199 protein-coding genes, 7 tRNA genes and 8 pseudogenes (2 of these 214 cut by a window edge) are annotated in these 230,686 nt (G+C 70.3%); 110 read left to right on the top strand and 104 right to left on the bottom strand.

Annotated elements, in window-relative coordinates:
- The 6 genes and pseudogenes from OCT49_RS18150 to OCT49_RS18125 all read left to right on the top strand — a co-directional run.
- A protein-coding gene (locus tag OCT49_RS18150) for a PIN domain nuclease (RefSeq protein WP_283852922.1) crosses the window boundary here: on the top strand, positions 1-196 show its end. Its footprint begins 227 nt before the window's first position; the window shows 196 of its 423 coding nt (coding positions 228-423); its start codon lies beyond the left edge, outside the window; it ends in the stop codon at positions 194-196.
- Positions 197-573: 377 nt separating this feature from the next.
- Positions 574-874, top strand: a pseudogene (locus tag OCT49_RS18145) (phosphorothioated DNA-binding restriction endonuclease family protein); the annotation flags it as partial.
- Positions 864-1,081, top strand: a pseudogene (locus OCT49_RS18140) (hypothetical protein); the annotation flags it as partial. The pseudogenes OCT49_RS18145 and OCT49_RS18140, both read left to right, overlap by 11 nt.
- Positions 1,082-1,717: 636 nt before the next feature.
- A complete protein-coding gene (locus OCT49_RS18135) occupies positions 1,718-2,215 on the top strand; it encodes a SigE family RNA polymerase sigma factor (RefSeq protein WP_283852921.1) in 498 nt (165 codons plus the stop codon).
- Positions 2,208-2,648 carry a hypothetical protein gene (locus OCT49_RS18130; protein WP_283852920.1) on the top strand — a complete coding sequence of 147 codons (441 nt, stop codon included), beginning with the start codon at positions 2,208-2,210 and terminating at the stop codon, positions 2,646-2,648. The genes OCT49_RS18135 and OCT49_RS18130 overlap by 8 nt, the downstream gene beginning before the upstream one ends.
- 128 nt (positions 2,649-2,776) lie before the next feature.
- Positions 2,777-3,964, top strand: coding sequence for a mannosyltransferase family protein (locus OCT49_RS18125; RefSeq protein ID WP_502963480.1), 1,188 nt, complete (start codon positions 2,777-2,779; stop codon positions 3,962-3,964).
- Between the two features lie 33 nt (positions 3,965-3,997).
- Here OCT49_RS18125 and OCT49_RS18120 read toward each other — a convergent pair whose 3' ends face one another.
- Complete coding sequence (locus OCT49_RS18120) at positions 3,998-5,752, bottom strand: carboxylesterase/lipase family protein (RefSeq protein WP_283852919.1); 1,755 nt, start codon at positions 5,750-5,752, stop codon at positions 3,998-4,000.
- Between the two features lie 123 nt (positions 5,753-5,875).
- Between OCT49_RS18120 and OCT49_RS18115 the strand changes: the two genes are divergently transcribed.
- The 5 genes from OCT49_RS18115 (at position 5,876) to OCT49_RS18095 (ending at position 11,132) form a co-directional block, all read left to right on the top strand.
- A complete protein-coding gene (locus tag OCT49_RS18115) occupies positions 5,876-6,448 on the top strand; it encodes a TetR/AcrR family transcriptional regulator (RefSeq protein WP_283852918.1) in 573 nt (190 codons plus the stop codon).
- A 135-nt stretch (positions 6,449-6,583) separates the two neighbouring features.
- The gene (locus tag OCT49_RS18110; RefSeq protein ID WP_283852917.1) at positions 6,584-6,880 is read left to right on the top strand and encodes a ferredoxin; all 297 of its coding nucleotides are present in this window, start codon (positions 6,584-6,586) and stop codon (positions 6,878-6,880) included.
- On the top strand, positions 6,870-8,264 hold the full coding sequence (locus OCT49_RS18105) for an NAD(P)/FAD-dependent oxidoreductase (protein ID WP_283852916.1): 1,395 nt from the start codon (positions 6,870-6,872) through the stop codon (positions 8,262-8,264). Before OCT49_RS18110 ends, OCT49_RS18105 begins: the two co-directional genes overlap by 11 nt.
- Before the next feature lie 127 nt (positions 8,265-8,391).
- Positions 8,392-9,627: a cytochrome P450 gene (locus tag OCT49_RS18100; RefSeq protein ID WP_283852915.1), complete on the top strand. Its 1,236-nt coding sequence runs from the start codon at positions 8,392-8,394 to the stop codon at positions 9,625-9,627.
- Positions 9,628-9,788: 161 nt separating this feature from the next.
- On the top strand, positions 9,789-11,132 hold the full coding sequence (locus OCT49_RS18095; RefSeq protein WP_283852914.1) for a type III PLP-dependent enzyme domain-containing protein: 1,344 nt from the start codon (positions 9,789-9,791) through the stop codon (positions 11,130-11,132).
- A 63-nt stretch (positions 11,133-11,195) separates the two neighbouring features.
- Here the strand turns inward: OCT49_RS18095 and OCT49_RS18090 are convergent, their stop codons facing one another.
- The 13 genes from OCT49_RS18090 to OCT49_RS18030 form a co-directional block, all read right to left on the bottom strand.
- Complete coding sequence (locus tag OCT49_RS18090) at positions 11,196-12,011, bottom strand: discoidin domain-containing protein (RefSeq protein WP_283852913.1); 816 nt, start codon at positions 12,009-12,011, stop codon at positions 11,196-11,198.
- 404 nt (positions 12,012-12,415) lie between these two features.
- Positions 12,416-12,949, bottom strand: coding sequence for a phage tail protein (locus tag OCT49_RS18085; RefSeq protein ID WP_283852912.1), 534 nt, complete (start codon positions 12,947-12,949; stop codon positions 12,416-12,418).
- Between the two features lie 5 nt (positions 12,950-12,954).
- On the bottom strand, positions 12,955-14,913 hold the full coding sequence (locus OCT49_RS18080; protein ID WP_283852911.1) for a putative baseplate assembly protein: 1,959 nt from the start codon (positions 14,911-14,913) through the stop codon (positions 12,955-12,957).
- Entirely contained in the window at positions 14,910-15,323 is a 414-nt protein-coding gene (locus OCT49_RS18075; RefSeq protein WP_148841585.1) for a GPW/gp25 family protein, read from the bottom strand. Before OCT49_RS18075 ends, OCT49_RS18080 begins: the two co-directional genes overlap by 4 nt.
- Before the next feature lie 6 nt (positions 15,324-15,329).
- Entirely contained in the window at positions 15,330-15,623 is a 294-nt protein-coding gene (locus tag OCT49_RS18070; RefSeq protein WP_283852910.1) for a PAAR domain-containing protein, read from the bottom strand.
- A gap of 140 nt (positions 15,624-15,763) precedes the next feature.
- Entirely contained in the window at positions 15,764-17,794 is a 2,031-nt protein-coding gene (locus tag OCT49_RS18065) for a VgrG-related protein (RefSeq protein WP_283852909.1), read from the bottom strand.
- Positions 17,794-18,600 (bottom strand): CIS tube protein, encoded by an 807-nt coding sequence (locus tag OCT49_RS18060; protein WP_283852908.1) that lies wholly within the window; start codon positions 18,598-18,600, stop codon positions 17,794-17,796. The genes OCT49_RS18065 and OCT49_RS18060 overlap by 1 nt, the downstream gene beginning before the upstream one ends.
- Positions 18,601-18,605: 5 nt before the next feature.
- Positions 18,606-19,043 carry a phage tail protein gene (locus OCT49_RS18055; RefSeq protein ID WP_148841589.1) on the bottom strand — a complete coding sequence of 146 codons (438 nt, stop codon included), beginning with the start codon at positions 19,041-19,043 and terminating at the stop codon, positions 18,606-18,608.
- Between the two features lie 40 nt (positions 19,044-19,083).
- On the bottom strand, positions 19,084-20,907 hold the full coding sequence (locus tag OCT49_RS18050; protein WP_283852907.1) for a hypothetical protein: 1,824 nt from the start codon (positions 20,905-20,907) through the stop codon (positions 19,084-19,086).
- Between the two features lie 29 nt (positions 20,908-20,936).
- Positions 20,937-21,080, bottom strand: coding sequence for a DUF6760 family protein (locus tag OCT49_RS18045; RefSeq protein ID WP_093896703.1), 144 nt, complete (start codon positions 21,078-21,080; stop codon positions 20,937-20,939).
- Positions 21,077-21,535, bottom strand: coding sequence for a hypothetical protein (locus tag OCT49_RS18040; protein WP_283852906.1), 459 nt, complete (start codon positions 21,533-21,535; stop codon positions 21,077-21,079). The genes OCT49_RS18045 and OCT49_RS18040 overlap by 4 nt, the downstream gene beginning before the upstream one ends.
- A complete protein-coding gene (locus tag OCT49_RS18035; protein WP_148833117.1) occupies positions 21,535-21,978 on the bottom strand; it encodes a phage tail protein in 444 nt (147 codons plus the stop codon). Before OCT49_RS18035 ends, OCT49_RS18040 begins: the two co-directional genes overlap by 1 nt.
- Before the next feature lie 98 nt (positions 21,979-22,076).
- Positions 22,077-23,627 (bottom strand): phage tail sheath family protein, encoded by a 1,551-nt coding sequence (locus tag OCT49_RS18030; RefSeq protein ID WP_283852905.1) that lies wholly within the window; start codon positions 23,625-23,627, stop codon positions 22,077-22,079.
- 118 nt (positions 23,628-23,745) lie between these two features.
- Here OCT49_RS18030 and OCT49_RS18025 point away from each other — a divergent pair, with 118 nt between their 5' ends.
- Positions 23,746-27,693 (top strand): hypothetical protein, encoded by a 3,948-nt coding sequence (locus OCT49_RS18025; protein WP_283852904.1) that lies wholly within the window; start codon positions 23,746-23,748, stop codon positions 27,691-27,693.
- 20 nt (positions 27,694-27,713) lie between these two features.
- Positions 27,714-28,187, top strand: coding sequence for a DUF6301 family protein (locus OCT49_RS18020; protein WP_283852903.1), 474 nt, complete (start codon positions 27,714-27,716; stop codon positions 28,185-28,187).
- A 44-nt stretch (positions 28,188-28,231) separates the two neighbouring features.
- Here the strand turns inward: OCT49_RS18020 and OCT49_RS18015 are convergent, their stop codons facing one another.
- Together OCT49_RS18015 and OCT49_RS18010 are read right to left on the bottom strand one after the other, a co-directional pair.
- Positions 28,232-29,500 carry a cytochrome P450 gene (locus tag OCT49_RS18015; protein WP_283852902.1) on the bottom strand — a complete coding sequence of 423 codons (1,269 nt, stop codon included), beginning with the start codon at positions 29,498-29,500 and terminating at the stop codon, positions 28,232-28,234.
- The gene (locus OCT49_RS18010) at positions 29,497-30,291 is read right to left on the bottom strand and encodes an alpha/beta fold hydrolase (RefSeq protein WP_283852901.1); all 795 of its coding nucleotides are present in this window, start codon (positions 30,289-30,291) and stop codon (positions 29,497-29,499) included. The genes OCT49_RS18015 and OCT49_RS18010 overlap by 4 nt, the downstream gene beginning before the upstream one ends.
- A gap of 287 nt (positions 30,292-30,578) precedes the next feature.
- On the opposite strand from OCT49_RS18010, the gene OCT49_RS18005 reads away from it, so the two are divergent.
- Positions 30,579-30,878, top strand: coding sequence for a type II toxin-antitoxin system RelE/ParE family toxin (locus OCT49_RS18005; protein WP_349632829.1), 300 nt, complete (start codon positions 30,579-30,581; stop codon positions 30,876-30,878).
- Positions 30,875-31,192, top strand: a complete 318-nt coding sequence (locus OCT49_RS18000; protein ID WP_283852899.1) for a helix-turn-helix domain-containing protein — start codon at positions 30,875-30,877, stop codon at positions 31,190-31,192. The genes OCT49_RS18005 and OCT49_RS18000 overlap by 4 nt, the downstream gene beginning before the upstream one ends.
- Positions 31,193-31,265: 73 nt before the next feature.
- Here the strand turns inward: OCT49_RS18000 and OCT49_RS17995 are convergent, their stop codons facing one another.
- From OCT49_RS17995 to OCT49_RS17980, 4 genes are all read right to left on the bottom strand, one after another.
- Positions 31,266-33,323: an ATP-binding protein gene (locus tag OCT49_RS17995; protein ID WP_283852898.1), complete on the bottom strand. Its 2,058-nt coding sequence runs from the start codon at positions 33,321-33,323 to the stop codon at positions 31,266-31,268.
- A complete protein-coding gene (locus OCT49_RS17990; RefSeq protein ID WP_283852897.1) occupies positions 33,320-34,123 on the bottom strand; it encodes a Pvc16 family protein in 804 nt (267 codons plus the stop codon). The genes OCT49_RS17995 and OCT49_RS17990 overlap by 4 nt, the downstream gene beginning before the upstream one ends.
- Positions 34,124-34,199: 76 nt before the next feature.
- Positions 34,200-36,158, bottom strand: coding sequence for a VWA domain-containing protein (locus OCT49_RS17985; protein ID WP_283852896.1), 1,959 nt, complete (start codon positions 36,156-36,158; stop codon positions 34,200-34,202).
- Positions 36,159-36,512: 354 nt separating this feature from the next.
- Positions 36,513-37,139 carry a helix-turn-helix transcriptional regulator gene (locus tag OCT49_RS17980; RefSeq protein WP_148837052.1) on the bottom strand — a complete coding sequence of 209 codons (627 nt, stop codon included), beginning with the start codon at positions 37,137-37,139 and terminating at the stop codon, positions 36,513-36,515.
- A 209-nt stretch (positions 37,140-37,348) separates the two neighbouring features.
- Here OCT49_RS17980 and OCT49_RS17975 point away from each other — a divergent pair, with 209 nt between their 5' ends.
- Positions 37,349-38,671 (top strand): COG1470 family protein, encoded by a 1,323-nt coding sequence (locus tag OCT49_RS17975; protein WP_283852895.1) that lies wholly within the window; start codon positions 37,349-37,351, stop codon positions 38,669-38,671.
- 220 nt (positions 38,672-38,891) lie between these two features.
- On the opposite strand, the gene OCT49_RS17970 is transcribed toward OCT49_RS17975, so the two are convergent.
- Positions 38,892-39,710, bottom strand: a complete 819-nt coding sequence (locus OCT49_RS17970; RefSeq protein ID WP_502963389.1) for an eCIS core domain-containing protein — start codon at positions 39,708-39,710, stop codon at positions 38,892-38,894.
- Positions 39,711-40,118: 408 nt separating this feature from the next.
- On the opposite strand from OCT49_RS17970, the gene OCT49_RS17965 reads away from it, so the two are divergent.
- Complete coding sequence (locus tag OCT49_RS17965) at positions 40,119-40,415, top strand: type II toxin-antitoxin system VapB family antitoxin (protein ID WP_072488263.1); 297 nt, start codon at positions 40,119-40,121, stop codon at positions 40,413-40,415.
- Positions 40,416-40,616: 201 nt separating this feature from the next.
- Entirely contained in the window at positions 40,617-41,210 is a 594-nt protein-coding gene (locus OCT49_RS17960; RefSeq protein WP_283855840.1) for a LytR C-terminal domain-containing protein, read from the top strand.
- 45 nt (positions 41,211-41,255) lie between these two features.
- On the opposite strand, the gene OCT49_RS17955 is transcribed toward OCT49_RS17960, so the two are convergent.
- Positions 41,256-41,450 carry a DUF1272 domain-containing protein gene (locus OCT49_RS17955; RefSeq protein ID WP_283855839.1) on the bottom strand — a complete coding sequence of 65 codons (195 nt, stop codon included), beginning with the start codon at positions 41,448-41,450 and terminating at the stop codon, positions 41,256-41,258.
- Positions 41,451-41,618: 168 nt separating this feature from the next.
- Positions 41,619-42,254: a uracil phosphoribosyltransferase gene (gene upp, locus OCT49_RS17950; RefSeq protein WP_283852893.1), complete on the bottom strand. Its 636-nt coding sequence runs from the start codon at positions 42,252-42,254 to the stop codon at positions 41,619-41,621.
- Positions 42,255-42,415: 161 nt separating this feature from the next.
- Here upp and OCT49_RS17945 point away from each other — a divergent pair, with 161 nt between their 5' ends.
- The 10 genes from OCT49_RS17945 to OCT49_RS17900 all read left to right on the top strand — a co-directional run bounded on the left by OCT49_RS17945 (position 42,416) and on the right by OCT49_RS17900 (position 49,312).
- Positions 42,416-42,631, top strand: a complete 216-nt coding sequence (locus OCT49_RS17945; protein ID WP_283855838.1) for a hypothetical protein — start codon at positions 42,416-42,418, stop codon at positions 42,629-42,631.
- A 205-nt stretch (positions 42,632-42,836) separates the two neighbouring features.
- Positions 42,837-43,418: a tRNA adenosine deaminase-associated protein gene (locus OCT49_RS17940; protein WP_283852892.1), complete on the top strand. Its 582-nt coding sequence runs from the start codon at positions 42,837-42,839 to the stop codon at positions 43,416-43,418.
- Positions 43,419-43,427: 9 nt separating this feature from the next.
- Entirely contained in the window at positions 43,428-43,928 is a 501-nt protein-coding gene (gene tadA / locus OCT49_RS17935; protein WP_283852891.1) for a tRNA adenosine(34) deaminase TadA, read from the top strand.
- 91 nt (positions 43,929-44,019) lie between these two features.
- Positions 44,020-44,104: transfer RNA gene (locus OCT49_RS17930), tRNA-Ser, on the top strand.
- Positions 44,105-44,224: 120 nt separating this feature from the next.
- On the top strand, positions 44,225-45,169 hold the full coding sequence (locus OCT49_RS17925) for an FAD-dependent oxidoreductase (protein WP_283852890.1): 945 nt from the start codon (positions 44,225-44,227) through the stop codon (positions 45,167-45,169).
- Positions 45,170-45,639: 470 nt separating this feature from the next.
- Positions 45,640-45,804 carry a hypothetical protein gene (locus tag OCT49_RS17920; RefSeq protein WP_283852889.1) on the top strand — a complete coding sequence of 55 codons (165 nt, stop codon included), beginning with the start codon at positions 45,640-45,642 and terminating at the stop codon, positions 45,802-45,804.
- 9 nt (positions 45,805-45,813) lie between these two features.
- A complete protein-coding gene (locus tag OCT49_RS17915; protein WP_283852888.1) occupies positions 45,814-46,107 on the top strand; it encodes a Dabb family protein in 294 nt (97 codons plus the stop codon).
- Between the two features lie 327 nt (positions 46,108-46,434).
- Positions 46,435-47,349, top strand: coding sequence for an RNA polymerase sigma factor SigF (locus OCT49_RS17910; RefSeq protein ID WP_283852887.1), 915 nt, complete (start codon positions 46,435-46,437; stop codon positions 47,347-47,349).
- A 235-nt stretch (positions 47,350-47,584) separates the two neighbouring features.
- Complete coding sequence (locus tag OCT49_RS17905) at positions 47,585-48,448, top strand: RNA polymerase sigma factor SigF (RefSeq protein ID WP_148837044.1); 864 nt, start codon at positions 47,585-47,587, stop codon at positions 48,446-48,448.
- A gap of 66 nt (positions 48,449-48,514) precedes the next feature.
- Positions 48,515-49,312: a hypothetical protein gene (locus OCT49_RS17900; RefSeq protein ID WP_283852886.1), complete on the top strand. Its 798-nt coding sequence runs from the start codon at positions 48,515-48,517 to the stop codon at positions 49,310-49,312.
- Between the two features lie 75 nt (positions 49,313-49,387).
- On the opposite strand, the gene OCT49_RS17895 is transcribed toward OCT49_RS17900, so the two are convergent.
- Complete coding sequence (locus OCT49_RS17895) at positions 49,388-49,597, bottom strand: hypothetical protein (RefSeq protein WP_093545629.1); 210 nt, start codon at positions 49,595-49,597, stop codon at positions 49,388-49,390.
- 411 nt (positions 49,598-50,008) lie between these two features.
- On the opposite strand from OCT49_RS17895, the gene OCT49_RS17890 reads away from it, so the two are divergent.
- From OCT49_RS17890 to OCT49_RS17880, 3 genes are all read left to right on the top strand, one after another.
- Complete coding sequence (locus OCT49_RS17890; RefSeq protein ID WP_283852885.1) at positions 50,009-50,539, top strand: MarR family winged helix-turn-helix transcriptional regulator; 531 nt, start codon at positions 50,009-50,011, stop codon at positions 50,537-50,539.
- A gap of 104 nt (positions 50,540-50,643) precedes the next feature.
- A complete protein-coding gene (locus OCT49_RS17885; RefSeq protein WP_502963479.1) occupies positions 50,644-53,130 on the top strand; it encodes an MFS transporter in 2,487 nt (828 codons plus the stop codon).
- Between the two features lie 205 nt (positions 53,131-53,335).
- Positions 53,336-54,151, top strand: coding sequence for a YceI family protein (locus tag OCT49_RS17880; RefSeq protein WP_283852883.1), 816 nt, complete (start codon positions 53,336-53,338; stop codon positions 54,149-54,151).
- 40 nt (positions 54,152-54,191) lie between these two features.
- On the opposite strand, the gene OCT49_RS17875 is transcribed toward OCT49_RS17880, so the two are convergent.
- The 6 genes from OCT49_RS17875 to OCT49_RS17850 all read right to left on the bottom strand — a co-directional run bounded on the left by OCT49_RS17875 (position 54,192) and on the right by OCT49_RS17850 (position 60,735).
- Positions 54,192-54,950, bottom strand: a complete 759-nt coding sequence (locus tag OCT49_RS17875) for a TetR/AcrR family transcriptional regulator (protein WP_283852882.1) — start codon at positions 54,948-54,950, stop codon at positions 54,192-54,194.
- 116 nt (positions 54,951-55,066) lie between these two features.
- Positions 55,067-56,590, bottom strand: coding sequence for an MFS transporter (locus OCT49_RS17870; RefSeq protein WP_283852881.1), 1,524 nt, complete (start codon positions 56,588-56,590; stop codon positions 55,067-55,069).
- Between the two features lie 150 nt (positions 56,591-56,740).
- The gene (locus OCT49_RS17865) at positions 56,741-57,505 is read right to left on the bottom strand and encodes a response regulator transcription factor (RefSeq protein WP_502963478.1); all 765 of its coding nucleotides are present in this window, start codon (positions 57,503-57,505) and stop codon (positions 56,741-56,743) included.
- Between the two features lie 150 nt (positions 57,506-57,655).
- Positions 57,656-58,543 carry an amidohydrolase family protein gene (locus tag OCT49_RS17860; protein WP_283852880.1) on the bottom strand — a complete coding sequence of 296 codons (888 nt, stop codon included), beginning with the start codon at positions 58,541-58,543 and terminating at the stop codon, positions 57,656-57,658.
- Between the two features lie 114 nt (positions 58,544-58,657).
- Positions 58,658-59,539 carry a DUF2797 domain-containing protein gene (locus OCT49_RS17855; RefSeq protein ID WP_283855836.1) on the bottom strand — a complete coding sequence of 294 codons (882 nt, stop codon included), beginning with the start codon at positions 59,537-59,539 and terminating at the stop codon, positions 58,658-58,660.
- A gap of 110 nt (positions 59,540-59,649) precedes the next feature.
- Positions 59,650-60,735, bottom strand: coding sequence for a PLP-dependent cysteine synthase family protein (locus OCT49_RS17850; protein WP_283852879.1), 1,086 nt, complete (start codon positions 60,733-60,735; stop codon positions 59,650-59,652).
- Between the two features lie 35 nt (positions 60,736-60,770).
- Between OCT49_RS17850 and OCT49_RS17845 the strand changes: the two genes are divergently transcribed.
- Entirely contained in the window at positions 60,771-60,986 is a 216-nt protein-coding gene (locus OCT49_RS17845) for a hypothetical protein (RefSeq protein ID WP_283852878.1), read from the top strand.
- On the opposite strand, the gene OCT49_RS17840 is transcribed toward OCT49_RS17845, so the two are convergent.
- The 6 genes from OCT49_RS17840 to OCT49_RS17815 all read right to left on the bottom strand — a co-directional run bounded on the left by OCT49_RS17840 (position 60,947) and on the right by OCT49_RS17815 (position 66,817).
- Positions 60,947-61,342 (bottom strand): DUF6578 domain-containing protein, encoded by a 396-nt coding sequence (locus OCT49_RS17840; protein WP_283852877.1) that lies wholly within the window; start codon positions 61,340-61,342, stop codon positions 60,947-60,949. The genes OCT49_RS17845 and OCT49_RS17840 overlap by 40 nt on opposite strands.
- 320 nt (positions 61,343-61,662) lie before the next feature.
- Positions 61,663-63,147 (bottom strand): hypothetical protein, encoded by a 1,485-nt coding sequence (locus OCT49_RS17835; protein WP_283852876.1) that lies wholly within the window; start codon positions 63,145-63,147, stop codon positions 61,663-61,665.
- Between the two features lie 65 nt (positions 63,148-63,212).
- Complete coding sequence (locus tag OCT49_RS17830; RefSeq protein ID WP_283852875.1) at positions 63,213-63,365, bottom strand: hypothetical protein; 153 nt, start codon at positions 63,363-63,365, stop codon at positions 63,213-63,215.
- Positions 63,366-63,912: 547 nt separating this feature from the next.
- A complete protein-coding gene (locus OCT49_RS17825; RefSeq protein ID WP_283852874.1) occupies positions 63,913-64,653 on the bottom strand; it encodes a class I SAM-dependent methyltransferase in 741 nt (246 codons plus the stop codon).
- Positions 64,650-66,113, bottom strand: coding sequence for an asparagine synthase-related protein (locus OCT49_RS17820; protein ID WP_283852873.1), 1,464 nt, complete (start codon positions 66,111-66,113; stop codon positions 64,650-64,652). The genes OCT49_RS17825 and OCT49_RS17820 overlap by 4 nt, the downstream gene beginning before the upstream one ends.
- 476 nt (positions 66,114-66,589) lie before the next feature.
- Positions 66,590-66,817 carry a hypothetical protein gene (locus tag OCT49_RS17815; protein WP_283852872.1) on the bottom strand — a complete coding sequence of 76 codons (228 nt, stop codon included), beginning with the start codon at positions 66,815-66,817 and terminating at the stop codon, positions 66,590-66,592.
- Between the two features lie 149 nt (positions 66,818-66,966).
- Here OCT49_RS17815 and OCT49_RS17810 point away from each other — a divergent pair, with 149 nt between their 5' ends.
- Entirely contained in the window at positions 66,967-68,307 is a 1,341-nt protein-coding gene (locus OCT49_RS17810; RefSeq protein ID WP_283852871.1) for an NsdA family TPR-like regulatory protein, read from the top strand.
- 312 nt (positions 68,308-68,619) lie between these two features.
- Here the strand turns inward: OCT49_RS17810 and OCT49_RS17805 are convergent, their stop codons facing one another.
- Together OCT49_RS17805 and OCT49_RS17800 are read right to left on the bottom strand one after the other, a co-directional pair.
- Positions 68,620-69,537: an IS3 family transposase gene (locus OCT49_RS17805; protein WP_283852870.1), complete on the bottom strand. Its 918-nt coding sequence runs from the start codon at positions 69,535-69,537 to the stop codon at positions 68,620-68,622.
- Positions 69,534-69,842, bottom strand: coding sequence for a transposase (locus OCT49_RS17800; RefSeq protein WP_283852869.1), 309 nt, complete (start codon positions 69,840-69,842; stop codon positions 69,534-69,536). Before OCT49_RS17800 ends, OCT49_RS17805 begins: the two co-directional genes overlap by 4 nt.
- Before the next feature lie 68 nt (positions 69,843-69,910).
- Here OCT49_RS17800 and OCT49_RS17795 point away from each other — a divergent pair.
- The 3 genes and pseudogenes from OCT49_RS17795 to OCT49_RS17785 form a co-directional block, all read left to right on the top strand.
- Positions 69,911-70,321 (top strand): annotated as a pseudogene (locus OCT49_RS17795) (replication initiator); the annotation flags it as partial.
- Entirely contained in the window at positions 70,318-70,500 is a 183-nt protein-coding gene (locus OCT49_RS17790; protein ID WP_019324615.1) for a helix-turn-helix domain-containing protein, read from the top strand. The pseudogene OCT49_RS17795 and the gene OCT49_RS17790, both read left to right, overlap by 4 nt.
- Positions 70,500-71,741 (top strand): site-specific integrase, encoded by a 1,242-nt coding sequence (locus tag OCT49_RS17785; RefSeq protein ID WP_283852868.1) that lies wholly within the window; start codon positions 70,500-70,502, stop codon positions 71,739-71,741. The genes OCT49_RS17790 and OCT49_RS17785 overlap by 1 nt, the downstream gene beginning before the upstream one ends.
- A 65-nt stretch (positions 71,742-71,806) precedes the next feature.
- Here the strand turns inward: OCT49_RS17785 and OCT49_RS17780 are convergent, their stop codons facing one another.
- The 3 genes from OCT49_RS17780 to OCT49_RS17775 all read right to left on the bottom strand — a co-directional run bounded on the left by OCT49_RS17780 (position 71,807) and on the right by OCT49_RS17775 (position 72,817).
- Positions 71,807-71,983 (bottom strand): hypothetical protein, encoded by a 177-nt coding sequence (locus OCT49_RS17780; protein WP_283852867.1) that lies wholly within the window; start codon positions 71,981-71,983, stop codon positions 71,807-71,809.
- 5 nt (positions 71,984-71,988) lie between these two features.
- The gene (locus OCT49_RS40115; RefSeq protein ID WP_502963388.1) at positions 71,989-72,228 is read right to left on the bottom strand and encodes a DUF2188 domain-containing protein; all 240 of its coding nucleotides are present in this window, start codon (positions 72,226-72,228) and stop codon (positions 71,989-71,991) included.
- A 516-nt stretch (positions 72,229-72,744) separates the two neighbouring features.
- Positions 72,745-72,817, bottom strand: a tRNA-Arg gene (locus OCT49_RS17775).
- A gap of 694 nt (positions 72,818-73,511) precedes the next feature.
- Between OCT49_RS17775 and OCT49_RS17770 the strand changes: the two genes are divergently transcribed.
- Positions 73,512-74,909: a CLIPPER-2 domain-containing protein gene (locus tag OCT49_RS17770; RefSeq protein ID WP_283852866.1), complete on the top strand. Its 1,398-nt coding sequence runs from the start codon at positions 73,512-73,514 to the stop codon at positions 74,907-74,909.
- Positions 74,910-75,085: 176 nt separating this feature from the next.
- On the opposite strand, the gene OCT49_RS17765 is transcribed toward OCT49_RS17770, so the two are convergent.
- Positions 75,086-75,176, bottom strand: a tRNA-Ser gene (locus tag OCT49_RS17765).
- Between the two features lie 290 nt (positions 75,177-75,466).
- Between OCT49_RS17765 and OCT49_RS17760 the strand changes: the two genes are divergently transcribed.
- Both OCT49_RS17760 and OCT49_RS17755 read left to right on the top strand, forming a co-directional pair.
- Positions 75,467-75,931, top strand: coding sequence for an SSI family serine proteinase inhibitor (locus OCT49_RS17760; protein ID WP_283852865.1), 465 nt, complete (start codon positions 75,467-75,469; stop codon positions 75,929-75,931).
- A 377-nt stretch (positions 75,932-76,308) separates the two neighbouring features.
- Positions 76,309-80,540: pseudogene (locus OCT49_RS17755) on the top strand (PAS domain-containing protein).
- A gap of 215 nt (positions 80,541-80,755) precedes the next feature.
- Here OCT49_RS17755 and OCT49_RS17750 read toward each other — a convergent pair.
- From OCT49_RS17750 to OCT49_RS17720, 7 genes are all read right to left on the bottom strand, one after another.
- Positions 80,756-82,405 carry a long-chain fatty acid--CoA ligase gene (locus OCT49_RS17750; RefSeq protein ID WP_283852864.1) on the bottom strand — a complete coding sequence of 550 codons (1,650 nt, stop codon included), beginning with the start codon at positions 82,403-82,405 and terminating at the stop codon, positions 80,756-80,758.
- Between the two features lie 275 nt (positions 82,406-82,680).
- Positions 82,681-83,328, bottom strand: coding sequence for a SigE family RNA polymerase sigma factor (locus OCT49_RS17745; RefSeq protein ID WP_502963477.1), 648 nt, complete (start codon positions 83,326-83,328; stop codon positions 82,681-82,683).
- A gap of 289 nt (positions 83,329-83,617) precedes the next feature.
- Positions 83,618-84,784, bottom strand: a complete 1,167-nt coding sequence (locus OCT49_RS17740) for a lipid-transfer protein (protein WP_283852862.1) — start codon at positions 84,782-84,784, stop codon at positions 83,618-83,620.
- Positions 84,781-85,230, bottom strand: coding sequence for a MaoC family dehydratase (locus tag OCT49_RS17735; protein ID WP_283852861.1), 450 nt, complete (start codon positions 85,228-85,230; stop codon positions 84,781-84,783). The genes OCT49_RS17740 and OCT49_RS17735 overlap by 4 nt, the downstream gene beginning before the upstream one ends.
- A gap of 33 nt (positions 85,231-85,263) precedes the next feature.
- On the bottom strand, positions 85,264-86,295 hold the full coding sequence (locus tag OCT49_RS17730; protein ID WP_283852860.1) for an acyl-CoA dehydrogenase family protein: 1,032 nt from the start codon (positions 86,293-86,295) through the stop codon (positions 85,264-85,266).
- A gap of 1 nt (position 86,296) precedes the next feature.
- Positions 86,297-87,289: a bifunctional MaoC family dehydratase N-terminal/OB-fold nucleic acid binding domain-containing protein gene (locus OCT49_RS17725; protein ID WP_502963387.1), complete on the bottom strand. Its 993-nt coding sequence runs from the start codon at positions 87,287-87,289 to the stop codon at positions 86,297-86,299.
- Entirely contained in the window at positions 87,286-88,569 is a 1,284-nt protein-coding gene (locus OCT49_RS17720) for an acyl-CoA dehydrogenase family protein (protein WP_283852859.1), read from the bottom strand. The genes OCT49_RS17725 and OCT49_RS17720 overlap by 4 nt, the downstream gene beginning before the upstream one ends.
- 218 nt (positions 88,570-88,787) lie before the next feature.
- On the opposite strand from OCT49_RS17720, the gene OCT49_RS17715 reads away from it, so the two are divergent.
- Entirely contained in the window at positions 88,788-89,684 is an 897-nt protein-coding gene (locus OCT49_RS17715) for a bifunctional DNA primase/polymerase (protein WP_283852858.1), read from the top strand.
- A 603-nt stretch (positions 89,685-90,287) separates the two neighbouring features.
- On the opposite strand, the gene OCT49_RS17710 is transcribed toward OCT49_RS17715, so the two are convergent.
- Together OCT49_RS17710 and OCT49_RS17705 are read right to left on the bottom strand one after the other, a co-directional pair.
- Positions 90,288-90,372 (bottom strand) — tRNA-Ser (locus OCT49_RS17710).
- Positions 90,373-90,422: 50 nt separating this feature from the next.
- Positions 90,423-91,925 carry a S1C family serine protease gene (locus OCT49_RS17705; RefSeq protein WP_283852857.1) on the bottom strand — a complete coding sequence of 501 codons (1,503 nt, stop codon included), beginning with the start codon at positions 91,923-91,925 and terminating at the stop codon, positions 90,423-90,425.
- A 280-nt stretch (positions 91,926-92,205) separates the two neighbouring features.
- On the opposite strand from OCT49_RS17705, the gene OCT49_RS17700 reads away from it, so the two are divergent.
- The 3 genes from OCT49_RS17700 (at position 92,206) to OCT49_RS17690 (ending at position 95,121) form a co-directional block, all read left to right on the top strand.
- On the top strand, positions 92,206-93,033 hold the full coding sequence (locus OCT49_RS17700) for a glycerophosphodiester phosphodiesterase (protein ID WP_283852856.1): 828 nt from the start codon (positions 92,206-92,208) through the stop codon (positions 93,031-93,033).
- Between the two features lie 230 nt (positions 93,034-93,263).
- Entirely contained in the window at positions 93,264-93,863 is a 600-nt protein-coding gene (locus OCT49_RS17695; RefSeq protein ID WP_502963476.1) for an ATP-binding protein, read from the top strand.
- 292 nt (positions 93,864-94,155) lie between these two features.
- Positions 94,156-95,121: a DUF5926 family protein gene (locus OCT49_RS17690; protein WP_283852855.1), complete on the top strand. Its 966-nt coding sequence runs from the start codon at positions 94,156-94,158 to the stop codon at positions 95,119-95,121.
- Positions 95,122-96,366: 1,245 nt separating this feature from the next.
- On the opposite strand, the gene OCT49_RS17685 is transcribed toward OCT49_RS17690, so the two are convergent.
- Entirely contained in the window at positions 96,367-97,152 is a 786-nt protein-coding gene (locus OCT49_RS17685) for a bifunctional DNA primase/polymerase (RefSeq protein WP_283852854.1), read from the bottom strand.
- Between the two features lie 645 nt (positions 97,153-97,797).
- Between OCT49_RS17685 and OCT49_RS17680 the strand changes: the two genes are divergently transcribed.
- Together OCT49_RS17680 and OCT49_RS17675 are read left to right on the top strand one after the other, a co-directional pair.
- Complete coding sequence (locus tag OCT49_RS17680) at positions 97,798-99,144, top strand: PP2C family protein-serine/threonine phosphatase (protein WP_349632828.1); 1,347 nt, start codon at positions 97,798-97,800, stop codon at positions 99,142-99,144.
- Between the two features lie 281 nt (positions 99,145-99,425).
- On the top strand, positions 99,426-100,889 hold the full coding sequence (locus OCT49_RS17675; protein ID WP_283852852.1) for an aminopeptidase P family protein: 1,464 nt from the start codon (positions 99,426-99,428) through the stop codon (positions 100,887-100,889).
- 51 nt (positions 100,890-100,940) lie between these two features.
- On the opposite strand, the gene OCT49_RS17670 is transcribed toward OCT49_RS17675, so the two are convergent.
- Positions 100,941-101,567, bottom strand: a complete 627-nt coding sequence (locus OCT49_RS17670) for an ATP-binding protein (protein WP_283852851.1) — start codon at positions 101,565-101,567, stop codon at positions 100,941-100,943.
- A gap of 409 nt (positions 101,568-101,976) precedes the next feature.
- Between OCT49_RS17670 and OCT49_RS17665 the strand changes: the two genes are divergently transcribed.
- The 9 genes from OCT49_RS17665 to OCT49_RS17625 all read left to right on the top strand — a co-directional run bounded on the left by OCT49_RS17665 (position 101,977) and on the right by OCT49_RS17625 (position 112,229).
- A complete protein-coding gene (locus tag OCT49_RS17665; RefSeq protein WP_283852850.1) occupies positions 101,977-102,780 on the top strand; it encodes a hypothetical protein in 804 nt (267 codons plus the stop codon).
- Positions 102,781-102,944: 164 nt separating this feature from the next.
- Positions 102,945-103,679 carry a YcnI family copper-binding membrane protein gene (locus tag OCT49_RS17660; RefSeq protein WP_283852849.1) on the top strand — a complete coding sequence of 245 codons (735 nt, stop codon included), beginning with the start codon at positions 102,945-102,947 and terminating at the stop codon, positions 103,677-103,679.
- Positions 103,680-103,936: 257 nt separating this feature from the next.
- Positions 103,937-104,590: an SCO family protein gene (locus tag OCT49_RS17655; protein WP_283852848.1), complete on the top strand. Its 654-nt coding sequence runs from the start codon at positions 103,937-103,939 to the stop codon at positions 104,588-104,590.
- Complete coding sequence (locus tag OCT49_RS17650) at positions 104,587-105,036, top strand: copper chaperone PCu(A)C (RefSeq protein ID WP_283852847.1); 450 nt, start codon at positions 104,587-104,589, stop codon at positions 105,034-105,036. The genes OCT49_RS17655 and OCT49_RS17650 overlap by 4 nt, the downstream gene beginning before the upstream one ends.
- A 14-nt stretch (positions 105,037-105,050) precedes the next feature.
- Positions 105,051-107,129: a copper resistance CopC/CopD family protein gene (locus OCT49_RS17645; protein WP_283852846.1), complete on the top strand. Its 2,079-nt coding sequence runs from the start codon at positions 105,051-105,053 to the stop codon at positions 107,127-107,129.
- A 225-nt stretch (positions 107,130-107,354) separates the two neighbouring features.
- On the top strand, positions 107,355-108,581 hold the full coding sequence (gene efeB / locus OCT49_RS17640) for an iron uptake transporter deferrochelatase/peroxidase subunit (RefSeq protein ID WP_502963475.1): 1,227 nt from the start codon (positions 107,355-107,357) through the stop codon (positions 108,579-108,581).
- A gap of 26 nt (positions 108,582-108,607) precedes the next feature.
- Positions 108,608-109,543, top strand: coding sequence for a prephenate dehydratase (gene pheA, locus OCT49_RS17635; protein WP_283852844.1), 936 nt, complete (start codon positions 108,608-108,610; stop codon positions 109,541-109,543).
- A 602-nt stretch (positions 109,544-110,145) separates the two neighbouring features.
- Complete coding sequence (gene serS / locus OCT49_RS17630; protein ID WP_283852843.1) at positions 110,146-111,435, top strand: serine--tRNA ligase; 1,290 nt, start codon at positions 110,146-110,148, stop codon at positions 111,433-111,435.
- Positions 111,432-112,229 (top strand): HAD family hydrolase, encoded by a 798-nt coding sequence (locus OCT49_RS17625; RefSeq protein ID WP_283852842.1) that lies wholly within the window; start codon positions 111,432-111,434, stop codon positions 112,227-112,229. The genes serS and OCT49_RS17625 overlap by 4 nt, the downstream gene beginning before the upstream one ends.
- Before the next feature lie 88 nt (positions 112,230-112,317).
- Here OCT49_RS17625 and OCT49_RS17620 read toward each other — a convergent pair.
- From OCT49_RS17620 to OCT49_RS17595, 6 genes are all read right to left on the bottom strand, one after another.
- Positions 112,318-112,404 (bottom strand) — tRNA-Ser (locus OCT49_RS17620).
- A 306-nt stretch (positions 112,405-112,710) separates the two neighbouring features.
- Positions 112,711-113,409: a hypothetical protein gene (locus OCT49_RS17615; RefSeq protein ID WP_283855833.1), complete on the bottom strand. Its 699-nt coding sequence runs from the start codon at positions 113,407-113,409 to the stop codon at positions 112,711-112,713.
- A gap of 423 nt (positions 113,410-113,832) precedes the next feature.
- A complete protein-coding gene (locus tag OCT49_RS17610; RefSeq protein WP_283852841.1) occupies positions 113,833-114,552 on the bottom strand; it encodes an ABC transporter permease in 720 nt (239 codons plus the stop codon).
- Positions 114,553-114,582: 30 nt separating this feature from the next.
- Positions 114,583-115,494, bottom strand: a complete 912-nt coding sequence (locus OCT49_RS17605; RefSeq protein ID WP_283852840.1) for an ABC transporter ATP-binding protein — start codon at positions 115,492-115,494, stop codon at positions 114,583-114,585.
- Positions 115,491-116,399 (bottom strand): ABC transporter permease, encoded by a 909-nt coding sequence (locus OCT49_RS17600; RefSeq protein ID WP_283852839.1) that lies wholly within the window; start codon positions 116,397-116,399, stop codon positions 115,491-115,493. The genes OCT49_RS17605 and OCT49_RS17600 overlap by 4 nt, the downstream gene beginning before the upstream one ends.
- Positions 116,399-117,481 (bottom strand): ABC transporter ATP-binding protein, encoded by a 1,083-nt coding sequence (locus OCT49_RS17595; RefSeq protein ID WP_502963386.1) that lies wholly within the window; start codon positions 117,479-117,481, stop codon positions 116,399-116,401. The genes OCT49_RS17600 and OCT49_RS17595 overlap by 1 nt, the downstream gene beginning before the upstream one ends.
- Before the next feature lie 209 nt (positions 117,482-117,690).
- On the opposite strand from OCT49_RS17595, the gene OCT49_RS17590 reads away from it, so the two are divergent.
- From OCT49_RS17590 to OCT49_RS17575, 4 genes are all read left to right on the top strand, one after another.
- The gene (locus OCT49_RS17590; protein ID WP_283852838.1) at positions 117,691-118,542 is read left to right on the top strand and encodes a M24 family metallopeptidase; all 852 of its coding nucleotides are present in this window, start codon (positions 117,691-117,693) and stop codon (positions 118,540-118,542) included.
- On the top strand, positions 118,539-120,320 hold the full coding sequence (locus OCT49_RS17585) for an SDR family oxidoreductase (RefSeq protein ID WP_283852837.1): 1,782 nt from the start codon (positions 118,539-118,541) through the stop codon (positions 120,318-120,320). The genes OCT49_RS17590 and OCT49_RS17585 overlap by 4 nt, the downstream gene beginning before the upstream one ends.
- Positions 120,317-121,276, top strand: a complete 960-nt coding sequence (locus tag OCT49_RS17580) for a MerR family transcriptional regulator (RefSeq protein ID WP_283852836.1) — start codon at positions 120,317-120,319, stop codon at positions 121,274-121,276. The genes OCT49_RS17585 and OCT49_RS17580 overlap by 4 nt, the downstream gene beginning before the upstream one ends.
- Before the next feature lie 169 nt (positions 121,277-121,445).
- Positions 121,446-121,988 carry an RNA 2'-phosphotransferase gene (locus OCT49_RS17575; RefSeq protein WP_283852835.1) on the top strand — a complete coding sequence of 181 codons (543 nt, stop codon included), beginning with the start codon at positions 121,446-121,448 and terminating at the stop codon, positions 121,986-121,988.
- On the opposite strand, the pseudogene OCT49_RS40110 reads toward OCT49_RS17575, so the two are convergent.
- From OCT49_RS40110 to OCT49_RS17565, 3 genes and pseudogenes are all read right to left on the bottom strand, one after another.
- Positions 121,945-122,247, bottom strand: a pseudogene (locus tag OCT49_RS40110) (hypothetical protein). The gene OCT49_RS17575 and the pseudogene OCT49_RS40110 sit on opposite strands and share 44 nt — an antisense overlap.
- Before the next feature lie 55 nt (positions 122,248-122,302).
- Positions 122,303-123,511 carry a hypothetical protein gene (locus OCT49_RS17570; RefSeq protein WP_283852834.1) on the bottom strand — a complete coding sequence of 403 codons (1,209 nt, stop codon included), beginning with the start codon at positions 123,509-123,511 and terminating at the stop codon, positions 122,303-122,305.
- A gap of 53 nt (positions 123,512-123,564) precedes the next feature.
- Positions 123,565-123,876, bottom strand: coding sequence for a calcium-binding protein (locus OCT49_RS17565; RefSeq protein WP_283852833.1), 312 nt, complete (start codon positions 123,874-123,876; stop codon positions 123,565-123,567).
- Between the two features lie 101 nt (positions 123,877-123,977).
- On the opposite strand from OCT49_RS17565, the gene OCT49_RS17560 reads away from it, so the two are divergent.
- Positions 123,978-124,877 (top strand): LLM class flavin-dependent oxidoreductase, encoded by a 900-nt coding sequence (locus OCT49_RS17560; protein WP_283852832.1) that lies wholly within the window; start codon positions 123,978-123,980, stop codon positions 124,875-124,877.
- A gap of 315 nt (positions 124,878-125,192) precedes the next feature.
- Entirely contained in the window at positions 125,193-126,059 is an 867-nt protein-coding gene (locus tag OCT49_RS17555) for a Cof-type HAD-IIB family hydrolase (RefSeq protein WP_283852831.1), read from the top strand.
- A gap of 167 nt (positions 126,060-126,226) precedes the next feature.
- On the opposite strand, the gene OCT49_RS17550 is transcribed toward OCT49_RS17555, so the two are convergent.
- The 5 genes from OCT49_RS17550 to hisC form a co-directional block, all read right to left on the bottom strand.
- The gene (locus OCT49_RS17550) at positions 126,227-127,933 is read right to left on the bottom strand and encodes a sensor histidine kinase (RefSeq protein ID WP_283852830.1); all 1,707 of its coding nucleotides are present in this window, start codon (positions 127,931-127,933) and stop codon (positions 126,227-126,229) included.
- Positions 127,934-128,066: 133 nt separating this feature from the next.
- A complete protein-coding gene (gene cydD, locus OCT49_RS17545; RefSeq protein WP_283852829.1) occupies positions 128,067-131,657 on the bottom strand; it encodes a thiol reductant ABC exporter subunit CydD in 3,591 nt (1,196 codons plus the stop codon).
- Between the two features lie 121 nt (positions 131,658-131,778).
- Positions 131,779-132,780 carry a cytochrome d ubiquinol oxidase subunit II gene (gene cydB, locus OCT49_RS17540; protein ID WP_283852828.1) on the bottom strand — a complete coding sequence of 334 codons (1,002 nt, stop codon included), beginning with the start codon at positions 132,778-132,780 and terminating at the stop codon, positions 131,779-131,781.
- 18 nt (positions 132,781-132,798) lie between these two features.
- Positions 132,799-134,307, bottom strand: a complete 1,509-nt coding sequence (locus OCT49_RS17535) for a cytochrome ubiquinol oxidase subunit I (RefSeq protein ID WP_283852827.1) — start codon at positions 134,305-134,307, stop codon at positions 132,799-132,801.
- Between the two features lie 339 nt (positions 134,308-134,646).
- Entirely contained in the window at positions 134,647-135,726 is a 1,080-nt protein-coding gene (gene hisC / locus OCT49_RS17530; RefSeq protein ID WP_283852826.1) for a histidinol-phosphate transaminase, read from the bottom strand.
- A gap of 370 nt (positions 135,727-136,096) precedes the next feature.
- Between hisC and OCT49_RS17525 the strand changes: the two genes are divergently transcribed.
- The 3 genes from OCT49_RS17525 to OCT49_RS17515 all read left to right on the top strand — a co-directional run bounded on the left by OCT49_RS17525 (position 136,097) and on the right by OCT49_RS17515 (position 139,453).
- The gene (locus OCT49_RS17525) at positions 136,097-137,212 is read left to right on the top strand and encodes a LacI family DNA-binding transcriptional regulator (RefSeq protein ID WP_283852825.1); all 1,116 of its coding nucleotides are present in this window, start codon (positions 136,097-136,099) and stop codon (positions 137,210-137,212) included.
- A 173-nt stretch (positions 137,213-137,385) separates the two neighbouring features.
- Positions 137,386-138,444 carry a metallophosphoesterase gene (locus OCT49_RS17520; protein ID WP_283852824.1) on the top strand — a complete coding sequence of 353 codons (1,059 nt, stop codon included), beginning with the start codon at positions 137,386-137,388 and terminating at the stop codon, positions 138,442-138,444.
- A 184-nt stretch (positions 138,445-138,628) separates the two neighbouring features.
- The gene (locus OCT49_RS17515; RefSeq protein ID WP_283852823.1) at positions 138,629-139,453 is read left to right on the top strand and encodes a hypothetical protein; all 825 of its coding nucleotides are present in this window, start codon (positions 138,629-138,631) and stop codon (positions 139,451-139,453) included.
- 85 nt (positions 139,454-139,538) lie between these two features.
- Here the strand turns inward: OCT49_RS17515 and OCT49_RS17510 are convergent, their stop codons facing one another.
- Positions 139,539-140,000, bottom strand: coding sequence for a winged helix-turn-helix transcriptional regulator (locus OCT49_RS17510; RefSeq protein ID WP_502963385.1), 462 nt, complete (start codon positions 139,998-140,000; stop codon positions 139,539-139,541).
- On the opposite strand from OCT49_RS17510, the gene OCT49_RS17505 reads away from it, so the two are divergent.
- The gene (locus OCT49_RS17505) at positions 139,992-140,423 is read left to right on the top strand and encodes a YybH family protein (protein ID WP_283852821.1); all 432 of its coding nucleotides are present in this window, start codon (positions 139,992-139,994) and stop codon (positions 140,421-140,423) included. The genes OCT49_RS17510 and OCT49_RS17505 overlap by 9 nt on opposite strands.
- 125 nt (positions 140,424-140,548) lie before the next feature.
- Here the strand turns inward: OCT49_RS17505 and thiC are convergent, their stop codons facing one another.
- The gene (thiC, locus tag OCT49_RS17500; RefSeq protein WP_283852820.1) at positions 140,549-142,324 is read right to left on the bottom strand and encodes a phosphomethylpyrimidine synthase ThiC; all 1,776 of its coding nucleotides are present in this window, start codon (positions 142,322-142,324) and stop codon (positions 140,549-140,551) included.
- 157 nt (positions 142,325-142,481) lie between these two features.
- Here thiC and OCT49_RS17495 point away from each other — a divergent pair, with 157 nt between their 5' ends.
- On the top strand, positions 142,482-143,900 hold the full coding sequence (locus OCT49_RS17495) for a YibE/F family protein (RefSeq protein ID WP_283852819.1): 1,419 nt from the start codon (positions 142,482-142,484) through the stop codon (positions 143,898-143,900).
- Positions 143,901-143,923: 23 nt separating this feature from the next.
- Here OCT49_RS17495 and OCT49_RS17490 read toward each other — a convergent pair whose 3' ends face one another.
- The 4 genes from OCT49_RS17490 to OCT49_RS17475 form a co-directional block, all read right to left on the bottom strand.
- Complete coding sequence (locus OCT49_RS17490) at positions 143,924-144,361, bottom strand: SsgA family sporulation/cell division regulator (protein ID WP_266747352.1); 438 nt, start codon at positions 144,359-144,361, stop codon at positions 143,924-143,926.
- Between the two features lie 101 nt (positions 144,362-144,462).
- Entirely contained in the window at positions 144,463-145,233 is a 771-nt protein-coding gene (locus OCT49_RS17485) for an IclR family transcriptional regulator (RefSeq protein ID WP_283852818.1), read from the bottom strand.
- 242 nt (positions 145,234-145,475) lie between these two features.
- Positions 145,476-145,685 carry a DUF5326 family protein gene (locus tag OCT49_RS17480; RefSeq protein WP_283855831.1) on the bottom strand — a complete coding sequence of 70 codons (210 nt, stop codon included), beginning with the start codon at positions 145,683-145,685 and terminating at the stop codon, positions 145,476-145,478.
- 222 nt (positions 145,686-145,907) lie between these two features.
- The gene (locus OCT49_RS17475; RefSeq protein ID WP_283852817.1) at positions 145,908-146,225 is read right to left on the bottom strand and encodes a cupin domain-containing protein; all 318 of its coding nucleotides are present in this window, start codon (positions 146,223-146,225) and stop codon (positions 145,908-145,910) included.
- A gap of 68 nt (positions 146,226-146,293) precedes the next feature.
- On the opposite strand from OCT49_RS17475, the gene OCT49_RS17470 reads away from it, so the two are divergent.
- From OCT49_RS17470 to OCT49_RS17455, 4 genes are all read left to right on the top strand, one after another.
- Positions 146,294-146,671, top strand: coding sequence for a phage holin family protein (locus tag OCT49_RS17470; RefSeq protein WP_283852816.1), 378 nt, complete (start codon positions 146,294-146,296; stop codon positions 146,669-146,671).
- A gap of 83 nt (positions 146,672-146,754) precedes the next feature.
- Positions 146,755-147,885: a cystathionine gamma-lyase gene (locus OCT49_RS17465; RefSeq protein ID WP_283852815.1), complete on the top strand. Its 1,131-nt coding sequence runs from the start codon at positions 146,755-146,757 to the stop codon at positions 147,883-147,885.
- 191 nt (positions 147,886-148,076) lie between these two features.
- Entirely contained in the window at positions 148,077-148,973 is an 897-nt protein-coding gene (locus tag OCT49_RS17460; protein ID WP_283852814.1) for a LysR family transcriptional regulator, read from the top strand.
- A gap of 63 nt (positions 148,974-149,036) precedes the next feature.
- Positions 149,037-149,516 (top strand): NUDIX domain-containing protein, encoded by a 480-nt coding sequence (locus tag OCT49_RS17455; RefSeq protein WP_283852813.1) that lies wholly within the window; start codon positions 149,037-149,039, stop codon positions 149,514-149,516.
- Between the two features lie 145 nt (positions 149,517-149,661).
- On the opposite strand, the gene OCT49_RS17450 is transcribed toward OCT49_RS17455, so the two are convergent.
- The gene (locus tag OCT49_RS17450) at positions 149,662-150,840 is read right to left on the bottom strand and encodes a globin domain-containing protein (RefSeq protein WP_283852812.1); all 1,179 of its coding nucleotides are present in this window, start codon (positions 150,838-150,840) and stop codon (positions 149,662-149,664) included.
- A 404-nt stretch (positions 150,841-151,244) separates the two neighbouring features.
- On the opposite strand from OCT49_RS17450, the gene OCT49_RS17445 reads away from it, so the two are divergent.
- The 4 genes from OCT49_RS17445 to OCT49_RS17430 all read left to right on the top strand — a co-directional run bounded on the left by OCT49_RS17445 (position 151,245) and on the right by OCT49_RS17430 (position 153,856).
- Positions 151,245-151,793: a DUF2269 domain-containing protein gene (locus tag OCT49_RS17445; protein WP_283852811.1), complete on the top strand. Its 549-nt coding sequence runs from the start codon at positions 151,245-151,247 to the stop codon at positions 151,791-151,793.
- Positions 151,794-151,798: 5 nt separating this feature from the next.
- Positions 151,799-152,668: a GNAT family N-acetyltransferase gene (locus OCT49_RS17440; protein WP_283852810.1), complete on the top strand. Its 870-nt coding sequence runs from the start codon at positions 151,799-151,801 to the stop codon at positions 152,666-152,668.
- 188 nt (positions 152,669-152,856) lie between these two features.
- A complete protein-coding gene (locus tag OCT49_RS17435; RefSeq protein ID WP_283852809.1) occupies positions 152,857-153,324 on the top strand; it encodes a MarR family winged helix-turn-helix transcriptional regulator in 468 nt (155 codons plus the stop codon).
- A gap of 79 nt (positions 153,325-153,403) precedes the next feature.
- On the top strand, positions 153,404-153,856 hold the full coding sequence (locus OCT49_RS17430) for a GNAT family N-acetyltransferase (protein ID WP_283852808.1): 453 nt from the start codon (positions 153,404-153,406) through the stop codon (positions 153,854-153,856).
- Positions 153,857-153,982: 126 nt separating this feature from the next.
- Here the strand turns inward: OCT49_RS17430 and OCT49_RS17425 are convergent, their stop codons facing one another.
- Positions 153,983-155,365: a serine hydrolase domain-containing protein gene (locus tag OCT49_RS17425; protein ID WP_283852807.1), complete on the bottom strand. Its 1,383-nt coding sequence runs from the start codon at positions 155,363-155,365 to the stop codon at positions 153,983-153,985.
- A gap of 225 nt (positions 155,366-155,590) precedes the next feature.
- Positions 155,591-156,622 (bottom strand): hypothetical protein, encoded by a 1,032-nt coding sequence (locus OCT49_RS17420; RefSeq protein ID WP_283852806.1) that lies wholly within the window; start codon positions 156,620-156,622, stop codon positions 155,591-155,593.
- 143 nt (positions 156,623-156,765) lie between these two features.
- Here OCT49_RS17420 and OCT49_RS17415 point away from each other — a divergent pair.
- A pseudogene (locus OCT49_RS17415) lies at positions 156,766-156,909 on the top strand (dienelactone hydrolase family protein); the annotation flags it as partial.
- Between the two features lie 153 nt (positions 156,910-157,062).
- Positions 157,063-157,740: a DUF5701 family protein gene (locus OCT49_RS17410; protein ID WP_283855830.1), complete on the top strand. Its 678-nt coding sequence runs from the start codon at positions 157,063-157,065 to the stop codon at positions 157,738-157,740.
- A 254-nt stretch (positions 157,741-157,994) separates the two neighbouring features.
- Here the strand turns inward: OCT49_RS17410 and OCT49_RS17405 are convergent, their stop codons facing one another.
- The 4 genes and pseudogenes from OCT49_RS17405 to dnaB all read right to left on the bottom strand — a co-directional run bounded on the left by OCT49_RS17405 (position 157,995) and on the right by dnaB (position 163,141).
- On the bottom strand, positions 157,995-159,197 hold the full coding sequence (locus OCT49_RS17405) for an NADAR family protein (RefSeq protein WP_283852805.1): 1,203 nt from the start codon (positions 159,195-159,197) through the stop codon (positions 157,995-157,997).
- A 361-nt stretch (positions 159,198-159,558) separates the two neighbouring features.
- Positions 159,559-159,954 (bottom strand): hypothetical protein, encoded by a 396-nt coding sequence (locus OCT49_RS17400; protein WP_283852804.1) that lies wholly within the window; start codon positions 159,952-159,954, stop codon positions 159,559-159,561.
- Between the two features lie 63 nt (positions 159,955-160,017).
- Positions 160,018-161,271: pseudogene (locus OCT49_RS17395) on the bottom strand (IS3 family transposase).
- A gap of 391 nt (positions 161,272-161,662) precedes the next feature.
- Complete coding sequence (gene dnaB / locus OCT49_RS17390) at positions 161,663-163,141, bottom strand: replicative DNA helicase (RefSeq protein WP_283852803.1); 1,479 nt, start codon at positions 163,139-163,141, stop codon at positions 161,663-161,665.
- A 459-nt stretch (positions 163,142-163,600) separates the two neighbouring features.
- On the opposite strand from dnaB, the gene OCT49_RS17385 reads away from it, so the two are divergent.
- Positions 163,601-164,938 carry an MATE family efflux transporter gene (locus OCT49_RS17385; protein WP_283852802.1) on the top strand — a complete coding sequence of 446 codons (1,338 nt, stop codon included), beginning with the start codon at positions 163,601-163,603 and terminating at the stop codon, positions 164,936-164,938.
- Positions 164,939-165,120: 182 nt separating this feature from the next.
- Here the strand turns inward: OCT49_RS17385 and rplI are convergent, their stop codons facing one another.
- From rplI to rpsF, 4 genes are all read right to left on the bottom strand, one after another.
- Entirely contained in the window at positions 165,121-165,567 is a 447-nt protein-coding gene (gene rplI, locus OCT49_RS17380) for a 50S ribosomal protein L9 (protein ID WP_148836976.1), read from the bottom strand.
- A gap of 18 nt (positions 165,568-165,585) precedes the next feature.
- Positions 165,586-165,822 (bottom strand): 30S ribosomal protein S18, encoded by a 237-nt coding sequence (rpsR, locus tag OCT49_RS17375; protein ID WP_003967857.1) that lies wholly within the window; start codon positions 165,820-165,822, stop codon positions 165,586-165,588.
- A gap of 43 nt (positions 165,823-165,865) precedes the next feature.
- Entirely contained in the window at positions 165,866-166,456 is a 591-nt protein-coding gene (locus OCT49_RS17370) for a single-stranded DNA-binding protein (protein WP_283852801.1), read from the bottom strand.
- Positions 166,457-166,527: 71 nt separating this feature from the next.
- Positions 166,528-166,818, bottom strand: a complete 291-nt coding sequence (gene rpsF / locus OCT49_RS17365) for a 30S ribosomal protein S6 (protein WP_015609864.1) — start codon at positions 166,816-166,818, stop codon at positions 166,528-166,530.
- A 278-nt stretch (positions 166,819-167,096) separates the two neighbouring features.
- Between rpsF and OCT49_RS17360 the strand changes: the two genes are divergently transcribed.
- The 3 genes from OCT49_RS17360 to OCT49_RS17350 all read left to right on the top strand — a co-directional run bounded on the left by OCT49_RS17360 (position 167,097) and on the right by OCT49_RS17350 (position 170,017).
- Positions 167,097-167,411, top strand: coding sequence for a hypothetical protein (locus tag OCT49_RS17360; protein ID WP_283852800.1), 315 nt, complete (start codon positions 167,097-167,099; stop codon positions 167,409-167,411).
- Positions 167,412-167,706: 295 nt separating this feature from the next.
- Positions 167,707-168,825, top strand: a complete 1,119-nt coding sequence (locus OCT49_RS17355) for a lipid II:glycine glycyltransferase FemX (protein WP_148836973.1) — start codon at positions 167,707-167,709, stop codon at positions 168,823-168,825.
- Positions 168,826-168,985: 160 nt separating this feature from the next.
- Positions 168,986-170,017: an alanine racemase gene (locus OCT49_RS17350; RefSeq protein WP_283852799.1), complete on the top strand. Its 1,032-nt coding sequence runs from the start codon at positions 168,986-168,988 to the stop codon at positions 170,015-170,017.
- A 51-nt stretch (positions 170,018-170,068) separates the two neighbouring features.
- Here OCT49_RS17350 and OCT49_RS17345 read toward each other — a convergent pair whose 3' ends face one another.
- Positions 170,069-171,568: a glycosyltransferase family 87 protein gene (locus OCT49_RS17345; RefSeq protein WP_283852798.1), complete on the bottom strand. Its 1,500-nt coding sequence runs from the start codon at positions 171,566-171,568 to the stop codon at positions 170,069-170,071.
- A 102-nt stretch (positions 171,569-171,670) separates the two neighbouring features.
- The gene (locus OCT49_RS17340; protein ID WP_283852797.1) at positions 171,671-174,388 is read right to left on the bottom strand and encodes a transglycosylase domain-containing protein; all 2,718 of its coding nucleotides are present in this window, start codon (positions 174,386-174,388) and stop codon (positions 171,671-171,673) included.
- Between the two features lie 411 nt (positions 174,389-174,799).
- Here OCT49_RS17340 and OCT49_RS17335 point away from each other — a divergent pair, with 411 nt between their 5' ends.
- From OCT49_RS17335 to OCT49_RS17325, 3 genes are all read left to right on the top strand, one after another.
- Complete coding sequence (locus OCT49_RS17335) at positions 174,800-175,507, top strand: PadR family transcriptional regulator (RefSeq protein ID WP_283852796.1); 708 nt, start codon at positions 174,800-174,802, stop codon at positions 175,505-175,507.
- Between the two features lie 61 nt (positions 175,508-175,568).
- Entirely contained in the window at positions 175,569-176,651 is a 1,083-nt protein-coding gene (locus OCT49_RS17330; RefSeq protein ID WP_283852795.1) for an inositol-3-phosphate synthase, read from the top strand.
- A 124-nt stretch (positions 176,652-176,775) separates the two neighbouring features.
- Positions 176,776-178,065 carry an MFS transporter gene (locus OCT49_RS17325; RefSeq protein ID WP_283852794.1) on the top strand — a complete coding sequence of 430 codons (1,290 nt, stop codon included), beginning with the start codon at positions 176,776-176,778 and terminating at the stop codon, positions 178,063-178,065.
- Between the two features lie 204 nt (positions 178,066-178,269).
- Here the strand turns inward: OCT49_RS17325 and OCT49_RS17320 are convergent, their stop codons facing one another.
- Positions 178,270-179,712 carry a CCA tRNA nucleotidyltransferase gene (locus OCT49_RS17320; RefSeq protein WP_283852793.1) on the bottom strand — a complete coding sequence of 481 codons (1,443 nt, stop codon included), beginning with the start codon at positions 179,710-179,712 and terminating at the stop codon, positions 178,270-178,272.
- A gap of 184 nt (positions 179,713-179,896) precedes the next feature.
- Between OCT49_RS17320 and OCT49_RS17315 the strand changes: the two genes are divergently transcribed.
- The 7 genes from OCT49_RS17315 to trxA all read left to right on the top strand — a co-directional run bounded on the left by OCT49_RS17315 (position 179,897) and on the right by trxA (position 189,516).
- Positions 179,897-182,191, top strand: coding sequence for a DUF6049 family protein (locus tag OCT49_RS17315; protein ID WP_283852792.1), 2,295 nt, complete (start codon positions 179,897-179,899; stop codon positions 182,189-182,191).
- Between the two features lie 49 nt (positions 182,192-182,240).
- Positions 182,241-184,400 (top strand): murein biosynthesis integral membrane protein MurJ, encoded by a 2,160-nt coding sequence (gene murJ, locus OCT49_RS17310; protein WP_283852791.1) that lies wholly within the window; start codon positions 182,241-182,243, stop codon positions 184,398-184,400.
- Positions 184,401-184,527: 127 nt separating this feature from the next.
- Positions 184,528-186,240 (top strand): protein kinase family protein, encoded by a 1,713-nt coding sequence (locus OCT49_RS17305; RefSeq protein ID WP_283852790.1) that lies wholly within the window; start codon positions 184,528-184,530, stop codon positions 186,238-186,240.
- 119 nt (positions 186,241-186,359) lie between these two features.
- Positions 186,360-187,091 (top strand): RNA polymerase sigma factor SigM, encoded by a 732-nt coding sequence (sigM, locus tag OCT49_RS17300; protein WP_283852789.1) that lies wholly within the window; start codon positions 186,360-186,362, stop codon positions 187,089-187,091.
- Entirely contained in the window at positions 187,088-188,038 is a 951-nt protein-coding gene (locus OCT49_RS17295; protein WP_283852788.1) for an anti-sigma factor family protein, read from the top strand. The genes sigM and OCT49_RS17295 overlap by 4 nt, the downstream gene beginning before the upstream one ends.
- Before the next feature lie 134 nt (positions 188,039-188,172).
- Complete coding sequence (gene trxB, locus OCT49_RS17290; protein ID WP_283852787.1) at positions 188,173-189,138, top strand: thioredoxin-disulfide reductase; 966 nt, start codon at positions 188,173-188,175, stop codon at positions 189,136-189,138.
- Positions 189,139-189,183: 45 nt separating this feature from the next.
- Positions 189,184-189,516 carry a thioredoxin gene (gene trxA, locus OCT49_RS17285; RefSeq protein WP_283852786.1) on the top strand — a complete coding sequence of 111 codons (333 nt, stop codon included), beginning with the start codon at positions 189,184-189,186 and terminating at the stop codon, positions 189,514-189,516.
- A gap of 97 nt (positions 189,517-189,613) precedes the next feature.
- Here the strand turns inward: trxA and OCT49_RS17280 are convergent, their stop codons facing one another.
- The 9 genes from OCT49_RS17280 to rpmH all read right to left on the bottom strand — a co-directional run bounded on the left by OCT49_RS17280 (position 189,614) and on the right by rpmH (position 196,492).
- Complete coding sequence (locus OCT49_RS17280; protein WP_283852785.1) at positions 189,614-190,231, bottom strand: GNAT family N-acetyltransferase; 618 nt, start codon at positions 190,229-190,231, stop codon at positions 189,614-189,616.
- Positions 190,232-190,530: 299 nt separating this feature from the next.
- Positions 190,531-191,631, bottom strand: a complete 1,101-nt coding sequence (locus OCT49_RS17275; RefSeq protein ID WP_283852784.1) for a ParB/RepB/Spo0J family partition protein — start codon at positions 191,629-191,631, stop codon at positions 190,531-190,533.
- Positions 191,628-192,704 (bottom strand): ParA family protein, encoded by a 1,077-nt coding sequence (locus OCT49_RS17270; RefSeq protein ID WP_283855829.1) that lies wholly within the window; start codon positions 192,702-192,704, stop codon positions 191,628-191,630. Before OCT49_RS17270 ends, OCT49_RS17275 begins: the two co-directional genes overlap by 4 nt.
- Positions 192,705-192,995: 291 nt before the next feature.
- Positions 192,996-193,712, bottom strand: coding sequence for a 16S rRNA (guanine(527)-N(7))-methyltransferase RsmG (gene rsmG, locus OCT49_RS17265; protein ID WP_283852783.1), 717 nt, complete (start codon positions 193,710-193,712; stop codon positions 192,996-192,998).
- Positions 193,713-193,822: 110 nt separating this feature from the next.
- A complete protein-coding gene (locus OCT49_RS17260; protein WP_283852782.1) occupies positions 193,823-194,332 on the bottom strand; it encodes a Jag family protein in 510 nt (169 codons plus the stop codon).
- 14 nt (positions 194,333-194,346) lie between these two features.
- On the bottom strand, positions 194,347-195,603 hold the full coding sequence (gene yidC / locus OCT49_RS17255; protein ID WP_283852781.1) for a membrane protein insertase YidC: 1,257 nt from the start codon (positions 195,601-195,603) through the stop codon (positions 194,347-194,349).
- Positions 195,604-195,606: 3 nt separating this feature from the next.
- Positions 195,607-195,966 carry a membrane protein insertion efficiency factor YidD gene (gene yidD, locus OCT49_RS17250; RefSeq protein WP_283852780.1) on the bottom strand — a complete coding sequence of 120 codons (360 nt, stop codon included), beginning with the start codon at positions 195,964-195,966 and terminating at the stop codon, positions 195,607-195,609.
- Positions 195,963-196,334, bottom strand: coding sequence for a ribonuclease P protein component (gene rnpA, locus OCT49_RS17245; protein ID WP_283852779.1), 372 nt, complete (start codon positions 196,332-196,334; stop codon positions 195,963-195,965). The genes yidD and rnpA overlap by 4 nt, the downstream gene beginning before the upstream one ends.
- Before the next feature lie 20 nt (positions 196,335-196,354).
- Positions 196,355-196,492, bottom strand: coding sequence for a 50S ribosomal protein L34 (gene rpmH, locus OCT49_RS17240; RefSeq protein WP_006348049.1), 138 nt, complete (start codon positions 196,490-196,492; stop codon positions 196,355-196,357).
- Between the two features lie 381 nt (positions 196,493-196,873).
- Here rpmH and dnaA point away from each other — a divergent pair, with 381 nt between their 5' ends.
- The 9 genes from dnaA to OCT49_RS17195 all read left to right on the top strand — a co-directional run bounded on the left by dnaA (position 196,874) and on the right by OCT49_RS17195 (position 209,861).
- Positions 196,874-198,670 (top strand): chromosomal replication initiator protein DnaA, encoded by a 1,797-nt coding sequence (gene dnaA, locus OCT49_RS17235; protein ID WP_283852778.1) that lies wholly within the window; start codon positions 196,874-196,876, stop codon positions 198,668-198,670.
- 1,187 nt (positions 198,671-199,857) lie between these two features.
- A complete protein-coding gene (gene dnaN / locus OCT49_RS17230) occupies positions 199,858-200,988 on the top strand; it encodes a DNA polymerase III subunit beta (protein WP_283855828.1) in 1,131 nt (376 codons plus the stop codon).
- A gap of 166 nt (positions 200,989-201,154) precedes the next feature.
- Positions 201,155-202,033: a phosphogluconate dehydrogenase (NAD(+)-dependent, decarboxylating) gene (gnd, locus tag OCT49_RS17225; protein ID WP_283852777.1), complete on the top strand. Its 879-nt coding sequence runs from the start codon at positions 201,155-201,157 to the stop codon at positions 202,031-202,033.
- Between the two features lie 80 nt (positions 202,034-202,113).
- Positions 202,114-203,244, top strand: coding sequence for a DNA replication/repair protein RecF (recF, locus tag OCT49_RS17220; RefSeq protein ID WP_283852776.1), 1,131 nt, complete (start codon positions 202,114-202,116; stop codon positions 203,242-203,244).
- 14 nt (positions 203,245-203,258) lie between these two features.
- Entirely contained in the window at positions 203,259-203,831 is a 573-nt protein-coding gene (locus OCT49_RS17215) for a DciA family protein (protein ID WP_283855827.1), read from the top strand.
- A gap of 436 nt (positions 203,832-204,267) precedes the next feature.
- Complete coding sequence (gyrB, locus tag OCT49_RS17210; protein WP_283852775.1) at positions 204,268-206,373, top strand: DNA topoisomerase (ATP-hydrolyzing) subunit B; 2,106 nt, start codon at positions 204,268-204,270, stop codon at positions 206,371-206,373.
- A 47-nt stretch (positions 206,374-206,420) separates the two neighbouring features.
- Positions 206,421-209,045: a DNA gyrase subunit A gene (gene gyrA / locus OCT49_RS17205; RefSeq protein ID WP_283852774.1), complete on the top strand. Its 2,625-nt coding sequence runs from the start codon at positions 206,421-206,423 to the stop codon at positions 209,043-209,045.
- Between the two features lie 87 nt (positions 209,046-209,132).
- On the top strand, positions 209,133-209,717 hold the full coding sequence (locus tag OCT49_RS17200; protein ID WP_283852773.1) for a DUF3566 domain-containing protein: 585 nt from the start codon (positions 209,133-209,135) through the stop codon (positions 209,715-209,717).
- Between the two features lie 70 nt (positions 209,718-209,787).
- A tRNA-Ile gene (locus OCT49_RS17195) sits at positions 209,788-209,861 on the top strand.
- A 464-nt stretch (positions 209,862-210,325) separates the two neighbouring features.
- Here the strand turns inward: OCT49_RS17195 and OCT49_RS17190 are convergent.
- Positions 210,326-210,679, bottom strand: a pseudogene (locus tag OCT49_RS17190) (DUF6344 domain-containing protein); the annotation flags it as partial.
- Between the two features lie 337 nt (positions 210,680-211,016).
- Here OCT49_RS17190 and OCT49_RS17185 point away from each other — a divergent pair.
- The 3 genes from OCT49_RS17185 to OCT49_RS17175 all read left to right on the top strand — a co-directional run bounded on the left by OCT49_RS17185 (position 211,017) and on the right by OCT49_RS17175 (position 214,623).
- The gene (locus OCT49_RS17185; RefSeq protein ID WP_003958712.1) at positions 211,017-211,151 is read left to right on the top strand and encodes a DLW-39 family protein; all 135 of its coding nucleotides are present in this window, start codon (positions 211,017-211,019) and stop codon (positions 211,149-211,151) included.
- Between the two features lie 224 nt (positions 211,152-211,375).
- Positions 211,376-213,277 (top strand): vWA domain-containing protein, encoded by a 1,902-nt coding sequence (locus OCT49_RS17180; RefSeq protein WP_283855826.1) that lies wholly within the window; start codon positions 211,376-211,378, stop codon positions 213,275-213,277.
- The gene (locus tag OCT49_RS17175) at positions 213,277-214,623 is read left to right on the top strand and encodes a hypothetical protein (protein WP_283852772.1); all 1,347 of its coding nucleotides are present in this window, start codon (positions 213,277-213,279) and stop codon (positions 214,621-214,623) included. The genes OCT49_RS17180 and OCT49_RS17175 overlap by 1 nt, the downstream gene beginning before the upstream one ends.
- 80 nt (positions 214,624-214,703) lie before the next feature.
- Here OCT49_RS17175 and OCT49_RS17170 read toward each other — a convergent pair whose 3' ends face one another.
- Positions 214,704-216,116 (bottom strand): serine/threonine protein kinase, encoded by a 1,413-nt coding sequence (locus OCT49_RS17170; protein ID WP_283852771.1) that lies wholly within the window; start codon positions 216,114-216,116, stop codon positions 214,704-214,706.
- A gap of 99 nt (positions 216,117-216,215) precedes the next feature.
- Positions 216,216-216,764 (bottom strand): helix-turn-helix domain-containing protein, encoded by a 549-nt coding sequence (locus tag OCT49_RS17165; RefSeq protein WP_283852770.1) that lies wholly within the window; start codon positions 216,762-216,764, stop codon positions 216,216-216,218.
- Between the two features lie 170 nt (positions 216,765-216,934).
- Here OCT49_RS17165 and OCT49_RS17160 point away from each other — a divergent pair.
- Positions 216,935-217,007 (top strand) — tRNA-Ala (locus OCT49_RS17160).
- A gap of 214 nt (positions 217,008-217,221) precedes the next feature.
- On the opposite strand, the gene OCT49_RS17155 is transcribed toward OCT49_RS17160, so the two are convergent.
- The gene (locus OCT49_RS17155; protein WP_283855825.1) at positions 217,222-217,932 is read right to left on the bottom strand and encodes a DUF5324 family protein; all 711 of its coding nucleotides are present in this window, start codon (positions 217,930-217,932) and stop codon (positions 217,222-217,224) included.
- Positions 217,933-218,490: 558 nt separating this feature from the next.
- Between OCT49_RS17155 and OCT49_RS17150 the strand changes: the two genes are divergently transcribed.
- Together OCT49_RS17150 and OCT49_RS17145 are read left to right on the top strand one after the other, a co-directional pair.
- Complete coding sequence (locus tag OCT49_RS17150) at positions 218,491-219,018, top strand: peptidylprolyl isomerase (protein WP_283852769.1); 528 nt, start codon at positions 218,491-218,493, stop codon at positions 219,016-219,018.
- Between the two features lie 168 nt (positions 219,019-219,186).
- Positions 219,187-220,086, top strand: coding sequence for a rhomboid family intramembrane serine protease (locus tag OCT49_RS17145; protein ID WP_283855824.1), 900 nt, complete (start codon positions 219,187-219,189; stop codon positions 220,084-220,086).
- A 420-nt stretch (positions 220,087-220,506) separates the two neighbouring features.
- On the opposite strand, the gene crgA is transcribed toward OCT49_RS17145, so the two are convergent.
- On the bottom strand, positions 220,507-220,761 hold the full coding sequence (gene crgA, locus OCT49_RS17140) for a cell division protein CrgA (RefSeq protein ID WP_283852768.1): 255 nt from the start codon (positions 220,759-220,761) through the stop codon (positions 220,507-220,509).
- 141 nt (positions 220,762-220,902) lie between these two features.
- Between crgA and OCT49_RS17135 the strand changes: the two genes are divergently transcribed.
- Genes OCT49_RS17135 through OCT49_RS17110 form a run of 6 tightly spaced genes read left to right on the top strand, consistent with a single transcriptional unit; the run spans position 220,903 to position 225,585 of the window.
- Complete coding sequence (locus tag OCT49_RS17135) at positions 220,903-221,670, top strand: DUF881 domain-containing protein (protein ID WP_283852767.1); 768 nt, start codon at positions 220,903-220,905, stop codon at positions 221,668-221,670.
- A 44-nt stretch (positions 221,671-221,714) separates the two neighbouring features.
- Positions 221,715-222,401 carry a class E sortase gene (locus OCT49_RS17130; protein WP_283852766.1) on the top strand — a complete coding sequence of 229 codons (687 nt, stop codon included), beginning with the start codon at positions 221,715-221,717 and terminating at the stop codon, positions 222,399-222,401.
- Positions 222,402-222,458: 57 nt separating this feature from the next.
- The gene (locus tag OCT49_RS17125) at positions 222,459-222,641 is read left to right on the top strand and encodes a hypothetical protein (RefSeq protein ID WP_148836937.1); all 183 of its coding nucleotides are present in this window, start codon (positions 222,459-222,461) and stop codon (positions 222,639-222,641) included.
- On the top strand, positions 222,638-223,276 hold the full coding sequence (locus OCT49_RS17120) for an aminodeoxychorismate/anthranilate synthase component II (RefSeq protein WP_283852765.1): 639 nt from the start codon (positions 222,638-222,640) through the stop codon (positions 223,274-223,276). The genes OCT49_RS17125 and OCT49_RS17120 overlap by 4 nt, the downstream gene beginning before the upstream one ends.
- Entirely contained in the window at positions 223,273-224,829 is a 1,557-nt protein-coding gene (locus OCT49_RS17115; RefSeq protein ID WP_283852764.1) for a class E sortase, read from the top strand. The genes OCT49_RS17120 and OCT49_RS17115 overlap by 4 nt, the downstream gene beginning before the upstream one ends.
- Before the next feature lie 27 nt (positions 224,830-224,856).
- A complete protein-coding gene (locus tag OCT49_RS17110) occupies positions 224,857-225,585 on the top strand; it encodes a class E sortase (RefSeq protein WP_283852763.1) in 729 nt (242 codons plus the stop codon).
- Between the two features lie 219 nt (positions 225,586-225,804).
- Here OCT49_RS17110 and pknB read toward each other — a convergent pair whose 3' ends face one another.
- The 3 genes from pknB to OCT49_RS17095 form a co-directional block, all read right to left on the bottom strand.
- Complete coding sequence (gene pknB, locus OCT49_RS17105; RefSeq protein WP_283852762.1) at positions 225,805-227,787, bottom strand: Stk1 family PASTA domain-containing Ser/Thr kinase; 1,983 nt, start codon at positions 227,785-227,787, stop codon at positions 225,805-225,807.
- 167 nt (positions 227,788-227,954) lie between these two features.
- Positions 227,955-229,412, bottom strand: coding sequence for a peptidoglycan D,D-transpeptidase FtsI family protein (locus OCT49_RS17100; protein ID WP_283852761.1), 1,458 nt, complete (start codon positions 229,410-229,412; stop codon positions 227,955-227,957).
- A protein-coding gene (locus OCT49_RS17095; protein ID WP_283852760.1) for an FtsW/RodA/SpoVE family cell cycle protein crosses the window boundary here: on the bottom strand, positions 229,409-230,686 show its 3' portion. Its footprint extends 123 nt past the window's final position; 1,278 of the gene's 1,401 nt are visible here — the last part of the coding sequence; its start codon lies beyond the right edge, outside the window — the gene reads right to left on this strand; the stop codon is at positions 229,409-229,411. The genes OCT49_RS17100 and OCT49_RS17095 overlap by 4 nt, the downstream gene beginning before the upstream one ends.

Genomic DNA, 230,686 nt, shown 5'->3' with positions numbered 1-230,686 from the left:
CGACCGCGCCTGGCAGGTGCAGGAAGCACTCACCAAGCGAGGACAGCACCGCAGTGCCGGAGCCGTGGATCTGGTCGTGGCCGCTACGGCGGAACTGCAAGGGCTGACGCTCCTGCACTGCGACCGCGACTTCGAATGCATCGCGGCGGTCACCGGCCAGGCCCTTCAGTGGTACGGACCGGACACCGGCAAGTAAGGCAGAAAGATGCCGAGCTCCCTCCGTTCGTAGTCTCGCTTCCGGTCTCGTTCACTCGTGTCCGGCCCCGTCCGGACGGGGCCACCCCGAACGCTCCGCCGCAGGTCAGGACGGGTACGACCCCCGCCGGACCCCGTACGAACATGTGGAAAGCGCGTTGGGGGCAACCCCTCACGAGTTCGAATCTCGTATCCTCCGCCGGCCCAGAGGGCAGGACCGCGAAAGCGGTCCGGCCCTCTGGCGTTTCTCCGTCCCGCTTCTGGTCACGGTCGGATGCTCCGTCGCGAGGCCCCGGTCCTCCGGGCGTCGCTACGATCGCCGGCCATGGATTGGGCCGAGCGCACGCGCAGTTGAGGCAGTGAACGTTGAGGCAGTGAACGAGGAATGGGGCATGGGCTCCGCACAAGCCACTGCTCTTCCTGCACGCGCTCGGTCGATTTCAGCAGGATGCCGACAGCGAGCTGCGGTACAGCGCGGCGGAGGAGGATCTGCGGCAGTTGTTCACCGGGTGCGGGCCGGGCCGCCGGATGTCGTCCGGCTGTCGCTTCCCTCGTCTGGTGAGCAACGGGGTGGGGGAGGCACGCACCGGGCGCGGGCCGGGCAGCCCCGGGACCGAGGTCGGGGAGTTGCGGGCGACGGGGTGCCGCCGGGCGGCTGGCGCCGGAGCTGCGTGAGGCCCCGCAGCCGGCTGCGGGGCGGCGTCCACGTCGGAGCGCAGCCGGACACCGAGGCAACGGCACCGCCCGCAACGACACCCACCAGCTGCTGGACTCCCGCCCGGTCAAGGTCGTCCTGATCGCGGCGAGCGAACAGGTGACCCACCTGGCGGCGATCATCTCGCAGCGCGTCCACGAGGACGTCGTGCTCGGCGGGTACACCGGGCTGCTCTCCGGCCGGAAAGACCGGGAACACGCCCTCGCGGCGGCGCTCCAGTCGCTCGCACCGGAGGACCGGGAATTCGTCGGCGCCAAACTTCGCCGGCGCCCACATGGCGCGGGTGCTCAGCGACGTGGGAGTCACGCAGGGCGACGAGGTGCTGCGTCGGATCAACGGCACCGAACCGCCCCGGGCGAAGGGCGCCCGGAGGTGCGTCGGGTCGACAAGAACGCCAGGGGCGCGCGACCAGCGCATTCGTGTGTACACATATGCAGTCCCCAGCAGTCCGTCCCGGTACCAAAACTTTCAACCGTCGCTGAAAGCTCCGGAATCCGGAGGAGCTGCCGGGGGCCTGGCCAGAGCCGACGAGTGGGTCACGCGGATCGACGGACGTCTCCGTCGATGGGGCGGCTCGCTCTGGTTTTCTGGTGTATTGACAGTTTTCCTCCCATTTTCCTACCGGTCAAGAGGCTCATCACTTCTTTTCTGCCAAACGTCCGGATACCGGTGATCAGAGACACCGACGCACCCCAGGGTGCAGGGTCGTGTGATCACCGTCACCCGATTTCTTCGGGTTTCGTGTCGTCCGGATGAGGGGTGCCGGGCGTATTCCGGGTGAGACCGAGGAGAGCCAGGAGTTGTTTGTTGACCGTCGAGGAGTTCGAAGAGTTCTACGCGCAGACGGCGGCCCGGCTGACCGGGCAGCTGTTTGTGATGCTCGGCGACCAGCACGAGGCGCAGGACGTGGTGCAGGAGGCCTTCGTCAAGGGGTGGAGCCGGCGGCGTCAGCTCGATCGTGACGGGCAGCCCGAGGCGTGGATCCGCACGGTCGCGTGGCGGCTGGCGGTGAGCCGGTGGCGGGGGCGGCGGCGGGCCGCGGACGCCTGGCGGCGCAGTGGGGTGCCTCCACATGCGGAGGCACCCGGCACGGAGTCGGTGGCCCTGGTGGAGGCGTTGCGGGAGCTGCCGCCCAAGCAGCGCCGCACGTTGGCCCTGCACTACGGCTGTGATCTGACCGTCGAACAGATCGCCGCCGAGACCGGTCTGTCGGCCAGCACCGTCAAGACGCATCTGGCCCGGGGCCGGGCCACGCTCTCGCACCGTCTGCAGGATCCGCGCACCGAGGAGGGGCCCCGTGCCTGAGTCCCACGACCCGCTGAGTTCCTTGTTCAAGGAGGCCGCGGCCACCGGGCAGGCCCGTGCCCGTTCCGCTCCGCCGTCGTACATCACCGAGCGCGGCGCGCGTGCTCACCGGCGCCGGATGGTCGCGCTGGCCGTCGGGGCCTGTCTGGTCTTCTCCGGTGCGAGTGCGGCCGTGGTCTCGCTGCTGCCCGACAGCCCGGGCACCACCGTGCCGGCCATCACCCCGTCCCCCGCTCCCTCGCCCTCGCCCTCGCTCTCCCCCACGAAGCCCTCGCCCTCGACGTCCTCGCCCGTCTCGCCGCAGACCACCCTTCCGCCGTCGTACACGCCCTCCTCCGGCGGGCACCCGTCGAACGCGCCGGGCGCGCACCCCCTGACTCCGCCGGAAACGCCGGCCTCCCCCACCCTGAGCGCCACCTTGCCGCCGCCCTGATCCCGCGCCCCTGCCGGACGGTCCGCCGGGCCGTCCGGGCTGTTCGGCACTCGTGAGAACAACCCAGGAGATGTGCAGTGAGCCTTCTGACCCCGCAACGGCAGCACGAACGTCCGTCGTCCGTGTCGTTGCCGTCACGGTCGCGAGTGCGGTCACGGTTGTGGTCGCGAGTGCGGTTGCCGGGGTTGCGGATCGGGGCCGCCGATCGGGAGGTGCTGTGGCTGTACCTGCTGACCCGGCTGGGCATCTGGACCCTCGCGTACTGCACCCGGTGGCTGTTCCCCGACGACGGGAAGGCCCGCCACGCCGGTTCGTTCTTCTCCTCGTGGCAGCGGTGGGACTGGTGGCACTACCTGCACATAGCCCAGTCCGGCTACTTCCCGGACGGGACCGGTCCCTGGACGCCGGACTGGGACAACAGGGAGGCGTTCTTCCCCGGCTTCCCGTTCCTGCTGCGGGCGGTCCACACCGTCGTCCCGAGCTGGCCGGCCGCCGGGGCGCTGATCTCGTTCGTCGCCGGGGGCGTCGCCGTACTGGCCCTGGCCCGGATCGCCCGGCTGTACCTGCCGCAGGAGGGGGCGGGGCCGCGAGCGGTGCTGTTCTTCCTGCTGTCCCCGGCCGCGGTCTTCCTCGCCGCCGGTTACACCGAGGCGCTCTTCCTCGCGTTCGCCCTGCCCGCGTGGCTGGCCGCCCAGCGCCTCGACTGGCCGTCGGCGGCCCTCCTCACGGGCCTGGCCACCACGGTCCGGGTCAGCGGGCTCTTCCTCGCCGGGGCCCTGGCGGTCCACTTCCTGGTGACCGCCCGCACCCCCGCCCACTGGCGCCGCCTGCCCTGGCTGGCGCTGCCCGCCCTGCCGCCCCTGCTCCACAGCTGGTACCTCCAGACGCACACCGGTGACTGGATGGCCTGGAAGCACGCCGAGGAACGCGGCTGGTACCGCGACTTCCACGCCCCCTGGGAGGCGTGGAAGAACACCTGGCGCGTCGCCTTCGGCCACTCCCAGAGCACCGGCTACGCCCTGATGTCCCAGGCCGAACTCCTCGCCATGGTCGTCGGCCTGGTGCTGTGCGGGGTGCTGCTGCGGCGGCGGCGCTGGGCGGAGGCGGCGTACATCGCGGTCAGCCTGTGGGCGCTGGGCACGTCCTACTGGTACACCTCCATACCCCGCGCGACCCTGCTGTGGTGGCCCCTGTGGGCCGGGCTCGCCGCCTGGAGCCTGCGCAGCCCGCGCGTCAGGACCGCCTACCTCGCCGTCGTGGCCCCCCTGATGACGGTCTTCGCCGTCACCTTCCTCTCCGGACGATGGGCCGGCTGAGCCGTGCGGCGGGCTCCCCGGGCGGCTCCCCGGTCAGCGGTGCCGCTTCCAGAACCGGTAGTGGTGGTCGCGTACGAAGTCCGCGCGGCCCCAGGTGTCGGAGGACAGCGTCTGCACGTGTCCGTCCGTGCCCCGGAAGGCGGGCCAGTCCGTACGGCCCGAGGCCGCGAACTCCACCCAGGTGCGGACCATCCGGTCGCGGAACCCGGCCTGCTCCGGCTTCACGTCCTGGAACAGGTCCAGGTCGAAGAGGTAGGCCAGTTCGGACATGTGCTGGGCCCGCTGCTCGAAGCTCGGCGCCGGGTAGCCCCTGAACCAGGGGGTGTCGCGTTCGCCGAACTCGTACATCCGGGTCGGGGTCCACCTCGACAGCAGCCGGGCGGTGTCCAGCGTGGGCACCGACCACGACGCGTCGGTCATGGCCGTGGCGAGGGCCTCGCCGGCCGAGGCGAAGCGGGAGAGCGGGTAGCGCCCCAGTACGTCGTCGGCCCGGTCGCCGAACGCCTGCCGGACGGCGGGTTCGTACTCCTCCGGCTCCATGGGCGCGCCCCCCGGTGCCAGTTCCCGGCCGAGCACGCTGCCGCGTTCCTCGTCGTGGTTGACGCCGACGAGCACGGGCACCCGGTTGAACCGGCCGGTGCGCAGCGCCTCCGCGGGGGACAGCGGCATCAGTTCCGTGCCGGCCACCGGACGGGGCTCGTTGAACGGGCCGTACGCCTTCAGCAGATCGGCCGCGGACGCCCGACGCAGGCAGGCTTCCGTTTCCTTGGCTGTGTTCGCGTTCTTGACTGTGCTTGCGGTCTTGGTCGTGTTCGCGGTCTTGGTCGTGGTCGTGTTCTTGGTCGTGCTTCTGCTGTGGGCGTTGTTCTTGTTCTTGTTCTTGTTCTTGTTCTTGCTCTTGTTCTTGCTCTTGCTCTTGCTCTTGTTCTTGCTCTTGCTCTTGTTCTTGCTCTTGTCACAGCCGAGTGCCGTGACGATCCGTCGGGCGTCGGCCTCCGCCTCGGCCCGGGTCCGGGTACCGCCGGTGGCGCACGGTGCGCTCTGTACGACGGCCCGGTCGAAGAGTCCGGCCGAACGGGGCGAGGCGAGGTGGTCGCAGACGCTGTAGCCGCCGCCGGACTCGCCCATGATCGTGACGTTGCGCGCGTCACCGCCGAAGGCGGCGGCGTTGGCACGGACCCAGCGCAGCGCCGCCTGCTGGTCCTCCAGGCCGAGGCCGTCGGCTCCCTCGACGGTGGTGCCGCTCAGGAACCCCATCACCCCCAGCCGGTAGTTCACCGAGACGACGACCGCGCCCTCGGCGGCCAGCCGGTCGGGCCCGTACATGTCCCCGCTGCCGTACATCAGGCTGCCGCCGTGGATCCAGACGATCACCGGCCGCTTGCCGTCGGTGCGGGCGGGCGCGGTGACGTTCAGGTGGAGGCAGTCCTCGTTCTCGCCGGGCGTGCCGATCGGGAGCCCCACCGGTTGGGCGCACGGCGCGCCGGGGGAGGTCGCGTCGCGCACCCCGGTCCAGGGCGCGGCCGGCCGGGGCGGGGCCCAGCGCAGCTCGCCGACCGGCGGGGCCGCGTAGGGGATGCCCCGGAAACCGCGCAGCCGCTCGCTCGCGGTGCCGCGCACCTTGCCCGTCGTCGTGTCGACGACGGTGCCGATGTCCCGCGTCTTCGAGGCGCCCGCCGGGGCCGGCGTCCGGGCCGTCGCGGGTTCGGGTGCGGCCAGGCCCCATGCCAGCCCCCCGAGCGCCAGCGCGGTGACGAACCACTGGGAAACGCTCCTGGTGTGTCTCATGGGGCAGCACGCTAGAGAGATTTGGGCGATCGCGCAATACGTTTGTTTCAGGCGGCTGAGCCAGACGATTGCCTTATGCCATCGCCTGATGCGTTCGTTCCAGGCGGTGGTACTCTGCCGCGCATGGGGAACCGTGAAGCCCTGCTCGTCGGCGCCAAGGAGTGCCTGCGGGGAAAGGGGTACGACCGCACCACCGTCCGCGACATCGCCACCGCGGCGGGCGTGAGCATGGCCGCCATCGGCTACCACTACGGCTCCAGGGAAGTGCTGCTCAACCAGGCCCTGTTCGAGATCCTCGACGAGTGGGGCGACTCCATGGGGCGGGCCCTCGTCCCCGACGCCGACGGGTCCGCGAAGCGGCACTTCGAGCGGATGTGGGAGTCCCTCGTCGCGGACTTCACCGCCCACCCCGATCTGTGGCTGGCCTCGGTGGAGCTGTTCATGCAGGCCCGGCGCCGGCCCGAGCTGCGCGCCCCGCTCGCCGCGGGCATCACGGAGGGCCGCCGGGGCATGGCGGCGATCCTGCGGGGCGTCCCCGAGGACGAGGTGCCGGAGGCCTCCGTGCGCACCCTCGGCAGCGTCCAGCTGGCGCTGATGTCGGGCGTGATGATCCAGTGCCTCGGCGACCCGGAGTCCGCGCCCTCCGCCGCCGAGGTGCTCCAGGGGCTGCGCGACCTGGCCGACCTCGCGCGCTGAGGGGGAGCCTGCGTCCGGCCGCCGTCCGGGCGTGATCGGGTGATGACCCCACTGGTCCGCCCGTGGTCGCGCGTCCAGTACCGCCCTCGCAGCCTGGGCGGGAGCACTACTGGACTGGAAGGGACGGCCCCCTTGATGAGGCTTGTCGTCGATCTCAACCGGTGCCAGGGGTACGCGCAATGCGCCTTCCTGGCCCCCGACGTCTTCGTCATGCACGGCGAGGAGTCGCTGCTGTACAACCCGCACGCCGAGAGGGCGCAGCGGGACCAGGTGATGCGCGCCGTCGCCGCGTGCCCCGTACAGGCGATCCTGGTGGACGACCCGGACGACCCGGACGACCTGGGCGCTCCGGACGCTCCGGACGCTCCGGAGGGGGAGAGCGGGACGGGGTCGGCGGTCCCGGTGGGCGAGGGGTTGTCCGGTGCCCGGTGACGCTGCCCTGGAACGGCTGAGGCGCGAGGGGCGGATCGTGATCGTCGGGGCCTCCCTCGCCGGGCTCCGGGCCGCGGAGACCCTGCGGAAGGAGGGCTTCACCGGTTCGCTCACGCTGATCGGCGACGAGCCCCACGAACCGTACGACCGTCCGCCGCTCTCCAAGCAGGTGCTGCTGGGCCACGCGACCGCCGACCGCACCGCGCTGCCCCGGCGCACGGCGCTCGACGCGCACTGGCGGCTCGGAGTCGCCGCCACCGGGCTGGACATGGCGGCCCGGAAGGTCCGGCTGGCCGACGGCGACGAGGTGGCGTACGACCGGCTGCTGATCGCCACCGGCGTCCACGCCCGGCCGTGGCCGCACGAGGCCGAGGCCGCGCTGGACGGGGTCTTCGTGCTGCGCACGCGGGACGACGCGGCCCGGTTGCAGCGGCGGCTGGCGGCCTCGCCCCGCCGGGTGCTGGTCATCGGCGCGGGTTTCACCGGCTCCGAGATCGCGTCCGCCTGCCGCGAGCGCGGCCTCGCGGTGACCGTCGCCGAACGCGGGGCGGCCCCTCTCGTGGGGGCCCTCGGCGGCGTGGTCGGCCGGGTGGCCGCGGAGCTCCAGCGCGAGCACGGCGTGGACCTGCGCTGCGGAATCACGGTCACCGCGCTGGAGGGCGACCCGGCAGAACGGCTGCGGCGCGCCCATCTGTCGGACGGCACCACCCTCGACGCGGACGTCGCCGTCGTCTCGCTCGGCGCGCAGCGGAACACCGAGTGGCTGGCCGGTTCCGGACTCGGTGCCGGGCCGCGCGGGATCGCCTGCGACGCCGGCTGCCGGGCCTTCGACTTCCGCGGCATCGTGACCGACGACATCTTCGTCGCCGGTGACGTCGCCCGGTCCCCGCACGCGCTCTTCGGGTACCAGTTCCTGTCCCTCGAACACTGGGGCAACGCCGTCGCGCAGGCCGAGACGGCGGCGCACAACATGATCAGCAGCAGTTCGGAGCGCCGCCCGCACCTGTGGGTCCCGGCCTTCTGGTCCGCCCAGTTCGGGGTCAACATCAAGTCGGTCGGCGTCCCGTCCCTGGGCGAGGAACTCGTCGTCGTCCAGGGGTCGCTCGCGGAACGCCGCTTCGTCTGCGCGTACGGGTACCAGGGACGGGTCATCGCCGCCGTCTCCTTCGACGGGACGAAGTGGCTGGAGTTCTACCAGCGGCAGATCGAGTCGGCCGCGGTGTTCCCGCCGGAGCACTCCATGGTGGACAGCCGCCCCGAGGGCCTGCGGCCGGTCCCGGCCGAGTTCCCCGACCCCTCGCTGCCCACGCACGGGCCGACCGTCACCGTCAGCGGCTACTCGCCGACCGAGCAGCGGATCACGTTCACCCCCGCGCGGGCCTGACCCTCCTCCCCGGCCGCGCAGGCCCGACCCTCCGCCCCCGTCCGCGCGGGCCCGATCCTCCTCCCTCTCCCCCGGGCACGGCCGTGCAGCGCGCCTCCCGCCCCGACGCCGGCAAGGACCGACCACCATGACGCAAGACACGCTCCTGCGGCGGATCCTCGACCCCGCCGCCCGCGCCGACCCCTATCCGCTGTACGCCGAACTCCGCAGGACCCCGGTGCTCCGGGACGGCGACGACCTGTTCGTCGTCAGCACGTACTGGGAGATCAAGGGCCTGCTGCACGATCCGCGGATCAGTTCGGACATCCGCAACCTCTCCCCCGGCGCCGCCGGCACCCTGCTCCAGGAGGAGGAGGCATCACCGCTGCCACCCTCCTTCCTGCGGCTGGACCCGCCCGAGCACGACCGGCTGCGCCGCATGGCGATGCGCCCGTTCGGACCGCCGGAAACGCCGCGGCGCGTGCACGACATGCGCGGCGAACTGGCCCGCATCGTCTCCGGCCTCGTCGACGACTTCGGGGACCGGAAGCAGGTGGACCTCGTCGACGACTTCTCGTACCCCTTCCCCGTGACCGTGATCTGCCGGCTGCTGGGGGTTCCGCGCGAGGACGAGGCGCGCTTCCACTCCTGGGCCGACACCATCGCCGCCGGCCTCGACCCGGACCCCGGCCAGGACCCCGGCGAACGCCAACGCGCCACCCGGCAGGCCCGCACCGACCTGGGCCTGTACCTGGCCGAACTCATCGACGCACGCAGCGGGGCGCCCGGCGACGACATGCTCTCCGCCCTGGTCACCCAGCACGGCACCGACGGGCGGATGTCCCGGATGGAGGTGCTCAGCACCGCCGCCCTGCTGCTGATCGCCGGTCACGAGACCACGGTCAACCTCATCACCAACGGGATGCTCACCCTGCTGCGCCACCCCGACGTCCTCGAACAGCTGCGCACCGACCCGGCGTTGGCCGCCCCGCTCGTGGAGGAAATCCTGCGCTTCGAACCGCCCGTGCAGTTGCTCCCGCAGCGCACCACCCTCGCGGACATCGACATCGGCGGCCTCACCATCCCCCGGGGCGCCGCCGTCTGGCTCGTGCTGGCCTCCGGCAACCGGGACCCGAAACGGTTCGCCGATCCCGACCGTTTCGACCCCGACCGCCGGGACAACCAGCACCTCGGCTTCGGCAGCGGCATCCACAACTGCTTCGGCGCGCCCCTCGCCCGGCTGGAGGCGCAGCTCGCCCTGACCGAGCTGGCCCGCAGGCTCGACAACCCCCGCCTGGTGGCGGACCCGCCCCCGTACCGTCGGAACGCCGTACTGCGCGGGCCCCGGCACCTGGAGGTCGCCTTCGACGGCCTCCGCGCCTGAGGGGGGCGGGACGGAGCGGATCGGGACGCTCCGTGGTCGGGGCGAAGGTTTGTGGTCGGGTCGGGCATCTGTTCCGGGCCGGGGCGGGCGGCGATGATGGGCGGACGGCCCGCCCCGTCCGGTGGGCGCGGTGCATCACCGACCTACGGAGTGTGGCTCAGGTGACTTCCGGTTCGGCCCATCGGCGTGGTGAAGCCCGGGACGCGGCGCTGGCACAAGCGGTCCGGGACGGGCTGCTCGGCCCCCGCTCGCCCCTGATCGGTCTCCTCGACGTGGACGGCGTGCTGGACGCGGTGGACGCGCTGAACGAGGCGTTCGCGGGACCGGCCGCCGTGCGGCACACCTTCGCGGCCAAGGCGTGCGGCCTCGTCCCGGTGCTCCGGCTGCTCGCGGACGCCGGGATGGGCTGCGAGGTGGCCTCGCCCGGGGAGCTGGAACAGGCCCTTGCCGCCGGTTTCCCGTACGACCGGATCGTCTTCGACAGCCCGGCGAAGACCGTCGAGGAGCTGGAGTTCGCCCTCGCGCACGGCATCGCGATCAACCTCGACAACTTCCAGGAGCTGGCCCGGGTGGACCGGCTGCTCGCCGGGCGGGAGCCCGCCGGGCCGATCGGGCTGCGGGTCAACCCCCAGGTGGGGGCGGGTGCCATCGGTGCGATGAGCACCGCGACGGCGACCTCCAAGTTCGGCGTCGCGCTGCGCGACCCGGGGGCCGTCGAGGCGGTGACGGAGGCCTTCGCGGCCCGGCCCTGGCTCAACCGGCTGCACGCGCACGTCGGTTCCCAGGGCTGCCCGCTGCCGCTCATCGCCCGGGGCGTCGGCGCCGCCCACGAGCTGGCCGAGCGGATCAACGAACGGCTCGGCCGCGCACAGATCACCGGGCTCGACATCGGCGGCGGTCTGCCCGTCAACTTCGACGACGAGGACGACCGCCCCACGTACGCGGACTACGTCGCCGAACTGCGCGCCACGGCCCCCGGGCTCCTCGACGGCCGCTACACCCTCGTCACCGAGTTCGGGCGCTCGCTGCTCGCCAAGAGCGGAACGGTCGCGACCCTGGTCGAGTACACGAAATCCGCGGGCGGACGGCAGATCGCGGTCACCCACGCGGGGGCCCAGGTCGCCACCCGTACCGTGTTCATGCCCGGCTCCTGGCCGTTGCGCGTCGGGATATTCGACGCCTCGGGCCGCCCCAAGCAGGGCCCGACCCGGGTCGTCGACATCGCCGGCCCCTGCTGCTTCGCCGGCGACCTCACGGCGAGCGGGCGCGAGCTGCCCGTCGTCGAGCCCGGTGACGTGGTGGCGCTGTACGACACCGGCGCGTACTACTTCTCCTCGCACTTCTCGTACAACTCGCTGCCCCGGCCCGCCGTGTACGGCTACCGCGCGGGAGCCGACGGGCAGGTGCGCTTCGCGCCGGTGCGCACGGCGCAGAGCGTGCGCGAGGTGGTCGAGGAGAGCGGGCTCGCGCAGGTGGACGCCCTGGTGGAGCTGCGCGCCGGGTGAAGCCGGAGGGCTTTCCGGCGTACGGCCCGGAAGGCACCGGACCGGGGGCTTCCGGCGTACGGATCAGGGCCTGCGGCCGAAGAACTCGACCTCGGCGAGGGCGAGTCTGCGGTCCCGGCCCGCCCCGTACGCGGCCTCGGTGGTGAGCCGGGCCCGGACGATCTCCGAACCGCGCAGGTCGAAGGTCTGCTGGCCCGGCTGGTCCTTGAGCCTCAGTTTCCGCTCGACCGACGTCCCGTCGGCGGAGGTGAGCCGGACAGTGATCCGCGCCGGGCGGGCCCGGGCGAGGAACTCGTCCTTCCTGGCCGACGCACCCGAGAAGAGGACCACCTTCAGCACCCGTACCGGCTGTTCGAAGTCGCACTCCAGGTACTGGCCCACCCCCGTGTCGGGCCCCGCCTCGGCGGGTGCCCAGTAACGGTTGTTGAAGCCGTCGAACGCCGCGCCCGCCGGATGGCCCGGGGCCGTGCTGGAGGCCCGGAACCGGGTGGGCGTCACCGCCTCCGGCGTCCCGGTCTCGTCCTTGGCGAGGCCGAGCCACCCGGACAGGTGTGGCAGGGCGAACCACACACCGCAGGCCAGCACGAGCAGCACGACCGGCAGCGCCAGACCGGGGCGGCGCCACAGCCGGCGCCGCGGCCGGGTTCCGGCGACGGGTGCCTGCCGCGGTCGCCGCCGGAGGATCCGGCGCCACCAGGGAGGCCGGACGTCGGGCGGCGGCCCCGGGTCCAGGAGCAGGGCGCAGCGCACGCACAGGGTGCGGTCGGGGGCGTTCTCCGTACGGCAGTTGGGGCAGCGGACGGGCGCGGCGGGCGGCGGCGCCGGAGGCGTGTTCGCGGGAGCCGGCGGTACGTCGGGCAGCGCCTCGGGGCCCGGCACCGGCTCGTCCGCCCCGTCCCCGGGCCGACGCGGAGCACCGGTGGGCGCGACCGCGGGGGGACCGGGAACAGCTGATACGGGAGGCGTGGGGGGTGCGGGGGATGGTGGTGGGACAGAGGGGCCAGGTAGGGCAGGGGGGCCAGGTGAGGCTGCTGAGGTTGTCGGAGCTGCTGAGGCTGTCGAAGCTGCTGGGGTTGGCGGGATTGGCGGAGCTGCTGGGGTTGTCGGAGCTGCCGGAACCGCCGGAGTGGGCGGGGCGGCTGGGGCGGATGGGGGCGACGGGCGCGTCGAGGACGCCGGGGGCGTCGTGGTCCCGTCCTGCGGCTCCTCCCACTCCAGGTACGCCTGGCACGACGTGCAGAACTGCGTCCCCGGCGCGTTGTTCTGCCCACACGTCCCGCAGATCACAGGACCTCCAGGTCGAAGCCCACGTGCGCCGGGATCTCCGTACGGATCAGTTCCTCCAGCCGCACCCGGTCGACCTGGTACGGCTGCGCGGCCCGGACCCGGACCGTCACCCACGGCCGCGGGCCGCCCGGGAACCGGGTGTGCGGCGTCGACGACCACGCCGTACCGCCGCTCTCCACGATGTCCGGCTCGATCCCGGTCTCCAGGAACACCGCCTCCGCGAGTCCCCGCCGGGTGCCGCGTCTGCTGTGCCGTTCCACCGCGCCGCGCACCGCGGCCCGCCGCTGCTCGACCGGGTGGTTCGCGCGGGTGTCGACGGCCACCCACTCGGCCAGCCAGGCGAGGAAGTCCTCGGGCGCGCTGCGGGGGTCGAGGTGCGCGGGCAGGTTGTCGATGGAGAGCAGGACCGGGGCGAGCACGTCGTCGAGCGCCGCCAGGAACCGGCGCAGGAAGTCCTGTTCCAGGTAGACCGCCGGGAGTTGCTCGATCAGCGGGTGCGGGGTCGGCAGGCCGGTCACGGAAGTGCGCATGGTGGTCAGGCCCCCCGTACCCGGAGCTGGTGTTCGTAGCTGAAGACCAGCGCGTGCCGGTCCAGCACGATCTTGGTGGTGGGGTCGCCGCGCTGCCCGGTCACGGGGTCGGCGGGGAAGAGCCGCACGTCCTCCACCAGGTCCACCCCCGGCACCTGTTGCAGCACGGCGAACGCCTCGCCCGACTGGATCGGCCGCCCGAACGGCCAGCCGTCCTCGCCGGGGCCGCCGCTCAGCGGGTTGAAGTAGCGGTAGAGGGCCTCCAGCGCCTCCTCGCGCACCCGTTCCGGCGCGGCGCCCCGGCGGGCCTGCACCGACGCGACGACGGTGACCCCCTGGTAGTACGGCGGCTCGACCACCAGCCGGGCGCCGATCGGCCGGCGCTCGTCCAGATGGCCCGCGATCAGGGCCAGGGTGTGCTGCGGCGGGATGAGTTCGTCGAACTGGATGCGGCCCTGCTCGTCGCTGCGCCCGGCCGGTACGACGAGCAGCCGCACCCCGCCCGCCTCGACGTCCGAGTCCCCGCCGGCCGGGATGCACTGCACCCGGGCCGCGTCGGGCGCGACCTCGCGGGCCAGCAGTTCGTAGTCGTGCGGCACCACGGCCCGGTGCAGCGTCCGCAGCGTCATCGGGCCCCGCACCCGGGCGCTCTCCACCGTCTCGCCGTCGACCCCGCCGAGCGCCGGGCGGCGGTTCTCCACCCGGGCCACGTACGGGATGGCGCTGCGCAGCACCCGGAGGGTGGAGCGGGCCACGTTGCCGCGCAGGCCCCCGCCGGTGCGGTACGAGCGCACCCGTACGGTGGCGCCCTTCGGCGGCACCTTCCCGTAGTGGCGGATGGAGCCGTCCCGTTCCCGTACCGCGGGACCGAACTCGACCCGCCCCGAGTTGGGGTCGAGCGTGATGTGCCGGTCCTCGGGTCCGGAGTGCGCGAAGTCGTCGACCCGGGTCCACTCCGTGCCCCGCGGCCCCGCCGACGGGTCGGCGACCTCGACGACGAACTCGCCGGGCACGACAGGCGGCCGGCTCACCGTGAAGGTCTGCCCGGGTACGCCCTCGGCCGGGCCGAGCACCTCGTCGGTCACGGTCTCGGCGTGCACGGCCCCGACGGTCGCGCCGATCGTGAACGCGGTGATCCGGCGCACCACCGGCGGCGCCATGTAGGTGGGCTGGCCGGGTTCGGCCTCCACCAGGCGGCAGCGCAGCCAGCCGCCGGTGCGGCGCACGACGACGGCCGGGGCGTGCCCCGGGGGGAGGTGCAGGATCAGTTCGCCGGACCGGTTGAAGCCGCCGGTGTCGTCCTTCTCGACCTCGCAGGCCGTCCAGGCGCTGCCGTCCCACGCCTCCCAGAGCAGCGGCGGGCGCAGCGGGTCCACGCCGACTCCCTCGACCGCGCAGTCCAGCCGCAGCACGACGACCCCCGCCGGCACGGCGGCGGACAGGCCCACGTAGAGGGCGTCGCCGGGGGCGGGCGTGGTGTCGAAGCAGGGCACGGCCCGGCCGAGCGTCAGCTCCTCGGTGCGGTCGGCGGCGTCGCCGGACGTCGGCCAGGTGGCGAGGTGGGCGAACTCGCAGGGCACGATGGACAGTTCGTCGACCGTGGTGAAGACCACCGCCTCCTCGGTCTCCGTGCGCACGGTCGCGACCTCCGTGCCGGCCCGTACCCGTACCGGTTCGGGCCGGGGCGCGGAGAGCCGGAACGTCACGTCGGTGCGGGCGGCGGTGGGCGGGTGCAGCCGGACCCCGATCAGGTCGAGGAAGGTCAGATAGCTCTTCTCCGGCACCCGGTTCACCCGGTAGACGAGCTGGTCGACCATGGTCGCGAAGGCTTCGATGAGGGTCACGCCCGGGTCCGACACGTTGTGGTCGGTCCACTCGGGGCAGCGCTGCTGGACGAGGCGCTTCGCCTCGTCGACCAGGCCCTGGAAGCGGCGGTCGTCCAGATGCGGGCTGGGCAGCGTCACGCGCCGTCCACCTCCTCGTGCTGCGGGATCACATAGAACGGGAAGACCAGGTTCCGGGGGTCGTTGGCGCCCCGCACGGTGTAGCCGACGTCGATGTACAGGACCCCCTCGTCGGCGTCGTCGAACCGGACGACGACCTCGGTCACCTCGATCCGGGGCTCCCACCGGTCCAGCGCGAGGCGCACCTCGTACGCCAGTTGTCCGGCGGTGCCCGCGTCCGCCGGGGCGAACACGTAGTCGTTGATGCCGCAGCCGAACTCCGGCCGCATGGGGCGTTCGCCCGGGGACGTCGCCAGGATCAGCCGGATCGACTCCTCCAGTTCGTGCTCGCCGCGCACCAGGGCGATGGAACCGGTGGCGTCCGTGCGCGGCGGGAAGGCCCAGCCCGCGCCGATGAACTCCTGTCCCATGGACGTTCAGCCTCCGATCAGCACCGTCGGGCAACCGGACACGACGGGCGAGCCGCAGGCGGCGAGGTCCCCGACGCGGGCGGCGGGCCGGCCGCCGATCAGCACCGTGGCGCTGCCGGGCGGCGCGATCACGGACGGGGCGTGCACCGCGGGCGGCGGCGAGGCGCACAGGTGCGGGGTGCCGACCGTGGCGGCGGGCAGGCCGCCGATCAGCACGGTGGGGACGCCGGGCGGCCCGACCGTGCCGGGGTGTCCGGTGGGGTCACCGACCCGTGCGGCTGCCGCCGCGGCTGCTGACATGGCAGTCCGTTCCTCTCGCTGATGTGCGTCCGGTGCGTCTGCGCTGTTCGGTGTGTTCGGTGTGTTCGGTCCGTCTGCTCGGTTCGTCTGCGCTGTTCGGTCCGTCGGGGGTGTCCGGCGCGTCCGGCTCGTCCGCGCGGTCAGTTGATCTTCACCAGGGGTGCGTTGATGGCCAGGGAGGAGCCGCCCTTGATGTCGGTGCGCTGTGTTCCGTCGATCGCGACCGTGCCGCCCCGTACGTCCACCGTTCCGCCGGTGGAGAGCTTCACCTCGCCGTTGCCGCCGTCGACGCTCACTCCGCTGCGGGAGGTCAGCGTGACGCTGTCGCCGCTCAGTTCGAGCGTTCCCTGCCCGCCGTCCAGCGCGACCCCGCGGGCCGCCTTGATGGAGACCTGCTGCTTGGCCTCGATGTTCACGCTGCCGTCGCTGTTGATCACGATCACGGTGCCCTTGCGGTCGAGGTCGATCTTCAGCTTTCCGTCACCGGTGAGCAGGCGTACGCCCTGCGGGCCGTTGGCGTCGTCCAGGATCTCCAGCTGGTTGCCGCTCTTGGAGGCGACCGAGCGCCGGTTGACGGCCCCGCTCGTCGGGTCCACCAGCGGGGCGGCGGGTGCGGCGGCCTCCGGGGCGGCGGCGCCCGGGGACGCCCCGCTGGTGGACGGCTCGCCGGACACGGCCGCGGCCACCGCACCGGCCACACCGCCGGGACCGCTCGCACCGCCACCGGAACCGCCCGTACCGCCGCCGGAACCGCCGCCCCCGCTTCCCTGGGACGGCCGGTCCTTCCCGTTGTACAGACCGGCGAGGACGTACGGGCGATCCAGGTGGCCGTGCTCGAACCCCACCAGGACCTCGTCCCCGACCTCGGGGATGAACGCCTCGCCACCACTGGTCCCGCCCGACTGCGCGGTGCGCGCCCAGTCGCTCGCGTACTCGTCCGACAGCCAGGGAAACCGCACCTTGACCCGGCCCGAACCGTCCGGGTCGTGGGTGTCCGTGACCGTTCCGCTGACCAGCCCCGCGCACCGCGATCCGCCGCCGGACCCCGTGCCGGAACCACCGGACCCCGGTCCTCCGCCGGTCAGCCCGAACAGCGAGCGCTCCTGCTGCCCCGACACCGTCAGCCAGGTCTCGTACCCGCGCACCGGGTCGAAGACGTGCCGCGACGACGTGACCGTGTACCGCCCCTCGAACGGCGCCCCCACCGCGTTGAGCGCCACCGCGCTGCCGGCCCGCACCTCCGGGTTCCCCCGGATCACCGCCTCCAGTTCCGCGAACGACCCGGCGATCCGCTCGGCCAGGGCCTTCGCCGCCTGGTCCACCTGTTCCTGCGCCCCGTACGCCGCGTCCGTGACCACGAAACGCGCCTCGCCGAACGGGGCGGACACCTCGGCCGCGCTCACCCCCAGCTCCAGCGTCGCCGACTTCCCCGCGGGAGCCCGCCCGACCAGCGGCTGCTTGGCCTGCACGTCCCAGCCGCGCACCTCGACCTCGGAGACCTGTTCGGCGGACGACACCCCGGCCCGGCAGCGCAGCAGGTTGCTGCCCATCTCCAGCACCAGCGGGTCGCGGTCGGCGCGCGCCGAGCCGTCCGGTGCGCCGCTCGCCTCCGCGGGCCGGGTGATGTGCAACTGTCCGTCGAGCACGTACGCCTGGGCGCCCGCCTCCTCGGCCAGGTCGCGGATGAACTCCCAGTCGGTGACGTTGGGCTGGGCGATGTGTTCGAGCACGGGCCCGGCCACGTCGACCGTGCCCGGTTTCAGCCCGGCGCGCTGGGCGACCTGGGCGCAGATGTCGGCGAGCGTCATGTTCTGGTAGCTGGCCACCCGGCGCCCGCGGAACAGCCGGTGCGACTCGTCGAGCCCGCGCACGACGGTGAAGGTGCCGGTCTCGTCGAGCTCCACCTCAAGGGCGGTGACGACCCCCTTCAGCAGCGGTTTCGGCGCGCTGTCGCCACCGGCGCGGGCCAGCAGCCTGGCCTCGCTGCCGATCTTCAGCCCGGTCTGTTCCAGCAGCACCCGGTCCGGGTCGCGGAACCGGAGGAGGAACAGGTCGGGCAGGGTCCGGCTGTCGTCGACGTACCCCTCGACCAGCGTGTTCACGAACTTCGGCGGCAGCGGACCGCCGCCGAACTCCACCACCAACGCCGACGCGACGCCCGGCGGGGCCATCAGGACCGCCCTCCGTCCCGGCCCTCTTCGATCCGGCTCAGCTCGTCGAGCGCGGGCAGCAGCAACTGCCGTCCGGGCGCCAGCCGCAGCGGGTCGTCGATGCCGTTCGCCTCCGCGATCACCCGCCAGGCCGCCGGGTCGCCGTACTCGCGCTGGGCGAGCGACGGCAGCGAGTCCCCGGCGCCCAGCCGGTGCACCCGGCGGGCGGCGAGCGCGCCCGAGGTCGGGTTCTGGCCCGGCGTCTCGCCGCTGATCTCCTCCATCGTCACCTGGCAGACGGCCCGGATCGGCACGCCCGACGTCGTGAACAGGGTGTACTTCGCCTGTACTTGGCTGACGTAGCCGGGGAACCCGGTCAGCCCGCCCCAGTGGAAGACCACCCACGGCGGCGAGGAACGCTGCTGCTGGCGGCTCTCGTTCGTCGGCACGCAGCACGCGAAGAGCTGCTCCACCGAGGTCACCACCCGGGTGTCCTGGGCCTCGCTGGCGTCGAAGAACATCTCCACGGTGAGCTTGCTGGGCTGCGAGCCCTGGTACTCCGGCGGGCCGGAGCTCTTGGCGCCCTTGGCCGGGCTGCGCTTCCAGGAGGCGGCCTTGGTGAGGCTCAGCTCCTTGGGGTTGAACTGGAAGTCGATCCGCCCGCACGGTCCGCCGGGGGTGAGGCCGCCACCGGTCGGCGGGGTCCGCAGTTCCAGGTAGGCGTGCTCCAGCTTGGGCCGGGCCGACCCTCCCCGGCCCGTCCTCGTGGCCGCCGACGCCCCGGACGTACCGGCGGCGCTGAAGGCGATGGGACCCGCACCGCTCACGACGCTCAGCCCTCCATCACGTAGCCGTGATGGGCGATCTCGATCGTCTCCATCGCGACCTTGGGCGATTCGGGAGTGAAGGAGGGGCCGGTCCAGCGGACGGGCACGACCTCCAGCAGCCCCCACTGGGCCACCTTCCGCCCGTCCCCGGTCCGCGCCTCGATGTGCGCCGTCTTGCGGCTGAACCCGGTCGTCATGGTGGCGAACCAGCGGGCCACCTTCTCGGTCTCCTTGGTCAGCGGCCTGGAGAGCTTCACGTTCGAGTACTTCAGCCGGGTCGGCAGCTGCCACAGATGCCCGTTGTTGCCGCCCTCCTCCCGGGTTTCGAGCACCACTTCGCAGCCCAGCCCGTCGCACGTGTTGAACGACCCGAGCTCGATGTCGTCGATCGTGACGACGAAGCAGACACTGACGGCGGGATCGTCGTCCTGGGCGGTGGCCATGGTGCGTACCTCTCAATTCCCTGTGTCGTCAATGCTGTTCTCAGTGCCGGGTGTTGATGAGGAATCCCGCCCGTTCGCGTTCCAGGCGCAGGTCCGCCTTGAAGAGGCGGCTGAGCGGCGGGTACAGGGCCCGCACCAGCTCGTCGGTGACCACTGGCGCGCCGCCCTCCCGGCCGCCCTGGCCGGGTGGTCCGCCGGGGGCCGTGGTCCCGGACGCATCGCGGTCGTCGGCGGCGGGTCCGGGGGCCGGGTCGGGCTCCGGGCCGGGGTCGGGGGCCGGGTGGGGCTCCTGGGGCGGGTCCGGGGGCGGCGGTTCCTCGGTCTCCGTCTCGCGCTGGACGACGGGTGCCGAGTACGCCGGGGGCGGGGCGCCGAAGACGACGCTGCCGTCGGCCGCCCGCTGGGCCACCCCGGCGGCCACGGCGACCGAACCCGCCGAGGTGAAGGCGGGCGCGGCGGAGCCGCCATGTCCGCCGGTCAACGAGCGGGGCACCGGCGGCCCCCCGGCCGCCTGACGTTGCAGGGCGGGAAGCGGCGGGGAGAGGGGTGGCGCGCCCGTCCCCTGCCCCGGAGCGGCGACGGTACGTTGCAGCGCCGCCGGTACGGACGGTGTCACCGCCGCCATCGACGCCGTTCCCTCCCCGCCTGCGGTCCAGCGCACCGGAACGGCATCGGCCGGGGACGCGCTCCCCGGGACGGGGCCCGGCATCGTCCCCGTACCGGCCGGTGGAGGCGGCGCCGCCCCGCCCGCCCCGTGGTCCGTCGCGGAACGCTGTACGGCTGCTCCCCACCCCCCGTTCCGCGCGTTCTGGAGCGGTACGGGCCGGTCGGCGAGCAGCGGCGCGACCGGATCGGTGCTCGGGGGCGGCGCCATGGGGGACGGCGAGGGCACGGCGGGGGTCCGCTGCACCGCAGGAGTGGGGGCCGGCGGTGCGGGGTCCGACGCGGCGGGGAGCAGGGGGGAGTCACCGAGCAACGGCGCGGTGGGCCCGCCGGATTCGGGCTCCGGCCCCGGTTCCGGAACCGCGGGTGTCCGGGCGGCCCCGTCCCCGGCGTCCGCCGCGTCCGCCGCGCTCCGGGCCACCGGAACCGCCCCGGACTCCCTGCCCGGTCCGTCGACGGCGGCCTGCCGCTGCGCCGTCGGCGGCAGCGCGGACATGGGCGCGCCGAGCCCCGGCGCGCGCCGGGGCGAGCCGGGGGCGGGCGGCATCACCGAGCGCTGCACGGGCGGAGCCGCGGACGAAGGCGGCTGCTGAGACGGATTCGGGATCAGGGACGAGGGCGGCGTCGCGGGCCCCGGAGCAGCCGACTCCGCTGCCGTCACAAGGGGCTGCTCCCCCACCAGTTGACGTACCGGCAACTCCGCCACGGCCGACTCCCCGGCCGACGTCATCGCGGACGCGCCCCCCGGAACGACACGCTGCACGGCAACGGACGGAGGCAGGGACCGCGGCGACGGCAGGGGTACGGACCGGGCCCCGCCCGGCAGCCCCTGCGCCCGTTCCGCGGACCGCTGCACCGGCGACGGACGGTCCGCGGCGACCGGGGCCGCCGGAGCCGTGAGCCCGTGCACCAGCCCGGTGGGCGCGTCCGGGCTGACCAGGTGCCCGAGCGGGGTACCGAGGGCGGGGTCCTGCCGGGTGGAGAGCGACCCCTGGAAGCCGGAGGGATCGATCACCAGGTCCTGGGTGCCCAGGGTCCGCTGGATGGGCGGGAGTTCGGCGAGATCGACGCGCTCGCGCGGCACGGCGGGCGAACCGGAATCCTCGCTGCCGCCCCCCGTACCCGCACCTGCACTCGTACCCGTGCTCGTGTCCGTACCCTTGCGTCCGCCGCCGCCGCGCAGCCAGGACATCAGGCCCATGGATTTTCCCGCCCTCCCTGCGCTGTTCGCTACTGCCCGTTGAGGCGAGCGATCTGTGCGACGAACCTCAGTCGTTCCGGGTGCTCCAGGTCCAGCAGCTCATCGAGCGGCCAGTGGAAGTGGTAGGCGAGGTACGCGACCTCCTCGTAGAGCAGGTCGGCCGCGTACGTCACGATTCCCCCAGGCGGCCACCGGCGAGATTCACCGCGAACTCCTCCTGGCAGGACGGGCAGGTGACGGCGGCGCGGGTGTGTCCCTCGGCGTTGATCCGCCGGTAGAAGTCCTGGAGGAAGGCCAGGTCGGAGGCGAACAGGTCCTCGATGACGCCGGGGTGGATGTCGTCGACCGTGCCGATCCGGGTCACGACCCGGGCGATGAGCACGACCGAGAGGTACGCGGAGTTCTCCCGCACCCGGTCGTCCCGCAGCGGCACGAGTTCGTCGCGCGCGGTCGCGAGCCGCATGACGCCCGTACGGTGCACGACGCCCGCGTCGTCCACGTACCCGCGCGGCAGCTCGAAGGGGAACTCGGTGCGCAGCGGCTCCCGTCCGCCGGACCTCGTGCCCCCGCCCGCCGGGAGGTGCGCGTCCGGCCGCTGGGGGGCCTCCGCCGGAGCCGTACGCCGCATCAGTCGAGTTCCATGCTCTCGTAGGTGATGGCGAGCTTCTCCGTCAGGACCGAGGTGTCACCGGCCTTGAGGGTGCCGATCTCCAGGGACTTCGGCCAGGCGTTGATGAGCTTGTAGCGCTTGATGGCGATGCCCTCGTGGTCGTACACGATGACCGCACCGTTGCGGCGGGCCGTGGTCATCCGGCCGAAGCGGGAGTCCTTGATCCACCGCTCGAAGCTGTTGTCCTCGGTCAGGCCCCGGGTCACGGTCACCTCACCGGCCTTGGGCCGGCCGGGGAGCTTCTTGATGGCGTAGCGGCCGTCGGCGGTGTTCTGCTTCAGCTCGATGACGTCCTGCTCCATCTTCAGACCACTGACCTCGGTGATCTGCTTGATGACGACGCTGTCGAATTCGAGGCCGAACGACGCCCCGACGGTGCTGTCGAGATCGGGAAGTGGCACAACAGGCTCCTTTACCGCTTTTACCGCTCTTGCCGCCTACAGGGGTCTCCGGTGGTACGCGCAGTCCGGCCCGGCCCGGCCCACCCGCGCGGAGGGGGTCATTCGTCGACGCCGCCGGTCCCCCCGGTCAGCTGGGAGAGGCGGAAGACGACGAACTCGGCCGGCCTGACCGGTGCCACCCCGATCTCGCAGATGACCTGACCCGCGTCGATGCTCTCCGGCGGGTTGGTCTCGCGGTCGCACTTGACGTAGAACGCCTCTTCCGGAGTGAGCCCGAACAGCGCCCCCTTGCGCCATTCGTTGACCAGGAACGCCGAGACCGTGCGCCGGATGCGCGCCCACAGGGCGTCGTCGTTCGGTTCGAAGACGACCCACTGCGTACCGGCGAGGATCGACTCCTCCAGGTAGTTGAAGAGGCGCCGGACGTTCAGGTAGCGCCAGGCCGGGTCGGAGGCCAGCGTGCGCGCGCCCCAGATCCGGATGCCCCGCCCGGGGAAGGACCGGATGCAGTTCAGCCCGATCGGGTTGAGCATGTCGTGCTCGCCCTTGGTCAGCTGGGTCTGGAGCGCGACCGCCCCGCGCACGACCTCGTTGGCGGGCGCCTTGTGCACGCCGCGCGACTCGTCGTTGCGCGCCCACACCCCGGCCACGTGGCCGCTCGGCGGGACGAGCCTCGCCCGCCCGGACGAGGGGTCCGCGACCCGGATCCAGGGGTAGTAGAGCGTGGCGTACTTGGAGTCGAAGTTGGCGTGGTCGGTGCGCCAGGCCCGGATCTGCTGCGGGCTGAGCCCCGGCGGCGGGTCGAGGATGGCGACCCGGTCGCCCATCAGCTCGCAGTGGCCGATCAGCCCCTGCTGCACGGCGACGACCGACTCCAGGTCCAGCAGCCCGCGTTCGTGCGCGCTCATCAGGTCCGGCACGACGACCGTGGTGATCTCCTCGACCGCTTCGAGTCCGCCGAACCCGGTCCGGCGGTCGGGGTCGCCGACGTACAGCTCGGGGGTCAGCGCCCCGGTGCCGGGTGCCGCCGGGGCGGCGGGGGCCAGGGTCACGCTCTGCGGTTCGGGCCGGGCGGGTGCGGCGCCGCGGGCCGTCTCGCGGATCTCGATCAGCTCCGACCGGGCGTTGACCCGGGTGGCGACGTTCTCCTTGCTGCGCTTGGTCGTGACGCCCGGGTACTCCTCGGCGGCCTGCCCGTCCCGCTTCACGATCAGCCGGAAGACGTCGGACGGCGGGTCGTCCCCCTCCACCTCGGCCACTTCGACGCTGATCTCGCCGGTCACGCCGGGGCGGGGCTTCACCGCGTACGGGCCGAGCTGCGTCTCCGAACCGGCGGGCAGGCTCCCCGCGGCCCGGTCGCCCCCGTCGTCCACCACGTGCTCGGTGCCGTCGTCGATGCGCACCACGTAACAGACACCGCCGCCGTTGGCGAAGAACCCGTACACGGCGGAGGCCAGGTACGTGCCCTCCACGAAGTCGCCGAAGGTGCCGGCGAACTGGCTCCAGTTCGTGATCAGCGTCGGTTCGTCGAACGGGCCCTTCTGCGCGAAGCCGACGAAGGCGGTGACCGAGGTGCCCACCCCTTCGATCGGCCGGGACCCGGACTCGATCTCTTCGACGTAGACGCCCGGGGACAGGTACGACGGCATATGAAGTCTCTCCTTGGCCGGGGAACGCCCGCAATTCTTGCGACAGCGGCGATCACCGGGAACGGACACACGGCCGCCCACCCGTGCACCGGCCACTGCCCGATCAGGCAATGCCGTCGTGCTGTACGTGCCGCCGGGCGCTGCCCCCGACCGCGGTGCTCCTGCCCTGCGTACTGCGCGGGCACTGCGCACACCCTGGGACGGCGACAGGACGCAGAGGGCGCAGGTGGGTGGGCCGGGAGGGTGGATGCGGGCGGTTCCGGAGAAGGACCCCGCCGCCTCCACGCCCGACGGCGGAGGTACCCCCCATCGCGAGAACGTGACACTCAAGCCCGAAGTGTCACGTTCGCAAGCGACCCCACCCCACCGCCCACCGGCCGACCGCCCCGCCCCCGACCCCGACCCCGACCCCCGCAGCATGCAGCGTCTGCAACGCGCGGCGGGCAACCGGGCCGTGTCCCGCCTGGTGGCCCAGCGCTACACCGCCCCGGTCAAGCCGTCCCCCGCCCAGGCACCCGGCTTTCGCAGGGTGAAGGCGGACGTGGCGGCGAAGAAGGTCCGCCTGGCCGCGCACGTCCCCGCCGCCGCCGAGTCCAAGTCCGCCCAGGACGCCGCCGTCGCACCCCCTGACGACAGGGAGGCGCAGGGCAAGGCGGCGAACGCGGAGAAGATGAACGACGCGAAGCCCGGCGAGTTCGACAAGAAGGCGTTCATCGACGCGGTGAACAAGGCGATCGACGCCCAGGCCCCGAAGAACCTCGACCAGGCCGACAAGTTCTCCACGTCCGGCAGGGCCGACCGGATCAAGGACGAGGTCGACGGCAAGGTCAAGGACGGCAAGGACTCCTCCGCCAAGGACATCGACACCGCCACCCAGGCCCCGCCCGACACGGCGGCGGCCAAGGACAAACCCGTCACCCCGATGTCCCCCGACCAGGCCCCCGCCAACCCCGGCGCCCCCTCCGCCACAGACGCCATCCCGGACAAGCAGCCCGCCGCCGTCACGGACTTCTCCGCCGGCCCGGCCGCCAACGACCAGGCCATGGCCGGCGCCGAGGTCACCGAGGACCAGCTCGCCCGGGGCAACGAGCCCGCATTCGACCAGGCCCTGGCCGCGAAGAAGAGCGCCGAGACCGACTCCGCGAAGGCCCCCGCCAGGGGCAGGACGGCCGAGAACCAGCAGCTGAACGCGGCGAAGGCCAACGCCGCCGCCTCCGGCGCCCAGGCCATCAACGCCCTCACCGCGACCCGTGCCACGGCAGGCAAGCAGGTCGACGGCGGCAAGGGCGAAGCCAAGTCCAAGGACGAGAAACGGCGCGCCGAGGTCACCGCGAAGCTGCAGAAGGTCTACGACACCACGAAGAAGGACGTCGAGGCCACCCTGTCCGGCCTGGACACCAAGGTTGACGCGGCGTTCACGCAGGGCGAGAAGGCGGCGCGGGACGCGTTCACCGCCGACCACAAGCGCCGCATGAAGAAGTACAAGGACAAGCGCTACTCGGGCATGTTCGGCGGCGCGAAGTGGGCCAAGGACAAACTCCTCGGCATGCCCAAGGAGGCCAACACCCTCTTCCAGGAGGCCCGCAAGCTCTACGTCGCGCAGATGCAGACCGTCATCTCGTCCGTCGCCGACCTCATCGGCACCGAACTCGGCCACGCGAAGGCCCGCATCGCCAGGGGCCGCACCGAACTGAAGGCCGAGGTCGACAGACTCCCCGCCGACCTCAAGCAGTTCGGGCAGGAGGCGGCGAAGGACTTCGCGGGGAAGTTCGACGACCTGGAAACCACCGTCGACGAGAAGTCCGAACAGCTCGTCCAGGACCTCGCCCAGAAATACACCGCCGCCCTGAACAAGGTCGACGAGGAGATCAAGAAGCTCCAGGAGGCCAACAAGGGGCTGGTCGACAAGGCGAAGGACGCCATCGTCGGCGTCCTCAAGACCATCAATGAGCTCAAGAACCTCCTCCTGGGCATCCTCGCCAAGGCCGCCTCCGCGATCATGAAGATCATCAAGGACCCCATCGGGTTCCTGAGCAACCTGGTCAAGGCGGTCGGCGCCGGACTCAACCTCTTCGTCACCAACATCGCCACCCACCTCAAGACCGGCCTCGTCTCCTGGCTGCTGGGCACCGCCGTCAAGGCCGGACTCGAACTCCCGCAGAAGTTCGACCTGAGGGGCATCATCCAGCTCATCGGCTCACTCCTGGGCCTGACCTGGGACAACATCCGCGCCCGCATCACCCGCAAGGGCGTCCCCGACCAGGCCATGACCGCGGTCGAGTCCTCCGTCCCCGTCGCGAAGAAACTCGCCACCCAGGGCCCCGCGGGCGCCGTCGAGGAGATCCAGGCCGAGGCCGGCGACCTCAAGGCCACCATCCTCGAAAAACTCACCAGCTACCTCATCCCCACCGTCCTCATCGCCGGCATCACCTGGATCCTCTCCCTCCTCAACCCCGCCTCCGCCTTCGTCCGCGCGGTCAAGGGCATCATCGACATCGTCACGTTCATCGTGAACCAGGGCGCCCAGATCGCCGACTTCGTCAACGCCGTCCTCGACGCCGTCATCGCCATCGCCAACGGCGGCCAGGCCGGCGTCCCCAAAATGGTCGAAACCGCCCTCGCCGCCAGCATCCCCCTCCTCATCGGCTTCCTCGCCGCCCTCCTCGGCATCGGCAACCTCGCCCACAAGGTCAAATCCGTCTTCCACGCCGTCGCCAAACCCGTCAACCGCGCCATCGACAAACTCGTCGACCTCATCGCCAGAAAAGGCAAAGCCCTCTGGAACAAACTCAAGGGCAAGGACAAGGACAAGGGCGGCAAGTGGGACAACAAGAAAAATTCTGATCAGACACCTGGAAATGCACAGAACGAGTCTTCTCGAAAGCGCGCCGCAATCGCGGAAGCGGATCGAAAGCTGAACAACAGCAGAACGCAGGAGGATGCAAGGAGTAGCGTTTCCCGCACTTCGAAGCGGCACAATATTCCACTCACGTTGATAGTGGATTCCCGCGAACAGCAGAGCGTCAGCGTTCACGTGCAAGCCATCGACGGGGAGACACACAGGCTGGCTGCACAGAATCCGCAGGATCAGGCTTCGAACACCGGTCGCTACACCTCTGAGCAACTGAAAAAAACAGGAATTATCGCAACAATTTATGGCGTTGAGCTACTCAAATGCCGACTCGGAAAGAATCACTTTGTGGGCGACCGTGTCGGAACATTCAGGAACATCCAAGGGAAGCTCTGCGAGAAAAGGGACGGAAAGACCGTATTCGTATACGACGACAATAAACCGGTAAGCGATGAACTGAAGCACAGGAACACCCTGGACCAGAGCACGGAAAAAACCTACCCCAGCAGCGAGACAGCCCCCGAAGGCTCCGAAATGGCGAAGAAGGTCAAGGAGAGGAACAAAGCGATAAAGGATCGCGACAGGATATGGAAGAAAGAACTCGAACCCATCGCAACTCGCCTTAACATCGAGATCAATCCAAACACTCTCGGCTCCAAGAAACTTGATGCATTCAAGATCGAGGCGATCGATAATCAGGCTTCGGCGCAGGACCTCGAAAAGTTGATGGAAGCAGGAAACTCCTACATCGCGGCACGAACCAAGGTGGCAAAAATCGGAGAACAGATGGGAGGACTGGCTGGCGACTTCGCAGAGAAGAAAGAGTTTGGCACCGCGACGAGACTCACCCTGGACACAGTGGGTGAATCCGGAAGGTTCGACAGGATACTCATCGATGGTTCAACCCTGATCCTGCTGGAGGACAAGGGGCCTCAGGCGGGGACAGGGAAACGTCTCGTGGGCGACCCCAAGGAGTATGCGGAACAAGGGAGCCCCGAGTACGGACGCGAAATGATCGAGATAGATCCGCTACTGGCGAAAGCCATGAGCGACCCCAGCGTGTACAGTCAGGTCGAGAACATATTGAAAAACAATGGAACCGTCCGCTATCGAATGATCAAAGCCAATGCGGACGGCTCCGTCACTGCAATCGACTTCGTCCTTGACAAGGAGAGGTTCAAGCAAAGCAGCATAAAGCTACCCAGTAGTCAATAGTCTAGGAATTAGGAGCTCATGTGACCTGGCATTCCCTCGAAACAGGCACGGTCAGAGAGTTGTTGACCAAAATCCACCTGGAGGACTGGGGGTGGACAAAGGAAGAGGTGCCGAATCTTGCGGAACGTTTCGGATGGACCCCCTGGAGCGATAAATCCGCCAATCAGATCTTCTACAACATCGGGAGCGACTATCGCAGCATCGTGGCAATCTTCTCCTGCGAGAAAAACGACGTCACACACCTATTTCTCACGCTAGGCAGAAATGAAGGGGCGATCACACCGGAGTCCACCAGGTCCAGCGAAATGCTTTTCACTGACACCTATAACATCATTTCAGAAATCCTGGGCGAGCCCTCGAACTGGCCCCCCTCGGAGAACATGGAAGAAGAAGTCGAATGGGTGAGCGGAGTTTCCACCATCACCCTCATGGGCCGTGCGGACATGGTCAGCCTGCGTTGGGAACTGACTGAGCGAATTGAGCCAGCCATATAAACGCTTCAGCGCCTCAGTCTGGATCCAAAGAACACAGTCGGTGATCAGGCGCCGACCGCCCGCACTCGGAGCGACTTCACCCCGTTGATGAAGTTCGACACCAACCGGCCCGGCGGGCCCGCAAGTCGGAGGCGATCCGGTGGCAGGGCCCGGCACGTCTCCTCGTACAGGGCACTCAGCTGCAGCCGCGCGAAATGCGCGCCCAGGCAGACGTGGGGGCCGTCGCCGAAGGAGACGTGGGGGTTGGAGGTGCGGGTGAGGTCGAGGGTGAACGGGTCGGGGAAGACGCGTTCGTCGTGGTTGGCGGAGGCGTGGAAGACGACCACCTTGTCGCCGGTGCGGATACGGGTGCCCGCCAGCTCCGTGTCCTGGACGGCCGTGCGGCGGAAGGTCAGGACCGGGGGATGGCGGCGAAGCAACTCGTCGACGGCGCCCGCGAATCCGACCTCACCCCGACACAATCTGCCGTACTCGTCCGGGTGTTGGGCCAGCAGGCTCAGGCCGCCCGGCGCCGCGCTGCGTACCGTGTCGTTGCCGGCCACCACCAGCAGGAAGAAGAACATCTCCAGTTCGGGGGCGGTGAGTTCGGGGTCCGTGGCCAGGGACGTCAGCACGTCGTCGGCGGGGTGCCGGCGTTTGTGGGCGGCCAGGGCGTGGGCGTAGTCGAACATGTCACGCAGGGCGGACGGGGAGCGGGGGTTGAGCGGTTTGCCGTCCGGGCCGAGGGTCGGCGTTCCGGCCTCGTCGGGGTCCTGGTAGCCGATGACGCGTTGCGTCCAGTGGAGGAGGAGCGCGCGGTCGGTGTCCGGTATGCCCAGCAGGTCCGCGAGGTTGAGCAGGGCGTAGTCGTCGGTGACCCGGGCGACGAGGTCGCAGGTGCCGTCGCCGGCCCGCGCCCCGTCGACCGCGCCGGCGAGCAGGGTGCGGGCGCGTTCCCGGACGACGCCGGCGAAACGGTCGACGCGTCTCGGGGTGAAGGCGCGGCTGACGAGGGTGCGCAGGCGCCGGTGGTGCGGCGGGTCCTGGTTGAGCATCATGCGGCGGATGAACGGCAGGTCGGCCGGGGCCGGGTCGCGGATCTGGGTGGCGCCCAGGTACGAGGAGTACGTCACGGAGTCCTTCAGGACCCGGACCACGTCCGCGTGCCGGGTGACCGCCCAGAAGCCGGGGCCCGCCGGCCAGCCGAGCACCTCCGGCTCCTCCTGCCACGCCACGGGGTGGTGGTCGCGCAGCAGGCGGTAGCGGTCGTGGGGAATGCCCTGCCCGTACAGCCGGGGGTCGAAGACGTCCGGTACGGACCCGGCCCCGGTCACGGCTTCGCCCCGGCGTCCTCCACGTCCGCCCGCAGGAAGTCCTCCACCACCCGGATCAGGTCGAGCGGGGTCTCGTCCATCGCGTAGTGGCCGCACGAGGGCAGCTCCACCAGTTCGGCGTTCGGGAACCAGCGCATCCAGGTGGCTTGCTGCAGTTCGGCGGAGAGCGCCGGGTCCAGGGCGCCCACGACGGCCAGCGCGGGCACGGGTGAGCCCTCGACCCGGTCGTGGAAGTCCTCGCCCGCCCAGGAATCCAGCCAGGCCCGGAACGCCCCGGCGTCACTGCGTTCCACCGAACGGCGCACCATGCGGTCCAGCCAGCCCGCCGGGCGCCGTCCCCCGGTGGTGGTGTCGAGGATGACGCGGCGGTTGTCCGGGGTCCCGGCCGCCCCGGCGAACAGCTCCCACTGCTCGGGCGGGAGCGGCAGCCCGGAGGCCGGGACCGGGGAGACGCCGACGAGCCTGCGCACCCGTTCCGGCGCGGCGGCCAGCACCCGCTGGACGACCGAGCCGCCCATCGAGTGGCCGATCAGCGAGAACTGTTCCCAGCCGAGCCGGTCGGCCAGCGCGAGCACGTCCGCGGCCCCCTCGGCCGTGGTGTACGCGCCGCTCGCGTCCCGGGCCTCGCCGTACCCTCGCAGGTCCACCACCGCGTACTGGAACGAGGCGAGGTCGAGGTCCGGCAGCACGGGGGCGTACGCGGAACGGTCGGCGAGCCAGCCGTGCACCGCGATCACCTTGTGCGGTCCGTCGCCGTGCAGTTCGTGGGGCAGAACGAGCGTTGCGGTCACGCTGACTCCTGTCGCCGTACGGAGAGGAACCGGGCGATCACCGACCGGTCATGACCACGGTGGCGGCAACCTCGATTTCGCGCAAGGTTCCGGCGCGGCTCGGCACGCCACCCGTCTGGGGGAAGACCAGCACATTTCGGCCTCGCCTCGCCTGCAACATGCCAGCGTCCTAGTATGCATACGTACTACATCACGAGGGCATATGTCCTGGAGCCTTGAAATGGTGGGCGAGGTTTCGCGAGTGGCTGCTCGGCCTGCGGAAGTCCGACCGGGACACGGCTCGGCTCGTGGGGCAGGCTCTACAAGCTCTTGTCGAGGAAGGGCCCGGCCTCGGGCGTCCTCTGGTGGACAGGATCAGGGGATCGTCGATGCACAACCTCAAAGAGCTGCGGCCCGGCTCCGGCGGGACGAGCGAGATTCGCATCCTGTTCGTCTTCGACCTCGACCGCAACGCGGTTCTCCTGGTGGCCGGCAACAAGTCGGGAAGGTGGCGTGAGTGGTACAGCCGGTCGATCCCCGTGGCCGAGGGGCGCTACGACGACTGGTTGGCACACTTGGCTCAACGGCAGAAGGGCACGTCGAAGTGACTACTTTCCATTCCTGGGATGAAGTGAAGAACGAGGTCTTCGATGCCGAGGACCTTGAGGAGATCGAGCGCGGAGCCCAACGCATGGTGGCCGAGGCGCGAGCCCATCGACTGGTGGAGATGCGGAAGCAGCTGGGTCTGACCCAGAGCGAGATCGCTGACCGCATGCACGTTCGGCAGGAGCGGGTGTCGGCCATCGAACGCGGGAGGACAACGGCCACGGAGGTCGGAACCATCGCCGCCTACATTGCCGCGCTCGGTGGGCAGTTGGAGATCGTGGCCAACTTCAACGGATCCCGTGTCGTGATCGTCTGACGCCGTGACCGGCCTGCTCGTCCGGGCACAGCGGGCGGGCGGGTCCTCCGGGCGGTCGGCAGGTGTCGGGCGCTCACGTCAGCAGTTCCAGGTACGGGCCGAACTCCGAGGCCAGGGTCAGCCGGCCCAGTTTCTGGTACTCGCGCTGGACCGCATGGATCAGCGTCGGCATCGTCACCGGTCCGTCCGTGTCCGCCGCCAGGTAGGCGGCCGTCACCGCGATCGAGCGGATGTTGCCGCCCGCCAGCTCGAAGTTCTCCGCACAGAAGGCGAGGTCCAGGTCCTTGCCCCGGGGAAGTACCGGACCCAGGCAGCGTTCCCAGAGGACGAGGCGCTGTTCGGGGTCCGGGACCGGGAAGTCGACGACCAGGTCCAGGCGGCGGGTGAAGGCGTCGTCCAGGTTGGCCCGGAGGTTGGTGGCGAGGATGGCCAGGCCGTCGAAGGACTCCATGCGCTGGAGGAGGTACGCGCTCTCGACGTTCGCGTAGCGGTCGTGGGCGTCCTTCACGTCCGAGCGCTTGCCGAAGATCGCGTCCGCCTCGTCGAAGAGGAGGACGCCGTTCACCCCCGCGGCCTCGGAGAAGATCCGTTCCAGGTTCTTCTCCGTCTCGCCCACGTACTTGTCGATCACCGTCGCCAGATCGACCGTGTAGAGGTCCAGGCCCAGGTCCGCGGCCATGACCTCGGCGGACATCGTCTTGCCGGTGCCGGAGTCGCCGGCGAAGAGCGCCGACACGCCCCGGCCCCTGCCGCCTCCGGGGCGCATGCCCCACTCCCCCAGGACCCGGTCGCGGTGGCGGGCACGGGCGGTGAGTTCGCGGAGCTGGGCGTGGGTGTCCGGGGGGAGGACCAGGTCGTCCCAGGTGACGGAGGGCTCGATGCGGCGGGCCAGCCGGTCCAGGCCCGCCGCGTTCTGGGCGCGGGCGCCCTGGCGGACGTGGTCGGCGGTGAGCGTGCCGCCCTCCAGGTGGGTGGTGCGGGCGGCGCCCCGGGCGGCTCGGGTGATCTGCTCCGGGGTGAGGAGGAACGGCGAGAGCAGCCGGTCCACGTCGATGGTGCCGGGGACGGGGGCGGCGTACGCGTCGGTCCAGAGGGCGGCCCTGGTCGCGGGTTCCACCCGGGGCGCGTGCAGCAGGAGGGGCGGGGCGGTGGACCAGGACGCGTCCCAGGGCGCCCGGCCCACCAGGATCGTGGGGACCGGGGTGTCGGTGAGCAGCCGCAGGATTCCCGGGTGCTCGCGGCAGACCGCGTCGAGCGGGGCGCAGACCACCCCGGCACCGGTCAGCCGGGCCTCGCGGACCAGGGAGCGGACCGCCTCGGCAGGTGCCGGGTCCTCGGCCAGCCGCGCCAGGTCCAGGCCCAGGACCCGGCGGCCCGCGAGGGTCAGCGCGGAGGCCGCGAGGGCCGTGCCCGCGCCGCCCTGGTCCTCGCGCAGATAGGCCGGCGAGACCCCGTGGGCGAGGGCCGCCGCCAGCGGGGCCGGATCGCCGACGCCCGGTACGGCGTGCCAGGGGGCGAGGAGACCGGTCAGGCGCGGGTCGGGGGTGTCGTCGCCCAGGAGGTGCGCGGTGACGCGGTCGGGGACGCGGAGCGCACGGCTCAGGAACGGGCGGTCCAGGTCCTCGACCAGGAGGAGGCGGCCCTCGCGGAGGGGTGCGAGGGCCGCCAGCCGGCCGCGTGCCTCCTGGTCGGCGGGGGACAGTCCGCACAGGCCCAGGGCCAGGCCGATGGACGGGCGGCGGCGGGTGACGTCGTCGTTCAGGTAGCCGTAGAACGCCTCGAAACGGTCGTCGAGATCCGGTACGAGCGTGATGAGGAGGATCTCGACGTCGAGGGGTGTGAGGCCGAACTCGTCCGCCAGGGACGTCAGTCTGGACCGCTCCCCCGGCACCTCACCAAAGTCCGGGGCCGGGGCCGAGGACGGCTCCGGCCCCGGGGACGGGTAGGCGCGGGCCTCGTCCGCGTCCAGCAGGCGGACGATGTTCTCGTCCGTGAGGTAGAGGCCGCGGAAGGCGTCGTCCGGGTCCGGGTCGGTGAGCCGACGGGCCTCGACCGCCCGTCGGATGCGCTGTTCCACCACCACCGCGCGGGCGAGGAGGTGGCGCAGGTTCGGGTCGCCCGGGGTGGTCATTCCGCGCTGTCCTCCGTACGAGACGTGCGAGGCGGCCTGGTCGTACGAGGCACACCGGCCGCACCGGCCTTTCGGGTCTCCGTGATGCGGAGGGACAGGCCGCGTCGCCGTTCCGCGTCGCGGGCGCGCGACGCGGGGTCCCCGCCCGGCCGTCCCGGACGCCCCCCGTACACCGGGAGCCCCCCGCGCCCCGGCATCGGTTCCGACACCGGGTCGCCCCTCTCCGGCACGTCCCCGAAGCGGGCCAGCACCCCCTCGTCCCCGACCGGCGGACCGGCCACGTAGCTCGGCGAGGCGGTCACCGGCACACTGACCACCAGGTCCAGCGAGGGTTTCAGCTCGCCGCCCAGCGCGCTCCACACATCGGCGAACGAGCGGTCCTCCGGCGGCGGCAGCGCGATCGACATCGGTACGGGCGCCCCGATCGCGGCCAGGGTGCCCGTCAGCCGTTCCGGCGGCAGCGCCTCGTGACGCAGCAGACAGCCGAGCAACGAGGAGAGCAGCCGGTGCTCGTCCTCCGGGCGCTTGGTCCACGCCGTGATCAGGTACGACAGCTTGAAGAAACGGGGCGGGCGGCGGCGCGCGACGATCACGCCGTGCTCGTCGTAGTCGTTGTGCAGGCCCCGTTCCCGCCTGCGCATGTCCTCGCGGATGTCGTAGAGGTACAGGTTGACCATGGGCGCGTTGACCTTCGCCGCCCACTCCCGGGTCGGGGCGTCGAAGACCACCGCGATCTGGCCGCCTTCGAGCACCTCCGCCCTGATCAGGGCCCGCAGTACGTCGTCGACCTCGTGGATCACCTGATCACTCCCGTAACCGCTCCCGCAATCGCTTCCTCGGTCACTCCCTCGACCGCTCCCGCGCGGTCGTCGGCGCTCATGCGCGGCCCGCGAAGTCCGGTGGCTGCAGATGGCGCTGGACCACCAGGACCGGCTTCTTCAGCCGGGCGATGTCCCGGGTGTCCACGCGGAGTTCGCGCGGGCCGAGCTTGTCCTTGCGCAGCACCGGTATCTGGATCTCGAAGGTGCCGTCGCGGCCCACCGTCGCGCCGGACATCTCCGCGGTGATCCCGATGTTCCACGTGAAACGTACGGTCTGCCCCGGCGGGTAGTCCTTGCCGCGGGCCAGTACCACCTGGCCCGGTTTGGCCACCTGGGGTGTGACGGTCAGCGAGGGTTTCAACACGCGCAGCCGGTCGGTGGCCCGGTTGTCGGCCGGCTGACGGTCCGGCAGCGTGCCGCGCACGGTGGCCCGTACGTCGCCGGTGATCGCCGCCTTGTACGTCGCCGTCTGGGTCACCACGACGCGTCCGCCGGCCGGGATGGTGCACGGGGCGGCGGCCGTGCAGCGGGACAGTGCGGGCAGGCTGCGGTCCTTCGCCCTGGACGGCTTCGGCCAGGTGGCGCCGAGGACCACCCCGGTCGCCGGGTCCGGTCCTGCGTTGGTGACGGTGAAGCGGGCACGGGCCGGGCGGCCGGTGTACGTACGGTCCGGGCTGACGTCCACCCTCACCTCCACGTCCGCCGAGGGCGGCACGGGTGGTTCGAGCACCTCGATCTGCGCCGTGTCCGTGCCCGTGTTGCCCGCCGAGTCGGTCGCCGAGCAGGTCACGGTGGTGCGGCCGACCGGGAAGAGCGAGCCGGAGGCGGGGGCGCAGGTCACCGGGAGCGTGCCGTCGGTGGCGTCCTGGGCGGTGGCCCCGTACGTCACGCGCGCGCCCGCGTCGTCCTCGGCCCGCACGGTCAGATCGTCCACGGTGACGACGGGCGCGTCGATGTCGTTCACGTCGATGTAAATCTGCTGCTGGAAATCGGGGTCGGCCGCGGCGGCCGGTCCGATGGTGTCCGTGCCCGGGGCCCGGGTGCCCATCAGGAACTGGACGGTGCAGCTCAGCCGGGTGCCCTGGGGTGCGTCGGCGGAGACGTCGATGTTCTCCGCGAAGTGCGCCGTTTCCCCGCTGGTGAGTTGCTGGGTGGGTGGTTCGAGGCTGACGGACAGGTGCGGGTCGCAGTTGTCGAGGCGGTAACCGACGTTGGTGGGGAGGTTGCCGAGCCCCTCGATGATGGCTTCCACGACGTCGTTGCCCTCGATGTCGTCGAGCATCCGGCCGTTGGTGGCGGTCGCCAGCCGCAGGGCCTGGTCCTCCGGGTGTTCTTTGTCGTTGGGATACTGAGGTGTGCGGCCGTTGCCGTTGAGGCCGTCCCCCCGGTCGCTGGTCAGGCCGACCGCGATCAGCCGCACCCCCGCGTCCTGAAGGGCGAACTCGGCCTCACTGAACTTCTTGCCGTTGCTGGGCTCATGGCTGGACGCGTCGCCGACCAGCACGATGACGGGGCTGGAGTCGGGGCGGAACACGGTCTTCCCGTCTCCGCCGTTGGCCAGCTTCCACAGGGCGTAGATCCAGTCCTCGGGCGGACCGATGCTGTAGGCACCCATGTCGGTCTTGAGCTGTTTGACGCCCGTCTGCACCTCGTCCAGGTCGTAGGTCAGCCCTTGCAGCACCTTGAAACCGGCGTCGGGGTCCACCTCCTGGTCGCCGAAGGTGGCCACGGCGAAACGCGAGTCCTCCTGCTCGTCGCGGATCGCCTTCGTGATCTCGGGGATCCGCTCCTTCACCCGCTGGATGGGAACGTCCATACTGCCCGTGCCGTCCACCAGCAGGATCACGTCCGGCCTCGGCGGGATCGCCGGGGTACGCACCTGCTTGTCCACGCCCGTGGAGCCGCCCGGGTCGACGGTGTCGGTGAACTCGGCCGGGGTGACCCACGGCTCGGGCACCGCGACCGTCGGCACCCCGGGCTCGACGGCCGAACCGGGAACGACCCCGGTCGCCACGAGAAGCAGCGCGAGGACCGGTACGCGGAACGCGGCGAGAGCACGGCGCGGAGCGGAAGGCCGGATTCGGTGCCGGAGTCGATGTCGGTGCCGGGCCGGCCGACCCGGCCGCGGTACCCGTTGAAGCGGCTGGAACCAGCGCACGGAAGTCCTCCCCCACCCTCGCCGGTCGATCGGCGTACCGGACCTCACGGTCCCGTACGCGCGGCCCGCGCACAGCGGTGCGGGAGTCACACCCCCGGGTAGGCCCCGCTGCACGAAAGGGCAGCAGGGCCTACCGAAGTACCGTGCCCACCCGTCACTGAAGTGCCGTACGCACCCGCCGTGCGCACCCGTGCCGGACGACGGGACGGCTCAGATCAGTCCCTGTCTCATCGCGTACGCCACCGCGTGCGACCGGTTCCGCAGCTGCAACCGGGTCATCACCGAATGCAGCACGTTCTTGATCGTGCGCTCGGAGTAGGCCAGCTTCGTCGCGATGTCGGCGGTGTCGTACCCCTCCGCGACCAGTCTCAGCACATCCACCTCGCGCGCCGCGAGTCCGGTGAAGTGCAGCCCGCGGGGGCCGAGCACCTGGCCCTGGAGGCGTCCCACCTCCTCCAGCAGCCGTCCCAGCAGGTCGGACGGGAGATGGCCCTCGCCCCTCGCCACCGTCCCGATGACCTGCACCAGATGCTCCGGAGTCGCCTCGGAGCGTCTGACCACACCGGCGACCCCGCACTCCGCGGCACTCACCAGCTTCTGCTCGTCGATGTCCGTGGTGACCAGGACGGTTCGCGAGGTGCTGGTGCGCTGGATGTGACGCAGCATCGTCAGCACTTCCTCGTCGACCGCGTCCACGACGACGACAACGATCTGGGGAGAGGCGTCGCCCTCCCCCCATTCCATGACACTGACTTCGGGCCGGGTACGTAACTGACTGGCCACGCCCGCTTGGGATATCGGGTCCTGGGCCCTCAACGCGACAGTTGTTCGCTCCATGGCAATGCTCCCCCTGAGCAACAGCCATGACGTCACAGCGAACACAACCGGCACGGCTGTTTCGTATGCCTCAATCGTCGTGAGGCGGTCAAAAGATGCCCGGGTATCCCTACAGGGAAACAAAAAAGCCGATGCGGGCACGGAATCTGCCCGGAAGTGTTCCTTCCCGGCCGATGGCGGCGTTCCGTGGCGATCCTACGGTGCGCCCTATGAGTCTCACGGCAAGCCTCGACGATTCAACCGTCACCGCCGCACCGGGCGAGGCGACGGCCGTCCCCCTGCGGATCCTCAACTCCGGCAGCACCGTCGAGGAGTACCGCTTCGAGGTGGTCGGTGCGTGCGCCGCCTGGTCGACGGTCGAGCCTGCGACCCTGTCCCTGTATCCGGGCGACTCGCAGACGGTGTCCTTCGTACTGCGTCCGCCCCGTGATTCGACCGTGCCCGCGGGGGACACGGCCTTCGGGATACGGGTGGTGCCCACCAGCGAGCAGGGCGACACGGTGGTGCCCGAGGGCCGGGTGACCGTACTGCCCTTCACCGAGACGACCGCCGAGCTGGTGCCGCGCAGTTCGCACGGCGCCTGGCGGGGCCGGCACCGGATCGCCGTGGACAACCGGGGAAACGCCCCGGTCACGGTACGGCTGGGCTCCCGGTCGGGCACGGAACGGGCCAGGGTCTCGTTCGCCTCCGACGAGCTGCGGATCGAGGCCGGGCGGGCGGAGTTCGGGAAGGTGCACATACGGCCGGCCAAGCGCGTGTGGCGCGGCACGGCGATCACGCATCCCTTCCAGGTGGTCGCGACCCCCGATGTGGCGGAGGACCAGGAACCGGCCGCCGCGGTCATCGTGGACGGCTCCTACCAGCAGGAACCGATCCTGCCGCGCTGGCTGCCCCGGGCCCTGATCACCGCGGCCGTCCTGCTGATCGCGCTGGTCGGGCTCTGGTACGCGCTGTTGCGCCCCACCGTGAAGTCGGCGGCCCGGGAGGCGGTCACGCCGGACGTGGTCCGGTCCGCCGCCGCGGCCGACAAGAGCAAGGCCCCGGAGAAGGGTTCCTCGGCCGGGGCGGGATCGGGCGGCGGCGACTCGTCCGGGGCGAACGGGGGGTCGCCGAAACCCAGCCCCTCGCCGAGTTCCGGCGGCTCGTCGGATGCCTCGGCCACCTCCCCGACCAGTGCGCAGGTGCAGGTGAGGGACTCGGTGGGCGGCGGGTCGAACACCTCGACGGCCCTGCAGGTGCCCGAGGGGAACACCTTCCGGCTGACCGACATCGTGGTCCAGAACCCGCAGGGCGACGCGGGGACGGTCGTGATCTCCACGGGCCGGGGCGCACCGGTGCTCCGGCTGGCCCTGGAGAACTTCCGGGACTCCGACTACCACTTCGTCACGCCGCTCCTGGTCCCGGCGGGCGGCAAGGTCACGATGACCGTCGACTGCCGCAAAGTGGGCAAGCCGGTGAACGCGCCGACGCCTTCACGGTGTGCGGAGTCCCTGCTCCTCGGCGGCACGATGAAGACGGAGACGGCCGACTGACCCGGTGAACCGGCACGGCGGACTCGCCCGGTGGCTGACCCGGCGGACCGGCCTGGCGGAACGCCGCGGCGCGCCGACCCGGAACGATGCGGGTCGACGCGCCGCAGCGCATGTCGTGCAGACCGATGCGGAGAAACCGGTACGACGGACCTGTACGACGGGCCGGCCCCGAACGAGGTCGACCGGGCGAGGTCACTCGATCGACATCACCTGATCCACCTCACTCGGGCGGGGTCTCTTCCTCCTCCTCGGTGCCTTTCTTCTCCCGCTGGACGAACGAACCCTGCACGTCGGCCGGCTGCTCGTCCTCGTCCTCCGTGGCGGACCGCTGCACGGCGGGTGCCGGGGTGGCGGTGGGAGCCGCCGTCGCGGCCGGGGCGGGGGCCGGGTCCGAGAGCACCCGGTCGGCGTTGGCCACGGCCTCCCGCTCGAACCGGTCGGAGGGGTCGCTCACCCGTATGCCGCCCGGCGCCTCCGTGCCCTCCACCGGACCGTTGCGCTGCTGGATGACGTGGGTCAGCTCATGGGCCAGCGTGGTGCGGCCCTGCGACGAGGACGGGTCGTAGGCGTCCCGCTGGAAGACCACGTTGTTGCCGACCGTGTACGCGTGGGCGCCCACGCCCTTCGCCGACTCGTGCGCCGCGGAGTCCGTGTGGACGCGCACGTCGGAGAAGTCCGCGCCCATCCGCTGCTCCATGTCGGCACGGGTGTCGGTGTCCAGGGGCTGCCCGCCGCCGGAGGAGACCACGTCGTGCACGGGGGAGCGCTCCTCCTGCTCCTGCTCCTGCCCCTGCTCCTTGCGCTGGATCACCGCCCCCACGGCGCTGTTGCCGACGGCGCGTTGGAGCACGCTCATGCCGCCCGTCCCGACCACATCGGCCCGCCCGGCGGCAGCGGCACGGTAGAGGTGCGGGGTGTCCGCCGGCTCCCGGCCCCCGGACGCCCTCGACGCGTGCGGCGCCTCGTCGTGGTCGTGATCGTGGCCGTGCCCGTGGTCCCGCTCGTGGTCGTGTTCCCGGTCCCATTCCTGTGCGTGCATCGTCATCTCCCCTGACCGCGCCCCCGGTCGAGGGCACGTCGTGATGGCCTCACCACTCCACCTTCACGACGGGCCGACGCCCCGTCCAGCCCGGACCCCGTCGGCCGGGGGCAGCCGCCGCTGCCCCTTCGGGCACCCGGAGGAACGCCCCGGACGACCGCTCCTCGAACCACGGCCCCTCAAACGAGTGCTTCTCGAACCGCTGCCCTTCGAACCGTTGCCCGGCGTCGTCTCCGCGCCGGAACCGTCACCCTCGCCCGGAAGCTCGCCTTCCTCCGCTTCGGTACCGCCACTCGCCGCGAACCTCATTCCGGAATGGGGGCAATGAGAGCTTTTGCGGGGTTGCCGTCGGCATCGCAGTGCCGCCCGTGGCTGCGCCCGGAGGCTCTTGCCCGGTAGGCTTTCCGTGTGATCTTCAAGCGCATCGGAAATGGGCGGCCTTATCCCGACCACGGCCGGGAAAGCACCCGGCAGTGGGCGGACGTCGCGCCGCGCCCGGTCCGCCTCGATCAGCTGGTTACCACCAAGGGCAACCTGGACCTCGAAACCCTCCTCGCGGAGGACTCGACGTTCTACGGCGACCTGTTCGCGCATGTCGTGAAGTGGCAGGGCGACCTCTACCTGGAGGACGGCCTGCACCGCGCGGTCCGCGCCGCGCTCCAGCAGCGCCAGGTGCTGCACGCCCGCGTACTCGAACTCGGCTGACCGGAGCGGGCCCCGCCCCCGACCCTCCGGGCCCGGACGGCCCGCGAGACGTACGGGCCACGGCGAATGCACGCCCCTCGGACCCCCGGGGTTCGTTCGGGTGCTTTCGCACTCGGACGGGTGCGATCCATTGATCATTTAGTAGGCATCATCCCCGGGTCGCACTACGCTGCGCCCATGAGCATGCTCACTCCCCCCGGCATGGGCGGAAAGTACCGCATCACGGGTGACAAGTACCCTCGGATGCGCCGCCCCCGGCGTCGCGGCAAACTGATCCTCGCTGCCACCGCTTCCGTGGTCGCCCTCGGGCTGGCCGGCTGGGGAACGATGCAGCTCATCGACGTCTTCACCGGCGGCGACCGGAAGGCCAGCGCCGCCGACCACAAGACGGACTGCCCGTCCGCCAAGCCGTCCGCGCCCGCCAAGGTGCTGCCGAAGCCCGCGAAGATCACCGTCAACGTCTACAACGCGACGCCGCGCAGCGGGCTCGCCAAGAAGGCCGCCGACGAGCTGAAGAAGCGCGGTTTCACCATCGGCAAGGTGGGCAACGCCACAGCCGCGTACGACAAGAAGGTCCCCGGTCCCGGGGTGTTGCTGGGCGCCCCGTCGGCGGCGAACGGCTCGTTCCCGGTGCTCGGTACGCAGCTGCAGGGCGCCACCCCGAAGACGGACGCCCGCAAGACGGCGGACGTCGATCTGATCCTCGGTACGAAGTTCAAGGCGTTCAACACGCCGCAGTCGGCCGCCGCGGCCCTCGCCGCCCTGACGAAGCCGGCCCCCGCACCGTCCTGCTGACGGCCCGGCCACCGGGCCCTTCGCCGTCCCGCTCCCGCAGGCTCCCTATGCCGTGGTGGGGGCCGGTGCGCGGCGGGGGCGTGCCACGAGTTCGCCGCCGCAGTTGGGACACGTGTTCCGCATGAGGTCGCTGCAAGGCACGCAGAAGGTGCACTCGTAGGAGCAGATACGGGCAGCCGCGTCCTGCGGCAGCGCCGCGCTCCCGCACCGTTCGCAGCGGTCGCGCATCTCCAGGGCCATGGCTCTCCCCACGGGGCCGGGGCGTCCGGCCCCGATCCTGGTCATCCGGACGGAACGAGCAGTGCCGCCGGGCCTTGCGCCCCGACAGCACTACCGAAAAAGCCTGCTGGTCCTGCTGGTCGACCGCTGATCCCGCTGGTCCTGCGGGCCGGCCGTTCGTCGGTCCTGTCAGCCGACCGTGCCGTACATGCGGTCGCCCGCGTCGCCGAGCCCCGGGACGATGTAGCCGTTCTCGTTGAGCCGCTCGTCGACCGCCGCGGTGACCACGGTCACCGGCGTACCGGCCAGCTCGCGCTCCATCACCTCGACGCCCTCGGGCGCCGCGAGCAGCACGACCGCGGTGACGTCGTCCGCGCCGCGCGCGATCAGTTCCTTGATGGCCGCGACCAGCGTGCCGCCGGTGGCCAGCATCGGGTCCAGGACGTACACCTGGCGGCCCGAGAGGTCCTCCGGCATCCGCGTCGCGTACGTGGACGCCTGGAGCGTCTCCTCGTCGCGGATCATGCCCAGGAAGCCCACCTCGGCGGTCGGCAGCAGCCGCACCATGCCGTCGAGCATGCCGAGCCCGGCCCGCAGGATCGGCACGACCAGCGGGCGCGGGTGCGACAGCTTCACGCCGGTCGTCGGGGTGACCGGGGTCTCGATGTCGACCTGCTCGGTGCGCACGTCCCGGGTGGCCTCGTAGGCGAGCAGGGTGACCAGTTCGTCGGCGAGCCGCCGGAAGGTCGGGGAGTCGGTGCGCTTGTCGCGCAGGGTGGTGAGCTTGTGCGCGACAAGGGGATGGTCGACGACGTGGATCCGCATGGGCTCAACAGTAACCGGGCTCCCCCGTACTCGTGCGCTGGCCTCAACCGCATGTTCGGGGGGAAGGTGGGGGCATAAGGACCCAGCCTTGGGGTGATGAGCCGATGCCCGACGCGGAAAAGTCGAAGCGGAGCCGGCCCGACGCGCCGACTCCGCAGGACATGCAGGTGCCGCAGGACGAACAGGTCCCGCAGGACACGCACGACACTCAGGCCCCGCAGGACGAACAGGAGAACGACGCGGCGCGCCGCAGGAGGCGCGCCCAGTTCCTGCGCGAACTGCACGAGGCGAAGGCGCTCCGCGACCGGGTGCAGCCCCGCCGGGCCAGGGCCGCCCGGATGCGTCAGGCCATGCGCATGCGTACCTTCCGCTGGTGATGCGCACCTTCCGTCGGTGACCCGAGTGCCACAGGTGTCCCCCTGCTGGCGGCGTCCGACAGAACTGATGGCCGACTCAACGGCCGAACTCCTCTCGCGAAGCCCATGTTTCTGCCACGATTCCGATGGGCGGGGCACAGGACAGCCGGGCCACCGGATGCCCTCCCGCCGGACCGACACCCCTATGACAAGTGGGAGAGTCACGGTGTATTTCGCCGCACTGCTCGCGCGCACCGAAGACGGGTGGGAAGCGAGCGACACGGAACTCGACGATGTGGAGACCCTGTCCGACCTGACGGATCTGGCCCGCGACGCCTCGCCCGACGAGGACACGGTGCTCGTCTTCATCGAACAGGAGGACGCCTGGTTCGGCGTCGTCCGGGTGGACGGTGAGGACGACCCCCGTATCTTCGTCTCGGACGCCACCGCCGCCGCCCGCTCCTCCTACGGGGAGATCCTGCTCACCGACGAACTGCTCGGCCGCGAACCCGGGGCCGAGGACACGATCGCCGCCCTCGAGGAGCTCGTCGGCCTCGACGACTCGGAGGACGGCGGCCCGGACACCGCCCCCGACAACACCACCGACACCGACACCGACACCGATACCGACACCGATGACGACGACGGATTCGACGCCGACGTCGTACCGGCGGGGCCGCTCGGCGACACCCGGATCCTGGCCGACCTCGGACTCCCCGAGGCGGAACTTCTGATGCTGCGCACGGACGCGCTGGCGGAGATCGCGGACGCGCTGGGCGCGGCCGAGGTCCTGGAGACCGTCCGTTAGGGTCCGCGGGTGAGCGAAGCACCGCACCCGCAAGGACCGCCGGAACCACACGACCCCGTGAGAGACCCGTGGCGGGCGCACATGCGCCGCGCCCTGGCCGAGGCCGACCTGGCGGCGCGGGCCGGCGATGTGCCGGTCGGCGCCGTCGTGCTCGGTCCGGACGGCGCGCTGCTCGCCACGGGTCACAACGAACGCGAGGCGACCGGCGACCCGACCGCACACGCCGAGGTCCTCGCCGTACGCCGGGCCGCGGCCGCGCTCGGCCGGTGGCGGCTCACCGGCTGCACCCTGGTCGTCACCCTCGAACCCTGCACGATGTGCGCGGGCGCCCTGGTGCAGTCCCGCGTGGACCGGGTGGTCTACGGCGCCCGCGACGAGAAGGCGGGCGCGGCGGGCTCCCTCTGGGACCTCGTGCGCGACCGCCGCCTCAACCACCGCCCGGAGGTCATCCAGGGCGTCCTGGAACCGGAGTGCGCGGCCCTCCTGACCTCCTTCTTCCGCGCCCCCTGAGGCCCTGCTCCCGCACCTCCTGACGTCCTGCTCCCGGAGCCCCCGGGAACCGATTTCTGTCCACGGCCCGTGATGGTCTAAGCTCTCTCTCGGTAGCGTGTCCGAGCGGCCGAAGGAGCTCGCCTCGAAAGCGAGTGTGGGGAAACTCACCGAGGGTTCAAATCCCTCCGCTACCGCTCTTGTGAAGGGCCCGACGCATCGCGTCGGGCCCTTCGAGTTTCTCCCCGTACCTCCGGGAACGGGGTACCTCCGGGAACGGGCCGCCCCACCCAGCACCGAAGTGCTGAAATGACTCCATGTCCACCCCGTCCCACCCCACCGGTCGCACCGACCCCTCCCACACCGACCTCCTCGTCGTCGGCGGAGGCCCGGCCGGCTGCGCGGCGGCCCGTACGGCGGCAAGCGTGGGCATGAGCTCGATCCTGATCGAGCCGGACGTTCTGTGCCGCAACCTGTACCGGATCCCGGCCCTGAACAACGTCCTGGGCGGCCACACCGACGGCACCGCGCTGGCCACCGCCATCACGGCGGAACTGCACGGAACCGAGCTGTGCCGCATCGAACTCGGGCGTCACGTCACCGAGTTGCGCGCCCACGACGACCACGTCACCGCCACCCTCGACACCGGACGCCACCTGTCCGCACCGTACGCGGTCGTCGCCACCGGAGTCGGCCCCCGCCAACCCCACGACACCCCCTGGATCACCGCCCCGCCCGAGCTCACCCTGCCCCCGCTCTGGCGGGCCGGAGCGGAGGACGCGGAGGGGCGCACCCTCCTCGTCCTGGGCGGCGACCGCCCGATCGGCACGTTCCTGCGCGCCCACCCCCGTGTCCGTACCCGCCTGCTGGTGGCGTATCCGGCGGCCGACGACTACAAGACCGAGGAGATCCGCGACGACCCCCGCGTCACCCTGCTCCCCGCCGAACACCTGACCCTGCACCCCTCGGACGCCCCATCGGCAACGGCGGAACTCCTGGACCGGACCGGCACCGGGCACCCCCTGAGCGCCGACGCCGCCTACCTCGCCCTCGGCAGCGCCCCCACGTCCCCACCCGGAGACCTGATCCGCGACCCCGGCGGCTACTGCCCTCCCACCGCCCAGCACCCCCGCCTCATCGTGGCCGGCGACCTCCGCTCACCCCGCTACCAACGCATCCAGACCGCCCTGGGCTCCGGCAGCGAGTCCGCCCTCCGGGCCTACTACACGACGCGGGACCTGCCGACCGGGGGCACGGGGTGAACTTCGCTCGCTTCGCTCGCGGGGATGGTTCCGACATCTGCTTTGTAAGAGCAGCGCTCCACCAGTGAACTCCGCTCGCGGGGGTGGTCCCAAGAGGTCGCAGGCCCCGGTGATGCGGGGAAGGGCGGAGGGAAAGAGGAAAGACGGGGCGGGGGAAGCGGCATCGGGGGGACAAGCCGCTTCCCCCGGGGAACGGGCTCTCGGGGCTCGTCGCGGTCAGGGGGGATCTCGCGGCGGGGTCCCGTGGTGAGGGCCTGTTCCTCGCCCTTCGGATTCCTGCCGGACCCGTCGGGCTCGCTCCCCATCCTGCTGCTTCGGAGGGAGGCGGCGGGCGGACGAAGGGCCCCGATCGGGGGGTCCTTCGTCCTTAAAGGCTGTGTGAGGGGGGCGCAATCCCCACGGGGATGCGGTCGTACGTACGGATAGAATCGCCCGACTGCACAGGGGGATCGAAGGGGAGGCAGGGGCTGATGGCGCAAGCCAAGAAGATAGCTCTCTACGTGATAGTCGTCTTCGTGCTGTACACGATCATCACCTCCCCGGCACGGGCCGCCGACCTGGTCCAGGTAGGGTTCGAGGGCGTTTCGAGTGCCGCACAGGGCGTCGGCGACTTCATGTCCGAGCTCGTGAAGTAGGAGTACCCCATGATCCGCCATCTGGTCCTGTTCAAGCTGAACGACGGCGTCGAGCGGGACGACCCGCGGGTCGTGGCCGGTGCTCAGGCCTTCCGCGACCTGGAGGGGCAGATCCCGGAGCTGGAGTTCTGGGAGTGCGCCTGGAACATCACCGACCGGCCGATCGCCTACGACTTCGCCATCAACTCCGCGGTCGCCGACGAGGACGCCCTGAAGCGGTACATCGAGCACCCCGCCCACCAGGCCGCCGCCGGGCAGTGGCGTGAGTTCGCCACCTGGGTGATCGCCGACTATCCGTTCTGATCAGGACGGATCAAAACCGGGCGGGCGGATGGCCTCACGGGGCCGATGAATCCAGCGGTCCAGCGATCTGGCGGCCCCGTGGGTCCAGTGGACCCGATGAACCAATGAGAATGAGTTCGATGGCCCCACGCCTCTGACGAGGCGCCGTCTTCGTTTGCCTCTCACCATCACGGTGAGGGGTTTTTTTAGTGTTTAAACCAAGTTGAACCAGTTTGACCCCAACACGATGTTATACGGTGCTTGCACACAGTGCACATGTCTTGTGATGCTATGACCGCTTTTAATGGACGAGTTGACCGAAGTTGACCGCAAAGGGGTGGCCTCACCGTGCCGGCCAGTACAGCGCCTCAAGTGCCTCCCCAGTCCGCGCAGACGAGCCAGTCCGGTCACGCCGGACAGGGGGGCCGGGTCGATCAGGGCAGTCAGGACAGCCAGGACAACTGCGTCGAACGGAGTGACGCGGCGGCGCCCGCCAGGAGTCGGGGGGCCGACACCCGGGCTCTCACACAGGTGCTTTTCGGCCAGCTCAAGGACCTGGAGCCGGGCAGCCCCGAGCACGGGCGGGTGCGGGCGGCGCTCATCGAGGCGAACCTGCCCCTCGTCCGGTACGCCGCGGCGCGCTTCCGCAGTCGCAACGAGCCGATGGAGGACGTCGTCCAGGTCGGCACGATCGGGCTGATCAACGCCATCGACCGGTTCGACCCCGAACGCGGCGTCCAGTTCCCGACGTTCGCGATGCCGACCGTCGTCGGCGAGATCAAACGGTACTTCCGCGACAACGTGCGGACCGTCCACGTCCCCCGCCGGCTGCACGAGCTCTGGGTGCAGGTCACCGGGGCCACCGAGGATCTGACGACCGCCCACGGCCGCTCCCCCACCACCGCCGAGATCGCCGAGCGGCTGAAGATCTCCGAGGACGAGGTGCTCGCCTGCATCGAGGCGGGGCGCTCGTACCACGCGACCTCGCTGGAGGCCGCCCAGGAGGGCGACGGGCTGCCCGGGCTGCTGGACCGGCTCGGCTACGAGGACCCGGCCCTCGCCGGGGTCGAGCACCGCGACCTCGTCAGGCACCTGCTCGTACAGCTCCCCGAGCGCGAGCAGCGCATCCTCCTGCTGCGCTACTACAGCAACCTGACGCAGTCGCAGATCAGCGCCGAGCTGGGCGTCTCCCAAATGCACGTGTCAAGACTGTTGGCCAGAAGCTTCGCCCGGCTCCGATCCGCAAACAGGATCGAGGCCTAACCGGATCGGGTAGAGAACCTCAAGTCCGTTTCTCACGACCCCGGTCTGCCGCACCCCCTGTTAACTGCGCAGACGTCAGAAAGACTTGTCGACTTGTCACTACAGCGTGTTGCCGACATGTGACATTCTGCGGGAACCGCGTTTGCCGTGGCCTCGCCTCCGGTATTCAGGTGGAGGCTGCGTTCCTCCGATGGTCGCGGCTCGACGCGACCGTCCGCGACCTCAAGGGGGTGGCATGTCCGAAGAACAGGGCAGCTCGAAGGTGCTCACGCTCACCAAGAACGAACCCGCACCCGCAGCGCTCACCAGCTCGCCGGAAGCCATCGACACGCGCACTCTGTCCCGCTCCCTGTTCCTGCGGCTCGCCGCGCTGGGCCCCGCCGACCCCGACGGAACGGACAGCCCGGAGCGTGCCTACGTACGGGACACACTCATCGAGCTCAACCTCCCGCTGGTGCGGTACGCCGCGGCGCGCTTCCGCAGCCGCAACGAACCGATGGAGGACATCGTCCAGGTCGGCACGATCGGCCTGATCAAGGCGATCGACCGGTTCGACTGCGAACGGGGCGTGGAGTTCCCGACCTTCGCGATGCCGACCGTCGTCGGGGAGATCAAGCGGTTCTTCCGCGACACCTCGTGGTCGGTGCGCGTCCCGCGCCGGCTCCAGGAGCTGCGGCTCGCGCTGACGAAGACCAGCGACGAGCTCGCCCAGAAGCTCGACCGGTCGCCGACCGTGCCCGAGCTGGCCAAGGCGCTCGGGGTCTCCGAGGAGGACGTGGTCGACGGGCTGGCCGTCGGCAACGCGTACACCGCCTCCTCGCTGGACTCGCCCTCCCCCGAGGACGACGGCGGCGAGGGCTCCCTCGCGGACCGGCTCGGCTACGAGGACTCGGCACTGGAAGGCGTCGAGTACCGCGAATCGCTGAAGCCGCTGCTGGCCAAGCTGCCGCCGCGCGAGCGCCAGATCATCATGCTGCGGTTCTTCGCCAACATGACCCAGTCGCAGATCGGCGAGGAGGTCGGCATCTCGCAGATGCACGTCTCGCGCCTGCTGACCCGTACGCTCGCCCAGCTCAGGGAAGGACTCATCGCCGACTGATCGCCGTGGACTCCCGCACGGAGCACGAGGGTTCAGATTTGACGGTCCGTCAGCCACACTGGCGCGATGCGACGTCAGATGCTCGATTCGAACGGCCGCCGAGGCACCATGAAAGCCGCCTCGGCGGCCGTGCTGTGTCTGGGGCTGGGTGGCGTGCTGGCCGGCTGCGGCGGCGCGACGGGCGACGGCTACACGGCGGTCGGCGCGGCGGGGGCGGGCTCCGGTCGCGGTCCGGCCGGGGCGGTGGCGCCGTCGGGGAAGGTGACGCTGGTCCCGCTGGACCGGGACGGCCGCGACGGAGGCGGCGGGAATGGGGGCGGGGGCGGGGAGAGCCGCGAGCGGAAGGGCGAGGGGCGCTCCGGGAGCCCCGGGCCCACACCGGGACCGTCGGCGCCGGGCGACGGGCCGGGGAACGGTACGGAAAGCGGTACGGGGAACGGTACGGGCGCCGCGAACGGCGGGCCCTCCCGGCCGCCCGGCACCCCCGGTACGCCGGGGTCCGGGGGCGGGTCCGCGTCCCCCTCGCGCCCCGGCCCAGGCACCACCACCCCGGCGGGGCCCGCCGTGCTCACGGTGGGCGCCCCCGTGCGGGCGGCGGCGGACGAGCGCTGGTGCGAGAAGGTGACCGTGGAGTTCCGGAACACCGGAGGTTCTCCGGCGCGCTCGGGGACGGTCACCTTCGCCACGCACATCATCGGCGGACTGGGAGTCGACTGGGGGACCGTCGAGTCGACCGGGCCGCTGCCCGCGCCGATCGACGCGGGAGCGGCGCGGACGAGGACGTACACCGTCTGCGTGGACGCCTGGCGGGTGCCCCTGGGGATGCATGTCGAGACCAGGGAGGTCACCGCCGTATCGGAGTGACGGTCGGAGTGACGGCTGGGGACGGGGGTGGGCAGTGGCCGCGCGGCGGCGGCCGGTGGGACGGTCCGGCTCCGGTCAGCCGAGCGCGAGCCAGGCGACCGCGCCGAGGACGACGACCACCGCGACGACGGCGGCGATCACCCCGGCCTTCGGTCCGGACGACGCGGCCGGCTGCTGCCGGCGCTGCGGCTCGCCCTCGTCGACGAAGGCGCGGAACATCTGGGTGCTGCCGGCCGGGTCGTGGTTGCCCTCGGGGCCCTGCGGGGCGTGGGGGTTGTGTGCCATGGGCCAGGACCCTAGCGAACTCGGCACAACCCGCCCAACCCCGGGTCGGCGAAGGGCCGTAGCCGGGCCCGGCGGCCGGAGCGGAACCCCCGGAAACCGGTACGGAAGCCTCCACGGCCCGCCCTCCGCCGCTCGCTCCCCGAGACCGCCCCGCGCCCCATCTGCGGCACGAGACACACCCACCCCCGGTCCCGCCTGCAGCACGAGACATACCCGCCCCGGGTCCCATCTGTGGCGCGAGACACACCCGCCCCGGTGCACCTTCCACACGCTGCGCCTTTGACTCGTGCCCTACGGAGCCTTGGGCGTTCCTTTACTTCTGCAAGCCCCCTTTCGTTTGCCTGTAGCAACCAACGGCTTATATGGTTGCCCTAAGCAACAACATGAACTGATGAGATGTCTGGGGGTCCCGTGGCCGCACGGAGTCAGTACGAAGAACTGGCCCGGCAGCTCAGTGCCATCGGGGCCGTCAAGCGGGGCCTCGCCCGCAGCCTGCCCGCCGACTGCCCGTCCGGTTCCGCCGTCGTGCTGTCCCTTCTCCGGAAGCACGGCGAGATGCGGATCAGCCGACTGGCCGAGCTGTTGGACGTCGACATGTCGGTGACCAGCCGCCATGTCGCCCATGTGGCCGAGCGTGGCTGGATCGAGCGGTCCCCCGACCCGGCGGACAAGCGGTCCCGCATCCTGCGGCTGACCCCCGACGGGCTCGATCTCCTCGGCGAACTGACCCGGCGGACCACCGAGATGTTCGCCCACAGCCTCTCCGACTGGTCCGACGACGAGGTCGGACAGCTCAACACGCTGTTGACCCGGTTGCGCGACAGCTTCGCCTGCCGCGGCCCCGGCGGGTGCGGCCCCGGAAAGGCCGGGAAGCACGGCGACGACTGCCGTTCCCGGCCGGCCGACAGCGACAACGACCTGCACACCCGTACACCCGTGTAACAGAAGCAAAGACAAGGAACTCAATGGCTACGACCACACCCACCGGTGTGCGGGGCGGCCACGCCAAGCACGGGGGGTCACCCGACCCCTCGTCCGGCGCGCCGATGTCACACCGGCAGATCATGGAGGCCCTGGCCGGGCTGATGCTCGGCATGTTCGTCGCGATCCTGTCGTCGACGGTCGTCTCCAACGCCCTTCCGGAGATCATCTCCGACCTCGGTGGCGGCCAGAGCGCCTACACCTGGGTCGTCACGGCCTCACTGCTGGCGATGACCGCCACCACCCCCCTGTGGGGCAAGCTCGCCGACCTGTTCAGCAAGAAGCTGCTGGTCCAGATATCCCTCGTCATCTACGTCGCGGGCTCGGTCGTGGCCGGTCTGTCGACCAGCAGCGGCATGCTGATCGCCTGCCGCGTGATCCAGGGCATCGGCGTCGGCGGTCTCTCCGCCCTGGCACAGATCGTGATGGCGGCGATGATCGCCCCGCGCGAGCGCGGTCGCTACAGCGGTTACATCGGTGCGGTGTTCGCCGTCGCCACCGTCGGTGGCCCGCTGCTCGGCGGGGTCATCACCGACACCAGCTGGATGGGCTGGCGCTGGTGCTTCTACGTCGGCGTGCCGTTCGCCGTCATCGCGCTGATCGTGCTCCAGAAGACGTTGAAGCTCCCGGTCGTGAAGCGTGAGGTCAAGGTCGACTGGTGGGGCGCGTTCTTCATCAGCGCCGCCGTGTCGCTGCTGCTCGTCTGGGTGACCTTCGCGGGTGACAAGTACGACTGGCTGTCCTGGCAGACCGCCGTGATGGTCCTCGGTTCCGTCCTCCTCGGCGCGGTCTTCGTCGCCGTCGAGACCCGGGCCAGCGAGCCGATCATCCCGCTGCGCCTCTTCCGCAACCGCACCATCACGCTGGCCTCGCTGGCCTCGCTGTTCGTCGGCATCGCGATGTTCGCCGGCACCGTCTTCTTCAGCCAGTACTTCCAGCTGGCACGCGGCGAGTCGCCGACGATGTCCGGCGTCCTGACGATCCCGATGATCGCGGGCCTGTTCATCTCCTCGACCGTCTCGGGCCAGATCATCACCAAGACCGGCCGCTGGAAGGCCTGGCTGGTCAGCGGCGGCTTCCTGGTCACCGCCGGGCTCGGGCTGCTGGGCACGATCCGGTACGACACGGAGTACTGGCACATCGCGGTCTACATGGCCGTGATGGGGCTCGGCATCGGCATGATGATGCAGAACCTGGTGCTCGCCACGCAGAACCAGGTCGACCCGTCCGACCTCGGGGCCGCCAGCTCCGTCGTCACCTTCTTCCGTTCCCTCGGCGGTGCGATCGGGGTCTCGGCGCTGGGCGCCGTCATGGCCAACCGCGTCACCCACTACGTCAAGGACGGCCTGGCGGAGCTCGGTCCCCAGGGCGCGGGCATGGGCCACGGCGGTACCGGCGGCGGGGGCATCCCCGACCTGGACAAGCTGCCCGAGCCGTTCCGCACGGTCGTGGAGAGCGCCTACGGGCACGGGGTCGCCGACGTCTTCCTGTACGCCGCTCCGGCCGCGCTGGTGGCCTTCCTGATCACGATCTTCATCAAGGAGGTCGCGCTGAAGTCGAGCACGGTGAGCGAAACCCCCGCCGCGTCCGGCGAGGCCACCGCCGTCGAGGCCGCCGTCACGGACACGGTCCCCGTCGCCGTCGCGGCCCCGGCCGCCGCCGGGGAGACCCGGACCGCCACCGCCGTCGCACCGGCAGCCGTCGCCGCCGAATCAACAGCCCTCGCCGTCGAATCGGCCGGGAACGCCCCGGTCGACACCCTGGAGGCCCCGGTCGACACCCTGCACGGCACGGCCGTGCGCGGTGTGGTCCGCGGCTCCGAGGGCGCGCCCCTGGCAGGCGCCGCCGTCACGCTGATCTCGCTGGCCGGCCGGCAGCTGGGACGCTCCGTCGCCCGGTCCGACGGCGGTTACGAGCTGGACGCGCCGGGCTCCGGCAGCTTCGTCCTGATCGCGTCCGCCGACGGCTTCCAGCCGCAGGCGTCCACCGTGGTCGTCGGCGACGAGCCGGTCGCGTTCGACATCCTGCTCTCCGGCACGAGCGGGCTGACCGGGACCGTGCGGACCGCGGAGACCGCCGAGCCGGTCCGGGGCGCCATGGTCGTCGTGACCGATGTGCGCGGCGACGTCCTGGCCACCGGCGCGTCCGGCGAGACGGGCGAGTTCGTCTTCGGGGAGCTGGTGCCCGGTCCGGTGACCGTCGCGGTGAACGCCGCCGGGTTCCGTCCGCTGGCCCTGCCGGTGGAGATCGGCGGCCAGGGCGTCACCCGGATCGAGGCCGCGCTGCAGGCCGGTGCCCTGGTGCGGGGCGTCGTGCGGGCCGGTTCCGCCCGGCGACCGCTGGCGGACGCACGGGTGACATTGGTGGACGCGGCAGGCAATGTGGTCGCCACCGCGACGACCGGGGAGGACGGGGCGTACGCCTTCGCCGACCTGGACGCGGGCGAGTACTCGGTCATCGCGACCGGCTACCCGCCGGTGGCCGGCGCGCTGACCGTGGCCGGTCGCGGGGTCGACGGCCACGACATCGAACTCGCCCACCCCGGCGAGTAACGGACCTCCCGCGGGTCGGCGCTTCGAGCGGAGGCGCCGCACCCGCGGGTGGAAAAGGGCCCCGGTGGCGGGGACGGCAGGCAGGGGACGGCCTGTCGCCGTCGCCCCGGGGCCCGACGCATGGGGCCACCGAGCAGGACGAGCAGAACCGGCAGAACGAGCAGGACCGGCAGCAAGGCGAGCAGGAAGAGCAGGGAGAGAACGGATGGGACTTCGCGCACAGGTACGGACGCGGGACGGCTGGGCGATCCAGCACGCGATCGTGACGGTCACCGACATGACCGGCGCGCAGGTGCTGCGGGCCGCGGCCGACGAGGACGGGGCGGTACGGACCGACACCCCCTTCCAGGCCGGTGCGTACACGGTGATCGTCACGGCGATCGGGTACGCCCCCGCCGCCTCCACCGCCCTCGTCACGGCGAGCGGCCGGGTCGAGGCCGGCACGGTGGTGCTGGCCCGCCAGGGCGGCGTGGAGCTGCCGCCGCCGGGCACCTGGTCGCTGGACCCGGCGCACTCCTCGGTGGGCGCGTCGGCGCAGCACCTGGGGATCTCCAGCGTGCGCGGCCGGTTCACGGAGTTCAGCGGCCGGATCGAGATCTCGAAGGACGTCGAGCAGTCCCGGGTGGAGGCCGTGATCGGGGCGGCCAGCATCGACACCGGCAACGGCATGCGGGACAAGCACCTGCGCTCGCCGGACTTCCTGGACGTGGAGCAGTTCCCGGAGATCACGTACCGCTCGAACGGGCTGTCCCCGGTCGGTCCCGACCGCTGGCTGGTCCACGGCGAACTGTCGCTGCACGGCGTGGTGCGCCCGGTGGACCTGCACCTGAGCTACCTGGGCACCGGCCCGGACCCGTGGGGCGGGGTGCGCGCGGCCTTCAACGCCACGGCGGAGCTGCACCGCGAGGACTTCGCGATGAACTACAACCAGGTGGTGCGGGCGGGCATCTCGGCGATCGGCACGACGCTGCGGGTGGACCTCGACATCCAGGCGGTGCAGGGCGACTCCCTGCCGTCGTGATCCGGGTGCGGGCCGGAGGGGGCCCTGCACCCGGCCCCCGCTACCGGTCCCGCAGCGCCTCGATGCCCGCGATGAGCAGGTCCAGGGCGACGGCGAAGTCGCGGTCGCGTATCTCCTCGACCGTGTTGCCGCCCCCCGCCTCCATCAGCTCCTGTGCGGACTCCATGATCTGGCTCACCCGGGGCTGGTCCCGGACGGTCCCCAGCGCGTACCGGTAGTACTCCTCCTGGGTCATGCCCGCGGCCGCGCTGCGCTGGGCGAAGTGGCCCTCGATGGTGCCGAATCCGTACACGAACTGGAAGACCGCGGCGAGCGCGCCGGGGCGGCGTTCCGGCGGCAGGCCCGTCGCCCGGATCACGTCCTGGACGGAGTGCGACATCAGCAGCGCCTGCGGGCCGATGTTGAGGTAGTGCCCGGCGAGCGTGGACACCCAGACGTGCCGGACCAGCAGGTTGCGGTACTCGGTCGCCAGTGCGCGCAGCCGCTCCTGCCAGGGCGCGTCCTCGGGCGGGGGCGGCAGTTCGCCGAAGGCCGCGTCGAGGGCCAGTTCCAGCAGGTCGTCCTTGTTGTCCACGTACCAGTAGAGGGACATCGCCGTGACGTTCAGCTCGGCGGCGAGCCGGCGCATGGAGAACTTGGCGAGGCCCTCGGCGTCCAGCAGCCGGACCGAGGCCGCGGTGATCCTGTCCCGGTCGAGGCCGGGCTGCTGAGCCGCCTTGCGGGTGCGTGACGGCGTCGACCGGTCCAGCCACACACTGGGCCTGGCAGGGTTCTTCACACGATCGGTCGCGGACGCCATGACGTACTCTCCATTGTCTTGCCCGGGGGACGGAACCCTTCCTCCGGAACGGTTCCGCCGCGGGCGCGGACGCACGCGGCGGATCTGCGGCAGGACCCGCCCGCCCCGGCACGATGCTATGCCGCAGCCCCGGCCGGGGCGTCCCGAGCGGCTTCCGCCCGCTCCGCACGGCGCAGGAGCAGCGCGGCGAGCAGGCCGCCGGTCAGCACCGCGGCCGCCCCGACGAGCTGGCTGGTCTCCAGCCCCGAGGCGAAGGCGTCCGTGATCCGCGCCCGTTCGGCGTCGTCGTCGGCCGAGGCGAGCGCGGCGGGCAGCGAAGCGGCCCCGACGGCGGCCGGGACGAGGGCCCCGAACCGGGAGTTGAGGACCGCGCCGAGCACGGCCACGCCCAGGCCGTTGCCGAATTCGGCGAGCGTGCCGTTGACCCCGGCGCCCACGCCCGCCTTCTCCGGCGGAATGGCGCTCATGATCGCGTTGGCCATGGCGGGCCCGGCGAGCGCGATGCCCGCCCCCATCACGACCAGGCCGAGCAGCATGCCGCTGTAGCCGTTGCCGCCGAGCAGCGCGACGGCGGCCAGGCCCGCGGCCAGCAGGCTCATCCCGGCCGCGATCGTGGCCGGCGTGCCCAGCCTGGGCACCACCCGGGCGCCCAGGCCGGTGAGGTTGAGGGCGATGACGCTCAGCGCCATCGGGGCGGTGCGCAGACCGGCCTCCAGCGGCCCGTGGCCGAGGACGAACTGGAGCTGCTGGGTGAGCAGGAAGAGCGAGCCGCCCATCCCGAAGGCGACGAGGATCGTGCCCGCGACCGCCCCGACGAACTTCTCGTTGCGGAAGAAGTGCATGTCCAGCATCGGGTACGGGATGTGCAGCTCCCACAGCACGAAGGCGGCGACGAAGACCAGGCCGACGGCGGCGGTCAGCAGCACCCGGCCCGACGCCCAGCCGTGCTCCGGGCCGGAGATGATCGCGTACACGGTGGCCGCCATGCCGATGGTGGAGAGCAGCGCGCCGAGCAGGTCGGGCCGCTCGCCGCCGAGGTTCCTGGTCTCCGGGACCAGCCGCGCGACGGCGACCAGGGCGAGGACCACGACCGGAAGGTTGATCAGGAAGATCGCGCCCCACCAGAAGTGGTCGAGCATCACCCCGCCGACCAGCGGCCCGACGGCGAAGCCGAGCGAGCTGACGGTCGACCAGATGCCGATCGCCTTGACCCGCTCGCTGTCGTCGAAGATCTGGACGACGACGGCCAGGGTGGTGGTCATCAGCAGCGCGCCGCCCACGCCCATGCCGGCGCGGGCCGCGATCAGCTGCCCGGACGACTGGGAGAACCCGGCCGCCAGTGAACCGATGCCGAACAGGACGAGCCCCGTGAGGAGCATCTTCTTGCGGCCGTAGCGGTCGGCGGAGCTGCCGGCCGTGAGCAGCAGGCCCGACTGGACGAGCGAGTAGGCGTTGATCATCCACTGCACATCGGCGGTGGACGCGTTCAGCTCCCGGGTGAGGGAGGGGATCGCGACGTTGAGAACGGTGTTGTCCAGCAGCACGGTGAGCTGGGCGAGACAGATGACGCCGAGGATCAGCCAGCGTTGTGGATGTCGCGGCGGTGCAGGAGGGCTCTGCTCTGCGGTGGTCGCCGTCATGCGTTCCTACTTTCCCGTACGGCGTACAAGAGGTGATGTCATACACCGTACAAGAGTTCTTGTACGGTGTATGACACAGGAGCTCGCGGCACCGCGCTCATCCCGCACACCCCGTACGCCCCGCAGCCGACGCCCCGTCACTCACCGGGTTCACTCACCGGGCTTGATGAGGTACCCCGCCCCCCGCCGGGTGTGGATCATCGGCGACCGCCCGGCGTGGATCTTCTTGCGCAGGTACGAGATGTACAGCTCGACGACGTTCGCCTGGCCGCCGAAGTCGTAGTTCCACACCCGGTCGAGGATCTGCGCCTTGCTCAGCACCCGCTTCGGGTTGCGCATCAGGAAGCGCAGCAGCTCGAACTCGGTGGCGGTGAGGTGGATGGAAGTGCCGCCCCGGCTCACCTCGTGGCTGTCCTCGTCGAGCACCAGGTCGCCGACGGTGAGGGTCGAACCGCTGCGCGCGGTCGCCGTGCCGGAGCGCCGGATCAGCCCGCGCAGCCGCGCCACGACCTCCTCCAGGCCGAACGGCTTGGTGACGTAGTCGTCGCCGCCCGCCGTGAGACCGGCGATCCGGTCCTCCACCGCGTCGCGCGCGGTCAGGAACAGCACCGGTACCTCGGCGAGTTCCCGGCGCAGCCCGCCGAGCACGGCGAACCCGTCCGTGTCGGGCAGCATCACGCCGAGGACCACCACGTCCGGCCGGAAGTCGCGCGCCATCCGGACGGCCCCGGCACCGTCCCCGGCGCTGCGCACCTCCCAGCCCTCGTAGCGCAGGGCCATGGACAGCAGCTCGGCGAGCGGTGCCTCGTCGTCCACCACCAGTACGCGGACGGGGCCGTGATCCGTCCTCAGCGGTTCGGTACGCCCTTGGGGCGAGGTCGTCGTGGTCCGAGGCGAGGTCATCGTCGTCGTCATCCGAGGCGAGGTCTTCGTGGTCCGGGGCGAAGGCGTGGTCCGGGGCGAGGTCGTCGTCATGCCCCAACCCTGTGAGGCTCCTCTGAGAGGGGTCTTTCCCGTTTCTGTGAATTACCTGAGAAAACCCGAGAGATGGGCCGCCCCGGCACCTCAGTCCACGGCGAACAGCGCGCTCGCGTTGCCGTGGCAGACCGCCCGCAGCCAGTCGTCCCCCAGCCCCAGCCGTTCCAGGGCGTGCAGCTGATGCGCGTACGGGTACGGGATGTTCGGGAAGTCCGTGCCCAGCAGGATCCGGTCGCCGAGCGCCGCGAGCCGCCCCCGCTCGGCCACCGGGAACGGGGTGAGGCCCTCCGTGAAGTCCGTGAACGCCATCGTCGTGTCGAGCCGCACTCGCGGATACCGCTCCGCGAGGTCCAGGAAGTCCGGGTACTCCGGCATGCCCATGTGGGCCACGATCAGCGGCAGCCGCGGATGCCGGGCGAGCAGCCGGCCGACCGGTTCGGGGCCCGTGTGCTTTCCGGGCGCCGGGCCCGAGCCGCAGTGCATGACCACCGGTACGCCGGCCTCCGCGAGCAGCCCCCAGACCGGTTCCAGCAGCGGGTCGTTGGCGTCGTACGCGCCGACCTGGACGTGTGACTTGAAGACCCGCGCCCCCGCCTCCACGGCCTCGCGCACGTACCGCTCCACGCCCTCCTCCGGGAAGAAGGTCGCGGTGTGCAGGCAGTCCGGCACCCGGCGCGCGAAGTCGGCCGCCCAGCCGTTCAGCCAGGCCGCCATGCCGGCCTTGTGCGGGTACAGCATGGAGGTGAACCGGCGGACGCCGAACGAGCGCAGCAGCGCGAGCCGTTCGTCCTCGTCGTGCCGGTAGGCGATCGGCCACTCCATCCCGGTCAGCGGCCCCGCCGAGTCGAAGTACGCCCAGACCTTGCGGAGCACCCGCTCGGGCATGAAGTGCGTGTGGACGTCGATGAGTCCGGGCAGCCCGAGCCGCTCCCGGAACCGCACGACGTCCTCGACGTCACCACTCGTACCGCTCATCCCGTACCCCTCTCCCGCCTCGCCGTCGGACGGACCACCGTCCTCCGGACCGACGATCCCAGAGCCCCCGCTCACCGCCCCACCACCCCCGCCCGCCCCGTCCGCCCCTCCTGCTCAGAACAGCCCGCCCTGCACCCCGCCGCCCCCGATGTCGGTCAACGGAACCCGCACCCCGCTCCCCGCCCCGGCGGCCCCCAGCTCCCACCCCGTCATCAACCGGGTGTCCAGCACCACGGCCCCGTCCCTCGCCGTCTCCAGATGCAGATCGGGCCCGGCCGCCGCCACCAGCCGCCCCGCGACCTCGCCGCCGTCCACCAACTCGGAGACCGCCCACGCCACCTCCACCCCGTCGTCGAGCCCGAACAGTCCGGCGTGGTCGACCGCCTCGAACGGCAACCGCTCCAGCGACTCCGGCCACCCCGCCCCCTCCAGCGCCACGGCCCGCCCGTACAGCCCGGCGACCTCCGCACCGCGCTCCGCCGCCCCCGGCAGAACCCCCCGCACCGCCCTCTTCCTCGCGTACGGAATCCGGTCCGGCACCCCGAGGGCCGCCCGCAGCACCTCCTCCGTACGGCGGCACGCCATCAACGGCCCGCGTCCCAGCCAGCTGAACACCACGGCCCCCTGCTCCCGCAGCCGGGCCGCTCCCCTCGCCTCGGCCGTGATCCCGACCTTCACCATGCCGGGCCCGAACCAGGCCAGATACACCCGGTACGTCCTCGGGTCGTCGGCGATCGTGTCGGCGGCCACCGAGTGCGCCCGGTCCAGCCGCGCACACTCCGGGCACCGCGCCCCCGTGCTCCGCCCCGACACCACGGCCCCCACCGGGCACACGTTCCCGCGCGCCCCGACGCAGTGCCGCTCGCCCCCGGCCCGGAACCCCAGCTCCGTCCCGTACGCCAACGCACTCGTCCGCACCACCCCGCCCCGCCGCCACTCCAGCACGGGCACCCCCTGCGGCTCGGGCCACCGCATCCCGGTGCACTGCCACCCCATGTACGAACCCCCGCGCAGGACCGCTGAAAAGAACCCCAAGGTTCCCAGAAGAACCCCACCGGATGGAGGACCACGCCTCCCGGCCCGGACCGCTCGCCCGGCCGGCGACCTCACACCCCCGGCCACCGCCCGGTGCGGGCGAACTCCTGGAGACCGGCCTCGTGGGGCGCGCAGTCGAGCCCCTGCGCCTGCGCCCAGTCCGGGTCGAGACACGTCTCCCGGTACGGCTCGGCGGTGTCCCCGATGACGGTGACCAGACTGCCCCGCACCCCCTCCTCCCGCATACGGGCCGTCAGATGGCAGATCCCCCAGAGGCTGGTGCCGGTGGCGGGCCCCGCCTCGATCCCGGTGACGGCGCGGAGCCACCGGGTGGCGGCGATGGATGCCGCGTCCGGTACCGGGATGACCAGGTCCATCACCGTCGGCAGGAAACCGGGCTCGGTCCGCGGGCGGCCGATGCCCGGTATGCGCGAGGGCATCCCCGTGGCGTAGTCCCCGCACCCGCTCGCCCACGCCGGGAAGTAGGCCGAGTTCTCCGGGTCCACCACCGCGAGCCGTGACCCGTGTCCGTGCCGCCGCAGATGGCGTCCGATCGTCGCCGACGTCGTCCCCGTCCCGGCACCGACGACGACCCACGCGGGAACGGGGTGCGGTTCGCCCCCCATCTGCTCGAAGATCTCGTCGGCGACCGTCGGCTCACCCGATCCGGCCGTCGCCGGCTCCGCGTCGGTGAAGTGGTCCAGGAACCAGCCGCCGCACCGCCCGGCCAACGCGCGCGCCTCCTCCTGCACCGCGGCCGGAGGCAGTTCGCCCGCCCGCCACCGCCCGCCCTCCCGTTCGATCCCGGCGAGGGCCCGCGCGGGGGTCCGCCCGGGCACGACCGTCGTGAACTCCAGCCCCAGGAGCCTCGCGAAACGGGCTCCGGCGACAGCGACCGCCCCGCTCGTCGCGGCGATCACGGGCGTGTCCGCCGTGAGGGTTCCGCTCGCGATCGCCTGGCAGAACATGGCCCGCACCAACCGGTACTTCATGCTGCCGGTGGGATGCGCCGACTCGTCCTTGGCGTAGACCTCGACGTCCTGGAAGGCAGGACCCGGCAGTCGAAGCCGACGCAGCGGCGTCGGTGCCGGAGGACCGTCGCCCCGTACCCGCCGGATCGCCTCGACCGCCCACCCGTGCGGATGCTCCACGCCCATGACCGCCCTCCCCCAATACCATCGGTACCGTCGACGTGCCCATCACCGTACGGCCGACGCGGGAGGCCCGGGAGGGCGACGAGGCCGACGAGGCCGACGAAGCCGACGAAGCCGACGAAGCCGACGAAGCCGACGAAGCCGAGGAAACCCGGAAGGCCCGTCCCGCCGCCACCCCTCCATCGGCCGCGAGCACCGCAGCCGCAGCCGCGCCCTACGCCACGTCCGGGGCACGCCGGGCGGTCACCAGGTAACCCTCGAAGCGGAGCTTCGGCCTGGCCTTCGCCCGTCCGTCCGCCTCTTCGACCGGAACCAGCACGGTCGTGCCCGGAACGGGATAGTTCACCCGGTCCGTGGCACCCGGGGGCACCCCGTAACGGCAGTGCACCTCGTCGATCGACACCACCTCCACCGAGGTGGGCGCGGTCTCCTCCCCCTGGCCGTGGTGCTCCTCGCGGAAGTCGATCCCGGCCGCACGCTCGCTGCCGACGACATCGGCGTACTCCTCCGGATCGACTTCCAGCAGCGTCCACGAGACGACGTCCCCCGGCGCGAAGCGCTCGCCGCAGCACTGGATCTGCCAGTCATCGACCCAAATCGTCAACGTCATGCGGCCATTGTCCGTTGATCGCCCTGCGCCCGCGCTGTAATTTCGCCGCAGTGGGCCCAGATACCCGGACAACGCAAGAGGCCCCGGATTTCTCCGGGGCCTCTGGCCTGCTGTGCACTCGGCAGGATTCGAACCTGCAACCTTCTGATCCGTAGGATCGGGCAGTGTGCTGCACGGGGACTCAGCACCGCTTCGAAGTGATCGCTGACGATGGCAACACTCCGTCTCCGTGTGCCGTCGTTGCCGTCAAGGTTGCCGTCAGTCCGGCGGCAGTGTGGTGCGATGAGGCCATGGGCAAAGCCCTCAGATGCGACCTGCACCTACTCGGTAGGGCTCTCCACTGCATGAACGAATGGTTCAGGCTGCGGCACGGGAAGCAGGACATCTGGCGTACCGTCAGCACTGTTGCCAACGACCCGGCCCGTGTCTTGCAGGTGAAAGATCGCTTCGTCGATGTGGTCTCTCGCCGACTCGTCCCGGTTAGCAAGTAGGGCACCGGCCAGATGGTCAATATCTTCAGGCGTCACGTCTTGGAAATGCTCCACGATCTCCATGATGATCTCCGCATCCAACCGCACAGATAGGGCCTGCGGAAGTTCACGCAGAACTGGGGCTCGCCTCGCCTCCCAGACAGAAGTGGTGGCTGCAAGTGGCGTGCCGTCGGGTCCGAGAGCCAACCCCCCTCTGACCATGATCCGGATAGCGAACTTCTCGAGCCCTCGCCAGTCGTATTTCTCTTTGGCCAGTCCGGCTTCCTTGCGAGGTCGAGGGAATTCGGGAGGCGCCTCCTCGCGAGTTGCCGTAACAGCCATACGCGCCAGATCCCGGATGCTAGACACCTCCTGCTCACTCTCCAAGACACGAGCGATCTCTGAATACAGCAGGTGCCGCACTTCCGGGTACGGTCCAAGTTCCTTGGACCTCAGCATGTCCACGAAACTGTAGGACCGGCTCACCGGTTCACCGCTGCCGATCGCCGAATGCTCGGAAGGTGTGACCTGAGACGAAATAGGGGCGATGCTCTGCCTACCGTAGACCTGGGATGGTGACGGAGTTGCTGGTAGCACCCCGTCGGCCAACACGGGGCGTGAGGAGACTGATTCCGGAGCGACTTGACCAATCGCCACCGCACCCGAGGGTGCGGAAGGGCTGGCCGACAGGAACACCCTTACTTCGGGTTCCATCCCGTACTGGCGGACCATCCCACGATTCCGGGCCTCACGGAGAAGAATGGAAACGAGCCGCGGGGTCCGAGCGAGATAGTTAGCGTCCTTATCAAAACGCTCATCTACCCTCACAAGACGGGAGCGAATTTCGGTCTTCGGGAGCGACCGTTCCGGCCCAGTCGCCCCGGCTTTACGTAGAGCCTCCTGCAGCGCCGCAAGAGCCGAATCCAGAGGCATCAACTGCTCAGGCCAGCCGCTTTCGTGCACAATCTCCCTATCGGGAAGATAATCTCGCAACGGCCGCGTATTAAATAGGTGCGAGATTCGACCCAGAGTTCCAGACTTCACCAGCACGGCACGGTGAAACGAAAGAATAGTGGGTAGAGTCCCATCCGCGCCTTCCGCCACGGTCGCGACATTCTCAGAAATTGTATCTACTACTTGAACATCGGAAGGGTAGCCGGGCAGGAAGATCGTCCGAGCGGCAGAGAAATTATCCGCCAAGGAATCGCGCTGGTCTTCCCTCCCGATAATCAGGAGTTGGACCTTCTCGGCGTCATGTCTCCTCGCCACCTCAGCAACGATCCCCACCTCGCTCCCTTGATAGGCGCGAGTGATGTCAACGATGTAGCCCGACAATTCAAACCCCCGGAGATCGACGAGAGTAGGGGTCCATCGGAATACCGCGGACCCCTACTCTAGGCTCAATGCTCGCTGTCCTCCTTGGAGCGCGCAATCTCCTTGCACGCCTCCAGGACCAGAGCACCGACATAACCGATTCCCGCCTCAATCGAGTAAGAGAAGGCGAAAACCCCCATAGACACTGCCAGAACGACAGCAATCGTCTGCTTGAGCACTTTTGACTCACTCTCTTTTTGAAACCTGTTGGGAGTGAGATGCGGAGATGAGCAAGACGCATGACGCTGGAGGCTCGATGTCGGATTATCGATGACTCGACGTGAGAATAACGATGACGAGATGTGTAGCTGGCGAGATGGCGAATGCGAGTCGAAAAATGCAGGACGACTGATGACAGAACGACAGATACAGGATGCGGGCGGATCAAGTCCGCCAAGTCATGAGTGTACGGTCGAGACCACTGCGTCATCAACAGATTCGCCAATCACTTCAAGCCGAACCCATGCCGCCGCCAGCGAAGTTACCCGTCCTCGATGCGAGCGATGGCGCGTCAGCCCGAGCGTCGAAGACGTGCCCGATATTGAGTCGCTGCGCGGCCAGCCCCGGGACACCCCGTGCGGATCCCGTTCCATGGTGACGTGCCCTTGCAGCGCTGGTCCTGACGAAGGCCGGACACTCGCCCCAAGCGCCCTGACGGAGGTGGCAGGTTGAGGTCTGCCGCGCTTGTTGCGGCTGGAGCCCGCTTCTCGCCGCCTGTTGATCAAGTCAGGTGTACCTGGCCACCGTGTACGCGGTCGGCCCCGTGAGCCTGCCTCCGGAACCGTCGATCATGTCCAGGATTTCGAAGCCGACGCGTCCCGCGTACTGTTCGAGCTCGCGCGGGAAGAGGACACGTCTGCGGATCTCGTCCTGGGCCTCGTCCCCTGAGGGGAGTACCCAGTGCCGGTGCATGGTGTTGATCTGCGTCCTCAGGTCCCATTCGTGGCGGATCGTGACAGTCGCCGGGCCGCTCGGGGTGTCGACCGTGGCGGTCATGGGGTCGGTCCCCGTGATGGGAGCGACGGGAGAGCACAGGATGAGCAGGCTGCCCCTCTGGGCGTGGGCCGCGAACGTGGCGAAGACCTGGGTGATTTCGTTGTTGTCGTGGACGTAGGCGAGGCTGTTGCCCATGCAGGTCACCGCGTCCATGCACCGCCGGAGTCGCGCGGTGCGCATGTCTCCGATGCGGATGTCCAGCTCCGGGCGGGCCTGGCGGGCGTAGTCGACCATGCCGGGCTGGAGGTCGAGGCCGATGCACTCGAAGCGCTTGGCCAGGATCTCCAGGTCCCTGCCCGTGCCACAACCGAAGTCGACCAGCGTCCGGGCGTCCGGCCGGTGCGTCTCGATCAGGGTCTGACACATCCCGGCGCCGGTGCTGTCGGACTGGATCACGTCGTACAGGGCCGGGTCCCGGTAGAGGAGGTTCGTCGCTTCCACTGGTTCCGCTTCCGTGTCGTGGCTGGTCACATGAGGCTCCGCAGTCCGACCTCAAGGGCGAGGACATCGCACAGCAGATCGGGGACGGTCGGGGCGGCGTCGGCGTCCTTGCTGGCCTGAGCGAGTGCCTTGCCGTCAACGTAGCCGAGATCGACCAGGACGGACTCCTTCAGCATGTCGTCCAGCACTGGCAAGCCGTAGGAGCGCAGCCCCTTCTCCAGGACGGCCAGGAAGTTCTCCGGTTCGGCCGGCGCCGCCACCGACTCCGGCAGTCCCGCCCGCCTGATCCGCGCACGGAACAGCGCCTTGCCTCGCTTGTACTCGTGCGGTAGCTGCTCCATGAACCGGACGATCCGCGGGTGTACGAGCGGGCTCATCGGCCAGACGCCGGCCCGCAGAAAGCCGGGGTTGTGCATCCCGAACGCCATCAGGGTCGGCACCGGCAGGACGGAGATGGGCGCCAGGTGCTGGTTCACCTCGGCCAGTGCCCGGACCGCCTTCGGCCCGAGCCACGGAACGGTTTCCGGGGGCGGTAGTTCCGCATCCGTCCTGGAGTGGTGGGCGTTCACCTCGTCCCCTCCACTGCCGGTGAACATGACGTCGCACCGTCGGGCGGCTGCCTGCTCGCGTACGATGTCGAAGGCTTCCTGGTAGAATGCCCCCGCCGGATCATGCGGTCGGCGCACAGCGCGCACGCCACCGGGGCAGAACGGCGGGTGCCGCACGGCGGGAATGGCCACGTCTCGGAAGCCGCAGTGATCCGCGTACGCCTGGCGGCGCTCGCGCTGCTGCCTGCCGGTGCTTCCCCCGACCAGTAAGCCGAAGCTGTGCACCTGCGCAAAGCGCGCTGCCTTCACGGCCAGGGCGACGTTCCCGGAGTCCGCGCCGCCCGACAGCTCGACGCCCACACACCCCGTAGCGCTCGGCACTTCGCGGATCACGTCGGTCAGCAACTCGTCGAACATGGCGAGTGGATCGACACCGGGCCGCAGCGTGCGCGGCTCCAGGACGTGTTCGGCGGGCTCCGGGTAGTGGATGCCGAGTCCGGCAGCGGTGAACGTGGCCGACGCCCGTTCAGTGAGACGGTAGACACCCTTGAACAACGTCTCGGACGTGTAGCGATGCTGCCTGGTCAGCGTCCGCGCCACGACACGCGGCACCAGGCGGTCAGTCGACAGATGCGGCGCCAGTGCTGCCACGTCCCATGACGCGTGCAACTCGCCGGCCTTCTCCAGCAGGTACAGCGGGGCCGTGCCGAAAACACCCGCCGTGAGGCGGGCTTCCCCGGCCGTCATGACGACCTCGACGAAGTCAGCGTCGCCCCGCTTGCACTCCTTCACCCTCATCCGCACACATGGCGCCTGATCGTCGCGCACCTCCATGACCAGCGTGGACACGTTCGCGGGCTCGATCCAGCTTTCTCCGTTGACCCAGCGACCTCCTTCCGGCCTCCATCGGGGCTCATGGAGATCGACCAGGCGCAGACGCATCGACAGCATGTCGTCCCTTTCCGAAGTCATGCGGCGGGGCGGGGCCGCGAACGACCCCGCCCCGCCTGGTGTCAGCCCTGGATCACTTGGAGCAGTGGTCGCCGTTGTTGTCGCCACCGCCGGGCATCTTGTCAAGCAGCGTGGCCTCGACGGCCGGGACGCCGGTGATCAGGTCGCCGGTGAACAGCTCGTCCACGTTCATCGCGTTCTCCTCTTACGGTTGAAACGGACTCCGCGGCTGATGCTGCGGAGTTGAGCCCGTCCGGCTGCCGGCCCATACGAAGAAGGCGGCCGGACGGGTACCCACCACTTCCGGCGGTGGGCCCTCCCTCGCCACACGTGGGGTTGGATGTGGAGAGGGAGAAGTCAGGTGGGGGTGGAGGCGGCGGCCACGCCCAGGGCGAAGCCGCTCGATGCAGAGATGGTGATGATCAGCAGCACTCCGGCGTAGCGGCCGACGACTGCGGCTAACCGCCTCACAGCCGCTCGCCGCGACTGCGCTCGTTCGCCCTGCGCACGGCGGCGCTCATCTCGGCCGCGGCGTCCTGAGGCTCGGGACGGCTGTGCTGCGTGCACTCACACGGCGAGAACAGGTTCGAGCCCGGCGGCGGGTCCGCGCCCTCGTAGGTGTCGATCCTCAGCACCCCGTCCACGCCCCGCTCTTCGGTCAACTGGGCCAGTCGGGCCCGTGCTTCGCTTCTCATCCCTCAGTCCCTCAGACGATGGCTGCGGCGAGGTCTCGCCGTTCCCTGCTGCCTCTACGCAACCGCGTGGCCACGCACAGCGGTACCGTTGCAGCAGCGCCGGGACTTGAAAGCCTTGAAAGTTCGCAAGGGCACGGGGAGTTGAGGGCATGGCCACGCGTGAACCGAACGGGGCGCTCGGGCGCCTGCTCGCCGAGAGCCGCTGGACTTATCGCCAGTTCGCGCGGGCGGTGAACCGCGTGGGCACCGAGATGGGCACGCCCCTGCGATACGACGAGTCGGCGGTGAGCCATTGGCTGGGCGGCACCGTGCCCCGCGGGGCCGTGCGGGTGTGCGTCCTGGAAGCCCTCTCTCGGCGTCTGGGGCGGCCCGTAACGCACGCTGAGGCCGGTCTGCCGGTTCCCCGCGATCACTCCTCCTCGACAGCCGCGGATACCGTGGAGGGGCTGATCGACCTCGGGAGGCAGGACATGGACCCATCGCGCCGCAGTGTCCTGGGGGCCGGCCTGTTCTCCGTCGCCCTCACGATTCCCGGGTGGCCGGATGTCATCGGCCGTGCCGAAGCGGTCCAGTCCGGCCGCGCCCGCCGGATCGGCATGAACGAAGTGGACATGGTCGTCGCCATGACCGAGCGCGTCTCGGAACTGGACGACCAATTCGGCGGTCGCCACGCACGCCCCATGGCGGCCTCGTTCATGGTGAACACCGTGTCGTCCTACCTGCGCGCCGACGCCCCCGACGACGTGCGGAAAGCGATGTTGTCCGCAGCCTCGGACCTGCTGTACCTGACCGGCTACATGGCCGTCGACGAGGGCCTACATGGCCTCGCGCAGCGGTACTACGTCAAGGCGCTGGAACTGGCGGGCGCCGCCGAGGACCATCTGACCTACTGCACGACTCTGCGCGGCATGAGCGTCCAAGCGATCGACCTTCGCCACGGGGGCAAGGCCATGGAGCTAGCCGACGCAGCAGCCGCCTCCCCGAAGGCCGTGCCCCGCATGCTGGCCTTCCTCGCCGGCCAGCAAGCACACGCCGCCGCGCAGACCGGCGACCGGACGCAGGCACTGCGGTACATCCGGGAGGCCGAGACCGCCATGGACCGTGCCGAGTCGCGCGGCAAGGCGTTTGGCTCGTACGACCCCGCGTCGCTCAACTATCACATCAGTCAGGTTCGTTACGAACTCGGCGACGTCTCCGGCGCCATCGCGGCCATGCAGCAGTCCGACAAGGTGCGCTACAGCGTCTACCGCCGCGCACGCGTCCGACACCGCGCCATGCTGGCTGAACGACAACTGGAAATCGGCCACCTGGAAGCGGCCTGCGACACCTGGCACCAGGCGCTCGACGACTACCCCATGGTCCAGTCCGGCCGAGCCGACGACCGGGTCAGAACCATGTTCGGCCTCCTCCGGCCGCACCTGAAAAACGCCACTGCGCTGGACCTCTACGATCGCGCACGAACGGTCGCCCCGCCTTCTCTGGTCAGCTGACTCGGGCCGTTGGCGACCTCAGCCACAGAAAGTCAGCCACGACGGCGGGTGCGCCGAACGAGCACCCGCCACGTGTGCCTCCAGCCACCACCCACCGGCCCCAGCCACGCTTCCCCAATCCGTCACGGACTCGACCCCGACCCGGCCTGAGCGTTGCCGTACGCGTTGCCTGACGGATGGGCAGGGGCCGGCTGCCAGGCTCGCGGCTGGTTGAACGGCAATCCGCGGTGACCGGTGCGGACTTGGCATGCGCTCCGCTCCTGCTGGCCGTGCTCGCCGTGTGAGGTTCCCCCGCTGCGCGAGAGGTGCTGATCAGCTGGTCAGAGAGGGGTGACGGGTGTTCAGGTTCGTCGGTTCGGCCGTCGCCTGTTTGGTGTAGTGCTTCTCCTCGAACTCGATCGGGCTGAGCCAGTCGAGCCGTTCCTGGATGCGCCGGGGGTTGTAGAAGCCGTCGATGTACTCGAAGAGCGCGAGGTTCGCCTCGGCACGTGTGGCGAAGACCCGACCGCGCACGCACTCCGTCTTGATCAGCATCCACAGGTTTTCCGCGAGCGCGTTGTCGAACGAGTCCCCGACCGACCCCATGGACACCTGAACTCCCGCTCGCACCAGGCGAGTTGTGAGCTTGAGAGACGTATACTGACAGCCGTGGTCGGCGTGATGGATGAGCTTGCCGGGCTCGATCTCGCGGGACGCGAGCGCGTACTCCAGCGTGGTCAGGACGAGGTCGGCGTCCGCGCGGGCCGAGGTCTCCCAGGCCACCACCCGGCGGGAGAACGCGTCCCGGATCGCCGAGAGCCACAACGGGCCCTCGCCGGTGGAGATCATGGTGAGGTCGGTGACCCACAGACGGTTCGGCGCGGGTGCGGTGAAGTGCCGCTCGACCAGGTCCGGGGCGAGCGTGGCCTTGGGGTCGCGGCGCGTGAAGCCCTTGCGCCGCGGGCTGATGCCCGCGATGTCGGCCTCGCGCATCAGACGTTCGACCCGTTTGCGGCCGACGTGGACACCCTCGCGTCTGAGGGCGGCGTGCACGCGCGGGGAGCCGTAGACGCCACCGGATTCCGCGTGGATCTCCTTGATCTGCTCGGTCAGCTCGACGTCGCGGCGCTGCCGTTCGCACGGCTCGCGCTCGGCCCGGCGCCAGCGATAGTAGGTGGAGGAGGGAATGTGCAGTTCCCGGAGTACGCACTCGACTCCCAGGCGGGGATGCTCGTCGACGAGCGCCGTCACCTGGGCCGGGTCGGGTCGAGTTGCGCCGCGAAAAACGCCGAGGCCGTCCGCAGGACATCGTTGGCCCGCTTGAGCTGGGCGTTCTCCTTGCGCAGGGCCACGAGCTCCGCGCGTTCGTCGGTGGTGAGCCGGTCGCCGCGCTCGCCGGCGTCCGCCTCGGCCTGGCGGATCCAGCCGCGCAGAGCCTCGGGGTGCACGCCGAGGTCGACGGCCAGCTTCTTGATCTGCGGCCTCGGCTCGGTGGTCCGGTACATCCGCACCGCACGCTCACGCAACTCAAGCGAGTACTTTCTGGGTGCAGCCATGGTCAATGCTCCTCTCATGAGAATCATCTGACCATCTGTCACCACCTTCCGCATCCCGGGGGAACCTCACCCGACAGGCCGAACCCCTCCGGGACCTGCCCGTGCACCGGCACGTCCGGCAGATGATCCGCACCGCCTGGGACCTGGGCGGCCTGCCCGAATTCGCGGACCTCAAGCTCTGCAAGTGGGCCCACATGCTCGGCTTCCGCGGCCACTTCTCCACCAAGTCCCGCGCCTACTCCACCACCCTCGGCGCCCTGCGCGACGTCCGCCGCGCCTGGCGGCTCGCCCAGGCCGACGCCGCCCGCGTCCGCGCCGGCCGCCCCGTACCCGCCCCGGACACCGTGCTCGTCACCGAGTCCTCCTGGACCTACCTCACCTCCGGCTACCGCCCCGGCGAAGAACTCCTCGCGAACCAGACCCGCCACGACATCGCCCACACCGCACGCCTCAAGCGCGAAGGGCTGATGCCTGCATGACGACCGCCGTGCTCACCGTGGACCAGGTCGCCGAGCGTCTCGGCATCAGCCGCTGGAAGGTCCACGACCTGATCCGCTCCCGCGAACTCGCCTCTTTCAAGATCGGCCGCTGTCGCCGCATCAGCGAAGCCGCGCTGGACGCCTACGTATCCCTCCGCACCGAACAGGAAGCCGCCTGATGGCCAAGCCGAAGAAGAACGCCAACAACGAGGGCACCATCTACCAGCGCAAGGACGGTCGTTGGGAGGGCAGCGCATACGTCCTGACGACGGACGGCACGTACAAGCGGCGCAGCGTCTACGGCAAGACCTGGGACGAGGCACACGAGAAGCTGACCAAGCTCAAGGCTGACTCACTCAGCGGCCTTCCGGTGGCCACCAACAAGATGACGATCGCCGAGTACCTGGCGTACTGGCTGGCGAGCGTCGCCAAGACCAAGGTCCGCCCGACGACCTACGTCAACTACGAATCCCTCGTCCGGAACTACGTCACCCCGGAGTTCGGGAAGAAGAAGCTGGTCCGGCTCACCGCCCGCGACATCCGCGCCTTCCTCATGAAGACGGCGGCGACCTGCCAGTGCTGCGCGCAGGGAAAGGACAAGAAGCGGCCGGAGCACAAGCGGCGCTGCTGCGCCCTCGGCAAGTGCTGCAAGAAGCTCCCCTCGGACCGGACCGTGCGCTTCCTGCTGGTGATCCTGCGCGCCGCTCTCCAGCACGCCGTACGGGAGGACGAGCTGCCCCGCAACGTGGCCCGGAACGTGGAGCTGAGCATGGGCACCAAGCGCGAGATTGAACCCCTCACCGCTGCGGAAGGGCGTCGGCTCCTGACGGCTGCCCGGGACAACCGGCTCTGGGCCGCGTACGAGCTGGCAGTCCGCATCGGGCTCCGGCGGGGTGAGCTGCTGGGGCTGCGCTGGTCGGACGTGGATCTCCTCGACGGGGTTCTGACCGTCCGGCAGGCTCTTCAGCGTGTCGGCGGCGAGCTGCTGATCGTCGCGCCGAAGACGCAGCGCTCGGCCCGGCGCGTGGCACTGCCGGCCGAATGCGTGACCGCGCTCCGTGCTCAGCGCATCCACCAGATCGCCGACCAGAAGGCCGCAGGCCACAACTGGAAGGGGACGGGGAAGGGGCTCGTCTTCACGACGAAGAACGGGACCCCCATCGAGCCGCGCAACCTGAACCGGTCCTTCAAGGCCCTGTCCGCCCGCGCCGGCGTCCGCAAGGTCCGCTTCCACGACCTGCGTCACACGTGCGCGTCCCTGCTCCACGAACAGGGCGCCGACGCCCGCATGATCATGGAGGTCCTGGGCCACAGCTCGATCCGCGTGACCATGGACATCTACACCTTCGTGCGGCTGGACTCCCAGCGCTCCGCCTTCGACCGCGTCGGGGACGCGCTGAGGAGTGACGACGGCCAATAGCCTCCAGCAACAAGAGCGGGCCCCACCGTCTCGGTGAGGGCCCGCTCTGTTGCCGTAGCAGTGAATCAGCTGGCGAGGCGCTCGACTGTCTCCACTCTCGCGGCCCGAATCCGAAGGGTCACGATCTTGTCGCCCCGGTCGTCGACCCCGTAGAAGTCGATGTAGTCCCCGACAGTGGCGAACCCGGTCGCTTCGACCTCACGCTGGTTGCCGAAGTCCTTATTGATCACGTACTTGTGCATCGAGATCATCCCTTCGACCGCCTCGGGTCGTGCCCGGGGGCGACTGTGTTCTGCTCTCGCACCTGACCGTTCTTGCCGCGGACGCGAAGCTCTCCGCCACCGTCGTTGGCCAAGATCTCCTTGGCGCGAGCGACTGCCGCCGCCTGAGTGGGCAGAACTGCACTGGCTCTCTCCGCACCCGGCTTCGTCACTGCCCAGCCATCTTCGCGCTTGGACACATCCCGGGTGTTGGGCCGGTCTGCCATGGCACATCCGTTTCCGAAGTCGGACGCGCGGGGCCGCCCACTCTTGGAAGAACCAAGAGCGGGCGATAAGGTCCCAAGGCGCGACCAACGCATCAGGCCCCATTGCCGTGCGCCCAACCTCAAGTTGGGCCCCGGCTGGGGCCTGTTTTGGTTGGCGGATCAAGTGAAGCACCCCGGATGACCCGTCAGCAAGCAAGGCACCCCAACATGCACTACGGGACGCGTCGACACACCACAACATCTTGGGTTCATGGCAGAGCTCAACACCAGGGTACCGACGCCCACCGACAACCCGGATGGCTCACAGAGGTCGAACCGGACTCGTGGCGTCCAAGGTCTCGCCGATCAAGGTCGCCGTGCACAGGGGGAGGCGAGCCTCGCCAGGCGCCGGCGGAGCGGATCACTGTTCACCGCCGCAAGGGGAGCCACGCGATCGGAGCGGTTGCCGTCAATCACTGCCGTCACGACATACGACAGAGGCCCTCAGGATCTCTCCTGGGGGCCTCTGGCCTGCTGTGCACTCGGCAGGATTCGAACCTGCAACCTTCTGATCCGTAGTCAGATGCTCTATCCGTTAAGCTACGAGTGCTTGGCATTCCGGGCTTTTTTCTTCCCGGTCGGCGTTGCGAGAACAACATTACATGACCTGCGCCGTAGCGCGAAATCCATTAACCAAACCCGCCCCTACCTGCAGAAACGTCTCGATTCGCGGCTGCGCGGGGCGACCGGTGGGCGACTCGGGCAGGTCTCTCCCGCCGCCCTTCGCGCGACAGCGCCCCGCGCGGGGTCCGGGGCGCGGCGCGAAGCCGGCGCAGGATCCGGAACGCCGAAGTCCGCGGGGCCCGCGATCGTGAGGCCGTTTCCGTACGGGTGCCCTCGCGATGCCGTCGCCGTCGCGGCGTCGGCGTGGCGCCGCCGGTGTGGCGCCGTCGCAGCGCCCCGGAAGCGTCAACTCCGTTGGTGACGGTTTCACCCTGCGCAAGGGTGGGCGCCGGAGGGACGGCGGAGGTTTCCGGCCATGACGGGGTGGGCGGGAAGGGACGCAGGGGTACCTGCGCGAGGGGTGCGGCGCGAGGGGGCTGGCCGGGTGGCGGGGTGGGCGGGTGAGGGAGGGGAGCGGGGGCGCAAACCCGGCGTGCGGAATTGACCGAACCCCTCCGGTCGTCACTTTACGTAGCGACCGGGATGTATTGCGCTACCGGGTGTGTCGGCTCCGCCTCGGCGCACGTACGTGCGGTCGGACAGCGGTGCATTCCAGCAGCGTCGACTTGAGGGGAAGAACCATGTCCACACCTCCCGCTCCGCTCCGGGTCAACCTGGCCAACGGCAGCTTCGAACAGCCCGCCGTCGCCAGCATGGAATTCCTGCCGGACGCCTCGCAGCCGCAGGCGCCCAAGGGCGTTCCGGGCTGGCGCACCACGGCCTCCGACCACCTGATCGAGCTGTGGCACTCGGGCTTCAACGGGGTCCCGGCGGCCGACGGCGCGCAGTTCGCCGAACTCAACGCCAATCAGGTCTCCACGCTCTACCAGGACCTGCCCACCACCCCCGGGACGAGGCTGTACTGGCGGCTGTACCACCGCGGCCGCCAGGGGGAGGACACCATGGCGCTGGACATCGGCGCGCCGGGTGCCACGGTGCAGCAGCGGCGCTTCACCGACGGCAACACCGCCTGGGGCCACTACACCGGCACCTACACCGTCCCGGCCGGTCAGACGCTGACGCGCTTCGCCTTCCGCTCCGTCTCCGCCGCCGGCGGCAACCAGAGCATCGGCAACTTCCTGGACGGGATCTTCTTCGGCACCGCTCCCCACGTGGCGCTCACCAAGACCGCCGCGCCCACGGGGCCGCTGGAGGTGGGCGATGTCATCACCTACCGCGTCAACGCCAGGAACGAGGGCGGCGGCGCGGCCGAGAACCTCGTCCTGACCGACGCCATCCCGCCGGGCACGACGTATCTGCCCGGTTCCCTGCGCATCGTCGACGGCCCGAACGCCGGGGTGAAAACCGACGCGCGGGACGGCGACCAGGCGTACTACGACGCCTCGGCCGACAGGGTCGTCTTCGGCCTCGGCGACACCGCCACCGCCGGGGAGGGCGGCAGACTGCTCAACACCGAGGCCCTGCCCGGGGGAACCACGGCCGAGTACCGGGTCACCATCGACCGCGCCTCCGGCGGCAAGCAGATCAGGAACACCGCCACCGCCACCTACGAGAACCGGCTCGGCGACACCCCGGAGCCCCTGACGGCCACCTCCGACGAACAGGTCACGCAGGTCAATCCGGCCGCGGACCTGGCCGTGGTCAAGGCTGCCGACGCGACCACCGTCACCGTCGGCCAGACGGTGACCTACCGCATCACCGTGCGCAACACCGGACCGAACCGGGCCACCGGGGTCACCGTCACCGACCGGCTCCCGGACGGCCTCGTCCTCCTGTCCGCCGACGGGCCCGGAAGCCACGACCCGGCCACCGGCCGGTGGGCCGTGGGCACCCTGGACGTCGGCGCCGGGGCCACCCTCGTACTGCGCGCCAAGGCCACCGAGCCCGGCCCGGTCGGCAACTCCGCCACCGTCACCGCCAACGAGAAGGACCCCGACCCCGGCGACAACACCGACACCGTCGTCATCTGCGTGGAGCCGGCCCCCTCCTGCTGCGACCCCTGCGCCGACCGGAAGTAGTCGCCGGTCGGGCCCGGCACGGAGTCGGCGCGGCGCCGACGGGACGACGCCATGGCACGGCTCCGCGAGCGACTCCGGAAAAAGTCCCGGGAAAGCCCCGGAAAAAAGCTTCGGGAAAGCTTCGGAAACGACTCGGGGAGTCCGGCCGAAGTGGGCCGAACTCCCCGAGCAGAGAGCGGAGGCGGAGGGATTTGAACCCTCGATGGGCTTTAAGACCCAAACCGCATTAGCAGTGCGGCGCCATAGACCGGACTAGGCGACGCCTCCAGACACTTCCCGCGCAAGCGCGAGCGGTGTGTGCAGATGATGACACAGCTGAGCGCCGTGTCACCAATCGCCGCCTACGGTACTAGGCATCCGGGCACGAGGGCAAAGTGCCCGCGGTTGCGCAACGCCGTGGCGTGCGGAGCGTTAGTGAGAGCGGAGGCGTCGTCCTCCGGTCGTCCGCCTCGTTCACGTCGTCCACCTCGTTCACGTCGTTCACGTCGTTCCACCGGTACTCCCTTCGAACCCGGCACTCCCTTCGGATTTCGAAGGGCACGAGCACAGGAGCCCGCATGCTGCGTCGTCTCGCCCTCACCGCCGTCGTGTCCCTCGCCGTGCTGTCCGCGGCGGCACCGGCCGCGACCGCGGTCAGCCGTCCGCTCCCGCTGCCGATCCCGCTGCCCCTGCCCGGGCCGGAGGGGGAGGACGGCCCCACCCGGTTGACGATCACGGTCTCGGACTCGGGGGACCCCGCGGCCGAGGGCACCTTCGAGCTGCGGTGCGCCCCGGCGGGCGGGACCCACCCGGCGGCGGGGCGGGCCTGCGAGCGGCTGGAGGAGCTGGCGGACGAGGGGGAGGACCCGTTCGCCCCGGTGCCCCCGGACGCGCTGTGCACCCTGCAGCACGGGGGACCCGCCACCGCCCGCATCACCGGCACCTGGAACGGGCGGAGTATCGACGCGGTCTTCGACCGGACCAACGGTTGCGAGATCTCCCGCTGGAACGATCTGCGCCCGGTCCTCCCCAACGTCCGATGAGGAACACCCGGGGAGGCGGCCTTCGACTCCGTTCGGCGAAACGGTCCGATGAGTCCGGTGGATTCGGTGGATCCGGAAGATCGGCGGCGCGGGCGAGTGGACGGGGCCGCTCCGGGTACGGGTCGGGAGACGGCCCCGGTGACCAGGGGTTCGTCGCCCCGGACGGGCACGGCGTGCGCCGTGCCGGGGCCATCGGACAGCACATGACGAGCAGGAGTCGTACACCACATGCACAGATCCTTGGTGAGAGCTCCCCCTGATCCGCCGTCCCTCGGCCCCCGGCTGCCTTTAGACTCGTCCAGTGACAGCCTGCGGCCCGAGGGGCAAGATGGGGCCCGCTGTCGGCAAGGTGCGGTAATCAGGGAGGAAGCGTCGTCGTGAGCAGCAGGCCGTCCCGAGGCACTGCTCGCCTCGCAGCCATACTCGATGCCCTTCCCGACGGGCTGCTGCTCGTCAACTGCAACGGCACGGTCGTCAACGCCAACACCATCGCGCTCGAAATGTTCGAGACGCCGGGCACCGCGCTCGTCGGGCGTGGGCTCCTCGACCTGCTGCCGGAGTTCGACTCCAAGCTGATCCCGGGTTCGATGCGCAGGCCCGATGCGGCCGACGCACGCGGCCGTACGAAGCCGACCCGGATGACCGCGCGCCGGACCGACGGGACCGAGTACCCCGTCGAGGTCACCAGCGCCGGTCTGGAGGACGGGCAGGCCGCGTACAACGACTTCCAGAACGGGTACGGCGGCGGCTACTCGGGCGACGAGCTGCTGATGCTCGTCGTGCGGGACCTGTCGGGCACCGTCGACACCGAGGCGGAACTGGCCCGTTCGCAGCGGCAGACCGAGATGATCCTGCGCGCCGCGGCCGAGGGCGTCGTCGGCACGGACACGGACGGCCGGGTCGTCCTGGTCAACCCCGCCGCCGCGCAGATACTCGGTTACCGCGCCAGCGACCTGGGCGGCCAGGAGCTGCACCCGCTGATCCTGCACTCGCGGGCGGAGGGCGAGCCGTTCCCGTACGAGGAGTCGCCGCTGGCCGACACCCTCAGGTCCGGGCGCAAGCACCGGGTGCGCGGGCAGGTCCTGTGGTCCAAGAGCGGGGCCCGGGTGCCGGTCGACCTGACCACCGCGCCGGTCCGCGACGGGGACCAGCTGGTCGGCGCCGTCATGACGTTCACCGACCGCAGGCCCTACGAGGAGCTCATCGAGCAGCATCGGGCCGAAGTCGCCGAGCTGACCGGGAAGCACGCCGCCGAGGTCACCGCGCTCGACGAACGGCACAGCACGGAACTGGCCGACCGCTCCGAGCGGTACGCGGCCGAGCTGGAGGCCCGGACCGAGCAGTTGGAGGCGCTGACCGCCCGGCACACCCAGCTCACCGCCGTGCTCGGCGAGTCGCTGCGCGGCCCGCTGGAGGAGTTGCGCGGCGAACTCGCCACGCTCGCCGCCGACCCGGCCGGCCAGCTGTGGCCCGAGGCCAACCAGATCCTGCACCACCTGGCGGCGGGCTACGCCCGGATGACCACGCTCGTCGACAACGTGCTCGGCTACCAGCGCCTGGACGCCGGTGCCGAGAAGCTGGTCAAGTCGAACGTGCTGCTCGACTCGGTCGTGACGGCCGGCATCGACGCGTCCGTCGAGCTGATCGGCCCCGGGCGCGCCCAGTTCGCGGTGCACGCGCCGCCGATCGAGGCCGAGGTGGACGCGGCCCGGCTGGTGACCGCGCTCGCCCATCTGGTCGCGGACGTCGCCGGGGTCGACTCGACCGGCAAGGCCCGGGTGATGCCGGGCGGCGGCTACGTCGACTCGACGGTCGTCGTGGCGGCGGCGCAGCGCGGCGAGGTCGTACGGATCGAGGTGCGCGGCCCGTTCGCCGGGGGAGACCCGGTGCACGAGCCGATCGTGCGCGGGATCGTGCGGGCGCACGGCGGCGTGCTCCAGACCCACGAGGTCCCGGGGACCAGCGGCAGCGCGTACGTGCTGGAGGTGCCGTTGGGCGCGGGTTCGGGCACGGTGGTGCCGCCCGCGTCCGGGCCGGAGGCGGAAGCCGGGCCGCAGGCCGGTGCGCCGTCCGGCGACGGGAGCCCGGAGAGCACGGGACAGCAGCAGGCCGCGGGGCAGCAGACCGGCGGTGGACGGCGGCGGGCGCGCCGGGCGTCCACGGACGCGTTCCTGGAGAGCTCGGTGGGCGGTCCCGGTCCGGACGGTGACCCGGCCGCGGCCGAGCCGACCGGGCGGCGCCGGGCCCGTCGCGGGCCCGGGGCGGACGAGTCGCAGGGCGGCAACGCCTACGACCCGCAGGAGCTTGCCGGGGCCCAGCAGACCCAGGGGTCGGGGCGCAGGCGGGGACGGCCCAGCCCGGCCGAGAGCGGTGCCCGGATCCCTCTTCCCGCCCAGTTGCTCCAGTCGCCCGAGCAGGGACAGGAGCCCGGTGCCGCCGGGCAGTCCGGCGGCCGGCAGGCCCCGGGCCAGGCGTTGGCGCTGCCCGCGGCCCCGGCCACGGCGGACGCCGACGCGCGGGACGGCGACCGTCCGCAGCTCGGCCGGACCGTGCCGCCGCAGGGTGTTCCGGTCGGGGAACAGGTGCCGGAGCAGGCTCCGGTGCCGGTGCCGACGGGCAGTCACCGGGCGCGGCACGGCGCGGGGAACCAGCCGGCCCTGTCGGCCGCCGCCCCCGTCCCGGCGCAGGCCCCGGGTACGGACACGGCTCCGGCCCCGGCCTCGGCCCCGGTCTCCCCGGACGCCGCTTCCCCGGTCCCCGCTCCGGTGCCGGATTCCACTCCCGTCCCGGCGCAGGCGCCCCAGCAGCCGACCGGGCGCAGGGCCAGGCGGGCGCTGGCCGCCGCCCAGGAGCGGTCCGCCCAGGACAGGCCCGCGGAGGCCCGTACGGCGTTCGCGCTCCCGCCCGCGGAGGCCGACCGGTCCCCGTCCGAGGCGGCCGATCCGGACGCCTCGCTGCCCGGACGCCATGACGCCGTGGTCCTCGCACCGGGCGAGGGGCACACCCCGCCCCACCCGCACCCCATGCCGACCGGTCGGCGCCGGGCCCGCCGGCCCGAAGCCCCCCAGCAGCCGGGACAGGCCGCCACCCAGAGCGGACAGGGCGGGCCGGGCGTGGGGCCGCAGCCCGCGCCGCAGCACACCCAGCCGCCTCACCTGTCGCAGGAACCCCAGGGCCCCGGTGGCTGGGGTGAGGACGGCTCCTCGGGCCAGGGCCCGGCCGTGCCGGTCGCGCCCGGCGAGCGCTCCGAGGTCCCCGGTGGCTCCGCCGAGGACGCCGCGGCCGGGGCCGAGGCCCCCGGGCACACCACGCACACCACCGGCACCACGGCCGTTCCCGCTCCCGCGGGCGGTGCGGAGGGCCCCGCGCGGGGTGCGACGCCCGTGCAGGACGCACGCAGGCAGCCGCTGCCCGCGGAGGCCCCGATGCCCGGTGATTCGTCCGACTCGACGCAGGGGCGCGCGTTCAGCGTGCGGACGCTCGGGCAGGGCGTGCCGTTCGCCCAGCACATCGCGCACCAGCAGAACCAGGCGCCCGGCGGTGCCGGGCGGCGCCGCAAGCTCGCCGCCCCGCCGGAGGACGAGCACGCCCCGCAGGCCGCGCCCCGGCGCAGGGCGCCCCGTCCCCGCCCCTGTCGGCCCGGCCCCAGGCGGCCCAGCCGTCCCCGGCCGTGCCGTCGCCGTCCGCCGGGGCGCCGGACGGTCCGGCCGGGGCAGCGCACGGCCAGGTGCCGGGGCAGCGGCTCCCCGCGCCGGAGGCCGAAGGGCGCTCGTTCGCCATAGGCGCGCCCGACGAGGGCGCCGAGGGGCCGGAGCCGCTGGACGGTCCGGGCGGTGCGGTCGAGGTGGCCAACCGGCCGTCCCCGCAGCCGGTCGACGACGAGCTGCCCCCGGAGCCGCTGGACAACCCGCGCCGGCTGCTCGTGTGGCCCGCGCCCGACGTCTCCACCCAGCAGGCGCTGAGCGACCGCGGTTACCGGCCGGTGATCGTGCACTCCCGCGAGGAGGTCGACGCCCAGATCGCGGCGTTCCCCGCCGCGCTCTTCGTCGACCCGCTCACCGGTCCCATCACCCGCAAGGCCCTCCAGTCGCTGCGCCAGGCGGCGGTGGCGGCCGAGGTCCCGGTGCTGGTGACGGCCGGTCTGGGGCAGGCGTCGCGGGAGGCGGCGTACGGTGCCGACCCCGCCGTGCTCCTCAAGGCGCTCGCCCCGCGCGACAGCGAGCAGCACCCGCCGCGGGTGCTGCTGATCGAGGAGCACGAGGAGATCGCGGAGGCGCTGACGGAGGCGCTGGAGCGGCGCGGCATGCAGGTGGCCCGGGCCGCCACCGACAGCGAGGCGGCATCGCTCGCCGGCCGGATGCGGCCCAACCTGGTGGTGATGGACCTGATGCAGGTGCGCCGCCGCCGGGCCGGCATCATCGACTGGCTGCGCGCCAACGGCCAGTTGAACCGGACCCCGCTGGTCGTCTACACCTCCGCCGACATGTCCGGGGCGGAGCTGGCGAACCTCGGCTCGGGCGAGAGCGTCCTCTTCCTGGCCGAGCGCTCCACGAGCGAAGAGGTCCAGTCGCGCATCGTCGACCTGCTCGCGAAGATCGGCACGAACTGATCCGACGGAACGCGGCGAGGGCGGTACGGGAGAGCCCGTACCGCCCTCGTTGTGTTCCGCCAGGCGCGGGCCGATCAGACCCGGTCAGATCCGGATGCGAGACCGGTCGGACCCGGTCGGGCCCGCGTCCGGCCCGGTCCGGTCGGGTCCGACCAGGCCCGGCCGTCGGCCGGCCGGACCCGGGTGACGGCCGGTCAGATCAGGGTGACGTCCGGTCAGAGCTGTGTGACGTCCAGCTCGCCCTCCGCGTACTGCTTGCGGATCACCTTCTTGTCGAACTTGCCGACGCTGGTCTTCGGCACCGCCGCGATGACCGTCCAGCGCTCCGGCAGCTGCCACTTGGCGATGCCGGACTCGGCGAGGAAGTCCCTCAGCGCCTCGTAGTCGGCCCCGGCCCCCTCCTTGAGGACCACGGTCGCGAGCGGGCGCTCGCCCCACTTCTCGTCCGGGACGGCGACGACCGCGGCCTCGGCCACCTCCGGGTGGGCCATCAGGGCGTTCTCCAGCGCGACGCTCGAAATCCACTCGCCGCCGGACTTGATGACGTCCTTGGCCCGGTCGGTGAGGGTGAGGAAGCCGTCCTCGCTGATCACCCCGACGTCACCGGTCTTCAGCCAGCCGTCCTCGCTGAACTTGTCCGCGGGCCGCAGGTCCTCGCCGTCCGCGCCCCCGTAGTAGGCGCCGGCGATCCACGGACCGCGCACCTCCAGCTCACCGGCCGACTCGTTGTCCCACGGCAGGTGTTCGCCGCCGGGGCCGACCAGCCGCGCCTCGACCCCGGCCGGGAAACGGCCCTGGGTGACGCGGTAGGGCCACTCCTGCTCCTCGGTCAGACCGGCGGGCGGGTGGGCCATGGTGCCGAGCGGCGAGGTCTCCGTCATGCCCCAGGCGTGGCAGAGCCGGACGCCGAGCCTGTCGTACGCCTCCATGAGGGAGGGCGGGCACGCGGCGCCGCCGATGGTGACGCGGGCCATGGAGGACAGGTCGCGCGGGTTGGCCGTGACCTCGGCGAGCAGGCCCTGCCAGATGGTGGGCACCGCGGCGGCGTGGGTCGGCCGTTCGCGCTCGATCATCTCGGCGAGCGGGGCGGGCTGCAGGAACCGGTCCGGCATGAGCATGTTGACGCCGGACATGAACGTGGCGTGCGGCAGGCCCCAGGCGTTCACATGGAACTGGGGGACGACCACCAGCGTGGTGTCCTGGTCCGTCAGCCCCATCGACTCGGCCATGTTGACCTGCATGGAGTGCAGGTAGATGGAGCGGTGGGAGTAGACGACGCCCTTGGGGTCGCCGGTGGTGCCGGAGGTGTAGCACATGGCGGCGGCACGGCGTTCGTCCAGCTCGGGCCAGTCGTAGGTGGTCGGGCGGCCGGCGATCAGTTCCTCGTAGTCGTGCACCCGGGGCGCCGCGCCGTCCAGGAGGGAACGGTCGCCGGGCCCCGCCACGACCACGTGCTCGAGCGACTTCAGGTGGGGGAGCACCGGTGCGAGCAGCGGCAGCAGGGAGCCGTTGACGATGACGACCTTGTCGTCGGCATGGTTGACGACCCAGATCAGCTGCTCGGCGGGGAGCCTGAGGTTGAGGGTGTGGAGCACCGCGCCCATCGAGGGGATCGCGAGGTACGCCTCGACGTGTTCCGCGTTGTTCCACATGAGGGTGGCGACCCGCTGGTCGTCCCGGATCCCGAGCTCGTCGCGCAGCGCGTTCGCGAGCCGGGTGGCGCGCCGGCCGAGCTCGGCGAAGCTGCGCCGCTGCGGCTCGGGTTCGCCGGTCCAGGTCGTCACCTGCGACTTCCCGTGGATGGTCATCCCGTGGGTGAGGATGCGGGTGACAGTCAGCGGTACGTCCTGCATGGTGCTCAGCACGGCGTCCTCCCGTTGGGCGCTACGCGGCAGTAGGGTTTCGCTGATTCTGCGCGCATACCGCTCGGTATGTCACTAGTCCGGGGAGCACGAATCGGTGTCGTTCGGCAAAAGCGGCCCGCTCAAGCGCCTCGACGTCGCCCCTGGTCACCGGAGCGCAGCCCGGCGTGACCGATGTGACCGGTGTGGCCGGATCCGGGCCAGTGCGACCGGATCCGGGCCGGTGACCTGACCGAGGCCGACCATCTGACCGAGGCCGGGCACCTGACCAGGGCCGGTCATCTGACCGGGGCCAGCTCCGGGTCCTGCCGGAGTTTGCCGAGCGCCCGCGAGACGGCGCTCTTCACGGTGCCGACGGACACCCCGAGCACCTCGGCGGTCTGGGCCTCGCTCAGGTCCTCGTAGTAGCGCAGGACGACCATCGCCCGCTGCCGGTCCGGGAGCTTCAGCACGGCCCGCCACATCGCGTCGTGCAGCGTCTGCTGCTCGGCCGGGTCGGGGGCCGGGACGGCCTCCTGCTCGGGCAGCTCGTCGCAGACGAACTCGTCGACCTTGCGCTTGCGCCACTGCGAGGTCCGGGTGTTCAGCAGCGCCCGGCGCACGTAGCCGTCGAGCGCCCGGTGGTCCTCGATCCGCTCCCAGGCGATGTACGTCTTGGCCAGCGCGGTCTGCAACAGGTCCTCGGCGTCGCTCGGATTGGCGGTGAGCGAACGCGCGGTGCGCAGCAGTACGGGCCCTCTGGCCCGTACGTAGGAGGAGAACGACGGGTACGGGACGTACTGGGGCCGCGACGCGTACGGGGAGCACGCGCCGTGCGAGGCGTGTGCGCTGTTCTGCGAGGCGTGTGCTCCGCCCTGCGACGCGTGTGGACCGTGGGAGCCCGGCTGACTGTACGAGCCGTGCCCCGTGCTGGGCGGCGTGTGCACCGGGTACGACGTGTGCGGCACACGACCGGTGGCGGCGGCTCCCCCGGAGCCGCCCGTGCAGACTGGCGTGGTCATGGCTCCACGCTAGGAGCGGGCGCCGCCGGGGGGATCGGCCCCAGGTCCCGAAACCGCGTCCCCCTCAGGGTGTAGGGGTGGTGCGGGCCCCACCTCCTGAAGGTGGACCCGCCGCCGTAGGGGGCTCAGGGGCGTCCCCGAGACCCGTGCCCGCGCCGGACGGGCCCCGCGGGGCGCTCCTCACGGGTACGGGACGGGGCCGGGCCGTGTGCGGTCAGTCGTCCGTGCCGAGGATCAGCCCCGAGGTGGGCACGCCGGTACCGGCCGTGACCAGGGTCCGGGCCGCCCCGGCCACCTGGTTCACCGACGAGCCCCGGATCTGCCGGACCGCCTCCGCGATGCCGTTCATCCCGTGCAGGTACGCCTCCCCCAGCTGCCCCCCATGGGTGTTCAGGGGCAGCGCGTCCGCCGCGACGAAGTCCGCGGCCTCGCCCGGCGCGCAGAAGCCGAACTCCTCCAGCTGCATCAGGACGAACGGCGTGAAGTGGTCGTAGAGGATGCCCACGTCGATGTCCGAGGGGGAGAGTCCCGAGGCGCGCCACAGCTGCCGGGCCACCACTCCCGTCTCCGGCAGGCCGGTCAGGTCGTCGCGGTGGAAGCTGGTCATCTGTTCCTGCATCCGGCCGGCCCCCTGGGCGGCGGCGACGATCACGGCGGGCGGGCGGCGCAGGTCCCGGGCCCGTTCGGTGCTCGTGACGACGATCGCCTGGCCGCCGTCGGTCTCCTGGCAGCAGTCGAGCAGCCGCAGCGGTTCGACGATCCACCGCGACGCCGCGTGATCGGCCAGGGTGATCGGCTTCCCGTGGAAGTACGCGGCCGGGTTGCGGGCCGCGTGGCGCCGGTCGGTGACCGCGACGTGGCCGAAGGCCTCCGGCGTCAGCCCGTACGCGTGCAGATAGCGTGCGGCGGCCATGGCGACCCAGGAGGCGGGCGTGAGCAGCCCGAAGGGGAGGTTCCAGCCGAGCGCCGTGCCCTCCGCGGTGGGCTCCCGCCGCTGCACCCCGGAGCCGAACCTGCGGCCGGAGCGCTCGTTGAACGCGCGGTAGCAGACCACGACGTCGGCCACCCCGCACGCCACGGCCATCGCCGCCTGCTGCACGGTGGCGCAGGCCGCCCCGCCCCCGTAGTGGACGCGGGAGAAGAACGACAGCTCGCCGATCCCGGCCGCCTGGGCGACGGTGATCTCGGGGCTGGTGTCCATGGTGAAGGTGACCAGGCCGTCCACGTCGGCCGGGGTCAGCCCGGCGTCGTCCAGGGCTGCCCGCACCGCCTCGACGGCCAGCTTGAGTTCGCTGCGGCCGGAGTTCTTGGAGAACTCGGTCGCGCCGATGCCCGCGACCGCCGCCCTGCCGCCGAGCGAGTCGGCCCCGCGGATGCTCATGCCTCCCCCTCCCGCTCGTTCCGCTCATCCGGAGCTGCCGGAGCTGCCGGAGCTGCCGGAGCTGCCGGGAGGCCGACGGTCACGGTGCCGGTGACGTGCCGTCCGAGTCCGTTCGTGCCGACGACCGCCACCTCGGCCGTCCCGTCCTCCCCCACGGCGGTGACCCGGCCGCTCAGGACCATGGTGTCGCCGGGGTAATTGGGCGCGCCCAGCCTGATGACGACCTTGCGGAGCACGGTCGCGGGGCCGAGGCGGTCGGTGACGTACCGGCCCACCAGGCCGTTGGTCGTCAGGATGTTCATGAAGATGTCCGGGGACCCCTTCCGCCGGGCGGTCTCCGCGTCGTGGTGGACGTCCTGGTAGTCGCGGGAGGCGAGGGCGCCCGCCACGATCAGGGTGCGGGTCACCTCGATCTCCAGTGGCGCCAGCTCCTCACCGGCCCTCATCGCACGTCCTCCTTGCGGCCTTGCCGGCCCTCATCACGCGTCCTCCTCCGCCAGCGACTCGCCGAGCTCCTGGAGCACCTCGCTGCCGCAGCCCAGGTGGGCGTCGAGCTGCCGGCCCCAGAGGAAGTGGCGGTGCACCGGGTGGTCGAGGTCCGCGCCGGTGCCGCCGTGCAGATGCTGCCCGGCGTGCACCACCCGCTTGCCCGCCTCCGAGGCCCACCAGGCGGCGGTCAGCGCCTGGTGCCGGTAGGGCAAGCCCGCGTCGTGGCGCCAGGCCGCCTCGTACGCGGTGACCCGTATCGCCTCGGTGTCCATGTGGGCGTCGGCGGCGCGCAGCAGGACCCCCTGCTTGGTGGAGAGCGGGCGCCCGAACTGCACCCGGGTGTTCGCGTGGGTGACGGCGCGGGCCAGCGAGCCGGCGCACACCCCCGCCTGGAGCCCGGCGAATGCCGTCCGGCCCGCGGCCAGCACCTCCCCGTACGCCCCGTCCCCGCCGATCCGCTCCCCGGGCGCCCCCTCCAGCACGAGCCGGGCCGCCGACCACGGCGCCGTGGTCTCCACCGGCTCCGTCGTCACCCAGGGATCCCCGGCCCGTACGATCCACAGCCGCCGCTCCGTGTCGGGGACGAGCACGAGACCGGCGTCCCGCAGCCACGGCACGTACGGCACCACACCGCTCAGCCGGCCCTCGGCGTCCGCCCGCACCCCGCCCCGTTCCGGGAACGCCCCGGTGGCGACCGTGCCGCCGTCCCGGAGCATGGGCAGCAGCCGTTCCCGCTGCTCGTCGGTGCCGTGCCGGGCGACGGCGAGCACCCCGTACACACAGCTCGCCGCGAACGGCACCTGCGCCGTCGTCCGGCCCTGTTCCTCCAACAGGAGCACCAGGCCGAGCAGGCCGATCTCCTCGACGGCCGCGACCAGTCCGGCCGCGCAGAGGCTCTTCCACAGCTCGGCGTCCGTACCCGTGCCGGCCCCGGCCAGGCGCTCGGGCGTCGACAGGTCCGTGAAGATCCGCGCCGCCAGTCCCTGGGCGGCGGCCTGTTCGTCGGTGGGTGCGAAATCCATCTCAGCCCTCGTCTCCCCGGAAGACCGGAATCTCCAAGTCCGGGTCCGTGCGCAGGAATTCCAGCCGGACCGGCATGCCCGTGCGCACCTTGTCGTACGGCACGCCGACGACGTTGCTGACCATCCGCACCCCCTCGGCCAGTTCGATCAGCGCCACCGCGTACGGTCCGCCGCCCTCCTCGGCCGCGAAGGCGGGGAACCTCGGGTGGTGCATCACGACGTGGCTGAAGACGGTGCCCTCGCCGCTCGCCTCGACCGTGTCCCACTCCTGGCCGCCGCACGCGTTGCAGCCGGGCAGCCAGGGGAAGCGCAGGGTGCGGCAGGACCCACAGCGCTGGATCAGCAGCCGGTGCTCGGCGACGCCCTGCCAGAAGCCGGCGTTGTCGCGGTTGACCACCGGCCGCGGGCGCAGGTGTTTCTCCTGCGGCGGTTCTTCTCGTCCCGGTCGAGGCTTCGCCGCAGGTGCGTACTTGAGGATGCGGAAGCGGTGCCTCCCGGCGGGTTCGCCGTCCGCCCGGACGTCCATGCGCGTCGTGATGAAGTACCCCGTCCCCAGCCTGGTCGTCTTCCGCGGCGAGACCGACTCGATCACCGCGTCGAAGGTGATCCGGTCGCCGGGCCGCAGCGGGCGCAGGTACTCCTGCTCGCAGTCGGTCGCGACGACCGAGGTGTACCCGGCGCCGTCGAGCAGCCCGAACAGCTCCTCGTACGCCGCCGAGCGGTCGGTGTGGCCCGACAGCCCGCCCATCGTCCACGCCTGGAGCATCGTCGGCGGGGCGATCGCGTCCGGCCCCGTGTACGCCGGGTTGTCGTCGCCCATCGCCTCGCACCAGTGCCTGATCATCGGCTCGTTGACCGGGTCCTTGCCGACCCCGGCGGTCGCGGCCGGCCGGCCCTCGAACTCCTTGAGCCGCCCGTACAGCCCGTCGTGCTCCCGGTCCCCCTCCGGGGGCCGCCCCCGGGACGCCCGGTCCTCCCCCCGCGGGCCCGTCACCGCACGCCCCTCTTCATGCCGAGCCGCATCGTCGCGACGATCTCCCGCTGCACCTCGCTCACCCCGCCCCCGAAGGTGTTGATCTGCGCGGCCCGGTTCATCCGCTCCAGTTCCCCGTCGCCGAAGCAGCCGGGCGAACCGGCCCGCAGCACACCCGCCTCTCCCGTGATCTCCTGGCACATCCGGTACACCTCGACGGCGCTCTCGGTCCCCGCGAACTTCACGCCGCTCGCCTCGCCGGGCGCCGGTGAACCCGCCCCGACCTCGCCCACCAGGCGCCAGTTGAGCAGGCGGGTCGCCGCCAGCCGGGCGTACGCCTCCGCCAGCCGGGCGCGCACCCACGGCTCGTCGGCCGGCCGCCGGCCCGTGACCGGGTCGGGGGTGCGGGCGAAGGCGAGCGCCGCCGCGCAGGAATCCTCGGCCTGCATCCCGATCGCGGCGAGCGCCACCCGTTCGTGGTTCAGCTGGTTGGTGATCAGCCCCCAGCCGCCGTTCTCCGCGCCGACCAGATGGGTGACGGGCACCCGCACCCCGTCGTAGTACGTGGCCGTCGTGGTCAGCCCGCCCACGGTCTCGATCGGCGTCCAGGAGAACCCCGGCGCGTCGGTCGGGACGAGAACGATCGAGATGCCCCGGTGCTTGGGCGCGTCGGGGTCGGTGCGGCAGGCGAGCCAGATCCAGTCCGCGTTCTGGGCGTTGCTGGTGAAGATCTTCTGCCCGTCGATCACCCAGTGCTCACCGCTGCCACTGCCGCCACCGCTGTCACCGCCGTCGCTACCATCGCCGCTTCCGCTCCCGCTCCCGTTCCCGCCGGGGCCCGGCGGGGGCGCCTGGGCCGACGGGGATGCTTCCCGTACCGCCCTGGTGCGCAACGCGGCAAGATCCGTACCGGCCTCGGGCTCGCTGTAGCCGATGGCGAAGACGAGGTCGCCGCTCAGGATCCGGGGCAGGAAGTACGCCTTCTGCTCCTCGGTCCCGTATGCCATCAGCGTCGGGCCCACCGTGTTCAGAGTGACCATCGAGACGGGTGCGCCCGCCCGGTACGCCTCGTCGAAGAAGATGAACTGCTCGTCGGCGCCGCGCCCCTGGCCGCCGTACTCGACGGGCCAGCCGAGTCCGAGCATTCCGTCGGCACCGATCCTGCGCAGCAGCCGCCGCTGCTCGGCGGGGTCCTCGGCGCCCGGGGCCGCCCTGGCGTCCCGGTGGGGCATCACCTCGCGGAAGTACGCGCGGAGTTCGGCGCGCAGCTGACGCTGGCGTTCCGTCTGGACGAGATGCACGGCGGCCGCCTTCCGGACACGGACGTACGGATCAGGGCTTCTCCCGACTGATTTCTGACTGTCCGTCAGATACGGGGTGACTGTCAAGGTCGCCGACGCCCCGAACCCACCCCGTCGGCAGCGCGACGCACGGCGCACCCAGAACCGCCCCGGAGCCGCTCCGCCGCCACGGGCCCCGCCCCCTTCCCTTCATCGAACATTCGTACGAAAATAGAGTCATGGCCATCACTGCCCGGCAGACCGCCGCCCTGGCCCTCGCCCACGCGCTCTCCGCCGCCGAGCGCGGGCTCCCCGTCTTCCCGCTGACCGCCCGCAAACTCCCCGCGCTCCCCTCCCCGCACCGGAACGACGGCCGCCGTTCCGTCTGCCGGGGCGCGTGCGGCCGCCCCGGCCACGGCGTCCACGACGCCACCACGGACCCCGCCGCCGTACGCGCCCTCTTCGCGGCCGCCCCCTGGGCCACCGGCTACGGCATCGCCTGCGGCCGGGCACCGCACCACCTCATCGGCATCGACCTGGACGTCGACACCCCCGGCGGCGACTCGGCCGCATCGCTCCGACGACTGGCCCTGCACCACCTGTTCACGATCCCGCCGACCATCACGGTGCTCACCCCCAGCGGCGGGCGGCACATCTGGCTGACCGGCCCGCCGGACGTTCCGGTGCCGAACTCAGCGAGCCGGCTCGCCCCCGGCATCGACATCCGCGGCGCCGGCGGCTACCTGGTGGGCCCCGGCTCGGTCACCGCCCACGGCGGCTACCGCCTCGCCCCAGGCACCGCTGACCTCCCACCGGCCCCCTGCCCCCGCGCACTCCTGCGCCTGCTCACACCACCCGCACGCCCCCACCGCCCGCCGCCTGCCCGGCCCGACCGGGGCCGGGGACTGGTCCGCTTCGTCCTCGCGGCCCACGAGGGCCAGCGCAACACCCGGCTCTTCTGGGCCGCCTGCCGCGCCTACGAACACGGCTTCGGCGACGCCCTGGCCGACGCCCTCGTCCGGGCCGCCGTCCACACCGGCCTCCCCGAACACGAGGCCCGTGCCACCGTCGAATCCGCGGCCCGCCTCACCACGGGCAGCACCGAACGGCCCGGGCACGACGAAGGCCCCCGGTGACATGAAACGGCCCCCGGCCGGTGGTGCCGGCCGGGGGCTGAATCCGCTGCGGTGGGTGTGGGATTCGAACCCACGGTCTGCTACATGCCCACCTCTCTCGCCACGGCGTGCTCAGCGGTACTCACCTGCGCCCTGCATCCCCGAACCCCCCGCAGACCACAGCGGACGGCCTCATGAGCAGCTCGTCAACGTTTGCTCCGCCGGCCAGTGCGCCACCTGATCGTTCAGGAGGACAGGGAGCCCACGAGTATCGCGCCGTAGTGCACGCATTGGTGCCATCGCTTGCAGTAGCGCTTCGCCCGCCACAGCGAACGCCGCGTGAATTGCTTCTCGCACCAAACGCACTTGCGAGTCTTCCCATCCCCCATGGCCACGACCCTATCGGCCAACGTCAATGCCCCGAACAGGAACCAGCCGACCGTGTTCCCGGGCGTCGAGTGACAGGGGCAATCGCACACCTCGTGGACCACCCGGACGTCGGCCGGCACCGAGGGCGGGAAACCCCGGGGGACACGGGGGAGCACGGGGACACGGGGGCCGACGGGCAGCGGACAGCACAACAACCCCCGACCTTCTTGCCTGGTCAGGGGCCGTTCAGCTGTGCGGTGGGTGTGGGATTTGAACCCACGGTGACTCGCGCCACGACGGTTTTCAAGACCGTTCCCTTAGGCCGCTCGGGCAACCCACCCCGCGTTACCCGGTCGTGGACCGGGATTGACGCGAGGACAGCCTAGCCGGTCAGCTGTCGCCCTTGCGCTCGCCCAGGACAACTTCGGCCGTCGACGACTTGCCGTCGCGCGTGTAGGTCAGGGTCACCCGGTCGCCCGGCTGATGGGTCCAGATCTCGCCGATCAGGGTCGGGCCGCTGTCGATCACCGTGTCGTTGAACTTCGTGATGACGTCGCCGGCCCGGAGCCCCGCCCGGTCCGCGGGGCCGCCCTTCGAGACGGCTTCCGTACCGCCCGCGCCCCGGTCGGAGATGACCGCGCCGCCCGTCTTCTCGCTCATGGTGACCGTGGCGCCGATCACCGGGTAGACCGGCTGACCGGCCTTGATCAGCTGCTGGGCGACGTTCGTGGCCTGGTTGATCGGGATCGCGAAGCCGAGGCCGATGGAGCCCGACTGGGCCTGGCCGATGCTGCTGCCGGTCGACTGGATGGCCGAGTTGATGCCGATCACCGCGCCGCGCGCGTCGAGCAGCGGGCCACCGGAGTTGCCCGGGTTGATCGAGGCGTCGGTCTGCAGGGCGCTCATGTACGAGTTGCTGCCGCCGGAACCGTCGCCGGAGGCGACCGGGCGGTTCTTCGCGCTGATGATGCCGGTGGTGACCGTGTTGGACAGGCCGAACGGCGCGCCGATCGCGATCGTGGAATCGCCGACCGCGACCTGGTCCGAGTTGCCGAGCGACAGCGGGGCGAGGCCCGCGGGCGGGTTCTTCAGCTTCAGGACGGCGACGTCGTAGCCCTGGGCCCGGCCGACCACTTCCGCGTCGTACTTCTTGCCGTTGGAGAAGGTCACCGTGAGCTGGCCGCTGTCCGCCGCGGAGGCCACCACGTGGTTGTTCGTGAGGATGTGGCCTTCCTTGTCGTACACGAAGCCGGTGCCCGTGCCGCCCTCGCCGTCACCGCTCTGCGCGTCGATGGTGACCACACTGGGCAGCGCCTTGGCCGCCACGCCCGCGACCGTACCGGGGTCGCGCTTGAGGTCCTGCGGGTTGGCCGACGCGGAGATCGTGGTCGAGCCCGAGGAACCGTTGCGGTCGGCCGCCCAGAAGCCGAGGGCGCCGCCGAGGCCGCCCGCGACCAGTGCCGCGACCGCCACCGCCGCGACCAGGCCGCCCGCGCCGCGCCTGCGCGGCTGCTCGGGGGAGGGGTGCGGGGGCGGGGTGCCCCAGACCGGACCGCCCCCGCCGACGCCGTGCTGTGCGTACGCGGGGACGGCGGGCGGCGGCCAGTTCGCCTCGGCCGCCGACTGGGGGGCGGGAGGGACGTGGGGCGCGTGCGGAGGAGGTGTCGCCGGGACGGGGGCCATGGGGGTGGTGGCGGTCGCCCCTTCCACCGGGGCGGGCGACTGCGCCTCCTGGGGCTGCGGGTACGCCGGGGCTGCTCCCGTCGGGGCGGACGCGGGCGCGCTCCCGGGCGTCTCCCGAGGGGCGTCGGCCGGCACGGGAGGTGCGGACGGAACGGACGGCTGGACGGCCCCGGCCGCGGTGCCCTCGTTGTCCTCGTTCTCTGTGCTCACAGCTCTTTACTCCTCGGTTCCACATCATGTTCGGCAAGGGATCCGCTGCGTACGTGTCCTGAGTCAGCTTTTCCCAAGGCCCGTCAGGCCACTGTAAGCAGGACCTGTGCATCCGCACATCAATCTTTACATCGGGCAAAACGACTGCCCGCCGCAGGACCCACCGCAGCTGCGGCCCTCAGCGCCCGGACCCCCTCACGACGCACCCGCACCCACCCCGGTCGCACCCGGGTCACGCGACGGGTGCACAGCGGTCGCCTCTCGGTGACACCATGACGCCGTGACCCACGCACGGCAGCAGACCCCGCCCCGGACCACCCAGGTCATCGCGCACCGGGGCGCGTCCGAGGACGCCCCCGAGCACACCCTGGCCGCATACCGGAAGGCGATCGAGGACGGCGCCGACGCCCTGGAGTGCGATGTACGGCTCACCTCCGACGGCCATCTCGTGTGCGTGCACGACCGCCGGGTGAACCGTACGTCCAACGGCCGCGGCGCCGTCTCCGCCCTGGAGCTCTCCGAACTCGCCGCTCTCGACTTCGGGTCCTGGAAGGACCGCGAGGAGTCCCCCGACTGGGATCCGGTGCCCGGCGAGCTCACCTCCGTGCTCACCCTGGAGCGACTGCTCGAACTCGTCGTCGAGACCCGGGCCGCCGGACGCCCGCTCCAGCTGGCCGTCGAGACCAAGCACCCCACCCGCTGGGCGGGCCAGGTCGAGGAACGGCTGCTGCACCTGCTGAAGCGCTTCGGGCTCGACGACCCGCCGTCCGACGACCCCTCACCGGTGCGCGTCATGAGTTTCTCGGCGCGTTCGCTGCACCGCGTGCGGGCCGCGGCCCCCAACCTGCCCACCGTCTATCTGATGCAGTTCCTCTCGCCGCAGCTGCGCAACGGGCGACTGCCGGCCGGGGCGCGGATCGCGGGCCCGGGCATGCGGATCGTACGCAGCCACCCCGGCTACATCGAGCGGCTGCACCGCGCGGGACACCGCGTGCACGTATGGACGGTGAACGAGCCGGAGGACGTCGAGCTCTGCCTCGACCTGGGCGTCGAGGCCATCATCACCAACCGCCCGAAGCAGGTTCTGTCACAACTGGGACGCTCCTGACATCAGTTACGCGGAGTACACCGGCGCATTCGAAACGTATTCGATCGTTACGAGTGCGTCATTGGCAGACCATTGGCCGGTTTCCGGTCCAGTCCAAGGGGGCATCCACTCCGTGGCGTGGGGCAAAGGAGGTCTCGGGGGTGGCGTTGGTGGTGGCACAGGAGGTGCCCACGTCGTCGAGCATGGCCGTACCCCATGGCCCTGCAGGCGTGGGCCAGGCACGGCACCGGATGCGCGAGCAGTTGCGCAGCCACGGGGTGTCGGATTCGGTCGTCGACGATGCTGTACTGATTCTTTCCGAACTGCTCAGCAATGCCTGCCGGCACGGGAGGCCGCTGGGGCGACACACGGATGCGGGGGACGGCGACATCCGCGCCGCATGGCGCGTCGACAGAGCCGGCGGGCTGACCGTCGAGGTGACGGACGGGGGCGGCCCGACCAGACCCGTCCCGGCCACGCCTTCGGTGACGGCACGGGGCGGTCGCGGGCTCAACATCATCAGCGCGCTCGCCGACGAGTGGGGCGTACGCGACAGCTCGTCGGGAGAGGTCACGGTCTGGGTCCTCGTCAACGAGGGGCACGACCGGACGCCGTCCGGACTGCCGGGCGACCCGGTTGCCAGTAGCGGTACGCCGGGGGCCTCCGGTATCCCCGGCGTGTCTCGTACCTCGCACGTGTCGCACACGCCTCGTATCTCCCGCCCGCCTCATAAAGCGGGTGCGTCCGGGAGGTCGGGGGCTTCAGGTCGGCCGGCGGCGTCGGGCGGCGTACCGGGTGCCCCGGATCTCGACGAGCTGGGCTTCGCGGACGTCTTCGACGACGTGGGCTGAGGTCGTCGTACCGGGCGGAGGTTGTGACGTACCGGACGGAGTCCGGGGCGTACCGGGCGGAGGCTGTGGTGTACCGGGCGGACACGGCATCGGATCGGACGAACCCGGTGTCGTACCGGAGGGACCCGGTGCAGGGCCGGGCGGACACGGCATCGGATCGGACGGACCCCGCATCGGGACGCATTCCGGGTACCGGGACCGGCGGGCATCCGGGCAGATGTGCCCCCGGCTCGACACGGGCGGCTAGGCTCGCGGCCCAGACCGCACTGTCACAATCGGGAGAAAGCCCACCATGGCCAAGAAGCGCCCTCAGACCAAGGCCGGGAAGCAGCAGCTCAAGGACGGCGAGATCCCGGTGGTCGGGGCTCGCGAACCCTGCCCGTGCGGTTCGGGCCGCCGCTACAAGGCGTGTCACGGCCGCGCCGCCGCCCAGGCCGTGACCGAGCTCGTCCACCGTCCCTTCGAGGGGCTGCCCGGCGAGTGCGACTGGGTCGCCCTGCGCGAACTGGTGCCCGCCGCCACGGTCGAGCTGAAGCTGAAGGACGGGCTGCCCGAGGGCGTGCCCTCCGTGACGCTCGCGACCGTCCTGCCGATGGCGTGGCCGGCCCTGCGCCGCGACGACGGCTCGGTGCTGCTCGCCCTGCAGAACGACACCCCGTCCGGCGACCTCAGCCGCGACCTCGCGGACACGCTGCTGCGGGCCCTGGCCGTCGAGCCCGGTTCGCCCGTGGCGGCGCAGCGCGTGGCGGCCGACGGTCCGCGCCTGCAGGACGTGCTCGACCCCGGTGCGGTGTTCGAGCCCGTGCTCCATGCCGGCTTCGAGTTCTGGGTGCCGGACGCGGAGAACGCCACGCCAGAGGTGGCCGCTTCCCTGGAGCGCGCGAACGGGGCGGCGATCCCGACGACGAGGCTCGCCGGTGTGGACGCCGCCTACTGGTGCGAGACCCCGGAGAAGAACCACCTCCGCTGGGTCATGCCGCACGGCGAGGAGCAGCTCCTCGACGCGCTCGCCCGGCTGCACGCCGCCGGCAACTCCTCGCTGGGCGAAGGGACCAGGCTGGTCGGCTCCTTCCGGGCGCACGGCCTGATGGTCCCGGTCTGGGACCTGCCGAGCGCGATGGGTGCCGAGGAATGCGAGAAGCCCGCGGCCGAGTTCGCGGAACGACTGACCGCGGCGCTCGCCACGAACGCGCCCCTCACCGCCGAGGAACGCCGGGCCCGCGGCGGGCTCACCAACCGCCAAGTGACCCTCAGCTGACAGTGACGAACATCCCGCCTTATGGTGACACGCGTCACAACTAGCTGTACTCGCAGGTAAATCCCTGTCCTAATACGCGAGATCGAATTTGCGAACGGCAGATCTCTTGTTACCGTTCTGGAAGCCCGGTCGCTGGTGCATCCCCCGTCGCCAGCGACCGGGCATCCTCATTTCCGGATACGGCGCACAGCGCACGACGCGGCGCACGTACCGGCGCACGAGCCCGCACCGGTCCGCCTCGGACCCGTCGCCCTGCCCCACCGCCCGAACACCCCCGGCATTCTCGCCACTTCACCATGCGCGCCCGCCCCGCGCACCAAAAGCCGGTTCGACGCCCGACGCCCCCACCGGCGGCAACGGACCGTCCGTTCCTCGCCTCGCCCGCACGGCCCGCCCCTCGAAGCCCGCCCGGCCAGGGGCTCTCCGCACGAGGGTCCGCACGGGGTGCCGCGCACGACGGTTCCGGCCCGTATTCCGCACCCCCGCCCCCGACTTGACCCACGACCGGGGCCGTCTCCGCGCCCTCGGGGCACAAGGGCCGGGAGGGCCGGGAGGACCGGAGACCGTAATACCCGGGGGCGTCCAGGGCCCCCGACACCGGCGGACCGCACGGGAGGACCGATCGGTCTCGGACAGATACCGAACGCCGGACGATCCTCTCGCGGAGCACACCCCCTCGTGAGCCATTCCGAATAGATATTCGAAATGGCTCACGAGGGATCCGGAAAGTCCATCAGAAAGCCTTCCTTCGGAAGGCTTTGCAACGGCAGAGTTTGCATTGCTCAAGATCCGACCTGAAGGGCGCCCTCATCCGCGATATCGATCGTCGCGAGGAATCACTCGGCGTCACCTGTCGGATTCGACCGAATTCCTGACGGGTCGCCCGACATATCGACCGAATGCCTGGCCCCGGAGGTTCGGGCGGCTCATCCTTTCGTATCGGACCCCTGCGGAAAAACCGGGATTCAGACCTTCAAACCCTCCCGGACTCCCCGGCTCCCGGCCCTCGGGCCCCAATTCCGGGGCACGGGTCCTTCAGCGTTCCGGCCCGTCGGGGCCCGGACCCGTCGGAAGTGGGACCGGGCGGGGCCGGGTCCGGGTCCGGGGCGCCGGTCCCGTCCGCGCTCCGGACCCGCCGGGGCGCGGTCCCGCCTACGAGTGCGGTGCGCCCGCCGGACGCACCGCACCCCGACTGCAAAGCCCTTGCCCTCAGTACACAAGTCAGTACGCGAGTCAGTACGCGAGTCAGTACGCGAGTCGGCTTCCGCCGCCCGGGGCGCTGCTGCTCGCCTCGACCAGCGCTTCGAGCACCGTCCCCACATCCGGCAGCCACGGCGCGGCGGCCCCGGAGGCGGAACCCTCCCCGCGCAAGGACGACCGGGAACCACGGGAGGACGACCCGGAGTCATCCGAGGACGACCGGGAACCGCTCGACGGCACCAGGGGGTCGGCGGCCGGGGCCCGCTCCCAGCGCACCTGCCCCGTCCCCACCTCGGACGGCGGCAGGACGAGATAGCCGCCCTCGCTGTGGAACCGCAGCGAACTGGGCACCCGGTCCTGGGCGTACAGCAGCTCGCCGAGCCGTTCGAGGGTGTAGGGAGCGACCAGCAGGGACCACCGGGTCGGCGTCGCCACCACCGGCCCGAGCCGCACCCCCATCCGGTCCAGCTCCGCCAGCGCGCGGGCACCGGCCACGGCCGGCAGGCTCAGCGCGCACGGGGCGCGCCCGCCGGTGGCCAGGACGATCGGCGCGGCGGGCCGGTTGGTCCACCACCAGCGCACCATGCGCTCATCGGTGGTCGCCGCGAGGAGATCGGGATCGAAGGGGTGCGCGCCGGGCACGGCGCACTCGGGATCGGGACAGGCGCAGCCCCGGCCACGGTCGCCGCGACCACCGGCCGCGGCGAGTCCCACTCCGGGAAGCACGGGCCACCCCCATGCCGTGGCACAGGTCAGGGCCGCGTCGAGCCGGGCGGGCCTTCCCCCGCGCCGGAACCGGAGCCTGCGTCGCCTTCCGAGGATCTCGCGCATGAGCGCTCGTTCCTTTCCGTTGAACGCCGAGGGTCCACATCACACCACGGGTGCGTTGCCGTACGTGTGCATCAATTCACCGTGCGTACATGCTTCTCGTGTCCGCGGTACGGAAGGTTCGTCGTACCGGGCACGGGCCGAGCCGAGTCGTGCAGGGGCGATACGGGTCGGGACGCGGAACATGGCGGGGGAGCGGCGCATGCTCGCGCCTGCTGTCCCAGGGTGCAAACCCCGCCACTCGGGGGTGGGGACGTGACCGTCACATGAGAGGACGTTCGGGCCCGCTGCCGGGTTCCGGGGCGATCAGAACTGCCCCCGACCATCATTGATTACGTACCCAGCATGCCCGAAATGACGCTCTCTCCGGGACTTCACCCCGAGAACACCCCCTTGTCGAGCAGACCCAGTCGACCTCAAACGCCTGTCGCAAGGTGCGTTTTTTGGCCAACTTAGCAGCCGATCGGACACCGCAAAACCCGTAGGGACAATGCTGGACATCGCCTCACTTCTGCGTGTACATCTGGTGCACGTGTACATGCGGATGCACTGATAACGGCGCAGAATGACATGGGGGTTCGCGATGCTATTCCATGAAACGCGCCGGTCGGAAAGCCTACAGCCATGAGTACCCCACGCCTGCCGAGAATGGCTGGAATCGATCCCACAGTTCCGGTTTCAACACACACTGCCGGGTCTTCGCCCGAGGTGTCGCCCGCTCCGGGTGCCTTCATCCAGGACCGCCTCGCCGGCTGGGTCTCCGATCTCACCACCCTTCACGAACTCACCGAGCGGCTGGCCGGCACCGGCACGCTCGACGACGCGCTCCACGAACTGCTGGAAGCCGGAGCCGCCCTGGTCGGCGCCCGCCGCGGCCTGGTCGTCCTCGAACCCTCCGACCACCGCGGCCCCGTCAGCACCATCGGCCTCGGCCTCGCCCACTCCGAGCTCGGGCACATCGAGACGGTGCCGCGCAGCGTCACCTCCCACGGCCGGATCCTGGAAGGGTTCCCGGACGCCGAGAGCGCGCTGATCACCCCCGATCTGCTCGGCGACACCAGCCTGGACCCGCGCCGCCGCGAGGTCGCCGCCCGTCTCGGATACGCGGCCAGCTACGCCCTGCCGCTCACCGCCGGGGCGACCGGCAGGCTCGGCGCGGCCGTCTGGCTGTACGACGAACCCGCCGAGCCGCTGGAACGCCAGCGCCACCTCGTCGGCCTCTACGCCGCGTACGCGGGCGAGCACCTGGCCAGGCTGCTGGAGCTGGAGCGGGCCAGGGCCGACCTCGCCACCATCTCGGAGGAGCTGCTGCCCACCCGGATGCCCCGGGTGCCCGGCGTGCAGTTGGCCGCCCGCCACCACAAGGCGCCCCGGGGCGGCGGCGACTGGTACGACGCGCTGGCCCTGCCCGAGGGCGCGCTCGGTCTCGCCGTGGGTTCGGTGAGCGGCTCCGGGCCCGACGCCCTGGCCGCCTCGGGACGGCTGCGGGCCGGGCTGCGGGCGTACGCGGTGATGGAGGGCGAGGACCCGGTCGCCGTGCTCTCCGATCTGGAACTGCTGCTGCGGCTCACCGAGCCGGCCCGCTCCGCGACCGCCCTGTTCGCCTACTGCGAACCGGCCCGGCGCAAGATACTGCTGGCCGGGGCCGGACACGCCCCGCCGCTCGTCGTCGGTGAGCGGCGCACCGAATTCGTGGAGACCTCCGTCTCCGCGCCGCTGGGCATGCTCGCCTGCTGGGAGGCGCCCAGCGTGGAGATCGCCCCCGCAGAAGGCGAAACCGTTCTGCTCTACACCGACGGGATGCTGCGCCGGACCAGCGGCTCCACGGACCGGGCGTTCGCGCGGCTCCACTCGGCGGCGGCGTCCGTGCCGAAGGCGCTGCGCCACGACCCCGGTTCCGTCGCCGACCACGTGCTGCGCGCCGTGCTGCCGGACGGGCTCGACCGGTCCGGCGACACGGAGGACGTGGCCCTGCTGGCCGCGCGCTTCGACTGAGCCCGCGCACGCCCCGCGGCTTCCCCGCTTCCCCGCGGCTTCCCGCATACGCCCCGCAGCTTCCCCGCGCCTCCCCGCACCCGTCCTGCGGCTTCCCCCGCACGCCCCGTGTGCGCCCCGCGTGCGCCCCGGGCCTCCCCTGTTTCTCCCCGTCCTCGCCGGTCCGGCCCGGTCGGCCCCTCCCCCGCCCCGGCCGTGTAACAGGTCTTCCGCCCCTGTGCCCCCTTCCGTACGCCCGTACGATGGACGGGGTCCAGTGTCGTATCAAGGAGAGACAAGTCGTGGCTGAGGAGCTCACCCCGGAGAACCCGGAGACCGAAGAAGAGCAGGCTGTCAAGCAGCGGAAGAACGGCCTGTACCCGGGCGTCTCCGACGAACTCGCCGCGAACATGAAGTCCGGTTGGGCCGACACCGAACTCCACGGCCTCGAACCGATCGCCCAGGCCGCCCACACGGCCGCCCGCCGCGCCGCGCTCTCCGCGCGCTTCCCCGGCGAGCGCCTGGTCATCCCCGCGGGCAACCTGAAGACCCGCTCCAATGACACCGAGTACGCCTTCCGCGCCTCCACCGAGTACGCGTACCTCACGGGCGACCAGACCCAGGACGGCGTCCTCGTCCTGGAGCCGACCGCGGACGGCCACGAGGCCACCATCCACCTGCTGCCGCGCTCCAACCGCGAGAACGGCGAGTTCTGGCTCGACGGCCAGGGCGAGCTGTGGGTCGGCCGGCGCCACTCCCTCACCGAGGCCGAGCAGCTGCTGGGCATCCCGGCGAAGGACGTGCGCGAGCTCCCGGCCGCGCTGGCCGAGGCCACCGGCCCGGTCCGCAACGTCCGCGGCCACGACGCCGGCATCGAGGCCGCGCTGACCGACAAGGTCACCGCGGAGCGAGACGAGGAGCTGCGCGTCTTCCTCTCCGAGGCCCGGCTGGTCAAGGACGACTTCGAGATCGCCGAGCTGCAGAAGGCGTGCGACGCCACCGCGCGCGGCTTCGAGGACGTCGTGAAGGTCCTCGACAAGGCCGAGGCGACGAGCGAGCGCTACATCGAGGGCACCTTCTTCCTGCGCGCCCGCATCGAGGGCAACGACATCGGCTACGGCTCGATCTGCGCCGCCGGTCCGCACGCCACCACCCTGCACTGGGTGCGCAACGACGGCCCGGTGCGCTCCGGCGAGCTGCTGCTGCTCGACGCCGGTGTGGAGACCAACGACCTCTACACCGCCGACGTGACCCGCACCCTCCCGATCAACGGCACGTTCACCCCGCTCCAGCGGAAGATCTACGACGCGGTGTACGAGGCCCAGGAGGCGGGCATCGCGGCCGTCAAGCCCGGCGCCGCCTACCGCGACTTCCACGACGCCGCGCAGCGGGTCCTCGCCGAGAAGCTCGTCGAGTGGGGCCTGCTGGGCGACCTGTCCGTGGACAAGGTCCTGGAGCTGGGCCTGCAGCGCCGCTGGACGCTGCACGGCACCGGTCACATGCTCGGCATGGACGTGCACGACTGCGCCGCCGCCCGCACCGAGACGTATGTGAACGGCACGCTGGAGCCCGGCGTCTGCCTCACCGTCGAGCCCGGCCTGTACTTCCAGGCCGACGACCTGACCGTGCCGGAGGAGTACCGGGGCATCGGCGTCCGGATCGAGGACGACATCCTCGTCACCGAGGACGGCAACCGGAACCTCTCCGACAAGCTGCCGCGCCGGGCCGACGAGGTCGAGGCGTGGATGGCCGGGCTGAAGGGCTGATCCCGCACCGGTCCGGCGAGGACCGGGGGAAACCTCGGAAGGACGCCCTGCTCAGGACACCATGAGCAGGGCGTCCTTCCGCCATTTCAGGACCTTGTCGAAGCTGACGACGGCGCCGCGACCGGGGCGGTTGCCGAAGTGGACGTGGTCGGCGAGCTGCTCGATCAGACACAGGCCCCGCCCGTCCTCGGCGCTGAGCGAGGGGTACTGCGGGGAGAACTCGCACGGCTGCGCCTCGTACGACTCGTACGGCTGCGCCTCGTACGACTCGTACGGCTGCGCCTCGCACGGTTGCGGTCCGTGCCGCTCCGCAGAGGTGCCGGACGGCTGCCGGGCGGGGAAGCCGGGGCCCGAGTCCGCGACCTCGATGCGGCACTTCTCGCCGTCCAGGTAAGCGGTGACCCGGTACTGCCCGGAGGCCGATCCGGGCAGCTCGTCCCACACGTCCCACGGGTCGAGGGCGACACTCCGGCCCTCCCGGATCTCCCGGTCCTCCGCGTCCCGGTGGTCGCCACCGTGCTCGACGGCGTTCGCACAGGCCTCGCTGAGCGCGAGCGACAGGTCGAAGGAGATGTCCGGGTCCACCCCCGCGGTCTCCATCGTCCCCAACAGGAAGCGGCGGGCGAGCGGAACGCTCGCGGCCTCACGCCGCAGATGGAGGGACCACCAGATGCTCATGCTCCAGCCTCCTGGCCGCGGCTCGACATACCGATACCTGTATTGCCGCACCGCACCGTTCGTAAGCACGGACCGGATGTGAGACCGCTCATTCGGCGGATGGCCGTGCTCCGCGCGCCCGTGTATGCCGGACCGGTGTCCCGACCGCCGTACCCCGGCCGCCCCACCCCGATCGACGTGCCCGGCCGTCGCGCCCGGTCGTGGTTCCGCACGGCGCCCGGCTGTGGTTCCGGCGCGGTCGTGCGCGGCACCGGGACGGGTCCGGGGGCGCGGTCGGTACGGATCCGGGGCGGATCCAGAGGGGCCCACGGGGGGTCTGGTGCGTGGCCGTACGGATCAGGCCGAACCGGGGCGACCTTCCGGACCTGCCGTTCCCGGGCGCGGGGCCCGGTGCGATGATGGCTGCGCCATGTCTATGCCTGTCGCACGCGCCGGAGCCGGTCTGCGGCTCCTGAGGGCCGCGGTGTTCACCGCGGTCTGTGTCGCGCTGTCCGCGGCAGGCCACTCCCTCGCCTCGTACGCGGCCGTCCCCTGGTGGACGCTGCTCGCCGGGTTCCTGGGAATCCTCGCGCTGACGGTGCCGCTCGCCGGACGCGAGCGTTCGCTGTCGGCCATCGCCACCGCGCTGGTCGGGGGGCAGATCGCCCTGCACACCCTCTTCGGCGTGGGCACGCACAGCGCCCCGGCGCGCACCGGGGCGGGCGACGACGCGTTGATCCGGTTCGCGGCGAGCCTCGTGTGCGGGGCGGGCCCGGACCGGCTGAACGCCGCCGACGCCCACCGCATCGTCACCACCGCCGGCATCGACCCGGCGGCGGTGGCGGGCGACGGCCAGCAGCACCTGGCCTCCGTGTCCGGCGCTCAGGCGGCCGGCCTCGCCGCGCTGCTGCCCAGCCTGCCCATGCTGCTCGGCCACCTGCTGGCCGCCACCGTCACGGGCTGGCTGCTGCGACGCGGCGAGATCGCCCTGTTCCGGCTGGTCCGGCTGTCCGCGCACGGCGCCCAGCAGTTCGCGGCCGGGGCCCGGCTGCGCGCCCTGCGCACCGCGCTCGCCCTGGTCAACGCCCTGCGCGCCGGGCTTCCCGGCGGCCCGACGACCGGGCCGCGCGTCGCCCGTACCGAGGCCGACGCCCCGGCACCCGCCGCCGGGGACCCCCTGCAGCACCTGGTGATCAGGCGCGGTCCGCCCCCCGCGTACGCGCTCGCAGCCTGACGCGACACCCACCACCGGCGTACGCACGCCCCGGGACGCGGACCTCTCCGCGCCGTACCGGCCATCAGTGCGCACCCCGTACCCGGGGAAGAGGTGTCGCGATGCCGTCGCGCACCCGCGCGCCGGGCCACCTTCCCCCGTGCTTCCGTGGAGTGATCCCTGTCATGAACGTTTCCCGCATCGCCCTCGCCGGCGGTCTCGCCGCCTCCGCCGTCCTCGTCCTCGCCGGTACGGCCTCCGCGCACGTCAGCGTGCAGCCGCAGGGCGAGGCCGCCAAGGGCGGCTACGCCACCGTCAACTTCAAGGTCCCCAACGAGCGCGACGACGCCTCGACGATCAAGGTCGAGGTCAACTTCCCGACCGACCACCCGCTGGCCTCCGTCATGCCGCAGGCCGTGCCTGGCTGGAACATCGAGGTCACCAGGAGCAAGCTGGCCAAGCCACTGGAGATGCACGGCCAGAAGATCAACGAGGCCGTCTCCAAGGTCACCTGGACCGCCGAGGGGGACAAGGACGAGCGCGGCATCCGCCCCGGCGCCTTCCAGCAGTTCCCGCTCTCCCTCGGCCAGCTCCCCGAGGACTCCGACCAGATGGTGTTCAAGGCCATCCAGACGTACGACAACAAGGAGATCGTCCGCTGGATCGAGGAGCCGAAGGAAGGCGCCGACGAGCCCGAGAGCCCGGCGCCCGTCCTCGCGCTGACCGAGGCGGCCGACGGTGGGCACGGCGCGTCCGCCGACTCCAAGAACACCGACCGGGCGGCCGACAAGCAGACCGCGGCCGACTCGGACACGTCCTCCAGCGACACCACGGCCCGCGTCCTCGGCATCGTCGGCATCGTCGTCGGTATCGCCGGAGTCGCCTTCGGCGTCCTCGCCGGCCGCCGCCGCAACGCCTGATCCAGGAGGGTCGTACCGCCTGATCCGGGAGTCGTATCGCCTGATCCTGGCCCGTACCGCCCGATCCGGGGGTCGCACCGTCTGATCAGGGGAGGACATCCCCTGGCCCGGGGCTCCGCGCAGCCGGGGCCCATCCGTCCACTGTCCCGTCCGGAGTCCTGATCCGTCCGGAACCCCGCATCAGCCGGGGTTCCGGGCGCCCCGGAGCCCCACCCGTCCCACCAACCCTCAGGAAACAGTGCTCCATGCATAGCCCCATGCGTAAGAAAACGATGCTGGTCGCGGCGTTCGTCACCGCGGCGGCGCTCACCCTGTCCGCCTGCGGCAGCAGCGACGACGGTGCCGAGAAGCCCATCGCCGACGTGTCGGTCCAGCCGAAGACCAAGGCCGCGACCGTCCTCGACCAGCCGTTCACCAAGCCGGACCTCGTCCTCACCGACACCCACGGCAAGAAGTACGACCTCCGTGAGCAGACCAAGGGCAAGCCGACGCTGATCTACTTCGGCTACACCAACTGCCCCGACGTCTGCCCGCTCATCATGAGCAACATCGCCATCGCCAAGAAGGCGCTGCCCAAGGCCGACCAGGACAACCTCCGGGTCGTCTTCGTGACCACCGACCCCGAGCGGGACACCCCGTCCTCGCTCGGCAGCTGGCTCAAGGCCCAGGACCCCTCCTTCATCGGCCTCACCGGCGAATTCCCCGCCATCCAGGCGGGCGCCCGCCAGATCGGCATCGGCATCGACGCGCCGAAGAAGGAGAAGGACGGCACCGTCGTCTCGATGCACGGCTCCCAGGTCATCGCCTTCTCCCCGAAGACCGACAAGGGCTACCTCGTCTACAGCGAGGACACCTCGCCCGACGACTACACCAAGGACCTCCCCAAGATCGTCAAGGGGGAGAACCCGTGAACCGCCGCACCGCCCTCGCCGGCGTCGTCGCCCTCGCCACCGGGCTGGCGCTGGCGGGATGTTCCACGTCGGACAGTGCGCCCCGACTGAAGGTGACCGGCGCGTTCATGCCGCAGCCCGTCGGCGACATGGCGGCCGGCTTCCTCGTCGTGAAGAACGACGGCGGGACGTCCGACCGGCTCACCTCCGTCACCAGCCCGCTCTCGGACGACGTCACGATCCACGAGACGAAGAACCAGGCCATGCGCATGGTGAAGTCCTTCGAGGTGCCCGCGGGCGGCGAACTGGACCTGGAGCGCGGCGGAAACCACATCATGTTCATGAAACTCAAGCAGCGGCCCGAGCAGGGCGAGAAGGTGTCCATAGAGCTGCACTTCGAGAAGGCCGACCCGATCAAGGTCGACCTTCCCGTGAAGGAGACCACCTACAACCCGAAGAAGCAGTGAGGGACTGACTCGTCATGACAGCCACCGCCCCGCACTTCGGGCCTTCCCCGTCCGCTTCCGCCGTACGCCGCCCCCTCGCCGCGGCCGCGCTCCTCGTCGCCCTCGTCGGCACGGTGCTCGCCCTGCTGCTGGGCGGCGCCGGCCCGGTGTCCGCGCATGCCGCGCTCACCGGGAGCGACCCGCAGGACGGGGCGGTGGTCGCCACCGCTCCCAAGGAGGTCACGCTCACCTTCTCCGAACAGATCGCCCTCGGCAGCGACTCCATCCGGATCCTGGACCCCGACGGCAAGCGCGCCGACACCGGCACCGCACCGCGTGACCTGGGGAGCGGCTCTCTCGTGAAGTACGGCGTCCGGCTGCACGCCGGACTGCCCGACGGCACGTACACCGTCGCCTGGCAGGCCGTGTCCGCGGACAGCCACCCCGTGTCCGGCGCCTTCACCTTCTCCGTGGGCGCGCCCTCGGAAACCACCGTCGTGCTCCCGGCGGACCAGGCCGGGGGCGGGGTCGTCGGCGTCCTCTACGGCATCGCGCGCTACGCCGCGTACGCCGGTTTCGTCCTGCTGGCCGGCGGCTCCGCCTTCGTGCTCGCCTGCTGGCGGCGCGGGGCGGGGGCGCGTCCGCTCCAGCGTCTGGTCGCGCACGGCTGGCTGACCCTCACTGTCTCCACCCTGGTCATGCTGCTCCTGCGCAGCCCGTACACCGGTTCCGGGAAGCTCGCGGACGCCTTCGACCTCGACGGTCTGAAGGCCGTGCTCGACACCAAGCCCGGCGCGGCGCTCGTCTCCCGGCTGCTGCTGCTCGGCGCCTCCGCGCTCTTCGTCGCCGTGCTGTTCGGCGCGTACGCGAAGCGCGAGGACGAACGCGAGAAGAAGGACCTCACCTTCGGGCTGGCCATCGGCGGCACGGTGATCGCGGCGGGCATCGCCGGGACCTGGGCGCTCGCCGAGCACGCCTCGGCCGGCCTCCAGCCCGGCATCGCCATGCCGGTCGACGTGCTCCACCTGCTGGCCGTCGCCGCCTGGCTGGGTGGTCTCGTCGCCCTGCTGGTGGCGCTCCACCGGACCCCCGACCTCGACGCGACGGCCGTACGGCGCTTCTCCCGCGTCGCGTTCGGCAGCGTGCTCGTGCTCACCGCGACCGGGATCTACCAGTCCTGGCGCCAGGTCGGCACCTGGTCCGCCCTCACCGGCACCGCGTACGGGCAGCTGCTGCTCGTGAAGGTGGGGCTGGTCGGTGCCCTCGTCGCGATCGCCTTCTTCTCACGCCGCTGGACGGCGCGGCTGATCACGAGCGGGACGAAGGCGGACGGGACCGGGGCCGGGGCCGGGGCGGAGGAGACCGAGGCGGGCGGAGCCGGAGCCAGGTCCGATGAGTCCGCAGCCGATGAGTCCGGAGCCGATGAGGCGGGGGCGGACGGAGCCGAGGCGGACAAGGCTGGGACCGTCACGGCGGTCGAGGACTCGGGGCCGATGGCGGCGACCGAGGGCTCGGGCCCGGCGACGGACGGTGCGGAGGACCCCGTACGGGCTGCTCAACTCGCCCGGCAGCGGGCCGCGGTGACCACTGCCCGGAAGAAGCGGATCCGCGACGCCGCCCCGGAGCGGTCCGGGCTGCGGCGTTCGGTGCTGGCGGAAGTCGGGGTCGCGGTGGCGCTGCTGGCGGTGACGACCGTGCTGACCTCGACCGAGCCCGCCCGCACGGAGGAGGAGGCCCGGGCGGCCACGAGGGCGGAGGCCCCCGCATCCGCGGGCCCGGTCAACCTGACGCTGCCCTTCGACACCGGCGGCGAGAAGGGCAAGGGGACGGTGCGGATGGACATCGACCCCGGCCGCACCGGCGCCAACGAACTCCACATCTGGATCGACGGCACCGACAAGAAGCCCATGGACGTCCCCGAACTGAAGATCGCCTTCACCCTGAAGTCCAAGGACATCGGCCCGCTCCCCGTCCTGCCCAATCGGCTCGCCGAGGGGCACTGGACCGCGAGCGGCGTCCAGATCCCGATGGCGGGCGACTGGAAGGTCTCGGTGACCGTCCGCACGTCGGACATCGATCAGACGACCGTCGACAAGAACGTGAAGATCGGCTGAGCAGGGATCGTGAGCGGAAACAGCAGGAACAGCGGAAGCAGCAGAAAGAGCCCCGCCGGTCGCGCGGATGGCGGAAGCGCGGCCGGGAACGCCGCCGTCCCGGGCAGCGAAAGCAACCATGCACGCGGGAGCGAGCGCCCGGACGGGGGCGGAGGCCCGGGCAGGGTCTCGGGCGGGAAAGCGGAGGCCGGAGGGCGCGGCGGCGGTGCCGTCTCCCGGCGGCGGCTGCTCGGCAGCGCGGGCGCGGCCGGGGCGGCCGGGCTCGTGCTGGGCGCGGCGGGCGGTGCGACGGGCTATGCCGCGACCAGGCCCGAGGAGCCGACCGCGCTGACCGCGGTCGGTTCCACCAAGGTGATGTTTCACGGGAAACATCAACCGGGAATCACCACTCCGCTTCAGGCGCGCGGCCATCTCGTCGCCTTCGACCTGGTTCCGGGGGCCGGGCGGAAGGAAGCGATCGCCCTGATGCGCCGCTGGTCGGACACGGCCCGGCGGCTGATGGCGGGCGAGCCCGTCGGCGGCGCGGCGGAGGGCGCCACCCATGACACCGGGATCGCGCTGGACGCCGGGCCGTCCTCGCTGACCGTCACCTTCGGCTTCGGCCGGACCTTCTTCGAACGCACGGGCCTGACCGACCGTCGGCCACCGGGGCTCGACCCGCTGCCGCCCTTCTCCTCCGACCACATCGACGCCAAGCGCTCCGAGGGCGACCTCTGGGTCCAGATCGGCGCCGACGACGCGCTCGTCGCCTTCCACGCGCTGCGCGCCGTGCAGAAGGACGCCACCCCCGCCGCCCGGGTCCGCTGGCAGATGAACGGCTTCAACCGGGCACCCGGCGCCACCGCACGGCCGATGACCGCCCGCAACCTGATGGGCCAGATCGACGGCACCGGCAACCCGAAGCCGACCGAGAGCGACTTCGACCGGCGCGTCTTCGTCCCCGGCGGGACCGAGGCGAAGTACGACTGGCTCGCGGGCGGCTCGTACGCGGTCGTGCGCCGGATCAGGATGCTGCTCGACGACTGGGAGAAGCTCCCGGTGCAGCGCCAGGAGCAGGTCATAGGGCGCCGGAAGAAGGACGGCGCCCCGCTGAGCGGCGGCACCGAGACCACCCCGATGGACCTCGAGAAGGCAGGCCCCGACGGCAGGCTCCTGATCCCGGACAACGCCCACGCCCGGATCTCCTCCCCCGAGAAGAACAGCGGCGCGGCCATGCTGCGGCGCCCCTTCTCGTACCACGACGGCATCTCGTCCGACGGTGTTCCGGACGCCGGGCTGCTGTTCATCTGCTGGCAGGCGGATCCGCTGCGCGGGTTCGTCCCGGTGCAGCGGAAACTGGACCGGGGCGATGCCCTCTCGCCGTTCATCCGGCACGAGGCCAGCGGCCTGTTCGCGGTGCCGGGAGGTGCGGCGGACGGCGAGTACGTGGGGCAACGGCTCCTGGAGTCCTGAGCCGGCGGGCGCATTAGGGTGACCGTATGTCCGCCACGCGCTACGCCTATCTCGGCCCCGAGGGCACCTTCACCGAGGTCGCCCTCCGTACGCTCCCGGAAGCCGCCACCCGCGAACTCGTTCCGATGGTCTCGGTTCCGGCGGCCCTGGACGCGGTGCGCAGCGGTGCCGCCGCGGCGGCACTCGTACCGATCGAGAACTCCGTCGAGGGCGGCATCACCGCGACGCTCGACGAGCTGACCACCGGCGAACCGCTGATGATCTACCGCGAGGTGCTGCTCTCCATCACCTTCGCGCTGCTGGTACGGCCCGGCACCCAGCTGTCCGACATCAAGACGGTCACCGCGCACCCGGCCGCACAGCCGCAGGTGCGCAACTGGATGGCCGCCCACCTCCCGGAGGCCGTGTGGGAGTCGGCGGCCTCCAACGCGGACGGCGCCCGGCTGGTGCAGGAGGGCCGGTACGACGCCGCCTTCGCCGGTGAGTTCGCGGCGGCGACCTACGGGCTCGAACCGCTGGTGACGGAGATCCACGACGCGGCGAACGCGCAGACGCGCTTCGTCCTGGTCGGCCGGCCGGCCCGGCCGGCGGCGCCGACGGGCGCGGACAAGACGTCGGTGGTCATCTGGCTGGGCGAGGACCACCCCGGTGCACTGCTCGAACTGCTCCAGGAGTTCACCGTGCGCGGGGTGAACCTGATGCTGATCCAGTCGCGGCCGACGGGGGCCGGCATCGGGAACTACTGCTTCGCGGTGGACGCGGAGGGACACATCGCGGACCGCCGGGTCGGCGAGGCGCTGATGGGGCTGAAGCGGATCTGCCCGAAGGTGCGGTTCCTGGGGTCGTACCCGCGGGCGGGGGTGGCCCCGGAGGACGTACGGCCGCTGCGGTCCGGTACGTCGGACGCGGAGTTCACGGACGCCTCCGACTGGCTGGCCAGGAACATGGACGGCCGGGGCTGACGGGACGGGACCGGCGATCCTCGCATCGCCGCTTCTCACACCCCGACGTCGATACTATGAACCGCTTTTCATAATCCACAGAGTTATCCACAGAGACGGTTCTCGACCTGGGGACAAGTCGACACCTCAACGCGACATGATCGACATATCGCCCCACTCACCCCAGGTCCATCCACAGGCCGACACACCGTCCCGACTTCCCGTCACCACCTCACCCCGCCGATCAACCCTCCAATGCGGAGAATTCCCACCCGAACGAGCGTATGAGGCGGGTTTGAATGGAAAATCCGCTAGCCCCGCAGCCTTTCCGGAATGAATCATTCCGACTTCCACAGATTATCCACACAGGCTGTGGATAACTTTCGGAAGCCTCGGCGCCTGTGGACAACCGGCAGCCAACTCCCCCTCCCCGCAAGCTCGATACGTCAAGGCGGGCACGGATTCTGCCCCATTCAGATGAATGTGCTCTTTCCATTGACGGCCAAGACCGACGCCAGTCGCGCAATCCCCTCCAGAATTGCCAATTCGGTCAATTAGGGCAAAGTGACACGCCTGGCAATATCGGTTCGAGCCGGGGAAGTGCGCACCGGTAGCCTGGAGGGGTGATTGACCTTCGCCTGCTCCGTGAGGACCCCGACCGTGTTCGCGCCTCCCAGCGCGCCCGTGGAGAGGACGTCGGCCTCGTCGACGCCCTTCTCTCCGCCGACGAACGGCGCAGGTCGTCCGGTGTCCGCTTCGACGAACTCCGCTCCGAGCAGAAGTCGCTCGGCAAACTCATCCCCAAGGCGTCGCCCGAGGAGCGCACCGAGCTGCTCAAGCGGGCCGAACAGCTGAAGACCGAGGTCAAGGCCGCCGACGCGGCCCAGACCGAGGCCGACGCCGAGGCCAGGAGCCTGATGCTGCAGATCGGCAACATCGTCCACGAGGACGTGCCGGTGGGTGGCGAGGAGGACTTCGTCGTCCTGGAGACGCACGGCACGATCCGTGACTTCGGGGCCGAGGGCTTCGAGCCCAAGGACCACCTGGAGCTCGGCGAGAAGCTCGGTGCCATCGACATGGAGCGGGGCGCCAAGGTCTCCGGTTCGCGCTTCTACTACCTGACGGGCGTCGGCGCGCTGCTGGAGCTCGCCCTCGTCAACGCGGCGATCGCGCAGGCCACCGAGGCCGGCTTCGTCCCGATGCTGACCCCGGCGCTGGTCCGTCCGCGCGCCATGGAGGGCACCGGCTTCCTCGGCCAGGCCGCGGAGAACGTGTACCACCTGGAGAAGGACGACTTCTACCTGGTCGGCACCTCCGAGGTCCCGCTCGCCGCGTACCACATGGACGAGATCATCGACGCCGAGAAGCTGCCGCTGCGCTACGCGGGCTTCTCGCCCTGCTACCGGCGCGAGGCCGGCACGTACGGCAAGGACACCCGGGGCATCTTCCGCGTCCACCAGTTCGACAAGGTCGAGATGTTCTCGTACGTCGACCCGGCGGACGCCGAGGCGGAGCACCGCAGGCTCCTGGAGTGGGAGAAGCAGTGGCTCACCGCTCTTGAGCTGCCCTTCCAGGTGATCGACGTCGCCACCGGCGACCTGGGGGCCTCGGCCGCCCGGAAGTTCGACTGCGAGGCGTGGATCCCGACGCAGGGCAAGTACCGCGAGCTGACGTCCGCGTCGAACTGCAACAGTTTCCAGGCCCGTCGCCTGTCCGTCCGGATGCGCAGCACCCAGGACGGCAAGAAGGTGCTCCAGCCGCTGTCCACGCTGAACGGCACGCTCTGCGCCGTCCCGCGCACGATCGTGGCGATCCTGGAGAACCACCAGCTGGCCGACGGTTCGGTACGGGTGCCCGAGGTGCTCCGGCCCTACCTGGGCGGGCGCGAGGTCCTGGAGCCGGTCGACCGGTGACCTTCCCGTACAAGCTCGTCGCGACCGATCTCGACGGCACGCTGCTGCGCGGCGACGACACGGTCTCCGAGCGCACCCGCGCGGCGCTGGCCGCGGTCACCGCGGCCGGTGCCGCACACATCATCGTCACCGGCCGCGCGGTCCCCTGGACCCGGCACATCCTGGAGGACCTGGGATACGAGGGGCTCGCGGTCTGCGGCCAGGGCGCCCAGGTCTACCACGCGGGTGAGCGCAGGCTGCTGACCTCGCTGACGCTGGACCGGCAGCTCGCCGGTCTCGCGCTGTCCAAGGTCGAGGCCGAGATCGGGCCGCTGGCCCTGGCGGCGAGCCGGGACGGGCTCGACGGCGAGGTGCTGGTCGGCCCCGGCTACCGCGTGCAGGACGGGCCGCTTCCGGCCGTCTTCGTGGACGACCCCGCCGAGATGTGGTCCGCGCCCCTGAACAAGGTCTACATACAGCATCCCGACCTCGACGACGACGCACTGGCGAAGGCCGCTCGCGCGGCCGTCGGCAACCTGGTGGACGTGGTCATGGCCGGTCCCGGCGTGGTGGAGATCCTCCCGCTGGGGCTGAGCAAGGCGACCGGCCTCTCGCTGGCCGCGCGCCGGCTGGGCGTGAAGGCCGTGGACACCCTGGCTTTCGGCGACATGCCGAACGACATCCCGATGTTCGCCTGGGCGCGGCGGGGCGTGGCGATGGCCAACGCGCACGAGGAACTGAAGGCCGTGGCCCAGGAGGTCACCGCGTCCAACGAGGACGACGGCATCGCCGTGGTCCTGGAGCGGCTGCTCTAGCCGCCGACGCCGTCCGGACGGGGAACGCCGTGCGGGTGGGTGCGACCGCTCCCACCCGTCGGCCCCCGGCCGACGGCCCTTGCTGTTGCGGAGGATGCGCGGATCGAACGCGCGCGGGGCGAAGACCCCGACGACGGCTTAGCAAGCCGCTGCCTTACCACTCGGCCAATCCTCCGGGAGGGCGGCCGACGCGATGCGCGAACGGTGCCGCCCCGGGCGTTCCGCCCCGAACCGCACCGCGGGGAGCCGTCGGTGACCGCTCCGCTACTTCGGTGCCGGTGGGGATCCGCCCTGCCGGGAACTCGACGGACTCGTACTCCTGGTCATCGTCGCGCTCCTCTCCCGGTCCGTGGCGTGCGCGCATGTGCATGTACGTGTACATGCGTATCGGCGCGCGTCATGCCCACCACTGTGCCCCGCGCGGTCCTTCGGCGCCATCCGTTTTCCGTGCGGCGCCGAAGGACCACGAACCCCCTTCCGGTCAGCTCCGCTTGTCGCGCCTGCGGTTCAAGTCCTTCGGGTTGCGGGCGAGTTCATCCATCCTGCCGTCGATGCCGACGATGTCCTCCGCGACGTGCCCCAGCCGTACGCTCATGGCCCCGACGACCTGGTGCGTGGCGTCCAGCCTCCGGTCGAGGCTGTCGAGGCGGTGCGACATCCGGTCGAGCACCGGCCCGAGCTCCTGCAGCGCGCTGCCCACTCCGGCGAGGCAGCTCTCGACCCGGGTGACGCGGTGTTCGAGCGAGGCATAGCCCGCGCGCAGATCCTGCTCGGCGTCCAGCAGGTAGGTACGCACGCAGCGGGCGATGTCGCTGTCGCGAAGAAGCATCGCCACGTTGAGGACGGTGCGGCGGGTGTAGAGGGTGAGCTGAGTGGCCGCCTGTGGATAACTTTCAGCCCCTTCACCGTTCCATAGGGACAACATGTCCCTATGGAATTTCTGCAGCTCATCGCCGCGCAGAAGTTTGAGTCCATTCTCCGACACCTCGCCCCGGTGCCGCTGGGTGACCTTCTTGACGACCTCTGTGGATACTTCGAAGTACCGCGCCACATCCTCTGTGCGAACGTGAATTCCATCCGGGAGCATGACAAGACTCTTCACCTTGTCGAGGACGTCGACACGCCCCATCTGTTCGACGCGCAGCGCACGCGATTCGAGCAGGGCGACTTCTGTTGGCATGACCATGCCTTTCAATCGTGAACGTCGGTGGACGGCCCTGCCCCGGGCCCGAGGGTGGAGGACGCTCACGGTTGCCACTACTCAATGACCGACCCGGCGGGGTTCTCCCGCACCGGCATCGGCAATCCCTTGTTTCACGAAAGCCAGGTCGCCACGGATTCCAGTTGCCTCCACGCACCCCGCCCAACGAACCGGCGACCGCACAGTCACGCGTACGCCCGACGGCTGTCCGAAACGCTCCGGTCCCGAAACGGGTCGGACCGGCGGCCCCGAAACGGACCGACCCCCGTCCGGAGGACGGGGGTCGGTGGGTGGGACGACGGACGGGAAGGGAGTCGCCGAAAGAGCGCGGTGGTCACAGCAGCCGTATCGGAGGGAGACCGCCGTGCCGTGCTCCGTCGGTCCCCGGCCGCTCCTCCCCCGTCACTCCTCCCCGGCCAGCTTCAGCGTGCGCAGCTTCTGGCCCGCGTACCAGGTGGCCACCGCCGTGACCGCCACCAGCAGGACCGTCCCGGTCACCAGCCCGACGTCCGAGGTGATCACGTCCGAGCCGCCGGCCTTCTCGGCGACCGCGAGGGACCACTGCTGGACGCTGAGCGTGCGCGCGCCGGGCACCAGGGAGCCGAACAGCGTCTCCCACACCAGCGCGTAGACGAGGCCGAAGACGACCGCGTGCCGACTGACGGTGCCCAGCAGCAGGAACAGCGCGCTGTACGCGATCGAGGCGACCAGTGCCGCGATGGTGTAGGCCACCGCGATCTGCTGGCCGTTGCCGTTGAGGATCACTCCGGCGATCAGGGTGGGCACCGCGGAGAAGACCATGGTCACGGCGATGGACACGATCAGCTTGGTGCAGATGATCGTCGGCCGCTTCACCGGCTTGGCCAGCAGGTAGACGATCGATCCGTCATCGATCTCGGGGCCGATCGCCCCGGTCCCGGCGATCACCCCGATCAGCGGCACCATCGTGGCGATGGCGAAGCCGCCCAGCACGTCCGAGGCGATCTGGTCGTCGGCCCCGGCGAACATCCGCACCGCACCGGCGATGACCAGCAACAGGGCCGGCAGGACGAACAGGATGGCGGCCCGGCGCCGGCCGAGCAGGGCCCGGTAGGTGAGCCGGGCGACTGTGGGGTCGTACATGACGCTTCACAGCTCCTTTCAGGCCACTACTCAGGCCGCTACGAGATAGGAAAAGACCGATTCGAGGGACTCGTCGGACGGCGAGACGGTCAGCAGGCGGATCCCGTGCTCCCGTGCGACCTTCGGCAGCAGCTCGGTGAAGCGTCCGAAGTCGACCGCCTGGACGCGCAGGGCCCCTTCGCCCTGGTCCACCTCGATGCCGGCCGTCGACGGGTCGGCGATCAGCGCGGCGGCCAGGGCGCGGTCGTCGCTGGACCGCACGAGGTAGCGGTGCGGGCGGTCCGTCATCAGACGGCGGATCTTCCGGAAGTCGCCGGACGCCGCGTGCCGTCCCGCCACGATCACCTCGATGTGCGAGGCGAGCTGTTCGACCTCTTCGAGGATGTGCGAGGAGAAGAGCACCGTACGGCCCTCGGCCCCCATGCGTCGCAGCAGTTCCATCAGCTGCATCCGCTGGCGCGGGTCCATGCCGTTGAACGGCTCGTCGAGCAGCAGCACCGACGGTTCGTGGACCAGGGCGGACGCCATCTTCACGCGCTGGCGCATGCCCTTGCTGTACGTCGAGATCTTGCGGTCCTGCGCGTACTCCATCTCGACCGTGGCCAGCGCCTTCTGCGCCTCCGCGTCACCGAGCCCGTGCAGTTCCGCGTTGGCGACGACGAACTCGCGGCCGGTCAGGAAGTCGTACATCGCCTCCCGCTCCGGCACGATCCCGATCTCGGTGTAGACCGCCTCGTTGCGCCAGATCGGTTTGCCGTCGAGCGTGACCGTGCCGGTCGACGGGGCGAGGAATCCGCCCATCATGTTGATCAGCGTGGACTTTCCCGCGCCGTTGGGCCCGAGCAGCCCGGTGACGCCCGGCCCCACCGTCATGCTCACGTCGTTGACGGCGACCACGTTGCCGAACCAGCGCGAGGTGTGGTCGATCTCGATGGTGGTCACAGCCCGACCTTCCGGTAGCGGCGCATCAGTACGGCGTACGAGCCGGCGACGAGCGCGAGAACAACGATCAGATAGACCACGCCGACCCCGGCTCCCGGGCCTTCCCCTCCGGGGAAGGCGGAGTCCGCGCCGAGGAAGGCGGTCTGCAGGCCGCTGATCAGCGTGATGGGGGAGAAGAGCCCCAGCCATTCGACGGCCCCCTCGGAGCCCGTCTCCCAGGCGATGGCCTGGACCGTGGAGACCGCACCGTAGGAGATGGTCAGCACGGCGATCACCGCCGCGACGCCGAAGCCGCGGCGCGGCGTCAGCGCCGCCACCACCAGCCCCAGGGCGGCGAAGAGCACGGAGAGCAGCGCCACCGAGACCATCCCCTGCCCGAACCCCTTGGTCTGGTCGACGAAGTCGAACTTCCCGAGCAGAGCGCCCACGTAGAGGATGACGAGCGGCGCCCCGGTGATGATGAGCAGCGCGGACGCCATGGCCGCCATCTTGGCGACGACGTAGTCGACGCGTTCGATCGGCCGCGAGAAGTACAGCGGAATGCTTCTGAACCGCAGGTCCCTGGAGACCGACTGCGGCGCCTGCGCGGCGAGGAAGAGGCCGATGACGGCCTGGAGGTAGATCGCGAACGCCGTGTACTTGATCGGCAGTGCCGTCGTCCCCGGGGCGGCGATGGCGACGGCGACGATGATCGCCGCGACCATGCACATCACGCCGAGCAGCAGCATCGGCAGCACCTTGGACTTGGCGGAACGGCCCAGTCCGAAGGAGCCCCGCAGGGACTGCGAGTAGAGGGAGCGCCGCGCGTAGCCGCGGCCCAGGCGGGGGCCGTCGTAGGAGCGGTAGCCGATGTTGTGGATGCGGGAGGTCTCGCTCCCGGCCGTGGTGCCGTTCTCGGTGCTCATCACGACCGCTCCCCCTTCTGCCGGGTTGCGTCCTTCTGCGGGGTGGCGGCGGCCGCGGGCGCGGTCCGCGGTGTCTCGTCGGAACGGAAGACCTCGGCGATGTGGTGGCGCCGCTGCTCCATCCTCACGAGCCCGAGGCCGAGCCCGGCGACGCTGTCGCGCACGATGTCGTACGTCTCCTCGCCGGTCGCCTCGACCAGCAGGATGTGGCCCGCGCCGGGCAGTCCCCGGTCGTCGAGGCCGTCGTGGCCGATCAGCTTCACGCCTGCACCGGTGAGGGCCCGGCGCAGCGCGTCGGTGCCGTCCGGGTGGGTGTCGCTGTCGGTGACCTCGACCGCGAGGGTCGTGGTGGTCTGGGTGAAGTCGCTGGTGGAGCTGGAGCGCAGCAGGGTTCCGCCGTCGATGACGACGACGTGGTCGCAGGTGCGTTCCAGTTCGCCCAGGAGGTGCGAGGTGACCAGGACCGAGATGCCGAAGTCGCTGTGGACGCGGCGGATCAGCCCGAGCATCTCGTCCCGGCCGACCGGGTCCAGGCCGTTGGTCGGTTCGTCCAGCAGGACCAGCTGCGGGTCGTGGACCAGTGCCTGGGCCAGCTTGACGCGCTGCTTCATGCCGGTCGAGTAGCCGCCGATGGGGCGGTAGCGCTCTTCGTACAGGCCGACGTGGCGCAGCGTGTCGGCGGTGCGCTCGCGTGCCGCCGTGGGCGGCAGGCCGGACATCCGCGCCATGTGGACGACGAACTCGGTGGCCGAGACGTCCGGCGGCAGGCAGTCGTGCTCGGGCATGTAGCCGACCCGCTCCCGGATGGCGGCACCACTGGTGGCGACGTCGAGTCCGAGCACCGCGGCCCGGCCTTCGGTGGCGGGGGACAGACCCAGCAGGATCTTGATCAGTGTGGACTTGCCGGCCCCGTTGGAACCCACCAGGCCGGTCACACCCGGTCCGATGTCCAAGGAGAGCCGGTCAAGCGCGGTCACCCGGGGGAACCGCTTGCTCAGGCTTTCGGTCGCGATCACAGTCACGTGTTCGAAGGTAGTGGCGCGGGCCACATCTTTCGTCAGCCCTGGCGGCTGGATCGGCATCCGACTCCAGATGTACGGACCCGTAGGGGGCCACCAGGAGGTAGGAGGCCAGTGGTCGGGGCCGGTGGTCGGGCCAGTCGCGTCCGGTCGTTCCCCCGAAGTTGTCCACAGGTCTCCGTCCACCCCTTGACGCAGCCGCCGGGCATTGTCACATTCATCAGTGTCACGTTACGAACACGTACCGCACACGGCAGGGAACGGACGGTGGCATGACCTCGGCAGTGAAGGACCAACGAGCCCCGGAGCTGGAGGGGTTCAGAGAAGTCCAGCGGCTCGCGTACGCCTGTGCGGAAGCGGTCGCCGGCCGGCTGCGGCCGGGGGTGACCGAGCGCGAGGCGGCCCGCATGCAGCGCGACTGGCTGCGCGAGCGCGGGGTGCGGGACTGGTTCCACCTCCCCTTCGCCTGGTTCGGGGACCGCACGGCGTTCGCCGGGTTCAAGGTGCCGCTGCAGTTCTTCCCGACCGACCGGAGGCTGGAGCCGGGGATGCCGTTCATCCTCGACATGGCGCCGGTGTACAAGGGCTTCACGGCGGACATCGGCTACTCCGGCTGCCTCGGCCTGAACCCCCTGCACGACCGGCTCCTGGCCGACCTGGAGGACCATCGCGAGCTGATCCTGCGCGAGGTGCGCGAGCGGCGTCCGCTGCGCGAGATCTACGAGGACGTCGAACGCCTGATGATCCGGCAGGGGTACGCCAACAGGCATCGCGCGTATCCGTTCGGCGTCATCGCCCACAAGGTCGACCGGGTGGTCGAGCGGCGCTGGGCCCCGCAGGTGTTCGGCTTCGGCACCCGGTCCCTGAAGGGGCTGCTGAGCGACGCGCTGCACGGGCACCGGGAAGGCTGGTCGCCGCTGTGGAGCCCGTACCGCTTCTCCGACCATCCGCCGCAGCCGGGGTTGTGGGCCGTCGAGCCCCATCTCGGATTCCGCGGTACGGGGGCCAAGTTCGAGGAGATCCTGGTGGTCACCGACTCCAAGGACCCCGAGCAGAGCGCCTTCTGGCTGGACGACGATCTGCCGCACGTGCGGCGCTGGGCCGAGGAAAGGGTGGCGGCATGAGCCTGCTGGATCTGCCGGGGGCGCGCGAGCGCCGGGTGCGCACGGGCGGCATCGAGCTGTGCGTGGTCGAGCTGGGGGACGCGGCGCGGCCGACGGTCGTGCTCGTGCACGGCTATCCGGACAGCAAGGAGGTCTGGACGGAGGTGGCGAAGCAGCTGGCCGGCCAGTGGCACGTCGTGCTGTACGACGTGCGCGGGCACGGCCGGTCCACCGCCCCGAAGCCGCTGCGCGGAGGCTTCACCCTGGAGAAGCTCACCGACGACTTCCTGGCCGTCGCCGACGCGGTGAGTCCGGACCGTCCGGTGCACCTGGTGGGGCACGACTGGGGGTCGGTCCAGTCGTGGGAGTTCGTCACGGTCAAGCGCACCGAGGGCCGGATCGCCTCGTTCACCTCGATGTCCGGGCCTTCCCTGGACCACTTCGGGCACTGGATCAAGCAGCGGATGTCCCGGCCCACCCCGCGCCGGGTCGGCCAGCTGCTAGGCCAGGGCGCCAAGTCCTGGTACGTCTACATGCTGCACACCCCGGTGCTGCCCGAACTGGCCTGGCGCGGCCCGCTCGGCAAGCAGTGGCCGCGGATGCTCCAGCGGCTGGAGAAGGTGCCCGCCGGCGACTATCCGACGTCCTCGCTGCCCGATGACGCGGCGCACGGCGCCTGGCTCTACCGGGACAACGTGCGCGCCCGGCTGAGCCGGCCGCGCACGGACGCCTACGCGCACGTGCCGGTCCAGCTGATCACGCCGACCGGGGACGTCTTCCTCTCGGAGAAGCTGTACGACCAACTGGAGGTGTGGGCTCCGCAGTTGGTGCGCCGTTCGCTCGACGGCAAGCACTGGGTGCCGCGCACCAGGCCCGACCGGCTCGCCTCCTGGATCGATGAGTTCGTCGCCGCCAACGAGGCCGCCGCGGAGGACGGCCGTCCGGTGCAGGACACCGTGCCGTCCGGGGCGTACGCGGAGAGGTTCGGGGGGCAGCTGGTCCTGGTGACGGGGGCGGCCGGCGGCATCGGCCGCGCCACCGCCTTCGCGTTCGCCGAGGCGGGGGCCCGGGTGGTGGCCGTGGACCGGGACGCGGAGGGGGCGGCCCGGACCGCGGAGATGGCCCGGCTGATCGGTGCCCCGGCCGCCTGGGGCGAAGCCGTGGACGTCAGCGACGAGCAGGCGATGGAGAAGCTCGCCGAGAAGGTGGCCGCCGAGTACGGCGTGGTCGACGTCCTGGTCAACAACGCCGGGATCGGCCTGTCCGGCTCCTTCCTGGACACCACGAGCGAGGACTGGAGGAACGTCCTCGACGTCAATCTGTGGGGGGTCATCCACGGCTGCCGGATCTTCGGCCGGCAGATGGCCGAGCGCGGCCAGGGCGGCCACATCGTCAACACGGCCTCCGCCGCCGCCTACCAGCCCTCCCGGGCGCTGCCCGCGTACAGCACGTCCAAGGCGGCCGTGCTGATGCTCAGCGAGTGCCTGCGGGCCGAGTTCGCCGACCGGTCGATCGGGGTCAGTGCCATCTGCCCCGGCATCGTCAACACGAACATCACCGCGACGGCGCGCTTCGCCGGTGCCGACGCCGCGGAGGAGCAGCGCCTGCGGAAACGGACCAGTCGGCTGTACGGGCTCCGCAACTACCCCCCGGAGCGGGTCGCCGACGCGATCCTCAAGGCGGTGGTGCGCAACCAGGCCGTCGTGCCGGTGACGCCGGAGGCCCGCGGTGCCCGGCTCCTGTCCCGGCTCAGCCCCGGTGCGCTGCGCGGGATCGCCCGGCTGAAGCCGCCGCTGTGAGCGGCCCCGGGCAGCCGGCGCCGGCGGTGGACCGGCCGGCCGCCGCCGAGTACCGGATCGAGGACCTGGCGCACGCGAGCGGGGCCACCGTCCGCACGATCCGCGCCTACCAGGACCGCGGGCTGCTGCCGACGCCGGAGCGGCGCGGCCGGGCCAATGTGTACCGGGACACCCACCTGGCCCGGCTCCGGCAGATCGCCGATCTCCTGGACCGGGGCTACACGCTGGCCAGCATCAAGGAGCTCCTGGACGCCTGGGACACGGGCCGGGGGCTGGGCGGGGTGCTCGGGCTCGTCGCCGAGGTGCACGGCCCGTGGACGGACGAGCGGGCCGACCGGATCACCCGGGCCGAGCTGAACGAGAGGTTCGGCGGGGCCCCGGACGACGAGGCGATCGTCGAGGCGCTGGAGCTCGGCGTGCTCGAACCGGTCCCGGGCAAGGACGACGAGTTCCTGGTGCCGAGCCCCCAGGAGCTGGCCGTTGCGGTGGAGCTGTACGCGGCGGGGGTGCCGCTGAGCGCGATCTCCGGCCATCTGCGGGAGCTCCGCGGCCAGGTCGAGCACATAGCCTCCCGCTTCCTGGAGTTCACCACCGAGCACGTCTTCGCGCGCTATCTCGGTCACCGTCCGCCGACCGACTCGGACGCCGCGGAGGCGGCCGCCATGGTGCGCAGGCTGCGCCCGCTCGCCCAGCAGACCGTGGACGCCGAACTGGCGCGTGCGATGCGCCTGTTCGCGACCCGTCATCTGCGCCACCACCTGAGCGCGGACACCCCGTCGGCCCCCGACGCGCCTCCGGTGACGGCGCACCGGGTGGAGCTGCCGCCCGGCACCATCAGCGCCGTGCAGCGGCTCGTCGGGGCGCAGAACGTCTCCGCCTTCATCGCAGCCGCTGCGGAACGCGAGGTGCAATCAAGGACATTGGACGCACTCACCTCATCAAGTAACAGAACTTAATAAATTGACCAAATGGGTTGATTTTGCGCTCACTTGTCCACAGGATCGACAATTCTTCTGTGGATAACTCAAGTTGACTGTGGATCAAACCTGTGGACGGGACTCGCTTGCGCAAACCGTGGGCAAAATTCGGATGCGTCCGGAAAACGGTGCCGGGCACCCTGGCGGGATGGACGAGAAACGCACCGTCAAGGTGTCCAAGTACCTCTCGAAGCACCTGCGGCACCAACCGCAGCGGATCGGCATCACGCTCGACGCCAACGGGTGGGTGCCGATCGACGAGTTGTTGCGGGCCACGGCCCGCAACAACTTCCCCCTCACCCGGGCCGAGCTCGACCATGTCGTCGCCAGCAACGACAAGCAGCGCTTCGCCGTCGAGAACGGCCGCATCCGCGCGAGCCAGGGCCACACCGTCCCCGTCGACCTCGATCTGCCGCCGGCCGAGCCACCCGCGTACCTCTACCACGGCACGGTGGGCCGGGTGCTGGACTCGATCCGCAGCGAGGGCCTGCGGCCCATGAACCGCATGCACGTCCACCTCTCCCCCGACCGCGAGACCGCGACCAGGGTCGGTGCCCGGCGCGGCCGTCCCGTCGTCCTGTCCGTGGACGCCGGCGCGATGCACCGCGCGGGTCACACCTTCTGCGTCAGCGCCAACGGCGTCTGGCTCACCGCCGCCGTGCCGCCCGAGTTCCTGCGCTTCCGGGACTGAACCGGACGGGGCGCGTCCGGCTGTTTCCGGTGCGTACGGTCGTGCCGAAGATTTTGGCCCGGGCCGCGACCGGATCCCCGTCGGCGAACACGCCTTACTCCTCCTCGTGGCGGCGCAGCTCCTCACCGGGCAACTGGTGCCTGATCTGGCGGGGGCGACTGTCTCCGCGACGTAGCCCGAGACGTTGTCCGTGAGCCTCTTCAGCTCCGCCACCTGCTCAGTGGGCAAGATTGACCGTGATGCGGGTCGTACCAGCCATGGAGGCAACACACTGCGGCATACGCCCTGTCCGTCAGGGTTCTCCAGGCGGGAGCTCAGCGCCGTCCCGCGCCGAGCAGCTCGCTCAGGCGGTCGCCGATGACCGAGACGCCCGGACGGGGCTCGCTCTCGTAGTACCAGGGCTTGCGCCGGCGCAGCAGCGCGTCGCCGTGCTCGCTCCAGGTGAATCCGGGCTTCCTCAGCAGTTTCCGGAACACGGCGTCCGCCGTCTCCGGGTGAGCGGCGACCAGCCGACGGATCGGCAGTGGTGTGATCGACTCCTCGCGCAGATACGTGCGCAGCAGCTCCTGGTGCCGGCTGCGGCCTGCGAGGTCGGGGTCCGCGAAGAGGTCCCGCAGCATCCCGTAGTCGGCGTAGAAGTTGAGCCCGTCGACCTGGTCGTAGAGGACGCCGACGGTGTCCGAGTCCGCCAGTTCCGACGGCAGCTCGAAGAGGGGCAGGTCCGGGTCAGGGAGCCGCCCGCGTCGGGCACGGCCGGGCTGTGCGGCGAGGGCTGCCTCCTGGCGGTGGCGGTAGTAGGCGTCGACGAGGTTCTCGGCTTCGGCAGGCGGAAGGACCAGTTCGTCGCTGCCGCAGAACTCGATGAACGCGGCTCGGTCCTCCCTCATCCGTTGCCAGCCCTGCTCGAGCTTCTCCGGGTTGCGGAAGACCAGTTCAGGGTGGTGCGTGGCCAGTTGAAGAGCTGCTCGGGCGATCTCGGCGGCGCTGGCCCTGGGGTAGCTCGCCATCGCCCCGGACACCAGCCACGCCCCGTCGGCCGAGTGGACGGGTACCAGGCAGGTGTGGAGGAATCCCCCCTTGGACACGCCGCGGAACGCCGCCCGCCCGACGTTCGAGTACGTGCGGTACTCCAGGTCGTCGACCAGGTTCAGCAGGACGACGGCGTCCCTGTCCTTGCGCCGGATCTCGAAGACGCCCTCGACCGGGTCACGCCAGCCGAGCAGCATCTCCCGGTCGGCCGCGGTCAGGTCCTTCCGGCCGGCGACGAACCGGTCGACCACGGTCGAACCGTCCGGCAGGCGGTACCGAAGGATGAAGTGATCGGTGATCCGGATCGCCTCACCCTCGTCCAACTGCCGCTCAGGACCCGCGGCTTCCAGAAGGAGTGGCGTCAGCCACCGGTCGAAGCGTGCGCTCTGCCCGAAAGCGACCAGCTGTTCCTTCAACTCGGCACTGCGCTCGATCAGATCGCTCAGCGGCGGTCCGCCGCCGTCCTGAAGCCTGTCCTGTACGACGTCAGCCACGCTCAGTCCCTTCCATACGAGCCAGCTCTGCGGGGGGTGTGAGGCGCTCGGCGTCAACCGGCCCAGTGGCGGTACGCCTCGATCCACTCCGCTCCTTCGGGGGCCGGGCTGGGCAACGGCAGCTCCAGGATCCCGATCGCCTGCCGAACGCGGCCTCGCGCGCACAGGGCAACGATCCTGCCGTCCGGCGTGAGGTCGATGCCGCGCACGGTCACCTCGACGCCGAGAACCGCGGTGGTGAAGGGCAGGGCCAGGTGCTCCTCGAGCAGCGTGAACAGACCGGTTCGTTGCTCGTCCTCGTCGTAGGCGTCCACCGTCGCCTCTTCGATCATGGCCTCGAGCTCGGCCCTGTCCCACGTGCCCACGACGTCACGGTAGCGCCCCCCACGGCCACGTCGACGCGGCCTCCCGAATCTGCTCCGTCGACATGCCCGGGGAAGCAGGAGATCCGCGTATCGTCTGGGTCATGCGTCTGAGCACGGTGATCCTCCCCGTCCACCGATGGGCCGAAGGACAGAAGATCTGGTGGCGGGCCGAAGACCTCGGGTTCCACGCCGCGTACACCTACGACCACCTGTCGTGGCGGTCGTTCCGGGACGGGCCGTGGTTCGGGGCGATCCCCACGCTGACGGCGGCAGCGACAGCAACGCAGAGCATGCGTCTGGGCACCCTGGTGACCTCCCCCAACTTCCGGCACCCCGTCACGCTCGCCAAGGAGCTCATCACCCTCGACGACATCTCCGACGGGCGCGTCACTCTCGGCATCGGCGCCGGCGGCAACGGTTTCGACGCCATGACGTTGCGGCGGGCCGGCGAGGAGCCGTGGACGCCGCGCGAGCGCGCCGACCACTTCGACGACTTCGTCCCGCTGCTGGACCGGCTGCTGCGCGAGCCCTCGGTGACGTACGAGGGTCCCCTCTACGCGGCGCACGAGGCCCGCAACATTCCCGGCTGCGTGCAGCGGCCCCGGCTGCCGTTCGCGGTGGCGGCCACCGGCCCGCGCGGGATGAGGCTCGCCGCCCGGCACGGCCAGGCCTGGGTCACCACGGGCGACTCGAAGCTGTACGAGACGGGCACCCCCGAACAGTCGGTGGAGGCCATCCGGGGGCAGCTCGCCAAGCTGGGTGCGGCCTGCGAGTCCGTCGGCCGGGACGTCGACGAGCTGGACAAGATCCTGCTCACCGGTTTCACCCCGGACCGTCCGCTGGAGTCCTTCGACGCCTTCGTGGACTTCGCGGGCACCCACTTCGCGCTGGGCTTCACGGAGATCGTCCTCCACTGGCCGATCCAGGACTCCGACTTCGCGGCGGACGAGAAGGTCTTCGAGCGCATCGCCACGGAGGGCCTGGCCCAGCTCGGCCACTGACCGCGGTCGGTCCCGCGCTGCGGCCGGCACCTCGCCACGGCCCGCACTTCGCTGCGGTCGGCACCTTGTCGCGGTCGTTCCCGCCTCGCGGCCGTCGTCACCCGTCTCACTCGTCACCTGCCGCTCGTAGCCCGTCGTCCATCGTCCATCGTCCGTCGCGGCCGTCTCACCGGTCGCGGCGCGGTCATCGGGCTCGGCAGGGCCGCTTCCACCCTTCTGGCATATGCATCAGGCATGTTCCCCGGTCAGGGGCGCGCATCCTCAGATGTGCGCCCCTCCGCACGCCCGTGCACCCTCGTACGCGAGAATGGGCAGGTGACCTCAGCTACCGACACGCCTTCGCCTGCCGCCATCCGGCTGATCGCCACCGACCTGGACGGCACCCTGCTGCGCGACGACAAGACGGTTTCGGACCGTACGGTCGCCGCGCTCGCCGCCGCCGAGGAGGCCGGCGTCGAGGTCTTCTTCGTCACCGGCCGCCCGGCCCGCTGGATGGACGTCGTCAGCGATCATGTCCACGGCCACGGTCTGGCGATCTGTGCGAACGGCGCGGCGGTCGCCGATCTGCACGACGGCGGCAGGCTGCTCAAGGTCCGTCCGCTGGAGCGGCTCATCGCGCTCGACATCGTGCACACGCTGCGCACCGCCGTCCCCGGTACCTCGTTCGCCGTCGAACTGTCCACCGGCATCCACTACGAACCGGCCTACCCGCCCTTCCACCTGGACCCGGGCGCCACGGTCGCCGTCGCCGAGAAGCTGCTGCACGAGGAGACGCCCGGCGTCGGCGCACCCGTGCTGAAGCTCCTCGCCCACCACACCGAACTGTCCCCGGACGAGTTCCTCGACCTGGCCCGCGCGGCGGCCGGGCACCGGGCCTCCTTCACCCGGTCCAGCCCCACGGCCCTGCTGGAGATCAGCGGGCCCGGGGTCTCCAAGGCCAGCACGCTGGAGCTGTGCTGCGCCGAGCGCGGCATATCGCCCGCCGAGGTCGTCGCCTTCGGGGACATGCCCAACGACGTGGAAATGCTCAGCTGGGCGGGTGCGTCGTACGCGATGGGCAACGCCCACCCGGCCGCGATCGCCGCCGCCTCCGGGCAGACCGCCACCAACGGCGAGGACGGCGTCGCCGTCGTCATCGAGCGGATCGTCGCCGAACGCCGCGCGGCCGACGCCGCGCGCTGACACCCGCCGCGCCCCGTCCCACCGCGCCCTTTCGCTGGGCGCCGCGTCCTGTCCCACCTCGCCCTTTCGCCGGGCACCGCGTCCTGTCCCACCGCGCCCTTTCGCCGGGCGCCGCGTCCCTTCGCTGAATACCGCGTCCCTTCGCCGGGTGCCGGGCGGTCCGGCGGTCAGAGGGGCACCTCCCACACCACGGTCGTGCCGCTCCCGTCCGGTCCGATGCCGGGGCCGAACCAGCTCGCGCCGCCGAGCGACTCCGCCCGGCGCGCCAGGTTCCGCAGCCCACTGCGGCGGCCGCCCTCCGGGATGCCCACCCCGTCGTCGGCGACCGACAGCCGCACCGCGTCCGTCCCGTCGGGCAGCGTGGCGGTCGCGTCGACGACCACGTCGATCAGCGACGCCTCCGCGTGCCGGAAGGCGTTGGACAGCGCCTCGCGCAGCGCCGCGATCAGGTTCTTGCCGGTCAGCTCGCCGACCAGCGAGTCGACCGGCCCGAGGAAGCGGTGCGAGGGCTTGAAGCCCAGGGGGACCGCCGCCATGTTGATCTCGCGCAGGACGCGGGTGCGCAGGCCCGACGGCGCCTCGGCGGGTTCCTGCTGGAGGGCGAAGATCGCGGTGCGGATCTCCTGGATGGTCACGTCCAGTTCGTCGACCGCCCGGCCGACACCGGTCTGCACATCCGTCTCGGCCGATCTGCGCTGGGCGCTCTCCAGCATCATCCCGGTGGCGAACAGCCGCTGGATGACCAGGTCGTGCAGGTCGCGGGCGATCCGGTCCCGGTCCTCGTAGACCGCGAGCCGTTCCCGGTCCCGCTGCGCCTCGGCCATCATCAGCGCGAGCGCGGCCTGCGAGGCGAACTGGATGGCGAGGGTCCGTTCCGCCTCCGTGAACGGCCGGCCACCGCGGGCGCGGGGGGTGGCGAGCGCGCCCAGCACCCGCCCGCCGCTGTGCAGGGGCAGCAGCATGCTCGGGCCGAAACGATTTGCCAGGTCGGTGACCATGCGGAAGTCAGTGGCGCAGTCGTCCACGAAGACCGCCTCGCCGCTCAGCAGTTTCGCCACCACCGGGCTCTCGGGCCCGATGATCATCCCGAGCGAGGAGGCGGCGTCGTCCGCGGAGACGGCGACGATCTCCAGACCGCCCTCCCCGGTCGGCAGCAGCACGATGCCGGCGGCCGATCCGGCGAGGCGGCGGGCCTGTTCGGCGACGACGGAGAGCGCGTCGTCGGCGTCCCCGCCGGAGAGCAGCGCGGTGGTCACGGCGACCGATCCGTCGATCCAGCGCTCGCGCTGGCGCGCCGCCTCGTACAGCCGGGCGTTGCCGATGGCGATCCCCGCCTCCGTGGCCAGGACCCGCACCATGTGCAGGTCGTAGTCGTTGAACTCGGCGCCGTCGTCCTTCTCGGCCAGGTAGAGGTTGCCGAAGATCTCGTCCTGCACCCGGATGGGGACGCCGAGGAAGGTCCGCATCGGGGGGTGGCCCGGCGGAAATCCGGCGAACCTCGGATCGGCCGTCAGGTCGGCCAGCCGCAGCGGTACCGGATCGTGGATCAGGGCGCCGAGCAGTCCCCGATGACCGTCGGGGCGGTGTCCGATCTCGTCCGCCACCTCCTTCGGCACCCCGTACGTGACGAAGTCGGAGAGTCCCGCGCCCTCCTCGTCGACGACACCGATGGCCGCGTAGCGGCAGTGGGCCAGTTCGGCGGCCGTCTCGCAGATCCGGTCGAGGGTGGAGTGCAGTTCCAGGCCCGCCCCGACGGAGCGCATGGCCTCCAGCAGGTGCGGGATGCGGGTGGTGATCTCGGTGGACAAGCCCTGCAGGCCGTGGAGCTCCCGTGCAGCGGCTTCGCGTGAGTCCTTCGGGACCTGCTCAGACATACCCAGAGCGTAATTAGTGACGATTGGCGAGGAAAGTCGACTTCGCTGTTCCCGCCCCCGCCCCGGTCCCTCGCCCATGCCTGTGCCCGCCCCCCACGTCCGTACACCGCACACCGCCCCGTGCGTACGCCGCTCACACCCGTACGTCCACCGCCCCGTCGGGCACCCGCGCCCGCCCGGTCTCCCCGGCTCCCACCGCTTCCGTGTCCTCTCCCGAATGCCGTACGACCAGGGCCTCCTGCTCACGTTCGCGGGCCAGCATCCGGCGCAGCGGGCCCTCGACGGCGGCGAGGTCGGCGTACGGGCCGCGCTGCACGATCCGGCCGGCGTCCAGCACCAGCACCTCGTCGACGGCTTCGAGCCCCTGCAAACGATGGGTGATCAGAACGGTCGTGCGCCCGCGGGTGGCGGCCAGCAGATCGGCGGTCAGGGCGTCCGCGGTCGCCAGGTCGAGATGCTCGGCCGGCTCGTCCAGGACGAGCACGGGGAAGTCGGCGAGGAGCGCCCGGGCCAGGGCGAGGCGCCGGCGCTGGCCACCGGAGAGGCGTGCGCCGTGCTCGCCGACCGGGGTGTCCAGCCCCTCGGGCAGCGACTCGACCCAGTCGAGCAGCCTGGCCCGGCCGAGGGCGTCGCGCAGTTCGTCGTCCGTCGCGCCGGTGCGGGCGAGCCGCAGGTTCTCCCGGATGGAACTGTCGAAGACGTGGGCGTCCTGGGCGCACAGCCCGACGAACCGCCGTACCGCGTCCCCTTCCAGCGCCCGGGCCTCGACGCCGCCGATCCGGTACGTCCCCGTCCGCGCGTCCAGAAAGCGGAGCAGGACCTGGGCGAGGGTCGTCTTCCCCGAGCCGGAAGGTCCGACGACGGCGATGCGCCGGCCGGCCGTCAGCGTCAGGTCCACAGTGTCGAGGGCGTCCCGGTCCGTCCCCGCGTACCGGGCGGACAGCCCCCGCACCTCCAGCGGGAAGGGCGTGGCGGGGGCCTCGGCCGGATCCTCTGGTTCGTGCACGGGCAGCGGGGCGTCCAGCACCTCGAACACCCGCTCCGCGCTCCGCTTGACCCGGTGGCGGTACTGCGCGGCGAGCGGCAGGCCGGTCACCGCCTCGAAGGCGGCCAGCGGCGTGAGCACCACCACGGCGAGTTCCACGCCCGCGAGCCGGCCGTCCCGCACGGCCGGGAGGGCCACGAGCGCGGTGGCGATGACGGTGAGGCCGCCGATCAGTGCGGTGAGGCCGCCGCCGAGGGCGGTGGCGGCCGCCGCGCGGGCGGCGATGCGGGTCAGGACGCCGTCGGCCTCCCGGGTCCGTGCCGAGCGGGCGGGCAGGGCGCCCGCGACGGTCAGCTCGGCGGTCCCCCCGAGGAGGTCGGTGATCCGGGTGGCCAGCTCGGCGCGGGCGGGGGACAGCCGGCGTTCCGTGCGGCGGGAGCAGGCCCCGGCGACCAGGGGTACTCCCACGCCGGCCAGCAGGAGTCCGGCGGCCAGCACGGCGCCCGCCGCCGGAAGCAGCCAGCCGACGAAACCGGCGGTGGCCGCGCCGACGAGCGCGGCGGTCGCGACGGGCAGCATCCAGCGCAGCCAGTAGTCCTGCAGGGCGTCGACATCGGCGACGAGCCGGGAGAGCAGGTCGCCGCGCCGGGTCCGGCGCAGACCGGCGGGCGCGATGCGCTCCAGCCCCCGGTAGACCGAGACGCGCAGCTCGGCGAGCATCTTGAGCACCGCATCGTGCGAGACCAGGCGCTCGGCGTAGCGGAAAACGGCCCGTCCGAGGCCGAAGGCGCGGGTCGCGGTCACCGCGACCATCAGGTAGAGCACCGGGGGCTGCTCGGAGGCGCGGGAGATCAGCCAGCCGGAGACCGCCATGAGCCCGACCGCCGAGCCCAGGGCGAGGCTTCCCAGCAGCAGCGCGAGGGCCAGCCGGCCGCGCTGTGCCCCCGCGGCCTCCCTGACCCGGGCCAGGACGTGTCCGGAGCGGGGGGCGGTCTCCCGGATCGCTCCGGCCCCCTCCGCCGGCCCGGGCTCGTCGGCCCTCTCCGGCAGTGCCGACGCCGGCACCGGCGCCCCGGTCCCGCCGGACCGTTCCGGTCGTCGTGGTGTTCCCGGGGCCAGCGTCACCACCCGGTCGGCCACCGACAGCAGTGCCGGGCGGTGCACCACCAGCAGGACGGTCCGGCCCGCCGCCAGCCTCCGTACCGCTTCGACGATGCCCGCCTCCGTCTCGCCGTCCAGGCTCGCGGTCGGCTCGTCGAGCAGCAGCAGCGGCCGGTCGGCGAGGAAGGCCCGCGCCAGGGCGAGCCGCTGCCGCTGTCCGGCGGAGAGCCCCGCCCCGTCCTCGCCGAGAAGCGTCCGGGCGCCCTCGGGCAGCTCCGCCACGAAGTCGTGGGCCCCCGCGTCGCGCAGGGCGGCCGCCACTGCGGCGTCGTCCGCGTCGGGCCGGGCCAGTCGTACGTTCTCCGCGATCGTGCCCGCGAAGAGGTACGGGTGCTGCGGCACCCAGGCGATCCGCTCCCGCCACCGCTCGGGCGCGAGGTCCGCCAGCTCGACGCCGCCGACTCGTACCCGCCCCTCGTCGGGCGCCGTGAACCCCAGCACCACGTCGAGCAGGGTGGACTTCCCGGCGCCGCTGGGGCCGACCAGGGCGACGGTCTCTCCCTCCTCCACCACCAGCGAGGCCCGGTCCAGGGACGGCGCGGTACGGCCCTCGTGCCGTACGGTCACCCCCTCCAGCTCCAGCCGCAGCGACCGGGGGACCGGTGCCGTACCGCCGGTCCGGGGCTCGGTCTCCAGGACCGCGAAGATCTCCTCGGCGGCCGAGAGCCCCTCGGCCGCCGCGTGGTACTGCGCGCCGACCTGGCGGATCGGCAGGTACGCCTCGGGGGCCAGGATCAGCACGACCAGGCCGGTGTAGAGGTCGAGTTCGCCGTGCACCAGCCGCATGCCGATGGTGACGGCGACGAGGGCCACCGACAGTGTCGCCAGCAGTTCCAGCGCGAAGGACGACAGGAACGCGATGCGCAGGGTCCGCAGGGTGGCACTGCGGTACTGCGCGGTGATCGTGCGGATGGAGTCGGCCTGCGCCTTGGCCCGGCCGAAGACCTTCAGCGTCGGCAGCCCGGCGACCACGTCGAGGAAGTGTCCGGAGAGCCGGGACAACAGCCGCCACTGCCGGTCCATCCGCGACTGGGTGGCCCAGCCGATCAGGATCATGAAGAGCGGGATGAGCGGCAGGGTGACCACGATGATCGCCGCCGAGACCCAGTCCTCGGTGACGATCCTGGCGAGGACCGCCACCGGCACGATCACCGCGAGTCCGAGCTGGGGCAGATAGCGCGCGAAGTAGTCGTCGAGCGCGTCGACGCCCCGGGTGGCGAGCGTCACCAGGGAGCCGGTGCGCTGATCGCCGAGCCATCCCGGCCCGAGCTCCGCGGCACGGTCCAGCAGCCGGCCACGCAGTTCGGACTTGACCGCCGCGCCGGTCCGGTACGCGGCCAGCTCGGTCAGCCAGGAGACCAGCGCCCGCCCCAGCGCGACCGCGGCGAGCAGGATCAGCGGGGTCCGCAGCCCGGAGACGGTCAGCCCGTCCTCGAAGCCACCCACCACCACCTCGGCGATGAGCATGGCCTGGGCGATGACCAGCCCCGCCCCGACAGCGCCGAGCGCCACCACGGCGGCCAGGAAGAGGCGGGTGGCACGGGCGTGACGGAGCAGACGCGGATCGATCGGTTTCACGTGAAACAGCCCCTGGCGAGCTAGGTGTATTGCCCTGTGAGGTCGGTGGACGGAGTCCGTCCGGAGGGTCGGGGCCGGTGTCGCGCCCCGGTCCCGGCCCGCCGGACGGACCCGTATGGGGTCAGTGCGCTTCGGCGATGTGCTGCGTGCCGATGCGCTTGCGGAACACCCAGTACGTCCAGCCCTGGTACAGCAGGACGAGGGGGGTGGCGATCCCGGCACACCAGGTCATGATCTTCAGCGTGTACGGGGTGGACGAGGCGTTGGTGACCGTGAGGCTCCAGGCATCGTTCAGCGAGGACGGCATGACGTTCGGGAAGAGCGACAGGAAGAGCATCGCCACCGCGGCCGCGATGGTCACTCCGGAGAGCGCGAACGACCAGCCCTCACGTCCCGCCGCGATCATGGCGATCGCACCGACCAGCGCCACCGCGGCGATGATCATCGCCAGCAGGCTCCAGCCGTTGCCCCGGTCCAGCTGGGTCCAGATCAGGAAGCCGAGCGCGAGCACCGCGGTGACGACGCCCAGCTTCAGCGCCAGTCTGCCCGCCCGCTCCCGGATGTCCCCGACGGTCTTGAGCCCCACGAACACGGTGCCGTGGAAGGTGAAGAGGAAGAGCGTGACCAGTCCGCCGAAGATGGCGTACGGGTTGAGCAGGTCCCAGAAGTTGCCCACGTACTCCATGTCGGCGTCGATCTTCACGCCGCGCACGATGTTCCCGAAGGCCACGCCCCAGAGCAGGGCGGGGATCAGCGAGGTCCAGAAGATCGCGTGTTCCCAGTTGGTCTGCCACTTCTCACCGGACCGCTTGGCCCGGTACTCGAAGGCGACCCCCCGCACGATCAGGCAGCCCAGGATGATCAGCAGCGGCAGGTAGAAGCCGGAGAACAGGGTGGCGTACCACTCGGGGAAGGCGGCGAAGGTCGCGCCGCCCGCCGTGAGCAGCCACACCTCGTTGCCGTCCCAGACGGGACCGATCGTGTTGATCAGGACCCGGCGTTCCTTGCGGTCGCGGGCCAGCAGCTTGGTGAGGACACCGACCCCGAAGTCGAATCCCTCCAGGAAGAAGTAGCCGGTCCAGAGGACGGCGATGAGCACGAACCAGACGTCGTGGAGTTCCATCTCTCAGCTCCGCTGCTCTCAGTAGGAGAAGGCCATCGGCCGGTCGGCGTCCTCGTGGTCGCCGCCGATCTTGGTGGGCGGGTTGAGGTCGGCCTCCGTGAGCTCCGGCGGGCCCGCCTTGATGTACTTCACGAGCAACTTGACCTCGATCACCGCGAGCACGGCGTAGAGCAGGGTGAATCCGATCAGCGAGGTGATCACCTCGCCCTGCGAGACGCCGGGGGAGACCGCGTCGCGGGTCTGGAGCACTCCGTAGACGACCCAGGGCTGACGCCCCATCTCGGTGAAGATCCAGCCCCAGGAGTTGGCGATCAGCGGGAAGAGCAGGGTCCAGAGCGCGAGGATCCAGTAGCACTTGGCGAGCTTCGGGCTGAGCGCCTTGTTCTTGAAGAGAACCAGGTTCGGCACTTCGTCCTCACCGGTGCGCAGTCCCGGCGGCAGCATGAACTTCTTCCGGGTCAGCCAGAGCCCCAGGAGTCCGAGGCCGAAGGACGCCATCCCGAAGCCGATCATCCAGCGGAAGCTCCAGAACGCGACCGGGATGTTGGGCCGGTAGTCGCCGGGGCCGTACTTCTCCTGCTCGGCCTTGTTGATGTCGTTGATGCCGGGGACGTACGAGGTGAAGGTGTCGTCCGCGAGGAAGGACAGTATCCCCGGGATGGAGATCTCCACGGTGTTGTGGCCCTTGGCCACGTCACCGACCGCGAAGATCGAGAACGGCGCGCCCTCCTCGCCCTCCCAGAGCGCCTCGGCGGCGGCCATCTTCATCGGCTGCTGCTTGAACATGACCTTGCCCAGCCGGTCGCCGCTGACGGCGGTGAGCAGGCCGGCGATCACGACCGTGATCAGCCCGAGCCGCAGCGAGGTCCGCATCACCGGGATGTGCCGCTTGCGCGCCAGGTGGAAGGCGGCGATGCCGACCATGAACGCGCCGCCGACCAGGAAGGCCGCGGTGATGGTGTGGAAGAACTGGGTGAGCGCGGTGTTCTGGGTGAGCACCTGCCAGAAGTCGGTGAGCTCGGCCCGGCCGCGTTCCTCGTTGATCCGATAACCGACCGGGTGCTGCATCCAGGAGTTGGCGGCCAGGATGAAGTACGCCGACAGGATGGTCCCGATGGAGACCATCCAGATGCAGGCGAGGTGGATCTTCTTCGGCAGCTTGTCCCAGCCGAAGATCCACAGCCCGATGAAGGTGGACTCGAAGAAGAACGCGATCAACGCCTCGAACGCGAGCGGGGCACCGAAGATGTCGCCGACGAACCGCGAGTAGTCGGACCAGTTCATGCCGAACTGGAACTCCTGGACGATGCCGGTGACGACGCCCATGGCGATGTTGATCAGGAAGAGCTTGCCCCAGAACTTCGTCGCCCTGAGGTACTTCTGGTTGTTCGTCCGCACCCAGGCGGTCTGCAGGCCGGCGGTGAGCGCGGCGAGAGAGATCGTCAGAGGGACGAACAGGAAGTGGTAGACGGTGGTGATACCGAACTGCCATCGCGCCATGGTTTCCGGCGCCAGAGCCAGCTCCACGTCGACTTCTCCTTACTTCGCCGTATCCATTCCGGCAGTTTGCCCTTTAGGTCCGATTGATCAGTGGAACAAAAAGGACGCACTTGTGAACGCGTTCACATTCACAAGCATTATGGCGCACAGACTTTCGGGACGTTCGGGCGGGGTACCCCTCTTCGGGCGTTCCGGCAGCGTTCCGATCATTCCCCCCGAAGCAGACAATCGGAGGAAGCGCCTCCGGACCACCGCCCGGCCCCGATTCCTCGCCCTCCGGAGCCCCACGCAGCAGGGCCCCGCACCTCGTCCGGCGAGGTGCGGGGCCCTTGGGCCTGCCGTCGTGCGCGGGCGGACCGCGCCGCGCTACAGCTCCTTGCGGTACGCCTCCGTCACCTTGAGGAACAGGTCGTTCGCCTCGTCCTCACCGATCGAGACCCGCACCCCCTCGCCCGCGAACGGCCGGACCATCACGCCGGCCCGCTCGCACACCGCGGCAAAGTCGGCCGTGCGGTCCCCGAGCCGCAGCCAGACGAAGTTCGCCTGGGACTCCGGCACGGTCCACCCCTGCTCGGCCAGCGCCCGCTGCACCCGGTCGCGCTCGCAGACCAGGGAGCCGACCCGCCCCAGCAGCTCGTCCTCGGCACGCAGCGAGGCGACCGCCGCGTCCTGCGCGAGCTGGCTGACCCCGAAGGGCACCGCCGTCTTGCGCAGCGCGGCCGCCACCGGCTCGTGGGCCACGGCGAAGCCGACCCGCAGCCCCGCCAGGCCGTACGCCTTGGAGAAGGTCCGCAGCACCGCCACGTTGGGCCGGTCCCGGTAGAGCTCGATGCCGTCCGGCACCTCGGTGTCGCGGATGAACTCCCGGTACGCCTCGTCGAGCACCACCAGGACGTCACCCGGCACCCGGTCCAGGAACCGCTCCAGCTCGGCCCGGCGCACCACGGTGCCGGTCGGGTTGTTGGGGTTGCAGACGAAGATCATCCGGGTGCGGTCCGTGATCGCGTCCGCCATCGCGTCGAGGTCGTGCACCTCGCCGTCGGTCAGCGGAACCTTCACCGAGGTCGCGCCGCTGACCTGCGTGATGATCGGGTACGCCTCGAAGGAACGCCAGGCGTAGATGACCTCGTCACCGGGGCCCGACGTGGCCTGGAGCAGCTGCTGCGCCACACCGACCGAGCCGGTTCCGGTGGCGAGATGCGAAAGGGGCACACCGAAACGGTCGGACAGCTCGTTCATCAGACCGGTGCAGGCCATGTCCGGGTAGCGGTTGAAGTTCGAGGCCGCCGCCAGGGCCGACTCCAGCACCCCGGGCAGCGGCGGATACGGATTCTCGTTGGAGGACAGCTTGAACGCGACCGGTCCGTCGGCAGCAGCCGGCTTGCCCGGCACATAGGCGGGGACGCCGTCCAGCTCGGCGCGCAGCTTGGGGCTCGTCTCGCTCACCGCAGGTCCTCCTCGACCGTCTGTACACATCAATACTGCTCACCTTATGAGGATTGGACGCCGCTGCGAATGGGTCGATCGCCCAATCGTCCGGTGCGACCGGGAATGGGGGGAGCGCCACCCGTTCCCGCGCACGCCGGTGGCTCACGCCGTGGCGCGCGTCCCCCGAAGAGGTGAGATGAGACCTCTTCGAGACATCGACCATTCGGCAGGCCCATCGGTCAAGGCGCCTGACACGCCATGGACAAACTTGCCAACCTCCTTGATTTACAAGGCAATTGACTGCTGATGATCATGCAAAAACGTGCCTGTCAACGGGTGAATATGCGACCGGGCCAACCGCCCGTCCGAGCCCTACTATCGGCTCGCCATGACAGCAGCAGGGAAGCACCAGGTGAGCCGGACGGACACACCCCGGCGCGGCGGCGGCCGACAGGGACGAGCGGGGATCCGGGACGTGGCCGCCGCCGCCGGAGTCTCCATCACGACCGTCTCCGACGCGCTCAACGGCAAGGGCAGGCTCCCGGACGCCACCCGCCGCCATGTCCGCGAGGTCGCAGAGCGCCTGGGCTACCGCCCTTCCGCAGCGGCCCGCACCCTCCGTACCGGAAAGTCGGGCCTGATCGGCCTGACCGTGACGACCTACGGGGACGAACCCTTCACCTTCACCGAGTTCGCGTACTTCGCGGAGATGGCCAGAGCCGCCACCTCCGCCGCGCTAGCCCGCGGGTACGCCCTCGTCATCCTGCCCGCCACCTCGCGCCACGACGTCTGGTCGAACGTCGCCCTCGACGGCACCGTCGTGATCGACCCCTCCGACCAGGACCCGGTCGTCACCGAGCTGGTGCGCCAGGGGCTGCCCGTCGTCTCGGACGGACGCCCGGCCGGCACGCTCCCGGTCACCGCCTGGGTCGACAACGACCACGGCGCCGCCGTGCTCGACCTGCTCGACCACCTGGCCGCCGCCGGGGCCCGCCGCATCGGCCTGCTCACCGGCACCACCACCGACACCTACACCCGGCTCTCCACCACCGCGTACCTCCACTGGTGCGAGCGCGTGGGCCAGGACCCGGTGTACGAGTCCTACCCCGCCCACGACCCCTGCGCGGGCGCGGTGGCCGCCGACCGCCTGCTCGCCCGCCCCGACCGCCCCGACGCCGTCTACGGCCTCTTCGACCCCAACGGCACCGACCTGCTGGCGGCGGCCCGCCGCTACGGCCTGCGGGTCCCCGAGGACCTGCTGCTGGTCTGCTGCAGCGAGTCGACCGTGTACGCGACGACCGAGCCCCCCATCACCACGCTCTCGCTCAAGCCGCGCAGGATCGGCACGGCGGTCGTCCAGCTCCTGATCGACGCCATCGAGGGCGTCGATCACGACGGACCCGTGGAGCAGGTCATACCGACGGAACTCATCGTGCGGACGTCATCGCAGCGCCGTCCGCCGCGCACCACGGTCAGTGCACCCCGTTCCCCGGCCGGGGATTGATCGGGTGATTTCGGACCAATCGACCGGTGAACCCGATGTGCGTCCGGATTCACCACCCCTGGTGCGTCACACAGCACGATCCGCATTCCTATGATGGGCGCACGACACCGCGGACCGCCCCGACCAGCAGGGCCCGTCAGGTGTACGGCGGCGCGACGGTGGTGGAGGGGTCGATGACACAGGGGGCCGGTCAGGAACCCGTGGTGCGGACTGCGACGTTGCGCGACTTCCGCGTACCGCCCTATGCCCAGAACCCGGTGCCGCCCGCGTCGCCGCACCCGGGCAGCGCCGTGCCCGGCCACGAGCCGCCGGAGGGGTACACCCCCACCGCGCGCGACCTGCCCGTGATCAACCGCGGGGACACCCTCCAGGTGCCGGCCGTCCCCGACCCGCGTCCCGCCCCGGAGCAGGGCCGCGGGCCGCTGTACGTCGTCGGTGACGTCCACGGCTATCTGGACGAGCTCCGCGCCGCCCTCGCCGAGCAGGGCCTCATCGACGCCGACGGCAAGTGGTCCGCGGGCAACGCCCGGCTCTGGTTCCTCGGCGACTTCACCGACCGGGGCCCCGACGGCATCGGCGTCATCGACCTCGTGATGCGGCTGTCCGCCGAGGCCGCCGCCGCCGGCGGCTACTGCAAGGCCCTGATGGGCAATCACGAACTGCTGCTCCTCGGCGCCAAGCGGTTCAACGACACCCCGGTCAACTCCGGCGCCGGCACCGCCACCTTCCAGGCCGCCTGGCTGCTCAACGGCGGTCAGAAGAACGACATGGAGCGGCTCCAGGACGTCCACCTCCAGTGGATGTCCCGGCTCGACGCGATCGTCGAGGAGGACGGGCATCTGCTGATGCACTCCGACACGACGGCGTACCTCGAATACGGCACCACCATCGAGGACGTCAACGACAATGTGCACGCCATTCTCACGCGCAACGACGCCGACGAGTGCTGGGACCTCTTCCGGAAGCTCACCAAGCGGTTCGCCTTCCGCGACGAAGGGGGCCCGCAGGCCGTCCGGGAACTGATGGCGGCCTACGGCGGACAGCGCATCGTCCATGGCCACAGCCCCATTCCGTACCTCCTCGGCGAGGTCGGGTCGGAGGACGGCGAGGACGGTTCCGGCCCCGTGGTCGAGGGCCCGCACGTGTACGCGGACGGGCTCGCCATCGCCATGGACGGCGGCGTGACCATGGCCGGAAAGCTACTGGTCGTCCAGCTGCCTCTGCATGACTGACGCGCTTTCGGGAAGACGCATCCTCGACCTGACCGCGCCGACTGCTGGGCCTATTTACGGAAACCCCCTGTCTCCCCGTGCCGTGGGCGCTCTACCATCGGCGTATCAGTAGCAGGCTCTCCTCCGTTTCCGCCCGAAAGCCCGGTACGAACGCGGGTGTTCGGGCCCTACGGAGCATCGGGGGATGCACATGAACAGCGCTCCGCACCTGCTGGCCGAGGACCGCCCCGAGTACGAGCGGATCCTCGACGACGCACTGCGTCATGCCCATGAGCGACCAGATCTGGCCGCGGTCGGCGAACGGCTCAACGCCGTGCAGCTGCGCACCATGGCACTGGACGCCACGGCGCTGATCACCGCGACGGCCGCCACCGAGTACCAGCACTACGTGCAGGCCCGCGCGGAACTGCGCAGACCGGCCGAGGGCGAGGACGAGGAGTCGGGCCCGCCCCCCGGCACGAACCCGCAGCGCCGGTCGGGCGCGGGTGCAGGAGCCGTCATCACGGTCCTGGCGCCGGTGCTCGCGGGCACCGCCGCGTTCATATTCCTGCTGGTCGGCTATCTGCTGCGGCTGCTCGACGATCCGCCCGCCTTCGCCTCGACCATGGTCTCCGCGGGCTGGTTCTTCGCCGCGGCCATGGCGGCCGCGATCCTGGTCGCCGCCGTCGGGCTGCTCATCACCGCGCTGCGCAACGGCGCGGAGCCGCGCCCCGTCGAGGAGGCGGAGGAGGAGCTTCCGGAGGAGGTGGCGCGGGCCCGGGAGGCATGGCGCCACGCCCTGCTGGAGCGCGGCATACTGCCGTTCCTGCGGGACGCGCTCGACGACCCCGACGCCGGGCGCGCCGCGCGCACACCGGCCCGCTCGGCGAACCGCATCCCGAAGGTCGGCTACAGCCGTCCGGACTTCACCAGCCCGGACGGCGGCCCGACCGCGGGCCCCCGGCCGACGTTCACCAGTCCGGACTTCACCGGCCCCGACTTCGGCGGCCCCGAGCACGAACCGGACTGACCGGCTCCGCGCCCCGGTCCGGCACGGGACGCCGCGGCCCCCTCCTGCGCGCCGCCGGTCTCGCGCCGGAGGTCCTGGGAGATCTTCATCGACGAGCGCGTTCACCGGGCGGCTGTTCGTCCCGGGAACCGGACCGGTTCAGCCGCAGCAGTCTCTCCCCGGTCGCGTACAGCTCGACCAGCAACGGCCGCATCGCCCTGCCCGCCTCCGTCAGGTCGTACCGCGTCCGCACGGGAAAGCCGCGCCGCCGCTCCACCGTCACGAGCCCCCGCTCCCGGAGGGCGCGGAGCCGCTCGCTGAGCACCTTGGGCGACAACTCGGGAAACAGCGCGCGCAGTTCCGTGAAGCTGCGGGGGCTTCCCAACAACTCGCGCAGCAACAAGGTGGTCCACCGGCCCGAAACCGCCGTGAGCGCCACTTCCACCGGGCATCCGGCCTCGGGCCGATGGGTACGGCCCGACTGCCCGGGTACCAACTCCGCGTCCCAGCCGTGGGTTTCCGTTTGGTGACGTATGTCGTCGGGCTGTTCGCTTGCCACATGACACATCCTCCCAGCCCGGCCCTGGCCCGCAGGGCCGCCGACCATCCGTTCGTCTTCGCCCGGGCCTTCAACACCTTCGATCCGGCGGTCCTGGACCGGCTCTACGAGCCCGACGCCGGCTTCGTGCCGAGGCCCGGCCGCCTGGTCACCGGAGCCGAGCGGTTCCGGGCCAACGACGACTTCCTCCGCCTGCGCGTCCCGATCGAGGTGTCGCCCCGCCACACGTACGTCGTCGGTGACCTGGCCCTGCTGATCGTCGACTTCGTCATCGCCGGGACCGCCGCGCACGGCGGTGAGGTACGCATCGAGGGCACTGCGACGGATGTCGCCCGTCGTGGGCCCGACGGATACTGGCGCTACGTGATCGACAACCCGTTCGGGGTGGCGGGCCCTCCCGAACCGGCACCGGCCGCCCCCCGCCCGCGCTGAGCACCCACGGCCAGGTGCCGCGGGTGCTCGGCGCGAACTCAGGAGCGGGTGCTCGGCGGGGGCTCAGGAGCAGGTGCTCGGCGCGGGTTCCGGAGCGGCCCCTCGCGCGGGTTCCGGAGCAGAGCTCAGTCCGCGATCGGCAGATAGACCCGGTTGCCCGCGGCCGCGAACTCCTTGGACTTCTCCGCCATGCCCGCCTCGATCTCCTCCTGCGAACCGCCGTGCTCGCGCCGGATGTCCTGCGAGATCTTCATTGAGCAGAATTTCGGTCCGCACATCGAACAGAAGTGCGCCGTCTTCGCCGGCTCGGCGGGCAGCGTCTCGTCGTGGTACTCCCGCGCGGTGTCCGGGTCGAGGGCCAGGTTGAACTGGTCCTCCCAGCGGAATTCGAACCGGGCGTCGGAGAGCGCGTCGTCCCACTCCTGCGCCCCCGGGTGCCCCTTGGCGAGGTCCGCCGCGTGGGCCGCGATCTTGTAGGTGATGACGCCGGTCTTCACGTCGTCCCGGTCGGGCAGGCCCAGGTGTTCCTTCGGCGTGACGTAGCAGAGCATCGCCGTGCCCCACCAGGCGATCATCGCCGCGCCGATGCCGGAGGTGATGTGGTCGTACGCCGGCGCGATGTCGGTGGTCAGCGGGCCGAGCGTGTAGAACGGCGCCTCCTCGCAGATCTCCTGCTGGAGGTCGATGTTCTCCTTGATCTTGTGCATCGGAACGTGGCCCGGCCCCTCGATCATGGTCTGGACGCCGAACCTCTTGGCCACCGTGTTGAGTTCGCCGAGCGTCCGCAGCTCGGCGAACTGCGCCTCGTCGTTGGCGTCGGCGATCGAGCCGGGCCGCAGCCCGTCGCCCAGCGAGTACGTCACGTCGTAGGCCGCGAGGATCTCGCAGAGCTCCTCGAAGCGCTCGTACAGGAACGACTCCTTGTGGTGCGCGAGGCACCACGCCGCCATGATCGAGCCGCCGCGCGAGACGATACCGGTCTTGCGGCGGGCGGTCAGCGGCACGTACGGCAGGCGCACGCCGGCGTGGACCGTCATGTAGTCGACGCCCTGCTCGGCCTGCTCGATGACGGTGTCCTTGTAGATCTCCCAGCTCAGTTCCTCCGCCCGGCCGTCGACCTTTTCGAGCGCCTGGTAGAGCGGGACGGTACCGATCGGAACGGGTGAATTACGCAGAACCCACTCACGGGTGGTGTGAATGTTGCGGCCGGTGGACAGATCCATCACGGTATCGGCGCCCCAGCGCGTCGCCCACGTCATCTTTTCCACCTCCTCCTCGATGGAGGACGTCACCGCGGAGTTGCCGATGTTGGCGTTGACCTTCACCAGGAACCGCTTCCCGATGATCATCGGTTCGATCTCGGGGTGGTTGACGTTGGCCGGCAGCACGGCCCGGCCCGCCGCGATCTCCTCGCGCACCACCTCCGGCGCGACGTTCTCCCGGATCGCCACGTACTCCATCTCCGGGGTGATCTCGCCCCGCCGGGCGTACGCGAGCTGGGTCACGGGCTGCCCGTCCCGGCTGCGGCGGGGCAGTCGGGGGCGGCCGGGGAAGACCGCGTCGAGGTTGCGCAGCCCCCCGCGCGGCGAGGTGTGCCTGAGTCCGTCGTCCTCGGGACGGACGGGGCGGCCCGGGTACTCCTCGGTGTCGCCGCGGGCGGTGATCCAGTTCTCCCGCAGCGGGGCGAGTCCGCGACGGACATCGGTCTCGACAGCGGGATCGGTGTACGGCCCCGACGTGTCGTACAGCGTCACGTCCTTGCCGTTGGTGAGGTGCACCTGACGGACCGGCACCCGGAGGTCCGGGCGCGAGCCCAGGACGTATCCCTTGTGCCAGCCGATGGACTTCCCGGCCTCGTCGCTCCGACTGGAGGCAGGCGTGCGTGCGTCCGATGTGGTCATGAGACCTACTCCCTACGCCGGCATTACCCGGTAACAGGTTCGGCGGTCGGCGCAGCTGCTTCCGTACGGACGTACGGATGTCAGCGCCCTCTCAGCCCGGTGCTCCGAGCTCCCGCGTGTACAAAGGTTCCCCCACGCTAGCGCCCCGTCCGGCGGAATGAACAGGGGGCCCGGCTCTTCTTGCGATGATCTGCCGGTGACATCCCCCCGTATCGACACCGAACTCCAGGGCCATCAGCACGGCCACTCGCACAGTCACGGTCCCGCGGCGCCCGTCTCCAGACATCTGCGCAAGGTCATCGCGGCCGTCCTGATCCCGTTCGCCACCGCTGTCGTCGTCGGTCTGGTGGTGCTCTGGCCGGGCGGCGCTCCCGCCCACGAGCGGACCGGCGTGGGGTTCGACCGGCAGACCCAACAGGCGAAGGTGGTGAGAGTCGACAAGGTGAACTGCAAGGACGTGAACGCGGTGCAGGTGCCGGTCGGCCAGGAGGCCGCCCCGCCGAAGGACAACGACAGGGGGCTGTGCCGGAAGGCCACCGTCGAGGTGGCGTCCGGGCCCGACAAGGGCCGGACGTTCGTCGAGATCGTGCAGCCCGACGCCCCGCGCCAACTGCGCGAGGGCCAGGGCGTGATCGTGTCATACGCGCCCGACGCGCCCCGCGAGCTGCAGTACTCGGTGACGGACGTGGCCCGGAAGGTCCCGATGACCCTGCTGGCCGGGATCTTCGCCCTGGTCGTGGTCGCGGTGGGCCGCATGCGCGGGGTGCTGGCGCTGGTGGCGCTCGCGGTGTCGTTCGCCGTGCTGACCCTGTTCATCCTCCCGGCCGTGCTCCAGGGCTCCAACCCGCTGCTCGTCGCGGTGGTGGGAGCCAGCGCGATCATGCTGATCGCGCTCTACATGTGCCACGGCCCGAGCGCCCGCACCTCGGTGGCGGTGATCGGCACACTGGCCTCGCTGCTGCTGATCGGACTGCTCGGATCGCTCTTCATCGGCTGGGCGAGCCTGAGCGGCAACACCGATGACAACACCGGCCTCATCCACGGCCTGTACCCGCACATCGACATGAGTGGTCTGCTGCTGGCCGGTGTCATCATCGGTTCGCTCGGGGTGCTCGACGATGTGACCGTCACCCAGACGTCCGCGGTCTGGGAACTGCACCGGGCGAACCCGTCGATGGGCGTGCGCGGGCTCTACCGGGCGGGGATCAGGATCGGGCGCGACCACATCGCCTCGGTGGTCAACACGCTCGTGCTCGCCTATGCCGGCGCCGCACTGCCGTTGCTGCTGCTCTTCTCCATCGCGCAGAGCAGCATGGGGACGGTGGCCAACAGCGAGCTGGTGGCGGAGGAGATCGTACGAACCCTGGTCGGCTCGATCGGACTGGTCGCCTCGGTGCCGGTGACGACGGTGCTCGCTGCACTGGTGGTCTCCGCGGACCGCACAGGGCTCGGCGCGGAAGCCGGAGCTTCGGCACCCGTACGGACCGGGAAGGGCCGGCGTCGCAGGACGAAGGCCTCAACGTCTCCAGGGGGTGAGCAATTCACCCATTCGGCAGGTGTCGTGTTCGACCGGTGACCCGGCCGGTCGCACCGGTTCCTTCAGCCGGCGTTCTGTTCTTCGGCGAGAATCCGGCCCAGGGCCTCCTCCAGATTGCCCTCGAAGTCACCGAGCGTGCACTCCTGCCCCAACGGCACGAGCTTGTCGGTCCGGTCGAGAAAAGCCACCAGCGGCGCGGTACCGGCCCGGAAGAGGGCCCGGTCCTCGCCGACCTGAAGCCGGATGTGCACATCGGACAACCCCTCGGGCTCCGTCGGCCCGATGTGCACATCACCGTCCCCACTGGGACTGTTGAGGCCGTCGAGCAACAACTCACGACCGAATGCCCAGGTGACGGGGGCATCGCCGGGCAGATGGAAGGTCATGCGGATCGCATACGGATCGCAGACCTCGTACCGGAGCTCCACCGGGATCCGGAAAGAGAGTTCCTCGGAGACGAGGAAGCTCATCATGACCTCAGCTTGAACCGACTCGCGCATCGTTCAACCCCGCAGTAGATGAATCTGGCCAGGAATGATCCCCCATGGCCCTATTGACGCCATCGTGGTGCACGCGATAGCAGATCACAAGGAGTGATTTTTCAGATACTGATAGAGAACACGAACGAACGCAAGAGGTTGGACACTTCGCCACGTAGCTGTTCGACTGCGGGGAGCAACCGGCTCTCCTGCTCCAGGGGTACTGAAATGGCCATCGCAGCAGCGGTGAATCCGGCCGCGATCGGGATGGCCGCGCAGACCGTGCCCAGCGCGTACTCCTGTCGTTCGATGACAGGTTCCATCCGTTCCAGCGACCGCAATCGTTCGAGGAGTGCCGCCCGGTCCCGCACCGAGTAGCGGGTCAGCGGGCGCACAGGGTAACGATCGAGGTGGTCCTCGCGGGCCTTCTCGTCGAGCTGGCTCAGCAGACACTGGCCGATCGCGTGGGCGTGCCCGGTCTCCCGGAAGGAGGCCCATTCCGTGACGGCGGGGGTGGCCGGGTCGTCGGCGACCGCGAGGAGGTCGATCTCGCCTTCGCGGTAGACGGCGCAATACACCGGTGCGCCGATGATCTCGCGCCAGCGGCTCAGCGAATCGGCCATCCTGCTGCGGCGGTGCCGCAATGTCCCTTCGCAGGCCAGGCGTTCGGCGGCGGCCCCGAAGAGGAACAAGCCCTTCTCCCGGCGCAGATAGCCCTCGTGCGTCAGTGTGCGCAGCAGGTGGTAGGCGGTGGGAAGGGGCAGCCCCGTCTCCCTGGCCAGTTGTTTCGCGGGCGCCCCGTCCCGGTGGGCACCCACGGCCTCCAGCAGTCTCAGCGCTCGCTGAACCGAACCGATCAGCGTCGGGACAGCAGTGCTCGATGCCGCGGTCAACGGTCACCCCCAGGCATGGTGACGGGCAGTCAGCCCGCCTGTGGGGGCCGCCCCCACCGACTGCCGCACGACTGGGTCCGGAGAGTGAAAGCCGTACAAACCACTGGTCAGCTCGGTGACGGTCGGTTGATTCCCAGATGGTGGCAGTGAATTGTCACTGTATCGGCCGGGTCCGCACGGAGCGTTGTTTCGTCCTTACGCTTAGCTCAGCCGGGCTAATCCCCGGCCGGCTTCCGATCTTCCTACCAGTCACCACGTGAGGAGGACGACATGAACTTGCGTACGACGAAGATGAGCCCGCCGACCAGGATCACGAATACCAGGATCTTGAAGAGCAGACTGATCACGAATCCGACCACATTGGCGATCAGACCGCCGAACACGACGATCGCGATGACCGGCAACGCGATCCACTTCACCCACCAGGGCATCCCGGCGAATATCTCCCGCACAGCCATCGTCCTTACCTCGTCTCTGTGAGTTCCTGCCTTCGATGCTAGAGGCGCGGCAGGGTCCGGCGGCGGTTCCGCGGCCCTTGAAGTCCCCTGATCGACCCCCTAGGGATCCCTGAGACCGGCCACCCGCTCTTCGGCCTCCGCTCCCCGGAGGGCGGGGAGCGGTTCCCGGGGCGACGGGAATCAGCTCTCCGACGGGAATCAGCTCTCCGGCGGGAATCAGCTCTCCGGCGGGGAGAAAACCACCATCACCCGCAGGTCCTCGGTGATGTGGTGGAACTTGTGGGCGACCCCTGCGGGCACGTACACCACGCTTCCCCTGCCCACCTGCGTGGTTTCCATGCCGACCGTGATCGCCGCACGCCCGCTGACCACGAAGTAGACCTCGTCCTGGTTGTGCGGCTGCTGCGGGTCGAGCTCACCGGCGTTCAGCGCGTACAGGCCGACGGACATGTTCCGTTCCTTCACGAACTGCAGGTACGCGCCGTCGTTGGCGGCCCGCTCCGCCTCCAGTTCGTCCAGTCTGAATGCCTTCATGGCCAGTCCGTCCCTTGCCTCTGCACTGCCGGTGTCCGCCACCGATCATGTCTGCCACGATCAGACACATGAAGAATTTCCTAGTCAAGACGATCGCCAACGCGGGTGCCCTGGCCGTGGCCGTCTGGCTGATCCAGGACATCACGCTGACCGGCGGCAGCACCGGTCGCAAGGCGCTCACGCTGATCCTGGTCGCCCTGCTCTTCGGCCTGGTGAACTTCGTGGTCAAGCCGGTCGTACAACTGCTGACGCTGCCGCTCTTCATCCTCACGCTCGGGCTGATCACCCTGCTGGTCAACGCGGTCATGCTGCTGCTGACCTCATGGCTGGCCGGTCTGTTCGACCTGAGCTTCCATGTCGAGGGCTTCTGGACCGCCGTGCTCGGCGGACTGATCATCTCGATCGTCTCGTGGGCGCTGAACGCGCTCCTGCCCGACAACGACTGAACGACGTCCGCGCACCGCTTCGACAGCAACCGGAACGGTGCGCACGGAACCGGTGGCACACCGGAGAGCAGCGAGGATGAACCATGAGCACCCTGGGCGACGGAACCCGGGCGGTACGGGCCGGGCTGCCCGACCCGGAACAGTTCGAGCCCACCCTGCCCGGCCCGGTGTTCGCCGCGCACTTCCACCTCTCCGGCGAGCCGACCGGCCCGTACACCTACGGCCGGGACACCAACCCGACCTGGACCCTTCTGGAACGTGCCATCAGCGAGCTGGAGGCGCCGGGGGAGGACGTCGGGACCACGGTCTTCGCCTCCGGGATGGCGGCGGTCTCGGCCGTGCTGCTGTCCCGGGCGCGCACCGGCGACGTGGTCGTGCTGCCCGACGACGGCTACCAGGCCCTGCCGTTGGTACGGGAGCAGCTGGAGGCGTACGGCGTCGAGGTGCGGACCGCGCCGACCGGCGACGACGGGCAGCTGGCGGTCCTCGACGGGGCGAAGCTGCTGTGGATCGAGACCCCGTCCAATCCGGGCCTCGACGTCTGCGACGTGCGCCGGCTCGTCGACGCGGCGCACGCGGTCGGCGCCCTGGTGGCCGTCGACAACACGCTCGCCACCCCGCTCGGCCAGCGGCCGCTGGAGCTGGGGGCCGACTTCTCGGTGGCCAGCGACACCAAGGGCATGACCGGGCACGGCGACCTCCTGCTCGGCCATGTGACCTGCCGCGATCCGGAGCTGATGGCGGGGGTGCGGCGCTGGCGCAAGGTCGTCGGCGCGATCCCGGGGCCGATGGAGGCCTGGCTCGCGCACCGTTCGCTGGCCACACTGGAGCTGCGGATCGACCGGCAGTGCGCCACCGCGCTGACCCTGGCCGAGGCGTTGTCCCGGCGGCCGGAGATCACCGGGCTGCGGTACCCGGGGCTGCCCTCCGACCCCTCGTACCCGCAGGCCGCCGCGCAGATGCGGCGCTTCGGGCCGGTGGTGTCGTTCGTCCTGCCCGACCGCGGACGGGCCGAGCGTTTCCTGACCGCGCTGCGGCTGGTCGACGACGCGACGAGCTTCGGGGGCGTGCGCTCCACCGCCGAGCGCCGGGGGCGGTGGGGAGGCGACGCCGTGCCGGAAGGCTTCATCCGCTTCTCGGTCGGCGCCGAGAACCCGGACGACCTGGTGGCCGACGTGGAACGGGCGCTGGACACGGCCGCGGCCGGCAGCTGACCGGCCGACGGTACGGCGGTCCGAGCCTCCCCCCTCGCGGCTCGGACCGCCTCCGGTTCTCCCTGCGAAGAACCGCCCAAGCCAGGCTAGTTGACCCTCAGTCAGTGTCCAATCACCGCAGCGACAGCGACCTATCGACATATTTATAGTTGTACGGGCCCGAAGCGTCGCGAAGGTGGGAGGGACCGGACATGGACCTGGCCCTGTTGCGCACGTTCGTCACGGTGCACCGGGCCGGTTCCTTCACCAGGGCGGCCGCCCTGCTCGGCCTCTCCCAGCCCGCGGTCACCTCACAGATCCGCACGCTGGAAAGACAGCTGGGCCGGCCGCTCTTCCTGCGCAGGGCCCGCGGGGTGACCCCGACGACCATCGGCGACGAACTCGCGCACCGGGCGGCCCCGCATCTGGACGCGCTGATCGAGATCACCGAGGCGGAGCTCGACGAGGAGTCGGGCGTACGGACCCTGCATCTGGCCGGGCCGCCCGAATTCACCTCGGTACGAGCCCTGCCCGCGCTCACCCCGTTCGTCGCCCAGGGGCTGGCGCTGCGCAGTTCCTTCTTCGCCCGCGCCGAGGAGGCGCTGGAGGGCCTGGCGGCCGGGCATCACGACCTGGCCATCGCAACGGCCCGTCCGCGCGGCGGGCTGCTCACCGCGACCCCGCTCTGCGACGAGGAACACGTGCTGGTCGCCGCGCCGCGCTGGGCCGGACGCCTCGGTCCGGGGACCTTGCGGCACAAGGGGCCGGTGGTGCTGGCACAGCTTCCGGTCGTGGAGGTCCACGAGAGCCTGCCGCTCGTCTCCCGCTACTGGACCGCCGTCTTCGAGAGCCCGCCCGCCGTGTCCGGGACCGTCATCGTGCCGGATCTGCGGGCCGTCCTGGAGTGCACGGCGGCGGGCGCCGGCCTCGCCGTGCTGCCGCGCTACCTGTGCGAGAGGGCGCTGGAGCGGGGAGAACTCGTGGCCCTCCTGGATCCCCCCGTGCCCCCGCTGCGCACCTATTTCCTGGCGGTGCGCACCGGCACCCTCGCCCTGCCGCACCTCGCGCGGGCGCACGAGGGGCTGCTGCGTGCCGCCGCCGACTGGTGAGCGCATACCCGCCCAGGACCGGACGAGTGTTTCAGAAGCGGTTCAGTGGGCCACTCTCTTGCCATGACCGAACGTCCTGTGGTCAAGCGCACCGCACGCGCCATCCTGCTCGACGGCAACGACCTGATCCTCATCAAGCGCACCAAGCCCGGAGTGGATCCGTACTGGCTCACGCCGGGCGGCGGGGTCGAGCCCGAGGACGCCACCGTCGTCGATGCCCTGCACCGGGAGGTGGACGAGGAACTCGGCGCCAAGATCACCGATGTGGTCCCCTGTTTCGTCGACACCGTGGAGCACATCGAGGGCGGTGGGGTGAAGGGAGTGAAGGTCCAGCACTTCTTCGTCTGCCGACTGGAGTCGATGGATCTGTCCCGGCGCCACGGCCCGGAGATCGATGACCCCTGCGGGGAGTACGACGTCGTGCGGGTGCCGTTCAGCCGCATGGGGATCGCCGCCGTCCACCTCGTACCGCTGTCGCTGCGGCACTACCTGGACGGCAACATCGAGGGCGTACGGGCGATGCACGCACCCGACCTGGGCTGACCGGCGACAGCCTCGGCCCGCCCTCGTTACCGTTCTGGTTCTCGCTCCCGCCCTCGATCCCGTCCCGTCCTCGTTCTTGGGCGCGGGTCGTCGTCGGCTGGGGTCGTGGGCGCGGTCCGGGCCGGGCCCGGGGTGGTCGCCCGGATCAGCCGTGGCCGGTCCCCGTCAGCTCCTCCAGGTAGTCGTGCCGGATGCGCTCGGCCGGTATGCCGACCCCTCTCAGCACGTCCACGCCGCTGCGGATCATGCCGGGCGGGCCGGAGAGATAGGCGTCGTACTCGTGCCACGGGCCGCACGCGCGCACGGCCTCGGGCAGCAGCCCCTGCAGGACTCCGTCCTCCCCCCGGCCGGAGGCGACCACCGGCCGCACCGCCAGCCAGGGGTAGATCCGCTCCAGCTCGGTCAGGGTGTCGATCTCGTACAGGTCGTGATCACTGTGCGCCCCGTAGAACACCTCCACCGGACGCCGGTCGCCCCGCTCGGCGACCTCCTCCACCAGTGCCTTGATCGGGGCTATGCCCGTGCCCCCGCCCAGGCAGAGCAGCCCGTGGTGGGTGGAGTGGTCGACCGTCATCCTGCCGGTGGGCGGGCCGAGGCGCACGACGTCCCCCGGCCGGGCCCGGTGCACCAGGGCACTGGAGACCCAGCCGGCCGGGACCGCCTTGACGTGGAAGGTGAGCAGACCGTCGGGGCGGGGCGCCGAGGCGAAGGAGTAGTGCCGCCAGGTCCGGGGCCACCACGGGGTCTCCACGGCCGTGTACTGACCTGCGAGAAAGGGGTAGGCGTGGTCGGGACGGAGCGTGAGCACCGCTATGTCGCGGGTTCTCAGCTCGTGGAAAACGATCTCCGCATGCCACCAGGCGGGGGCCCACTGCTCGTCCTCGGCAGCCGCGTCGATCATGATCTGCGACATCGTGGTGTAGGCGCGCACCCATGCCGCTTCCGCCTTCTCGTCCCACGTGGCGGTCGCATACCGGCTCAGGGCACCCAGAAGCGCCTCCCCCACCGCTGGATAGTGCCCGGACAGCGTGCCGTACTTGCGGTGTCCCCGGCCCAGTTCACCGAGGTACTCGGTCAGGGCAACGGGATCGTCCAGTCGATCGGCCGCGTTGAGGATCGCGCGCAGGAGCCGGTCGCGCTGGGTGTCCATCGCGACCGGGAACAGCTCGCGCAGCTCCGGACGCCGGACGAAAAGCAGGGCGTAGAAGTACGAGGTCACCTGGTCGGCCACGGGTGAGATCTCGGTCAGAGTGCGATGGATCAGAGCCGCGTCGGCAGATCTGTGTGTCGCGTCCTCGGTCCACCCGGTGGCCGGAGCATCCATCCTGTGCCTCGCCTCAAACGTCTTAATGGTCGCCTTACGTACCCACACGGTCCGCAGCCCTGTCCATGGGTGCGGTCGGGACCCATCGGCAGCCGCCCGGTGAGCTCTGCCACATCCCTCGGTCCAGCATGCCCTGCCCCACGTACGGGCCGGACGGAACAGCAGGAAGTCCGGTTATCGAAACGACCTTCCGTCCGGCTCTCTGCCCCGCGACCGACCTGCGGAATCCATCACGCGCACTCGGACTGTGCCGGTTCCGGCAACCGCCCTCGCAGCCGGACGGAACGGCGTCCCGCTCCGGGGAGGAAGCTCGCGGAGAAGGCGTGCTGTACGCCGAGGCCAGTACGCGCGGTTACTCCCGCTGTGGGACGTCCTCTCGCCTCGGTGCGGGCACCGTGTTTCACGTGAAACCACTCAAACGCTCCCTCCGCCGCGGTCTCCTGGTGGCGCACGTCTCGATATCCGTGAGCTGGCTGGGACTGACCGTCGGGCTGCTGACGCTCGGCATCACGGCCTTCCTCACCGAGGAGCCCGCCACCGCACGGGCCGCCACCCTCGCCATGAAGGTCTTCGGTGACTGGCTGGTCGTACCGGTCGCTCTGCTCTCCCTGATCAGCGGCCTCGTCCTCGCACTCGGCACCCCCTGGGGGCTGGCCAGACACCGATGGGTCTGGACGAAGTTCTGGCTCACCCTGATCACGACGGCACTGTCCGTGTTCTCGTTGCGTCCCGGCATCGACGAGGCAGCGGCACGCGGCACCGTCGACATCGACCTGGTGGTCGCTCCGTCGGTGGCGACGGCGACCTACCTGTTCATCACCGCGATATCGGTACTGAAGCCCTGGGGGCCGACCCGTCGCGGTCGACGGCAGCGTCCGGCTGCCAGAACCGGTGAGGCAGCTGCCGGGAGCGGTAAAGCAGTGGACGTGCGAACACCACGTCGGACAGCCTGACCCCCATGCCCAGCTCACTTCCCCGCCCGCCCGCCGACTCGCCCGTGCGGCGCCTCACCCCGGGTGACCTGGTCGCCTGCGCCGATCTCTGCGAGGACCGGGGCTGGTCCCGCGACGAGCACAGATGGGGTCTCCTCCTGGCCGCGGGAACGGCTTACGGCATGGACGACCCCGAGGGAAAGGGGCTGATGGCCACCTGCGTGGTGACCTCCTACGGTTCGCGGCTGGCCGCCATCGGCATGCTGCTCGTCGCGGAGCGGTACGCGCGGCAGGGCATAGGCCGACGGCTGATGAACCATGTGATGGCCGGGACCGGGGACACACCGCTCAGCCTCCATGCGACATCCGCGGGGCAGCCTCTCTACGAACAGCTCGGATTCACTGCCGTGGGCCGCACCGAGCGGGTTACCGGCCTCTTCCGGCCGACCGGGGACAGCTCCCCCACCGTGTCCGTCCGCCCGGCCTCGGCGGAGGACCTGCGCACCCTGGTCCGGCTGGACGCGGAGGTCTTCGGCACCGACCGGACCCACGTCCTCGCCCGGCTGCCCGCGTACGCCGACCACATCCGGGTCGCCGAGGACGGCGGAGACCTCGTCGGTTACGCGGCGACCTGGCCGAGCGGAGGCACTCAGGTGGTGGGCCCGCTGATCGCTCGTGACACCGCCACGGCCCGGGAACTCGTCGCCTCTCTCGCCGGGACGACGGATCGCCCCCTGCGCACGGACATCGACGCACGTCATTCGAAGCTGCTCGACTGGTTCGGGGAATGCGGTCTGCGGCCCGGCCCCACGACCACGCTGATGGTTCGTGGGGCTTCCGACCTGCCCGGGGACTGGAGCCGCCGCTACGCCCCCCTGACCGTGGCGATGGGCTGACGACCGATCCGGTACCGAAGACCCCGACGGCACGGAGCACGAGCGGCGGGGGTTTTACTTCCCAGGGGATCGCCGCAGCGCTTCATGCGCGTCCCCATGCCTGCAGTCACTGGTCAATTGGCACGCCGGGGCTGTTTCGGAAGTCGCCTACCCTGAATGAAAGCGGCTCCGACCCGGAAGAGAGACCCATGACAGCGACGGACCCCGCACTGACCGCCCTCGCCCAGGGCTGGTGCGCCCTCTCCCTGCTTCACGGGAAGATTGAGGCCCGCATCGAGCGGGCCCTGCAGTCCGGGCACGGTCTCAGCGTGCGGGAGTACTCCCTGCTCGACGTCTTGAGCAGGCAGCACAGCGGCCCCGGGGGACACCTCCAGATGAAGCAGGTCGCGGATGCCGTCGTTCTCAGCCAGAGCGCCACGACCCGTCTGGTCACCCGTCTCGAGGACCGCGGGCTGCTGACCCGGTATCTCTGCGCCACCGACCGTCGCGGCATCTACACCGATGTCACAGAATCCGGTCTCGCCCTGCTCGCCGAGGCCCGGCCGACCAACGACAGCGCGCTGCGTACCGCACTCGACGAAGCCGCCAGGAACCCTGAGCTGGCCCCGCTGGTCGAAGCCGTCGAAACGCTGAAGGCCCCCGCACCGACCGCGTGAACCGAACAGGTCGCCACCGACCGCGCGAACAGGCCGAACCCGGGTGCGCCACCCGGTCGTTCTGCATAGTCTGCCGATCATGAGCCACCTGGAAATAAGCCCTGCGGGCCTTACCGACATCCCGGCGATCGTGGCCATGCTCGCCGACGACCCACTGGGGGCACAGCGGGAGTCGCCGGACGACCTCGCCCCGTACCGCACCGCGTTCCAACGGCTGGCGGACGACCCGAACCAGCATCTGGTCGTCGCCGTGCGCGAAGGCCGGGTCGTCGGAACACTGCAACTGACCGTGATCCCGGGGCTCTCCCGTCGCGGCTCGACCCGCTCGGTCATCGAGGGCGTACGCATCCACGCCGATGAGCGCGGCAGCGGCCTGGGCACCCTGCTGATCGAATGGGCCGTGGATGAATCCCGGCGCCAGGGCTGCCAGTTGGTCCAGCTGACGTCCGACGCCACCCGGACCGACGCCCATCGTTTCTACGAGCGGCTCGGTTTCACCGCCAGCCACGTCGGCTTCAAACTCGCGCTCTGATGCGTGGTCCGAGGCCCCGCTCCGTCCAGCTGACGGGGACACGGACCGCTCCGTGCCCCCGCGCCCCGCTGGACCGGGAGGCGGCGGCCCGATCGGGCCGCCCGTGTTTCACGTGAAACGTGACGCTCAGACCTCCAGGCCCCGCCACCCGCCCTCGTCGACACCGCCGGGAACCGCCGCTGCGGGGTCGTACGGCTCCCGTGTGAAGACGAACGAGCCGAGATCGAGGTGGTTCACGCTGCCGTCCTCGTTCCGGACCACGCGCAGCGTCTCCCCCGCGTAGTAGCCGTCGAGACCGACCCAGGTGCCGTCGGGCCGTGCGGTGAACCGGGCGCCGCGGCCACTGCCCTGCATCGGCCGGAGTTCCACCCCGCCGCCCGCGGTCATGCGCAGGATGTTCGCCCGGGTGCCCCAGTACCAGGGGCCGGTCAGCGCGAGCAGTTCGGCGTCCACCTCCGGCAACGGACGCCAGGGCTCGGGGATGCGGGGCTCGGCCTCGGCCACGATGCCCACGAGATCGGCGGCGACGCCACCGACCATCACACCGGCCGTCGTATTGGTGAGCACGACGGCCGACACATCGTTCTCGATGTCGATCCACAGGGATGCCAGGAAGCCCGGCAGCGAGCCCATGTGCCCGATGAGCGTACGGCCGTCCACCCGCAGCACCTGGAGTCCCAGCCCGTATGCCAGCTCCCAGTCAACGGACTCGCCCGGCGCGGACGGTTCGCGCATCTGCCGCACGGAGGCGGCGCGGAGCACCCGGTCGTCCCCCTCGGCCAGGAAGGCCGCGAAGCGCAGGAGATCACCGGTCGTCGACCAGAGCTGGCCGGCCGGGGCCATCAGCCCGAGGTCCTCCACCGGTTCGGGAAGCATGACATCGGCCCAGGGGTGCACGGCCCAGCCCCCCGCGTGCGGGGACTGCGGCTGGGAACTCGTACGGTGCATGCCCAACGGCTCCAGGATCTCCCGTTGCAGCACCTGCTCCCAGCTCGCCCCGCGCATCTTCTCGATCAGCGCGCCCAGCAGGGTGTAGCCGGGATTCGAGTAGTGGTAGCGGTGGCCGGGGGTGTGTAGCCGCGTCTGCTCGCCGAGCACGTCGGCCAGTTCGGGCCGCAGTGCGCCCGGCGTCCGCTCCCACCAGGGTCCGGGGGATTCGGCGGCGAGTCCCGCGCTGTGTCCCAGCAGTTGATGGACCGTGACGTCACCGACGCCGGTGCCCGGCAGGTGTTTCTCCAGCGGGTCGTCCAGGTTCAGGAGACCTTCGTCCCGCAGGCGCAGCACCAGCACCGCGGTGAAGGTCTTGGTGAGGGAGCCGATCCGGAACTGTGTGTCGGTGTCGGGGGCGTGGTCGTCGATGCAGCTGCGGGAACCGCTCCAGACGATCTTTCCCTGTCGCTGCACTGCGGCGACGAGCGAGGGCGCGCGGCCTTCCGACTGCGCGGTGGCGATGCGGTGCAGCAGGGCGCGCCGGGTACCGGGAAGCAACTGTTCGGATAGGGAGGTCATGCTCAAGAACTACCTGGAGAAGCCTGCGGCGGCGACCTCATTTCAGGGCGCTCCGCGGTCCCGGCCAAGGGCGTGGCCGGGACCGCGTGCCCATGTGGCCGCCCGCTCCCGCGCCGGGCTGTACGGGCTGGTGAGATCGGCTCTCCACGCTGTTCGGCGGCCGGTCGGGCCGGTGACGAGAGTCGGCGGTCGGCCTTCGGCACCGGCCCGAGGAGCGAAGGCGGCTCAGTCCTCCCAGTCCTCGTCCTCGCCGCCGCGCATGACGCGCCAGCCCTTGATGTTCTCCTGCGCCTTGCGGGCCAGCTCGGCGTACTGCACCGGGCATTCCCACAGCTCACGGGCCGAGAGTTCGGCGGGCACGGGAGTGTCCGGGTGGTCCTCCGGCGCGTACAGGTGGACCACCGCGCGGTACCGGCTCTGCACGGAGCCGTCCGCGGTGGACCAGGGATGCCTCGGGTGGTCGCAGGAGACGTCCAGGTCGACGGTGTCGAGAGCGGCGACCAGATCACGGGCGTAGGAGGGCGGCAGCCCCTCGTAGGTCTGGACGATGCCCATCCACATGCACAGGAACAGGCCGAGCCGCTCCTCGTCCCGCACCTGTCCGGAGAGCCGACGACGGGCCGCCCACAGCGCGACCGGGCCCGTGTTGTTCTCCCAGGTACGGCGGATCGACTCCTGCACCGCGACGATGTCGATGCCGCCGTCATCCCGGACGAACTCCGCGTCGAGGTGGGAGACGTCGACGCCGCCGAAGATGTTCCGGTACGCCTCACGCACGTGGCCCGCGGCCTGGTCGACGAGGTCCGCGAGGAACCCCTCGCAGTCGAACGCCACCAGTTCCTCGCCCTCGAGACCGTAGTCCTCGGCGAACACGGCCCGGCCGGCCTCGGTCAGCAGACTCACCCCGGCCTCGATCCCGTACTCCGAGTCCAGGTCCGAGGGATGGGAGTCGGCCGGGCAGGTGCAGGTGGCCGGGTCCAGCGTGGCCCGGAACCCGTCCAGGGCCTCCGTGTACGACACGAACAAGGACTTGTTGAAGACGCGTGCCGCCACGTACCAGCACGTGGCGTACAGGAGGATCGCGTACCCGGTCCGCTCTCGGCGGCCTTCCGGGGAGCCGACGCGGCCGAGCGCGTCCGACGCATCGTCGGCGAGAACGACGAGGGTCGCCTCGGGATCCACACAGGGGTAGTCACTGACGATTCCGGACAGGTCGGAGATCAGTTCGCTGTGTTCGTCAGTCAGAGCAGGCGTCACTTCAGTCACACCTGTAACCGACGATCAGGCCGTACGGGGTGGTTCCCCGGTACGCGGGCGACACCGTCTCCCGCGTCCACTCCGTTCCGCCGAGGGTGAAGACCGGCTCGGCCTGGCTCGGCGATCACTACGTTCCGGCTCCATACGGTGGGGCCCTGCACGCCTTTCACCACCCGTCGGCCGATCAGACCGTGCTCCCCGACGTCGGCCACCGCCCCCGGCGCGCGCAGCGGGCCTGGCGCGACATCGTCGGCCTGCTCGCCGAGTGCCTGCCCGGGACGAAGTGAGCCGGAGCGTCGGTACCCCCACCGTCGTCGCGCACCCCGCGGACTCCCCTGGTGCGTGTCGTTTCCCTCGGGGTGCGGGAATGTTCCGGCGGCCGGCTTCGTTGCCTCTGCGCCCTGCACGTCGCGACTCCCGGGAGCATCGTGTCCGAAGCCATGTCCGCCATGTCCGCCGTCTCCACCGTTCTCCCCGCGCTTCCGGCCCTGAGCGCACAGGCCGAGCGGCTGATCGAACTGGGGGTGCACGAGATCGCCGGACTGTCCGTCGACGATCTGCGTACCTTCGCCGAGGCCGCCGAGCTCCCCGCGGGCGGCGACGGCGCCCTGCTCGCCGTTCACCCGGACCGGGCTCCTGCCTCCGCTCTCGCGCCGCTGCTCCGCCGCGACGGCAAGCCGGGCTTCGTCGTCACCGACATGCCCGATGTCGACCTCTTCGCCCCGCTCGACACCGTCGCCCTGCCCGATGCTCCGCTCTACCTCCTCACCGGCGTCGACCGAGGCGACCAGATGGCCGACTGGAGCCCGAACGAGGCGCTGCCCGCCCTCACGGCGAAGGCCCGAACCCCGCTGCTGCTCACCGAGGGCATCCACTGGGTGATGCAGCAGCCCGCCGTCCTGGAGCGCAACCACTGCTTCATGACCATCGGCTCCCGGCTGCGCAAGACCGACAGCGCGCTGGACGCCCGCACGCCGGCGATCTGGATCAGCAACGGCACCGGACGGGACGGCCGCGAGCGCCGCAACGCCCCCAAGGTGGGCTGGTGCTGGGCGGGCAACCGGCACACCTGGCTGGGTTTCGCCTCCGCGACGAACCGCCTGGTCCAGGGCCTGTGAGCAGTCACGGGCCTGTGAGCAGTCGTGGTCATGCGACGTGACGGAGTCCGCGGAACCGGATGACCGACCGCGCGGCCAGTGCCTCGGTCCGATCGGAGGGGATAGGGCGAGGACGAAGCAGCAGAACGGCCGTCACAACCCGCTCCGAGAACCGGAACACCACCGCCGAGAAGTCCGGCACCACGAACGAGGACCCGCGGGACTCCCCTGGTCCGCGGGACTCCCGTGTAGGGAGCGGATGGAGTCCGGCACGTCTACTTACGATGTGTGCGTAGACGAGCACTCTCCCCGCTCAGCAACTCTTCCTGGTTCAGCACGCTGGGGTTCTCGGGCCGGAGCAACTGCTGGGCAAGGAGCTCGGAGCGGGTCAGCTCGAGCAACCGCCCCATCCAGTTTCGTCCCCGGCTGTCGGGAACGTCTCTCCAGAAGGGTGAGTCCGAGAAGCCGGTGTAGCTGATCCTGGCGTCCCCTGTGGAGACGAGGACCTGGGCGAGTTCGGGGTGCTGAGTGAACTTCGCACGAAGGAGCCCTGCCATGACCGCGAGCCGAACGAGGGGCCAGTCACTCCGGTGCGTTGCCCGGCCACCCAGGTCATGCGCCTCTCTGCCGGAGGCCGCCTCCCGGATTCTGCTTCTGTCAGAAGCGTCGGCCGCCGACAGCGCCCAGTACCCATGCAGTACGGACGCATAGGACTCGCCGGCGAACACGATCTGTGCGGGGAAGTCGTTACGGAGCATGAACAGCCCCGGCTGCTCAGGCCATCCCTGTGAGTAAAAGGTTTCGTGCGAGATGAGAGCCGGTCGGCCGGGTTCTGAAGGGTCGTCGGCATGCTGGATGGCTCGCCGCTCCTGCTCCCTCTGGACTCCCTGATCTCCGCGGCTGAAGTAGTCCAGGACGTCCTGATGCATCTCCGCCGTCACTACCGGGCCATCGCCGTCGACGGCCTCACCAATGTTCGTGAGCAGGATCCGCAAGGGACGGTCCTGGCGGTCCATGTCTCCGAGGACGTAGATCCGAAGATGCGGCGGAACCGCCAGATATGCCTTCCGGAGAAGTGCTCGGTTGGACTCGGACGGCTCCTGCTGAAAGCGTCGGATCGCCTCCCGGCAACGTTGCCCGGCAGTTGGCCGCTCATTGAGTGCTTCGATGCGATCAGCGACTTCCAAAAGAAATCCCTCTGGTGTCAGCGGTTCGGCATGACGGGAGGCCCACTTCGATGGTTCGTCGGGAAGCGGTGGAGTCTCAGGGTTGCTCACCGCCAATCGACCCGTTGCCAGCATCTTCGCGAGACCGACCAAGTCCGTACGTTCTCCGCAGATGATCGCTCCGTCCGCGAAGACGATCAAGTCGTCGAGGTAATACTCACTGCCTGGTCGATACCGCCGCCAGACGTGGCACCAGGCCCCGTCGATCCTCTCTCCGTCCACCATCCGGTACGTCGGTCCCCGCCAAGTCATGGGCGCACGCTATCGCCTGCGAAACGATCATGGGAGTGGCAAAGGAGTCCCAGGGCGCCGCTTCTTGCCCGGCTGGGAACTGAGGTGGAACGCGATGGCTGAACCTGATCCAACAAGTCGAGTGGTAGCGGTCCACCGAGGTTTCAGACTCCCGAATCGCTCGGCATTGCTGATGTACCGCTGAGATACGGGCTCGATTGCTGGACTCAATCGGCCCCCTGCAAATCCTGTAGGTTCTCACTTTCGGTGTCAGGCGCCGACGCTGTGAGCTGGACGTTCCTCTTCAGTCTCACGACGTGTCGGCCGCCGGCTGTCTCAGATCGGTGTCATTTCCTCAGACTGCCCAGCCGGCTGCCGGACCTCATGAACCTGCATCGGCGGCCGTCCGTTCCATCCACTCCCGCACCTTCACTGCTTGCTCGATGCGGTTGACGATGTCCTTCTTGGACGCCGTGTCCAAGGTCTCCGGGATCTTGTCGAAGGTGTCGGGAAGGACGTCGAGGAGACCCCAGATCTGCTCGCCGGTGCTGACGGTCAGCAGTTGCTGGCACCTCCACTGCAGCGGCACCTCGGGACGGTGCGTGAGCCGCTGCACGAGTGTCGGGAACAGGTAGTGCGTCGCTTCTGCGGCGAGGTGCTCTCGTAGCCAGTCGACCGGGAGCCGCTGGCTGAAGCCATGCATAGCGGCCTCCTGGGCCAGGTCCAGGAGCTGAGCGGTGTCGACGGCTCGGACGGTGCGGGGAAGGGTCGGGGTCATGTCGCGATGATGCCAAGAAGCCAGTGCGGCGCCGAGTGAACCGCCCCGGGTTCGGTAGAGATCTCAGATTGTGGTTGTGACCTGGGGTTTCGTGGATTCCATGTAGTGATTGGCCTCGTATTCGGCGGGCGGGACGTGGTCTATCTCACCGTGAAGTCGGCGGTGGTTGTACCAGTCGACGTACTCGGCGGTGGCGAGCTCGACCTGCGAGAGCGTCTTCCAGGGCCTCTGGGGCTTGATCAGCTCGGTCTTGTACAGGCCGATCGTGCTCTCCCATCAGGGCATTGTCGTAGGCGTCCCCGACCGATCCGATCGAGGCGGCGATGCCGGCGGTGTCCAGGTGCTCGGCGAGCCGGAAACTCGTGTACTGCGAACCCGCATCGCTGTGATGGATCAACTCTCCCGGCCGAATGGGGTGTTGGTCTCGGTCGCGTTGCCAGATCGCCATCTCCAGGGCGTCCAGCACGAAGACCGTTTCCTTCGCGGTGGCCGCGGACCAGCCGACGATCCGGCGGGAGAAGGTGTCCACGACGAAGGCGACGTGGACGACACTGGCCCAGGTTTTGACGTGGGTGAAGTCCGCGACCCAGCAGCGGTTCGGGGCGCTCGCGACGAAGTCGCGGTCCACCAGGTCCGGGGCCCGCTCGGCCTGGCCGCCGGGAAGCGTGGTGATCACACGTCTGCCGCGGACCGCGCCGGCGATGCCGAGCTCGCGCATCAGGCGTTCGACGGTGCAGCGGGCCACGACGTGGCCCTGCCGGTTCAGCTCCCTCCAGATCTTCCTCGCCCCGTAGACACGGTAGTTGGAGTCGTGGACGTGCTGGATCAGTTCCTTCAGCTCGCCGTCCCGCACGGTCCTGGCGGACGGCACGGTCCGGCGCTTGTGGTGGGCGTAGTAGGTGGAGGGGGCGATCTTGCAGTCGTGTGCGCTCAGCACACGGCAGATCGGCTCGACGCCGCCGAAGCGGTCCCGGTGCTCGTCGATGAACGCTACGAGCGTGTGTGTGGCCGGTCGAGCTCGGCCGCGAAGAAAGACGCCGCGGCCTTCAGGATCTCGTTGGCCCGCTTCAGCTCGGCGACTTCCTTCTTCAGAGCCTTGACCTGGGCGGACTCTTCCGTCGTGGTCCCCGGACGGGTCCCCGCGTCGATCTCGTGCTGCTTCACCCAGTTCCGCAGCGTCTCGCGGGAGCCGATGTCCAGCTTCTCGACCACCGCCTGCAAGGCCGCGGTATCGGTCGGGTGGTCGCCGCGGACCTCGGCGACCATGCGCACCGCACGTCGGCGCAGCTCAAGCGGGTAACGGGAAGGTCGTGCCATGACTCGATCCTTTCATGAAATCGAGTCTCCACTTCACCCGGGGCGGTTCATAGGCTTCTGGCCCTTGTGCCAGCGGAACGTCCGCCACGGGCAAGCCGACTGCAGGAAGTCGGCAGGCACCGTACGCCAGTCTCGGTCCTCTACGAGAGCACCACGTTGATGACGGATACTCACCGTCGCAGCGACGTCCACCGCACCCCCAGCCCACGAGTGACTGCCCGTGTAGCCAAGGTGTCAGCGTTCGCTCCCCGCATGGAGAGGTCGCCCCTTACGTCACCCGGAAGAGTGAGCGCTCCGAGCTGCGAGTCTCATGATGGCTGCATAAATGCCATCCATATGCAGCTGGCGCTGAGATTATGAAGCTGGATTTGAGACCCTGCAAATCCCGTCGTCAGGTCTGGGCCATGTCCACGAAGCGCGAGTAGTGGCCCTGGAAGGCCACGGTGATCGTCGCCGTCGGACCGTTACGGTGCTTGCCGACGATGATGTCCGCCTCGCCGGCGCGCGGGGACTCCTTCTCGTACGCGTCCTCGCGGTGCAGCAGGATCACCATGTCGGCGTCCTGCTCGATGGAGCCGGACTCACGCAGGTCGGACACCATCGGCTTCTTGTCGGTGCGTTGCTCGGGGCCACGGTTCAGCTGCGAGAGCGCGATCACCGGGACCTCCAGCTCCTTGGCCAGGAGCTTGAGGTTTCGGGACATGTCCGAGACTTCCTGCTGGCGGCTCTCGGAACGCTTGGAACCACCGGCCTGCATCAGCTGCAGGTAGTCGATGATCACGAGCTTGATGCCGTTGCGCTGCTTGAGCCGACGGCACTTCGCCCGGATCTCCATCATCGACAGGTTGGGGGAGTCGTCGATGTAGAGCGGCGCGGTCGACACCTCCGGCATCCGGCGGGCCAGCCGCGTCCAGTCCTCGTCCGTCATCGTGCCGGACCGCATGTGGTGCAGGGCGACCCGGGCCTCGGCGGACAGCAGGCGCATGGCGATCTCGTTGCGGCCCATTTCGAGGGAGAAGATGACGCTCGGCAGGTTGTTCTTGATCGACGCGGCCCGCGCGAAGTCCAGGGCGAGCGTGGACTTTCCCATGGCCGGACGGGCTGCGATGACGATCATCTGGCCGGGGTGCAGGCCGTTGGTGAGGGAGTCGAGATCGGTGAAGCCCGTGGGCACCCCGGTCATCTCCCCGCTGCGCGAACCGATCGCCTCGATCTCGTCGAGAGCGCCCTCCATGATGTCGCCGAGCGGCAGGTAGTCCTCGCTGGTGCGCTGCTCGGTGACGGCGTAGATCTCGGCCTGCGCGGAGTTCACGATGTCGTCGACATCGCCGTCGGCCGCGTATCCCATCTGCGTGATCTTCGTACCGGCTTCGACGAGCCGCCTCAGCACCGCCCGCTCATGGACGATCTCCGCGTAGTACGAGGCGTTGGCCGCGGTCGGCACGGACTGGACGAGGGTGTGCAGATACGGCGCCCCGCCCACCTTGGTGATCTCGCCGCGCTTGACCAGCTCGGCCGCCACCGTGATCGGGTCGGCCGGCTCGCCCTTGGCGTAGAGGTCGAGGATCGCCTGGTAGACGGTCTCGTGTGCGGGGCGGTAGAAGTCGTGCCCCTTGATGATCTCCACGACATCGGCGATGGCGTCCTTGGACAGGAGCATGCCACCGAGGACTGACTGCTCGGCGTCGAGGTCCTGGGGCGGCACCCGCTCGAAACCGGGGGAGCCGCCCTCCCAGAGATCACCCCGCACCTCACGGTCGTGCTGCTCGCCGCGGTCCCTGCCCTCACCGCGGCGGCGACGGGAAACGGGCAGACGGTCGCCGGGACCGGTGTCGGCCCAGGGGTCGTCCAAAGGCTCGGGAATGCTCACCGGGCCACCTCCTCCCGTCCGCTCAGCGGACCTCGCCACGCCACTCTTTCTTACGGCACAGCACCGACAAACAAGACGCCCGACTCCGGTTCCGGCGCGTCGAGTTATGCGTGGTTCCAGGACCGGAACAGGGTGCGGGCGCCGGACCACGGTAGGCCGCTCCGCACCGTCAGCCAATCTGGTTATCCACAGGGCATGTGGACGACTGACCAGATGCTGTGGAGAACCCTGCAGAACCTGTGCACGGAGCGGGGGACAGCACTGTGGACAAACTCATAACCCCTCCGCCATCACCGTGCTGACCTGGGCTTTTCTCATCCACCGACTGTGGGGGAGAAAAACTTCGCGCGTCGGCACAAGATCACGACAAACAGCGCACGGGAGAACGCCCCACCCCAACAAAAGTAAGGACTGAGAGAGCATTGCATCTATTACCTGTGGAAGATTAGATTGACCCTCATGATCCAGGCCCCGGCATCGCCACCATCCAGTCGTCGACGGCACGACCGCGAGATCATCGCCCTCGCCGTCCCCGCCTTCGGCGCGCTTGTCGCCGAGCCGCTCTTCGTGATGGTCGACAGCGCCATCGTCGGCCATCTCGGCACCCCGCAACTGGCTGGCCTGGCCGTCGCCGCCGCACTGTTGACCACCGCCGTCAGCATCTTCGTCTTCCTGGCGTACGCCACCACCGCGGCCGTGGCACGGCGGATCGGCGCGGGCGATCCGGCCGCCGCCATCCGGCAGGGCATGGACGGCATCTGGCTGGCCCTGTTGTTGGGCATGGCCGTCATCGCCGTCGTGCTCCCGTCCGCCCCCTGGCTCGTGGACGTCTTCGGCGCCTCCGACACGGCGGCGCCCTACGCCACCACGTATCTGAGGATTTCCAGCCTCGGCATCCCGGCCATGCTCGTGGTGATGGCAGCAACCGGCGTGCTCCGGGGCCTGCAGGACACCAGGACCCCGCTGTACGTCGCCATCGGGGGCTTCGCGGCCAATGGGGCCCTCAACGCGGGACTGGTCTACGGCGCCGGGCTGGGGATCGCCGGATCGGCCTGGGGAACCGTGATCGCCCAGCTCTCGATGGCCACCGCCTACCTGATCGTGGTGGTGCGAGGAGCGCGGAAGCACGGTGCCTCGCTGCGTCCCGACGCCGCGGGCATCAGGGCCAGCGCCCAGGCAGGTGTTCCACTGCTGGTCCGCACGCTCTCGCTCCGTGCCGTCCTGATGATCGCCACGGCCGTCGCCGCACGCCTCGGCGACACCGATATCGCCGCACACCAGGTCATCCTCTCCCTCTGGAGCCTGATGGCCTTCGCCCTCGATGCCATCGCCATCGCGGGGCAGGCCATCATCGGCCGTTACCTGGGAGCCGGTGACACCGAGGGAGCACGCGAGGCCTGCCGCCGGATGGTGCAGTGGGGCATCGCCTCCGGAGTGGTGTTCGGGGTACTGCTCATCCTCGCCCGACCGCTGTTCGTCCCTCTGTTCACCAGTGATCAGGCCGTGCAGGACACCCTGCTCCCTGCGCTCCTCGTGGTGGCGCTGTCCCAGCCGATCGCCGGTGTGGTGTTCGTCCTGGACGGCGTACTGATGGGAGCGGGGGACGGGCCTTACCTGGCCTGGGCCATGCTCGTCACGCTCGCGGTCTTCGCCCCGGTCGCCCTGCTGGTGCCGGTGATCGGTGGCGGCCTGACCACACTGTGGTGGGCCATGACCCTCATGATGGCCGTCCGACTGGTGACGCTCTGGCTGCGCACCCGGTCGGGCCGGTGGATCGTCACCGGGGCCACGCGCTGACCCCGACCCCATGTCCGTGTTTCACGTGAAACGACGGTTTCACGTGAAACACGACCTCACCGGGGCGGTCCGTGGCCAGTGTTCCTCCCTTTCGAGAAATCACCGGACAACCGAACAACGGAAATGGCGAAGGGCCGCACCCCGAGGGGTGCGGCCCTTCATCTGCTCCGAGGAGCCGTGCCTCAGGCGGCAACGACCTCGATGCCGAGGTTCGCAGCGACCTCGGGGTGCAGACGCACGGACACCTGGTGTCCGCCGAGCGTCTTGATCGGCGAGCCGAGCTCGACGCGACGCTTGTCGACGTCGGGGCCACCCGCGTCCTTGATCGCCGAGGCGATGTCGGCCGGGGTCACGGAGCCGAAGAGGCGGCCGGCGTCGCCGGAGCGAACAGCCAGACGGACCTTGACGGCCTCGAGCTTGGCCTTGATCTCGTTGGCCTGCTCGATCGTGGCGATCTCGTGGATCTTGCGGGCGCGGCGGATCTGCGCCACGTCCTTCTCGCCACCCTTGGTCCAGCGGATGGCGAAGCCACGCGGAACCAGGTAGTTACGGGCGTACCCGTCCTTGACGTCGACGACGTCGCCCGCAGCACCGAGGCCGGAGACCTCGTGGGTGAGGATGATCTTCATGATTCGGTCACCCTTCCCTTATCGCGCGGTGGACGTGTAGGGCAGCAGCGCCATCTCACGGCTGTTCTTGACGGCCGTGGCGACGTCACGCTGGTGCTGCGTGCAGTTGCCGGTCACGCGGCGGGCACGGATCTTGCCGCGGTCGGAAATGAACTTCCGCAGCATGTTCGTGTCCTTGTAGTCCACGTACTGGGTCTTGTCCTTGCAGAACGCGCAGACCTTCTTCTTAGGCTTGCGCACAGGCGGCTTCGCCATGATGTTTCTCCTGTGTGATCAAGAAGTGGGGGTACGAGTCGCCCTAGAAGGGCGGCTCGTCCGAGTAGCCGCCGCCGGAGCCGCCGGAGCTTCCGCCCCAGCCGCCACCCTGCTGGCCCCCGCCCTGCTGACCGCCGGACGGCGCGCTCGTGGCCCACGGGTCGTCGGCGGGAGCGCCGCCGCCACCCTGCTGGCCACCGCCACCGGGACCGCCGCCCCAGTTGCCGCCGCCCTGCTGGCCTCCGCCGTATCCACCCTGGCCACCGCGACCGGTGGTCTTGGTGACCTTGGCCGTGGCGTTCTTGAGGCTGGGGCCGACTTCCTCGACGTCCAGCTCGTAGACCGTGCGCTTGATGCCCTCGCGGTCCTCGTACGACCGCTGCTTCAGCCGGCCCTGCACGACGACGCGCATGCCTCGCTGGAGCGACTCGGCGACGTTCTCCGCCGCCTGCCGCCAGACCGAGCAGGTGAGGAACAGGCCTTCGCCGTCCTTCCACTCATTGGTCTGCCGGTCGAAGATGCGAGGAGTGGACGCGACGCGGAACTTCGCGACCGCCGCACCGGACGGGGTGAAGCGCAGCTCGGGGTCGTCGACGAGATTGCCGACGACCGTGATGACGGTCTCGCCTGCCATGGATGAACCTCTCGGCGGGGATTGCTTCTGGCTGCTTGCTACTCGAACCCGATGACCTCTGAGCTAGACGCTCAGTGGATCTCGGGACGGAGGACCTTGGTCCGGAGGACCGACTCGTTCAGGTTCATCTGGCGGTCGAGCTCCTTGACGACCGCAGGCTCGGCCTGCAGGTCGATGACCGAGTAGATGCCCTCGGGCTTCTTCTTGATCTCGTAAGCGAGACGACGACGGCCCCAGGTGTCGACCTTCTCGACCTTTCCGTTGCCCTCACGGACGACGGAGAGGAAGTTCTCGATCAGCGGGGAGACAGCGCGCTCCTCGAGATCGGGGTCGAGGATGACCATCACCTCGTAGTGACGCATGTAAAACCCACCTCCTTTGGACTCAGCGGCCACGGTCGTTCCGTGGCAGGAGGGTCGTGATGCGTGAGCAACAGTGTCCCCGAGCAGAACAGCCGCCACTGACAGCGCCCTCGATCACGAGGAAGTCGACGTGCTGGCCTGGGCAGACACCGGTGCAGACCGTACAGAGTACCCGCACAACCGCTTCCGGTTGAAATCCGGTGGTCAGGAGACGCAATCTGGACACATCGGGTGTGAGCGGCGCCACGAGGCGCCGCCTTTCGGCCAGGAGGTGCTCCATGGCACAGGCAGTACGACCCCGTCCCCCCGTCTCGCTCTTCGCCACCGACGGCAAGTCCCATCCGCTCCAGAACATCCTGGTCGTCGTGACCCTGGCCCTGGGGGCGCTCGCCTTCGTGACGGCGATGTTCCACCACCTCCACCTGATCAGTTCCTGGGCGGGGCTCATCGGCATCCTCACGGGTGCCTACGGGCAGTACATCTCGGCGACCACGCGCGAGAGATTCCCGCTGATCATCGGCCTCGGCGCCTCCGCCATCGGCTTCTTCCTGGGCATGGCCCACGGCGGCCTCTTCGGCGGCGTGGTGGGCTGACGGACGACGGGCCCCGGCAGACGGGGTCGGGTTCGTCACGACAGCCGCGGGAGCCGCAACCGGACACCTGGAGCGGTGCAGGGTCCTCCCCTGGACCCTGCACCGCTCCCTGCGCGGGGTCCTCCTCCGGGCCCCGCACCGCTCCCTGCGCGGGTTCCGGCGCCCCGTGCCCCGCCGGTGGCGGAGCGAAAAGGCCCCATAGGGCCGGACGGCGCGCTTCGCGGTCACAGTAGGCTTCGGCGCGAGAGCCGGAGCCCCTGACCCATGGGGACACACCTGCCGAGGAGCGCCCCGCATGAGCCTGACCCTGAGGACCATCAGCCGAGAGCAGCATCTGGCGTACATCCAGAGTCTGCCCGCGGCGAGTCACATGCAGGTTCCGGCGTGGGCGGACGTGAAGGCCGAGTGGCGCTCGGAGAGCCTCGGCTGGTTCAGCAAGGAGGGGCAGCTGGTCGGCGTCGGCCTGGTGCTCTACCGGCAGCTTCCCAAGATCAAGCGGTACCTCGCCTACCTGCCCGAGGGCCCGGTCATCGACTGGTTCGCCCCGAACCTGGACGACTGGCTCCGTCCGATGCTGGCGCACCTCAAGCAGCAGGGCGCCTTCTCCGTGAAGATGGGCCCGCCCGTCGTCATCCGCCGCTGGGACGCGGCCGCGATCAAGTCGGGCATCCAGGACCCGGAAGTGAAGCGGCTGCGCGACGTCAAGGCCACCCACATCGAGCCCCAGGCCTTCGAGGTGGCGGACAGGCTGCGGAAGATGGGCTGGCAGCAGGGCGAGGACGGCGGCGCCGGCTTCGGTGACGTACAGCCCCGCTACATCTTCCAGGTGCCGCTGGCGAACCGGTCGCTCGAAGACGTCCACAAGGGCTTCAACCAGCTGTGGCGCCGCAACATCAAGAAGGCTGAGAAGGCCGGCGTCGAGGTCGTCCAGGGCGGTTACGGGGACCTCGCCGAGTGGCAGCGGCTCTACGAGATCACCGCGGAGCGCGACCGCTTCCGGCCGCGTCCGCTGGCCTACTTCCAGCGCATGTGGACGACCCTCAACAACGAGGACCCCAACCGGATGCGGCTGTACTTCGCCCGTCACGAGGGCGAGAACGTCGCCGCCGCGACGATGCTGATCGTCGGCGGGCACGTCTGGTACTCCTACGGGGCGTCCGCCAACCACAAGCGCGAGGTCCGGCCCTCGAACGCGATGCAGTGGCGGATGCTGCGCGACGCGTACGCCATGGGCGCCACCGTCTACGACCTGCGCGGCATCTCCGACTCGCTGGACGAGACCGACCACCTCTTCGGCCTCATCCAGTTCAAGGTCGGCACCGGCGGGCAGGCCGCCGAGTACCTCGGCGAGTGGGACTTCCCGCTCAACAAGCTGCTCCACAAGGCGCTCGACATCTACATGTCCCGGCGCTGATCCCCGTCGCCCCGCTGACGAAGCCGGTTTCGTTCGTTTCAATGGGCATCGCGACAGTTCCTCCACCGACCCACCCTCCAGCGACCACCGCGGGCGGCCCCCGGGCAGGCTCCGCGCACCGCTGACACATCGCAGCCACCAGAAAGGTTCCGGACCGGCCATGGCGCTCTCCCTCTACGTCGACACCGCGCGCTGGCGGGCGCACCAGAAATCCGTCCTCGACCAGTTCCCCGGCCTCATCCCGGTCTGCAAGGGCAACGGATACGGCTTCGGTCACGAGCGGCTGGCCGAGGAGGCCATCCGTTTCGGCTCCGACATGCTCGCCGTCGGCACCACCTACGAGGCCGCCCGCGTCAAGGACTGGTTCAGCGGCGACCTCCTGGTCCTCACCCCGTTCCGCCGGGGCGAGGAGCCGGTGCCGCTGCCCGACCGCGTCATCCGGTCCGTCTCCTCCGTGGACGGTGTGCACGCCCTGGTGGGCGCACGGGTCGTCATCGAGTGCATGAGCTCGATGAAGCGCCACGGCGTCAAGGAGGAGGAACTCGGGCAGCTGCACGCCGCCATCGAGGACGTACGGCTCGAGGGCTTCGCCCTGCACCTCCCGCTGGACCGCACGGACGGCTCGGACGCGGTCGAGGAGGTCATCGCCTGGATGGATCGGCTGCGCGCGGCCCGGCTGCCGCTGCACACCATGTTCGTCAGCCATCTGCGCGCCGAGGAGCTGGGCCGGCTCCAGCAGCAGTTCCCGCAGACCCGTTTCCGCGCCCGTATCGGCACCCGGCTGTGGCTCGGCGACCACGAGGCGACGGAGTACCGGGGGTCCGTCCTGGACGTCACACGCGTCGCCAAGGGGGACCGCTTCGGCTACCGACAGCAGAAGGCCGCCTCGGACGGCTGGCTGGTGGTCGTCGCCGGCGGCACGTCGCACGGGGTGGGTCTGGAGGCCCCGAAGGCCCTGCACGGCGTGATGCCGCGGGCCAAGGGCGTCGCCCGCGCGGGCCTGGCCACCGTCAACCGCAACCTGTCGCCGTTCGTCTGGGCGGGCAAGCAGCGCTGGTTCGCCGAGCCGCCGCACATGCAGGTGTCGATCCTGTTCGTCCCGGCGGACGCGCAGGAGCCGAAGGTGGGCGACGAGCTGGTGGCCCACCTGCGCCACACCACCACCCAGTTCGACCGCCTGGTCGACCGCTGACGAGGACGGACCGGCCCCGGGAACGGACGTTTCCCCGGGGCCGGTCCGTCCTCAGTCCTCGGCCGGCCCCCGCGTCGCGCCCCACTCCACCCTCGGTGCCTCGGCCCCGGGATGTGCGTACCGCGACGGCCGGACCGCCCGGCCCAGCACGAACGCGTCCGGGGCCCCGTCGAGAACCCCGCCGGACGGGTCGTCCGACCCGTCGAGCCGTACGACGTCCCGCTCCGGCACGAGGATGTCCCGTACGACGACGGCGCATAGGTACAGCGTGCCCAGCAGGTGCAGGGCGATCGCCAGCTGGTACCCCTCCGTGGGCAGCCCCTGGTGCTTGTCGCCGCTCGTCGTGTACGCGAGGTACATCCAGATCCCCAGGAAGTACATGACCTCGCACGCCTGCCAGATCAGGAAATCGCGCCAGCGCGGCCGGGCCAGGGCGGCCAGGGGAATCAGCCACAGCACGTACTGCGGCGAGTAGACCTTGTTGACGAGGATGAACGCCGCGACGACGAGGAAGGCGAGCTGCGCGAAGCGCGGCCTGCGCGGTGTCATCAGGGTCAGCGCGCCGACGCCCGCGCACAGCAGGACCGTCACCAGGGTCGAGACGGTGTTGACGGTCGACACCTCGATGCTCTCGCCGGTGCGCTGCGTAATGATCAGCCAGAAGGAACCGAAGTCGATGCCCCGTTCCTCGCTGAACGTGTAGAACTTCTTCCACCCCTCGGGCGCGAAGACCATCACCGGCAGGTTCACCACCAGCCAGGACACCGCCGCCCCGAACGTGGCCGTGCCGAACTCCCGCCATTTGCCCGCCCGCCAGCACAGGACGAACACTGGCCCCAGCAGGAACACGGGATAGAGCTTGGCGGCCGTGGCGAGCCCGATGAGGACGCCGAACGCCAGGGCCCGGCCCCGGGACCACATGAGCATCCCCGCGGCCGTCAGCGCGATGGCCAGCAGGTCCCAGTTGATCGTGGCGGTGAGCGCGAAGGCCGGAGCGAGGGCGACCAGCAGCGCGTCCCAGGGGCGGCGCCGGTGCGTGCGGGCGACGCAGACGGCGATGATCACGGCGCAGATCATCAGCATGCCCGCGTTGACCATCCAGTACATCTGCTCGCGGTACTGGATCGACCCGTCCGGCGTCAGCCAGGACGCGACCTGCATGAACACCCCCGTCAGCACGGGGTACTCCAGGTACTGCATGTCGCCGGGCAGCCGGTCGAAGTACGGCACGAGACCCTCGGAGAAACCGCGGCCCACGTAGAGGTGCGGGATGTCCGAGTAGCAGGCGTGGGTGTATTGCGAGCCCGCTCCCCTGAACCAGGCCCAGTTGTAGCAGGGCAGCTTCTGCACCATGCCCAGCGCGAACATCCCGAGGGCCACCAGCGCGACAACGGCCACGGGTGTGAGCGTCGTGCCGCCGAGTCTCGCCCAGCGCCCCGAGCGTCCGCCGATCAGCTCGCTGCCGGCCTCGGCGATCCTGTCCTGGTGCGTGGGCCGTACGACAGGCTGTTCCTGAGGCTGGTGCACACTCGTGTCTTCTGCGCTCGGCATGCCGCTCATACTGCCGTACGTGCCCGTGAAAACGGTGAGGGCCGCCGCACCCCGGGGTGCGGCGGCCCTCACTGCCGGTCGGCCCTGCGGCCCCGGCGGGGGCTATCCGGCCGGTCCGGCGATGAATCCGCCGTTCGCCCCGTTGCCGTTGCCGCCGTTTCCGGCCCCGCCGTTGTTGTCACCGCCGCCGTTCGGTGGCGAGGGAGACGTGCTCGGGAAGCCTCCGGTGTCGCCCGAGTCCCCGCCGTTCGCACCGTTCGCACCGCTGTTGGTACCGCCGTTGTTGTGCTGGCAGTCCCAGTCCCAGGTGTCGCAGCTCCCGGTCGGGTTGGGCGACGGGCTCGTGCTCGCCGGAGGCGTCTCGGTCTCCGTCTTGGTCGGCGTGGGCGTCACTTCCTTGGTGGGCGTCGGCTTGGGGCTCTGCGCGCCGCCGCCGTAGACCTTGTCACCGATCGGTCCCGGCTCGGGGAAGGCGATGGCCTTCTTCCCCTTCATCGCGTCGACCATGTAGTCGTGCCAGATCTGCGCCGGGAACGAGGCACCGTGGATCGTCCGCTCGCCACCCGTGCCGTACATCTTCTCGAACGCGCGGTTCTTGTTGTTCGCGTCGTCGTCGAGCCGGTACATGCTGATGGCCGTGGACAGCTGCGGCGTGTAGCCGACGAACCAGGCGGACTTGTTGTCGTCCGTCGTACCCGTCTTGCCCGCCACTTCCCGGCCGGGGAGCTGCGCGGGGGTACCCGTGCCCTTGTCGACGACGTTCTTCAGGACGTCGGTGACGTTGTCGGCGATCGCGGGGTCGAAGGCGCTCTTGACGACCTCCTTGTGCTGGTAGATCACCTCGCCCCCGTGCTTCACCTCGGTGACCGAGTAGGGCTCGCGCTGCTTGCCGCTGGCCGCGAAGGTCGCGTACGCGCCGGCCATGCGGATCGCGCTGGGCGAGGACGTACCGATGGAGAACGACGGCACGTGCGAGTCCGCCATCTGGTTGTCGTCCTTGAGCCCCGCGGCCATGGCGACGTCCTTCACCTTGTCGGTGCCGACGTCCATGCCGAGCTGCACGTACGGGGAGTTGGCGGACCACTGCATGGCCTCGCGGAGGGTGATGTTGCCCCTCGACTCACCGCCGTCGTTGGCCTGCAGCCACTCCTTGCCGTTCTCGTCGGTCCAGATCTCGCCGTTGTACTTCTTGATCTTCAGCATGTCGTCGGCGTTGTAGATGCTGAGCGGCGAGACCTTCGTGCGCTGCGAATCGTCCTGCTCCTCGCCGAGCGAGGGGTCGCGCTTGCCGTACTGCATCGCCGCCGCGAGCACGAAGGGCTTGAAGGTCGAACCGACCTGCGCACCTGTCGGATCCGCGTTGTTGGTGAAGTGCTTGGTCGCGTCCTGACCGCCGTAGATCGCCACGATGGCCCCGGTCTTGGGATCCACCGACCCGCCGCCGAACTGGACGTGGGTGTCCGTCTTCGGGCGTTCCTTCGGCTTGATCTTGCTGTCGTAGACCTTCTGGACCGCGGCTTCGAGCTGCTCGACCTTCTTCTTGTTGAAGGTGGTGTGGATCTCGTAGCCGCCCTGGGCCAGCATGTCCGCGGTGATGCCACGGTCGTTGTTGTTGAGGAAGGACTTCTTGGCGAGGTCGACCAGGTAACCGATCTGGCCGCCCAGCTGGGCGTTCTTCCGCGGCGGCTTGGGCATCGGGAACTCGGTGTACTTGGCGCGCTCCGTCTTCGAGAGGCGGCCGTCCTTCACCTCTTCGTCGAGGATCCACTTCCAGCGCTTCTTGGCCCGCTCGGTGTTCAGTTCCTTGGTCGCCTGCTCGGGGTCGACATCGGGAGCGCCCGCCGGGTCGTAGTAGGACGCACCCTTGAGCAGCGTCGCCAGGAACGCGCACTCGCTCGGATTCAGGTCTATCGCGTCCTTGCCGTAGTACGTACGGGCCGCCGCCTGGAGACCCGAAGCACCTCGACCGTAGTACGAGACGTTGAGATAGCCCGTGATGATCTGATTCTTCTTCATGCTGTTGTTGACTTTGAGCGTGATGAAGAGTTCCTGGAACTTCCGGCTCAGGGTCTGTTCCTGGGACAGACGCGAGTTCTTCACGTACTGCTGGGTGATCGTGGAACCACCCTGCGTCTCGCCCCCGGTGGCCATGTTGAACAGGGCTCGGGCGATGCCCATGGGGTCGATGCCCCGGTCGTGCTCGAAGGTCTTGTTCTCGGCCGAGATGACGGCGTCCCGCATCGCCTTGGGGATCTGCTCATAGTTGATGATCTGACGGTTGACCTCACCGCCCGTGGCGACCATCTGCGTGCCGTCGTCCCAGTAGTAGACGTTGTTCTGCGCCTTCGCGGCCTCGTTCACCTTGGGCTGGTCGACCATCGCGTAGGCGAGACCGGCGAGGCCCATGAGCAGGCCGAGGAAGCCGATGCAGAGGCCGGAGGCCAGCTTCCAGGACGGAACCCAGCGCCGGAAGCCGTCCTTGTCGGCACGGGGGTAGTCGATGAAGCGTTTCTTGCCCGGACGCCGGGCGCCACGGCCCCGCCCCCGGCCCGGCTCCTCGGGCCCTCCGTCGCCGCCACCACGGCGACGGCCGCCGCCCCCGCGGCCCGCCCCACCGCCCTCGGCGGCACGACGGCTCCCGCCGCCCCGCTGGGCGGCGCGTCTGGCCTCGGCGCGTCCGCCGTACGAATCGGAAGGTGTTTCAGACGTCACTCCATGTGACGGAGCTGCGCGGCGTCCTGAGGAACGCTGGGCTGCTCGTCTGGCCGCTGCACGCCCGCCACCCTGTGGCTGCGGCGCTTTGCGACGGTGCTCGCTCATCGAACGACTACTCCTCGGGCAGGCGAGAGCGCCTGGAAGCGGCAGTTGAGATCCGGTCCCCCCGAATGACGGGCCAGCCTGGTGACGGGCCCGCCCGCAGTGCGTCCGGCTAGTCCGCGAAAACTGACGCGCGGGGGCGTCACGCGGTTCCCGGTGGTCTGCATGCCGCACAGACTACGCACGGTCAAAACCCGCCTAGGGCCGAACTTCACCTCAAACAACGCAAGTCGGTGCCTACGAATTCACGATGTGACGCCGTTCACGATGCCCCCTCTTGTCGCAACGCTGTCACCGATCTATCGTCGTGATGTATCGAGTCGATACATCAGCTCGGTACATCAGCCCGGCACAGGGTTCCGCGGGACCGCTTCAGAGGTTCCCCGAAAGCACTCGGAGAACGAGGAGGCGAAGTTGAGCAGGCGCTCCGGCATCCTCGAATTCGCCGTTCTCGGTCTGCTCCGTGAATCCCCGATGCATGGGTACGAGCTGCGCAAACGCCTCAACACCTCACTGGGGATCTTTCGCGCCTTCAGTTACGGCACCCTCTATCCCTGCCTCAAGACGCTGGTCGCCAACGGCTGGTTGATCGAGGAACCGGGGAGCGCTCCCGCCGACCTCCCGCCACCCACCGGCCGTGTGGCCGCTCCCGCCTCCTCACTGGCCGGGCGCCGCGCGAAAATCGTCTACCGGCTGACGGCGGAAGGTAAGGAGCACTTCGAGGAGCTGCTCTCGCACACCGGTCCCGACTCCTGGGAGGACGAGCACTTCGCGGCCCGTTTCGCCTTCTTCGGCCAGACGGAGCGCGAGGTCCGGATGCGTGTGCTGGAGGGCCGGCGCAGCCGGCTGGAGGAACGCCTGGAGAAGATGCGGGCCTCCTTGGCCCGCACTCGTGAGCGCCTCGACGACTACACGCTTGAGCTGCAGCGACACGGCATGGAATCCGTGGAGCGCGAAGTGCGCTGGCTGAACGAGCTCATCGAGAGCGAGCGGTCGGGACGGGATCAGCGACGATCCTCGCCCGGGAGCGAAGCTCAGCAGAACACAGCAGGAGAGACGGACGGCCTGCCCCGGCGCAGGGGTGACTCCCCGCCGGATCCGTCCGACGACACCGCAAAGTGAGGCCCCCGCAGATCCGCGGGGCTTCATAGGGAACATCCAAAACACACAGGGAGCAACCGGAATGGGTTCGGTTCGCGTAGCCATCGTCGGCGTGGGCAACTGCGCCGCCTCGCTGGTCCAGGGCGTCGAGTACTACAAGGACGCCAATCCGGCCGGCAAGGTGCCCGGTCTGATGCACGTCCAGTTCGGCGACTACCACGTGCGTGACGTCGAGTTCGTCGCCGCCTTCGACGTCGACGCGAAGAAGGTCGGCCTCGACCTCGCGGACGCCATCGGTGCCAGCGAGAACAACACCATCAAGCTCTGCGACGTGCCGACCTCCGGCGTCACCGTCCAGCGTGGCCACACCCACGACGGTCTCGGCAAGTACTACCGCCAGACGATCGAGGAGTCCTCCGAGGCCCCGGTCGACGTCGTCCAGGTCCTCAAGGACCGCAAGGTCGACGTCCTCGTCTGCTACCTGCCGGTCGGTTCCGAGGTCGCTGCGAAGTTCTACGCGCAGTGCGCCATCGACGCCAAGGTCGCGTTCGTCAACGCCCTCCCGGTCTTCATCGCCGGTACCAAGGAGTGGGCGGACAAGTTCACCGAGGCCGGTGTCCCGATCGTCGGTGACGACATCAAGTCGCAGGTCGGCGCCACCATCACGCACCGCGTGATGGCGAAGCTCTTCGAGGACCGGGGCGTCATCCTGGACCGCACGATGCAGCTGAACGTCGGCGGCAACATGGACTTCAAGAACATGCTCGAGCGCGAGCGCCTGGAGTCCAAGAAGATCTCCAAGACGCAGGCCGTCACCTCCCAGATCCGGGACCGTGAGCTCGGTGAGAACAACGTCCACATCGGTCCGTCGGACTACGTCGCCTGGCTGGACGACCGCAAGTGGGCCTACGTGCGCCTGGAGGGTCGCGCCTTCGGTGACGTTCCGCTGAACCTGGAGTACAAGCTCGAGGTCTGGGACTCCCCGAACTCCGCCGGTGTCATCATCGACGCCCTTCGCGCCGCGAAGATCGCCAAGGACCGCGGCATCGGTGGCCCGATCCTCTCCGCGTCCTCGTACTTCATGAAGTCCCCGCCGGTCCAGTACTTCGACGACGAGGCCCGCGAGAACGTCGAGAAGTTCATCCGCGGCGAGGTCTCCAACTGACGCGACCGGACACGGTGCGTCGGCGCGGCCCGGCGAGGAGCGGCAACGCTCCCGCCCCTCCGCATCGTCGAGGGCTCCTGGGTAATCCGCCCGGGGGCCCTCGGCGTATGTGACTCTTGATCGCATGGCCGTCGTCGGTGATCTGCGCGTTCTTCTGCGCCTTCGAAACTTCCGTCGTCTGCTCGCCGTACGACTCCTCTCCCAGTCCGCCGACGGTGTCTACCAGGTGGCGCTGGCGGCACACGTCGTCTTCTCCCCGGAGAAACAGGCCTCGGCCGGTGCCATCGCCTCGGCAATGGCCGTTCTGCTGCTGCCGTACTCGCTTGTCGGCCCCTTCGCCGGTGTCCTGCTGGACCGCTGGTCGCGCCGTCAGGTCTTCCTGTACGGCAATCTGCTGCGCGCCGCGCTCGCCTGCTGCACCGCGCTCCTGATCCTCGGCTCCGCGCCCGAATGGCTCTTCTACACCTCGGCCCTGTGCGTCACCGCGGTGAACCGCTTCGTGCTGGCCGGTCTCTCGGCAGCACTGCCACGAGTGGTCGACGACGACCGGCTGGTGCTGGCCAACTCGCTCTCGCCCACAGCCGGTACGCTCGCCGCCACGGCCGGCGGTGGTCTCGCCTTCGTCGTGCGGCTGCTGGTCTCGGACTCCGACGCCGTAGTGGTGCTGCTGGCCGCGTTGCTCTACCTCTCCTCGGCGCTGACCTCCCTGACTCTTGGCATCCGGTTGCTCGGGCCGGATCAGGAGGGGAACCGTGCCCGCCTGGGGGCGGCCCTGGCAGTCACCGCACGGGGCCTCGCCGACGGTCTGCGTCACCTGGCGGAGCGAAAGCCGGCCGGCCGGGCGCTGGCCGCCATGGCCGTGATCCGCTTCTGCTACGGGGCCCTGACCGTGACGGTGCTGATGCTCTGCCGGTACGCCTGGGCCGGTACCGATTCCGAGGGGCTGGCCCTTCTCGGACTGGCGGTGGGTGCCTCCGGTGCGGGGTTCTTCACGGCAGCCGTGCTGTCGCCCTGGGCAGTGGGCCGGTTCGGACGGTTCGGCTGGATGGCGGTGTGCGCGGCGACGGCCGCCGTCCTCGAACCCGCGCTGGGGCTGTGGTTCGTCCCCGCGCCAATGCTGGTCGCGGCGTTCGTTCTCGGGCTGGTCACCCAGGGCGTGAAGATCGCGACGGACACGGTGGTGCAGACCTCGGTGGACGACTTCTACCGCGGTCGGGTCTTCTCCCTCTACGACGTACTGTTCAACGTCGCCTTCGTGGGGGCCGCCGCCGTCGCCGCCGTGACCCTGCCGCCCGACGGACGGTCGCCCGCGGTAGTGATCGGAGTGGCTGTCCTCTACGCGGTCGTCGCCGCGGCGATGTTCCGATGGAGCCGCACCGCCAGCACGGCACTCCGGCCCTCAGGGCAGGAGTGAGGCGAGCGGATGTTTCACGTGAAACGGCGCCCTCGCCAGACAGGAGTCCGAAGCCGGACACACGACACCCGGAGCCGGGCATGCCGCCCCCGGATCGTGGGTTCAACGAGTCCAGTGGCACGGAGCCAAGAGTGTGGTCATGTTTCACGTGAAACATGACCACACGTCGCCCTCTCGTCACCCTGGTTCGTAGACCCGGAACCCTCAGCTCTGCGCGGCCCACCACTCCTTGAGCTTCCCGACCGCCGCCTCGTGCCCCATCGGCCCGTGCTCCAGCCGCAGCTCCAGCAGGAACGCGTACGCCTTGCCGATCACCGGCCCGGGGCCGATGCCTAGAATCTTCATGATCTCGTTGCCGTCCAGGTCGGGCCGGATGGCATCCAGCTCCTCCTGCTCCTGCAACTGGGCGATGCGCTCCTCAAGACCGTCGTAGATACGCGAGAGGGCGGCGGCCTTGCGCTTGTTCCGCGTGGTGCAGTCCGAGCGGGTCAGCTTGTGCAGCCGTTCCAGCAGGGGGCCGGCATCGCGCACGTACCGCCGGACTGCGGAATCGGTCCATTCGCCGTCTCCGTAGCCGTGGAAGCGCAGATGGAGCTCCACCAGCTTCGAGACGTCCTTGACCATGTCGTTGGAGTACTTGAGCGCCGTCATCCGCTTCTTGACCATCTTGGCGCCCACCACCTCGTGATGATGGAACGAGACGCGGCCGTCCTTCTCGAAGCGTCGCGTCCTCGGCTTGCCGATGTCATGGAGGAGAGCGGCCAGGCGCAGGGTCAGGTCGGGCCCGTCCTCCTCCAGGTCGATCGCCTGCTCCAGAACGGTCAGCGAGTGCTCGTAGACGTCCTTGTGACGGTGATGCTCGTCACTCTCCAGACGCAGCGCGGGGAGCTCCGGCAGCACCTGCTGCGCCAGCCCCGTGTCGACGAGCAGCGCGAGCCCCTTGCGGGGGTGGGCGGAGAGCAGGAGCTTGTTGAGCTCCTCCCTGACCCGCTCGGCGGAGACGATCTCGATGCGCCCGGCCATCTCCGTCATCGCGGTGACCACGTCCGGAGCGACGTCGAAGTCCAGCTGGGCGGCGAAACGGGCCGCCCGCAGCATGCGCAGCGGATCGTCGGAGAACGACTCCTCCGGCGTTCCCGGGGTCCGCAGTACGCGCTCCGCCAGGTCCTCCAGACCGCCGTGGGGGTCGATGAAGTGCTTCTGCGGGAGCGCGACGGCCATCGCGTTGACCGTGAAGTCGCGACGGACGAGGTCGGCCTCGATGGAGTCGCCGTAGGACACCTCGGGCTTGCGCGAGGTCCGGTCGTACGCCTCCGACCTGTAGGTGGTGACCTCGATCTGGTAGCCGTCCTTCTGGGCGCCCACCGTGCCGAAGGCGATCCCGACCTCCCACACCGAGTCGGCCCACGGCCGGACGATCTTCAGCACGGTCTCGGGACGGGCATCGGTCGTGAAGTCCAGGTCGTTCCCGAGGCGGCCGAGAAGTGCGTCCCGGACCGAGCCGCCGACCAGGGCCAGGCTGAAGCCTGCCTCCTGGAAACGGCGGGCGAGGTCGTCGGCGACCGGGGAGACCCGCAGCAGTTCGCTGACTGCGCGGTGCTGCACCTGGGTCAGGGCACGGGAGCTGTCTTCATTGGCGTTCGGCACAACAGAAAAGGGTACGTGCCCGGACCGGCCCGGTCGTCCCGGTTTCGTCACACCCCGCAGAGCTCTTCCCGATCTTGTAGCGCACTCCCCGGCCACGGGCACTCGCGCACATCGTTACCATGCGTGGACGCAGCAACCGACAACCATCGACACCAGCTGACGACGACGAGGGACGGGTAAGCGCGTGGCCGAGCCGGCAGACATCCAGGGGATCGGTACCTCTCCTGCCCGCCGGTGGCTGCGGCGCACCGCGGCCCTGATGATCGGCGCGCCGCTCGTCGCGGCGTTGCTGGCCGGTCCGGCCGCGCCCGCGGCGCGGGCGGGCGAGATCGGCAAGGCCCCCACCGGCTCCCGGACGGTCGACGTGTCCCTGGACGGCGTGGCCCCGAGCGCCCCGGTCAAAGGGGACACCCTGACCATCTCCGGCACCGTGACCAACCGGGGCAAGGAGACGATCACCCAGGCCACGGTCGATCTGCGGGTGGGCTCGAAGCTCCCCAGCAGGACGGCGATCGACACCGCCGCCAAGCGCACCGGCTTCGTACTCGGCAGCGACCCCGCCCCGCTCGGCGGCAAGTACACGGTGAAGTTCGCGAAGCTCCCCTCCGGCATCAGCCAGGACTTCACGCTCTCCGTCCCGGTCGGCAAGCTGGGGCTCGGCGACGACGGCGTCTACCAGCTCGGCGTCTCGCTGTCGGGGCAGACCTCCCGGGTCCCTTACAGCCAGGTGCTGGGGATCGAGCGGACCTTCCTGCCCTGGCAGGAGGAGGAGCGCGACTCCAGGACCAAGGTCACCTACCTCTGGCCGCTCATCGCGTCGGCCCACGTCACCGCCGAGACGGATACCGACGATCAGCGGACCCCCGTCTTCGCGGACGACAGCCTGGCCGCCGAACTGGCTCCGGGCGGGCGTCTCGAGCAGCTGGTCTCGCTGGGCAGCCGGCTCCCGGTGACCTGGGTGATCGACCCGGACCTGCTGGCCAGTGCCGACGCGATGACGGGGGACTACCGCGTCAAGTCCGGTGACACCACCGTCGCCGGGAAGAACCAGGCCGTCGCCAAGAAGTGGCTCACCTCCCTCGAAGCCGCCGTGGCGGACGGGAAGGTCGTCGCGCTGCCGTTTGCCGATCCCGATCTGGCGTCCATCGCGCACCGCGGCAAGAACGTCTCGGGCACCCTCAGCCACCTCCAGACCGCCACGGAGGCGGCGGCGACGACGGTGCAGACCGTGCTCCACGTGAAACCGTCGACCGACTTCGCCTGGCCCGTCGACGGCGCGATCGACCCGTCGATCGTCGATGTCGCCACCTCGGCCGGCGCCCACAAGGTGATCGCCCGCAGCGACAGCCTCCAGGAGACGGGCAACCTGACCTACACCCCGACCGCCGCCCGGCCCATCGGTGGCGGCACCACCGCGGTCGTCGCCGACGCCCGGCTCTCCACGGCCTTCCAGGGCGACATGTCGAAGGCGGAGGACTCCACCCTCGCCGTGCAGAAGTTCCTCGCGCTGACCCTGGCGCTGGCCGAGCAGGACACCGACGCGGAGCGGAGCATCGTCGTCGCACCGCAGCGGACACCCACGGTCGCCCAGGCTCAGTCGATGGCCCGCGCCCTGCACGGGCTCGACGACGAGCGCTGGACGCAGCCGCTCGGGCTCGTGGAGGCGGCCGGGGCGAAGCCCGATGCCAACGCCACCACGACCGTCCCCAAGGCCTCCAAGTACCCGAAGAAGCTCCGCAGCCAGGAGCTGCCCACCCAGGCCTTCCAGGACATCAAGTCCACCCAGGTCTCGCTGGACAACTTCCAGGTCATCCTCACCCAGACCGAGCGGGTCGTGACCCCCTTCGGCAACGCGCTCAACCGCTCCATGTCGACGTCGTGGCGCGGTCGGCCGCTGGAGGCCCAGCAGTACCGGGATTCGGTCCGCACCTATCTGCAGGGCCTCATCAACGAGGTCCAGCTCATCTCGAAGTCGGACGTCACCCTGTCCGGCCGCAGCGCCACCATCCCGGTGACCGTGCAGAACCGGCTGCTGCAGGGTGTGGACCACCTGGTCCTCCGGCTGAAGTCGGAGAACGCCACCCGTCTCAGGCTGAACGACGGCGGAGCCGTGGCGGAACAGCCGATCCGCATCGGTCCCGGCCACAGCCAGTCCGTGAAGTTCGACGCCGCGGCCAACATCAACGGCCAGGTGCGGATGACGGCGCAGCTCTACACGGAGGACGGCACACCGTACGGCGAGGAGATGACCTTCACCGTGAAGGTCTCCGAGCTCACCCCGACCGTGCTGCTGGTCATCGCCGGAGGGCTGCTGCTCCTGGTCCTCGCGGGCGTCAGGATGTACACCCAGCGCAAGCGCGTCAACGCGGGCGGCCCGGCCGACGGTGGCGACGAACCCGAGCAGCCGAGTGACCCGACGCCGGACACCGGTCCGGAAAGCGGGGGGCCTTCGGCGCCGGGTGAGAAAGTGGAACGTTGAGCGATGTCTGGCGTGGCCGGTCGGCCGGGGACGATGAGGTGGGGTTTCGATGAACGCGCCGTATGACGGTGACCGCGGTCAGGGTGCGGGCGGAGCCGGGTCCTCCGGCGGGCCTCCGATGCCCCAGGGCCCCGGCCAGGTTCCGCCGATGCCCGACCCGTACCTCCAGGACGCCTACGACCGCGACCCCTACCGCGCCCAGGACCTGACCGTCCAGGACCCGGTGACCGAGGCCCTGTACGACCGCGCCGCGCACCCGCCGCCGCCCCCGGGCACCTACCAGCAGCCTCATCCGCTCTACCAGCAGCCGCCTGCGGCGCAGTACCCGCCCGACCCGCGCGTCTGGGCACAGGCCCCGCCCCCCGAGCCCGGCGGCCCGTCGCGGCACCTGCCGTACGGCGACAACGCGGCAACCACCCAGTTCGTCGGGGTGGACGACCTCGTCAGCCAGGCCTCCCGGGACGAGGAGCAGCCCGACGCCTTCGCACACCTCTTCCGGGACCAGGAGGGCCCGTCCGGCTCGGCACCCGCCCCCGCGGCACCCGAACCGGCTCCTGCGGCCGCTCCGCCCAAGTCCGGCGGCCGGGTCTCCGGGCTGCTGAAGTCCAGCGCCCTGATGGCGGCCGGCACCCTGGTGTCCCGCCTGACGGGGTTCGTCCGCAGCCTCGTGATCACCGCCGCGCTCGGTGCGGCCCTGCTCGGTGACAGCTTCACCATCGCGTACACCCTGCCCACGATGATCTACATCCTCACCGTGGGCGGCGGCCTCAACTCGGTCTTCGTGCCCCAGCTCGTCCGCTCCATGAAGGACGACGAGGACGGCGGCGAGGCCTATGCCAACCGGTTGCTGACCCTCGTGATGGTCGCGCTCGGCGTGATCGTCGCGATCGCGGTCTTCGCCGCCCCCTGGCTGATCCACATGATGTCGCCGACGATCGCCCAGGACGCGGCGGCCAACAGCGTCGCCGTGACGTTCGCCCGGTACTGCCTGCCGACCATCTTCTTCATGGGCGTGCACGTCGTGATGGGCCAGATCCTCAACGCCCGCGGCAAGTTCGGCGCGATGATGTGGACGCCGGTCCTCAACAACATCGTCATGATCTTCACGTTCGGCATGTTCATCTGGGTCTACGGCACGTCCGCCGAGTCCCGGATGGGCGTCGAGACGATTCCGGCGGAAGGGGTCCGGCTCCTCGGCATCGGCACGCTGCTCGGCCTCGTCGTGCAGGCCCTGGCCATGATTCCGTACCTGCGCGAGGCGGGCTTCCGTTTCCGTCCGCGCTTCGACTGGAAGGGACACGGGCTCGGCAAGACGGTCAAGCTGGCCAAGTGGACCGTCCTGTTCGTCCTGGCGAACCAGGCGGGCGTGATCGTCGTCACCCAGCTCGCGACCTCGGCGGGCAAGCTGTCCGGCAAGGACGGCGCCGGCTTCCTCGGCTACTCCAACGCCCAGCTCATCTGGGGCATGCCTCAGGCGATCATCACCGTGTCCGTCATGGCGGCCCTGCTGCCCCGCATCTCCCGCGCCGCCCACGACAACGACCCGGGTGCCGTCCGGGACGACATCTCGCAGGGTCTGCGGAACTCGGCCGTCGCGATCGTGCCGGTGGCCTTCATGTTCCTCGCCCTCGGCCTGCCGATGTGCACCCTGCTGTACTCCTCCGCCGGAACCGAGGCGGCCCGGTCGATGGGTTACATCCTCATGGCCTTCGGCCTCGGCCTGATCCCGTACTCCGTGCAGTACGTGGTGCTGCGTGGCTTCTACGCCTACGAGGACACCCGCACCCCCTTCTACAACACGGTCATCGTCGCCGCGGTCAACGCCGCCGCCTCGGCCCTCTGCTACGTGATGCTGCCCGCCGAGTGGGCCGTGGTCGGCATGGCCGCCTCGTACGGGCTCGCCTACGCCGTCGGTGTGGGCATCGCCTGGCGGCGGCTGCGCAACCGCCTGGGCGGGGACCTGGACGGCGCGCACGTCGTACGCACCTACGCCCGGCTGTGCATGGCCGCCGTCCCGGCGGCGGTGCTCGGCGGAGGCGTGGGCTTCGCCGTGCTCCTGGGCCTGGGCGAAGGCGCCTTCGGCTCGCTCGTCGCGCTGATCTGCGGCGGGGCCGTCCTGCTGGGCGTCTTCTTCGTCGCCGCCAAGCGCATGCGGATCGAGGAGATCAACGGCATGGTCGGCATGGTTCGAGGACGTCTCGGACGCTGAGGTCCGTCGGCCGCACAACCATCCCCGCCCCTTGCGTGTCGTGCATAGCGCCGGAGTGTGGGCACAATTGGCGTGACTGTGCAGAGCTGGCTGGCATCGCGCAACGGATGGGGAGGCAGGAACGACGGTGGCGGAACGTAGCACGGCTGCCGTCGACGTGGCCGACAACAGTGGCGACGAGCCGCTGACCGCCAAGGCGGACGAGGCCACGACCGACGGGACGGCAGAAGCTCAGGACAAGACGAGCTCGGAGCCACAGGGGACGGACGGCGAGCGCATTGGTTCCAGGCCCACCCTGCCAACCCCTGATCTGCACAGTGGCCACAAACTTGCCAGACGCTACCGGCTCGAGGAATGCGTCACCCGTCTGGACGGATTCAGCAGCTGGCGGGCCGTGGACGAGAAACTGCGCCGGGCGGTTGGCGTCCATCTCCTCCCCGCCGATCACCCCCGCGCCCGTTCCGTGCTGGCCGCGGCCCGGTCCTCCGCCCTGCTCGGCGACCCACGCTTCGTGCAGGTGCTCGACGCGGTGGAGGAGGACGACCTCGTCTACGTCGTCCACGAATGGCTCCCCGACGCCACCGAACTCACCTCCCTGCTGGCCTCGGGACCGATGGACGCGCACGACGCGTACCAGCTCGTCAGCCAGGTCTCCCAGGCCATGGCCGCCGCCCACCGGGAAGGGCTCGCGCATCTGCGGCTCACCCCGGGTGCGGTGCTGCGCAGCTCGACCGGGCAGTACCGGATCCGCGGCCTCGCGGTGAACGCCGCTCTGCGGGGCATCACCTCCGAGGGCCCGCAGCGTGCGGACACCGAGGCGATCGGCGCCCTTCTCTACGCCGCGCTGACCCAGCGCTGGCCGTACGAGAACGACGCGTACGGCCTGACGGGGCTTCCCAAGGGAGTGGGGCTGATCGCCCCCGACCAGGTGCGGGCCGGCGTCCACCGCGGCCTCTCCGAGATCGCCATGCGCGCGCTGGCCAACGACGGCGCCACCGCCTCCCGGCAGGAACAGCCGTGCACCACGCCGGACGAGCTGGCCAAGGCCGTGGCCGCGATGCCCCGCATCCGTCCGCCGGAGCCCGCTTTCACGGCGCCGCCCGAGTACCAGCGCACGACCTACCAGCAGGGCTCCTACGGCCGTCCACCGAGCGGGCCCGTCCCCCCGCAGCCCGTGGTCGTCGTGCCACCGGCCCCGCTCCAGAGCCGCACCGGCAAGGTCCTCAAGTGGGCCGTGTCCGCGCTGCTCATCGCCGCACTGGGCCTCGGCAGCTGGCAGCTCGCCGAAACGCTCATCGACCGTCTCAAGGGCTCGGAGCCCGAAGAGACCACGCAGACCACTCCGAAGGGCGGCGACGAAAAGGCACCGGCCCCGCCCAAACCGCTGCGGATCACCGATGCGACGGAGTTCATGCCCAGCGGCTCGGGCATCCAGACAAATCAGGTGTCGAACTCCATCGACGGCGATGCGAGCACGGCCTGGGTCACCCCGCGCTATGTGGGCTACGCGAACTTCGGCAACTACTCGAACCGCAAGGACGGCAGTGGCATAGTCGTCGATCTGGGCAGCGTCCAGGACGTCTCCGGCCTCGAGATCGGCATGTACCGCAGCGGACAGAAGATCGAGGTTCTCGCAGCCGGTACAGATGCCTCCGCCCCGTCGTTGCTCTCGGACTTCCCGCAGCGCCTCACGAAACTCGAAACGGTGGGGAAGGAGCTGAAGCAGACCTTGGACAAGCCCGTACGAACCCGCTACGTCCTGATCCACGTCACCGAGCTCCCGTCGGACGGAACGGGCGGCTATCGGGGCGGGATCGCGGAGATCTCCGTACTCAACTGACGAAGAGGCCGGTGGGGACGCCCCACCGGCCTCCCGCACATCCGGCGCCCACATCGGACGGCTGCCCCACGCCCCCTGCCCCGCCCGCCCGGAATCGTGATAGACAGACGCACCGCGACATGGAGAAAGGGAGGGAGGGGGAGGTGGCCGCCGAGCCGTCAGAACCACTCAGCGACTCAGACCTCCTCGCTCGCCATGTGGCTGGTGACCCCGATGCCTTCGGCGAGCTCGTGAGGCGCCACCGCGATCGGCTGTGGGCCGTGGCGCTGCGCACCCTGGGCGACCGCGAGGAAGCAGCCGACGCCGTCCAGGACGCCCTCGTCTCCGCGTTCCGGGCCGCCCACACCTTCCGCGGCCAGTCCGCCGTCACCACCTGGCTGCACCGCATCACCGTCAACGCCTGTCTCGACCGGGTTCGCAAAGCGGCCACCCGCAAAACCGCGCCCATCGACGACACCCAACGGTTCGAGCAACTCCTCGAACCGCATGAATCCGCAGAGGCCCCCGCGGAACGTCAGGACCTCCACCGCGAGCTGCTGGCCGCACTCGCCACTCTCCCCGCCGAGCAACGTGCCGCACTCGTCCTCGTGGACATGCAGGGCTACCCCGTGGCCGAGGCGGCACGCATCCTCGACGTACCGGCAGGCACCGTGAAGAGCCGCTGCGCACGGGGGCGAGCCCGGCTGGCCCCCCGCCTCGTCCACCTCCGCAATGAGAACGCGGGAACCGGCGGATCCGGCGCGGAAAGGAACCGGACGGGGCGCTCATCCGTCCCACCGGCATCGGGGCCGAGTAACGCCGGCACGGGTGATCCCGCTGCAGTAGTGAAGGGCGGAGGTGGACAGGCATGACATCAACGACCGACACGACCCGGCATCCGGACGTCACGGAGATCTCCGACCTCACGGAGGGGCTGCTCCCGCCGCCGCGTGCGGCAGAGGTCCACCGCCACGTGGAGGGGTGCGAACCCTGCGGCGAGGTCCATGCCGCCCTCCAGGAGATCCGGGAACTGCTCGGCTCCACGCCCGAGCCCCCACGCATGCCGGACGATGTCGCGGACCGCATCGACGCCGCGCTTGCCGCCGAAGCAGCTCTCACGGACACCGAAGCACCCGACGACTCCGCACATGTTTCACGTGAAACGGAGCTTCTGCCGATACAGAAGTCCGTCCCCGATCCCGGCAGTCCCCCGGACCGCCCGGCAGGCCGCCCCCGCGCGGCCACGGGTCCCGGCCGACGGCCGGTCCGGCGTAGCCGCCGCGTCGCCGTGCTCGGTGCCGCCCTCGGCGCAGCCATGATCGGGATGAGCGTCTTCATCATCCAGGGGCTCCAGCCGACCCACGATTCTGCGGGCATCAGCGCCTCGGACCGCCGGTCCGGCTCCACGGCGAGCAATGAGGACACCTTCTCCGGCACCCCACTCGAAAGCCGGGTACACACCCTCCTCCTGGGCGCCGAGACGAAGCCTTCGAGCCCGGACGATTTCCACACCGAGAAGCAGGCCCCGTCCGTCGGGGCCCAGTCGACCCCCACGGGCGATTCGACCGCCCTGCCTCAGACGCCCTTGCGAGCCCCCACCGTGTCCGTACCGGCCTGTGTGCAGCAGGGCATCGGCCGCAAGGCCCCGGCCCTCGCTGCGGAAACCGGGGCCTACGAGGGCACGGACGCCTTCCTCGTCGTCCTTCCGCACCCTTCCGACACCGGCCGTGTGCAGGCTTATGTCGTCGATGCCACCTGCGTCCAGAACTCCACGGACAAGAGCAAGCTCCTGCTGACCCGCACCTACGCGCGCCCCTGAAAAACGCTTCCGGAGCCGCTCCGACACGTCGGGGAATGCATCCCCCGTAGGATCCGTTGGGTGGGGTGAGAGTCGTTGAACCGACCCCAGTAGGCGTGGACAGTAGGCAGTCTGCAGAGACGAGGAAGAAACCCGTGAGCGACGTCCGTAACGTGATCATCATCGGCTCCGGCCCCGCGGGCTACACGGCCGCCCTTTACACCGCACGTGCCTCGCTGAAGCCGCTGGTGTTCGAGGGCGCCGTCACCGCCGGTGGCGCGCTGATGAACACCACCGACGTGGAGAACTTCCCGGGCTTCCAGGACGGGATCATGGGCCCCGAGCTCATGGACAACATGCGCGCCCAGGCCGAGCGGTTCGGTGCCGAGCTCGTCCCCGACGACGTCGTCTCCGTGGACCTCACCGGGGACATCAAGACGGTCACCGACACGGCCGGCACGGTTCACCGCGCCAAGGCCGTCATCGTGACGACCGGCTCCCAACACCGCAAGCTCGGTCTGCCCAACGAGGACGCCCTCTCCGGACGCGGCGTCTCCTGGTGCGCCACCTGCGACGGGTTCTTCTTCAAGGACCAGGACATCGCGGTGGTGGGCGGCGGCGACACCGCGATGGAAGAGGCAACCTTCCTCTCCCGCTTCGCCAAGTCGGTCACCATCGTCCACCGCCGGGACACACTGCGCGCCTCCAAGGCCATGCAGGAGCGCGCCTTCGCCGACCCGAAGATCAAGTTCGCCTGGGACAGCGAGGTCGCCGAGATCCACGGCGAGCAGAAGCTGTCCGGCCTGACCCTTCGGAACACCAAAACCGGCGAGACCTCCGAGCTCGCGGTGACCGGCCTGTTCATCGCGGTGGGCCACGACCCGCGCACCGAACTCTTCAAGGGCCAGCTCGACCTCGACGAAGAGGGTTACCTCAAGGTCGACGCCCCCTCGACCCGCACCAACCTCACCGGTGTCTTCGGTGCGGGTGACGTCGTCGACCACATCTACCGGCAGGCCATCACCGCTGCCGGCACGGGCTGCTCGGCAGCTCTCGATGCCGAGCGCTTCCTTGCCGCGCTCGCCGACGACGAGAAGGCCACCGCCGTGGCCACCGTCTGATCCACGCTTCTCACCCCACACCCCCAAGAAGTTAAGGAGGTCGCCGTGGCCGGCGCCCTGAAGAACGTGACCGACGACTCCTTCGACGAGGTCGTCCTGAAGAGCGAGAAGCCTGTACTGGTGGACTTCTGGGCCGCTTGGTGCGGTCCGTGCCGTCAGATCGCGCCCTCTCTGGAGGCCATCGCCGCCGAGCATGGCGAGCAGATCGAGATCGTCAAGCTCAACATCGACGAGAACCCGGCCACGGCCGCCAAGTACGGCGTCATGTCCATCCCGACCCTGAACGTCTACCGGGGCGGCGAGGTCGCCAAGACCATCGTCGGTGCCAAGCCGAAGGCCGCGATCCTCCGTGACCTCGAAGACTTCATCGGCGCGTAGCACCGCAGCACGATGTTTCACGTGAAACGGGTCCGTCCCTCGGGGACGGACCCGTTTCGCTTTTCTGTAAGTACACGGGTCTCCGTGAGTACACGGATCACAGCGGTCTGAGGGCAGGTTCCTTCTGCACCGCGCCCAGCAACCGGTCCAGCGCCAGCTCGACGTCTTCCTTCCAGGAGAGCGTCGTCCGCAACTCCAGCCTCAGCCGCGGATGAATCGGATGCGGTCGTACGGTCTTGAAGCCGACCGCCAGCAGATGATCCGCAGGAAGCACACAGGCAGACTCCTTCCAGCGGGCGTCACCGAACGCTTCGATCGCCTTGAACCCCCGCCGCAGCAGATCCTTGGCCACGGTCTGCACCATGACCCGGCCCAGCCCTTGTCCCTGGTAGCCGGGCACGATCCAGGAAGTCATCAGCTGCACGGCATCGGGGGAGACCGGACTGGTGGGAAACGCCGTCGAGCGCGGCACATAGGCCGGTGGCGCGTAGAGAACGAAGCCCACCGGTACATCGTCGACGTAGACCACACGTCCGCACGATCCCCAATCCAGGAGAACGGCCGAGATCCACGCCTCCTTCTCCAGCGCGGACGTCCCCGCCTTCAGCGCGGCTTCCCCGCTGACGGGATCGAGCTCCCAGAAGACGCATGATCGGCAGCGTCGGGGGAGATCGGAAAGGTTGTCCAGTGTGAGCGGTACGAGCCGACGCCCCATGAAGGCTGTTCCTCGCTTCCTTCACTCGTCGCATCGTGTACGACGGTCAGTGCACCCCGTTCGAGAAGCAGGCCCCGGCAAAGCCCTCATGGTTCCCGGGCCCGGTTCCGCCGTCATCGCTCGAGTGCGGCTCACTGGTCGCATGGCCCTCCCCACCGAGGCGACTCAAGCCGGATGTGCCATACCGGAACGCATCGTATCCACCCGAAGGTGAAGCCGACACCGGGAGAAGGCAAAGGGCGGGCTGTGTTCCGGCAACCACCGGAACACAGCCCGCCCACCATCCCGGCGGGCCGGGATCAGTCCTCGTCGTCCTTGTCGGATTCCTCGGAAGGCGTCCGGTCCAGCACGCGCTCCTCACCCGGTGCCAGGCTGCTGAGGATCCGGTCGAGATCTTCCATCGACGCGAACTCGACGACGATCTTCCCCTTCTTCTGCCCGAGGTCAACCTTCACCCTGGTCTCGAAGCGGTCCGACAGCCGGGAGGCGAGATCGGACAGCGCGGGCGAGACCCGGCCGCCGGCCCGCGGTCCCTTGGGCTTGGCGGAGCTCGTGGGGTTGGAACCCATGAGGGTCACGATCTCCTCGACCGCGCGCACCGACAGCCCCTCGGCCACGATGCGGTGGGCGAGCCTGTCCTGCTCCTCCGAGTCCTCCACGGACAGCAGGGCCCGTGCGTGCCCCGCGGACAGCACCCCGGCCGCGACCCTCCGCTGCACCGGAGCCGACAGCCTCAGCAGACGCAGCGTGTTCGACACCTGTGGGCGCGAGCGCCCGATCCGGTCGGCCAGCTGGTCATGCGTGCACTTGAAGTCCTTGAGCAGCTGGTCGTACGCGGCTGCCTCCTCCAGCGGGTTGAGCTGGGCCCGGTGGAGGTTCTCCAGGAGCGCGTCCAGGAGAAGCTTCTCGTCCTCCGTGGCCCGGACGATGGCCGGGATCCGCTCCAGCCCCGCCTCTCGACAGGCTCTCCAGCGCCGCTCACCCATGATGAGCTCAAAGCGCTCCGGCCCCACCTTCCGCACCACGACGGGCTGGAGCAGACCCACCTCCTTGATGGAGGTCACCAACTCCGCGAGTGCGTCCTCGTCGAACACCTCACGGGGCTGACGAGGGTTCGGGGTGATGGAGTCGAGGGGCACCTCGGCGAAGTACGCCCCGGAAGCCGTTGCCGGCCCGGGAACCACATCGCTCTCCAGGACCGGCGCACTCGGCTCCGGCACCACCGGGGTGCTCGCGAGGGTGGCCACCTTCGCCGCGGCCACGCCCCGCTCCGTCGTCATCACCGGTCCCGCCCCGGAGGAGGCCGGGCCCATCCCCGCGGACGGCACCTGCTTCTCCTGCGGAGCGGCGGGGATCAGAGCACCCAGCCCACGCCCCAACCCTCTTCGACGCTCGCTCACTGAATACCCTCCGAAATGCTCTGCTGGCTGTTCCCAGTGCCTGCGTGGGCATGCTGGGCCTCGTACTGGACCCCGACGCCCCGCAGGGCGATCTCACGCGCTGCTTCGAGGTACGACAGCGACCCGCTGGAACCCGGATCGTAGGTCAGCACCGTCTGCCCGTAGCTCGGCGCCTCCGAGATCCTCACCGATCTCGGAATGCTCGTTCGCAGCACCTCCTTGCCGAAGTGCGTGCGCACCTCCTCCGCGACCTGTGACGCGAGCCTGGTCCTGCCGTCGTACATGGTGAGCAGGATCGTCGACACGTGGAGGTCGGGATTGAGGTGCCCTCGTACCAGGTCCACGTTGCGCAGCAGCTGCCCCAGCCCTTCGAGCGCGTAGTACTCGCACTGGATGGGGATCAGCACCTCGGCACCGGCGACCAGAGCGTTGACCGTCAGCAGACCGAGCGAGGGCGGGCAGTCGATGAGGATGTAGTCCAGCGGCTGCTCGTATGCCTGGAGCGCCCGCTGCAACCGGCTCTCCCGTGCCACCAGCGACACCAGCTCGATCTCCGCACCGGCGAGATCGATGGTGGCGGGGGCACAGAAGAGACCTTCGACGTCCCGAACGGGCTGGACCACTTCGGAGAGCGGCCTGCTGTCCACCAGGACGTCATAGATGGAGGGGACCTCGGCATGGTGATCGATGCCCAGAGCCGTGGAGGCGTTCCCCTGCGGGTCGAGGTCGACCACCAGAACGCGCGCGCCGTGGAGCGCGAGCGAGGCGGCAAGGTTGACCGTCGTGGTGGTCTTACCCACCCCGCCCTTCTGGTTGGCCACCACCATGACGCGCGTACGGTCAGGCCGGGGCATGCCCTCGCCGGCGCGGCCTAGGGCCTCGACCGCCAGCTGGGCCGCACGACCGATGGGTGTGTCGTCCATCGGCGGTGGTGTTTCACGTGAAACACCCTCCCCCGCCGATTCGGTTCGGGGACCGGGGACCGGATCGGTCATCGGTCCCGCGAAGTTGGCGTCGGACCGCAAGGATTCACTCTCCTCGACTTCAGGCTCGCAATGAACAGAGCCTGCCATGCTTTCGGGGTCGTGAACCAGCGAGGTCGGTTCTTCTGTGGATGATTCCTCTTCTGTGGACAACTCCGTAGCCCTCACGGGCTTGCGATGCCGTGGCGCGGCAGCCGCGCGACCGCGCCTGATGAACTCCTGCAGCAGAGAGCGACGTTTCACGTGAAACACGATGCCCCTGCGGCTGGGCCGCAGGGGCACGACACTCCGCATGGTCACGTATGGCCACATGCCGGGAGAACCATCATTAAGTGGTAGCAATCGCCCATTACGGCTGACCTCGCCGCATGGTCGGGGTCGTCAGCGACGACGTCGCGTGCGGCTCGTCCGCGCGGCCTTGGCCCTCTTCGCGGCGAACCTCACACCACCGGGGCTCTCCCCGACCACCACGCGCACCACCGTGGACATCGGGTCGACCACGCCCTCACCGACGTGCAGCACCTCGGTCTCCTCCACGCCGAGCTTGCTCAGGGCTGCCCGCGCCCCGGCGATCTCCTCCACGGCGGTATCCCCCTTCAGCGCCAGCATCTCGCCGTACGGGCGCAGCAGCGGCACGCCCCAGCCGGCCAGCCGGTCCAGCGGGGCCACCGCTCGGGCCGTCACCACATGAACCGGCTGCAGCGTCCCCAGGACCTCCTCGGCGCGGCCGCGCACGACCGTCACGTGGTCCAGGCCCAGCAGCTCGACGACTTCCTGGAGGAAATTCGTCCGCCGGAGCAGGGGTTCCAGCAGAGTGATCTTGAGGTCCGGTCGCACCAGTGCCAGCGGAATGCCCGGAAGCCCCGCGCCCGAGCCCACATCGCAGACCGTGACCCCCTCGGGCACGACCTCGGAGAGCACCGCGCAGTTCAGCAGGTGCCGCTCCCACAGCCTGGGTACCTCGCGCGGCCCGATCAGCCCCCGCTTCACTCCGGCGTCCGCCAGCAGCTCCGCGTACCGAACAGCTTCCGGGAAGAACTCGCCGAAAACCGCGCGCGCCCCTTCCGGCGCCTCGGGAAGCTCTACTTCCGCCGTCACGGGAACCGTCCTTCCTTACCGCACTACCGCACTGTGAGTGGCTGACTATCAGGCTGACAAAGACCGGCCCCGCCTGCGAACAGACGGGGCCGGTGGAGCAAAGGGTCCGGTCAGGCCGGGAGAACGACGACGAAGCGCTGCGGCTCCTCGCCCTCGGACTCGCTGCGCAGACCGGCGGCCGCGACCGCGTCGTGCACGACCTTGCGCTCGAACGGGGTCATCGGGTCCAGCTTCACCGGCTCGCCGGTGCTCTTGACCTCGTCCGCGGCCTTGGCGCCCAGCTCGGCGAGCTCCGCCCGCTTCTTGGCCCGGAAGCCCGCGATGTCCAGCATCAGCCGGCTGCGGTCCCCGGTCTCCCGGTGCACGGCGAGCCGCGTCAGCTCCTGGAGCGCCTCCAGCACCTCACCGTCGCGGCCCACGAGCTTCTGCAGTTCACGTGCCGAGTCGCTGATGATCGAGACCGCGGCCCGGTCCGCCTCGACGTCCATGTCGATGTCGCCGTCGAGATCGGCGATGTCGAGCAGGCCCTCGAGGTAGTCCGCTGCGATCTCGCCCTCCTGCTCGAGGCGGGTCAAGGTGTCGCTGCCCTCAGCGGCCGTGGAGATGGTGCCTTCCGTCACGGATGGACTCCTTCTTACTTCTTGGACGGGTGCTTGGGCCGCTGCGGACCCTTGCGCTGCCCGGACTTGGCTTGGCGTGAGGAGCCGGACGCAGGCTTGCCCGCCGGCTTGGGCTTCTCGTCCTGCGGTGCCTTCCCCTTCTGCAGGGAAGTCTTGGAGCCCGACTCGGTGGAATCGGCGCTCTTGGCCGCCGTGGCACCGGTCTGGCGCTGGGCCTTGGTCTGGCGCTTGGGCTGCTGACGGCGCTGCGCGGCCGTGCCCTCGGCGTCGGCGACGGACGTCTCGCCCTTGATGACCGTGCCGTCCTCCTGGGCGACGAGCCCCAGCTTGGCCAGCCCCGTGATGAACTTCCGCTCGATGTCATTGCGGTCCGGGCCCTTGGCCACGATCCGCTTGACGGTGTTGCGACGGGTCCTTCCGCGGACCTCACCGCGCGCGGCGACACTCTTCAGCAGGCGTCCCAGGTACTGGTCCTGCGCCTTGCTGCCCGGGGTCGGGTTCTGGTTGATCACATACATCTGCTGACCCATGGTCCAGACGTTGGTGGTCAGCCAGTAGACGAGGACACCGACGGGGAAGTTGATGCCCATCACGGCGAAGATCACCGGGAAGATGTACATCAGCATCTTCTGCTGCTGCATGTACGGCGTCTTGACCGTCAGGTCGACGTTCTTCGTCATCAGCTGGCGCTGGGTGAAGAACTGCGAGGCCGACATCAGCACGATCATGACCGCGGTGACGATCCTGACATCGGTCAGCGAGGCGCCGAGGGCCTGGACCTTCTCCTCGCTGTCCATGAACTTGGCGGCGAGCGGGGCACCGAAGATGTGGGCCTGACGGGCGCTGTCGAGCAGCGCCTGGTCGATCACGCCGACCTTCTTGTTCGAGGCGATCGACGAGAGCACGTGGTACAGGGCGAAGAAGAACGGCGACTGCGCCAGGATGGGAAGGCACGAGGAGAGCGGGTTGGTACCCGTCTCCTTGTACAGCTTCATCATCTCTTCGGACTGACGCTGCTTGTCGCTCTTGTAGCGCTCCTGGATCGCCTTCATCTTCGGCTGGAGCACCTGCATGTTGCGGGTCGACTTGATCTGCTTCACGAAAAGCGGGATCAGGCAGATCCGGATCAACACCACCAGGGACACGATGGACAGGCCCCAGGCCCACCCGGTGTCGTCACCGAAGATCGCCCCGTACAACTTGTGGAACTGGACGATGACCCATGAGACGGGCCAGGTGATGAAGCTGAACAGACTGGCAATCGTGTCCACTAATCAGGCTCCTTGAGCATTGGGCGAAGTCTCTGCGGCCGGGCCCGGGGGTTCTGAGACCGATCCCCGGGCAGGCACGTCAGCGGCGGAGTCCCCGCCCTTGCCACCGCGCATGGCATTACGCAGGAGTTCATGCCAACGCGGACGTTTGCGTGGTGGAACATGGTCCACGCCACCGGGTGACCACGGATTGCACCGCAGGATGCGCCAGGCCGTCAACGCAGTCCCCTTGATCGCCCCGTGCCGGTCGATCGACGTGTATCCATAGTGGGAACACGACGGGTAGTAACGGCAGACAGGCCCGAGGAGTGGGCTGATCGTCCACTGGTACAGCTTGATGAGAGCCAGCAGCGGGTACTTCATCGCGCGCCCCCTCCCAGCAGCCGCTGGAGAGCGGCATCCAGGTCTCGGGCCAGCTGATCATGGTCGGCGTCGCCCGCTCCGGGCAGCGCTCGTACCACAACAAGGCTACCGGGGGGCAGCAGCGCGAGCCGATCGCGGACCAGATGGCGAAGCCTGCGCTTCACCGCTGTGCGTATCACCGCTCCACCCACTGCTTTGCTGACAACGAAACCCGCACGCGGCGGGGAAGCGTTCTCCCCAGTCGCGTGCGGGTCCGTTGAACCGCTGCGTAGATGGACGACGAGAAGCGGGCGGCCGGCCCTGCGCCCTCGACGTACCGCGGTCGCGAAGTCCTCGCGCCGCCTCAGCCGATTCTCGGTAGGCAGCACGTCATGACCTGTTAAAGCGATCAGGCGGACAGGCTGGCGCGACCCTTGCTGCGGCGGGACGCGAGGATCGCGCGGCCGGCACGGGTGCGCATACGCAGCCGGAAGCCGTGGGTCTTCGCGCGACGACGGTTGTTCGGCTGGAAGGTGCGCTTGCTCACTCGGGGGCTCCAGAAATGACTCGTGTGTTGGCGGGACATCGCCTGGCTGTCACCGTGCGCCCACGAGAGACTCGCGTAAACGCTCTAGTGCACCGCTTCACAATCACAGATCGTGATCTTTGCCCATCGGAGGCAGGCGGCAGCAGCCATCGACAACTCGACCTGGTCACGGTACGCGCGGCTACGCCATCCGGTCAAACCGGCTCCTCGATACCCGCCACTGTGCACAGCCTGTGGACAACAACTTGAACGACGCGGGTCGCCCTGACTACCGTGGCTGGGCTCCGGTGCTTTTTCTTCCTGCCTGCCGGTCCTCACCCATCCCGAACCATCCCGTCCCGAGAACCACACATTCGTGGGACCAGCGAGAAAGCGTGCCCTGTGGCTGACGTACCTGCCGATCTTGCCGCAGTGTGGCCACGCGTGCTGGAACAACTCCTCGGGGAGGGCCAGCAGGGCATCGAGCCGAAGGACAAGCAGTGGATCGAGCGCTGCCAGCCGCTCGCGCTGGTGGCCGACACCGCCCTGCTCGCCGTCCCCAATGAATGGGGCAAGCGCGTCCTGGAGGGCCGGCTCGCGCCGCTCATCAGCGAGACGCTGAGCCGGGAATGCGGCCGCCCGATCCGCATCGCGATCACCGTCGACGACTCCGCGGGCGAGCCCCCGAGCCCGCCCGCACCGCCGATGCACCAGTCCCCGCAGCCCCAGCAGCACCGCTACCCGGGCCAGCAGCACGACGAGCGGCAGCACAACGACGCGTACGACGGATACGGGCACCGGCCCTCGGACGACGGCATGCCGACCGCACGGCCGGCCTACCCCGACTACCAGCAGCAGCGCCCCGAGCCCGGCGCCTGGCCGCGCACCCAGGAGGACCTCTCCTGGCAGCAGCCCCGGCTCGGCGGGTTCCAGGACCGCGAGGGCGCCACGGAGCAGTGGCGCGAGCCGTACGCGGGGGGCCGCCCCCAGCAGCCGCAGCACGACTACCGTCCGCAGCCGCCCGAGCGCCAGGGCTACGAACCGCAGCGCCCCGAGCTGCCCGAGCCCCAGCACCAGCACCGCCAGGGCGGCGCCGGCACCGGGCGGCCCGGCGGCGGGGGCCCGATGGGTTCGCAGCCCGCAGCCACACCCGGCCCCGGCGAACCGGCGGCCCGGCTGAACCCGAAGTACCTCTTCGACACCTTCGTCATCGGCGCGTCCAACCGGTTCGCGCACGCCGCCGCCGTCGCGGTCGCCGAGGCACCCGCCAAGGCGTACAACCCGCTCTTCATCTACGGGGAGTCCGGGCTCGGCAAGACCCACCTGCTGCACGCCATCGGGCATTACGCCCGCAGCCTCTACCCGGGCACCCGGGTGCGGTACGTGAGCTCCGAGGAGTTCACCAACGAGTTCATCAACTCGATCCGCGACGGCAAGGGCGACACCTTCCGCAAGCGCTACCGCGACGTGGACATCCTGCTGGTCGACGACATCCAGTTCCTGGCGAGCAAGGAGTCGACGCAGGAGGAGTTCTTCCACACCTTCAACACGCTCCACAACGCCAACAAGCAGATCGTGCTCTCCTCGGACCGGCCGCCCAAGCAGCTGGTGACCCTGGAGGACCGGTTGCGCAACCGGTTCGAGTGGGGTCTGACCACCGATGTGCAGCCGCCGGAGCTGGAGACGCGGATCGCGATCCTCCGCAAGAAGGCAGTGCAGGAGCAGCTCAACGCCCCGCCGGAAGTACTGGAGTTCATCGCCTCCCGCATCTCCCGGAACATCCGGGAGCTGGAGGGGGCGCTGATCCGGGTCACGGCCTTCGCCAGCCTCAACCGCCAGCCGGTGGATCTCGGGCTGACCGAACACGTACTGAAGGACCTGATCCCGGGCGGCGAGGACTCGGCGCCGGAGATCACGGCGACGGCCATCATGGCGGCGACCGCGGACTACTTCGGCCTGACGGTGGACGACCTCTGCGGAACGTCGCGCAGCCGGGTGCTGGTGACGGCGCGCCAGATCGCCATGTACCTCTGCCGGGAGCTCACCGACCTCTCGCTGCCCAAGATCGGCGCGCAGTTCGGCGGCCGCGACCATACGACGGTGATGCACGCGGACCGGAAGATCCGCGCGCTGATGGCGGAGCGGCGTTCCATCTACAACCAGGTCACCGAGCTCACCAACCGCATCAAGAACGGCTGACGGACCACGCGCAGACGGGCGCGACCGCCTGCGCGGCGCGCTGCGCCCCACGCTCCGTTCCCCCGCGCTCCATACGCGTCACGAAGGCGCCCGGGGACCCCTCAGCAGGGTTCCCCGGGCGCCTTTGTAGTTCCCGGCCCGCCCCGTGCATGGCCAACCGCTCCCGCGTGCCCCGGCCCCGGAGCCACGTCCCGCCCAGGCTGCTCGCCCAGCCCCGGAGCCACACCCCGGAATCACACCCCGCCCGGGCTGCTCGCCCCGCCCGCCCCGAATGCTCCCGCGTCTTCGCCCAGGGCCGTCCTGCGCCGGGCTCGAACCCCTCGGAACCTCCTGTGGAACCCCCGCAGGGCCGTCTCCACGACGGCTCCGGACCCCTGCCCGGCCCCTTCTCCGGGGCTTCGGCGACACCTCGGTGTTCGAATACCTGCCGCCGACCTGCTGTTCTCCACAGATCTGGGCAGTTTTTCCCCTCCACAGCCTGGGGATCCGGAAGTTGTCCATATTGCTTCCACAGGGGCGACTGCCGATACTCCATCAGGCCAGGTCACAACCCTGGGGATTTGTGGCCAACAATAATCCACAGCCTGTGGACAAACTATTCGTCCACAGGCCGCCAATGATGTTGTCCACCGGTGACCCACAGGCACGCCCTCGTTGTCCCCAACTTCCTCGAGCTTCTCCACACCTCTGTCCACTGTTCGGCAACGCGACACCGCTCGTCACCGCGCCGAGTGAAAGGCGTCACACCAAGAGGGTCGGTTGGGCTGTGGGGAACCTGGGTAAAACTGGGGACGGCCCTGGGGAGAAAGTGCCCTGCCCTGTGCATGGGGTGTGCAGAACTTTCGGGAATCCACAGAAGCACCGTGTTGTCCACCGGTGCCGCCCACAGGAGCAGTGGACAAAAAACTGGGTCTGACCTGCGGCAACGAGGTTATCCACGGTTTCCACAGGCCCTACTACTACTGCCGACTAGAGTTAGCTCGGAATCCGCTTCGAAGTGGGGGCTGTGCACAACTCGGGGCCGGAGCGCTCCGGGCCTCTTGTCGCGACTTGACCCCGAGCAGCACCGAGTGTCGGTGCCGTACGTCAGACTGGTTCCCGGCGTCCTCCCTCCCCAGTCGGCGGGAGACCCGATCCAGACGACGAAGGCCAGCAGGGCGAGCGAGCAACAGCAGGAGGCGGTTCCGGTGAAGATCCGGGTGGAGCGCGATGTACTCGCGGAGGCTGTGGCCTGGGTGGCCCGTAGCCTCCCGGCCCGTCCGCCGGCGCCCGTTCTCGCGGGCCTTCTGCTGAAGGCCGAGGACGGCGCCCTCAGCTTCTCCAGCTTCGACTACGAGGTGTCGGCCCGGGTCTCGGTGGACGCCGAGGTCGAGGAGGACGGCACGGTGCTCGTCTCCGGCCGGCTGCTCGCCGACATCTGCCGCGCCCTCCCCAACCGTCCGGTGGAGATTTCCACAGACGGTGTACGGGCGACCGTGGTCTGCGGCTCCTCGCGGTTCACCCTCCACACCCTTCCTGTGGAGGAGTACCCGGCGCTGCCGGAGATGCCGACCGCCACGGGCACCGTCCCCGGTGAGGTCTTCGCCTCCGCCGCCGCCCAGGTCGCCATCGCCGCAGGCCGTGACGACACGCTGCCGGTGCTGACCGGTGTGCGCATCGAGATCGAGGGCGACACGGTCACCCTGGCCTCCACCGACCGCTACCGCTTCGCGGTCCGCGAGTTCCTCTGGAAGCCGGAGAACCCGGACGCCTCGGCCGTCGCCCTGGTGCCCGCCAAGACGCTGCTGGACACCGCCAAAGCCCTGACCAGCGGTAACACGGTGACCCTGGCGCTCTCCGGCTCGGGTGCCGGTGAGGGCCTGATCGGTTTCGAGGGGGCAGGCCGGCGGACCACCACGCGACTGCTCGAGGGCGACCTGCCGAAGTACCGCACGCTGTTCCCCACCGAGTTCAACTCGGTCGCGGTCATCGAGACCGCCCCGTTCGTCGAGGCCGTCAAGCGTGTGGCCCTCGTCGCCGAGCGGAACACCCCGGTGCGGCTCAGCTTCGAGCAGGGCGTGCTGATCCTGGAGGCGGGTTCCAGCGACGACGCACAGGCTGTGGAGCGGGTCGACGCGGTGCTGGAGGGCGAGGACATCTCGATCGCCTTCAACCCGACCTTCCTGCTGGACGGGCTCAGCGCGATCGACTCCCCGGTCGCCCAGCTCTCCTTCACGACGTCCACGAAGCCCGCGCTGCTCAGCGGCCGCCCGGCCGTGGACGCCGAGGCGGACGAGGCCTACAAGTACCTGATCATGCCGGTCCGCCTTTCCGGCTGACCTCGCGGCCGGGCCCGGACGGGGTCTGTCACGGCAGTCCCGACGGGCCCGCCCGGCACCGGGCGGGCCCGTCGGGCCGTCCGGCGGTCTGTCCCGGCGGTCCGTCCCCGGCCGGGCGTAGGCTCGACTCCGGGTACGAATCGGCACAACGCTTAAGGAATCTCTGATGGAGCTCGGTCTCGTCGGCCTCGGCAAGATGGGCGGCAACATGCGCGAGCGCATCCGCCGCGCAGGCCACACCGTCATCGGTTACGACCGCAACCCGGACGTCTCCGATGTCCACAGTCTCGAAGAGCTCGTGGGCAAGCTGAAGGGCCCCCGGGTCGTCTGGGTGATGGTTCCGGCCGGCGCCCCGACCCAGGCCACCATCGACGAGCTGGCCGGTCTCCTGTCGCCCGGCGACGTCGTCGTGGACGGCGGGAACTCCCGCTGGACCGACGACGAGAAGCACGCCGTCGAGCTGGGCATCAAGGGCATCGGCTTCGTGGACTGCGGAGTCTCCGGCGGGGTCTGGGGCCTGGAGAACGGCTACGCGCTCATGTACGGCGGCGACGCCGAGAACGTGGCGAAGGTCCAGCCGGTCTTCGACGCGCTGAAGCCCGAGGGCGACTTCGGTTCCGTCCACGCGGGCAAGGTCGGCGCCGGTCACTTTGCGAAGATGGTCCACAACGGCATCGAGTACGCCATGATGCAGGCCTACGCCGAGGGCTGGGAGCTCCTGGAGAAGGTCGACTCCGTCACCGACGTGCGCGAGGTCTTCCGGTCCTGGCAGGAGGGCACGGTCATCCGTTCCTGGCTGCTCGACCTGGCGGTCAACGCGCTGGACGACGACGAGCACCTGGACAAGCTCCGCGGTTACGCCGCGGACTCCGGCGAGGGCCGGTGGACGGTGGAGGCCGCGATCGACAACGCGGTGCCGCTGCCCGCGATCACGGCGTCGCTCTTCGCGCGGTTCGCCTCGCGCCAGGAGGACTCCCCGCAGATGAAGATGATCGCCGCGCTGCGCAACCAGTTCGGTGGCCACGCGGTCGAGAGCAAGAAGTAGCCGCACGGGAAGCGGCCGGACCTGGCGTCCGGCCCCTCCACGAAGCACGGAGCAGGAAGCCGGAAAGGTCGGCGTACACCATGCATGTCACGCATCTCTCGCTGGCCGATTTCCGCTCGTACGCCCGGGTCGAGGTGCCTCTCGATCCGGGCGTCACCGTGTTCGTGGGGGCCAACGGCCAGGGCAAGACGAACCTGGTCGAGGCGGTCGGTTATCTCGCGACGCTCGGCAGCCACCGGGTCTCCTCCGACGCCCCGCTGGTGCGGATGGGCGCGGAGCGGGCTGTCGTACGGGCCGCCGTGACCCAGGGAGAGCGTTCTCAGCTGATCGAGCTGGAGCTCAATCCCGGCCGGGCCAATCGGGCCCGCATCAATAGATCGTCGCAGGTCAGACCGCGTGATGTGCTGGGGATAGTGCGGTCTGTGCTGTTCGCGCCGGAGGATCTGGCGCTGGTCAAGGGCGACCCTGGGGAGCGCCGGCGCTTCCTCGACGAACTGATCACGGCGCGGTCGCCGCGGATGGCGGGGGTGCGCTCGGACTACGAGCGGGTGCTGAAGCAGCGCAACACCCTGTTGAAGTCGGCGGCGATGGCACGTCGGCACGGCGGCCGGTCGATGGACCTGTCCACGCTGGACGTGTGGGACCAGCACCTGGGCCGGGTGGGCGCGGAGCTGCTGGCGCAGCGGCTGGATCTGATCGCCACCCTGCAGCCGCTGACGGACAAGGCGTACGGGGACGTCGCGCCGGGCGGCGGCCCGGTGGCGCTGGAGTACCGCAGCTCGGTCGGGGCGGACGTGGGGTCGGCCGGTGGCCGCGAGGAGCTGTACGAGCGGCTGATCGCCGCCCTGGCGGACGTGCGCAAGCAGGAGATCGAACGGGGCGTGACGCTGGTCGGCCCGCACCGCGACGACGTGCTGCTGGGGCTGCGGGGGATGCCGGCCAAGGGGTACGCGAGCCACGGCGAGTCCTGGTCGTACGCGCTGGCGCTGCGGCTGGCCTCGTACGAGCTGCTGCGCGGCGAGGGCAACGAGCCGGTGCTGGTGCTCGACGACGTCTTCGCGGAGCTGGACGCGCGGCGCCGCGAGCGGCTGGCCGAGCTGGTGGCCCCGGGCGAGCAGGTGCTGGTGACGGCCGCGGTGGACGACGACGTCCCGGGGGTGCTGGCGGGGGCGCGGTACGCGGTGTCCGCGGGGGCGGTGGAGCGGCTGTGAGCGGCTTCGGCGAGATGCCGGGCGCGGCCGGTGAGCCGGCGCGGGAGCATCCCGGCGGGAGGAGCGGGAAGAGCGTGCCGGAGCCGTCGGGGGTCGACCTGGCACGGGTGGCGCTGCGCGCGGCGAAGGAGCAGGCGCGGGCGCGGGGCGCAGCGGCGCAGCAGAGGAAACAGGCCAGGCGGGGTGGCGGCCTGCGGTCGGGGGCGAGGGCGGACGGGCGTGATCCGCTGCCGCTGGGCGCGGCGATCAACCGGCTGATCACCGAGCGGGGCTGGGAGACGCCCGCGGCGGTGGGCGGGGTGATGGGGCGCTGGCCGCAGATCGTCGGTGAGGATCTGGCCAAGCACTGCGTGCCGCTGCGGTACGACGAGGAGCCGGACGAGCGGGTGCTCACGGTGCAGTGCGATTCGACGGCGTGGGCGACGCAGCTGCGGTTGCTGGCGCCCCAGCTGGTGGCCCGGCTGAACGCGGACCTGGGGCACGGCACGGTCAGGTTGATCAAGGTGCTGGGGCCGGGCGGCCCGCAGCGCAGGTTCGGTCCGCTGCGGGCGCCGGGGAGCATCGGCCCGGGCGACACCTACGGCTGACCTGCACTTCTGCCTGCCTCCGGGCTTTTCGGGGGCCTGTTCCCGGGCCGTTCCCGGGCTCTTCGCGGCGCTGTTTCCGGTACCGGTGCGGGGCCGTCGTGGCCCCGTGCGGCCCGGGTGCGAGGGGGCCCGCCGGACTGGCGCCGGGGGGTGTGCGGCGGCCGGATCCGGGTGGGGAGAGTGGGGCGTCCCTCACGGTAGCGGGAGGTTGACAGGCCGAAGCGCTCAAGGCCCGCGTGAGCCGCTTGAGGCACCATCCTGAATATGGGGAGTCGTCAGCCGCTCGTTGAGGGCGGCACATGCGGACTCAGGTACCCGCAAACCCCCATTCATGTCAGCGCTACCGGTAGACTGGTGAACAATCCCGCATCCTTGCGGGAGTCGTCGATTACAAGCCGAACGACGCAGCCGCTCCCGTTTGCCCGGAGAACGGCCTGTGCTGTGCCAGAAAGGGCGCTTCGTGGCCGATTCCGGCAACCCCAACGAGAACATTCCGTCCGTACCCGGTGAGGATGCCGAGGCCGCCGCCATGGGCGAGACCTCCGGCACCGGCGAGGCGTCCGCCTCGTACGACGCCAGCGCGATCACCGTCCTGGAGGGCCTGGACGCGGTCCGCAAGCGACCCGGCATGTACATCGGCTCGACCGGTGAGCGCGGCCTCCACCACCTCGTGTACGAGGTCGTCGACAACTCGGTCGACGAGGCCCTGGCCGGGCACGCGGACACGATCGACGTCACGATCCTCGCCGACGGCGGGGTCCGCGTGATCGACAACGGCCGCGGCATCCCGGTCGGCATCGTGCCGTCGGAGAAGAAGCCCGCGGTCGAGGTCGTGCTGACGGTGCTGCACGCCGGCGGCAAGTTCGGAGGGGGCGGCTACGCGGTCTCCGGCGGTCTGCACGGCGTCGGCGTCTCCGTCGTCAACGCCCTGTCCACGCGGGTGGCCGTCGAGGTCAGGACGGACGGCTACCGCTGGACGCAGGACTACAAGCTCGGTGTCCCCACCGCCCCGCTGGCCCGCAACGAGGCCACCGAGGAGACGGGCACGTCCGTCACCTTCTGGGCCGACGGGGACATCTTCGAGACGACCGAGTACTCCTTCGAGACCCTGTCGCGCCGCTTCCAGGAGATGGCGTTCCTCAACAAGGGCCTGACGATCAGGCTCACCGACGAGCGCGAGTCGGCGAAGGCGACGCTGGGCGCGGATGTCGCCGAGGTGGCCGAGGGCGCCGAGACGGAGCAGGTCCGCACGGTCACGTACCACTACGAGGGCGGCATCGTCGACTTCGTGAAGTACCTCAACTCCCGCAAGGGCGACGTCATTCACCAGTCGGTGATCGACATCGAGGCCGAGGACAAGGAGCGTCTGCTCTCGGCCGAGATCGCCATGCAGTGGAACACGCAGTACAGCGAGGGCGTCTACTCCTTCGCGAACACGATCCACACGCATGAGGGCGGTACCCACGAGGAGGGCTTCCGCGCCGCGCTGACTACGCTGGTCAACAAGTACGCGCGGGACAAGAAGCTGCTGCGCGAGAAGGACGACAACCTCACGGGCGACGACATCCGCGAGGGTCTGACGGCGATCATCTCGGTGAAGCTGGGCGAGCCGCAGTTCGAGGGGCAGACGAAGACCAAGCTGGGCAACACGGAGGCGAAGACCTTCGTCCAGAAGGTGGTCCACGAGCACCTCACGGACTGGTTCGACCGCAACCCGAACGAGGCCGCCGACATCGTCCGCAAGGGCATCGCGGCGGCCACCGCGCGGGTGGCGGCCCGCAAGGCGCGCGACCTGACCCGTCGCAAGGGGCTGCTGGAGAGCGCCTCGCTGCCGGGCAAGCTGAGCGACTGCCAGTCCAACGACCCGACGAAGTGCGAGATCTTCATCGTCGAGGGCGACTCCGCCGGTGGTTCGGCGAAGTCCGGCCGCAACCCGATGTACCAGGCGATCCTGCCGATCCGCGGCAAGATCCTGAACGTCGAGAAGGCCCGGGTCGACAAGATCCTGCAGAACACCGAGGTCCAGGCGCTGATCTCGGCCTTCGGCACCGGGGTCCACGAGGACTTCGACATCGAGAAGCTCCGCTATCACAAGATCATCCTGATGGCGGACGCCGATGTCGACGGTCAGCACATCAACACCCTGCTGCTGACGTTCCTCTTCCGCTTCATGCGTCCGCTGGTCGAGGCCGGGCACGTGTACCTCTCCCGCCCGCCGCTCTACAAGATCAAGTGGGGCCGGGACGACTTCGAGTACGCGTACTCGGACCGGGAGCGCGACGCCCTGGTCGAGCTGGGCAAGCAGAACGGCAAGCGGATCAAGGAAGACTCGATCCAGCGCTTCAAGGGTCTCGGCGAGATGAACGCCGAGGAGCTGCGCGTCACCACGATGGACGTCGACCACCGGGTGCTCGGCCAGGTCACGCTGGACGACGCGGCGCAGGCCGACGACCTCTTCTCGGTGCTGATGGGCGAGGACGTCGAGGCGCGGCGCTCGTTCATCCAGCGCAACGCCAAGGACGTCCGCTTCCTCGACATCTGAGTCGGCCGCACCAGCCAAGCCGCCGCTCGAAAGGACTTTGACCAGCAATGGCCGACGAGAACACCCCTGTGACACCCGAAGAGGAGCCCGCCGTCGCCGGTGTGGGCATGCGTGTCGAGCCCGTGGGGCTCGAGACGGAGATGCAGCGCTCCTACCTCGACTACGCGATGTCCGTGATCGTCTCGCGTGCGCTGCCGGACGTGCGGGACGGCCTCAAGCCCGTCCACCGCCGGGTGCTGTACGCGATGTACGACGGCGGCTACCGGCCCGAGAAGGGCTTCTACAAGTGCGCCCGCGTCGTCGGCGACGTCATGGGCACGTACCACCCGCACGGCGACTCCTCGATCTACGATGCCCTGGTCCGCCTGGCGCAGCCGTGGTCGATGCGGATGCCGCTGGTGGACTCCAACGGCAACTTCGGTTCCCCGGGCAACGACCCGGCCGCGGCCATGCGGTACACCGAGTGCAAGATGATGCCGCTGTCCATGGAGATGGTCCGGGACATCGACGAGGAGACCGTCGACTTCCAGGACAACTACGACGGCCGCAACCAGGAGCCGACGGTCCTGCCGGCGCGGTTCCCGAACCTGCTGGTCAACGGTTCGGCGGGCATCGCGGTCGGCATGGCGACCAACATTCCGCCGCACAACCTGCGCGAGGTCGCGGACGGCGCGCAGTGGTACCTGGAGCACCCGGAGGCCTCGCAGGAGGAGCTCCTGGACGCGCTGATCGAGCGGATCAAGGGGCCGGACTTCCCGACCGGCGCGCTCGTGGTGGGCCGCAAGGGCATCGAGGAGGCGTACCGCACGGGCCGCGGCTCGATCACGATGCGCGCGGTGGTCGCGGTCGAGGAGGTCCAGAACCGGCAGTGCCTGGTCGTCACGGAGCTTCCGTACCAGACCAACCCGGACAACCTGGCGCAGAAGATCGCCGACCTGGTGAAGGACGGCAAGATCGGCGGGATCGCCGACGTCCGTGACGAGACCTCCTCGCGCACCGGCCAGCGCCTGGTCGTCGTGCTGAAGCGGGACGCGGTCGCCAAGGTCGTCCTGAACAACCTGTACAAGCACACCGATCTGCAGACCAACTTCGGCGCCAACATGCTGGCGCTGGTCGACGGCGTGCCGCGCACCCTCTCGATCGACGCGTTCATCCGGCACTGGGTGACGCACCAGATCGAGGTCATCGTCCGGCGCACGCGCTTCAGGCTGCGCAAGGCGGAGGAGCGGGCGCACATCCTGCGCGGCCTGCTCAAGGCCCTGGACGCGATCGACGAGGTCATCGCGCTCATCCGCAGCAGCCAGACGGTCGAGGTGGCGCGCGAGGGCCTGATGGGCCTGCTGGAGATCGACGAGCTCCAGGCGAACGCGATCCTGGAGATGCAGCTGCGCCGGCTGGCCGCGCTGGAGCACCAGAAGATCACGGCGGAGCACGACGAGCTCCAGGCGAAGATCAACGAGTACAACGCGATCCTGGTGTCGCCCGAGCGGCAGCGGCAGATCGTCAGCGAGGAACTGGCGGCGCTCGTCGAGAAGTTCGGCGACGACCGGCGTTCCAAGCTGGTGCCCTTCGAGGGCGACATGTCCATCGAGGACCTGATCGCCGAGGAGGACATCGTCGTCACGATCACGCGCGGCGGCTATGTGAAGCGCACGAAGACGGACGACTACCGCTCGCAGAAGCGCGGCGGCAAGGGCGTGCGGGGCACGAAGCTCAAGGAAGACGACATCGTCGACCACTTCTTCGTGTCGACGACCCACCACTGGTTGCTGTTCTTCACCAACAAGGGCCGGGTGTACCGGGCGAAGGCGTACGAGCTGCCGGATGCCGGCCGGGACGCCCGCGGTCAGCACGTCGCCAACCTGCTGGCCTTCCAGCCGGACGAGCGGATCGCCCAGATCCTGGCGATCCGCGACTACGAGGCCGCGCCGTACCTGATCCTGGCCACGAAGGGCGGTCTGGTGAAGAAGACCGCGCTGAAGGACTACGACTCGCCCCGTTCCGGCGGTGTCATCGCCATCAACCTGCGGGAGACGGCGGACGGCGCCGAGGGCACGGCCGACGAGCTGATCGGCGCGGAGCTGGTCTCGGCCGAGGACGACCTGCTGCTCATCAGCAAGAAGGCCCAGTCGATCAGGTTCACTGCGACGGACGACGCGCTGCGCCCGATGGGCCGTGCGACCTCGGGTGTCAAGGGCATGAGTTTCCGCGAGGGCGACGAACTGCTCTCGATGAATGTTGTCCGGCCCGGTACGTTCGTGTTCACTGCCACCGACGGCGGGTACGCGAAGCGGACCCCCGTCGACGAGTACCGCGTCCAGGGCCGCGGCGGTCTGGGCATCAAGGCCGCCAAGATCGTGGAGGACCGGGGTTCGCTGGTCGGCGCGCTGGTGGTCGAGGAGTCGGACGAGATCCTCGCCATCACGCTCGGCGGTGGTGTGATTCGTACGCGAGTCAATGAAGTCAGGGAGACGGGCCGTGACACCATGGGCGTCCAACTGATCAACCTGGGCAAGCGGGATGCCGTCGTGGGCATCGCGCGCAATGCCGAAGCCGAGGCCGAAGAGGCCGACGAGGCCGAGGGGTCCGAGGACGCCGGGGCCGCGACGGCGGAGGCCGCCGAGGGCAATGTCGAAGGCACGGCGCCTTCGGCCGGGGAGCACGAGGAGTAGAGCGTGAGTGGAGCCACGGGCGCCGGTTCGGCCGCTTCCGGAACGAACGGTGCCCGTGGCCCTGCCACGGACTCCCAAGGGGGCACTGTGACGGACACCCGGGGGCCTCAGCCCCAGTACGAGGGTTACGCGGCCGGGCCGTTGCCCGGCGAGCGCGCACCCGCGCCGGGGCAGGCGAGCGGGCCGTACCACCCGCCGCAGGCGTACCCCTCGCCCGCGGGCGGGACGCAGGGCGGCGCAGGGGGTGCCGGAGGCGCGCAGGCGGCCCGCCGGCCGCGCACGGGGGCGCGGACGACCCCGCGCACCCGCAAGGCCCGTCTGCGGGTGGCCAAGGCCGACCCGTGGTCGGTGATGAAGGTCAGCTTCCTGCTGTCCATCGCGCTGGGCATCTGCACGGTGGTGGCGGCGGCGGTGCTGTGGATGGTGATGGACGCGATGGGCGTCTTCTCCACCGTGGGCGGCACGATCAGCGAGGCCACCGGTTCCAACGAGAGCAACGGGTTCGACCTCCAGTCGTTCCTGTCGCTGCCGAGGGTGCTGATCTTCACCTCGGTCATCGCGGTGATCGACGTGGTTCTGGCGACCGCGCTGGCGACGCTCGGGGCCTTCATCTACAACCTGTCGGCGGGTTTCGTGGGCGGTGTCGAGCTGACGCTGGCCGAGGACGAGTAGGGCGCGGGGTATCGATTTTGGGACTGGCCCCGACGTGCGCTAATCTTCAGATGTCAGCGCGCAGCGCGGCGGGGCTATAGCTCAGTTGGTTAGAGCGCATCCCTGATAAGGATGAGGCCACAGGTTCAAATCCTGTTAGCCCCACAATGACGACGTAAGGCCCGTATCTCCTCGGAGATACGGGCCTTACGCGTTGTGGGATCAGTGCGCCGTCGTCCTGCCGGCCGTGCGGGCAGGAGGGGGGCGGGAGTTGTGGGGGCGGGGCCGGGCCGGTCGGGGGGAGCGGACCGGCCTCTGGGTGCTTCCGGGCCCCTGGGCGGGGTGGGCCGGGAGGCCCGGTGTGCGGGCCGCAGGGGCATGAAGAAGCCCCCGGGGCGGGGCCGGGGGCTCGGGGGCGTCGGTCGTGCGGTGTGCGGTCGTCACGGTGGGAGGAGGGCCGCGTTCCCCGTCGGGGCTGCGGGGGCGGTGCGGGCGAGACGGTCGGTGCGCGGGGTGCCTTCGGTCTTCACCGTGCCACCGGTGTTCGTGGTGCTGCTGGTGTTCGTGGTGCTCGCAGTGTTTACGGCGCTCGCGGTACTCGCGATGTTGCCGGCGCTCGCGGTGTCGCGGGAGTCCGTGGCGTTGCCGGTGCTTGTGGTGTTGCCGGTGCCCGTGGCGTCCTCGGTGTTCGCGGTGCCGTCGGACAGGTGGCGGGTGGCGGGCGAGGAGCCGTGTGCCTCGGCGCGGATGCGCTGCTTCATCGTGGGCGGCAGGGCCGTGTCACGCGGAAGGGCCCATCGCGCCGACGGGGTGGTCGCGGTTGCCGCGGTCGCACCCGTGTGCTCCTGGTTCGTGGTGGTCGGCTCCGCCGCACCGTTCTCCGTGGCCGCCGCCGTGGCGCCCATGAGGCCCAGTGCGGCGAGAAGCGCGAAGAAGGCGGTGATGAAGGCGGTCCAGATGCTCTTGGCCTTGAAGGTGCTCATGGCCCCTCACTTTCGGGTGGTCCGGTTTGCTTGCCTTTCCGATGATGTGTATGTGGCCTGCGATTTCCCGGACCCACGCCACCGATGCGCGGATCTTCAGATGAACACCACTCGTATGGTTCAACCGGCCCGTGCGAACACCCGACGGGCCGCAGGAGGCGGTCCGTCGGGGTGTCGGCGAGGGTGTCGGCGGGGTCTCCGCGGGGCGGGCGGTCCCCGGAAGATCGCTTTCCCGGAGGCACCGGTTGGGCCGCGGGCAGGTCACCGGTTGATATCGGTCGGTGTGTATAGTCGGGCGGCAGAAGTCCCCTACGTCAAGGAAAGACGAGGTCGCGCGGTGAAGAAGCTTCTCCTGGTCGCACTGGCCGCCATCGGCGGGCTCCTCGTGTACCGCCAGATCCAGGCGGATCGCGCCGAGCAGGATCTGTGGACGGAGGCGACTGACTCCGTGCCCGCAGGTTCGGGTGTGTGAGACAAGAACAGCCTGATTGCGGGCCCCGGTCGCTGAGCGGCCGGGGCTTCGTGCTGTTGCGGGACCGTGACGCCCGTGTTCTTGAGTTCGCCTGCGCAAATCAATAAGTTGCTTGAGCAAAACAGCTGGGTTTTCGGGCGAGGGGGCACGGGGTGGAGACATGGGACCGGTCGAGGGGGCGCCGTCGTCGCGGCGCGGTCGCGGGGGTGTGGACCGGGGCGGTGCTGCTCGCCCTGGGAGCGGGGGCGCCGCCGGTCGCGGCCGCATCCGCGGGCGGTGCGTTCGCGGCCCCGGAGGCGTCCGGGACCGGTACCGGCGACCCGTCGGGCAGTCTGGTCATGGTCCTCGACTCGTCCGGCTCCATGGCGGACGACGACGGCACGGGGCGCACCCGGATGGAGAGCGCCCGCGAGGCCGTCGGCACCGTCGTCGACGGCCTCCTCGACGGATATCCGACCGGACTGCGGGTGTACGGCGCCGACCGGGCCCGCGGCTGTACGGACACCAGGCTCGTGCGACCGGTGCGCGCACTCGACCGGGCGGCCGTGAAGCGGGCCGTGGCGGCCGTGCGGCCCAAGGGGGACACCCCCATCGGCCTGTCGCTGCAGAAGGCCGCAGAGGACCTTCCCCGGCCCTCGGACGGGGCCGTCGGCACCCGCACGATCCTGCTGGTCTCCGACGGCGAGGACAACTGCGGTGCGCCGGACCCCTGCGAGGTCGCCGAGCGGCTCGGCAAGGAGGGGGTCGGGCTGCGGATCGACACGGTGGGCTTCCAGGTGAGGGGCGCCGCCCGCGAACAGCTCGAATGCGTCGCGGCCGCGGGCAACGGCCGCTACTACGACGCCCCGGACGCGGACGCCCTGGCCCGGCAGCTGCAGCGGGCGGCGCAACTCTCCGCGGACGGCTACCGGTTGCGGGGCGAGCGGATCGAGGGGACGGCGACCCGGGAGGCGGCGCCCGCCCTCGCCCCCGGGCAGTACCTGGACACCATCGGTCCGGGCGAGACGCGGTACTACGCCGTCGAGCTGGACGCCGTCTCGACGGCGAACTTCTCGGCGACGGCGGTGCCGCAGCCCGGAACGGCCGTCGCCACCTTCGACGGCCTGCGCACCGCCGTCGTGCACGACGCCGGCGGCTTCTGCCAGTCGGAGAGCGCGTACTTCCGGCAGCCGGACGAGGGGGCGACCCCGCTGACCTCGGCGGTGGCCCGTATCCCTTCGGAGAAGGGAGAGGGAACCTGCGACCGGGCCGGCCGGTACTGGCTGGAGGTCGAGCGGAAGAGCGGTAAGGGCGGTGAGAGCGGGAAGAACCCGGACGCCGCGCGTTGGCCGCTCGAAATCGTCCACGGGGTGGAGGCGCCGCTGCGGAAGGGGGTCACCCCCGCCCAGTCGCGGCCGGAGTACGGCAGGGGCGGCGAGGACGCCGTGCTGCCCACCGGCGAGCCCGAGGACGTGCGGGGCGGAACCGGCTTCAACGACGCGAGGAGGATCGGCCGGGGCGTGTGGCGCGACCGCATCCTTCCGGCCCAGACCCTCTGGTACAAGGTCCCGGTCGGCTGGGGCCAGCAGGTGCGCTACGACGTGGAGTTCGGGAACGAGCCCACGGTGGGGCGGGTGGCCGCCACGCACTCGTACGGGGCGAGCCGGCTGTTCACGCCCGCCCGGTTCCCGGTCCCCGGGGGCGGCGAGTTCAGCCCGACGACGCCGTACAGCGGGCGTCCCGCGGTGATCCGGATGGGAGGCGTGCCGGTCGCCTGGACCAATCGCTACGAGTCCCCCTCCGCCGTCCGTCCCGTGCACGTCGGGGGCGACTTCTACATCTCGGTGACGCTGGGGGCGCAGGCCGCGGAGATCGCGGAGAACCCGCAGATCGGGCTGGTGCTGCGGGTGTCGGTGCTCGGGGACGAGCTGGCGGGCCCCGAGCACAACGCGCCCGTCGCGGCTAAGAAGTCGGACAAGGAGGGCAATTCGACCGGCGTCGGAGACAGCAGTGGTACGGGCGGGGCAGGATGGACCGGCATTGCGGCCGCTGTCGGGGCGGGCGCCGCGGTGGTGGTGGCCGTGGGGTTCGTGTTCGTGCGCGGGCGTCGCGGACGGGCCGCACGGACGACGAGGGGAAGCGCGTGATGAGGCAGCGCAACAGGGGCCGGGTGGCGCTGGCCGCGGTCGCGGCGATGTGCGCGGCGGCGGCGCTGCCGGGGCAGGCGTATGCGGCCGGGGAGGCCGGCGCGTACGCCTTCGACCCCGGGGCGAAGAAGATCGAGGGTGCGGAGGTCAGCACCGAGGCCCCGGCGCTGACGCCCGGATCGGTGTACCGGAGTTCGATCAAGCCCGGTGAGAAGCTCTACTACCGCCTGAACCTCGACGCGAAGACGAACGCCTACGTCTCGGCGGTCGCGGTGCCCGGGGGCGGCGGCCAGGTCGCCTACGGGGACGGCATCACGGTCAGCATCCGGGACAGCGCGGACCTGCAGTGCAGTTCGGAGGACGCGCGGTTCGAGTCGGCGGAGTTCCCGCGTCCGATCGCGGCGTACGCCCACCGGCTCGTGGAGAAGGACGGCAACACCTGCCAGGAGGCCGGGACGTACAACGTCCTGATCGAGCGGGAGAGCAAGGCGACGTCGACCCCCGACGCCTGGGAGCTGGAGCTGCGCTACGCGTCGGAGCCGCAGCTGAAGTCGGCCGGTTCGATGCCGACCGAGGCGCCGGACGACTGGCCGTCGGCCTCCCCCGTGCCGCCCACCGCCGCTCCGCAGAAACGGTCGGGCGGCACCAGCTACTACGACGCGACCGGCCTGGACACCGGCGAGTGGCAGGAGAAGGACGGCATCCGGCCGGGGCAGACCCTCTTCTACCGGATTCCGGTGGACTGGGGGCAGCAGGTCTTCGCCACCGCCGACCTGAGCAACAACAACGCCTCGGACGAGTACGTCAGCGGCGCGCTCACGATGTCCCTGGACAATCCGGCGCACGGTCACGTCGACTCCGCCTCGCCGCTGTCGTACTCCGGGAAGCCCGCGTCCATGTCGCTGGACCCGCTGCCCCCCGTGGCGTACGAGAACCGCCACGACTCCGACCGGAGCGTCAGCGCCATGCGGTTCGCCGGCTGGTACTACCTCTCGGTGACGCTCAACCCGAAGGTCGCGAAGGCGTACGGCGACAAGGCGATTCCGCTGACGCTCAGGATCAAGATCGAGGGGAAGGCCGGGAAGTCGCCGTACGCCGGGGACGCCGGTCCCTTCTCGGTCACGCAGGACGACAGGGACATGGCGAGGGACGGCAAGAGCACTCCCCAGGCCGCCGGCAGCGACCGGATGAAGCTGATCGGCGCGGCCGGGATCGGTACGGGTTCGGTGCTGGTGCTCGGGCTCGGCGTGTGGACGCTGCTGGCGCGGCGCCGCGCCCCGGCCGCACCGGCGGGCCCGGCCGGGGACGGGCAGTCGCCGTACGGAGGGCCGCCGCAGGCCTGGTAGCCGGTTGCGTACGACCCGGGCCGCTCTGCCCCGCCGGGAAAGAACCCGCCGGGGAAGGGCGGCCCGATTCGTACGCGGTCCTAGCTCTGGGTCAGCGCCCAGATGCCCACCGCGAAGCAGATCAACGCCACCACCAGGATCGGGGCCGCCACCTTCAGGGGCGGCCCCGGCCGCTTCTGCGGGGCGCGCGCGGGCGTGGGCGCGGGGGCCGCGGGGTGCGGGGAAGCGCCGGGCGCGGGGACATGCGGCTGCCCTGCGGTGTACGCCCGGGTGGCCACCGGCTCCTGGCGCACGGCGGACGTGGGGGCCTGCGAGAACTCCGACGCGGATGAGGCGTAGGGGGGAGCCGGGTGTGCCTGGAGCGGAGCGGAGGGCGTGACCGGCTGGACCTGCTGGGGCTGCTGGACCTGCTGGGGCGGCGGTGTGGGCTGCTGCGGGGGCGGCGGGAGGTGGAAACTGCCCGTCTCCGACATCGAGACCGGGGGCTGGGCGTGGTACTGCCCGCTCACCGGCCCCTGCTGAGCGGACCGGACGTCCTGCGGACCCGGTATGCCCTGCACGCCCTGTGCGCCCTGGGTGCCCTGGGCGCCCTGCGGCTCCTGCGCAGGGGCGGCGACCGGTCCCGACGGGCCGAACCCCTCGGGCAGCGGCCCGAGTTGGTCGAAGACCTCGACGGGCTCGTCCTCGGGGTCGGGCTCGGGCAGCATCTCGACCGCCGCCGTCAGCGCCTTGCGCGCACCCGTCGCGGTACGGAAACGGGCCTGCGGGTCCGGCTGCAACAGCCCCGCCAGAACCTGCCACAGCGGCTCGGGAATCCCTTCCGGGGCCCCCGGGGTGCCGTGCGCGGCGAAGTGCTCGACGAGCGCCTGGGCGTCGGGCTTCTTCCCCTGGAGCAGATACAGCGCGACGAGCCCGACCGCGAACAGGTCCGCGGGGAAGTCGGGCTCCGCGCCCATCATCTGCTCGGGGGCGAAGTAACCGGGCGTCCCCACCACGTAGTTGGTCTCGGTGAGGCGGGGCTCGCCCTTGCGCATGGAGATGCCGAAGTCGGACAGCCGCAGATGCGGACGGCCGGTACCGGTCGCCTCCATCAGGATGTTGGCCGGTTTGATGTCCCGGTGCACGACGCCCTCCGCGTGCACCGTGGACAGCCCCGACAGCAGCTGGTCGAGAAGGGTGCAGACGAAACGGGGCGGCAACGGCCCGTAGTCACCGATGACATGGGCCAGCGAACCGCCGCTCACCAGGTCCATGGTGAACAGCACCTTGTCGTCGTCCGCGGCCCAGCTGGCCGGGGCGAGCACGTGCGGGTGCTCGATCCGCAGCGCCTGTTCGCGCACGAAGCGCAGCAGTGTGTGCGCGTCGCTCTGCTGGAGGACCTTGGCCGCCACGTAACGGCGGCGCCGGTGGTCCCAGGCACGCCAGACGGCGCCGACCCCACCACGTCCGATCGGATCGATCAGTTCGTACCGACCGGCGAAGACCTCACCCATTGCGCTGTGCCCGCTCCCAGTTCCCGTTTCGGTCCCACGATGTCCGGTCCCACGACCGGTTCCCGGCGGTAATGCCCGGCCCGATCGGGGCGGACGGTCCTAGTTCTGGTGTCCCTCGTAGTGCGCCACCGCGTCCGCGGTGCGCCCCGCGCCGTAGACCCTGAGGAACTCTGCCAGTTCGGGATGGGTCGGGGCGAGGGAGTCGGCGGCTTCGATGATGTCGCCGGCCGCCGCGACCGATCGCAGCAACGACTGGATCTCGCGGACCACGCGCCGGACGGTGGGGGCGCCGCCGGTGTGGGAGGTCTGACCCGTGCTGGTGAGGACGGAGCCGCCCTGGGACTTCTTGATCTCCTCCATGCGGTCGGTGGCCTCGCCCGCGCTGACGCTGCCGTCCGCGACCTGGCCGGCCAGCTCCTGGAGCGCCTGGACGCGCTGGACGACCGCGGGGTTGCCGATCTTCGCGCGCTGGCCGCTCATCAGCTGGGAGAGCATGGGGGCGGACAGTCCGAGGACGGCGGCGAGCCGGGCCTGGTTCAGGCCGAGGTCGTCTATCAGCCGACGGAAGAGGGCGCCGAGGGGCTCCCCGTACCAACTGCGCTGAAGTTCCCTGGCTCTTGCGGTGGCCTCTTGCTGCGCTGCGTCCATGGCGTCTCCCCTTCGCTGCGGCTTCGCTGCTGCGAACCTCGTCGAGCATCTTACGGAGAGTGGTCGCCGACCGGGAGTCCCTATCCTTTTGCAGGAATGCGGGGGGTACCCGGTACTGTGGGTCTGCGGCGGTGACCGGGACGCTGAAGCGTCCGCTGCTGTCCGTTTTCGGGGCCTTAGCTCAGTTGGTAGAGCGCTGCCTTTGCAAGGCAGATGTCAGGAGTTCGAATCTCCTAGGCTCCACTCGTCAAAACCCCCTCCCGCCTGTGGAAACACGGCAGGAGGGGGTTTTGCGTCGAAGGGGCGAAGCCGTGTCCACAAGAACCCGGGGCCCTGGGGACACGGCTTCGGCGGCCCCGGCTTCGATGCACACGGCTCCGGTGGACACGGCTTCGATGCACACGGCTCGGTGGACGTGGCTCCGGTGGGTACGGCTCCGGCGTGACAGGAGGGCGGTTCAGCGGCGCTCGTCCGGGCCCTCGTTCCCGTTGGCCCCGTCCTCGGCCTGTTCGGTACGGGCGTCGGGGTCGAGCGGGGCCGGGCCGCTGCCGTCGACCGAGGTCAGCGGCGGCCGGTCGGAGACCTCCGTGGGGGCGGGCGGCTCGACCAGCCAGTCGGGGTTGGCCTGCTTGTCCCACCACCGCCAGGCGGCGTAGGCGGCGCCCGCCACGAGGCCGGCCACGGCGAAGCCCTTGAAGAGCCGCCCGGTCCGTGCCCGCCGTTCGTGCTTCCTGGCCAGCTTCCGGATCTCCTGCGCCGTGACCTGCCCGCGCAGGGCCGCCAGCGCGGCGGCGCTGCGGGCCGTCGCCTCCTCGGCCATGGGCTGGGCGACGGCCATCGCGTGCTCGACGCGCGGCACGGTGTAGTCCGCGGCGCTGCGGGCGGCCCGGCGGGTGCGCAGGACGGCGCGCCGGCCGGCCTTGTCGACCTTGGGGGGCACGTGGGTGAGGGCCATCTCGATCCGGGGGGCGAGATGCGCGTCGTACTGGACGCGGGCCTGCTGAGCCGCCTTGGACACCTTCGGCGCGAGCCGGGTGCGGGCCTCGTGCGCGAGGTGGGCGGCCTGGTCCTTGGCCGTTTCGGCGTAGGGCACCACCACTTCCGCGGCGTGCTGCACGCTGTCCTTCGCCGAGTCGGTTGCGGCGCGCACGCTGTCGATGCGGGTCACGGGATCCTCCTCCTTGGTGGCGGGTGGGTACTCCGCCTTTCCACCCATTTCGAGATCATGCCCCCCGGATTCCGGTACGGCATGCGGGGCGGGCATCCGGGGCATTCGGGGCGCCCGGGTGGCCGGGTCGCTGGTGATGCCTTCGGGCAATGCGGTGCAAGGGGAGTCTTTCGCCGACAATGCCATGCTTCGGCCCGGTCCGCGCCGCTTCGTCACGCACTTGGCCGCATTCATCGAGGCAGGGGGAAGCGGCGAGGCGGAGGTGCGGGGGCGGTGAGACGGCAGTGAGGAAGCGGTGAGGGGGGCCGGGGAGAGGCCCGGTCGTGCCCGCGACTCCGTACGGGTGCGGAATCGGGCAGGGAGGTGAGTGCGCGCCACCGTCGGCGGCGGCCGGGCGCCGGGGCGGGCGGTCCGTGCGAGGATCGGAACGTCACTGCGGCCGGGCGGTGAACGGTGCACGTCGGGACCGTGCGGTGAACGGCACGGACGCCCCGGGACGTCACCGACGGCTTGAAACCGACGGCTTGAACGTCACCGAAGACTTACGGAAGGCAGATCGTGGCCGAGAAGCTTTACGCCACCTTGAAGACCAACCAGGGCGACATCGAGATCGAGCTGCTGCCGAACCATGCGCCCAAGACGGTCAGGAACTTCGTCGAGCTCGCCAAGGGCGAGCGGGAGTGGACGCACCCCGCGACCGGAAAGACGTCGACGGACAAGCTGTACGACGGCACCGTCTTCCACCGCGTCATCAGCGGCTTCATGATCCAGGGCGGCGACCCGCTGGGCAACGGCACCGGCGGCCCGGGGTACGAGTTCGGCGACGAGTTCCACCCCGACCTCGCCTTCACCAAGCCGTACCTGCTGGCCATGGCCAACGCCGGTCCGGGCACCAACGGCTCGCAGTTCTTCGTGACCGTGGCGCCGACCGCCTGGCTGACCGGCAAGCACACCATCTTCGGCGAGGTCAGCAACGACGCGAGCAAGAAGGTCGTGGACGCCATCGCCGCCACCCGGACCAACCCCCGCACGGACCGTCCGGTGAACGACGTCGTGATCGAGTCGGTCGTCATCGAGACCCGATGATCACCACGGGCCATCGGATGATCACGCTCTGATCATTCTTTCGGGAACCAAACGCCCTGCTCGTCCGTACTTGTTGCAGAACGGTACTTGTCACGTACCGGGGCGAGCAGGGCGGCGTCGTGCGTGCTGCCGCGCAGAGGACCGAAGGGACCGGAAGCGATGGGACCGATGGACCAGCAGCCGCCGGGGGGCCCGGACCCGTCCGCCGCGGAGGGCGCGCTCGGCTGTTACCGACACCCCGGCCGCGAGGCGAACGTCCGCTGCACCCGGTGCGAGCGCCCGATCTGCCCCAAGTGCATGGTCGACGCCTCGGTCGGCTTCCAGTGCCCGGACTGCGTCCGCCAGGGATCGGGTACGGGGCACGGCCCGGCCGCCAACCGGCCGCGCACCGTCGCGGGCGGCAGCATCACGGCCGATCCCCGCCTCGTCACCAAGGTCCTCCTCGGCCTCAACGTCACCGTGTACCTGGCGGTGCTGGCGAAGGGCGACGCGCTGGTCGAGGAGCTGATGCTGCTCGGCCGGGCCACGACCCAGTTCGGCGGCCCCCTGGAGGGCGTGGCCGAGGGCCAGTGGTACCGGCTGGTGACGTCGATGTTCCTGCACCAGGAGATGTGGCACATCGTGTTCAACATGCTGGGCCTGTGGTGGCTCGGCGGCCCGCTGGAAGCGGCGCTCGGCCGCGCCCGCTACCTCGCGCTCTACCTGATCTCCGGGCTGGCCGGCGGTGCCCTCACCTACTGGCTCTCCGCGCCCGTGCAGGGCTCGCTCGGCGCCTCCGGGGCGATCTTCGGCCTGCTGGGCGCCACCGCCGTGCTGATGCGCCGGCTCAACTACGACATGCGCCCGGTCTTCGTGCTCCTCGCGGTGAACCTGGTCATCACGTTCAACCCCTGGGGCGGAATCGCCTGGCAGGCGCATGTCGGTGGCCTGATCACGGGCACGCTGATCGCGATCGGCATGGTGCACGCCCCCAGAGAGCGGCGCGAACTGGTCCAGTACGGCACCTGCGCCCTCGTCCTGGCGGCCGTGGTCCTCGTCGTGGTCGCCAGAACGGCCGCGTTGACCTGACTGGTCCACCCGTCCGGCGGACCGCCTGAGGGACGGGCCGGGTGCTACGGGCCAGGGCTGGGGCGAGGCTGCCCGGCATCAGGCCCGGATCAGGGCCGTGGCCGCCTGGATCAGGGTCGTGAGCGCCCGGATCGGACCGGTTGTGATCGTCTGTGGCGGGAGTTGTCCACAGCGGGTACCGGATCTTGTGCATTCTGTGGGAACAACTGTGCCCCTTGTCGCTGAGCTGGGTTTTTCCAGCAGGGACAAGGGGCGTTCGCTCCCTCGGAGGGAGAGGTTGCAGTCACATCGGCGTCAACGGCCGGAAGGTTATCCACAGATCGTCTGACCTTTTCCCCTGCCTGTGGATAACGCTGTGGGTAACTCGGGGCAAGGGTTGCGGAAGCGGGCCCCGCCGTGCTGCTCAGACGCGGGACGGCGCTACTTCCACTGCGTGGAGACGCCGAAGCCACCGGCGATGAAGCCGAAGCCGACGACGATGTTCCAGTTGCCCAGCGACTCGACGGGCAGGTCGCCGTCGGTCACGTAGAAGACGACGATCCAGGCCAGGCCGAGCAGGAAGAGCGCCAGCATCACGGGCGCGACCCAGCTGCGGCTGGTCAGCTTTATGTTGGTTGCCTGCTTCGCCGGAGGGGGCGTGAAGTCGGCCTTCTTGCGGATACGTGACTTCGGCACGAGGAACTCTCCTGTCGATGCGCTGCGTGACCGCGCAGGGAACTGTGGCTGGCAGCCGGGGCGGGCGCGAGGGGGACTGCTGCCTCTCCCGGGCGTCCGTTAGCGTAGTGCTTCCGTGGCGCCTAAGGAGATAAGGGTACGTTGAGCAATTCCGCCGACTCTCCCCAAGGTCCGGTCCGGCGCACCTTCCGGCACCCGGCCAGAGTGCTCACGGCCGGCGTCTTCGCCCTCGCCGGCCTGATCTTCGTCACCAGTGCCAACACGGCCAAGGGCACCAACATCCGCACCGACTCCTCGCTGCTCAAGCTCTCCGACCTCATTCAGCAGCGCAGCGAGAAGAACGCCCGGCTGGACGAGACCACCGCGTCCGTGCGCGAGGACATCGACGCCCTCGCCCGGCGCGACGACGGCAGCACCGAGGCGGAGGACGCCCGGCTCAAGGAGCTCGAACGGACCGCGGGCACCACGAAGCTCACCGGCCGGTCGGTGTCGGTCACCCTCAACGACGCCCCGCCCGACGCCACCGCCAACCCCGGCTACCCCGACCCGCAGCCCAATGACCTGGTCATCCACCAACAGGACCTGCAGGCGGTCGTCAACGCCCTCTGGCAGGGCGGCGCCAAGGGCATCCAGGTCATGGACCAGCGGCTGATCTCCACGAGCGCGGTGCGCTGCGTCGGCAACACCCTGATCCTCCAGGGCCGGGTCTACTCCCCGCCGTACAAGATCACCGCGGTCGGCGACCCGGGCCGGCTCAAGCAGGCGCTCGACGACTCCCCGGCGATCAGCAACTACCTGCTGTACGTCAAGGCGTACGGGCTCGGCTGGAAAGTGGACGAGCACGATGCGGTGACTCTTCCCGGCTACTCGGGCACAGTGGACCTCCACTACGCGGAGCCCGTGGAGTAGCGAGCAGCTCCCGTGAAGGAGCGAGCAGCTGGGAGGCCGACCCGGTGCCGGTGCGACTGGTCGTCAGGACGTTCAGCGAACTCTGCATCACCGTCGGCGCACTCATCGTGCTCTTCGTGGTGTACGTGCTGTTCTGGACCGGGGTGAAGGCGGCGGACGCGACCGGGGCGGAGCTCGACGCCCTGCGCGGCCAGTGGGCGCGGACGGCCCCCGTGCCCGGAGCACGGCCCTCCCCGGAGCCGCCGGCCCCCGCCGCGTACCGGGACGGCGAGCCGTTCGCGATGCTGTACATACCGCGCTTCGGCAAGGGCTGGGAATGGCCCGTCCTGGAGAACACCGAGGTCAGGACCCTGCAGAAAGGTCTCGGCCACTACCGGGGCACCGCCCGTCCGGGAGAGACGGGCAACTTCGCGGTGGCCGGGCACCGCCGCACCTACGGCGACCCGTTCAAGGACTTCCCGAAGCTGCGCCGGGGCGACGCGGTCCTGCTGACGGACGGGACGACGTGGTTCACGTACCGGATCGGGAAACCGCCCCACCGGACCGTGCCGAGCGACACCGGGGTCATCGCCCCGGTCCCCCGCGGATCCGGCTTCGACGGGCCCGGCCGCTATCTGACCCTGACCACCTGCGACCCCGAATGGGGCAGCAGCCACCGGCTCATCGCCTGGGCGCACCTCGATGCCACCCGGCCCGTCGCGGAAGGCAGACCGGCGGCTTTCCACAGCTGACCCCCGCTCGTGCCGCGGCCCTTTAGTCTGGTTCCCGTACCGAATGGAGGGGACAGCATGTATGGCTGGATCTGGCGGCATCTGCCGGGCAACACGTGGGTGCGTGCGCTCATCTCGCTCGTACTGGTGCTGGGGGTCGTCTACGTGCTCTTCCAGTACGTCTTCCCGTGGGCAGAACCCCTGCTCCCGTTCGGTGACGTGACAGTCGACGGCTCGACAGGGACGGAGGGCGGCCAGTGAGCGCCCGCATCCTCGTGGTGGACAACTACGACAGCTTCGTCTTCAACCTCGTCCAGTACCTCTACCAGCTCGGTGCCGAGTGCGAGGTGCTGCGCAACGACGAGGTGACGACGGCACACGCCCAGGACGGCTTCGACGGCGTCCTCCTGTCGCCCGGCCCCGGTGCCCCGGAGCAGGCGGGCGTCTGCATCGAGATGGTCCGCCACTGCGCGGCGACGGGCGTTCCGGTCTTCGGGGTCTGCCTGGGGATGCAGTCGATGGCGGTGGCGTACGGCGGCGTGGTGGACCGCGCCCCGGAGCTGCTGCACGGCAAGACCTCGCCGGTGACGCACGAGGGCGTGGGGGTCTTCGCCGGCCTGCCGTCCCCCTTCACCGCGACCCGTTACCACTCGCTCGCCGCCGAGCCCGGCACCGTACCGCCGGAGCTGGAAGTGACGGCGCGTACGGCCGACGGCATCATCATGGGGCTGCGCCACCGCGAACTGGCGGTGGAGGGCGTGCAGTTCCACCCGGAGTCGGTGCTGACCGAGTACGGGCACCTGATGCTGGCCAACTGGCTGGTGCAGTGCGGTGACACCGGGGCCGTCGCGAGGGCGGCGGGGCTCGCGCCGGTGGTGGGCAAGGCCGCCGCGTGACCCCCCTCCGCCCCGAACACGAAGCAGGTCAGGACGGCCCGTACGAGCAGGGGACGTACGAGGCCGCGGGCGTGTTCGAGGCGGCGGTCGACCGGCTGGCGGATCCGCTGAACGATCCGTTGCCCGGACAGCATGCCTCGCCGTGGTTCAGGGCGGACAACATCCGTCCCGAGGAGGCCGGGGCACCGGAGGCGGGACGGGGACGGCACCGGAGCCCGGCCCCGCAGCAGTGGTCCGAGGCGGGGGAGGCCCCCCGGGCCCAGCCCTCCGGGCCACCACCGGCGGAACGGGAGGCGAGGGAGGCGCGGGGCGGGCCCGAGAGCGTCCCGGACGAGTGGTACGACCCCCAGGGGTTCGAACGGGACTGGTACGGGCAGCAGGGCCCCGCGGCGGCGTCCGCGCCCGCTCCGGTGCCCCCGGTCCGGTCCGACACCTCTTCCTCTTCCGACGCCTCTTCCCTCTCCTATCCGGATGCCTCCTATCCGGATGCCTCCTACCCGGATGTCTCCTTCCCGGCCGACGACGGAACGGCCGTCCTGCGGGCCGTCCACGAGCCGGACGTTTTTCCGGCCGATGAGAGAACGGCCGTCCTGCCGGTCGTCGACGGGACGGGCTTCGGCCCGGACCCGGTGCCCCCGAAGGACCCGGAGGGGGCGGAGGGCTTCGAGGACCCCGAGCAGGGCCCGGAAGGCCCCGGGAGAGGCCCCGGGGACGCGGCCCCGGAACCACGCCCGGGAGGCCGTGCCGAACGCCGCCGTGCGGCCAAGGGGCGCGGCCGTCGCCGCGCCGATGCCCCGGCACGGACCGCGCCGCCGGCCGCTGCGCAGGCCGACAGACCGATGTCGCGCGTCGAGGCGCGGCGGGCGGCACGCGCGGCCAAGGACAGCCCGGCCGTGGTCGCCAGCCGGTTCACCGGTGAACTGTTCATCACGCTCGGCGTGCTGATGCTGCTGTTCGTCACCTACCAGCTGTGGTGGACGAACGTGCGCGCGAACCAGTACGCGGGCAAGGAGACGAACAAGATCCAGGACGACTGGGCCAAGGGCGACCGCAACCCCGGAGTGTTCGAGGCGGGCCAGGGATTCGCCATCATCCACATCCCCAAGCTGGACGTGGTCGCCCCGATCGCCGAGGGCATCAACAAGGAGAAGGTCCTCGACCGGGGCATGATCGGCCACTACAGCGAGGGCTCGCTCCGCACCGCGATGCCGTCGGCCGAGAAGGGCAACTTCGCTCTGGCCGGCCACCGCAACACGCACGGCGAGCCGTTCCGCTACATCAACCGGCTGGAACCCGGCGACCCGATCGTGGTGGAGACGCAGGACGCGTACTACACGTACGAGATGGCGAAGATGCTGCCGCAGACGTCGCCGTCCAACGTCTCGGTGATCGATCCGGTGCCGGCCGGTTCCGGCTTCACCGAGCCGGGCAGGTACCTCACTCTGACGACCTGTACGCCGGAATTCACGAGTACGTACCGTTTGATCGTCTGGGGCAAGATGGTCGACGAGCGACCGCGCAGCAAGGGGAAGCCCGACGCGCTCGTGGGCTGAATCATCATCACGACAGGGACGGGTGCGGTGACAGCGAGGACCGAGGACGAAGAGCGGGTCGACGAGTCCACTCCCCTTCCCCGGCGCAGGGGCCGCCATCCCGTCGCGACCGCGGTCAGTGTCTTCGGTGAGCTGCTGATCACCGCGGGCCTGGTGCTGGGGCTCTTCGTCGCCTACTCCCTCTGGTGGACGAACGTGCTCGCCGATCGCGAGGCCACCAAGCAGGGCGAAACCGTCCGCGACCGCTGGGCGGGCGGACCGGGCGCGCTGGACACCAAGGACGGCATCGGGTTCCTGCACGTCCCGTCGATGAAGAACGGCGAGATCCTGGTCAAGAAGGGCACCGACGCCGAGAACCTCAACAACGGCATCGCGGGCTACTACACGGAGCCGGTGAAGTCGGCCCTCCCGTGGGACGAGGAGGGCAACTTCACCCTGGCGGCACACCGTGATGGGCACGGCGCCAAGTTCCACAACATCGACAAGGTGCGGACCGGTGACGCGATCGTCTTCGAGACCAGGGACACCTGGTACGTCTACAAGGTCTTCAAGGAGCTTCCCGAGACGTCGAAGTACAACGTCGACGTCCTGGAGCCGGTGCCGAAGGGCTCGGGGGCGAAGAAGCCCGGCCGCTACATCACGCTGACGACCTGCACGCCGGTCTACACGTCGAAGTACCGCTACATCGTGTGGGGCGAACTGGTCCGCACCGAGAAGGTGGACAGCGACCGCACGAAGCCGGCGGAACTGCGCTAGCCGATCCGCCGCCCCGCCGATCCGCCGAGAAGGGGCCCGAAGCCGCGACCACTGTTCGCGACTTCGGGCCCTCGTGCGTGCTGCCGGGGCTTAGGCCGCCCTTCCGGCCAGGTGGGATCAGAGACGGGAGATGCAGGGCGGGGGCCGAGGGGCGGGACGGCAAAGGGCCCCGGTCACCGTGAGGTGCCGGGGCCCGATGGCGGTCGGTGCGGGTCGGTATCAGTGCTTCCGCGAGCCGGACAGTCCGCCGAAGATGTTGCCGTCCCCACCGCCCGGCATGGTCTGGACGTTGACCGCGCTGTTCTTGTCGACCTGCTGGTTCGGGCCGGGCTGGAAGCCGATGATCCTCGCGTTGTCGTCACCGGGGCCCTGGACCTGGCCGAGCTGCAGACCCGCCTGGGCCAGCAGGGCCTTCGCCTCCGCGAGGGTCTTGCCCTGCAGGTCGGGCACCGTGGCCTTCTCCGGCTGCTGCGGCCCCTTGGAGACCTTCAGGACGATCTGCACGTCCTTGGCCTGCTTGCCGGCGCCCGGGGTCTGCTCGATCACCGTGTTCGCCGGCTGTTCCGAGTCGACGTCGGTGCGCGAGATGTTGGTGAACCCGATGCCCCTGAGCTGGGCCTCGGCCGCCTCGTACGTACGGGTACGGACGTCCGGGAGGTCCAGGGTGGCCTCCTTGGCCACCGTGATCGTGACCTCGGAGTTCCGCTCGGCCTTCGAGTTCCCCTCGGGGCTCTGCTCGATGACCGTACCCGCGGTCTTCTCGGACTCGATCGCCTTGACGGTCACCGTGAAGCCCTTGGCCTCCAGGTCCTTGCGGGCGGTCGCCTCCGTCTTCTCGACGACGTCCGGGACCTCGACCTTCGGCGCTCCGGTGGAGACGACGACCGTGATGGTCTCCTCCTCCTCCATCGTGCTGCCGGGATCCGGGGTCTGGCTGCAGATCTTGCCCTTGTCCTGCTCCTCGCAGGGCTCGCGCGAGCCGATCTTCAGGATGACGTTGGCGCTGTCGGCGAGTTTCTGTGCCCGGTCCACGGTCGCGCCGATCATGTTCGGCGCGTCGATCTCGTTGCTGCTCTTGGTGTTGCTGAGCACCGCCTTGCCGATCAGGATCGCCCCGATCAGCACCAGGATGCCCGCGACGACCAGCAGGATCGTCGAGGTGTTGCTCTTCTTCTGCCGACGCCGGTCGGGGCGGTCGTCGTAGCCGTAGCCGCCGTCGTCCGGGTTGACCGGCGGCAGCATGGACGTGGCCGCGTTGTTCGGATCGGTGGCGTGCAGCGCGGTGGTGGGCTGGTCGTTGCCGCCGTAACCGTCGTAGCCGCCGTAACCGGCCGCGCCCATCGCCGCGGTGGCGGCGACCGGCTGGCCGTCGAGGCAGGCCTCGATGTCGGCGCGCATCTCGTCGGCCGACTGGTAGCGGTAGTCGGGGTCCTTGACCAGGGCCTTCAACACGATCGCGTCCATCTCGGGCGTGATCTCGGGGTCGAAGTTGCTGGGCTTCTGCGGCTCTTCCCGCACGTGCTGGTAGGCGACCGCGACGGGCGAGTCCCCGATGAAGGGCGGCCGGACCGTCAGCAGTTCGTAGAGCAGGCAGCCGGTCGAGTACAGGTCGGAGCGTGCGTCGACCTGCTCGCCCTTGGCCTGCTCCGGGGAGAGGTACTGGGCGGTGCCGATGACGGCGGCGGTCTGGGTCATCGTCATGCCGGAGTCGCCCATGGCGCGGGCGATGCCGAAGTCCATGACCTTGACCTGGCCGGTGCGCGTCAGCATGACGTTCGCCGGCTTGATGTCCCGGTGGACGATGCCCGCGCGGTGCGAGTACTCCAGCGCCTGGAGGATGCCGACGGTCATCTCCAGGGTGCGCTCGGGCAGCAACTTGCGGCCGGAGTGCAGGAGTTCCCTGAGCGTCGACCCGTCGACGTACTCCATGACGATGTACGGGATGGAGACCCCGTCGACGTAGTCCTCGCCGGTGTCGTAGACGGCGACGATCGCCGGGTGGTTGAGCGAGGCGGCGGACTGGGCCTCACGGCGGAACCGGGCCTGGAAGGACGGGTCGCGGGCCAGGTCGGCCCGCAGCGTCTTCACGGCTACGGTGCGGCCGAGCCGGGTGTCGTGTGCGAGGTAGACCTCGGCCATGCCACCACGGCCGAGCACCGAGCCCAGCTCGTACCGGCCGCCGAGGCGACGCGGCTCTTCCATAACTGTTCCAGCCCTCTCCGTCAGTCCCGACCGCACCGGTGCGCGGTCCGGCGGTGTGCTGCTCGCACATACGCTACCGGCCACGCACTACCTGATCGGGCGGAAGTCCGGACTCGATATCCGACCGGTATCCCAATGTGCGGGTATGCCGCCCGATGTGATGGGCATCACTTCTTGCTGTCGATGACCGCCTCCATCACGGCCTTGGCGATCGGCGCGGCCAGACCGCCACCGGAGATGTCACCCCGGTTGGCCTGGCTGTCCTCGACCACGACGGCGACGGCGACCGGGGAGCCGTTGTCGGTCTTGGCGTACGAGATGAACCACGCGTACGGCTTCTCGCTGTTGTTGAGGCCGTGCTGAGCGGTACCGGTCTTGCCGCCGACGGTGACGCCGTTGATCTGGGCGTTGCGGCCGGTGCCGGTCTCGACGACGGTCTCCATCATCTGCTGGAGCTTCTGCGCGTTCTCGCCCGAGAGGGGCTGGCTGAACTGCTCCTTCTCGTGGGTGTAGATCGCGTCCAGGTTGGGGGCCTGGCGCTCGGCGACCATGTACGGCTGCATCAGCTTGCCGTCGTTGGCGATCGCGGCGGCGACCATGGCCATCTGGAGCGGGGTGGCGCGGTTGGACGCCTGGCCGATGCCGGCCATGGCGTTCTGCGGGCGGTTGTCCTTGGGGTAGACGCTGGCGTCGGCGCGGACCGGGGTGAAGATCTCCTCGTTGAAGCCGAACTTGTCGGCCTGGTCGATCATCTTCTGGTTGCCCAGGTCGTCGCTGATCTTGCCGAAGACCGTGTTGCAGGACCACCGCAGCGCTTCCCGGAGCGAGGCGTTCTCGCACGGGATGTTGCCCTCGTTGGCGAGGTTCTGGGTCGAGAGGGGAAGCCGCCAGGGGAGCGGCGACTTCGTCTTCGCGTCGATGTCGGTGTACAGCCCGTTCTCCAGCGCCGCGGCGGCAGTGACGACCTTGAAGGTCGAGCCGGGCGGGTAGGTCTCGCGCAATGCCCGGTTGAGCATCGGCTTGTCCTTGTCCTTCAGGAGCTTCTGCCGGGCTTCTGCGTCCTTGAAGGAGTTCCCGGCGAAGACCGAGGGGTCGTACGACGGGGTGCTCACCAGGGCCAGGATGGCGCCGGTCTGCGGGTCGAGGGCGGCGACGGCGCCCTTCTTGTCGCCGAGTCCCTTGAAGGCGGCCTTCTGGGCGGCGCCGTTCAGGGTGGTGACGATGTTGCCGCCCTGCCTCTTGTCGCCGGTGAACATCGACAGGGTGCGGTCGAAGAAGAGCTGGTCGTCGTTGCCGGTGAGGATGCCGTCCTCCAGCTTCTCCAGCTGCGAGGCGTCGAAGGCCTGCGAGGAGTAGCCGGTGACGGGGGCCCACATGGGGCCGTCCTTCCAGACCCGCTTGTACTTGAAGTCGCTGTCCTTGGTCTCGACGGACCCGGTGACGGGGTTGCCGTCGACGATGATGTTGCCGCGTTCGTGGGCGTAGCGCTCGATCTGGACCCGGCGGTTGTGCTTGTTCTCGTTCAGCTCGTCGGCGCGTACGTACTGGAGCCAGTTGACGCGGACCAGGAGAGCGAGGACGAGCAGCCCGCAGAAGATCGCAATCCTACGAAGGGGCTTGTTCACGGTCGGACCACCTGGGTCATCTCGGCGTCGGGTGATGGGGCTGGGGTCGGCGCGGGACGGCGTGCGGTGTCGCTGATACGGAGCAGGATGCCGATCAGGGCCCAGTTGGCGATCACCGACGATCCGCCTGCGGCGACGAACGGCATGGTCATACCCGTCAGCGGGATGAGGCCCATGACACCGCCGGCGACGACGAAGACCTGAATGGCGAAGGAGCCGGAGAGTCCGATCGCGAGGAGCTTGCCGAAGGGGTCACGGGAAGCAAGGGCGGTGCGGACACCGCGTTCGACGATCAGGCCGTAGATGAGGAGGAGGGCCATCATTCCGGCGAGGCCCAGTTCCTCGCCGACGGTGGCGAGAATGAAGTCGGAGTTGGCAGCGAAGCCGATCAAGTCGGAATTGCCCTGGCCGAGTCCGGTGCCGAGGGTGCCGCCGGCGCCGAAGGCCATCAGGGACTTGGCCATCTGCTCGCTGGCGGCCAACTTGCCCCAGCCGGCGAACGGGTCGAGCCAGGCGGTGACACGCTGCTGGACGTGGGGCTCGAAGGTGGCCACACCGACCGCACCGGCTGCGGACATCAGAAGGCCGAAGACGATCCAGCTGGTGCGCTCGGTGGCCACGTACAGCATGACGACGAACATGCCGAAGAACAGCAGGGACGATCCCAGGTCGGTCTCGAAGACCAGGATCAGGATCGAGAAGGCCCAGATGGTGATGATCGGGCCGAGGTCACGGCCGCGAGGAAGGTAGAGACCCATGAAACGGCGACTGGCCAGGGCCAGCGCGTCCCGCTTGACCATGAGATAGCCGGCGAAGAACACCGCAATGATGATCTTGGCGAACTCCCCTGGCTGGATCGTGCCGACGCCGGGGATCTTGATCCAGATCTTGGCACCGTTCACGGCGGGGAAGAACATCGGAAGGATCAGGAGGAACAGCGCCACCAGCATGGAGATGTATGTGTAGCGCTGCAGGATGCGGTGGTCCTTGAGGACCAGCAGAACGGCGACCAGCAGCGCGATGCCCACGGCCGAGAACAGCAGCTGCTTGGAGGCGGCGGGTGCGAAGTCTGGGGTCGCCTGGAACCGTTCCGACTGGTCGAGTCGCCAGATGATCGCCAGTCCCAGCCCGTTCAGCAGTGTTGCCAGAGGAAGCAGCAAGGGATCTGCGTACGGGGCGAACTTGCGGACGGCGAGATGGCTGATGCCGCCCAGAAGCGCCAGGCCGAGCCCGTATCCGAGCATGCCGGAAGGCAGCTCGCCATTGAGAGCGAG

The organism is Streptomyces sp. ML-6, from assembly GCF_030116705.1.
In the GTDB taxonomy this organism is placed as follows: domain Bacteria; phylum Actinomycetota; class Actinomycetes; order Streptomycetales; family Streptomycetaceae; genus Streptomyces.
Note: the sequence above shows the minus strand (reverse complement) of the source record. Positions and strands in the feature narration are given on the sequence as shown.

Bases quoted from the DNA above. Each gene is read 5' to 3' on its own strand.
- OCT49_RS18120 (WP_283852919.1), bottom strand. From the start codon at position 5,752: ATGAGACACACCAGGAGCGTTTCCCAGTGGTTCGTCACCGCGCTGGCG.
- OCT49_RS18115 (WP_283852918.1), top strand. From the start codon at position 5,876: ATGGGGAACCGTGAAGCCCTGCTCGTCGGCGCCAAGGAGTGCCTGCGG.
- OCT49_RS18110 (WP_283852917.1), top strand. From the start codon at position 6,584: ATGAGGCTTGTCGTCGATCTCAACCGGTGCCAGGGGTACGCGCAATGC.
- OCT49_RS18100 (WP_283852915.1), top strand. From the start codon at position 8,392: ATGACGCAAGACACGCTCCTGCGGCGGATCCTCGACCCCGCCGCCCGC.
- OCT49_RS18085 (WP_283852912.1), bottom strand. From the start codon at position 12,949: ATGCGCACTTCCGTGACCGGCCTGCCGACCCCGCACCCGCTGATCGAG.
- OCT49_RS18075 (WP_148841585.1), bottom strand. From the start codon at position 15,323: ATGGGACAGGAGTTCATCGGCGCGGGCTGGGCCTTCCCGCCGCGCACG.
- OCT49_RS18070 (WP_283852910.1), bottom strand. From the start codon at position 15,623: ATGTCAGCAGCCGCGGCGGCAGCCGCACGGGTCGGTGACCCCACCGGA.
- OCT49_RS18065 (WP_283852909.1), bottom strand. From the start codon at position 17,794: ATGGCCCCGCCGGGCGTCGCGTCGGCGTTGGTGGTGGAGTTCGGCGGC.
- OCT49_RS18055 (WP_148841589.1), bottom strand. From the start codon at position 19,043: ATGGCCACCGCCCAGGACGACGATCCCGCCGTCAGTGTCTGCTTCGTC.
- OCT49_RS18050 (WP_283852907.1), bottom strand. From the start codon at position 20,907: ATGGGCCTGATGTCCTGGCTGCGCGGCGGCGGCGGACGCAAGGGTACG.
- OCT49_RS18040 (WP_283852906.1), bottom strand. From the start codon at position 21,535: ATGCGGCGTACGGCTCCGGCGGAGGCCCCCCAGCGGCCGGACGCGCAC.
- OCT49_RS18030 (WP_283852905.1), bottom strand. From the start codon at position 23,627: ATGCCGTCGTACCTGTCCCCGGGCGTCTACGTCGAAGAGATCGAGTCC.
- OCT49_RS17995 (WP_283852898.1), bottom strand. From the start codon at position 33,323: ATGACCACCCCGGGCGACCCGAACCTGCGCCACCTCCTCGCCCGCGCG.
- OCT49_RS17980 (WP_148837052.1), bottom strand. From the start codon at position 37,139: ATGGAGCGAACAACTGTCGCGTTGAGGGCCCAGGACCCGATATCCCAA.
- OCT49_RS17975 (WP_283852895.1), top strand. From the start codon at position 37,349: ATGAGTCTCACGGCAAGCCTCGACGATTCAACCGTCACCGCCGCACCG.
- OCT49_RS17970 (WP_502963389.1), bottom strand. From the start codon at position 39,710: ATGCACGCACAGGAATGGGACCGGGAACACGACCACGAGCGGGACCAC.
- OCT49_RS17960 (WP_283855840.1), top strand. From the start codon at position 40,617: ATGGGCGGAAAGTACCGCATCACGGGTGACAAGTACCCTCGGATGCGC.
- OCT49_RS17955 (WP_283855839.1), bottom strand. From the start codon at position 41,450: ATGGCCCTGGAGATGCGCGACCGCTGCGAACGGTGCGGGAGCGCGGCG.
- upp (WP_283852893.1), bottom strand. From the start codon at position 42,254: ATGCGGATCCACGTCGTCGACCATCCCCTTGTCGCGCACAAGCTCACC.
- OCT49_RS17945 (WP_283855838.1), top strand. From the start codon at position 42,416: ATGCAGGTGCCGCAGGACGAACAGGTCCCGCAGGACACGCACGACACT.
- OCT49_RS17925 (WP_283852890.1), top strand. From the start codon at position 44,225: ATGTCCACCCCGTCCCACCCCACCGGTCGCACCGACCCCTCCCACACC.
- OCT49_RS17920 (WP_283852889.1), top strand. From the start codon at position 45,640: ATGGCGCAAGCCAAGAAGATAGCTCTCTACGTGATAGTCGTCTTCGTG.
- OCT49_RS17915 (WP_283852888.1), top strand. From the start codon at position 45,814: ATGATCCGCCATCTGGTCCTGTTCAAGCTGAACGACGGCGTCGAGCGG.
- OCT49_RS17905 (WP_148837044.1), top strand. From the start codon at position 47,585: ATGTCCGAAGAACAGGGCAGCTCGAAGGTGCTCACGCTCACCAAGAAC.
- OCT49_RS17900 (WP_283852886.1), top strand. From the start codon at position 48,515: ATGCGACGTCAGATGCTCGATTCGAACGGCCGCCGAGGCACCATGAAA.
- OCT49_RS17895 (WP_093545629.1), bottom strand. From the start codon at position 49,597: ATGGCACACAACCCCCACGCCCCGCAGGGCCCCGAGGGCAACCACGAC.
- OCT49_RS17885 (WP_502963479.1), top strand. From the start codon at position 50,644: ATGTCACACCGGCAGATCATGGAGGCCCTGGCCGGGCTGATGCTCGGC.
- OCT49_RS17880 (WP_283852883.1), top strand. From the start codon at position 53,336: ATGGGACTTCGCGCACAGGTACGGACGCGGGACGGCTGGGCGATCCAG.
- OCT49_RS17875 (WP_283852882.1), bottom strand. From the start codon at position 54,950: ATGGCGTCCGCGACCGATCGTGTGAAGAACCCTGCCAGGCCCAGTGTG.
- OCT49_RS17870 (WP_283852881.1), bottom strand. From the start codon at position 56,590: ATGACGGCGACCACCGCAGAGCAGAGCCCTCCTGCACCGCCGCGACAT.
- OCT49_RS17865 (WP_502963478.1), bottom strand. From the start codon at position 57,505: ATGACGACGACGATGACCTCGCCTCGGACCACGACGACCTCGCCCCAA.
- OCT49_RS17860 (WP_283852880.1), bottom strand. From the start codon at position 58,543: ATGAGCGGTACGAGTGGTGACGTCGAGGACGTCGTGCGGTTCCGGGAG.
- OCT49_RS17855 (WP_283855836.1), bottom strand. From the start codon at position 59,539: ATGGGGTGGCAGTGCACCGGGATGCGGTGGCCCGAGCCGCAGGGGGTG.
- OCT49_RS17850 (WP_283852879.1), bottom strand. From the start codon at position 60,735: ATGGGCGTGGAGCATCCGCACGGGTGGGCGGTCGAGGCGATCCGGCGG.
- OCT49_RS17840 (WP_283852877.1), bottom strand. From the start codon at position 61,342: ATGACGTTGACGATTTGGGTCGATGACTGGCAGATCCAGTGCTGCGGC.
- OCT49_RS17820 (WP_283852873.1), bottom strand. From the start codon at position 66,113: ATGCGTCTGCGCCTGGTCGATCTCCATGAGCCCCGATGGAGGCCGGAA.
- OCT49_RS17815 (WP_283852872.1), bottom strand. From the start codon at position 66,817: ATGAGAAGCGAAGCACGGGCCCGACTGGCCCAGTTGACCGAAGAGCGG.
- OCT49_RS17810 (WP_283852871.1), top strand. From the start codon at position 66,967: ATGGCCACGCGTGAACCGAACGGGGCGCTCGGGCGCCTGCTCGCCGAG.
- OCT49_RS17800 (WP_283852869.1), bottom strand. From the start codon at position 69,842: ATGGCTGCACCCAGAAAGTACTCGCTTGAGTTGCGTGAGCGTGCGGTG.
- OCT49_RS17790 (WP_019324615.1), top strand. From the start codon at position 70,318: ATGACGACCGCCGTGCTCACCGTGGACCAGGTCGCCGAGCGTCTCGGC.
- OCT49_RS17785 (WP_283852868.1), top strand. From the start codon at position 70,500: ATGGCCAAGCCGAAGAAGAACGCCAACAACGAGGGCACCATCTACCAG.
- OCT49_RS17780 (WP_283852867.1), bottom strand. From the start codon at position 71,983: ATGCACAAGTACGTGATCAATAAGGACTTCGGCAACCAGCGTGAGGTC.
- OCT49_RS40115 (WP_502963388.1), bottom strand. From the start codon at position 72,228: ATGGCAGACCGGCCCAACACCCGGGATGTGTCCAAGCGCGAAGATGGC.
- OCT49_RS17770 (WP_283852866.1), top strand. From the start codon at position 73,512: ATGTCCACACCTCCCGCTCCGCTCCGGGTCAACCTGGCCAACGGCAGC.
- OCT49_RS17760 (WP_283852865.1), top strand. From the start codon at position 75,467: ATGCTGCGTCGTCTCGCCCTCACCGCCGTCGTGTCCCTCGCCGTGCTG.
- OCT49_RS17740 (WP_283852862.1), bottom strand. From the start codon at position 84,784: ATGAGCATCCGCGGGGCCGACTCGCTCGGCGGCAGGGCGGCGGTCGCG.
- OCT49_RS17735 (WP_283852861.1), bottom strand. From the start codon at position 85,230: ATGAGGGCCGGTGAGGAGCTGGCGCCACTGGAGATCGAGGTGACCCGC.
- OCT49_RS17730 (WP_283852860.1), bottom strand. From the start codon at position 86,295: ATGGATTTCGCACCCACCGACGAACAGGCCGCCGCCCAGGGACTGGCG.
- OCT49_RS17715 (WP_283852858.1), top strand. From the start codon at position 88,788: ATGGCCATCACTGCCCGGCAGACCGCCGCCCTGGCCCTCGCCCACGCG.
- OCT49_RS17695 (WP_502963476.1), top strand. From the start codon at position 93,264: ATGCGCGAGCAGTTGCGCAGCCACGGGGTGTCGGATTCGGTCGTCGAC.
- OCT49_RS17690 (WP_283852855.1), top strand. From the start codon at position 94,156: ATGGCCAAGAAGCGCCCTCAGACCAAGGCCGGGAAGCAGCAGCTCAAG.
- OCT49_RS17685 (WP_283852854.1), bottom strand. From the start codon at position 97,152: ATGCGCGAGATCCTCGGAAGGCGACGCAGGCTCCGGTTCCGGCGCGGG.
- OCT49_RS17680 (WP_349632828.1), top strand. From the start codon at position 97,798: ATGGCTGGAATCGATCCCACAGTTCCGGTTTCAACACACACTGCCGGG.
- OCT49_RS17670 (WP_283852851.1), bottom strand. From the start codon at position 101,567: ATGAGCATCTGGTGGTCCCTCCATCTGCGGCGTGAGGCCGCGAGCGTT.
- OCT49_RS17665 (WP_283852850.1), top strand. From the start codon at position 101,977: ATGTCTATGCCTGTCGCACGCGCCGGAGCCGGTCTGCGGCTCCTGAGG.
- OCT49_RS17660 (WP_283852849.1), top strand. From the start codon at position 102,945: ATGAACGTTTCCCGCATCGCCCTCGCCGGCGGTCTCGCCGCCTCCGCC.
- OCT49_RS17655 (WP_283852848.1), top strand. From the start codon at position 103,937: ATGCGTAAGAAAACGATGCTGGTCGCGGCGTTCGTCACCGCGGCGGCG.
- OCT49_RS17645 (WP_283852846.1), top strand. From the start codon at position 105,051: ATGACAGCCACCGCCCCGCACTTCGGGCCTTCCCCGTCCGCTTCCGCC.
- pheA (WP_283852844.1), top strand. From the start codon at position 108,608: ATGTCCGCCACGCGCTACGCCTATCTCGGCCCCGAGGGCACCTTCACC.
- OCT49_RS17615 (WP_283855833.1), bottom strand. From the start codon at position 113,409: ATGCCAACAGAAGTCGCCCTGCTCGAATCGCGTGCGCTGCGCGTCGAA.
- OCT49_RS17610 (WP_283852841.1), bottom strand. From the start codon at position 114,552: ATGTACGACCCCACAGTCGCCCGGCTCACCTACCGGGCCCTGCTCGGC.
- OCT49_RS17600 (WP_283852839.1), bottom strand. From the start codon at position 116,399: ATGAGCACCGAGAACGGCACCACGGCCGGGAGCGAGACCTCCCGCATC.
- OCT49_RS17595 (WP_502963386.1), bottom strand. From the start codon at position 117,481: ATGCCGATCCAGCCGCCAGGGCTGACGAAAGATGTGGCCCGCGCCACT.
- OCT49_RS17590 (WP_283852838.1), top strand. From the start codon at position 117,691: ATGACCTCGGCAGTGAAGGACCAACGAGCCCCGGAGCTGGAGGGGTTC.
- OCT49_RS17585 (WP_283852837.1), top strand. From the start codon at position 118,539: ATGAGCCTGCTGGATCTGCCGGGGGCGCGCGAGCGCCGGGTGCGCACG.
- OCT49_RS17575 (WP_283852835.1), top strand. From the start codon at position 121,446: ATGGACGAGAAACGCACCGTCAAGGTGTCCAAGTACCTCTCGAAGCAC.
- OCT49_RS17560 (WP_283852832.1), top strand. From the start codon at position 123,978: ATGCGTCTGAGCACGGTGATCCTCCCCGTCCACCGATGGGCCGAAGGA.
- OCT49_RS17550 (WP_283852830.1), bottom strand. From the start codon at position 127,933: ATGTCTGAGCAGGTCCCGAAGGACTCACGCGAAGCCGCTGCACGGGAG.
- cydB (WP_283852828.1), bottom strand. From the start codon at position 132,780: ATGGAACTCCACGACGTCTGGTTCGTGCTCATCGCCGTCCTCTGGACC.
- OCT49_RS17525 (WP_283852825.1), top strand. From the start codon at position 136,097: ATGACAGCAGCAGGGAAGCACCAGGTGAGCCGGACGGACACACCCCGG.
- OCT49_RS17520 (WP_283852824.1), top strand. From the start codon at position 137,386: ATGACACAGGGGGCCGGTCAGGAACCCGTGGTGCGGACTGCGACGTTG.
- OCT49_RS17515 (WP_283852823.1), top strand. From the start codon at position 138,629: ATGCACATGAACAGCGCTCCGCACCTGCTGGCCGAGGACCGCCCCGAG.
- OCT49_RS17505 (WP_283852821.1), top strand. From the start codon at position 139,992: ATGACACATCCTCCCAGCCCGGCCCTGGCCCGCAGGGCCGCCGACCAT.
- OCT49_RS17510 (WP_502963385.1), bottom strand. From the start codon at position 140,000: ATGTGTCATGTGGCAAGCGAACAGCCCGACGACATACGTCACCAAACG.
- thiC (WP_283852820.1), bottom strand. From the start codon at position 142,324: ATGACCACATCGGACGCACGCACGCCTGCCTCCAGTCGGAGCGACGAG.
- OCT49_RS17495 (WP_283852819.1), top strand. From the start codon at position 142,482: ATGAACAGGGGGCCCGGCTCTTCTTGCGATGATCTGCCGGTGACATCC.
- OCT49_RS17490 (WP_266747352.1), bottom strand. From the start codon at position 144,361: ATGCGCGAGTCGGTTCAAGCTGAGGTCATGATGAGCTTCCTCGTCTCC.
- OCT49_RS17475 (WP_283852817.1), bottom strand. From the start codon at position 146,225: ATGAAGGCATTCAGACTGGACGAACTGGAGGCGGAGCGGGCCGCCAAC.
- OCT49_RS17470 (WP_283852816.1), top strand. From the start codon at position 146,294: ATGAAGAATTTCCTAGTCAAGACGATCGCCAACGCGGGTGCCCTGGCC.
- OCT49_RS17465 (WP_283852815.1), top strand. From the start codon at position 146,755: ATGAGCACCCTGGGCGACGGAACCCGGGCGGTACGGGCCGGGCTGCCC.
- OCT49_RS17460 (WP_283852814.1), top strand. From the start codon at position 148,077: ATGGACCTGGCCCTGTTGCGCACGTTCGTCACGGTGCACCGGGCCGGT.
- OCT49_RS17455 (WP_283852813.1), top strand. From the start codon at position 149,037: ATGACCGAACGTCCTGTGGTCAAGCGCACCGCACGCGCCATCCTGCTC.
- OCT49_RS17450 (WP_283852812.1), bottom strand. From the start codon at position 150,840: ATGGATGCTCCGGCCACCGGGTGGACCGAGGACGCGACACACAGATCT.
- OCT49_RS17440 (WP_283852810.1), top strand. From the start codon at position 151,799: ATGCCCAGCTCACTTCCCCGCCCGCCCGCCGACTCGCCCGTGCGGCGC.
- OCT49_RS17435 (WP_283852809.1), top strand. From the start codon at position 152,857: ATGACAGCGACGGACCCCGCACTGACCGCCCTCGCCCAGGGCTGGTGC.
- OCT49_RS17430 (WP_283852808.1), top strand. From the start codon at position 153,404: ATGAGCCACCTGGAAATAAGCCCTGCGGGCCTTACCGACATCCCGGCG.
- OCT49_RS17425 (WP_283852807.1), bottom strand. From the start codon at position 155,365: ATGACCTCCCTATCCGAACAGTTGCTTCCCGGTACCCGGCGCGCCCTG.
- OCT49_RS17410 (WP_283855830.1), top strand. From the start codon at position 157,063: ATGTCCGCCATGTCCGCCGTCTCCACCGTTCTCCCCGCGCTTCCGGCC.
- OCT49_RS17405 (WP_283852805.1), bottom strand. From the start codon at position 159,197: ATGACTTGGCGGGGACCGACGTACCGGATGGTGGACGGAGAGAGGATC.
- OCT49_RS17400 (WP_283852804.1), bottom strand. From the start codon at position 159,954: ATGACCCCGACCCTTCCCCGCACCGTCCGAGCCGTCGACACCGCTCAG.
- OCT49_RS17385 (WP_283852802.1), top strand. From the start codon at position 163,601: ATGATCCAGGCCCCGGCATCGCCACCATCCAGTCGTCGACGGCACGAC.
- rplI (WP_148836976.1), bottom strand. From the start codon at position 165,567: ATGAAGATCATCCTCACCCACGAGGTCTCCGGCCTCGGTGCTGCGGGC.
- rpsR (WP_003967857.1), bottom strand. From the start codon at position 165,822: ATGGCGAAGCCGCCTGTGCGCAAGCCTAAGAAGAAGGTCTGCGCGTTC.
- OCT49_RS17370 (WP_283852801.1), bottom strand. From the start codon at position 166,456: ATGGCAGGCGAGACCGTCATCACGGTCGTCGGCAATCTCGTCGACGAC.
- rpsF (WP_015609864.1), bottom strand. From the start codon at position 166,818: ATGCGTCACTACGAGGTGATGGTCATCCTCGACCCCGATCTCGAGGAG.
- OCT49_RS17360 (WP_283852800.1), top strand. From the start codon at position 167,097: ATGGCACAGGCAGTACGACCCCGTCCCCCCGTCTCGCTCTTCGCCACC.
- OCT49_RS17355 (WP_148836973.1), top strand. From the start codon at position 167,707: ATGAGCCTGACCCTGAGGACCATCAGCCGAGAGCAGCATCTGGCGTAC.
- OCT49_RS17350 (WP_283852799.1), top strand. From the start codon at position 168,986: ATGGCGCTCTCCCTCTACGTCGACACCGCGCGCTGGCGGGCGCACCAG.
- OCT49_RS17345 (WP_283852798.1), bottom strand. From the start codon at position 171,568: ATGCCGAGCGCAGAAGACACGAGTGTGCACCAGCCTCAGGAACAGCCT.
- OCT49_RS17340 (WP_283852797.1), bottom strand. From the start codon at position 174,388: ATGAGCGAGCACCGTCGCAAAGCGCCGCAGCCACAGGGTGGCGGGCGT.
- OCT49_RS17330 (WP_283852795.1), top strand. From the start codon at position 175,569: ATGGGTTCGGTTCGCGTAGCCATCGTCGGCGTGGGCAACTGCGCCGCC.
- OCT49_RS17325 (WP_283852794.1), top strand. From the start codon at position 176,776: ATGGCCGTCGTCGGTGATCTGCGCGTTCTTCTGCGCCTTCGAAACTTC.
- murJ (WP_283852791.1), top strand. From the start codon at position 182,241: ATGAACGCGCCGTATGACGGTGACCGCGGTCAGGGTGCGGGCGGAGCC.
- sigM (WP_283852789.1), top strand. From the start codon at position 186,360: ATGGAGAAAGGGAGGGAGGGGGAGGTGGCCGCCGAGCCGTCAGAACCA.
- OCT49_RS17295 (WP_283852788.1), top strand. From the start codon at position 187,088: ATGACATCAACGACCGACACGACCCGGCATCCGGACGTCACGGAGATC.
- OCT49_RS17280 (WP_283852785.1), bottom strand. From the start codon at position 190,231: ATGGGGCGTCGGCTCGTACCGCTCACACTGGACAACCTTTCCGATCTC.
- OCT49_RS17270 (WP_283855829.1), bottom strand. From the start codon at position 192,704: ATGGCAGGCTCTGTTCATTGCGAGCCTGAAGTCGAGGAGAGTGAATCC.
- yidD (WP_283852780.1), bottom strand. From the start codon at position 195,966: ATGAAGTACCCGCTGCTGGCTCTCATCAAGCTGTACCAGTGGACGATC.
- gnd (WP_283852777.1), top strand. From the start codon at position 201,155: ATGGAGCTCGGTCTCGTCGGCCTCGGCAAGATGGGCGGCAACATGCGC.
- recF (WP_283852776.1), top strand. From the start codon at position 202,114: ATGCATGTCACGCATCTCTCGCTGGCCGATTTCCGCTCGTACGCCCGG.
- OCT49_RS17215 (WP_283855827.1), top strand. From the start codon at position 203,259: ATGCCGGGCGCGGCCGGTGAGCCGGCGCGGGAGCATCCCGGCGGGAGG.
- gyrA (WP_283852774.1), top strand. From the start codon at position 206,421: ATGGCCGACGAGAACACCCCTGTGACACCCGAAGAGGAGCCCGCCGTC.
- OCT49_RS17175 (WP_283852772.1), top strand. From the start codon at position 213,277: ATGAGGCAGCGCAACAGGGGCCGGGTGGCGCTGGCCGCGGTCGCGGCG.
- OCT49_RS17170 (WP_283852771.1), bottom strand. From the start codon at position 216,116: ATGGGTGAGGTCTTCGCCGGTCGGTACGAACTGATCGATCCGATCGGA.
- OCT49_RS17165 (WP_283852770.1), bottom strand. From the start codon at position 216,764: ATGGACGCAGCGCAGCAAGAGGCCACCGCAAGAGCCAGGGAACTTCAG.
- OCT49_RS17145 (WP_283855824.1), top strand. From the start codon at position 219,187: ATGGACCAGCAGCCGCCGGGGGGCCCGGACCCGTCCGCCGCGGAGGGC.
- OCT49_RS17125 (WP_148836937.1), top strand. From the start codon at position 222,459: ATGTATGGCTGGATCTGGCGGCATCTGCCGGGCAACACGTGGGTGCGT.
- pknB (WP_283852762.1), bottom strand. From the start codon at position 227,787: ATGGAAGAGCCGCGTCGCCTCGGCGGCCGGTACGAGCTGGGCTCGGTG.